Genomic DNA, 168819 nt, shown 5'->3' on the forward strand with positions numbered 1-168819 from the left:
GAAGGATTTGAAATTGGTGATACTGTTGCTGATTTCGAAAACCCGGAAGCATTGGCAACCATTGCCATCGATGAGCCTACAATGAGTATGTTGTTCACGATTAACGATTCACCATTCTTTGGTAAAGAAGGTAAATTTGTTACTTCAAGACACGTAAAAGACAGATTGACTAAAGAATTAGAGAAAAACTTAGCGTTACGCGTTAATGAAACTGATTCTGCAGATAAATTCATGGTATTCGGACGTGGTGTATTACACTTGTCGGTATTGATTGAAACAATGCGCCGTGAAGGATATGAGTTACAAATCGGGCAGCCACAGGTAATCATCAAAGAAATTGACGGTGCTAAATGTGAGCCAATCGAAGAATTGACTATCGACTTACCGGAGAATGTTTCAGGTAAAGCGGTTGAATTCGTAACGATGCGTAAAGGTGAAATGTTAAGCATGGAGCCAAGAGGAGAGCGTATGATCATTAAGTTCATCATCCCTTCACGCGGTATCATCGGTTTACGTAACCAATTATTAACTGCTACTGCAGGTGAGGCTATCATGGCACACCGTTTCCTTGAGTACCAACCGTACAAAGGAGAAATCGCAGGACGTATCAACGGATCATTGATTTCAATGGAGAACGGTAAAGCAATTCCTTACTCTATTAACAAATTACAGGATCGTGGTAAGTTCTTCGTTGATCCGAATGAGGATGTGTATGAAGGTCAGGTAATCGGGGAGAACTCAAGAGGAGACGATATGGTGGTGAACATCACTAAAACGAAACAGTTAACCAACTTCCGTTCTGCGGGTGCTGATGATAAGACAAGAATTGTTCCTGCTATCAAATTTACTTTAGAGGAAGCATTAGAGTACATCCAGAAAGATGAGTACGTTGAAGTAACGCCTAAGTCACTTCGTTTACGTAAAATCTATTTGAACGAAAATGACAGAAAGCGTAATAAAATTGCGTAAGTAAGACATACATACAGATGAATCCGGCTTATGCCGGATTTTTTTATGGGTTATTGTTGCTGAGTTATTGTTTACATTGTATTGGAACAGCAACCATACTGTAGTTATATACTACTTATATAGCACTTTGATACGGGTCAAGTACGGGTCAAGTACGGGTCAACCATTACTTTGATACTACTTTGATATGGCTTTAGTATGAGTCAAGTATGGGTCAAGTATGGGTCAACCATTACTTTGATACTACTTTGGTGTGGCTTTGGTATGGCTTTGGTATGGCTTTGGTATGGCTTTGGTATGGCTTTGGTATGGCTTTGGTATGGCTTTGGTATGGCTTTGGTATGGCTTTGGCGAAAGTTTTATCTGGCTAATCTTCAGAAAAGCGGTTGAGTACTGTCATTGCTTTTTCTGCATCTTTTTTATCGACAAAAATATGGTCGTGGTAATAAGCAGCCACTACGTTGCAGCTGATGTTTTCTTTTCCGAGTGCGGTAGAGAAGGCAGCAGTTAATCCTACGGCTTCTAAGGAAGAATGAACCGTCAGGGTAATCCATGAAGCCACATAAGAATAATCAAGCCTTAATTCGTCAGCTATTTGCTTTTTTAATACCAGTGTTATGCCTTCTTCTTCCCTGAAATGGAAGAGTATGTCTTTAAAACTTACTGAAGCATCATTTGGGACACTGCAAAATACATATTCCCCTTCATTAAGATGCGGTTTCATGGTTTTAAGTAAAATAGCTAAGTTTTTTTCGCCGGACATTTTTTTGGGATTAAAAGATTGAAGGATTGAAAGATTGGGCTTCGAGAGCACTTCGACAGGCTCAGTGTATCAACTCATCCACCAATTGCAACATTAGGGGATTATTGTTGTTTTTTGAGCGACAATAAGATTAATTCTTCGAATTGTTTGTCATTAAAAGTTTTCAGTGTGACGTAGTACCATTTATTTTCCGGTATGTCTATGGTGAAAATGTCGTTCAGTTTATGCTTTTTTACAGCTTTTTCAAATTCAGGTACCATCATTCCGTCTGTGAACCAGTTTAAATCGCCGGTTTGGTTACTGTCCATTGTGTATTCTTTGGCCAAATCAGAAAAAGGAGTTCCTGATTTGTATTTTTCCAATATGGTTTTTCTGGATTTGTTTATGGCTTCCATTGACAGTTTGTTTCCGTCAAGGTAAATATAGCTTACCCGGTGTGCGGTAATTTTTTTAGAACTGATTACTTTATACACCAGTGTTCCGTCATTGAAAACATCCCCGGTTTTCTTTCCGTTGAAAAATCCGGATTCGTTTGACGGGTCAATTTCCGGTATGATTGACCAGACCAATGCTTCTAATTCAGGGTTTTCGGTAGCAAAATCATTAGCCTGTTCAAAGGTATTGATGTTTTTGATTAGTGCTTCCTGTCCGAAACAACCGAATGATAAAAGTATGGCAGTCAGTATTGGTATGAATTTCATTGTTCTTTATTTAAAAATCCGAAGATATCAATTTCTGTGACTAACGGGTGCCGTTTTGTGTTTTAATTTCTCCAATCTCCAGACAATATTTCCCGGTTCGGTTTTGGTGATTTTGAAGTTGTTTTTTTTCAGTGTGCGTTGGGAGGCGATGTTATCATCATCAGTTTCGGCGATAATTGCTTTTACGGTTTGATTTGTGAAGCACCATTTGGCCAATTCACCAACCGCTTCCGGCATGATGCCTTTTCCCCTGAAATCTTCAAAGGTTTCATAGCCTATTTCCACTTCGCCTTTCTCATTGGGTGTTCCTTTGAGGCAGATTTCGGCTGCGATGGCATTTTCCGCTTTTAAAATGATGACCCAAAAAGTATAGAAGAGGTTAGTGGTACTTTCGGTTTTGATATTGGGTAATACGTTGTTGATGATTTTGGTTTTGATCCGTTCGGTCATAACACGATTGTTCTGCAATAGTCCCATTTCTTTTTCCAAGGCATCGGGAATAATGTATTTTTCCATTTGGTCATGGCTAAGCGGAATGATTTGCAGTCGGAGAGAGTCGATCATCATGATTTTTGGGATTGATGGAATTTTATTTTAATTATTTCAGTTTTACTATTTTCTTTCTTTCATCGGCTTCTTCCGTTCTGTAAGTGATTTCAATCCGTTTCTTTTTGACTTTACGGACTAATCCTTTGAATTCCTTTAATTGCTTTTCAAGTGCCTGATTGAGCGAATCATTTTCAGTCACAATAATTTTGTCTTCGGTTCCGAAAAGGCCGTATTGGTTGCAGGCTTCAGGTAAGTCGGGCAGTTGCCAGTCCCATATGTCGAAACTGTAGATTTCGGTCCATTGATTGTTTTTGTACGTTGCGATATGCCAGCTGTTCAAGTTGGAGTAGTCGGCATAATTGATTACATAGGATATTTCGTCGGTACCGTCGCCATTGAGATCCCCTTCGTTTTTTAAGTAGGAGAGACCGATTTGCTGTCCGTGGCCTGATACCATCATGGTGTCAATTTTGGTGTTGTTGGAAATTAAAAAAGACATAGGGTCTTTATTGATGGTAAGTGCTATTAATTGGCCCATATCACCCAGATTGTCATAAAATTTATTGGTTTCTTTTTTCTCTTTGAGACTGTAAAAATGCTCGATCAGCTTTTCCTTTTTTCCGTCGCCGTTAAAGTCACCGTCTATGACAAAGCGATAACCGAAAATTGGTTTGATATTCTTGGGTATTTTTTTCAGTTCTTCAGCTATCCAATCCATTGTTTCTTCCTCTTCTTTGGATTTCTTTTCAGCGGCTGTATCGGTTTTTTGTTTTAGGGCTGTTTTGTTTTCTTTTGACTTTATAGTATTATCGGCAGGGATTTCTTTCTTGCAGCTGATGAATAACAGGGTTGAAATCAGGAAAAGAAATGCGGTTGTGGGTTTCATGGAAAGAACAGTTACTTTATTGTTATTTAAAGATCTTGAGATTATGTTTTTATTTAAGACTTAACGAAATAGGTGCAACGAGTGATGTATAATCTTCGTTGATTTTATCAATGTTCAAATTTAATTCATCGGTATTGTTTTCAGAATTGTTCCAGTAAATGCCATTTGTTTTTTTAATAAATTAAACCCTCAGTGCACCTCGGAATCCCCTTACGGCATAATAAGACTGGGCTCCGTTGTGGTAGAGGAAAATTGTTCCGTAGCGGAATTCGGAGTACAGGGCGCCGCCTAATTTTCTGATCCCTTCAGGTGTTTTGATCCAGCTGGAGCTTTTGGTGTCAAATTTTCCAAGTGACTGCAATTCCCGGTATTGTTCTTCGGTTAAGATGTCGATACCCATTTCAGTTGCCATATCGAGAGCGTTGTTTGACGGTTTGAATTCTTTTCTGGCGTCGAGTGCTTCCCGGTCATAACAGATGCTTCTGCGTCCTTTTGGCGTTTCGGGTGAACAATCGAAAAAGAGGTATTCGTCTGATTTAGTATCGTGACCAATGACATCCGGTTCCCCTCCGGTTTTTTCCATTTCGTTGAGCGACCATAGCTTATTTGGGTTGGCTTCCAATTTTGTTTGGATTGCTTCCCATTGCATTCCTTTGTGGCGGTTCATGTTGTTTTCGAAGCGTGTTTTCAGTAGGCTGTAGCATTCTTCACGCGCTTCAGGAGATAATTCTTTTGAATAGGATTTAGCCATGACAAGATTGTTTTATATTTTGTGATGCAGTCTTTTTTATTGCTGCTTGATCGTTACCGGAACCGGACCGCCGTGTGATAGAAATCCACCTCCGATTTCGTCTATGTTAACATCCAGTTCATCAGTGGTTGAGATGCGGGTTATGGTAACATCTATAGAGCCGTCTTCGTTAACCGGAACCAGTCCGTAATTTTTGGGAGCAGTTGTAATTGCTGTTTTTTCATTGCCTGATGCGTATGATTTCGGGACGATGTCAATGCTTTGTAGTGTTAGTACAGTTAAACATACGGCAATAATAGTCAGGACGGTTTTTGTGTACAGATCAGTTTTCATAATTGGTTTTATTGAGTTAATGAAACAGTATGACTTTTCGGTCTAACCAAATATAAGAAAAAACATAAAAAAACTCCCTGATAGCAGGGAGTTTGTGATTATCGTTTTAAAGTGAAGTGGCCTCTTACTTCGCGGCCGTCTTCCAGTGTTGATTTGTACCAGTAATCGTCGGCCGGTAGCGGATTTCCTAAATAGGTACCGTCCCAACCCGGTGATAAAGCCGTAAATTCTTTTAAGAGTTTACCGTAGCGGTTGAAAATCTGGATACGGGCATTTGGATTGAATCTGCTGTTTGCTCCGATGATGTTCCAGTATTCGTGGTATCCGTCACCGTTAGGCGTGAAGAATTGCGGGAAACCTGTTACCGAAACCTGTACTTCCAATACCGGACATCCATTCAGGTCGATTACATAAACCGTGTGTAGTCCCGGGCGTACGTTTTCGAAGAATCCGGTCGTTTGTCTTTCGGCAAACAGATCATCCAATGCGAATACATAATTACCCAATCCAGTTACTGTTACCGTAATGGTATTGTTTTCGGTTAAATCTTTAACAACAGGATCACCTGCCAAAGTAGCCGAATTAGATTGTCTGACCGTTATTGTTCTTTCCTTGAAACATCCCGTTGCGTTATATACTTCCACTTTGTATACCCCACTTTGGTTTGTTGTCAGGGTAGAAGCGGTTTCACCTGGCAATAAGATTGTGTCCCTGTACCATTTATAGGTGTAATTTGCAGGATTAGCGCTACTTGCTAAACCGGAAGTTAGTGTTTGGTAAATGTTTGGTTCATTTGTACAAATGTGTACGTCATCAGCTCCGTCAGCATTCGTATCGATTGTCGGTTTCGGATCAACTACCAACTGGAAGTTAGTACTTCCCACACAGTCATTTGTGCTGGCATCTTCAAGTCGCACCCAAATGGTTTGGGTGTTAGGATAGCCGATGTTACGGTAATTTGTGATGTTTGTAATAGCCAGTGAATTGCCCGCTGCATCTACTTCCTGAAGGAAATCAGTATAGTTTTTATAGAACTTGTAAGTATAGCCAGTTGCCGAAATCAATCCGTCAATGTAAGTCTGTACACTTGTTAAGTCGAAAGTAGCAATACCATCGTAATCGTCGTTCGCGGCATCGATATAATCGTCACATACGTGTAACGGAGCGATAGTTGCGGCACTCAGGATAGCATTTGTAGTTGAAGAGACCAACTGCATGCTAACTATTTCAAAACAATTATTGGCATTTGTTGCCCTAGCCCAGATTATTTGAGAATACGGAGTAGTATTGGCAAAAGCCAATGGGTTTGTGATTTGTACCGAAGCATCGTTAGTTTGTGCTCCCGTTTGCGTGGTGAAATACGTGAAAGTTTCGGTAGCTGCGTTAGCCGAAAGATCATTCTCTTTCTGGCGCAGGTTGAAAGTTGTGATACCATCAGTGTTGTCATCACACTGAACGATTCTCACGCCTGAGTTTAAAACCGGTTTCGGGTATACGGTCAATTGTGCACTGTTAGAGAAGAAGTCACATCTGTTTCCGGTTCTGTTTAATTGAGAGCGGTACATATAACCGTTCATACTGTTTTGAATGTTAGTAACCGTTAACTGGTTGGTTGTTACATTCGAATAAGTTGCATCATTAGCAAGATTAGTCCAGTTGATACCACCATCGACAGAAACCTGCCATTGGAAGAAGTCGGCATTTGAAGTCACCTCAAAAGTGGTACTTTCGAATAAACACTGCGCTTTGTTTACCGGATGCGTAGTAACCGTAACAGGAGCCGATGTAATGTAATCAGGATGAGGAGTTGTGTATCCAACAGCGCTTGTTACCAGTCCGTTTGTGTTTGTAACAGCAGGAGAAGTTCCGAGGATACCATCGTTATCAGGATCAGCGAATCCCGCTTCTTTAGCATCAAAACACTGGTCGTTGTCACTGTCAAGATCCCTGTAGTTGCTAATGTTGTCTGTGTCAGTATCAATTGCACCTTCAACAGAATCCAGAATACCGTCATTATCGGCATCAAGATCAATATAATCAGGAATGAGGTCAGCATCAGTGTCAGTAGGAACAAGTCCCGGTTCGTATGCATTATCAAGACCGTCAAGATCCGTGTCGGTATTTGTTGCTGTTGCAGGTGTATTTCCTTGTGCTTCAATATTATCTGAAATGATGTCATTGTCACTGTCGGTATCTAACTGATCCGGAATTCCGTCTGCATCAGAATCCTTGTAAACACAAGTAGCCACCAATTTAAAAGTTGATTTATTAGGAGCTGTGTCCAATAAGTTTTTGTGGGTAATTTTGAAAGAAGTCGTCTGGAACGATTTAAATCTGAAAGTAGCAGTTCCTGCAGCCATTGGTGTATTACCGTTCAGGCGGAATCGGATTTCAAAAGATGAAAACTGTGTTACCCCGCTTTCATAAATACCATCATAGTTCGTGTCGATTAATAATTGGTTGTCCGGGTTTAAAACCGTAACCGTTTTATCGATGTCCGAGTTTACCACATATTCCGCATTAGCGTTGATTAAATCGGTTGCAGCGGCAGTTTGCGGATAATCCAGGGCCACATTAAGCGGTTGGCTGAAAGTTACTTTGTAATCTACGTAGTATCCTTTTCCGGCCGGAATATCAGTGATGAAGCTTCCATCAGCATTTCCGGTAAACGGAATTGCTGCGGCAGGTAATGAGTTAGTTGAAACAGCGGTATAGGTAACAGGAGAATTCGTTATTGTTCCGGCGGCTACCGTTGTATTGATTGGCTGGTCTCCGAAAGATTCGGTACAGTTATCGATACCGTCGTTATCAAAATCAGCGTCTACGTTATCATTTGCCAAATCACCTTCCTGATTGGTAGGGCATGAGCTTACCGGGATACGGTCAGATTCCAGATTGGTGTTACACGCAGAGATGGTAGCCTTCACGTGGTAAAAACCAGGTTGTGTCGGAACATATGAATTAGTAGTAGCACCCGGAATTACCGTTTCGTTGAAATACCATTGGAAAACGTCGAACGATGTAGCATCGTTTACGGATAAGTTTACGTTAGGCAAGCAATTATCGCTGGTAACCGAAATTTTATTGAATGCAATTTCCGGTTCAAAAGTAAAGCCTGAGTAATAACCACCGTAAGTTGCAGCGCCTGATGAACCATAATAGGAAAGGTATACCGATTCACTTGAGAAAACCGAAATATTTCCGGTTAATCCTGAGAAGATATACGTTACATAATCAGTATTTCCGATTACGTTAGAAGGTCCGGTATAAGTTACACCGATTGAAGCTAAGCTGGTTAAGGTATGGTTTGTTCCGTTAATGATGAAGTCAAGGGTAGCTCCGGTTTTGGTAACGATACAAACCGTTCCTCCGAAATTATTGTCACTTCCCACTTCGTTAATCCTTGGTATATTGTTGATTACTTTTGGTGTTTCACAGCTCAAAGGCGGAACAAAGTGCATGTTCTGATTAGCCAGGTTAGGGTTTCCGTCAGTACCTATTCCACCTATGGCCTGATAGGCGAATACTTTTTTTGAAGTTCGTATATATAAGTTCCTGTCCGGTGAAAAACTATTACCGTCGAGAGCAAAATATTCCCCTTCGTTGATTGTGGCGCTTGGAGTTGCGCTTCCGTTGACGTAGATTTCGGTATTGTCTTCATTTGCGATTATAAGCGGTCTTTCAACTTCATTAAAACCGTCACCTTTGACAAAAATATATTCGGTACCTGTTCTTTCGGCAGAAACGATTTGGTCAAAGCCCAAGTCCAGATTAGTTGTATTACTGTTACTTCCTGCGAAAGTACCGCAGTTTACGGCAATAGGTTTGTTCGAAGAGATGGAAGCACCGATCAGACCGTCGCGGTTGGCGTCATTGAATCCACCCTGAGTGGCGATGATATAACTTTCGCCACTGTTTAAAGTAACGCTGAAAGCCGTATTTCCGGTAAAGCTGTTGACTAAAGTTACCCCCGGTTTGATATCATCAAAAGTGATTACCGTATTGTTTTCGGTCGCCAGTACAGATGCAAATGTGTAATAATTTTCGGTGAAGGCAGGTGTTCCCAGATTCAGGAATCCTCCAATTCTGAATTGGGTTCCCAGAGCTGCTAAACCTTTAGATACGAGTCCGCCGGCGTGGAATCTACCCGGTGTTGCTACCGTTCTTACGGTAACGTATACTAAATCTTCAGCTTCGACGATATATCCTTTGTCGTTTAAAACCGAATTGGCACTACCTTCATCAACAATGAGTTGTGTATTTGAACCAGAGGTTGCAATGGAAAGTATGTATGGGTTGTCCCTTGAAACCGTCCCATTGATGGTTGTTCCTCCTAATTGGATGATTCTGAAATTGATAGGTGTAACACTCGGACAGGAAATGTATAAACTCTGATCCTGTGGAACGATATTGGCTGCATTTGATATTGGCGGAATGTAATGCGTTTTACTGAATTGTGCCAAGCACGAAACGCTAAACAAAACGCTTAGTAAGAGTAATTTTATTTTCATGGGTTTTTTAATTGCAGCCCAAAGGTATTAATTATCTTTTAAGCGTGAAGTGACTTTTTACTGTTTTTCCGTTTGAAAATGTTAAAATGAACCAATAATCGTCAGCCGGAAGGCTTTTTCCGTTGTAAGTACCGTTCCATCCTGATGTATTTGATGTGAACTGTTTAATGAGTTTTCCGTAACGGTCAAAAATACTGATTGTGGAAACCGGTAACAATTGCAGGTTTTCAATTTTCCATGTATCGTTATAACCATCCCCGTTTGGCGTGAAAAATTTTGGAAAATCCAATACATAAACTACCGCTGAAGGAGTAGGAGTACAGCCGTTTTTATCCCTTACATAAACTGTATATTCGCCAGCTTCAAGGTGATTAAAAACAGGACTGTCCTGATAAGTAACCCCGTCAATAGAGAACTCATAATCACCGCCATTATCGGTGTATGTTATGGTAATCGAATTGTTTTCAGAAAAGTCGTTGACAATTGCGTCTATGTTAGTTGCCGGTGCAGAAGGAAGCACATTGAATGTTTTGGTTGCTTTGCATCCGTTGTTGTCTGTCACTTCAACGGTATAATTCCCTGCAGCCGATACCTGTGTTTCAAAATCGGTATCACCATTTGACCAGTTGTATGCATTAAATGTATTTACGACACTTAGTGTTATGGTTTGTCCAGGACATAAATACACTGATTGGTTTTCGAAATTTGCCGGACTGTTGAAATTGATATGTAAGACCACATCTACAATATCGTAGCAATCAGGGCCATTTACAATTCTGGCGAAGATTGTTTGCGAGTTTGGAGTTGTGTTCGAGTAATTATTTGCCAGTGGATTGGATTGATTTTCGGCGTTAGTGGCCGTTGCATAATATTCAACCACCATTCCGGAAGGAAGACTTGCGGTTATCAGTGGTGTGATTTCGGTGTTGAGGTCAAAAGAAGTGATTCCGTTTTTGGTTCCGTCTTCATCACATTTCTGATAGGTTACAGGTGAATTTGCATTGTTATTTGAAATGCTTAATGTTACCTGTGCATAGTTTGAACAGTTATTGGTACCGGCTACTCTGGCATAGATTGTTTTAGGGATGCTGTTGTAAGCTGTTGGGATTGTGATTTGGTTTCCGCCAATACTTTCGTAATAGGTAACTGCGCCTAAATTAGGATCATTGTTGCGGATCAGGTTGTCCAGTTTAGTCAGGTTGAAAGTAGCTGAGCCGTCATTATTGCTGTCGCATTGTACCAATGTCTGGTTAGATAAAACGGCTAAAGGAGCAAACTGTATTTTTACGGTTCCGGTTGACAGGCAGGTTCCGTTGATCATTACCTCGGCTTTATATTCGACGATATTCTGATTGGTATTGTCACTTATCGTGAATGTTGGTGTTATGATGCCTGTAAAGACATTGTCTTTGTACCATCTGTAAGTGTTTCCGGTTCCAAATTGCGATGCATTAAGAGTCACGGTGTCTCCCGCACAATATGCATTGTTTGATGCCATTAAGTGATCGGGTCCTAAATCTGTTTCGCTTTGAAAAGTACCACCGCCTAAGAATATGGCAGAATCATACAATCCATTTCCCTGATCTGCGATTACTAATTTTATATGATATGCATTACCGGCTATAACATCAGCCTGTGCTTTTAAAATTTTAGTCTGGCCATTGAAGGTTGTGGGATGGTTAAATCCGTTGAATGCGTCAAAATAAGCTTCGTTGCTTGCAGGGCATACTGTGCCTGATCCTCTGATGGTATTGACTGATACAGGAATGTTAGTACCCGGTACCAATGCTATATTCTGATAATTCCCGTTGGTGGGTTTGATTAAAAAGGCAAAACCATCTGTAAATCCGCACTGATTGGGAGAAGGATTACTCAAATATTGTTCAGAAGAAAAGATATAGTCAAAACTGATTTTGTTTGTATAGGGAGTGAAATCAAATTCCAGAATAGTGGCATTTAAGGTGTTTCCTAAACCAAGAGCTTGTTCTAAGTCCTGATCTCCAGCCCAACTACCTATTGTTTCGCTGCTGTTTCCGGTATTAGGACCGATGGCAGAAACGGCACGTCCGGTACTTAAAACGATGCCGTTATTGAAAGGAAAAGTGCTTGTTCCCTGATTGAAACTTCCAAAACTTTGGGCTCCGGTAAAAGAGCCGCCGCTTACGGATACATTTGTTGCCTGTCCGCAACTGTTTCCGGCGAAGAAATTGTTTACGAGTTGTTGTGCGGTGAATGTATCGTCGACCTGTATGTATTGTGAATATGAGGTACTTGAAAAAGTAAATAGAAGAATTAGGACAAATTTTTTCATTCTGAATTAAATAGCCTGCAAATATACTACAAATACTTTTTTTTCAGCATATTTAACAAAATCATAGCAATTTTCAATTCAAAAAAGAAACCCCAGACTAATATCCGGGGTTTGTATTTTATACTTTTTTCAAATCAAAAATTACTTCTTTTTATTTTTTCCGTTGTTGAATTTTACTTTTTCCACTACAGAAATTTTAGGTTCTCCTTTTTTAGGTGCTGTTTTGGGTTTGAATGCCGGTTTCTTTTTGAAATCAGTTTTAGGTTTATCACTTGGACTGTTTTCGTTTTTGGTTTTTCCTGCAGCAGAAACAGCTTTCGCGTTAGCATTGATCACATCCATTGCATTTTTAGGGTTTTCTTTGGTTCCCCTTAAATGAATCACTAATCCGTTAAGGAAATTACGCAACACCTGATCACCGCATTCCATGAATTTAGGGTGGTCTTCCTGGCGGAAAAAATTACCTATTTCCCCTTTGGAAATCCTGAAGTCGACTAATTCCAGAATTTCTACGATCTGGTCATCACGCAGCTGCAAAGCAACCCTTAGTTTTTTAAATATTTCGTTGTTATTCATCTGTCCTGATTAAAGAGCCAAAGATACGCTTTTGCGAAAGCATCACGCCATAATTTTTCATTATGTTGTCCATCTTTTACTATTTCTGACGTAACAGTAACTGTTTTGGGTAAGACGGCGATCATTTTCTGCATATCAGACACCATGTCTTCGCTTTCTTTATCTCCGCACAGAAAATACATTTTGGCTTTTAACCCGGATTTTTCGATGAGCGGATACATCTCGGGATTAATCCAGAAAGCCGGGGAAAAAACAAATCCTTTCTGAAACTTGTCAGGGTATTTCTGTAAGGCATATAAGGTAAATAATCCGCCTAATGAGCTTCCGCCGATGGCTGTATACTTTGGAGATGTTTTGATCCTGTAATTTTTTTCGGCATATGGTTTTACTGTATTTACGATAAAATCCAGATAATCATCGGCTTTACCGCCACCATATTTTTCATTAGGATAGGGTGTGAGTTCATCTATTCTTTTGTCGTTTCCGTGTTCAATTCCTACCACTATGACTTCTGCATTGAGACTGTCGAGTGTTTCGTCAACATTCCATTCACCTGAAAATGATGTTTTGGAATCGAATAAATTTTGTGCATCCTGTAAATAGATTACCGGATATTTTTTTGAAGTTGTACGGTAATTCTTAGGAAGACAGATCCATATTTTGCGGTCTGTTTTTAATTGGGGAGAATGCAGAGTTATGGTGCTGACCTCTATTAAATCAAGGCTTTTCTGGCCAATTGCCAAAGTTGGGAATGTTAAAAAGAAAAGTAGTTTTATCAGTCTGGCAGGCATTATCCTTTTGGAATTTTGATTAAAAAGTATAGTTTTGTTAAAAATAATCAATTTATGAATTCCTACGAAGACAAAATCAGTTTACTTTCAGAAATGATCGGCTTTGCCGTAATCGACGGCGTGTTGCATGACCGTGAGTATGATTTTTTGCTGATGGTTTCGCAGGAATTACAGATTGATAAGGAAACTTTTCTGGAGTTGTTCAAAAAGCGTGATGAGGTCAAAGTCATTAAAGATGAATTTCACCGTATCCTGCATTTTTACCGTTTGGCTTTATTGATGCATTGTGACGGGGTTTTGCATGCCCATGAGCGTGTTGCCATCAATGAGATAGGGATTAACATGGGACTGAATCCGAATGCCATGAAAAGAGTCTTGGGATTGATGGAACAATCGCCGGATCAGATGGTTGATGCCGAAGTATTGCTGGGCGCTTTCCAGGAACAGTTAAACTAGTTTACCGGTATTTTCAGGGTTACTTTTGTGCCTGTTACCTCGTTTCCGGTATTTCGTATATCTTCATAAACAATCAGATTTTTGATTTTTTTGGTTTTATCCAATAGTGTCAATCGTTGCGCAATGGAATCTGTTGAAAATGATTGATGATTGTTTTCATTCCGGGTTTTGATGGCAGCCGATTTTTCCCTTCCGATTCCGTTATCTTCAATAGTGCAGATAATGAGTTCTTCCGACTCGTTATAATCAAAAATAATCGTTATTTTTTTAAGTCCTTCTTTGTGGAGCAGGCCGTGTTTGATGCTGTTTTCGGCAAAAGGCTGTATTAGCATGGGCGGAATTTGTAAATAATCTTCATCTACGTTGTCAGAGCAATTTATTGTGTACTCAAAATTGCTTTGGAACCGCATTTTTTCCAGTTCAAGGTATTTGGTCAGGATTTCTATTTCTGATGCAACCGTTATCAGCTTCTTACCCGAAACATTTAAAATCTGTCTGGTCAGATAGGTGAAATTACTCATTTGCTCATTAGCCTTGATTTTATCACCGTACATGAATTGTTCCTGAATGCTGTTGAGTGCATTAAAAATAAAATGTGGGTTCATTTGGCTTCTTAAGGCTTTGATTTCACTTTCAGAGGCTTTCTTTTCAGCTTCAATTGTTTTTTCGGCTTCCTGTAACTGTATCTTTAGTAATTCATTTTGTTTTTTGGTTTTAAAACGGTTGAAGAAAAAGTAGGATAATAATGCAAGGCCAATAATTGAGCCGATGAAAGTATAAATCAAAATCGATTTCCGTTGTGATTGCAGTTCACTGATTTGCTTTTGTTGTTTTAATTGGTTGATTTCCGATTCTTTTTTACCGGTTTCGTATTTGTATGTTGCTTTTAGTGCTATTTCTTTGCTTTCGTCGTAGTAAATTTTCTCTGCAATTTCTGATGCAATGGCCTTATAATCATACGCTTTTCTATAATCATTACTTTTGAAATATACCTGACTCAGGATTTCAGCAGCATTCTTCTTATCAGAAGGGAATTTAGTGTTTTCCGTCAGTTTATACGCTTTTAAAGCATAATCCTGTGCTTTTGATAATTCATTTTGCTGATTTAGAATAGTAGCGATTTTGATGTATGTTTTACACAGATGTAAGTTGGCATTTATTTTTTGAAAAATGTCAGCCGCTTTGATGTAATGGGATTTGGCTTTGGTGAATTCTTTTTTGTTGAAGTAAATATCCCCGAATGTTTTCAGGGAGTATGCAATGAAATCATTGTTATTGGTTTTTTTTGCCAGACTGAACGAATTGGTATTATGCTTTATGGCCAAATCCAGTTGATTACTGTTAGTGTAGGCATTGGCTAAACTATTGGAAGCGATGGTAATCCGCTCTGTATTGTTAGTTTCTTCATTGATTTGTAAGCATTTTTTATAATAGTTTATACTGCTTTTAAAATCATTCTGATTGTCAAAAATCCGCCCTAAAGCAAAATAGGTTCTCTCTAAGCCTTCCTTATCGTTTAAAGTTTCAAATAATTTTAAAGCCTGTAAGTTGTATTTTATGGATAACTGATTATTTCCTAGATTGTTATAAATGTATCCGAGATCGGTTACTATGTAGGCAAGTCCGGATTTGTCACCGGACAAAACAGAATACTTATAGGCTTTTTTCATGTAGGCCAGGGTGCTGTCTATTTTTCCTGAATAATCGTATGCTGTGCCTATGTTTTGAAGTGCAAGGGCTGTTCCGTAATGGTATTGGATTCCATTTGCAGTTGCAGATGATTTTTTATACCAGTTAATGGCTTTGGTATAGTTTTCTTTATACAGTTCATATGCGCCATTGTTGTTGTAAGCAATGGAGAGGTATTTTATATAGGTTTTCCGGATTGTTTTGTTTTTCTCCGATTTTCCTTTCTTCAAAGTGATTTGTTGAAGTTCCAAATTATAGTTTACCCATATGTTTTCATCGTTTTCGCTTTCAATCAGTTTGTTTAGGTAATAGCAACGGGTCGTGTCTTTTTTGGGATGCTTGTTTAATAAAGCCATGATTTCTTTCGGATTATCCTGTGCCAATATAAAATTAACAGTAAAAAGAAACAGTATCAGGTATTTATTCATTTTAAATTATAAATTTGGAATACTAACATTAAAAGAATTCATTATGTTTTATCTAGTTGATGTAATGCTTTTCGTTGCTGAGAACATTAACATTTCATGGCCTTTGGCTAAGTAAAGTAAAAACTCCTTGTAGTGGGGAGTTTTTAAACACTTATACGACTGATAAATTCATCAAACTCCGATTTTTTTTCCCTTGCCACGGGAATTACTTTTCCGTTTTCGAACAGAAGAGTTGAGCCTTCTTTTTTATTGTATTTTAAAATCATCTGTATATTGACAAGGTAGGAACGGTGTACCCTGAAAAATCGGGAATCGCCCTGAAGCAATTCGTCAAATTCCTTAATTTTTTTACTGATCAGGTATTTTTCGGTGTTGGTAATCACATGCGTGTAAGAGCCATCGGCTTCAAAATACAAGATGTCTTCTATTTTTAAAAATGTCAGTCCGTCAGCTTGCGGAAGTGCAATTTTCTGGAGTTGGTTAACGGTAATATTTTCTTTTAGAAGGTTTATTTTCTGTAAAATCTGATTTTGTCCCTGTTGTTTGATTGCTTTTTCAACGGCTAACTGCAGTTTGCTGATGCTGATGGGTTTCAATAAATAATCGGCTGCGGAAACTTCAAATGCTTTGATGGCATATTCCGAATAAGCCGTACAAAAAATCGTTTCAAAAGTTGGGTTTTCGAAATAATCAAACAAGGCAAAGCCATTCTCGTTGGGCATTTCAATGTCTAAAAATACAATATCTATTGCATGTTTATTCAATAGTTTTACTGCAGTTTTAACATCAGGCGCTTCTTCTATAATTTCAATCCCTTTGCAGTGATCGTTAATTAAATTCCGCAATAATGACCGGGCATTTGGTTCGTCATCAACAAGGATTGCTTTCATTGTTCAGTTTGTTATTGAATTGCTAAAATACAAGATAAATTGATTAAAAGCAGTTTTCTGTTTTGTAAAATACTACCATTTATGAAGTCAAACCGACTGTTTATGAATTGATTGCTTATTTAAGATGATTTAGGCAGTAATCTTGTCCTGAGAAACACGAAAAACTAAATTATCATGAAAAAACTTTACGTATTAGTAGTTGCTGTATTTTCGGTTGTTGTTGCCGAAGCACAGAATTTTGAATGGGTTAAGACTTTTGGATCTACAGGAGTAGACGGAGGGAATGCATCGGTAGTTGATGCTGCAGGAAATGTATATACAACGGGAACATTCCGTGGGACTTTTGATGCTGATCCCGGGCCCGGAACCACAACGCTGACCAGTGCAGCCGGTGGAGGAGTTGATTTTTACATCACTAAATTCGATGCATCCGGAAATTTCGTCTGGGCAAAAAAAATTGGAGGCTCCGATTTTGACCAAGCTTATTCGATGGCGGTTGACAATACCGGGAATATATATCTGGCGGGTTATTTTGCTTATGTAGTGGATTTTAACCCTGATGCAGGAGTGAATAATATGGGTGCGGGAGGTGTTTTTACGCCGCAGGGATTTCTTTTGAAACTGGATACTAACGGAACTTATGTCTGGGCGAAGCAATTCACGACTAATGCTGTTTCAGGTAATGCAGTCGTTGTTACAACCGTATCTGTTGATGCAAACAATAATGTTATGCTGGGCGGCTATTTCAAAGGACCGATGGCAGTAGATTCGGAACCGGTTGTTTTTACGTCAACTGGTGGTACTAATGATTTTTTTATAATTAAGTACAATACATCGGGAGTCTACCAATGGGCAAAGCAGGTTGGTTCTTTGGGTAGTGAATCGGTAAACGGTATAGCTACAGATGCAGCGGGGAATGTTTATGCAACGGGTAATTTTGGTGCTGTGACCGATTTTGATCCGAGTCCGGTAGTGCAAAACTACGGGCCGGTTGGAGGAGCATCTGATTGTTTTTTGCTGAAATTGGATACTTCAGGCAATTACCAATGGGTAAAAAGTATTGGGGGAGGAAATGAAGAGTACGGAAGAAGTGTTGTGGTTAATACTGCCGGAGATATTTATGTGGCGGCTAATTTTACCGGAACGATAATGGTGCCTTTAAGTCCGGCTACGGTTAATTTTCCTTCGAACGGTAGTACTGATAATGTGATTGTTAAATTTGACAGTGCCGGATCGGCTTTATGGGCCAAAACATTTGGTGGCACCGGTGCTGAATTCATTAGTTCTATTACGTGTGACAGTTCCGGAAATGTATTTTCCACCGGTTATTTCAACGGTACTGTTGATTTCGATCCGGGAGTAGCGACAACCAGTTTGACTACAAACGGAGGGAATGATGTTTTTGTGCAAAAGTTAACTGATTCGGGTAGTTTTGTGAGTGCCGGACGTTTTGGAAGTACAGGTAATGATGTAGGGAATTTTATCAGAATTGATGCGAATAATAAAATTATAACCACCGGTACTTTTAACGGAACCTGTTATTTCAATCCGAATTCATCTTCTGTTGATTCTGTTGTGAGTGCCGGAGCTGAAGATGGATTTGTCCAAAAAATGTCAGATCCGTCATTAGGAAATGATGCATTTGATACGGAGACATTTCGTTTGTATCCAAATCCCGGGAATGGAATTTATACTGTAGATTCGCCTGCTGACCATCTTTATTCTGTTGTAAATGTATTAGGGCAAACTATCCAGAAAGGGAGTTTGGTTTTTGGAGCAAACCGAATAGACATCCAAAACCAGCCGGTTGGATTGTATTTTCTCCAATTTGAGAAAGGAAATTCCTTGAAGTTGATCAAGCAGTAAATAAAAAATCCCTTGAGTGATCAAGGGATTTTTGTTTCTTTTATCTGTGTGTAATGTTGAAACTTCCGTTTGTGATTGTAACGGTTTGTGAACCGTTATTCACAGTAAAGTTAAAGGTTCCTACTATATTGTTTCCGTTGTGTGAACTGATGGTTAAACTACCGGAAGTCAGGTTGAATTCAGCCTGTCCGTCAGAATTTCCTATTCCCGCTCCGAAACCACTTGCAGTAGCCAGATTATACGTTCCCGGTGTAACGGTTTTTGGGAAAGATACATTGTAAATCCCAAAGTCTGAAGAAATATTTGCATTGTTTCCGAATAAATTAACTGCATCAGAAACAGAAGTTTGTGAAATCATTAAAAATTTACCATCACTATTGTCAGTATCCATGGTAAATGCAGTTCCACCGTTTCGGGTCAATGTCATTGTACCGTTTGAGTAATAATCATTGTTAATCAACATGACATTGTTTATTTCCCCATTTGTGATGGAAAGGCCACTGCCTTCCAAGTCTTTCAGGTTTGCAGTAAAAGTAGCAGACAGCCTTCCGGTGTTGCTATTGATTTCAGTGATATTTAAAGTAAATGAACATCCTGTTTCAGTGCTGAAATAAATTTCTTCATTTGCTGATACATAGGTCATCATTGCTTCGCTTTCATCGTTATAGCTGTGGGTGCCCACTGTTAAATCTGTAATTGGGATCTGGAAGGTCATGGATGAACCATTAGTCTTTACTCCGGCAATTTCCAGAATATGTACATTTTCGTCGTCAGTTGAGTAATCTTCAATGCTTGCGATTGCACCGGAAGATGACCAACTTTGTCCATCGATTGTACCTGAAATGGATGAGTTGCCTGTAGCGTCATCTGAACCGCTACATGAAAATAATAATAGTCCAGTCAAAACAAGACTTAGTGTTTTTAGGAAATTTTTCATAAATTTTTAGATTGGGATATGTTGACTTAACAAAAATATTAAAATAAATATAACGCGTAAGTAATTTCCTGTTTTTTTTATTTGTGTGTGATGTCGAAACTTCCGTTTGTAATTGTAATCGTTTCTGAACCGTTATTCACTGTGAAGTTGAAGGTTCCCACAATATTGTTTCCGTTATGTGAGGTGATCGTTAAGCTACCGGAAGTCAAATCGAATTCTGCATGGTTATCAGCATTTGGAATACCGGCTCCGAAATCACTATTGGCGGTAAGATCATAAGTACCCGGCGTTACGTTTTTTGGAAAAGATATTTTGTAAATTCCGAAATCTGAAGAAACATTTAAATTGTTTCCCAATAAATTAATTCCGTTTGAATCTGAATTCTGTCTTTTCAACAAATAATTAAATTTTTTCCTGAAGTAATTTGATTTCGTCCCTTAATTTGGCCGCCTGCATGAAGTCCAGTTCTTTTGCGGCTTTCTCCATGGCTTTGCGTTTGTCACGGATTTTCTTTTCAATTTCAGGTTTTGATAAATATTCACTTTCCGGTTCAGCAGCTTTCAGTACTTTTTCCTCATAGTATTTTGTAGAAACTGAATTATTGCTCAGTGCATTACCAAGGCTTTTATTGAGTGCTTTTGGAACCAGATTATTTGCTGTATTGAAATTCATCTGTTTTTCCCTGCGGTAATTGGTTTCGTCAATTGTTTTTTGCATCGAAGCCGTGATTTTGTCTGCGTACATAATGGCTTTACCGTTAACATTACGGGCGGCACGTCCTACGGTTTGTGTCAGCGAGCGATGGCTTCGGAGAAAACCTTCCTTGTCAGCATCTAAGATGGCCACCAGGGAAACTTCCGGTAAATCAAGTCCTTCACGAAGTAAGTTAACACCAATCAGTACATCAAAAACCCCTTTGCGTAAATCCTGCATGATTTCCACACGTTCCAGAGTGTCCACATCCGAATGGATATAACGGCAACGTATTGATACCTTTGTCAAGTATTTGGCCAACTCTTCCGCCATTCTTTTCGTCAGGGTTGTGACTAATGTACGCTCATCAACTTCGCACCGTTGCTGGATTTCTTCAATCAAATCATCAATCTGGTTTAGACTGGGGCGTATTTCAATGATGGGATCCAATAAGCCGGTTGGACGGATAACCTGTTCGACATAAATACCTTCCGATTTTTGTAATTCGTAATCGGCCGGTGTTGCCGAAACATATAAAACCTGATTTTGCAATGCTTCAAATTCTTCAAACTTCAACGGACGGTTGTCCATGGCAGCGGGAAGACGGAAGCCATATTCCACGAGATTTTCTTTACGGCTGCGATCGCCTCCGTACATGGCGTGTACCTGTGAAATGGTCACGTGACTTTCATCGACCACCATTAAATAGTCATCAGGAAAATAATCTAATAAGCAGAACGGTCTTGTTCCGGCTTCACGTCCGTCGAGATACCTTGAATAATTCTCAATTCCGGAGCAATAGCCTAATTCCCGGATCATTTCCAGATCGAAATTGGTTCGTTCTTCCAGTCTTTTGGCTTCCAGATGTTTTCCTATTTCCTTGAAATAATCAACCTGTTTGACTAAATCCTGCTGAATTTCCCAGATGGCATTCTGTAATACGTCGGGAGAGGTAACAAACATGTTGGCGGGATAAATATTCAGTTTTTCGTACCGTTCTATTACTTTGGAAGTTTTGGTATCAAAAGCTTCAATTTCTTCAATGTCATCACCAAAAAAATGGATCCGGAAAGGTTCATCGGCATAACTTGGGTACACTTCAACCGTATCGCCTTTGATGCGGAATGTTCCGGGAGTGAAATCTCCTTCGGTTCTCGAATACAAACTCTGAACCAAGCGGTGCAAAAATTTGGTACGTGAAATGGTTTGGTCCCGTTCAATTGAAATTACGTTTTTTTGAAACTCCACCGGGTTTCCGATACCGTACAAACACGAAACCGATGCAACTACCAATACGTCCCGTCGTCCTGAAAGCAATGCAGAAGTCGTGCTTAAACGCAGTTTTTCCAATTCATCATTGATGGATAAATCTTTTTCGATATACGTTCCGGTTACGGGAATAAAAGCCTCCGGCTGATAGTAGTCATAGTACGATACGAAATATTGTACCGAATTATTCGGGAAAAACTGTTTGAATTCCGAGTATAATTGGGCGGCAAGCGTTTTGTTATGGGCCAGGACCAATGTTGGGCGCTGTACTTCCTGAATGACATTTGCAACCGTGAATGTTTTTCCTGAACCTGTTACACCCAAAAGCGTTTGGTATTGTTCATTATCAATAATCCCTTTGGCTAATTTTTTGATAGCCTGGGGTTGGTCTCCCATCGGTTTGTAATCGGATATGACTTGGAATTTCATTTGTTTTAAGTTGCAAAGTTGACAGTCGCTAAGTTACAAAGTAAAAAGCTAAAGTTTTATTTGGCGGACTATAAAAAAACTTAAAATTTCCAGTTTTTACGTTGGGCTTCCGACTGAAAAGTCCATGCCACCATACGGCTCGTTTTCTGACCTTGTGCCATGTCGATGGTTTTAACGTCAATGGCTCCGACTTTCTTTAGCAGTTTGTAAATCTTGTTGAGGTTTTCTTTTTTAGAAATCAATGTGGTAAACCATAGTACCTGTTGAGGGTATTTTACACTTTCATAAATCATTTGGGTCAGAAAACCTATTTCGCCGCCGTTGCACCATAATTCTGTGTGTTGTCCTCCGAAATTCAATACCGGTTTTGATGCCTGTTTGTATTGCAGATTTTTAGCTTTTCTGGATGTGGCTTTTACGGCTTCTGCCGCAGAAGCATGAAAAGGAGGATTGCAAATGGTGAATGCAAAACGATCTTCAGGTTCGATGATGTTTTTGAAAATAAACCGGGATTCTGTTTGTTTTTGTAAACTGACGGAGTCAATCAGCTTTGGGTTTTTCTGAATGGTTTTTTTACAGCTTTGAAGCGATTCTTCGTTGGTGTCGGTTCCGATAAAACTCCAGTTGTATACAGCGTTGCCGATTATCGGATAAATGCAGTTAGCTCCGATACCGATATCCAAGCCTTGTACGCTTAAACCTTCGGGGATGATTTTGTTATTGGTTTCAGCCAATAAATCAGCAATATAATGAATGTAATCGGCCCTTCCCGGAATTGGAGGGCAAAGGTAATTTTCCGGTATATCCCAGTCGGCGATATTATAATGACTGATCAGAAGTGCTTTGTTGAGTGCTTTTACGGCTTTCGGATTGCTGAAATCGATTGTTTTTTCGTCAGAATCAGGATTGAATTTGTTTGTTGTCAGAAACTCTTTTAATTCCTTGTTGGCTAAAACCAATTGCTCAAAATCATACCCAAAACGGTGTGGGTTTCTTGGGTGTAAATTCTTTTTTTCTGGAGTTATATTTGGTTTCATTTATTCGGGAGCAAAAAATCTGAGGTACAAAGGTAAGAAGAATTTTGGCTACGTTTTTAATCGAAACATTCCATCATCAGTAAATCTCCTCCGGTATATTCAATTGTTACTAACCCGTCCTTGATTACATGATTGCTGCTGCCGGTTCTGTAGCCTATGGTAAGTGTTTCGTTTTTTAACGGATAGAATAAATTTTGTGTGGTAATACCAGATACATGTCCAATTGGAATTAATGAAATGGGAGTATTGGCTGTATGCCATTTTTCAAATTTCCTCGGTAATAAAAAAATCTTTGAATGATCGTCGAGGATGACAATTTTCAATTGGTTACGGTAATGTACAATGTTTGTAATGTTTGTAATGGTATGGTCGGCTCTTTTTCCCGTTGCCCAGATTACATTGGCGGCTTTATGACCTCTTTCAATCAGGAAGTCAAAAGCTTTTTCAAGATCTGTTTTGTCCTGGTCCGGCGTGTGGATGACTTCTAGCGGATATTGCTTTTCTTTGTAGTAATCGGCATCAAAACCACGGTCGAAATCGCCGAGTAAGACATCGATTTTAATACCCAATTCCAATACCCGTTCTATTGCCGAATCCAATACAATTACAAGCGGTGACCACTCCAGTAATTGATCCATTAATTCACGGGAACATTCGGCTCCATTGGCAATAATTAAAGCAGGTTCCTGGTCATCCCGTACGATATGGTGTGAAGACATTTGATTTCAGATTTCGGATTCGGCTCAAAAATGAGCCTTCAAAAGTAAGAAATTATTGGACAACATATTCCCGTGTGTCAATTTCGCCTAAAGCAAAGTAACCTAACGGATAATCTTCAATGTTGGTTTGGTTGATAATATTGCCTCTGAGTGTCGCCGGTGGCGTTGCGAAAGGGTTTCCGGTATTTGTACTTGCAATCGGGATTAATTTGTTCATATAATTGTAATATGAATTGGTAATTCCCTGTAGTGCTAGTTTTAATGTTTTTCCCTGTTCCACTTCACTTGCGTAAAATCCGAACATCACATTTCCCTGAAAAAATTCATCGCTTACGACTCCGTATTCCTGTACTTTTTTCTTAGAGTTTTTAACTCCCAGTAAGTAAAAATTGTTTTCTGCATCATTGTCCTGAAAGAAGAATTTTACCTGTATTTCGTCTTCACCTGTTGGTCCCGGTACTGTTTCCTGTTGGACATTGATGATAGGAGGAGTGGCCAGTAATTTTGAAGTAGAAGTGTAAGTTTGTCCTTGATAAGTTACTGAAAGTGTATAGTCTTCATTGATGACCGGAATAAAGTTATTGCAAACATAATCACCTGAATCAGGCACTTCAACAAAATTAAAAACTGTATTACTGCTATTGGTCACGGTTACGGTTGCTCCATTGGCAAAAATAATATCATTTGTGTAAAAGTCGTTTGTGAGGCTCAACTTTATCGTTTGGTTTTCACCTGTGGTTCCCTTTTGCCATTTAATTATGGCATTGATGACCAATTTAGGTTCACCAGTGTTGAGTGGAATATCAACAGTGTCCTGACATGAAACGGATAAGAAAACTATAACGATGATGAATAAAAACTTTTTCATGGTTTAAAATTTAAAGTTGTAAGAAACTGCCGGAACAATTCCGAATATTGATAAGCGCGTTGCCTCGTTTTTACCGGTTTCACTGTTTTGGCTGAAACTGATGGAAGCGGCATTTTTTCTGCTATACAGGTTGTAAATACTGAAAACCCACTCACTGCTTAATTTTTTTTCTCTTTTTTGACGTGTTTTCATAGTGGCTGACACGTCAAGATGATGGTAAGCCGGTAAACGGTTGTCATTGCGGGAATTATAGTACGGAACAACTACATCTTCAAATACATATTTCCCTGCCGGGTAGGTTACGGGTTGCCCGGACTGGAAGGTAAAGTTTCCTCCGAATGTCCATCGGTCGTTGTATTTGTAACTGGCGGTAACTGCCACATTGTGGGTTTTGTCGTAAGCTGATCGGTACCATTTTCCGTAGTTGATACCAATTTCGGTTGGGGTTCTTCCCGGAGTTTGCTGTTCTGATTTTGATAAGGTGTATGCAATCCATCCGTTGAAATTTCCTGTGTTTTTGCGTAAAAGCATCTCCAGTCCATAAGAACGCATGCGTCCGTTGAGAATAACCTGTTCAATGGCTTCATTGGCAATTAAATCGGCTCCGTCAATATAGTCCATCCTATTTTGTACGCCTTTGTAATAGGTTTCAAGTTCGAGAGTGTAATTATCATCTTTGAAGTTCTTGAAATAGCCTAATGATATCTGATCTGCAATTTGAGGTTTGATATAATTGTCGCTCGGAGTCCAAACATCAAGCGGGGTGGGAGAAGCAGTGTTTGAAATCAATTGGAGGTATTGTACCATTCGGTTATAACCCATTTTTACCGATTGGTCTTTATTGATTTCATAAGACATGGCAAAGCGTGGCTCGAAATAACCGAAGTTCTCGATTGTTTTGTTTCTTCCGAAATATTGGGTGCTGATTGGAGTTCCTTTTTCGTAAATTTTCAATTCTTCGTCATAAACCACCGGTTGGTTGTTTTCGTAATAATTGATGGTAGATTCACCCAATCTGTAAAACAAACTCAGGCGCAAACCGTAAGATATGGATATTTTCTCCCTTAGGCTTTGTTCTACATCGAAGTAGAATGAAGGTTCAAGAGCATATTTCCTGTCTAATTGACGGTAATTGATGGAAGACTCATCATCGATTGGTTCTACTGTTCCCGGATTAAAATTGTAATAAATAGCGTTTGCACCGTAATTTACTTTAGTGCGGTCTGAAAGATAATGTTTGAAATCATATTTCAGATTGTAGGCTTTGATTCCTGAATCCCAGTTAAATCCAATGAAGTCGAGTTTCAGACCATAGTAATAGTCGCTGTAAATTAGGGACAGATTGGAAAATAATTTGTCTGAAAATAAATGGTTCCATCTCAAGTTAAGGGTGCTGTTACCATACGTATTGGTAAAACTTTCACTTAATGTAAAGATATCCCTTCCGAAATATCCTGAAAGGTATAAGTTATTGTTATTGTTTAGTTTGTAATTCAGTTTGGTGTTTAAATCATAAAAATAAGCTTTGTTGTCATTGTCTGTAAATTTTAAGAATAAGTGCGCGTAAGAACCGCGGGCACCGAATAGAAATGAGCCTTTTTCTTTTACAATCGGACCTTCGGCCAATACACGGCTCGTAATTAATCCGATTCCACCATTCATGGCGAATTTGTTGCTGTTTCCGTCTTTCTGGTAAATATCCAAAACTGAAGAAGCCCTGCCTCCAAAACGCGACGGAATACCTCCTTTATATAGCTTAAGGTCTTTGATGGCGTCAGGATTAAAGACAGAGAAAAATCCAAAAACATGTGAAGAGTTATATACGGTTGCTTCATCCAGCAATACCAGATTCTGGTCAGCACCTCCTCCGCGGACATTGAATCCTGATTGACCTTCACCGGCATTGGTTACTCCTGGCAAGAATAAAAGTGATTTAATGATATCTACTTCTCCTAATACGACCGGCATTTGCTTGATAGTTTGTATAGTAAGTTTGTTGATGCTGATTTCAGGTTTCCGGATGTTTGCTCTGTTTTTTGCTGTTACGGCAATCTCATCAAGTTGTTTGATTTGTTTGTTTTCTTCTCTCAGAAAAAAATTCCGTTTCATGTTTTTGTCCAAAACCAGTTGTTCAGTATGCGATGTAAAGCCTGAAGTGAAAAAGTCAACAGTATAAGTTCCTTTGGGAAGTGTTATAGAGTAAAAACCATATTCGTTTGTGTAGACAATTGCATCGGTTTCGATTATCTGTATTGCCACACCAATTAGCTTCTCATTGGATTTTGCATCTGATACGGTTCCGCTAAAAGTGAACTTTTCCTGTGAAAAAAGTGAGAAATTAAGTATTAATGTTAAAATGATAAAAAAAAATTTTCTTTTCATTACTATTAGAATCGGTTAAAAAAACAACAGTAAAGTTTGCCTTTTTATCTTTTATAAGATGTTAAGGTATCGTTAAATAAGAGGGTAAAATCTGTTTTTTAAAATCACAAAATAGCCCATTTCCGTTATTTTTTTTAAACAATTCTGATTTATTGCTAAATTGACTTTAAAATACTTAAAATTTTATTTATTTTGTTTGAATTTTGTTAAATTTAAATAAAAATAAAATTATAATTTTTTACTGTTTTTTACTAGTTAAGCAAAGGATTTTTAAAACTTTCACATTATAGATACATTTGTGTGACCTTACAAATTGCTTGCTTCAAAAAAACAAATTCAGATGAGAGATAAGAAAATTACATTTTTCCTTTTGATTTTAATTAACCTGAATGTGTTTTTGGCTGCTGGTGGAATGCAAGCGAAGGATTTTATAAAACGTGAATCTTTGTTTAAAGAGTCGGAGGAATTGATTTATTCCAAGCCTGATGATGCTTTGAAAATTGCCCAACATCTTTTGAATGGTAATATTTCTGATGTTGAAAAAACCAGAATTCATTTTTTGATTGCTGAAATTTACAAAGTCAAAGGGGATCATAATAATGTGTTGAATTATTTGTATCTGGCTGATGAAAATGCTTCGGGGATACTTCCTGTTGACAGAATTCAGATTTTGATTGAGAAATCAATTGTTCTGCGGACTTTGTATCTGGACAAACAAGCCCGGAAATATATAGAACTTGCCAAAGAGGAAATATTGCAGATAAAAGATCAAACAGTTAAAGATTTCCTTGAAACTTCTATTAGCCTTGAGCAACTGGCTTTGTTGTTGGAGCGTCAGAATTATAAAGAAGCTTCCGGGAAATTGCAGAAAGAAGAAAAATCATTTGAGTCTACTTTGAAAAATTATCCGTTTCTTAATCTGAAGTATACTATTATAAAAGGCAGAACTAGTTTTGGGTTGGGTGATTTTGATAAAGCAAAATTTTATTACAACGAGGTTTTGCATTCTCTCGATAAGGAAAAAGAACGGAATATTTTTGCTGAATTTTATGCCTTAACGGGGCTAGCGACAATAAAATTCCATGAAAAAGTGCCTGAAGACGGAACCCGGGATCTTATGAAGGCATTGGAAATTGCCAATAAGCTTCAAAATTTATATTATATAGATACGGCTAATAAGTTATTGGTTGCTAATTTTATTGTTTTAAATGACAGTGCTAATTATAAACGGTATAACCATGAATTTTTAAAAACCCAGGCATTGTTGGAAAATGCCGATCAGGAATCTGTTAATACGGCTTACAATCTTATTGTTAAGGAGCAGGAAGAATATTATAAAAGTCAATTGGGTGGATATTTCACTAAACTTTATGTGGTGTTGTCACTTTTTCTGGTAATATTGATGGGATGCGGATTTGTTTGGTTTAAATATTATTGGAAGAAGAAAAGGCTTAATGAAATCATCAGTTATCTGGAAGTAACCCGGAATAATTTCATTATCCGTTTTACCGAAAAGAAAGATGTTGGTAAAAAGTTTTTTGTCCCTCAGGAAACTGAGCAATTGCTTTTAAGTAAATTGAAGCGTTTTGAAAATTCGACCCGTTTTACTAATAAAGATATGTCTTTGGCGGTTTTGGCAGGTCAATTTGAAACAAATACTAAATATTTATCAGAGGTTATTAATAAACACTATAATGTCAACTTCAATACTTATATTAATAAGCTCCGTATTAATTTTATAGTTAAAAAGTTAAAATCCGATTCTAATTTTATTAATTACAAGATTAGTTATCTGGCTGAAACCTGTGGTTTTTCTTCGCACAGTAGTTTTGCGACAGTTTTTAAATCGATTACCGGGATTGCTCCCATAACCTTTATCGAGCTTCTGAAAGATGAAAAAGAAGTTGCTAATTTTTAAACGACTGGCATGAAATTAAAGATTGATTCATTTGTGCATTTTTTTATCCTGATTGTTTTTGTTTTTTTGACGGTTTCGGTTGATGGGCAGAATTCAGAGCGTCTTGACAGTGTAATCAAGGCAAATGCTGCTAAAATGTATGAGAACCCGGATGCGGTTATTGCGGCAGGAAAGCTTGTGGTAAATGAATCGGAGAGTGATGTGGATATTAAAATAAGGGGATATAAATTAATATCAGATGGCTATTCTTCAAAGAGAGATTATAAGCAATCATTGAAATATGTTATAAAAGCAAATGAGTTGTTGCCGCAATCAAAGGATAAACTTTTGAAGATTTTGATAATTAATAAAGCCGGGATTCAATACCATCAGTTAAAAGTCTATGATAAATCAATTCAATATCTCGACGAAGCTGAAAAACTAAGTATGGAATACTCTTCGAGGGATTCTGTTCATTCCTTTCTGGGTGTGAATTATATTGTAAGAGGGTTTATTTACAAGGAAAAATTAAACTGTGATATCGCGATTAATTATTTTGACCGCGGAATAACTGAATTGCTTCTGGATAAAAATTTAAAGACGAATGCGAGTAAAATCAGTATTGCTAAGTATAATAAAGGGAACTGCTATCTATTGATGTCGGATACAAAATCGGCTACAACGAGTTTTCAGGAATCAATCGATTATGCTAAGGAAACGAATGCCAAGAGTCTTTTGGCGTTTGCCCAAAAAGGATTGGCTCAGGTTTATACGATGGAAGGCAAGTACAGGGATGCCGTAAAAATTCTGGAAGAAGCATTGGTAGTTTCCAAGGATGTTAATGACTTGGTTTTAAATCAGGAAGTTTTCAAAGGGCTGTCGGAAAATTACCTTGCTCTAAATGATTGGAAGAAATATACTAAGTACCGGACAGCATACCTAAAAACGCAAAGAAAGCTTAAAGAGCAGGAGCGGACTTCGGTAAGTGATTCTCTTCTTCAAAAAGAACAGGAAGAGAAGAAGAAAATGGAGGATGCAATTCCTCAGTTTTGGTATGCAATAATTATTGTTCTTATGGTGTCTGGTTTTTTAATAGCTGCTTTTATGATTTATGTAAGAAGATCGGAAGCTCAAATTGAAAAGCTTCATCGGACTATTCAAACACTACAAAACGATAAATCCGGTAACGAAGAAGTTTAACATCTGATTTTTTTATAATCCTTTTTTGAAATTTCTACGACTCTTTCATTCTCTTTATTTTTGAGATATTTTTGTTAAAATAACATAATAATTAAATTATTGTAACTTTTTGTTTTAATTACTTATTTAAGTAGTTTTTTCTAAATTGAAGTTATTTTAACATTTTTACTGCTTATTTTTTAATAAGAAACCTTTCAGAAACAAGTAAAAATGTAGCCAAAACCCCATAAAAACAACCTGTTTTTATGGGGTTTTGATTTTGATGCTTGGTTGGTCTAATGTCTTGTTTTATAGGGGTTTTTGAAGTTTTTTTTGCTTTCAAAATTCAGTAAATGACAAAGCCATAGACGCTATGTGTATGTGTTGTCTGTCTATTTTTATGCATTGAACTGCTAACCGAAAAAATAGTATGATTATGCACAAAAAATTACCATTTAACAAAGTGATAAAATACTTTGTTTTTAAAGATCGGGACAAACTACTTTATAGTGTGTTTCTGATTTTGTCACTTTTTTGTTTTTCCGGTAGTTTGTTTTCACAAACTACATTAATTAATCCGTTAACAAATGGTGGATTTAATTTAGGAAATACATTTGCGGCAAACGGATGGACGGTTGCCAATGAGGGAACTGGTCCTATTAAATGGACAGTTGGTACAGCTGCGTCAGGAACAACATCAGTTGGAACGACCACAGCTTCATCTGCAACAGTTGTTTTAACAGCTGCAAATGCAAACATTATCCAAGGGCAAATGGTTTACGGGACTAATATCCCGGTTAATACTTTTGTTCAAAGTATTTCAGGAACAACATTAACACTATCCCAAAATGCTACTGCAAGTGGCTCAGGTATTACATTAGGTTTTGGGAAATTTACAGGAGGAATCAGTGTTAGTACTACTCAGTTGACTACTGCTTCAATCGCTGCCAATACCTATTCAGTTACTCTGGCTGCGGCTAATCCTAACATATCAGTGGGAATGACTATTGCTCCGATACCTGGATTTATAGATGTTAATACTTATGTAGCGAGTATCAATGGTACGGCATTAGGATTATCGAAAGCATCTATTAACGGAACAGCTCTTGCTGTGGCCCAAACGTTAACTTTTAATGCTACATCGGCTGCGATTTCAGGTAATGCTGCTTATGTAACTAATGATAATGGGGTGACTAATTCTTATGGAGGTTATTCAGGTAACAGAACTTTATATTTTTACAGAGATGTTACTGTTCCTTCCGCTGAAAAAGCAATTACCCTGACTTTTGATGTAAAATCTGCACCGGGTTCAGGAGCTGGATGGCAAGTATGGGCCGCACCGGTTACCCAATCGGTGACAGGAACCAACACTCAAGTGACTTCACCATTCACATATGGAGTGTCATGGCCGGGAGCAACCTTAATTTCTTTTAACTCTAATCCGCAGGTAGCCACTACAAAAACTACAGCATTTGTTCCAAAGTCACTTGCAGGAACAACATTCCGTTTGATTTTCGTATGGACAAACAGTTCTTCCGCAGGAACACTTCCTCCGGCAGCAATTGATAATATTTCACTTACATCAAGAATACCTGAAGAAATTACATGTGCTCAATCCGGACTTTGGTCACAAACCAATACTTGGGATGGAGGAAAAGTACCAACTTTTGCAGATACCGTAATCCTTGATAATGATAACGAAGCAGTAATGATCGATTCAAGATATTCAGGATGCGAGGATTTAATCTTGGCGGGACTCAATACTTTGGTGCAATATGCCATAAGTACTGTTATGGATGAATTCACCATCAATAACGACTTAAACCTTGCTGCGGGCGGGGCAAGATTCAATAATCATGACAGCACAAACGGTAAATATTTAAAATTAGGACATAATTTAGATGTAGGGCCAACTGCCAGATTTGACAGTAGTTTTGGTACTACTACGGCTTTTCAGGGAAGATTGACACTTAACGGGTCTTTGCTTCAGACGATAACAGTTGATCCTGCTGGTTTTATGGGTGGATCTGCACCAGGTACTAACGCATTTGGTAACAGAGCCGGTGTTTTAAACCAATTGGAAGTTACCAATACAAATACAGCTACATCCAATGTTATTTGGAATGTAAACGGTGTAAGGATTAATGGTGGCTTAATTTTAACAAGCGGAAGGGTAAGTGTTACTTCAGGTAACCGATTAGTACTTGGAAACTTTGGTTCTTTAAATGCAACCACAATTGTACTGGGTAGCGGTTTTACAAGCGGAATGATTTCAAGATGGATTTCAGGTTCAAATACTAAAGATGTACAACCGGGAACCGAATATCCGGGAACAGATAATAATTATAAGCCTTTATGGTATCCTTTTATCAGTAATGCAGGCTTGGACAGATCATTGTATTTATTGCCGGAAGCCAATCCGACTACTGCTGGTGAAGTTGCGGTAACTTATACTGATGCGACAACGGCAACAGGAAGCCTTTCGATTGCTGACGGAAGTTATACAATCAATAAAAGATATAACGGGAATTGGGCTTTTTCAACTCCTGACAGTAATGCTATTCCGGCAGGACCGGCTCTGGTTTATGTACCAAACGCTACAACACCAACAAATAGGGTTGGAGTATATGCAAACGGAGGTTTTGAGGCCATCGATGGTTCTTCAAGATTGATGAAGTTGTCAACTGCTATGTCCGGTATACATCAGGATGGAACAGCACAACCATTTGTTTTCAGAAAAGGAGTACCTTTTGCTGATTTGACTGCTTCTCCTGTTTATGTTGGGGTTAATGCTACTTCTGTTTTGAATACAGCAACCGGTATTGTATCAGCAGCTTCAGGTGACTGGAATACTCCATCTACATGGGTTGGAGGTGTAGTTCCTGCTTGTGGTAATGTGGCTACTATTGCTAACGGACATAATGTTACGGTTACAACGACAGCTAATGCTGCAGGTGTAATTATCAATAAAGGAGGTACTTTGACAAATAATGCGGGTGCCACTACAATGACGGTAGGTTGTACCAATAACAATTCTGCTTTCTACAATTACGGTACACATACAATGACTGCCGGTAATTTAAAAGTGAACGGTTTTGTTGCTCACAAAACCGGAAGTTTCTTTAATCAGACAGGCGGTGAAATTATCATCGATAGTAATAATAATGGAGATGTAGCAACTTCAGTTGCTTTTGGAGGTACTTCATGTAAAATTGAAACTTCAAATTTAGCCTTAACTGGTGGTAAAATTACAATTGTGGATCCATTGGTTAATATTGGATCACCAATTTCTGCTACTTCAATAGGGAATTACACATTGAATACAGAGGGAGCTACAGGTACTTTTACTGTTAGCGGAAGTATTACCGGAAGTTCAGCCAGTATGGGTAATGTTGTGAATGTTTTTGCGGTTGGTCAGGTGATATCCGGACATGCTAATATTCCTGCAGGTACAACTATTACAGCTATTACAGTGGGGGCCTTTGGATTCCCTTATCCTCCGGTAACATTAACACTATCAACTCCGGTTACTGCACCTGTTCCAGCAGCAACTCCTCTTAATTTCTCTTCTATGGTAAACAATTGTTCTGCTGTAGTTGTTGAAGCTAATGCAACGAATGCTAACTTAGCAATAGGGACAGGAGTTTCTGGTCCTGGTATACCAGTTGGGACAGTTATTACAGGAATAAATTTTAATAATGACTCGACAACTAATATTGTTAAAATCACTTTATCGTCTTCAGTTACGGGTTTAGCTATATCTCCAATCGCAACTCCACAGACATTGACTTTTACAGGGGTAAATCCGGGATCATACGCAGTAATTTTAACAGCCGCCAATCCTAGCATAGTTGCGGGGATGACCGTTTCAGGGACAGGTATCAAGCCAGGAACATTTGTAACTGATGTAACAGGTGCGAAAGTAACCTTATCTGAAGCTATCCAAGTTGGAGCTCCGTCTCCTCTGGTTATGGATTTTTATCCTTTCAATACACTTTCAAGTGGTTCATTTGTTTATGCGTCGCCAATTCACTATGCTGCAGGACTGAATCATACACTTCAAATTGGGGATGGTATATCAGCGCAAAACACATCGCTGATCTCAACAGGATTTAACTGTCAATTTCAGGCACTGGGAGGATTATTCTCTTTAGGGAACTTAACAGTTGATGCACCTGACGGGAACAACAGGTTTATGAATGTGAGCAGCAATAATGCTAATAACGCTTACAATATGAACGTTCAGAATGCATTTACGGTTACTGCCGGAAGTGCTTTTAGAAAGACGTTTGCGAATGCAACGGTTTATGTTGGAGGTAATATTATAAATAACGGTACAATCAATTTCCCTTCAGCCGGCACAGGTTTAACTTTAGGGAACTTAATTAATGGTACAGCTGTACCAACAACACTAGCACAGACAATTTCGGGCTCAGGGATTTGGGAAACAAATCAATGGTCATTGACTAACGGACCTTTAGCAGGTTATGCTTTATCGGCTTTAACTATCAACAACGCAAATTCTGCTGGGGTAACTTTACAGGTGCCTAATTTCAGGGTATGGGGTTCAGTTACTTTAACTAATGGTATTCTACATACTTCAGCTGCTAACCCGATTTATTGTGGTGTTCAAGATGTTATGGGGACAACATATTTTGGAGGTGCTTTCAGTGGAGGTAGCGTTACAGCTTATGTAGACGGACCATGTGTTCACGCTAACAGGTTTGATAATACCATTGGACAATTAAAATTGTTCCCTACAGGGAAAAATGGGAAATACCTTCCAATCTTAATTTCCTCAACCGGTGGTGTTGAATTGATGGCTGAAGCTTTTGATACGAATTCAGGAACTGTTAACCCTGTTAACGGATCAAATTTAAGTACTAACAGATGGAAAGTTAGCAGAGTAGGTGCTGCAGGAATTTTTACAGGTTATAATGTAAGATTAGCGGCTTCAAGTTCTTCAGTTACAGCTTCAAATGTTATTGTTCATGCTGCTGCTGATCAAGGAACATATGATATCGTTTCGTCTCCGGCATCTGCGATAACTTTTGACGCTGCTCATTTCTCTATACCGGCTTTTCCTTCAATTGTTTTAACTACTCCTCAAACAGGTGGTTTCTTAGGTAACTTTTCTTATTCTGAAGGAACTGGATGCACAGGAACTCCAACACCTGGGGCGACTTTGGCATCTTCTGCTTCAGTTTGCTCAGGACAATCAACTACGTTAAGTTTAGCAAGTCCTACTACTGGAGCGGGTGTAACTTATCAATGGCAAAGTTCTGTGAATGGTGGAAGCTCATGGAATACTATTTCAGGTGCTAATGCAGCAACTTACATTGCAGTTCCATCTGTAGATACCATGTATAAATGTAATGTGACTTGTTCTGCAAGCACGGGAACTTCTACACCGGTTACTATTACTGTATCAGCTTCAAATGCCAGTGTGAACGGAGCTTCTGTTTGTACTAGCGGAACTGCTAATCTAACTGCATCAGGAAGCACAATCCTAAACTGGTATGATGCAGCTTCAGGTGGTAATTTGATTGCTACTGGAACTGCTTACAGTCCTAGTGTTTCTTTAACTACCACTTATTATGTGGCTTCAGGCTCAGAATCAGCAGGTTCTGTAAATACAGGAGTTTACACAGGAACAGCTGCTTCATCTGCATTATTTAAAGGTATCGCGTTTGATGTGACAAACAATATAAAATTAAAAACGGTTACGGTTTATCCTAAAAACACTGCGGCACTTACACCAATCACAATTGCATTGTTTGATGCTGCTGGAAATGTTGTTTCAGGAACAACTCCCGTAACTTTTACGCCAACATTGGTAACCGGTACTGTTGGTACAACCTCTCAGGTCGTTACACTTAATTATGCTATTCCTGTAGGTAAAGATTACAGATTAGTGGCAACGTATGGTCTGGCTGCAACAACCAATACACTAGGAAACAGTACAGCTGCAATAACTTATCCGACAGGCTCTGCACTTAAACTTACAGGTAATGTTTCAGGTCTTAATGATGTGATCAGTACTACAGCTAATGCAACAAACTGTTTCCATAATCTGACTTATGATGAAATATGTGAATCAGTAAGAGTACCGGTAACGGCTACTGTTGTGAACACTTTGGCACCAACCGGGACAACTTCTCAGGATACTTGTTTAACAGGTACTATAGCAGATTTCTCTGTTAATGGAGACAGTGGGGCAACTTTTACATGGTATGATGCTGCTACTTCAGGAAACGTATTGCCAACTTCAACAACAGCAGTTGCCAATACAACTTATTATGTGTCACAAACTGTAAATGGTTGTGAAGGACCGAGGTTTGGAGTATTTGCACAAGGACCATGTTTGAATAATGATGATTTTGAAATAGAAGGATTGAAATATTATCCAAATCCGGTTACAGATCATTTAACAATTACGGCAAAAAATGCAATAACAAAAGTTGAGTTCTATAATTTATTAGGGCAAAAATTAAAAGTGTTAGATGTTAATACTGATACAGTTCAATTTGATTTTAATGGGTTTGCAGCGTCAACTTATTTAATCAAAGTGTATTCAGAAGAAAATGTTCAACTTTTTAAAGTTGTCAAAAAATAATTTTCATGGGATGTGAGGTGATCTTTAAGATCATCTTGCTCCCATTTTTAATATCAGTTTTTATTTTTCAACCCCCAAAAAAAATTAAAAAAAATGCGAAAAGAAGTACACATTTCAAATTGGCTGTTTCTTTCCCGGTTTTTTCTCCAATTCAGGAAAAATTACGGGATGGCCATTCTGATGATTTTTACGTTCGGGTTATTTTCAAATGTAGCTTCGGCACAATTGAATTTAGAAGATTTCAGTGGAGGAATTCCCGCCACTTGGGCTATTACGAGTAGTCAGACAGTAACGAACAATTGGATTGCTACAACTCCCGCCGAAGGCTATTTAGGCACTCCGGGGGCCAAAGTGAATCCTGCCTTAAACAATACTGTTGGGACAACTGCAGAGTATTTTCTGATTTCCCCACAATTTACAACCCCAAACAATCCGGAAATCCGGTTTTGGACTAAGCAGGGAAGTTTTGTCAATAAAGGTGCGGTTTATCAGTTGAGACTTTCTACGGCTACGCAGCCTGATATCAGCAGTTTTAATGTTGTGGTAGCTTCTTGGACAGAGGCCCAACTAAATACTCCGGCAACGACTTATGCTGAAAAAATTGTTCCGCTTCCTTCTATTCCGCAAGGGATACCGGTCTATTTAGCGTTTGTTGCCGTTACAAATCAGGATGCTTCAAACCTTTCCGGAACCAGTGGTGATATTTGGTTTGTGGATAATGTGAGGGTAATTGAAAGTTGTGCCAAAGTTGCCGGAATCACTTCAATCATGTCGGCTAACAGTGGTAACATAAACTGGACACATCCTTTAGCAAACAATTTTGAAATTCAAATTGGTGATGAGAATTTTGCCCCTGCGGCAACAGGTACTCCTGTAAACGGAACCTCGTTTAATGCAACTAATTTAACTACAGCCGGGACTCCTCCTCTTAATAATGGGACAACATATGATGTATACATAAAAACCATTTGTGATGCTACAACAGCCAGCGGATGGGCAGGACCTTTTAAGATTACAACTGCTAAATTGGGATTGTCCTGTGCAACCCCGATAGTTATTCCTGCAAATATTTCAACAACACCTTACGTATTAAGTACTAACCTCGATACGTTTCACGATACTCAAAACTATACACCTTTAGATTCAGAGAGCTTAAGTTGCCAGCCTTTTGGATCAACGCAAAACTGGTTGTATGGTGATCACGCCTTTTTATCTTATACGCCGGCAACTTCAGGCTTGGTAAACGTGAATATGGCTGTAACTACTAACTATTCAACAGGATGCTACAATAACCTATCAAGTGTTTTTATTTTTGACAGCTGTAACATAGGTACTACGGCAAACTGTTTGGGGTCAATTACAACTGGCCAGTCATCAGGTGCAACATCAGGACAGATTCAAAACATGTACATGTTGGCTGGTCAAACGTATTATTTTGTGATTTCTTCGCCTTTTCCGCATAGCGATACACAACCAGGCGCAAGTATATGTTTCACATTTACGTTATCGCAACCATCTTGTCCGATTCCTTCAGGATTATCATATAACAATTTAACACAAACAAGTGCGACTTTTTCATGGGATAATCCTCAGAATTTAGTCAGTAACTGGGAATATGTAGTAAAAACTTCTCCTGTAACCCCTAATGGCACAGATGTTATCAATCCGGCGGGTACAAATAGCAATAATCCTAGCCCGGTACTTACTGCAGCTACAACTTATTATGTATATGTACGTTCTGTTTGTGGTGGTACACCGGGAGCATGGTCAGCTCCTTTAACTTTCAGAACACCATGTAATATTTTACCATTGCCTTATTGTAATGGATTCGAAGATTCGGCGAAGAATGATTGCTGGTCTCAGTTAAATCTTAACAATGACAGTGATTTTTTCCATTTTGGTAATAACGGATTTAATGAGCCGGTAGCAAAATTGCGTACTTCAAATGCAGGTACAAATACTAATGATATGTTGATTTCTCCTCAATTTCATTTGGATGGGGTTACACAAAAAAGATTGCGTTTTAAATACAATATTTACGGAAACTGGGGGCTTATCGTAGATAATCCTACAGGAGGACCGGGTTCTTTTGAGGTTAAAATTTCGACTACGGGAATTGGTGGTCAAAACTTTACAACAACAGTTGTTCCTTTGGCATCATACACTACCGCCTATAATTTTATTGAAATGGTGGTGCCATTACCAAATATTGTCGGAGATATCAATATTGCCTGGATAATACCGTCTGGGGCTAATCAAACCGGAACATGGATTTACATTGATGATGTTTGTATTGAAGATCTTCCGGCTTGTTCAGAACCAAGTTATCCGATAGTGAATGTGAGTTCCATAACGTCGACTTCGGCACAGGTTTCATGGACTAACGGTTACAATAGCAGTCAATGGGAATTGGTAGCGCAACCTTTGGGAACAGGGACTCCAACAACCCCTCCGGCTACAGGAGCCGTTGTGAATATTGTGAATACAAATCCATATACTATCACAGGCTTGGATCCTTCGACACGATACGAATTTTACGTGAGAACTTACTGTTCTTCTACTTTGCAAAGTACTTGGGCAGGTCCGGCTAATTTCAATACTTTGTGTATTGCACAGCCAACTCCATATTACGAAAGTTTTAATGATACTGATGTAAACACTAAAAAATTCTGTTGGTCAACAAATAATGTTGATGACGATCCTGCAGAATGGAGAATCAGTGGAACTGAAGCATCAATATATCCACAGCCGGTTAACTTTTTTGAACCGTTTGCATCTTACAACGATTGGTTGATCAGTGCACCTGTTAATGCAGTTGGTGCTAAAAGAGTACGCTTTAAATACCGAGTGGTGACATCACCTTTTTTCCCGGCTCCAAGAGGAAATTTTGAAGTATTGATGTCTTCAACACCTGATTTCAGCACGTATACAACTTTGATTCCGATGCATGATTTCGCGAATCCAAGTTTTATGGAAGATTCAGTTTTATTTAATGGAACCGGAGTAACGTATTTTGCTTTCAGACTTCCTCCTAACATGTCAGATCCGAGTAATACGGGAATTATTGTGGTGGATGATTTTGTAGTGGAAAATGCACCACCATGTCCAAACCCATCTCATTTGACAGTTTCAAATGTTACTTCCAGCACAGCTAATATGAGTTGGACAGCAGGAAATGTTGAAAATAAATGGGAAATTGTTATTCAGCAACAAGGAGGAGGGATTCCTACCGGTTCAGGTACGACCGTTAATAACACACCTTCATATAATGCTACTGGTTTAACGCCTGACAGACCTTATGAATATTACATCAGAGCGGTTTGTAATGCCACAGAAAGCAGTGAATGGGTTGGTCCGGTTGTTTTCAGAACCGCTTGTAATCCTTTACAAACACCGTTTTTTGAAACGTTTGATACTACTTCATCAACAGAAAGCTGTTGGAAAATTGTGAATGATAATGCTGATGGCAACAGTTGGAGTCTTAACCAAACGGTTCAGCCTATTGCCGGTGACCAAATGGCAGCGTTGTTTACAGGAATGAACGGTGATAACAATGACTGGTTAATTACACCAACACTTAAAGCACGAGCAGGACAAAGGCTACGTTTTTCTTATAAAGTGTATAATAACTTTTTTGAAGAAGATTTAAAAGTAATGCTTTCAACAGGAGGTACTGCTACAAGTCAGTTTTCAACTATTTTATATGAAAATAATTATGCAACTACTACAGACGCAAGCGGAACTACAGCTGGGAGTAATACAATAACCGTAGCTTCAAGTCAAAGAGTAAGAGTAGGAGACAGAGTGTATATTCCTGATTTCCCAATTCCTTACGGTACTACCGTTATTGCTAAAAACGGCTTAACGATTACATTGTCTGAAAATGCTACTGTAACCCAAGCAGGTGTACTGCATGTTGAATTTATTCATGAAGTTATCAATAATGAGGAAACACGTGAAATGGTTATTAATTTGACAGATATTACATCACCAACAGATATTAATATCGGTTTCCATACACCATTTTACCCGGCAAATCCTTGGAATTACAGAGGTCAATATACTTTTATCGATAATGTGATAGTGGAAGATATTCCGGTATGTCCACCAGTAATTAACCTTGTAAATGGGAACATTACGGATACAACTGCTATCATTAACTGGGGGGTGGCAGGTACTGAAACATCATGGGAATTATCAGTACAGCCTTTTGGTACGCCTGCTCCGGTGGGCAGTACCCTTCCTCAATATTTGCATACGGCTTCGGCACATCCTTATACAGTTACAGGGCTTACGCCTTCTACCAGGTATCAGGTTTATGTGAGAGCGGTTTGTAGCGGAAGTTCGCAAAGTACATGGGTAGGACCAATTGATATTCTTACCAAATGTGACATGGCAAATGTATGCCAATATACGATTTCACTAAGTAATGGAAATACAGGACAAGTATACCGTGGTTTGAATGTGGTTCAAAATGGTACAGTGATTCAAACTCTTACTTTTCCGATAGATGCACCTAATCAGCCAACTGTACTGGATCACCAAGTGTTTTTATGTACAGGAGTTGAATTCAGTTTATATTGGGATGGATCTGGTAGCGGAACCCAATATTCTGAGGCACAAGCAGTGATCAAAGATCAGTCAGGTAATGTGGTATGGACCAGCCCGCTTGGTTTGGGGACTATAAATACGAATATTTATACAGGAACTGCAACTTGTGGAGCAATTACCTGTCCACAGCCAACTAACCTTACAGTAAGTAATACAGGAGTGTTATCTTGGACTTCGGGTGGTTCAGAAACCCAATGGGAAGTTGCCATTCAGCCATTAGGTCATGGTACAATCCCACAATCAGGAGTTGTAATTAGTAATGGTATTCCGTCTTATACACCTCAGGCTTCAGATTTCTTTTATCCTTTGGCTGGAACCAATGAATATTTTGTAAGAGCGGTTTGCGGATCTTCGAAAAGTTATTGGACAGGACCAAAAGTATTTATCAAAAATGATGAACCAACAACGGCGATCCGTCTTCAGGTGAATTCAAACGGGACTTGTTCATCTCAGGGAACAAATGCTTCTTTTATAGGAGCAACAGCTTCGAATATTCCAACAACTTGTGGGGGCACAAATGGTGGAGATATTTGGTATGAATTTGTAGCAACATCAAAAGTGCATACTGTTGAATTGAGCAATTTCAATCCGGGTAGTTACTATACCAGTAGCTATCAGGGAGTTTGGCCAAAAGTGATGATGTCTTTGTATGAAGTACAATCTAATGGCTCTCTGGTTGAGAAAGCCTGCAGTGATAACAATTCTTTAGTCACTATGTATTCTTCAGAATTGGTTGTGGGCAATACTTACAAAGTCAGATTAACACTTAATGCTTCAGGACCAAATGACAAGCGATTTGACATCTGTGTAAGTGCGCCGGCTGATACCTGTAATATGAATGCATTCAATTATAGTTTTGAAAAATTACCGATGCAAAATGTGACAGGAATTTCTACGATTATTGATGCAACAGTAATACCGGGTTGGAGAGTAAATACCGATTGGCAAACAGTGTTCTATCAAGAAAGTACCCTTGGTGATGCTATAGCTTATGAAGGAGGACAGTATCTTCAGTTAACACAGGATGGTGCAGATGACTGGGATCCTAATGATCCTAATATAAAAGGATTGTATAAAGATTTCGATACTTCGGAAATCACTGTGATGGATTACAGTTTTGCAAGTGCAACCAGACGCACTAACGGAACAGGAACAACGGTTCAATTGTTTGCAGGACCACCTTCCGGACCATTTACCGTGATTGCTGAAGACCATGCAGATAGTTTGATTTGGGATTTAATTCAGGGCAGTTATACTGTTCCGAATGGTCAAACCAAAACACGTTTTATTTTCCGTGTTGTAGAAAATGCTATCGGACACATTCTGGATGCGGCTAATTTTAAAGCAAATATCAGGGTTAAAAATGACGCCATTACTCTTGGATGTAGCCAGGCATCAACTTTGGTTGAAGCAGAAGGTATTGGTGAATGGTCTGCGGATGCTTCAAATCCTGCGGTAACCACTATCGATACACCAAGTAACAAAACAGCTACTGTTTCAGGATTTGCAACTCCGGGTGTTTATATCTATCATTGGAAAACCCGCTATTGTGATTCTACCGTGACTGTTACTTATCAAGGTGTTACAACACTTCCGACAGTTACAGCACAAGTTGACTACTGTTCGAATCAAACGGCGACTGCTTTAACAGCTGTGGCTCCGGCTAATCATACTTTACTTTGGTTTACGCAACCAACAGGGGGTACAGGTTCAACTACGGCTCCAATTCCGGATACGTCAGTTACAGGTTCAGTAATTTACTATGTAAGTGCAGTTGATGCTAACGGATGTATTGGCCCAAGAGCTGCTATTGAAGTGACGGTTAACCCAACCGTTGTTCCGAATGTAGGCTTCAGTTACGACAACGTATTGTTCTGTAAAAATGATCCAAATCCGGTGATAACAATAGATCCGAATTTTACTTCGGGTGGTACTTTTAGCGCACAGCCTAACGGATTGGATATCGATTCGGTAACTGGTGAAATCAATTTATTGGGAAGTTCAGGTGGTGCTTATACGGTTACTTATGAAATTCTGCAGAACGGATGTACTAATGCAGCATCGAATTCAGTTTCGCTGACCATTGATGCTTCTTGTGTGGACATTCCAAGAGGTATTTCACCAAACAATGACGGAAGCAATGAAACTTTTGATTTAACGGGATTAGATGTAAGAAGCTTGATTATATACAACCGCTACGGAACTGAAGTGTATGCTTTCAGCGGAAATTATACAACACAATGGAAAGGTCAGTCCAATAAAGGGGAAAAATTACCGGATGGTACTTATTTCTATACTGTTACAAAAGCTGACGGATCAACTGTGACCGGTTGGGTATACATTAACAGATAATGAATCAATGAGTTAAATGAAGAACAGTCTGTCTGTTATATGCCATTCAGGCAGACTGTTATTAACAATATAAAGCAATAGCTCACAATGAAAAAAATATATTTAGCCTCGATAGTAATGACGATGTTATGGTTTGATGTAAAGGCACAACAAGACCCGCATTATACACAGTACATGTATAATATGAACGTCATGAATCCTGCTTATGCAGGCTCAAAAGAGAACTTATCAGTTGGATTATTGTACAGACAGCAATGGGTAAACATTGATGGAGCGCCAAAAACAGCTACTTTGTCGGTACACGGTCCTGTAGGTAAGAATGTTGGATTAGGGCTTTCTGTTATTTCAGATAAAATTGGTCCGGTTGATGAAAACAATATTTACGCAGATTTCTCCTATACGTTAAATCTGGGAGGAAATCATAAGCTGGCAATGGGAATCAAGGCGGGAGCAACCTTACACAAAATTGGTTTGTTCTCTGATATCGGTGACGGTCATATCCAGGATTCAGGTGATGCTGCCTTCAGTGAAAATACGAATAAAGCTTATTTGAACATTGGTTCCGGATTGTTTTACTATTCTAAAAACTACTATTTGGCTTTTTCAGTACCAAATATGTTGAACAGTAAGCATCTTGATGTTACTAAAAACGGTCAGGAATACCACTTTGGAAGTGAGACGCAACATTACTTCCTAACGGGCGGTTATGTGTTTAACCTTTCGGAACAAACGAAATTCAAGCCTTCCTTCATGATGAAATCGGCGTTTAGCGCACCTGTATCGTTTGACTTGTCTGCTAACTTTCTGTTTTTTGAAAAGTTTGAAGCAGGAGCAACTTACCGAATGGATGATTCTTTCGGAGCCATGGTGAATTATGCTATTACACCAGGTTTAAGAATTGGGTATGCCTACGATCATATTGTTTCCGATTTAAAAATCGCAGCTACTTCTTCACATGAAGTAATGCTTTTGTTTGATCTGAATTTCCCGAAAAAAGTTTCGATTTCACCAAGATTCTTCTAACCTAAACGACAAAACAATGAAAAAAAGATATATAACAATGGGTTTATTGTTGCTTTTGACGGTAAGTTACGGGCAGGATAAATCTACCGAAAGGGCCGATAAGTTTTTTGAAAGTTACCAATACATCAATGCAATTGGTGAATATTCTAAACTGGCAGGCGGAAAAGGAGCTAACAGCTATGTGTATACAAGACTGGCTGATAGTTATTACAATGTTTTCAATACGGAAGAAGCTGTAAAATGGTATGCAAAAGCTGTTGAAGGAAAAGTTGATCCTGAAACGCATTACCGTTATGCACAATCTTTGAAAACATTAGGGAAATACCATGAAGCCAATCAGCAAATGGATGCTTTTGCCGCACAAATGTCTAATGATTCAAGAGCAATCGAGCATAAATCAAATCCAAATTACATCCCAAGTCTGGGAAGCAAATCGAAACTGTTTGATGTAGCTACAACTAATATTCAAACTAAAACGGAAAGTGATTTCGGTGCGGTATTGGCTAACGATAATACGCTGTATTTTGTGAGTACGCGGAATTCAGGGAATAAGAAGGATAAATGGGCTAACCAGCCCTATGTTGATATTTTTCAATCGGTTAGGGGAGAAGACGGTAATTTGTCTGAACCGAAAGCTGTTAATGAGTTGAATACTGCTTTTCATGACGGTCCGGTAGCCATAAGTGCAGATGGAAACACGATGTTTTTTGCAAGAGACGGTCACAGTGGGGGACAATTCGGAAAAGACAAAAAAAGCAATGTAAAAGTTGGTCAGCAAGGATTGTATAAAGCGGTAAAGGTTGACGGAAAATGGACAAATATCGAAGCATTGCCATTCAACAGTACGGCTTATTCGGTGACACACCCTGCTTTGAGCAAAGACGGAATGACTTTATATTTTGCTTCTAATATGCCGGGAGGATTGGGCGAATCAGATATCTGGAAAGTGTCGGTCGTCGGAAATCAATACGGAAGTCCTCAAAATCTGGGAGATCAGATAAACACACCGGGAAAAGAAAGTTTTCCGTTCGTAACCGGGGATAACGTATTGTATTTTGCTTCATCAGGGAGACAAGGTTTTGGAGGATTGGATGTTTTCAAATCCGACTTGAATTCCTCGGATAAAGCCCAAAATGTGGGAAAACCTGTTAATACCGAAAAAGACGATTTCTCTTTTAGTTTCAACACCACGCTGAATACCGGTTACTTTTCTTCAAACCGAAACGGAACGGATGCTATTTATACCGCAATTCCGGTTTGTAAAGCAGAAGCGATAGCTTTGGTAACCAATAAAAAAACGGGGTTGGTTTTAGCAAACGTGACGGTTGCTATTTTGGATGATAAAGGAAACACAATCACAACAAAACAAACTGATAATTCAGGTAAAGTGAGTTATGATGTGGAATGTAGTGCAGCTTATGAATTCAGGGTTTCAGCCGAAAATTTTGATGCAGCTTCTTATCCGGTTGCAAAAACCAAAGAGGGTGAAAATTTAACAGAAGCAAAATTGTCCCCTGTTGAGGTGATCATCACTGATACCGAAGTGCTGTTGGCTCCGATTTATTTTGAATTCAATAAAAGTAATATCACTGCTCAGGGAGCGGGTGAACTCGATAAGCTAGTAAAAGTTATGAATGATCATCCGTCAATGGTGATCCTTGTTAAATCACATACAGATACCAAAGGACGTGCAGCTTATAACCTGAACCTTTCGGAACAGCGTGCGCAATCTACGGTTCAATACATCATTTCAAAAGGAATATCAAGTAGTAGAATTTCAGGAAAAGGTTTCGGTAGTTCTACACCAAAAATAAATTGCGGTTCAAACTGCACAGATGATGATCATGCTCAAAACAGACGTTCTGAATTCATGATTGTCAACAAGTAAGACTGGTTTTTTTAATTTGTTTTTTAGTTGTGCCCTTCATGTCAGTAAAGCGGCGTGAAGGGCTTTTTTTAAGACTGTTTCATACAGTCGGAAATTATCATTATTTCAAAAAAAGGATGCGATGAGAAAGATGTTTATGTTATTGACAGTGCTGTTTTTTGCTAACATGGGTTTAGCTCAAAATTTGCCAAATGATTGTGGTAATGCAATCATAGTTTGCGGAAATGGTAATTTCAGTTCGAATGCCACAGGTATAGGAAATACACAGGAAGTTTCTTCATGCGGCGGTTCTGAACATAATTCGTTATGGATTAAAATTAATATAGTGCAATCCGGTACATTAGGTATGGACCTGATTCCGAATGATCCTGCGATTGGAGTTGATTATGATTTCTGGGTTTACGGACCAAACAGATCTTGCGGTAGCTTGGGAACACCAATCCGTTGTGCCACATCAAATCCACAGTCTTTGAACGCCGGTAATAATCATACCGGAATGACTTTGCCTAACGGATTTACACAGGTTGGACCGGGAGCCACAAACCCTGGTAACAGTGACGGTTATGTGCGGTCATTGGATGTTTTAGCCGGTCAGTCTTATTATATCGCTATTGACAGGCCGCATGGTGACGGAGGTTTCGAAATACGATGGACGGGCACTGCAACGGCTGGAAGCGGTGCTTTTGCCAGTTCTCCGACGGCAAACAGTATTGGGGAACTTAAAACCTGCAGTGTAACACCGGATGTTGGGATTTTTGATCTTAACTCGGTAAGAAGCCTGATAAACCCAGATTTGGTTAACAATACGGTAAATTTTTATAAAACTTTGGCTAATGCGGTTGACGGTGTTTTGCCGCTTGCGAATTTTATTGCTAATGATCCAGGTGTAAATCCACAAAAAATCTACGCTAAAGTTGTAAATAATACCTCAGGTTGTTTTACGATAACCGATTTCAATTTAAGAGTCTATCCAATTCCTTTAGCTGATATGTCGGTTTCAACGACAAACGTTTGCATGGGAAGTAATGTGGGTGTTACTTTTACCGGTACTCCTGGTGCAACAGTTGAATATAGAATCAACGGCGGAATATTGCAAAGAGGGTTACTTAATGCTTCGGGAATATTTGTATTAACACAAGCTGTTTCTTCGAATACCACTTATACATTGGAAAGTACGCGAATCCTTGATAATAACAACAATACGCTGTGTTCAAGAGTTGAAAATGAAACAATCACAGTTACAACCTATCAAAATACGCCTGTTTTTACACAACTAGCTGCAATTTGTTCGGGAGATGCATTGGCTCCATTGCCAACAACTTCTAACAACGGAATCAATGGATTTTGGTTACCAGCAATCAATAATACAGTCACTACTACTTATACATTTACACCTTCACCGGGTCAATGTGCGGTTCCGGTTACCATGACGATTGATGTGAACCCAACGATTATTCCTGATTTTGCCCAAGTAGCTCCAATTTGTGCGGGTGATGCATTGGCGCCACTGCCTATTACTTCAACTAATGGAGTGACTGGAAGTTGGTCACCTGCAATAAGCAATAACACTACCACAACTTATACGTTTACGCCTTCGGGTGGAGTTTGTACACGTACAGCTTCAATGACTATTGTGGTGAATCAAAAGGTTACACCAACATTCACACAGGTTGGGGCAATATGTTCAGGTCAAATTTTGGCTCCATTGCCAACAATTTCAAACAATGGAGTAAATGGAACCTGGTCACCGTCATTAAACAACGCGTCAACTACAACGTATACATTTACACCGGCAAACGGACAATGTGCTGTCTCAACCACTATGACAGTTACTGTTAATCCTACTCCGGTTTTAAGTGTTACAAATAATAGCCCTTCGATTTGTTCAGGGAATCAGGTTAATGTTTTACTGACTTGTCCCAATGTTCCCGGAGCGACGATCCATTGGCAATATTTGTCGGCTTCAGTTGCTACAGGCGGAACTTCGGGAAGTGGGGTGGGACCAATTTCCTTAACCGATTTAATAACATTGTCAAACACGATTTTAGTACCAACAGTTGTGAGTTTTAATGTTTATGCAGAATCAGGCTGTTCAAGTGCGACCCAGCAGGTTGATATAACAGTTTATCCAAAACCAACTGTGACTTTTACTGTGGCTAATAATACAATTTGTTCAGGTGGTGCGGTATCTATTAATCTTGATTCACCGAATACAGGAGTTACATTTGATTGGACTGTAATACAAACAGGAGTAACCGGTGGAACCAGTCAGACAAATGTCGGGAATTCAGCATCAGCTGAAATAACCAATATTTTAACAGCAACAGGAACTAATTCAGGAACGGTGACGTATACAATCACACCTAAAATGGGTTCTTGCTATGGCGATCCAAAAATGATAACGGTTAATGTAAATCCAATCCCTACGGCTGTTTACGGAAGTAATCCTCCAGCCATATGCAGTGGGCAGAGTGCCTCCATAACAATGTCAAGCCCGAATGGGAATGCAGTATTTCAATGGAGTTTGGTGTTGAATGGAGTGTCTGTGCAGGGTGGAGTTCTTAGTGGAACATCAACTTCTAACACATTTACTATTAGTGATACTTTCACAGCAACCGGTAATGCAATCGGTACTGCCGAATATACTGTTACACCAGTGATGGGTGGCTGTAACGGAATACCAAAAATAGTTACGGTTACAGTAAATCCTTTACCGAGAATAACATTGACCGGTGGAGGAATTTGCCTGGATAAAAATGGTAATGTCTTGAATGCATTTTTATTGGATACCGGTTTGGGCAATACCGGCTACACTTTTATATGGCTACATAATGGAAATGTAATTCCGGGAGCAACAGGTAATACCTATTTAGTTGATCAATTAAGTGAAATTGGTGATTATTCGGTTCAGGTATCCAATGTTTGTACATCCGAAGCTGCGACTGCCACAGTTGAGGCTTTTTATGCAGCGGATCAGGCAAGTTATACCGTAAGTAATTATTTTGCAGAAAATCAAACGATAACCATTACTGTTGTTGGGCAAGGAAGTTATTTATATAGTTTGGACGGAGGCAGTTTTCAAGTCAGTAATGTCTTTTCAAATGTCCCAACAGGTGAACATTATGTGACTATTCATGATACAAACGGATGTACAGATATTTTACTGGAAGATATTTTTACTATTGGATATCCAGAATATTTTACACCGAATGCAGACGGATATCACGATACCTGGAATATTTGGGCGTTGAAAGACCAACCTAATTCAGAAGTAAATATTTTCGATCGTTATGGAAAAGTTCTTAAAACAATCAGACCGGACGGGGAAGGTTGGGACGGAACTTTTAACGGAAATGATTTGCCTTCAACCGATTACTGGTTTACCGTTAAGTTTAATGAAAATAACATTGAAAAAATATTCAGAGCCCATTTCTCTCTAAAGAGATAGCTATATAATTGCAATAAGTTAAGTAAGAAAAAACCACGCAAGTAGCGTGGTTTTTTTGTTGTATATTTTTGATAAATCAGTTTATGCCAATTTAGCTAAAACAGTGTTCAAAGTTTCACTCGGACGCATTGCTTTATCAGTTAATGCAGCAGATGGCTGGTAATAACCTCCAATGTCCTGCGCTTTTCCTTGTGCACCGATTAATTCAGCATCGATTTTGGCTTCGTTTGCAGTTAATTCGGCTGCAATTGGAGCAAATTTAGCTTGCAATTCTGTATCTTTTGTTTGATTTGCCAAAGCCTGAGCCCAGTATAAAGCTAAATAAAAATGAGAACCTCTGTTGTCGATTTCACCAACTTTACGTGCCGGTGATTTATCAGTCGCAAGGAATTTAGCATTAGCTTCATCCAGCGTGTCAGCTAAAATCTGTGCTTTAGGATTATTCTGTGTTTGTGCCAAATGTTCTAAAGACGCTTGTAAGGCAAGGAATTCTCCTAATGAATCCCAACGTAGATATCCTTCCTCCGTGAATTGTTCAACGTGTTTCGGTGCAGAACCTCCGGCTCCTGTTTCAAATAAACCGCCACCGTTCATCAAGGGAACAATTGATAACATTTTTGCAGATGTACCTAATTCCAAAATTGGAAATAAATCGGTTAAATAGTCACGCAATACGTTTCCAGAAACCGAAATGGTATCTTTCCCTTCACGGATTCTGCTCAAAGTTTCTGTCATTGCATCTTTCACATCCATGATACGGATATCAAGACCTGTTGTGTCAAAATCTTTTAAATATTTTTCTACTTTTTTGATGATTTCCCTGTCGTGAGCTCTGTCTTTGTCCAACCAGAAAATTGCCGGAGTGTCAGATAAACGTGCTCTGTTTACAGCCAGTTTAACCCAGTCTTGAATTGGAGCATCTTTGGTTTGACACATTCTGAAAATATCTCCTGCTTCAACATTTTGGGATAATAAAACAGTTCCGTTTTCATCTTCAACTACAACTATACCGGCAGCAGTCATTTGGAAAGTTTTATCATGTGATCCGTATTCTTCTGCTTTTTGTGCCATTAGACCTACATTCGGTACAGATCCCATTGTTTTAGGATCCAATGCACCGTTTGTCTTCATGTCATCAATAACAGCCTGATAGAAACCAGCGTAAGTACGATCCGGAATAATACATACGGTATCTTCTTCTTTGCCTTCTGTATTCCACATTTTACCTCCACTACGTGCTAATGCAGCCATAGAAGCATCTACAATTACATCAGAAGAAACGTGGAAGTTTGTGATTCCTTTATCTGAATTCACCATGGCAACACGCGGACCATTAGCGAAAACGCTTTCAATTGCCGATTTTACTTCAGCTTCTTGTGGGTTTCCGGCTAATTTATCGAATAAATCCTGTAATCCATTGTTCGGATTGATGTCTAATGAACTGAATAAATCAGCATATTTAGTAAAAACAGCTGCGAAGAAAGTTTCTACAATGGCTCCGAAAATAATCGGATCCGAAATTTTCATCATAGTCGCTTTCAAGTGAGCCGAAAGCAATACGTTTTTCTCTTTCGCTTCTGCAATGGCAGTAACAACAAAAGATTTTAAAGCAGTCAGGTTCATTACCGAACTGTCAATTACTTCACCGGCTTTAAGATTTGAAAAATCTTTTAAAACTTTGGTTGAACCGTCATTTCCGTTAAAAACGATTCTGAACTTACTGTCGTTTGCAACAGTCGTTGAGTTTTCCGTTCCGAAAAAATCACCTGAATTCATATGAGCTACGGAAGTTTTACTGTCAGCAGCCCAAGTACCCATTTTGTGTGGGTTTTGTTTTGCGTAGTTTTTTACGGCTTTTGGAGCACGACGGTCTGAATTTCCTTCACGCAAAACAGGATTTACGGCTGATCCCAATACTTTTCCGTATTTGGCTTTGATGTTTTTTTCTTCATCATTTGCCGGTTCCTCAGGGTAGTTTGGAACTGCGAAGCCATGTTTTTGTAATTCCGAAATCGCTTCTTTTAATTGAACGATTGATGCGGAAATATTGGGTAATTTGATGATGTTGGCATCAGGTGTTGTAGCTAACTGACCTAGTTCAGCCAAGTTATCAGCTACTTTCTGATCATCTTTTAAGTATTCAGGAAATTGTGATAAAATTCTTGATGCTACAGAAATGTCTCTCAACTCAATTGCAATGTCAGCCGGAGCTGTGAATGCCTGTACTATTGGTAGAAACGAATGTGTTGCAAGCATTGGAGCTTCATCCGTTAATGTGTAGTGGATTGTCGATTTTTTTGTCATTGTATTTCTATTTCAAAAATGTATGTACGTGTTAAAAAATGAGTAGCAAATATAGTTATTTCAACCCGAAACAATGTTGTGAAAACAATAATAATTAGAAGGTTTTATTGCTGAAATCTAATTTTCGGCTATATCTTTTTCAATATTTAAATTTCTGAACTGAGGTGATTTAACTCCCATTACGAGTACTACAACAATGGTCATGATGCCTCCGAAAACTACGGCCGGAACCACTCCCATCAAGCGTGAAGTCAGTCCGCTTTCAAAGGCGCCAAGTTCATTGGAAGAGCCTACAAATATGGAGTTTACGGAAGAAACCCTTCCACGCATATTGTCCGGTGTATAGAGTTGCAGGACGGTTTGTCTGATTACGACCGAAATACCGTCAGTCACACCACTGAAAAATAAAGCAACAACCGATATCCAGAAGTTTTTTGATATTCCAAAGATGATAATACAAACCCCGAATAAAAATACAGCCGTCAGCAATTTTTTTCCGGCATCCCTGTTCAGTGGCATATGAGTGGCAATCAGCATGGTGATTAATCCTCCTACAGCCGGAGCGGCACGCAGTATACCAAAACCTTCAGAGCCTACTTTTAAGATATCCTGTGCGAATACTGGAATAAGTGCTACTGCACCTCCGAAAAGTACGGCAAACATGTCAAGGGAAATTGAATTCAATATGGTTTTATTTTGGAAAACAAAGGTTATTCCTTCCTTGAGGCTGTTAAGGAAAGGTTCTCCTCGCTTCGGGTTTAAAATTGGTTTTGATTCAATTTGTAAAAGTGCAATTATTCCCAGAATGATGCAGGAAACAACAATTATCATAGAATAATATACACCGATAAAACCAATTGAAAATCCTGCGAATGCGGGTCCGAACACAGCTGCTATTTGCCAGGTTGAACTGCTCCATGCGGCAGCATTCGGTTTCTCTTTGTTTGGAACGATTAATCCCAAAAGGCTGAATACAGAAGGAATGATGAAAGCCCTTGCCACACCGCCCAAAAAAACCAATCCGTAAATGGAGTAAAGGATGAAATTCTTTGAAAGTATTTCTGTTATTTCAGGTTTTGTGACCAGGCACATTAAAATACTGATTATTGCCAATGCCGAAAAACCTTTGACCAGCATACCTTTTTTTTCATTCTGATCAACGATATGTCCGGCAAATAAAGCAAATGCTATTGCAGGAATAACTTCAGCCAGACCTATTAATCCTAATGACCATGGATCTTTTGTTAATCGGTATACTTCCCACTCTATCAGGACAAACTGCATAGACCAGGCTAATACAATACCTAAACGCATGAAAAGGAACCATTTGAATTCTTTAATTTTTAAAGATGAAAACGGATCTTTTTTGTCTTCTTTTTTCACTTTAATGAAGTTTTATAATTTATTTTATATCTCTTAAACGAAGTTGGATGGAAGTGTTGCCGTTCCATTCGTTTTCTTCAATGCTGTATACGGCATCGAATTTTCTGTGCCCTTCGGTTGCAGTTTTCTTTTTGGCCAATCCAAAACCAATTGCGCCAAACCCATTGCTGTTTTCCTGTTTTACATACAAACGCAAATGTTCTTCTTCCTTACCGATGGATTTTCCATATCCGGTATCGTTAAGTCCTTTGGTTATAAAAACCGGACTCATGTTCTCAGGGCCGTGGGGTTCAAATTGCTTTAGTATGCGTATTAATTTTTCATCAATCTGATCCAAATCAATTTCCATATCTATCGAAATTTCAGGTGTCAGTAAATCGGGATGGATGGTTTGTTGGACAATTTCTTCGAATCTATCTTTAAAAGCCAGGTAGTTTTCTTCTTTAAGTGTCATTCCGGCAGCATACATATGTCCGCCGAATTGCTCAAGGAATTCAGAACTTGCCTCTAATGCGTTGTAAATGTCGAAATCTTTTACTGATCGGGCGGAAGCAGCTAATTTATCGCCACTTTTGGTGAAAACAATTGTAGGACGGTAATGGGTTTCAATCAATCGTGAAGCTACTATCCCGATAACACCCTTATGCCAGTCTTCCTGATATACGACAGTTGTAAATTTGTCATTTTCATCATTGGTTTGTATTTGGAGTAAAGCTTCCTGTGTGATTTGTTTGTCTAAATCTTTGCGGTCAACATTAAAACTTTCAATTTGGGCGGCAAATGTAGAAGCTTGCTCCAAATCAAACTCGGTTAGTAATTCAACTGCATAATTTCCGTGTTTGATGCGTCCGGCTGCATTGATTCTGGGTGCAATGATGAAAACAACATCCGTAATGGATAATTTCTGCTTCTTTACATTTTGAATCAAGGCTTTAATTCCTGGTCTGGGATTACTGTTAATTACATCTAACCCGAATTTAGCTAATATGCGGTTTTCGCCGGTAATTGGTACTATATCGGCAGCAATAGCAGTGGCAACTAAATCCAGATAAGGTGTTAAATCTTCAATTGTCTGATTTTGTTTTTGTGCTAAAGCCTGTATCAGTTTGAATCCAACTCCGCAACCACATAATTCTTTATAAGGATAATTACAGTCTTCCTGTTTTGGGTCTAAAACAGCTACGGCGTCCGGTATTTCATTTCCCGGGCGGTGGTGGTCACATATAATAAAGTCAATGTTTTTTTCTTTAGCATAATTAATATGCTCAATAGATTTGATTCCGCAATCCAAAGCGATGATCAAGGAAAAACCGTTGTCATCGGCAAAATCGATTCCCTTATAGGATATGCCATATCCTTCATCATAACGGTCAGGAATATAAGTAGCGATATTCTGGGTGATGGTTTTTAAATAGGATGACATTAGGGAAACTGAAGTTGTACCATCTACGTCATAATCGCCAAAAACCAATATGTTTTCCTGATTTTGGAAAGCAGTTTCAATTCTTTTGACTGCTTTATCCATGTCTTTCATGAGATAAGGGTCGTGTAGGTCCTCCAGATTTGGGCGGAAAAATTGACGCGCTTCTTCATAGGTATTGATTCCTCTTTGTATCAATAAAGAAGCAATAATTTCATCGATTTGTAAGGCGTTTTGTAAGGCTTGTAATTTTTGTTTTTCGGGCTTTGATTTGGTTGTCCAACGCATTTATATTGGGTTTCAGGTTTGGTTATTTGGTTTTGGGGCTTAACGGATTTCCTTCAAAATGAATTCTTTCCCAACCGAATTGCATAAAATTACGGATGTTTTGATGGTCGTTACCAATTGGATTTTCAAGTACGTCTTTAAAATAATAATCACCAAAAAGTCCGAGTGTTTCCTTTTCGCTTAACTGATTCATTTGGGCAAAACTGAAAATCTTACAGGATCCGTTGTTTTCACCTGCATTGTTGGTGTGATTTCCGTTTTTGAAAGTCGTTTGGGTGAAGTCGTAATGTTCGTCTATCACCGTGATGGTTTCATGAAAGCTGACCGAAGTCGGATCTTGCTTCACTTTGTCTAAAAAATGGGCTAAACTATTCATCATCTTTTCTTTTTTCTTTCGTAATTGTTTTTCCGGCTACGCATACCACAATTTCACCTTTCGGAGGTTTGGCTTCAAAGTGTTTTAGTACTTCTGTCGCAGTCCCTCTGACAGTTTCTTCGTGCAGTTTTGATAATTCCCTTGAAACAGAAACCTGTCTGTCAGCTCCGAAATACTGAACAAATTCAGCTAAGGTTTTTACCAGTTTATGTGGTGAAACGTATAAAATCATGGTTCTTGTCTCTTCGGCCAGAGCCAGATATCGGGTTTGGCGTCCTTTTTTATCCGGAAGGAATCCTTCAAAAATAAAACGATCATTCGGTAATCCACTGTTGACCAATGCCGGTACAAAAGCAGTGGCACCTGGTAAGCATTCAACTTCAATCCCGTTTTCAACACAGGCACGTGTCAGTAAAAACCCGGGATCAGAAATTGCCGGAGTTCCTGCGTCACTGATTAAGGCTATGTTTTCACCGCTTTGAATCCGTTTAATGATGTTTTCCACAGTTTTGTGCTCGTTGTGCATATGATGGCTTTGCATGTGCGTGGCTATTTCAAAATGCTTGAGCAGTTTTCCGCTGTTTCGGGTATCTTCGGCAAGGATTAAGTCAACTTCTTTAAGAACTTTGATGGCTCTGAAAGTCATGTCTTCCAAATTGCCGATTGGAGTTGGGACTAAGTATAATTTTGACATTTAGGCAAATTTACTTTCTACAAATTCCATAAAGCGTTCCACAAATTCATCTTTGCCTTTCCAGTCATTGTAGTCAGGTCTGACCATTTCATCAATGAAATTTTTGGCATCTTCAAAATTATCAAAAGTTGAGATTTGTGAAATAACACGGTTTAAATCTACAGTACTTCCGTCAAAAAGATTTTTTTCAAAAGCGATACGGTCGTTCAGGGTAATATTAATTCCCTTGTTCAGTTTGTCGTTTAAGTTGGCAGCCGGTTTCTTTTCTGCTTTTTCGAAAACAGGTTCCCCTATACCGGCGAAAATATCGATTTCCTCTTTCTTCGGTTCTTCTTTTTTTGTATCCTCTTTCTGTGTTTCTACTTTCTTGGTTTCCGCTACTTTTTCTTCGATTATTTTAGAGATTTCCTTTGGAGTCTTGTTGTTGTCCACGCGTTCAAAAACAGGTTCCGGTTGTAAATTGCTTAAAATATCTTCGAACAGGAATTTATGTTTTTCCTCCTTAGGGCTTTCATTTTCAATAGATTTTTCAAGAACTGGCTCTTCTTCTGTTGTAATTTCAGGTTCTTCAACAATTATTACTTCCTCTTCAATTGATTCTTCCTGAATTTCTTCAATGATTGGTTCACTTTCAGTTTCGGGTAAGTCTTCTTTTATTTCTTCGGTAGGAGTTTCGGTAAATACAGGTGATCTTTCTTCTGTTTCTTGTGTAATTGGTTCAGAATTAGCAGAAGTCTTCTCTTCTTTTACTTCTTCCTTAATTTCAACAGTGTCATCTTCTTTTAATTCGGCCACAACTATTTTTTCGTCAAAATCAAAAGCTCTTTCCAGTTTTTCTTCAATTTCACGGATGCCAATGGTAGGTTTTACTCCGTCGAAATTTTCTTCAACAAACAGCAATACCGAAAGTTTCTCATATAACTTTTGCGTTTCATGGTGTAATTCACGAACATCTTCCTTGTTTTTAAGTTTTAAAATACGGTGTGCAATGCTAATTAATTCGGCTTCAAGTTTCTTTTTCATTGGTTTTTCTGTTATGTTTTATTGAAGAGTGTTAAATGGTTATTTTTTTGATAACTTTCTCGAATAAGCTATTTATAGCGTCAGTTTTTTGATATTTTTGTTGTGTTACAAAGTAATAAAAACTATTCATTTTTATCGTTATAAAAATAAAAAATGTTTCTTGAAAATACAGTAAATCATAAAGAACAGTTTGGATGGATTGAAGTAATCTGCGGTTCAATGTTTTCGGGTAAAACCGAAGAGTTGATACGCAGGCTGAAACGTGCCCAGTTTGCCAAACAGAAAGTAGAAATATTCAAACCTTCGATAGATACCCGTTACGATGATGAAATGGTCGTTTCCCATAACAAAAACGAGATTCGTTCGACGCCTGTTCCAGCTGCAGCTAATATTCGTATCTTAGCGCAAGGCTGTGACGTGGTCGGGATTGATGAGGCACAGTTTTTTGATGATGAAATTGTCGCTGTCTGCAACGATTTGGCCAACACCGGTATCCGGGTTATTGTGGCTGGATTGGACATGGATTTCAAAGGAAACCCTTTTGGTCCGATGCCTGCTTTGATGGCTACGGCTGAATATGTGACTAAAGTACACGCAGTATGCACCCGAACGGGAAATTTAGCACATTACAGTTTCCGTAAAGCGGCCAGTGACAGTCTGGTGCTTCTGGGTGAAACCGAAGAGTATGAGCCGTTAAGCCGTGCTGCCTATTTTAATGCGATGCGTAATAATATAGAAGTGGTTGACGAAGAGATAGTTAACCGGAAAGAAGAAGAAAACGAAAAAGATCAATAATGGGTGTTATAATTAAGGACATTATTCAAAGTATACAAGCCGAAACTAATTTTGAAAAAGTTTCTGATCTTATAGACAATGTTTCGATAGACAGCCGTTCCCTTCAAAACAATAATAAAACCTTATTTTTTGCCTTAGTCGGGCCACATCACGACGCCCATATTTATATCGAGGATTTAATTACCAAAGGAGTTCATTATTTTGCAGTGAATTATATTCCCGAAGGATTAAACTCACGCGCAAATTTTCTGATTGTTCCTAATACTTTACAGGCGTTACAGGATTTTGCAGCCTACTATCGCAGTTTGTTTCATTTTCCAATTATCGGAATCACGGGAAGTAACGGAAAAACCATTGTAAAAGAATGGCTTAATTTTTTACTGGGCCCGGATTATAATATTATCAGAAGTCCGAAGAGTTATAATTCGCAGGTTGGAGTACCGTTGTCTGTTATTGGGATTAATACCTATCATAATTTCGGAATTTTTGAAGCAGGAATTTCGACTGTGGGAGAGATGGTGCATTTGCAGAAAATTATCAAACCTACGATTGGAATTCTGACTAATATTGGGTCTGCACATGATGAAGGATTTGCTGATCTTTCGCAAAAAATAAAAGAAAAACTGAAGCTCTTTAAGGATGTTGAGGTTTTAATACTGAATAAAAATAAAACAATTGAAGCTTTTATTAAGTCTGATACCAAAATCTTTACCTGGAGTACACAGGACAAAACGGCCGATGTTTTTATTCAGAAAAAAGTAATAGATGATCATTCGGAGTTGAGCATTACCTGTAAGGGATTGTGTTTTAAAATTTCGATTCCTTTCACGGATGAAGCATCAATCGAAAACAGCATGCATTGTATTTTAACCATGCTTTACCTGAAATACTCGGTTGAAACAATAGAAGAACGTGTAAAAGAATTGTTTCCGGTGGAAATGCGTCTGAAGGTTAAAAACGGAATCAACAACTGCACATTGATTGATGATAGTTACAGTTCCGATTTTCAATCCTTAAAAATAGCTTTGGATTTCCTGGAAAGTCAGAAACAGCATAAAAAGAGAACTCTTATTTTATCAGATATTTTTCAATCGGGTTTAACCGAAGAAGAGTTGTATTCCAGAGTTTCGCATTTAATTGTTTCACATAAAATCAACCGTGTTTTCTGTATTGGGGAAACGGTTTCAAAGTTTAAAAATAAATTCCTGAATGCTATTTCGTTTCTGACTACCGAAGATTTTATCAAAGCTTTTGAAAATCTTCATTTTATAAATGAAACGGTTTTGATTAAAGGTTCGCGCCAATTTGAGTTTGAGAACATTGTGTCGCTTCTGGAAGAGAAAACACATGAAACGGTTTTGGATATCAATCTGAACGCGATTAGTCATAATCTGAATTATTTTAAATCAAAGCTTCATCCGAAAACCAAACTGATGATCATGGTGAAGGCATTTGGTTATGGGAGTGGAAGTTATGAAATTGCGAAACTTTTGGCACATCATAAAGTTGATTATTTAGGTGTGGCTTTCGCTGATGAAGGTATCGAATTACGGAAAGCGGGTATCGAATTGCCTATTTTGGTCATGAATCCTGAAATGACCAGTTTTCATTCGATTATCCAATACAATTTAGAACCCGAAATTTACAATATCAGAGGATTGAAGGCATTCCTTAAAATTGCTGATGAAAAACATTTGCAAGATTATCCGGTCCATATCAAAATCAATACAGGAATGAACCGGTTAGGTTTTGATACTGAAATATTGCCCGAATTGATTTCTGTTCTTAAGCAAACTAAACGAATTGATATTAAGAGTATTATGTCACATCTCGCATCCAGCGATGTGCCTGGTCACAGAGATTTTACGTTGCAACAGATAGCAGATTTTGAGAGAGATTCGACGACACTCATGAGTGAATTGAATATCAAGCCAATCCGTCATATTTGTAATACATCGGGAATTAGTAATTACCCTCAGGCTCAATTTGATATGGTTCGTTTGGGTATTGGTTTATATGGTGTGTCAAACGAAGAAGACGAACAGTTGAAATTGGAAAATGTTGGCACACTGAAATCGGTTATTTCGCAGATAAGAGTTATAGAAGCAGGTGAAAGTGTGGGATATGTACGCCGTTTTATGGCTGATAGCACGACTAAAGTCGCTACAATACCAATTGGTTATGCAGACGGGATTTCCAGACTTTGGGGTAATGGAGTCGGATATGTGACAATAAACGGAAAAAGAGCTCCTATTATTGGCAGTATTTGTATGGATATGTTAATGATAAATGTTACGGGAATTAATTGTGTTGAAGGAAGTGAAGTGGTTATTTTTGGTAATGATCCTTCGGTGATTGATATAGCCAAAGCAACGAGTACGATTCCGTATGAAATCCTGACAAGTATTTCAGCAAGAGTTAAAAGGGTTTTCTATAGAGAGTAAAAAATGTGTTTTATTGGATAAAATTGTTAAATTAGCTAATCGAGTAAAATTAACTAACCAAAAAACAAGTAAGTATGGGATTTATTTCAGAATTTAAGGAGTTTGCCATGAAAGGTAATCTGGTCGACATGGCAATCGGTTTTGTGATGGGAGCTGCGTTTACCAAGTTAACAACGGCTTTTGTTGAAAAAATGTTCGCACCGGTAGTGGGATTGTTGCTTGGAGGTATTGATTTGGCAGACAAGAAGATTGTTTTGAAAGAAGCAGTTTTGGATGCAGCTGGTAAAGAAACAGCACCGGCTGTTTCCATTGAATGGGGATTATTCGCTACTGCAGTAATTGACTTTATTATTGTTGCTTTTGTAATGTTCTTAATCATTAAAGCAATGAACAAAATGAAAAAACCGGAAGTTACGGCTCCGCCTGCAGGTCCGACCCAAGAAGAATTACTGACACAAATTCGAGATTTATTAAAAAAATAAACCTGATATAATGAAAAAGGAGGACGTTAAATCCTCCTTTTTTTATGCTCTGACTTTGAGCCAGTTTTTAACTTTGTCCGGTATTCCTAAAGTGAGTAATAAGACTAAAGGCAAGCACCAGTTTGCTGATCGTTCTACGAATTCAACAAATTCCTGACCAGAAATCGGCCGACTTAAAGCTGTGGCAAATGCCCATAATACAGCCCATAAGACTACAATCCTGATTGGAAATATCAAAACAAAGAAAGCAACAATGATATCCAGAACGCCGATATACGGCATCAGGAAAATAGCTTGTTCTTCACTAAAACCAAAACAGGTTAATAATGGTATCCATTTCGGGTTTATGCCCAAAGCGACTATGCCATGACCCAGATAAGTGCCAAAAACACCTATCCGGGCACATTTTTCCACAATGTTTATGATATTTTTATTCACGTACTAGTATTGAACTGTCTTTTTGGTTTTCCATTTGGATTTCAAAAACATAAACTCCCGGTTTTAATGTTGAACCATTGTAAGTGTATGTGAAATCTGTTGCTGGTTTATTTGTTTTTTCGGTTGTAATCAAATTTCCTTTCACATCATAAATACTAATGATGGCTTCTCCGGTGTTTGGAGAGGAATATTCGACTTTAAAAGAATCTTTAACCGGATTAGGATAAACTTTAATCGGATAGAAGATTTGCTTTTGGGCTTGCTTCGCAGAATTAGGTTTGTTGATGCAGAAATTGTCAATTACTACGTTAGTATCGTCGTAAACAGTACCACAAAGTGTAGTGCCCGTTACATCAAATATAACATAATGATAATCTGATTTGAAAGCCTGTAAGAAAGATGAACTTCCTGCTGTGTACAAAGGAGCACCGGCACCACCGCAAACTACCTGACATCTTCCTTCAGTTGGCTGACTTCCATAATTTGCAACAGGAGATGATGTGCTTACATTTCGGTTTATGGGTTTGAAACGCTCATACAAATGATCGTGACCTGTTAGAATTAAGTCAACACCGTAATCGTCAAAAGCTTTGAACCATGTGTTCCAATAGGCATCCATTTCGCCTGCATGTGGACCGACTGTATAAAAAGGTCGGTGGAACGAAATAATTTTCCACTTTTTTGATGCATTTGCGGCTAAAGTAGACTTAAGCCAGTTGTATTGAGTAACATCCGAAGGTGTTTCTGAATTTAAACAAATGAAAACAGTTTCTCCATATTCAACCGAATAGTATAATTCAGTTTGCGGAGTGTTGTTTTTTGGTAAATCAAAAATATTCTGGTAATAAGAAGCTGATGCAACATCGTGATTTCCCTGTGCATGTAAAATAAGTCTGTTGTTGATTAAGTTGGTTCCGTTGTCAAACCAGGCATCCCATTGAGATGCTGAACTTCCGGTATCAACTATATCTCCGTTAAATACCACAAATGCCGGATTTCTGTTATTGGTTAAAGTTGAAATGGTATTCCAAACGCCTACATTGGTTCTGCTATCACCAACAGCTGCAAATTTGAATGTATCAGTAGTAGTTGGTGGAGTGGTGGTAAATGTTTTTTGTGCGCTCCACACACCCGAAACAGAATCAAATAAAGAGTAATATATTGTTGCGTTTGCAGTTAATATTCCCGGGAAAGTGAAACTGAAAAATTTGTTGGTTGATGACGAATATCCTGAGCGGGATGTAACATTGCTGGTTCCTTGCTCGTAAGTAGTGGTATAGCCCCATTTAATCTGGTCAGTTGTAGCTGCTGTTGAGTTTGTCCAAGATACAGTCAATCCTTCCAATGGATTTTTTGTTGTGCCCCATCTGATATGTTTTTGTGTAACTGAAGGTGGTGCTGATGTATTACCTTTCAATTCTAAATCAAAACTAATGTCTGAACTGTTTTTTGCGTTTTGATGAATTTCCACGGCAATGGTGTTGCTTCCGGAAACAAATGTATTAGCAGGTAGTGTTGCTGACTGGAATGTTCCTCCATCGTCACTGGCTAAAGTTGCTAAAGTTGTATAACCGGCACTGGCAGCTAGGTTATTCCTGTATATTTCGGTTCCGTTTACATAAACTGCTACACCATCATCTCTTTTTACACGTAAGGTGTAATTTAGAAATTGGCTTGGGTTTGTTACCGAAAAGGTTTTTCTGAAATAAGTTGTGACATATCTGTTTGATGTGCTTGTACCATAGCTGACTACTGTCGCTTCGTCCCCGTCACCATAACCCAGTTGGGCGTTTCCTTGTTTCCAACTGGTTTCGTTGATTGTTGTGGCTCTCCACGCGGTACCCTGATTGGTACCGTTATCTAGGTATTTCCAACTTGATCCGGTACTGACTAAAGTTGTTTGGCCAATAGACATACTGTACATCCCCATGCACAGCAGTAAAAAATAAATTCTTTTCATAGTTTTTAGTTTTTTAGTTGCCGCTAAAATATTAAAATAAGAATTTTCTTAACTTTATTATTTTGTTATTCTTTTGTAAATCAATGGGTTTATTTTGGTATCCGACGTTAATAATATTTTTTGTAATTTTTTTTCACATAAAAATGAAAAATTATAACATTTTGTTAAATTTTGTTATTGTGTATTTAGAAACCAAATATTAATTACTTTTGTGGTGTCAAAATTTAAACACACACATTTAAGATGAAAGTAGCCGTTGTAGGTGCTACCGGTATGGTAGGAGAAGTAATGCTTCAAGTATTAGCAGAAAGAAATTTCCCGATAACTGAATTGATTCCTGTTGCCTCAGAAAGGTCAGTAGGGAATGAAATCGAATTTAAGGGTAAAAAGTATAAGGTGGTTGGTATGCAAACTGCAATCGACATGAAACCGGCTATTGCAATCTTTTCGGCTGGTGGTGATACTTCAAAGGAATGGGCTCCTAAATTTGCTGAAGCCGGTACTACCGTAATCGATAATTCTTCAGCATGGAGAATGGATCCGACTAAAAAATTGGTTGTTCCGGAAATCAATGCTTCAGTTTTGACTAAAGAAGATAAAATTATTGCAAATCCAAACTGTTCGACCATTCAAATGGTTATGGTATTGGCACCATTGCATAAGATATATGATATTAAACGTGTAGTTGTTTCTACTTATCAGTCAATAACAGGAACCGGTGTGAAAGCTGTTCGTCAGCTGGAAAATGAGTATGACGGTGTTAAAGGCGATATGGCTTATAAATACCAAATTCATCGTAACGCGATTCCTCAATGTGATGTTTTTGAAGAGAACGATTATACGAAGGAAGAAATGAAATTAGTACGTGAGACTCAAAAAATCTTGGATGACAAAACGATAGCTGTAACGGCTACTGCTGTTAGAATTCCGGTTGTAGGCGGTCACAGCGAGGCGGTTAATGTTGAGTTTGAGAATGATTTTGAAGTGGGTAACGTACGTCAAATTTTGCATCAGACAGAAGGAGTAACGGTTCAGGATAACGTAGATACATTTACTTTCCCGATGCCTTTATATGCACAAGGTAAAGATGATGTTTTCGTAGGTAGAATACGTCGTGACGGAAGTCAGCCAAACACATTGAATATGTGGATCGTCGCCGATAATTTACGTAAAGGGGCAGCTACAAATGCTGTACAGATTGCTGAATATCTGGTAGCTAACAATCTGGTTTAAGTTTTAGGAAATAGAAAAATTGAATCCGTTTGACTTTTTGTTGAACGGATTTATTTTTTGTTTTATATATTTGTTCTGAATGAAAAAGAAAATCTTCATATTGAACTATTCTTTGGTACTGACGGTGCTTTTTGGCGTACTGTTTCAGTCATTGCATTCATTCGAGCATTTGGTCGAGCAATTAACAACTGAGCATTGCAACCATAAATACCATACCGGAAAAACCGAATTCACACACAGCCATCATGATTTTGATGATTGTTTTGTCTGTGAATATTCATTCAGTAATTACATTCCAACCGAATTTTTCTCGTTTGAGTTTAAAATTCCGGTTTACAATACTATCAGTTTGTTTGGTTACAGTGAAAAATTAGTTTTTTTCTCTGGTAGTATAATCAAATCCCGCGGACCGCCTTCTTTTATTGTTTAAGCTATTTTTTAGGATTTCCAATCGCTTTTGGATTTCCACGTTTCTATTTAAACAATAATCATTAAAATCAATGAAATCATTTATTATATCCCTATTCATAGGGTTCTCGTTGTTTGTGCAGGCACAAACAAGCATTTCAGGTATTGTATCTGATGAAAATAAGAACGTTTTAGAAGGTGTTACAGTCCATATTCCCGAATTGCATATTGAAGCAAAAACAAATGAGCAGGGTAAATACCAAATAAAGAACCTGCCTTCCGGTAGTTTTACCATTATTTTTTCACATCCAAAATTTGACAATAACACATCCACTATACAGCTAAACGAAACCGAAATCATTTACGACATGGTCTTAACCGAAGAGCATACACATCATATTGATGAGGTCGTCGTATCGACGGTTTTCAATAAAATGCAGTCGCAAAATGTAATGAAGGTTGAAAATCAAAAAATTAAGCAATTAAAGCAAAAAGGTGCAGCAACACTTATTGAAGGTCTGGCTACAATTCCGGGTGTTGCTAATATTTCCACCGGTACATCTATAGGAAAACCGGTTATCAGAGGATTGAGTGGAAACAGGGTTTTGGTTTACACCCAAGGTGTGCGCCTTGAAAACCAACAGTTTGGTGAAGAACATGGATTAGGATTGAACGACAGCGGTATTGAAAGTGTTGAAGTAATCAAAGGTCCTGCATCCTTGCTTTATGGTTCAGATGCTCTTGGAGGTGTTTTGTTTTTTAATCCCGAAAAGTTTGCAAATCCTAATTCGTATTCGGCAGATTTTAGTCAGAAGTTTTTCAGTAATACATTGGGAAGCAGTACTAATTTCGGATTGAAGACGTCTTCCGAAAAATGGAAATTTTTGGCAAGGGGAGGTTATAACACCCATGTTGATTATCAAATGCCAAATAGCAACAGGGTTACTAATTCCCGTTTTGAAGAAACCGATTTTAAAACCGGAATAAGTTATAACGGGACAAAATTTACTTCAACTTTCCGCTATAATATAAATTTACTGTCACTTGGATTGCCGGAAGAAATTGGACAGAATACAACTATCAGGAATCCTGATTTTCCAAGGCAGGGTGTATTAAGTCAAATCGCAAGTTTGCACAACAAAATATTTTTCAAAAATTCGAAGCTAAATCTTGATTTCGGATATATAGCCAATGACCGTAAAGAATTTGAAGACAGCCTTAAACCAATTTTGGAAATGGATTTGAAAACGTTCAATTTCGATGCGAAATATGAATTTCCTAAAATGGGAAAATTTGAAACTATTGTTGGTTTGCAGGGAATGAATCAGACAAATGTAAATTCCGGGGAAGAAATTTTAATTCCTGATGCAAGGATAAATGATTTGGGTGTTTTGGCTACTACTAACTATTCCTGGAAGAAAAATGTGTTTCAGGCAGGATTTCGTTTCGATAACAGATGGATTGAGACAGAAACCCATGGAATTTCAGGAGAAGAAGGTTATTTTGAAGCAATTGATAAGAAATTCAACAGTTTTAATGCGTCATTGGGTTGTAAAACTTCAATTACCGATAATTTAACTGTACGTTTGAATGTGGCTTCTGGATTTAGGGCGCCAAATTTAGCTGAATTAACTTCAAATGGTGTTCACGAAGGGAGTAACCGTTATGAAATTGGTAACCCAAATCTGAAAAATGAGCAAAATATTCAAACCGATTTGAATTTTGAATATGGAAATAAACATTTTGAATTCTTTGTAAATGGATTTTACAACAAAATCAATAATTACATCTTTATTGCGCCAAACGGCAATGTGATCGACGGCAATGATGTATATGATTATGTACAGGCAGATGCCAATCTTTATGGTGGTGAAGCAGGAATTCATCTGCATCCGCATCCAATAGACTGGCTTCACATTACCAGTAGCTTTGAATCGGTTACCGGTAAAAAGAATAATGGCGATTACCTGCCTTTGATTCCTTCAAATAAATGGAGTAATACATTTAAAACTGATTTTGAGTTGAAATGGTTAAAATCAGGATATGCGTCATTGAATCTGGATACATTTTTGTCCCAAAATAAAGTTGGATTGTTCGAAACCAAAACAGGAGAGTATTCTTTGTTGAATTTCGGATTAGGCGGAAATATTAATTTGGCTAAGTTTAAATGCGAATTGAGTTTTAGTGCAAATAATATTCTGAACCGTGAGTATGTATCGCATTTATCACGTTTAAAAGCTGATGGAATTCCAAATATTGGCAGGAATTTAATTGTAGGGTTGAATTTTAATTTATAACAAATAATAGGTTTTTTGTTATGAATGAGAAGTAAGTGTCTGAAAGATGTATTTTTGCTTCAAACCAAACTCACAATGAAAAAACTAGTTACTTCGTTAGCAGTTGTCATGGCAATTTCTGCTAATGCCCAATCCCAAAAAAACACAAAAGGAATGAAATATCCTGTGACCAAAAAAGTTGAAACCACTGATGCATATTTCGGAAAAACAATCAAAGATCCTTACAGATGGCTGGAAGATGACCGTTCACCGGAAACTGAAGTATGGGTTAAAGAGCAAAATAAACTGGCGGATGGATATCTGAATCAAATTCCGTATCGCAATGATTTGAAAACACGTTTGGAAAAAATGTGGAATTATGAAAAAATAAGTTCACCATTTGTTGAAGGTGATTTTACCTATTTCTACAAAAATAACGGTTTACAAAATCAATCGGTTTTATACAGGAAAGATGCATCTGGAAATGAAGAAGTTTTTCTGGATCCAAATACTTTTTCCAAAGATGGTACAACTTCTTTGGCAGGAATTGATTTCTCAAAAGACGGAAGTAAAGCAGCTTATCAAATATCGATTGGCGGCTCTGATTGGCGTGAAGTGATTATTATTGATGCAAAAACAAAGGAAGTTCTTGAAAATAAATTAGTTGACGTAAAATTCAGTGGAATTTCCTGGTATAAAAATGAGGGATTTTATTACTCGAGTTATGATAAGCCGGTTGGGAGTGAACTTTCAGCAAAAACCGATCAGCATAAGGTATACTACCATAAATTGGGAACTCCGCAAAAAGATGATAAAGTAATTTTCGGATTAGATCAAAAGCGTCGCTATGTGGGTGGTAATGTTACTCAGGATGAACGGTTTTTAATGATTTCTGCATCAAATACAACATCAGGTAACGAGTTGTATATTAAAGATTTATCAGTGCCCGAAAGTCCAATCGTAACTATTATGGATAATTTTAATTCAGATAGCTATGTGATTGAAAATGTTGGAAGTAAATTGTTTATTTATACTAATTTCAACGCTCCCAATAAGAAAATTGTTACAGTTGATGTTTCAAAACCAACACCGGATAACTGGAAAGATTTGATTCCTGAAACTGAAAATACATTGTCGCCTACAACCGGAAGCGGTTACATCTTTGCAAATTATATGAAAGATGCAATTTCATTAATTAAGCAATTTGATTATAACGGAAATTTAATCCGGACTATTGAATTACCGGGTGTGGGAACTGCTTTTGGTTTTGACGGTAAGGAGAAAGATGAAACATTATATTATTCGTTCTCAAATTATTATACACCAACCAGAATTTACGCGTTTAGCCCGAAAACAGGAATTTCAACTGTATATCAGAAACCAAAGGTTGATTTTAATTCAGATGATTTTGAATCAAAGCAGGTTTTTTATACTTCAAAAGACGGAACCAAAATACCAATGATTATAACGTATAAGAAAGGATTGAAACTAAATGGTAAAAATCCGACAATCCTTTATGGTTACGGAGGTTTTAATGTGAGTCTGACTCCGGCTTTCAGTATTTCCAATGCGCTTTGGCTGGAAAATGGTGGTGTATATGCCGTTCCGAATTTACGTGGAGGCGGGGAATACGGAAAAAAATGGCATGATGCCGGAACCAAAATGCAAAAACAGAATGTGTTTGATGATTTTATTGCAGCTGCCGAATATTTGATTGCTAATAAATATACTTCAAAGGATTTTCTTGCCGTTCGCGGTGGTTCAAACGGAGGATTATTGGTGGGCGCCGTTATGACACAACGTCCTGATTTAATGAAAGTAGCATTGCCGGCTGTAGGTGTTCTCGATATGTTACGATACCATACGTTTACTGCCGGAGCGGGTTGGGCATATGATTATGGAACTTCTGAAGATTCTGCAGAAATGTTCGAATACATTAAAAAATATTCTCCGGTACATAATGTTAAAAACGGTGTCGAATACCCTGCAACATTAGTAACAACTGGAGATCATGATGATAGGGTTGTGCCGGCTCACAGCTTTAAATTTGCTTCCGAATTGCAGGAAAAACAGAGTGGTAATAATCCGACTTTAATCCGAATAGATATAAATGCCGGTCACGGTGCTGGAAAATCTGTTGCGGCAATTATTCAGGAAAGTGTGGATGTACAGGCATTTACCTTGTTTAATATGGGCATTAAAAGCCTTACTATAAAGAAGAAAGAGACTTTATAAGAAAAGAAAAGACTAAGCATTTGCTTAGTCTTTTTTAGTTATAACTATTACGATAAATTTAGATTCCGTCTACCAGTTTGCCTAAACCACCTAAAACACCACCTTCTTCTTTAGTGCTGTTAAAGCCTGAAGCTGCTATTATTTTTCCGGCTAATCGGCTAAATGGAAGTGACTGGATATATACAATTCCGGGACCGCGAAGTGTGGCATAAAACAATCCTTCACCACCGAAAATTGAATTTTTAATTCCTCCGATGAATTCAATATCATAATCAACATCTTTTGTAAAGCCTACAATACATCCCGTATCTACTTTAAGAACTTCTCCGGCTTGTAATTCTTTACGGGCCAAAGTTCCTCCGGAGTGTACAAACGCCATTCCGTCTCCTTCGATTTTTTGCATGATAAAACCTTCACCACCAAAAAGTCCGCGGCCTAATTTTTTAGAGAATTCAATTCCTACCGAAACTCCTTTGGCAGCACATAAAAACGAATCTTTCTGACAAATGAATTTTCCCTGGTATTGAGTTAAGTCAATTGCAACAATTTTCCCTGGATACGGAGATGCAAATGAGACTTTTCTTTTGTTGGAGTCCTGGTTCATATAGGCAGTCATAAATAAACTTTCTCCGGTCAGCATTCGTTTTCCGGCACTTAAAAGTTTACCGAACATTCCTGATTCCTGACCAGATCCATCTCCGAAAATGGTTTCCATTTTGATACCGTTCTCCATCATCATGAAGCTACCGGCTTCGGCAACCACCACTTCCTGCGGATCTAATTCAATTTCAACATATTGCATTTCTTCACCATAAATATGGTAATCTATTTCATGAGCTTGCATATTTTTTAGTTTTTATGTTTATAGTTATTAGACACAAAGTATACTATAAAGTTACAGCTTTAAATAAAAAAAGCTCCCATAGATGAGAGCATTATTCCTGAAATGAATGGTCAGTTTTTAATAATTTGCCTTGAAAAGATTTTCCCTTCATTTGTTTCCACGATTAGAAGATAGATGCCATTTGGAACAGATGTAAAATCAATGACGGATATATTTCCGTTGAATAGTTTCAGTCCGATTGTGGAATAAAGGTCAACTTTTTTTATCGGTTCTGTTGTTTTGATGTTGATGATTCCGTTGGTTGGATTAGGGTAGATGATTATTTCGTCATTGAATGAATGATTATCTGTGCCCAAAGATGCATCGAATTCAAAGGCACCCATATCAACTGTTGAATTAACAATTCTTGTATTCCCGTTCAAGTCTAATGTTAAACCTGCAGGAACAAATACGTTATTTCCAGTATCAATTGCCGGAGAACCGCTTTGTAAAGTATAATTGCTGTTCAGAAGCGGATTGCTGTTAATTCCGCTGATCTGGCCTCCTTGTGATATGGTATTTTGCAATGATGGACCACCCAAAGTTCCACCTATAAAAAAAGGAACGTTTGATCCATTACCGTAAATGATACAGTTTTTGAATCGGGTATTAGATCCATTATCGGTTCTGATCACATTTCCTGCATTTCCTGCATTTCCTGAAAAAGTGGTGTTAATTACATCAACATTGATCCCGTTTTGATTTCCGCTATTTGCCGTACTGGCACTCAGATACAAGCTGGAAGCACCAGATCCCGAAGTATTATTATGGAAAAGACAGTTTTTGATTTCACTGTTTCCGTACCAGGAAAAACCATTGGCACCTGAAATAAGAATTTGCGCATTTGAACCTGAATGGTTTTCTCTTATAATAGTTGATTCAAGATTCGCAGTAAAGATTTGGTTGTTCACACCTCCGGCAAAATATCCACTCAAAACTCCGGTATCAGACCCTGAGTTTTTTTCCAGAATACAATTTCTGATCAAAATTGATGCATTGTCATTGGAGTTGTAGGTATTGATATAAACCGCACCACCACGAGTATGGTAATATTGTGCCGAAGCAGTACCGGATGTTAATGTTGGTCCGTTAGCATTGCCTCCCGTGATTGTAAAACCGTCAACCACAACATTACGGATGTTTCCTTTAACGGTGATCACGTGATAGGCATTGTCTTGTCTGGTTGCTTCGGTTGCGGTAATAGTTGAATTATCATTGCCGTTTATATCTCCATTAAGGATTGTCAGGTTTGTTTTTGGATTCCTTTGGCTTAACTGCGTTTCGGTTCCATCAAAACCACCGTACATTTTTAAGGCATTTTTCATCAGAAAAGTTGAATTTCGTGCTGCTCCTGATGGTTTGTATATTCCGGCAGCTACCCAGATTTCATTTACCGAAGTGGAAGTTGTAATGGCTGTTTCCAAATTAGTGTATGCATCAGTCCAGGATGTTCCATTATTGGCTCCGGTAGCATTTGAATTGACATATATTTTTACGGCAGGTTTGTCTTCATTGAATAAAATATCAATTTCAGGTGAAGAAAGTGTTCTTTCGTAATAGCGTATCTGATCGATTCCGTCCCGGTAATCCAAATAATTACTGTCATGACTTTTACCAATTACCAATGGGTTGTTTGGCGTAATAGTTCTCACGGTATAATTTTCACTGGTTAAACCAGATGCGTAGTTAGTTTCAGCGTCTGCACCAACGTATACATTATCAATATACATAGAGTAGGTGTAAGTAAGTGTGTATTGCGAAAGCGATCCAGCATACATTAAAGAACTTGTTGAACTTAGCTGACAAACTACATGATGCCATTGCCCGTCATTTACAGGTTGGCTTACAACTTCCTGTACGCCGCTTGCACCACTTGTTGACTGGAAATTCCAACTGTATTGTCCGTTGAAATAAATTTTTCCATCTTTTAGTGATGCACTGAATCCTGCAGGATTTGCTGCTGTATTGTGTTGGTCAAGGATAAGACGTTTCGGACTTTCATTTGTAGTTGTTTTGATCCAAAAACTAACAGCAAAATTGTTAACACTTGCTGCGTTTGTTCCTCCTGCACTGAATGAATCTCCATTGAGTTGGATGGCTTTATTGGTTTCCCCATTCCGGTCGGTTATAATTGTCCGGGAATTGCCTGTAGGAGTAAGAGTTGTTGTTCCGGTTTGTAAAGCCGGACTCACATCACTGGTTAAGATACCATTGGTGAATTTATAATCTTTGATTAAAGAAGTTGCCGGGATTTGAGCCTTAGCACTGTTAAAGCAAAAAAATGCAATTAGAAAAAGTAGTTGTAATCTCATAGCCGTTTGATTTAATATTTGAAACAAATTTCAATCGTTTGCTATGTTTAATAGTGTATTTCTTTCTGAAAGTAGCCGTTTTTTTTCTGAAACGGAAATCAAATATTTAGAAAATATCCTGAATGAATTGAAGAAATTCTTCTTTTTTTTCTTTGGCAATAGGAACAGTTTTGTTGTTTTCCATGATTAAATGTAAACCATCCTTTTTAGACAATTCTTTGATATATTTTAAATTGATCAAAAACGATCGATGAGGTTTGTAAAATATAGGTTTCTCATGGAGCTGGTCGACAAAATGTCTGAGCGGTTTACAAATTAGCTGTGAATCGTTATTTTTCATATACACTTTGGTGTACATGCCATCTGCTTCAAATAGAATAATATCATCATGGGAAACAAATAAAATTCCTTTCGGAATTTCAAGAATCATCTTATTCAATGAAAGTTGTTGGAATACTTTTTTTAAATCATCCAATTTGGTATTGATACTGGTTTTTTCGATTTCTTTTTGGGCTTTGGCTACAGCATTTTTAAATTCATTACTGTCAATCGGTTTTAACAGATAATCAACGGCCGATAATTTAAAAGCCTGAACAGCATATTCATTATAGGCGGTGATGAAAATTATTTGGAAATTCACTTCTCCGGGTTCAAAAAAATCTAAAATTTCCAAACCGGAATGTCCCGGCATTTCAATGTCAAGAAAAACAATTTGTGGTTGATGTTCCTTGATTAAGGCAACACCGGATTCTAAGTCGGCTGCTTCTGAAATAATGGTTATTTCAGTACAATGTTCTTTAACTAAGGTAATGATTAATCTCCGTGCTTTATTTTCATCGTCAATAATGATTGCTTTCATTGTATTGTTTTACTGCAAAAATGTGCTTAAAAATAGATGTTGGCTTGCTTTTCTTTCTGAAATTGATCTTTTTCTTTCTGAAAGATCCTTACAAAGGAATTGTGATTATTACTTTGGTACCAATTGAAACTTGATTGGCATCATACAAATCTTCAACAGCAACTGATGTTTTTTTTGTTCGTGTTTTATTGATTAGTTCAACTCTTTTCTGATTAGCGGATGTAGCAAAAGACTGGTGTTGATGCCCTCTCTTACCATTTAAAACTTCTGAAGCTATTCTTCCAATTCCGTTATCAGTAATTGAACAGATTAAACTGTCTTTCTTTTGGTTCATGGAAAATATAATATCAAGTTTTCTGTTTTCTTTTTTGTGTAACAAACCGTGTTTTAAGGCATTTTCAACATAAGGCTGAATGAAAAGTGACGGGATTTTTGTTATGGCCGGATTGATTTCTTCTGAAACATCAACCGAGTATTCCAAAACATCTTCGAATCTGTCTTTTTCCAATTCCAGATATAAATACAATGCTTTCAACTCTTCATCAAGCATTACTTCACTTTCCCTGCTATGTTCAAGGTATATACGGATTAAACGCGAAAATTTGACCAGAAAAGTACTGGCGGTTTCTTTTTCATTGGTTATGATATACTCCTGAATTGAATTTAAAGCATTAAAAATGAAATGCGGATTCATTTGTGAACGAAGGTTTTCCAATTGCGAAAAAACAAGTTCTTTGTCAATCTCGGCCTTTTCAAGCATGATTTGTTTCTCATTTTCGAGTCTTTTTAGCCGTGTTCTGAAGTATAGCCAGATTAATGTAAACATCGTCAATGCTGCAACAAGATAAAACCACCATTTTTGCCAAAAAGGAGCTTCAATATTGATTTCTAATGAAATTAGACTTGACTGTACTCCGTTTGAATTTATGGCTTTTACCTGAAAAGTAAAATTCCCGGAAGGCAAACTCGAGTAACGGACAAAATCAATACCTTTTTCCAAAGAGAGCCATGTGTCATTTAATCCAATCATACGGTATTGATAAGTAATACTTTCTGCGGTTTGGAATCCATTGCAGTTAAAACTGATTTTGACTGCATTTTTATCGTGGCTTAATTTGTATTCATCCTGTAATGTAACATCCTTGTCATGTATGTTTACGCCGGTAAAATAAATTTCCGGAGCTTGTAAGGTTTTGAAACTTTTATTTTTATCGACGATGAAAATTCCTTTATTGGAGGAAACATAAACCTGATTTCCGATAATTTCAATATCTGAAATATTGTAACTTTCCAGTCCGTCATTTTTAGTAATACTCTTAAAAGTACTGTTTTTGATATCGAAAACCTGTAAACCTTTTTGGGAAGAAATCCAAAGTTGGTTCCCATCACTCTTCAGTTTTCCTGTTTCATTGGAAAGTAAGCCGTTTTGTATGGTAAGATTGTAAAAAACAGTTTTGTTTTTAATGCCTAATATTCCATCCTTAAAAGTAGAAACCCATAAGGTACCATCATTGGTTTCGGCCATATCAATAGCAAAAATGGGTTGTTTTTTATACTGTATGACCGTTTGTTTGTTGTTAGCATCAAATTGAATTAAATCATCAACAAAGCCAACATAGCTCGTGTTTGTTTTTGTACTGTAAAAGCAGGTGTAAGCTCTTTTTTTTCGGATATCGGTGATTGGAATTGTTGCTGATCTATTTGTAAAATCAGTAATAGGGGAATTTATATTTCGGGATGATGAACCGGATTTTGTAAAAGGGTTTTCCATGATACTGGCCCGGTCATAACTTGCATTTAATATGGCGTTGTTTTTTGCAATTGACATCGCTTTTGAAGCAGTCAAATACGGAATTCCGTACATTTTACTTTCATTCAGGTTCCATATGTGTGACTGTGCTTCCTGACTAATGAATAATGAGTTGAAATTTGGATTGTAAAGAATTTGCCAGATCTTGCTTCTCGAAGGTAATTGAAGAATAGTGTTTTGATACGTTTCGGTATTTAACAGGCCAAATATTCCTTCTGATGTTCCAAATACCAGATTGTATTTGCCCGTAACTGCCATAGTGCTTATGTGTTTTGCATTATCCGGGAGTTGTACTTTTTTGATGTAAATGTTAGGCATTACAAAGATGCCGTTTCTTAGGGAACTGAACCAAAAATTATTGTTTTTGTCTTTTACGATTTTAGTAATATACTCATTGGGTAAGAAGGTGTTTTGGTATTCAATTGTGTTGTTATTCCAGGAACATACAATAACGCCCTGGTTCGTGCAAAACCATATCAGGTTATCGTTTTTTAAAATCCGGATGATGGTTTTATCGGATAATTGTGCCGGCACTTTTATTTCCCTGAAATTCCCTGAAGTTTTTGCTTTAAGATAAAAATGCTGGACACCGTTGAATAGAGATGTGAACAATAAATGATTACCAAGATTACAAAATGAATTGTTTTTAGGCTCAATTTGATCAGCATTAAAGGCGAAAACAGAATTTATCTTGTCGTTTTCGATGTATTTGATTTGATTTGTAAGTGAGAAATATAATCTGCCATCATACAGAAACGGACTCCTGTAATAAGGAGAATTTGTTGTTTTGTCTTTAACCAATATTCTTTTTTTGGTATCGGTGTTTATTTTGAAGATACCTTTTTCTGAAAAAGCGGTTAGTTCTTTGTTTTTGACAATAAACTCAGGTAATTGACCTTTTAATTCATCTTTTAAATCGGTGAACAAAACTAATTTGTTGCCTTGGACAAAAAAGAACTGTCCGGATATATTGTTGCACCAAACGTTACCAAAATCATCCTGATATAGTCCAAAAACGGACAAACCTCTTTTTTTAGGATGTGTGAAATTCGTGAAATTTTTTCCGTCATACCGGTATAAACCTTTATCGGCAGCAAACCACACAAAACCTTTTTTGTCTTCCAGTAAATCGTAAAATTCAATATCGGGTGAGCCGTCTTTTTCGGTTAATTGTATGGTAACAGGTTGTTGTGCAAATGTCAGATTTGCAATCAGAAAAAGAAAAATATGGAATGCTTTGACTCTCAAGAGTTTATTTTAAAGAATAAAAATAAACTTTTGCGGCAACAATTGCGTTATTTTCTTTTTAAAAATGGTGTTTTTTCTTCCGAAAAAGTATGATTGGTAGTATTTTACCCGTGAATAGTACCTGATATACCATAATTGGTTATCAATTCACCTTCGAATTCAATCCATTCTTTCCAGCGTTTATTAACTTCATCCACATTGCCGTATTTACGGGCAAAATTCAGGAAAGTTGTATAATGTCCGGCTTCACTGATCATTAAGTCACGGTAAAATGTAGCTAATTCTTCATCTTTTATATTTTCGGAAAGCACTTTAAAACGTTCGCAGCTTCTCGCTTCAATCATGGCTGAAAATAATAAGCGCTCAATCAGTGATTGCTCACGGGTTCCGTCTTTTTTCATGAACTTGGCCAATTGTCCTACGTAATCATCTTTTCTTTCACGGGTAAATTCAAGACCGCGTTTTTTGATAATATCATGAACCATTTGGAAATGTTCCAATTCTTCACGGGAAATAATAAGCAGTTCCGTTACCAAATCTTCCTTTTCGGAATTGTTGATAATCATGGTGATGGCATTCGTCGCTGCTTTTTGTTCGCACCAGGCATGGTCCGATAATATTTCAGCAATGTTTTCCTCTACGATATTAGCCCATCTTGGGTCGGTTTTTAATTTTAATCCAAGCATTTTGAAAAAATAAGATTGCAAAATTACGTTTTTTGCCATTGATTTTTACAGATAAAAGTGGGTATTTTGTAGAAAATATTCAATTTGAAAAAGAAGCAACTTTTAGTGATTGGTTTGGTTTGGCCGGAACCGACTTCTTCTGCAGCCGGGACGCGGATTTTGCAATTAATCGATTTATTTCTGGCGCAGCACTTTGAAATAACCTTTGCTTCAGCTGCACAGGAAAGTGAATTCTCATTCGATTTAGCTTCGAAAGAAATTCATAAAAAATCAATTGCCTTAAATTCATCTGATTTTGATGTATTTGTAAAAGAATTAAATCCTGACATAGTCCTTTTTGACCGTTATATTTCAGAAGAACAATTTGGTTGGCGTGTGACAGAAAATTGCCCGGATGCTGTCCGGGTTTTAGATACTGAAGACTTACATTGTCTTCGTTTGGAACGTCAGAATTCAGTCAAAAAAAGCAACAATTTTCAATTGGAAGATTTATTGCTTTCCGAAATCGCCAAACGTGAAATTGCTTCTATTTACCGTTGTGACCTGACCCTGATGATTTCGGAGTTTGAAATGAATCTACTGCAACAATTATTCAAAATTGATGAGGCATTGCTGCATTACCTGCCGATGTTTTATGAGCCAATTCCACAAGATAATTTGCTCTCGTTTGAGGATAAAAAAGATTTTATTTTCATTGGTAATTTCATACATGAACCCAATTGGGACGCAGTAATGCAACTAAAAAAAGTAATCTGGCCCCAAATTAAAAAGCAATTGCCACATGCGAAATTGAATATTTATGGTGCTTATCCAAGTCAGAAAGTTTTACAGCTTCATAATGAAAAAGAAGGATTTCTGATTCACGGACGGGCGGAAAATGCTCAGGAAGTAATCGGGAATTCAAGAGTCATGCTGGCTCCGTTGCGTTTTGGGGCCGGACAAAAAGGGAAACTTCTGGAAGCCATGCAAACCGGAACATGCTCGGTTACAACAACTATTGGATCAGAAGGAATTTCAGAAGATGATCACTGGAATGGGAATGTAACTGATGATTTTACTGCATTCAGTTCACTGGCAGTTAATTTGTATGAAGATGAGGCTTTTTGGAACCAAAAACAGCACATCGGATTTGAAATAGTAGCTAAATATCATGTAAACCGTTTTACTGAAGAGTTTGAACAAAGGATCCTAAAACTAGAAAAGGATTTGATTATTCACCGCCAATTTAACTTTATAGGAAATTTACTAAACCAGCACCAATTCCAAAGTACAAAGTTCATGTCAAAATGGATTGAGGAGAAAAATAAAAAATCCTAAAGCAGCCAGTTTAACATTTTTTTACTAAATTAGATTGCTTCGTAAACTTTACAAACTCAGCAATTTAATGATTTTAGTGTCGATGGTAAAATTTGTACTGATGCTCAATTCCTTTAGCATGGTTGCTTTTGATGATTTTTCTATTGGTTTTACTGATGATATTTATCATACATGGTGGTTTGTAACTTTTTTTGTTGTACTTCTTGCATTGGTTATTTTCTTGGGTTTCAGAGGCTATTCGGCTGTAAACCGGGATTTGATTAAGAATTATTTCGAAATCGAGAATTCCAATGAACAATACAGTTTGTTTTTTCTTTTTTTAGGAATTTCCATACCAACCATCGAATTTCTGGTCGAGTATTTTACGGTACGCAGGAGGGATTCTTTCGAAGTGAACCTGATTATCGGTGGTGTTTTGGTGATTATCTATTTTTTGAGCCAAAGATTTTCAGTCATTTTCAGAAATACCAGATTACTGTTTACGATTGCCTTTTTTGGTTATTATTTCCTGACACTGTATTGGATGTTAAAAGTACCCGGACATGTAGCCAGTTATTTTGATTTTGTAATCCTTTTTGTGGTTTCCTATAATATATTCAGATCTAATCTGCTTTACTGGATTTTTGCTGTTACCAACTTTGCCATACTTCTTGTTTTTCATTACAATAATTGGATTCCGAAAGTCTATATGGTGACCACTTTATACAGTATATTCCTTGTGTCAATTATTAACCATGTGCGGTATATAGTCAATTTAAAGGTTAAGGATAATTTTTTATTTGCCGATAACATTGTAAACAAAGGAACTTCCCTTGTTATTGCTGTTAATAAATCAGGGGAAGTAGTGTATTGCAGTCAGACAGTTACCTCAATATTGGGTTATGAGCCTGATGAAGTCAAAGGGTTGAATTTTTGGACATTGACGCAAGATCAGGAATTTACCGTTGTTGATTATGAAATAAGCAAAGAACTTTATGTCAGAAAACTGAAATGCAAGGACGGGAGTTATAAATACATTCAATGGAAGGATTCGGTTTATTCGGAAGATACTTATCTGGGTATCGGACATGACGTTACTGAACAACAGGAAGCCCAAAATCATTACAAAACGTTAATTGAGAGTGCTTCGGATATCATTTATGAAATTGATAAAGCCGGATATTTTATTTATCTGAATCCTTTTTCGAGAAAATTAATGAATTACTCTGAAAATGATATTATTGGAAAGCATTTTACCGATTTCATACGGGAAGATTATGTAGAGGAGGTTCTGGAATTTTACAAAAAATACTACGCCAGAAATGAAGATATCCCAACTATTGAGTTTCCTACAAAAAAGAAAGACGGTACCGAACTCTGGATTTCACAGAAAGTTTCCCTGACCCGTAACAGCGAAGGAAAAGTTACCGGTTTCGGAGCCATTGCACGTGACGTTACCCTGCTCAAAAAAATCCAGATAGAGCAATTAGAGAGACAGGAAAAAACAGAAATTTACAGCAGGACTATTAATGATTTGGTTACAAAGCAATATACTGCTAATGATTCGTTTGATGCAATTGTAAAGAACATACTGCGATCGGCTTCACAAGGTTCAAAAATAGACCGTATCGGATTCTGGAATTACACAGAAGAAATTTTGCAATGCAGCAACATTTATAATCTGGAAACTGACAGTTTCGGGGATACGATGGTAAGTTACAAATCGGAAAACCCAATTTATTTCGAATATTTCGTCAGGGATAATATTGTAATCGCTTCAGATGTTTACAATAATGAAGCTACCAAAGAGTTTATAACCACCTATTTTCCCAAAAACAGAATTAAATCGATGCTGGATATTCCGGTAATGGTTAACGGACAGTTGCATTCGATTTTGTGCTTTGAAACAATCAAAGAAATCAGGAATTGGGACAATGATGATATCAATTTTGCCCGTTCGGTAGCCGAAGTGGTTTCGTTGGCGATTGAATTTAATAAACGTATCGAAACTGAATCAAAACTGGAAGAAAAGACGAAAATTCTTTCTGCTATTGCAGCTTCAACCGAAATTTTACTCAAAAAAACCAGTGTTGAAGAAGCTTTTGATGAAATTTTCAGTAATACACTTTCTAAGTTGGGTGAAGCTGCTAATGTAGACCGGATTTATTATTTTGAAAACAACCAGCACAAACTCACATTAAGCCAGAAAAAAGAATGGGTCAGACAAGGTGTTGAACCACAGATCGAAAATGAAGAATTGCAGGATATTCCGCATGAAGAAATAAATTCGATGCTGCAACCTTTACTCCGTGATAAAATTTTCAACGAAGTAGTCAGTAGAGTGCAGGACGATCACCTGCGTGATATATTGGAAAGGCAAAATATCCTGGCCATTTTGATTTTACCGATTATGGTAAAAAACCAGTTCTATGGATTTATAGGTTTTGACGATTGTACAAAAGGGAGAAAGTGGACCGAAGATGAAATTGGGGTTTTACAAATTTTATCGAATAATATTGCCGCAACCATTGAACGGATTCATTCTGAAAAATTAATTCAGGAAAGTGAAGAAAAATTCAAGCTTCTGGCTGATAACATTCCCGGAACCGTTTACCTTTCAGAGTATGATGAAAACTGGACTAAAGTTTATCTGAATGACGAAATAGAAAAACTGACCGGTTATGATAAAACCGAATTCATCAAAGGAGAAGTATCATTGTTTGATTTAGTCCATCCGGATGATCAGGAAACACTAAAAAGGTATACAGATGAGTGTATTGCAAGAGGTGAGCCGTTTCATGTGATGTACCGGTTGAAAAAGAAATCAGGCGAGTACATCTGGATTGAAGAATTTGGCGATACCATTCTGAAAGAAGGAAAAGTAGCCTATATCGAAGGGATTCTGATTGATATTACCGAGAAGAAAGCAATTGAAACCGAAATCAAAGCACGTGAATATGCTGAAGCCTCGAACAAAGCAAAATCAGAGTTTCTGGCCAATATGAGTCACGAAATCCGGACACCATTGAATGCAATCATTGGTTTTACTGATATTTTAAGCGAAACCCAGCTCGATAAAACCCAGCATGAATACCTGGCGACGGTTAATAAATCGGCAGGCATATTACTCGATGTGGTAAACGATATCCTTGATTTTTCCAAAATCGAAACCGGAAAACTGGATTTGGATTACCACCGGGTGAATCTCGTCGAAACTGCGAATCAGGTACTGGATATTATCAAATTTGATTCGGTTCAGAAAAACATCGAACTGAAATTCAATATAGGAATTGGTGTGCCAAAATATGTATCCACCGACGCACTCCGGATTAAACAGATTTTACTCAATTTATTGTCCAATGCCGTTAAGTTTACTAGTAAAGGAACGGTAGAGTTACGGATGGACCTGATGGATCAGGATGAAGAAAAATCCAAAATCAGGATTTCAGTAATCGATAGCGGTATCGGAATCAAAAAAATCAATCAGGATAAGATTTTCGAACCTTTCTCACAGGAAGACAATTCAACCACGCGTAAATACGGAGGAACCGGATTAGGATTGGCCATTTCGAATAAAATATTGAATTTGATGGGCAGCAGCCTGGAACTATACAGTGATTTCCGCAAAGGGAGTACATTTTATTTTGATTTGAATCTGGATTATTACTCAGACGATGAAGGCATTAATTCGATTGATGTGAATAATTTATTGGTCCGTTATGAAGATCTCAGCCACCAGTATGTAAGGAATGTTTTCGAACTTGAGAAAAAGATTCTTGTAGTGGAAGACAATAAAATAAACATGCTACTGGCTCGTACCCTGATAAAAAAATTAATGCCTAGAGCCAATATTATAGAGGCACAGAACGGAAAAATCGGTGTGGATAAATGCCACGATTTAAATCCTGACATAATTCTGTTGGATATCCAAATGCCATTGATGAACGGCTATGAAGCAGCTGTTGAAATCAGGAAGTTCAACGATAAAGTTCCCATAATAGCCTTAACGGCCGGAACCATAAAAGGGGAAAAAGAGAAATGCCTGGAGTCGGGAATGAATGATTATATTTCGAAACCCATCGACAAAGATATTTTTGAAAATATCCTGCTCAAATGGCTACAGTAAGAAAATATTTATTTTTTTTGTATACTAAACTAACTATAAACTAGAAGCTATTAATTCCAGTCTAAAAGGCTCAAATTCCAACCTAAAAGGTTCGAATTCCAGCCAAAAAGGCTCAAGTTCCAGTCTAAAAGGTTCAAGTTCCAGTCTAAAAGGCTCAAATTCCAACCTAAAAGGTTCGAATTCCAGCCAAAAAGGCTCAAATTCCAACCTTAAGGTTCGAATTCCAGCCAAAAAGGCTCAAATTCCAGTCTAAAAGGTTCAAGTTCCAACCTATAAGATATTAATTATAAACCATAAACTATAAAATTATGAAATGGCAAGGAAGACGTCAAAGTGATAATGTTGAAGACCGCAGAGGAATGTCAGCCGGTGGTAAAGTTGTAGCCGGAGGCGGAATTCTGGGGATTATAATCGTATTGGTGCAAATGTTTGGCGGAGAAAACGCACAAATGATCACACCCATGCTGGAACAAATGAACCAGCAACAGGGAACGGTACAAACTGAACAACGGGAATTGACAGAAGAAGAAAAAGTTCTGGGCCAATTTGTATCCACCATGTTCGCTGATAATGAAGATACCTGGGAGAAAGTTTTTGCCGAAAACAATATGCAATACCGCCAACCGAAGATGGTGTTATTTACCGATGCGGTAGAAACGGCTTGTGGTTCAGCTTCGGCGGCTTCCGGACCTTTTTATTGCCCGGGTGATGAAAAAGTATATATGGATCTGGCATTTTTCAATGAACTGCAAACCCGTTTCGGAGCAAAAGGCGGCGATTTTGCCATTTCGTATGTGATTGCACACGAAGTCGGACACCACGTACAAACGGTTTTAGGAACTTCGAATAAGGTTCGTAAACTGCAATCCGGAATGTCACAGGAAGAAGCCAATAAGCTTTCGGTGGCATTAGAGCTGCAAGCCGATTTTTATGCCGGACTTTGGGCGAAATACAATCAGCAATATCTTGATCCGGACGACATTGACGAAGCATTGAGCGCTGCCCAAGCGGTTGGTGACGACGCCATTCAAAAACGCATGCAGGGTCACGTCGTACCGGAATCGTTTACACACGGAACATCCGAACAACGCAAATACTGGTTCATGAGAGGATACAAAACCGGCGATATCCGTCAGGGCGATACTTTCTCTGAGTTAGGCAATTAGGAGCTATTCCTGCCATTGTTATGAAGTACTAAAAATTATATGTATATGAATGAATATATCCTAAAATTGCCATATGAATTTGAAGCGTTCCAACTTGGTATTGAGTTAACTATAATACACTATGTTGATGAAGAAAATTTCACTAAAAAAAATGATGATGAACTTGAAGTTATAGTTTACAATATTGCTTTTGATGACGAAGATAATATGTATAGTTTCGATAAAGATATTAGGGCAAGTGCGCCTTATATATTCAATGAAAATTAATATTAAATATTATGAAAGAATCAATAGATTATATTAGGAAAGCCGAATTATTGGCTAAGCAGTATCCCACAAATGGCTTCGCTAAAGCCTTCTTAAGAACACTAGAAGAGGAGGGTAGCGAAAGTGAAAACACATTATCAGATGCTAAAGCACTAATTCAATTAAAAAGATAAACTACAATCAAAAAAGGGTAACTAAATGTTACCCTTTTCATTTTCATTACAATTATCTTTTTTAAACATTTCTTCAAAATTAATAATTTCAATCTCTTGTGTTTTCTTTATCTGAACGAAAATAAATTTATCATTGAAATACAATAATTCAAATTCATTTTTCTTTTTATCAATATAACATTCAATGTATTTTGTATTCTTAAGATTGAATGGGACATAATACATTTTATGGAAATGTTTAAAAAACAAATCACTGAAATGTATAAATAACGCAAACAATATAAAAACAGTTACATTAATATATTTATAACTATCATTACCAAAATGATGCAATAAAATATCCCTGTACACTTTGGTACAAACAATAAAAAAAAATAATAAAAAAAAGAAACTTGATGTAGATATTTTATCAAAATTGGTACTCCAAATACATATACCTAACATTGCTAAAAATAGAATTAATAAAATGTATTTAACAAATATATTTTCATAGGGCGGTTTTACTTTTGCTTTATCATCATTTAAATTTAAATCTTCTATTTTAAAGACATATAAATAGATTAAATAGAAACAAATTAAAAGAAACAATATAATTAAACCATCGGATATTACTTGAGTTATAGAAAAGAATCGAACAAATGATGTGTCAATTCTTAATAATTCAATCAATTGCCAAAATCCACCTAAAACTGTTGGTATTAATATTATAACATTAATATTATCTTGTAGAAATTTCACAACGTTTTTAACTCTATCCATATTATCAAATTTGTTTAAATATATGACTATTATTAAAATGATAAAAGCTAATGTTATCTTACTTTTTTGTGTACAGGCGATATCCGTCAGGGCGATACATTTACTGAATTAGGATTGTAAATAATTGTTAGTATAGGAAAGAAGAGTCGGTTATTCACCGGCTTTTTTTATGGAAGCTGAATTATTTTGTTTAACTTTATGTGATAAAAAATAAACAAAATGAAAGTTTATTTGTTTGCAGGAGCTTCAAGTGCCATAGCACAATCAACTAAGGAATTGTTTCAGCAGCAAGGGCATAAAGTGATCGGTATAAGTACCAAAGACGAATACCATGGCTATGATTCTGTTCTTAAAGTGAATGATTATACTATAACTTCATTTCCCGATATTGAAGAAAAGATTGATGGATTAGTCTATTTTCCTGGAACAATTAATTTAAAGCCCTTCCATCGTTTGAAAGAGGAAGAATTTCAATATGATTACGAGATAAATGCTTTGGGAGCGGTTAATTTTATCCAAAAGTATTTACCTAACCTGAAATTATCACCCACAGCTTCCATAGTATTAATAAGTTCAGTAGCTGCTAATCTCGGTCTGCCATTTCATGCTTCAATTGCAATGGCCAAAGGCGCAATCGAAGGCTTGACAAAAGCATTGGCAGCCGAGTTAACCCCAACGATACGCGTAAATTGTGTGGCTCCTTCTTTAGTGAATACTCCTTTGGGCGAAAAGTTTTTATCGACTCCTGATAAAATTGTTTTAATGGAAAACAGAAATCCAATGCACAAAGTTGGCGAACCAATTGAAGTGGCAAAAGCCATAGCTTATCTTCTTTCGGATGACTCAAGTTGGGTTACGGGACAGATTTTACACGTTGATGGAGGAATGGGAACACTCAAAAACAGTTAGTCATGAGAGTTTTACTGACAGGAGCCAATGGTTATGTAGGCAGAAGATTACTCCCCGAATTATTAGCGAAAGGATACGAAGTTGTGTGTTGTGTCCGGGACAGTAGACGGTTGGGTTTAGACACAAAAACTCAGGAATTAATCACCATTTGGGAAGTTGATTTTTTAAATGAACCTGATTTTACGAATTGTCCGGTTGCAATAGATGTTGCTTACTATCTTATTCATTCAATGTCAGGTTCGATTCAGGATTTTGACAATTTGGAAGCAAAAGCCGCCCTAAATTTTAATCTGTACATGAGGGAAATGAAAATCAGCCAGGTGATTTACCTGAGTGGAATTGTAAATGATCCCAATTTGTCGAAACATATGAAATCAAGAAACAATGTTGAGAATATATTGTACGGTGGAAATTATAAATTAACTGTTTTAAGAGCTGGTATTATTGTAGGTTCAGGAAGTTCATCTTTTGAAATTATACGGGATTTATGCGAAAAATTACCCGTTATGATTACACCAAAATGGGTTTTAACAAAGACCCAGCCTATTGCCATCCGGGATGTAATCCAGTATTTAATCGGGGTGATAAACAGAGAAGATTGTTATAATAAATCGTTTGATATAGGAGGTCCGAATGTTATCACTTACAAGCAAATGATGCAATTATATGCCAAGACAAGAGGTTTTAAAATATTGATGATTTCCGTTCCGGTAATGACACCAAGGTTGTCTTCTTATTGGCTGTACTTCGTGACATCGACAAGTTTTAAATTGGCCATGAATTTAGTAGACAGCATGAAGGTTGAAGTTATCTGCAAGGATAAAGAACTTCAGAATATGTTGGGTATAAAACCAGTTTCTTATGTGGATGCCATAAAATTGGCCTTCAAAAAAATAGAACAAAACCTTGTGATTTCAAGTTGGAAAGACAGTTTGGTAAGTAGTGGGTTCAAGTATAATCTGACGAGTTATATACAAGTGCCTAAATATGGCTGTTTAAAAGACATAAAGATGCAAAAAGTTGAAAATTCAGACCGGGCAATTGAAAATATTTGGTCGATAGGAGGTAACAAAGGCTGGTATTATGGCAGTTGGATGTGGGAGATACGTGGGGTTTTGGATAAAATATTTGGCGGGGTCGGACTCCGGAGAGGCAGAACCAGTCCAAATCATTTGGATAATGGCGACTCATTGGATTTTTGGAGAGTGATCCTGGCAGATAAAGAAAACAAACGTTTATTGCTTTTTGCAGAAATGAAACTGCCTGGAGAAGCTTGGTTGGAATTCAGAATTGATGAATACAACATACTGCATCAAATCGCCACTTTTCGCCCTAAGGGAATTTTCGGGAGATTATATTGGTACAGTATGTTGCCCTTTCATTTTTTTATTTTCAACGGAATGATTAAGAATATCGCGAAAGCCTAAAGTAAGAGGCAATCACAATAGTACAAAACCGTAGATATCCGCAGGATGATATTTCTTCCGAATTGGGTAATTAGGAGCTTTTCCTGTCATCCGTTTCAAGAAAACGCACAAAAAACACCGTTTTATCAATACAAAAGGAGCTTCCGTTGGTCGCTCTTTTTTATTGTAAAACAATCAGGTGTTTTTTTTGTGTTTTGCTTTCCACTGCTATCAGGGCTAGAAATATCCCTTATAATCATATCCATAAGTTATAATTAATTATCTAAAAGACTATAATTAATACCTAAAAGCTTATAATTAATACCTAAAAGACTATAATTAATACCTAAAAGGTTATAATTAGTATCTAAAAGGTTATAATTAATACCTAAAAGGTTATAATTAGTATCTAAAAGGTTATAATTAATACCTAAAAGGTTATAATTAATATCTAAAAGGTTATAATTAATATCTAAAAGGTTATAATTAATACCTAAAAGGTTATAATTAATACCTAAAAGGTTATAATTAATATCTAAAAGGCTATAATTAATACCTAAAAGATTATAATTAATTTACCTATCAATTATCAACTCATAATTAGCTTCGCTCCGTTCGCCTACGGCTCGGGTCATAATTCATAACTCATAACTTATAATTCATTAACTCATAACTAGCTTCGCTCCGTTCGCCTGCGGCTCGGGTCATAACTATAATCATCCCAACCAGCCTTCCCGGTCTAAACTCCGGTATTGAATCGCTTCTGCAATATGATTTGAATTAACCGCTTCAGAGTTATCCAGATCTGCAATTGTTCTGGAGACTTTCAAAATCCGGTCATAAGCACGCGCTGATAAATTCAACCGTTCCATCGCCGATTTTAACAATTGCAGCGAAGTTTCATCCAGTTGGCAATAGGTTCTGATTTGTCTGGTAGTCATTTGCGCATTGTAATGAATGTATTCATACGATTTAAACCGCTCCGATTGGATTTCCCTGGCACTGGTTACCCTTTTCCGTATCTCGGCACTGCTTTCACCATTCCGTTTTTCTGATAACTGGTCGAAAGGAACGGGAGTGACTTCAATATGGATATCAATCCGGTCCAGCAGCGGTCCCGATATTTTACTCAAATAGCGTTGCATTTCAGAAGGAGAGGAGCTAACCGGAGCATTCGGATCATTAAAATAACCACCCGGACTCGGATTCATACTGGCGACCAACATAAACGAAGATGGGTAGGTTATGGTGAATTTTGCCCTTGAAATGGTTACTTCCCGGTCTTCAAGCGGTTGCCGCATGACTTCGAGTACTTCGCGCTTAAATTCGGGTAATTCATCTAAAAACAACACGCCGTTATGCGCCAGCGAAATTTCTCCCGGTTGCGGATAACTCCCGCCACCCACCAGTGAAACCGAAGAGGCACTGTGATGGGGTGACCTGAAGGGCCTTTGGTTCATCAAGCCGGAATCCTTTACTTTTCCTGCAACACTGTGAATTTTTGTGGTTTCCAGTGCTTCCCATAAAGTCATGGGCGGTAAAATACTCGGTATACGTTTCGCCAGCATGGTTTTTCCGGCTCCCGGAGGACCAATCAATATTACATTATGCCCACCGGCAGCGGCTATTTCCATACAACGCTTAATCGATTCCTGACCACGGACTTCGGCAAAATCAAATTCGGGAAACTCAAGGGTTTTGTAAAATTCTTCGCGGGTATTGATAACGGTAGGTTCCAGTGTTCCATTTCCTTCAAAAAAATCTATGACTTCTTTGATGTTTTCGACTCCGTAAACATCAAGACCGGCGACAATAGCCGCTTCTTTTACATTTTGTTTTGGTAAAAAGAATCCTTTAAATCCTTCTTCTTTGGCCTTAATGGCTATGGATAATGCACCTCTGATAGGCTGTAGATTACCGTCAAGCGACAGTTCCCCCATAATAATGTATTGACCCACTTCTTCAGCAGTAATCTGACCTGAAGCAACAAGAATACCGATGGCAATGGTTAAATCATAGGCAGATCCTTCTTTGCGTAAATCGGCCGGTGCCATATTGATGGTGATTTTCTTTCCGGGAAAATTGTATTCGTTGTTTTTCAGGGCGGCAGCAATACGGTAACTGCTTTCTTTGATGGCATTATCAGGAAGGCCTACCAGATGGTATCCAATTCCCTTATCGATATTGACTTCAATGGTAATAGTTGTGGCGTCGACACCAAAAACGGTGCTTCCGAAGACTTTGATTAACATGGCGTATACTTTTTAAATGGCTTATAATGTTGCAAATATAGAAAAGTTACCCCAATAAAAAATCCCGGCGAACCGGGATTTGATTATTTTTTGAAGTTTTTGATTCCGCTTTCCAGCATATTTCATCTTCTCGGAAACCTATCTACATCACTAAATTTATGTATCATAAGTTCATTACTTTTACATTCAATTTTTTTGGAAATTTTATAAAATATTTAGGTAGAAAAATAATGAATATATTGAGTTAGATTCGACAGAAGTGATTGGAGCAATGGTGTCAACTCAAAAAGAATTTTCAATAATACTGAATAAAATTTTTATTTAAAAAAGGTAGTTTAAATTGGGTTAAACTAAAAGATTGATAGTTATTACTTGATATTGAATTAGGTCATGTATGTAATGATATTGAACAGTATCGTCAGTTTTATTAAGTATGATTTTTGTGACCTAAAATCCTTTTTCATAAGGGTTTTGATTGTTTTTTTCTGCTTTTTCAATTATTCTTAAAGTTCTTTCATCAACAACCGGTGAAAGTACTTTCTTGGATTTGTTTTTTTTAACTAAATCATTGCAATTCGAGTCATCCAATAAATCATCAAATTTGAAAATTCTTATGATAGAATAATTAATTTTTTGATTCTTTTTAAAAGCAGTTTTATTGAATTTTACAAATACATACTTATCATTCACATAAGTAATATTATAATTTGGATTGTATTCAATTTTTTGAATTTTGCATTCTAAATTCTCAATATTTTCCAATTCATCTGGAAGCATAAATGCATTGTGAAAAGTTCTTCCAAATGAGAAAATCCAATAAAATTCAATAAAAATGAATACTAAAATAAGTTTAAGAAAACTCTTTTTTTCATAATCTTTAATCTTTAATGAATGATGACCCAAATGCCAACTAAAGAGTATAAATATACTTATGATAATGTTTAAAGGAACATACCAAAATATATTTAAAGAAGTTCGAATATCATCACTTAAATAATTTGTTATTTTATAAAGTAAGTAATTGAAACAAAAGAATAATATTAAAAAGAATGTTGCAATTAGATTATTCCTTTCTTTAATTTTGAGCAATAATAATAATTTGCTCTCACCATTACTGTCAATTAGATTATTATTGGTATTTTCAGAATTTGTATCTGTTTTAAGTACAGTGACATAAAACAAATAAAGTGAACCAAATATTATTGACAATATAAATATCATCAAAAGACCATCTGGAATCATTTGACTTACAGAAAAAAACCTTATAAATGAAAATGATATAGATGATAATTCTGCTATTTGCCACAAACCACCTAATATTGGTGGGACAATGATAATAAGGCTTAAATTTTGGTTTGTTGTATTGAGTAGTTTTTTTAAATCCACGTTCTATCGTTTTAGTAAAAATAAGATAATTACTATTATATTTATTCGACTAAATGATAGATTTCTTTCTTGTATTTCCAATCGTCGTTTTCTCTAATGTATAATTTACCATAACTATCATAAATAGTTGATGTTTCAACAAATGCAGAATCCATTTTTTGGTTAAACTTAATACTAGTTACTTTAAATTTTAAAGTGTAGTTGTTTGATGTGTGGTGTGGTTCTAAAATTGCTCGTGCATTTTCTTTATTCTTTCCACTTGCCAATGAACCCAATCCATATATTAATTTACCATTGATTTTTTTCTTGTATTCATCGGTTAAAATCAAAGGTTTCAAGTTATTTGAATTGCAGTTTAAGTTAAATTTTGAAATTGAATCTTCATAAATAACTCTTTCAAGTAAATATGAAGGCAGCTTTTGTTTATTTAAATCAAAGTGATTGAGAGTTTGACTCAAGTTTTTAAATAAAGAAATATTAATATTTTCTTGAATTATAGTGTATTTCAACTTGGGAAATTTTGCATAAGATTCATTATTGTTATTCTCGCAAAGTTCAATACTAGCAATCTTATTTATAGCAATTCCTAATAGATGTGGAGTTGAATTACGTAAAATAATTTCTGAGTCTTGTTCCCATTTGTTAAAGAATTTATCTGCACTAGCTTCTTTTGAAGCTGTACACGAAACCAATAAAATTATAATTGCTAGAAAACTAAATTTCATAAGGTGATTTTTTAATGTAATGAAGCCCATTGATAGTAAAATAATGATTCTTTAGTATTATTATAATCCATATAATTTTTGGTTTTACTAATTCCAAATGTATGTTTTTTAATCTTTCCAGTTTCAGCAAATGTATGTTCCAAATTTAAGGCGTGCATTATTTCGTGCGGTATTTCAGTTTTAGTTTCCTTATTTTCATTTTTTAAGAACATCAAACTTGTTGTTCCAATAGTGATACCATTATTTGAAAATACACTTTCATCATTTGAATTAGCATTTTCCCATTGACATTTTAAGTTGGTCAAGAATAAGGTAATTTCATCTTGAATTGCGGTATTTTGTCTTGAATGAAATAAGCCTGTTATTAAAGTTAAAAATGAAGCTCTATTTGAAGCAGGTTGTTTTAAACTATCCTTAGAACCTTCAATCAAATTTTTCTTAATACGCTCAATTACTACCTTTTCAGCTGGAGTGGTAGTAGCTGAATTTATATCTAAAATATTTGGTGCTTGATTTACTAGCTTAATATCAATCAAAGCTGGATTAAATGCTCTTTTGAAATAATCATTTAATTCGGCTGCATTTTTGATATGACTATTTAAGACAACATCTTTATCACCTTTATTAAAATCGACTACAATCCAACGAACTTTTTGTTCTTTCGGTGCTGGATAAAAGAAATTGATTGCTCCGATTGGGTCATTATCACCCAATAATTTTAGTTGTAATGTGTTTGAACTTGTTTTATTACAAGTTATTGTGACTTCTTTAGCATCTTTTAAATTGGTAGGACTGAAAGTAAAATCAGGATGATTTTCAAATTCAATTGTTTGATATAAATCTTGATTTTTTTGCTTAAGTATATCTAATTCCAATGTGATTTTTTGGTCTTTTCTCATACTAACCCAAACAGGAAAGTATTGTTCGCCATAAACTTGAATTGGATTGTATTCTTTCTCAAATATTGCGGTGTTTGAAGTGCAAGTTTTTTTGTAATTATCTGGAATTTTATCAAAACCAAATTTACCTTCTTTGATATCAGTTTTTTTTGCATCAAAACTGATGATTAATTTCTTTTCGGTATCAGTTTCTTTTATAGGTGTTGGTTCTTTTGGGGTTGGGTCAGTAACTCTCCAAGATTTTGAAAAGATTACTTGACCGTTTTCAACCATTGAAGCTGGTGAAAGTGTGATACTTGTAGTTAACGGTTCTGTATTGGTAGAATCGAAAGCTTTGCTGTTGCTGATACAATATGTATCTAGTAATTCAACATTTCTACTTTTTGAAGTTCCAGTTCTTGAAGGTATTACGATTTTGACTTTCTTCATTGAACTACTATCAATCATCCATTGAAGCAACAACGGACTTTTAATAGTTTCAAGTTTTATATCCCAATATCCACCTTTGAAATTGCTGTTTGGGTTTCCCATAAAGTCAACTTCTTGGTTGAACTTTAAATCAAACTCTAAAATATTATACTCTTGGTCTTCTACGAAAAGCCTTGCTGAAATGCTCATGTTACCTCTATTGTTTATTAATACAAATATATAAGAAAAAACCTACTTGTTAGTTGAAGATTGTTTAAGAAGGTAAAGCAAAATAAAATGATATATTTACTATAGGAAATTTGTCATTATGAAAATAAAATGTAATCTATGTTTGAAAAATAATGTTGATGCACATCCAAATTCACATTATTTATCAGATTTTATTATTCGTCCAGCTTTAAATATTCAAGGTTCATCTAAAAGAGATTTGGGTTTTTACTTTGGATTTGATTCAGATAAACCATCTTCACAATTTAGGTATCAAAGAGGATTCACAAAATTTGAAAAAGTTGAAGAAGTATTAGGGCGTCAATCAACTGAGGAAGAAATTGTGATAATGAAACAAAATATTGAATTTTCTTCAAATGATAAATTTTGCATTGATTGCGAACCAAAATTTACCAAGATTGAAAATTTATTTAATAAAAATATTTTGCCAAAATTAAGAGATAGTGATTTAACTGGAATTAAAAATTTAGAATTAAGCGTTGAGGATTCAAAAGCATTAAGATTATTTGTATTACTTAATTTTTTTAGAACATCAATTTGTGATGATGAATTTCAAATTCAAAAGGAATTGCAAAATATTTTAAGAGATAAAATTTTTAATTATGATTTTGAAGGATTAGAAAATATACACTTGTCAGTTTCTTACCTTGAAACTTTACCCAATGAAGGTGATATAGATAATACTTATAAAACTGAAAACATTGTTGGTATTGTTTATGGGGCAAATCCCAAAACTATTTTTTTCAATGATTTTGTAATAACACTCATTGATGGACATGATTTCGAGCACGTAGAATATAATATTTTTGAAGACATCAATTCTTTGCTGAATTCGTTAAATATTGATATGAAAAATTATAAAGTAAAAATTTTTTCAAATGATGAGAGAAAATTTATAATTAATAAAATAGCTACAAAACTAGGAATAAAAATTTATCAAGAACAAATATTAGATTTCTATAAAAGATATGTAATTGAATTTAACAAATTACCAACGGATAAAATTATAGGTGATTTTATTGAGTCATTCTTGAATAATAGAAAACATGCAACAGTTGAACAAAATAGGAATAAATTAATATTTTAGAGAACTTAAAAATAACTAACTTAAAGAGAATATAAAAATATTGTTTCCATGTTGTTGAAAATAAAGTCCTTATAAATTATTTTAGATACTACAATAAATAATTACAATATCAATGGTAATAGTTGTGGCGTCGACACCAAAAACGGTGCTTCCGAAGACTTTGATTAACATGGCGTATACTTTTTAAATGGCTTATAATGTTGCAAATATAGAAAAGTTACCCCAATAAAAAATCCCGGCGAACCGGGATTTGATTATTTTTTGAAGTTTTTGATTCCGCTTTCCAGCCAGGTTTTGTATTCATTCGAATCGGGTGTGTAACCCACAGGCTCGTTAAGTCTTTCTCCTTCGCTATTTAAAACGATATAATAAGGTTGGGCGTTAGCTTTGTAATGTGTAATCTGGAAATCACTCCATTTATTACCGATTGTTTTGATTTCTTTTCCGGTTTCTTTTGAAACATATTGTTCACTGGCAGGTAACTCACGTTTATCATCCACGTACAAAGAAATCAGTACTAAGTCATTTTTAAGAAATGAAAGTATTTCAGGTTTTGACCATACAAAATCTTCCATTTTACGGCAATTTACACAGGCATGGCCCGTGAAATCCAATAAAACCGGTTTGTTTTGCGCTTTGGCATAAGCCATTCCTTTTTCGTAATCGGTAAAAGCAATAATGCCGTGCGGCCCTGCTTTTGCTCCGTCAGGATATGCAGCGTTCGAAGATGAACTTCCTGCTGAACCCATAATTCCGTTCGGACTCTCACTGTATGTCAGTGGCGGCGGAAAACCTGAAATTAATTTCAAAGGAGCTCCCCATAATCCGGGAATCAAGTATACGGTAAAGGCTAATGTCAATAATCCGAATAAAAGTCGACCAACGGATATCGATCGTAACGGACTGTCATGTGGTAAAGTGATTTTCCCAAATAGGTAGAAAGCCAAAGTCCCGAATACAACGATCCAAATCGCTAAAAATATTTCTCTCTCCAGTAAATGAGTTTGCAAAACTAAATCGGCATTTGATAAAAATTTAAAAGCCAATGCTAATTCCAAAAAGCCTAATACAACTTTCACCGTATTTAACCATCCTCCTGATTTCGGCAATGAATTTAACCAGCCCGGGAACATCGCAAACAACATGAATGGTAAAGCTAATGCTAAAGAGAAGCCGAGCATGCCAACTATTGGCGCAATTCCCCCTTTAGATGCTGCTTCGACTAATAAAGTACCTACAATCGGTCCTGTACACGAAAAAGAAACTATAGCTAAAGCTAATGCCATGAAAAGAATTCCTATTATTCCACCTCGGTCAGCCTGTCTGTCCACTTTGTTTGCCCAAGAGTTTGGTAACATAATTTCAAAAGCTCCTAAAAAAGAAGCTGCAAAGAAAACAAGCAGGATAAAGAAAAAGATATTGAACCAAACATTGGTAGATAAAGCATTTAGGGCATCGGCACCAAAGATCGCGGTCACCAGAGATCCTAAAATGACATAAATTAAGATGATTGATATTCCGTAGAAAATGGCGTTTCTGATACCGGCCGCTTTGTTTTTACTTTGTTTGGTAAAAAAGCTTACCGTCATTGGTATCATCGGGAAAACACATGGTGTCAATAAAGCTGCAAATCCGGAAAAGAAAGCGATCAGGAAAATTGAAAGTAAACCTTTTTTCTCTTCAGGCTTCTTCGCGGCATCTGTTGTTGTAGAAGTAGTTAAATTATTTTTTGTATTTACACTGCTTGAATCTGTTTGTGTTACAGTTTCTTTTATAGTGTCAACAGCAATTTCTTCAACTTTGCCAGCTTCAGTTGTAACAGTAGTTGTAGCAGAAACCGGTAATTTAATATCAAAGGTTTTATCCTGTTGGATACACGCTTCTTTACAAACCTGATATTCGATATATACTTTTGCTGAAGTTACTTTCGGATTCGTGATTTTAATGGTTTGACGGAATTGTGCCTTGCCTTCGAACATATATTCGTCAACTTCAAAAATATCACTGTATACCTTTTTGTACGGACTTTCTTTAGTCTTACCGACTAACTCATAATTTTCTTTTGCGTTTTTGTATTGGATGACTGTCGGAAGTGACGCTCCATCCGGTGTGAATTGCGAAAACATATGCCATTCGTGTTCGATGGTGGCATCCATAACCAAAACGAATTCGGTATCTGATTTTTTCTCAACGGAAGTTTTCCATGAAACCGGATCCAAAATCTGGGCATTTCCAATAAAACTGATTAAAACTAAAAGAATTGAGGCGAATAGTTTTTTCATTACTGTAATTCTATTTTTAATATTTGTTGTGTGTCGTTATTTGCAATAAAGCGTTGGTCAGCACGGTGGTTTACAATCCAAATGATTTGATTTTCAGAACAAAGCAACCAAGTATCTTCTTTGTCGATTAATGAAAATTTCTCGTCTTTAAAGTATTTGCTTACTTTTTTCTTTCCATGCATTCCCGATGGGTAAAAGTAATCACCTTCCTGCCATTTTCGTAAAGTTAACGGAAACTTTAACGAAAGTTTATCAACAAAAATAGTGTTTGCAGAAGCATTAATTATGTGATTTTGGTCACTGAAATGTAATTTTACCGGTAAATCACCGGTCTTTAAACTTTCATCAATAAAGTAGGTTACTTCCTGTTCCTCTTTTATTTTGGAAATAATTAATAACGATCTGTCTTTTAGTAATTTGTGGGTATCTGAAAAGACCTGCTTCCCTGATTGGGCTTCGGTTAAATCATAAATATCTTCCCAAGCCGTGAACCCGTAAGGTTGTAGCCATTGGTATAAATAGGCTTTATAATTGGGTAATTCCAATAATTTTGGAAGGTTGATTTTGATTTGGCCGTTTTCTTCAGTGACGATTTGGTTATAAGCTGTTTCCGAAGCATCAGACACCATCGATTGTATTTGCTGCAGATGTTCAATCGTATTTTGGAAAGATGACAAAAATCCCGGATTTAATTCTTTTAAAATGGGAATAATAGCATGACGGATTTTATTCCGGAGGTATTTATCCGATGCATTACTGGAATCTTCACGCCATGTGATGTTATTCTCTTTCGCATGACTTTCAATTTCTTCCCGCAAAAAAATCAATAACGGCCGTACAATTTTACCATTTTGCTGCGGAATTCCGGTCAGACCGTCCATACCGGTTCCTCTTGTGAAATTGATTAAAAAAGTCTCGGCAGAATCGTCAAGGTGATGTGCAGTTAACAAATAATCAAAGCCTTCGGTTTCTAATAATTCATCAAACCAGTCATAACGCAATTTCCTTGCGGCCAATTGAATGGAAAGTTTGTTTTCTTCTGCGAATTCTTTGGTATTGAACTTTTTGCCAAAAAAAGAAATATTATTTTTCAGACAATAACTTTCAATAAAATTAAAATCTTCATTGCTTTCTTCTCCCCGGAGACTGAAATTACAATGTGAAATTCCAATCTTAAAGCCTGATTTCTGTATCAAATCTGTCAAAACCATACTGTCAATTCCTCCGCTAACAGCTAATAGTAATTTTTTACCTGTTAGGAAAGCGAAGTTTTGTTGAATATGATTTTGAAATTTCTGCAGCATAAATAAATGTATTTACGAATGTAAGCTTTTTAAAGCCAAAAGATTTTATTCGTCAAAGAAACGTCTGTGGTAATTGATTTGGCCTAAATGATAACTCAAATGGACATTTATATGGATCAAATAATGATAAGTTGAGGTTCTTCCATAAGAAACTTCCATTGGATATTCTTTGTAAAGTTGCTCTTCCGGAATAATACTTAAAGTGTTTTTGATGATGTTTTTAATTTCTTCAATGGAAGCCAGAAGATTTTCCCTTGAAACATTTTTGTCCGAAAATTCCAAATCCCTCTGACGTATATAACCTGTATTCCCGAAGGCAGCTCCAATGTAAGTGTTTAAATTGCCAATAAGGTGAAGAATTAAATTTCCCGCCGAATTACTGATGTTTTTATCAGTGATCCAAAGATTTTTTTCGTCTTTATACAATTGGATTTCTTCGCTCAATTTGTTTAAATCCCTGTCGTAAAGTCTTTGTAATGATTCTAGTAACATATTTTAGTTTATTATTGATTTTTAAGTTAATTGCCTAAAACTTCCCGCATGGCTTTTGCTTTCAGCAGGCATTCTTCATATTCTTTTTCAGGTTCGGATAAGGCTGTTATGGCACTTCCCACCGAAAATGAAACATATTGGTTTTTTGCATTATAAAGTATACTTCTGATGACTACGTTGAAATCAAAGTCGCCGGTAGGGTTGAAGTACCCCAATGCTCCGCTGTATAATCCACGTTTGGTTTCTTCCAATTCTTCAATAATCTGCATGGCCGAAATTTTAGGCGCGCCTGTCATACTTCCCATAGGGAAAGTTGTTTTGATGATTTCAATTGGAGAAACCGATGAATCAACTTCGGAAACTACTGTAGAAATCATTTGGTGTACTTGCTTAAAACTGTAAATACCGCACAATTCTTCTACCTGAACCGAACCTTTTTGAGCTGTATGGGACAAATCATTGCGGACTAAATCGACAATCATAATGTTTTCAGAACGTTCTTTCGGATTTTGTTCCAATTCGATTTTTGATTTTTCATCCAATGCTGAATCTTCAAACCTTTTGGAAGTTCCTTTAATCGGTTGTGTAATGATTTTTAAACCTTCTTTCCTTAAATACCGTTCGGGTGATGCACATACCAAATAATTGAAATTATTCTTAAAAAAAGAGGCAAAAGGAGGTGTTGATATAGTATTGAGTTTGCTGAAAACTGTTAATGGATCAATAGTTGTGTCATCTGCAAAAAACTCCATACAGAAATTGGCTTCATAAATATCTCCGCGGTGGATATGTGAGAGCATGTTGTTGACTTTCTCGATGTATTTTTCTTTTGCAATACGCTGGTTGATCTTAATAGAAGTTTCTTTCGCTTTTTGATTATCCTGAATTAACAGAATTTCTTCAAAATCGATTTCAACTTCATCATCACACATATTAAGATAACAGATTTCGAGTTGGTTCCCTTTTAATAGAAAAAGTTTCTTTGGCTGAAAAAAGAATACATCCGGAAAATTTAATCCGTCAAAATTTGTTGATGTCAATTTTTCCACATCGTTTTTTAAATCATAGGCTAAATAACCAAATAACCAATCTCTGGATTGCTGTTGGTATTGCTTTAAATCTTCAAAAGCATTGTGATGATCTGTCTGTATTAACGTAAAAGCATCAACGGCTAAAACGGCTTCATAACCTGAATATTTCTGAGGGTAATTGTTGCTGTCTAAAAAAACAGCTTCACGGAATTGTTGGGACCAAATCAGTAATTGGTTTTTGAATTCGGCCGGATTAGAAATATTTTTTAGGACTGAAGTTCTCAAGTGATGGATTTAGCTGTAAAATTACGACTTAGACACAAAGTTTACAAGGAAAATAGAGATTGCATTTCTTTCTGATCTTTAAAATTTTGAATACCAGATGAGTTTTTGACGGAAATTGTGTTTTTGTTTTAGATTAAATTTAACAAGTCATTGATTTTGAGTAAATTTAATAGAAAAATAGCCATGAAAAAAATATCTCTTTTGATGATGGTACTGGTTTTTTCGGTTTCCTGCAAAAAATCAGAGCCGGTTGTCCGGGAAGTAGCGAAAATTGGAATGGATAGTTATGGTTGTCCGGCTCCGGTTAGTGATGCAAGTTGGTATATGTCCGATAAAAAAGCTCCAATTTTTCAAGGGTTGGATGTAATTCATTATCCAATAACAACAAAAAATCCTGAAGCCCAGAAATATTTCAATCAGGGATTGGCATTAGCTTATGGCTTTAATCACGCTGAAGCAGCACGTTCATTTTATTATGCAAGTAAACTGGATCCGGAATGTGCCATGTGCTTTTGGGGATTTGCTTATGTTTTGGGACCAAATTATAACGCCGGCATGGAACCTGATAATTATGAGCGGGCTTATAAAGCCGTTCAACAAGCTTTAAAATTGTCTGATAAAGAAACTTCAAAAGAGAAAGCGCTTATTCAGGCTTTGTCAAAACGGTATGTCGAGAAGCCTGTTGATGACAGGAAAGAGCTTGATATTGCCTATTCGGATGCTATGAAGGCTGTTAATAATCAATTTCCGGATGATATAAATATCAATGCGCTTTATGCTGAATCAGTTATGGATTTGCATCCTTGGGATTTATACGAAAAGAATGGATCACCAAAAACATGGACACCCGGAATCGTTTCCCTGTTGGAGAAAATTTTAAAGAAAGATCCAAAGCATATAGGAGCCAATCATTTCTACATTCATGCCGTTGAAGCTTCAAATCACCCGGAAAGAGGTAATGCATCGGCAGCAGTTTTTGACTCCGGTTTAGTACCGGGTTCAGGACATTTGACACATATGCCTTCACATATCTATATCCGCACGGGAGAATATAATAAAGGAACAGTGTCGAATATTAATGCTGTTAAAGTCGACAGTCTTTATACCACTATATGTCACGCACAAGGAGCTTATCCATTGGCTTATTATCCACATAATTATCATTTTCTCGCAGCAACGGCTACTTTGGAAGGAAATTCAAAATGGGCCGTTATCGGAGCTAATAAAACATCGCAATTGGTTCATCCCACAAACATGGTTATTCCCGGATTGGGAACACTTCAGCATTATTATGTGATCCCTTATTTTGTAGCGGTAAAATTCGGGAGATGGGACGATATCATGAAAATGAAATTGGTAAATGATACTATAAAATATCCGAAAGCGATTTCACATTATGCCAGGGGAATGGCTTTTTTGGGTAACAATGATATCAAAAATGCTAAAATTGAGCTGAATAAGTTGGATGTTTTTACCAAAGATGAATATTTAAAGAAATCAACTATCTGGGAAATTAATTCGATGCATGATTTGGTCAATATCGCCTATAAAATTTTGAAAGCTGAAATTTTAGCCAAAGAAGAAAAATACCCTGAAAGTATTAAGCTTTTAAAAGAGGCCGTAATTATTGAAGACGCGTTGAATTATAATGAACCTCCCGACTGGTTTTTTTCAGTGCGGCATCATTTAGGAGCAATTCAAACGGAAGGCGGCTATTTCAATGATGCTATTAAAACGTATCAGGAAGATTTACAGCGTTTGCCTAAAAACGGTTGGGCTTACCACGGACTTAAATTGGTCTACAAACAGCTAAAAGATAAATCCAAAGTAATCGAAATGGATCAATTGATCAGTAAAAGCTGGAAAAATGCCGATGTTCAATTAGTAGGTTCCAGAATCAAAAGTTAAATAAAATCTAAAATTATCAGTCAGCCAATTTCTGGCATGTTTTTTCGTGCGTGAAGTTTAGTATTAACACTAAATTTCATATGAATATTGATTATAAAACTACTCGCTTAATTTTTAACCTTTTAATCAATTATTTGTATGAAAAAAATGCATTACACCGGATTGGCATTACTGGTAATTGCCACCATTGTTTATTCTTGTAAAAACAGGGAATATGAAGAAAATGTAGCTGGAGAAAGTGTAGCCGAAGCCTCTGCTGCAACAGCTGACAGTACGCAGGTGGTTTCTTCTTTAGCCGCAGTAGAACCGGAAAAATCGAACCGGAAATTTATCCGTACCGCCGACATTAAATTCAAGGTGAAAAATGTTCCCAAATCGACTTATATTATTGAAGATGCGATGAATAAATTCGGTGGTTTTGTGACTTATACCAATCTGCAAAGTAATGTTTCGGAAAGAGACGAAGTAAAAGTTAGTCCCGACAGTAGTTTGGTGACCACAAAATATACTATGGTTAACGATATTACAATCCGTGTTCCCAATACAAAATTGGATACAGTCATAAAGACGATTGCAAGCCAAATCGATTTTCTGGATTACAGGGTAATTAAAGCTGATGATGTTTCTTTAAAAATGTTGTCGAATGAATTAGCTCAAAGGAGAAGTAATTCTTCGGAACAAAGAATTGAGAAGGCTATTGATACCAAAGGGAAAAAACTCGATAATGTGTTAAATGCCGAGGATAGACTGGATGCTAAAAAAGAACAGCATGATAATTCAAAAATTGAAAATTTATCGCTTCAGGATCAGGTTAATTTCAGCACGCTGACATTGGCAATTTATCAGAATGAAGCGGTAAAACAGGAATTGATTGCCAACGAGAAAAGTGTTAATGCATACCGTCCTAATATCGGATTGCAGATTTGGGACAGCATAAAAACCGGATGGTTTATGTTGGAAGCCATTATTGCCTTTGTGTTTCAGCTTTGGGGAATTCTCCTGTTAGGTTTTGGTGCTTACTTTTTGGCTAAGCGTTATGCGAAAAAAGGATAAAAATAAGGCCGCTGTTTGAGCGGCCTTTCTATATTTGTTATTGTTGGAACTAATTAATTGACTAATTCAACTAATAAAGTACTTCCTGACATTATATTGGTTCCTGCATTTGTTAAACTTGAATGAAGACTCACAGCCTGATATGCTGTTAAGGAATATAATTTAGTCAAAGTTACGGTACTTGATTCATTATTGGAAATGGTGACATAGGTCCTGGTCCCGGGAATTTCGGTTCCGTAGATAGTTAAAAAGAACTCAGGATTAATTGTTCCTCCCGATGTTTTTCTTAATGAAACAGTATAGCTGATTTTGTATACTCCGGTTTTAGTAACCTGAATATTATCACCGGCTAAAGTTGTATTTGACGATAATCCGCTAGTTCCAAAAGTAATTGCTCCCGAAGCTAAGGTTGCAGTACTGTTGTTTTTGTAAACTTCTCCGTAATATTTATCACCGGCAGGGTTTTTCCATGTTGCTTTTCCGTTGGCATCTGAAGTTAAAACATACCCATTAGCTTGATTTCCATCTACCATTTTTATTGATCCCACAACGTGAAGGCGTTCATCTGGTGCATTCGTACCAACACCTACTTTACTATTTCCGTTTAAAGAACTTCCCAATACGATAGCGTTAGCCTGTGCAGTAGTAGCCTGATAACCTATGGCAGTTGCGTTTTGTCCCGAAACATTGGATTCGTATCCAATTGCCAAAGATTGCTCTCCGGTTGCATTGGAGCTGTTTCCTAATCCCAATCCGTTATTATTGGTTGCTCTTGCCGAATATCCTAAAGCAGCTGATCTATAGCCTGAAGAATTTGACAAATGACCTAATGCTAAAGCACTGTTGTTTGATGCAGTTGAAGTGTATCCCAAAGCAGCCGACTGATATCCGCTTGCATTTGCAGAAGCTCCCAGTGCAATTGCTTCATTATTGGTTGAGGCTTGTGCGGAAGTTCCAATGGCAACTGAATTGTTGTTGTTGGCCACCGAATTATAACCGATATTGATTCCGCCGTTTGGATGGAATTTTGCAAAATCCGAATTGTTTACTTTGAATTGGATAGGGAAGAAGTTATTAGTTCCCATATAATCAGCAGCAACCGCGTTGTTACCGGATAAATTCCATGAATTCCCTCCTGAAACCGGTGGTACTGAAGAACCGGATAATGCTTTCCATGAACCGTCCCAATAGTAAAATCCAGGTGTTAAATCGGCAGATGAACTAGTGTTGTAAACTAAAAGACTGGTTGCTGGACTTGCTATCGTTGTATTGTCTGTTGAAGAGGTCAGATTGATTCGCGGTATCAATAAACCTGAATTAGTACTTTTTATTTCCAGCATTGAGGAAGTGCTTGGAGTCGTTGTTCCTATGCCGACTTGTGAATGTGCAGTAATGAAAGTAAAAAGGCTTATAATACTTAAAAAAGTAATTTTTCTCATCTTATTTTTAATTGAGGACGGTGCAAAATTATTAAAAGTCAGATGATTAAAGATGGTGTGATTAGCGTGTTTATAGAAAATAGAATACTTTTGAATTTGGTTTTTGACGGGCTTTTATGGACTGTTTTGTGATTATGATTTTTTTTGTAGTTTAAAAATATCAATTTGACAATAACTGATGTTGTTTTTTTTGAAGTTGGTAATTTTGTGATTTTGATGATTTAACAAAAAAATAACAAAAAACCCGCATGAAGCGGGTTTTAAAACATTTGAGGTTATTTTTTTAAACGTGTAATGCTCTGTTACCTGTAGCAGCTAAAGCGGCTTCTTTGATCGCTTCTGCAAACGTTGGATGTGCATGTGACATTCTTGAAATATCTTCTGCTGAAGCTCTGAATTCCATTGCAGTTACGGCTTCAGCGATTAAATCAGCTGTACGTGCACCAATCATGTGAATTCCTAAGACTTCGTCAGTTTTTGCATCAGCAAGGATTTTAACGAAACCGTCTGTATCAGCACTTGCACGGGCACGTCCTAGTGCTTTGAAAGGGAAATTTCCTGCTTTGTATGCAATTCCCGCTTCTTTTAATTGCTCTTCGGTTTTTCCTACGGCAGCAACTTCAGGCCATGTGTAAACAACACCAGGGATTAAGTTGTAATCAATGTGTGGTTTTTGTCCTGCTAAATATTCAGCAACCATAACACCTTCTTCTTCTGCTTTATGTGCTAACATAGCACCACGTACTACATCACCGATAGCATAAATGTTTGAAGCAGTTGTTTGTAAATGATCATTTACTTCAACTTGCCCTCTTTCGGTAATTTTAACACCGGCTTTATCAGCATTCAATCCGTCAGTATAAGGACGGCGGCCTACAGATACCAATGCGTAATCTCCTTCAAGAACAACTTCGTTACCTTTAGCATCGTCAGCTTTTACAGTTACGGCATTTCCGTTTCTTGATACTTCTTTTACTTTATGTGAAGTATAGAATTTCATGCCTTGTTTTTTTAATACTTTGGTTAACTCTTTTGATAAAGCACCATCCATACCAGGAATGATTCTGTCCATGAATTCCACTACAGAAACCTGTGCGCCCAAACGCAAGTATACCTGGCCTAATTCCAATCCGATTACACCACCACCGATAATTACGAAATGCTTAGGAACTTCAGTTAATTTTAAAGCTTCAGTTGAGGTAATGATTCTTTCTTTATCGATAGAGATGAAAGGCAAGCTTGAAGGTTTTGAACCTGTCGCGATAATAGTGTTTTTTGCTTCGATTTTTTCAACTGAACCGTCATTCTTGGTTATGTTGATTGTAGTAGCATTTTCAAATGAACCAACACCTTCAAATACAGTGATGTTGTTTTTGTCCATTAAATATTTAACTCCGCCTGATGTTTGGTCAACTACAGCTTGTTTGCGGGCAATCATTTTTTCTAAATTCACTTTTACTTCTCCTGAGACTTCAATCCCGTGATCAGCAAAATGTTGTAATTCTTCATAATGGTGTGAAGAAGCTAATAATGCTTTTGAAGGAATACAACCTACATTAAGACAGGTACCTCCAAGAGTTGAATATTTTTCAATAATAGCAGTTTTCATTCCTAATTGGGCACAACGGATTGCTGCTACATATCCACCGGGACCTGAACCAATTACAACTACGTCAAATGAACTCATAGTATATATTTTATGTTGTTTTTAAAAAAATCAACTGCAAAATTAGTGAATTTTGTTTAGAAGGAAATTGTCTTTTAAGAAAATATGAGAAGAAAGGATTCAAATAAAAAGCCCTGATGTAATTCAGGGCTTAAATTTTATTAAACTGCGTCTTGGCAAGTGTAAACCTGAGGACATCCGATGTAATCTGAACAATACCATGGTCCTGTTACGGAACCGGCGCAATCACATCCGCAAAGTGATAAATCGATTTTAGCCTTACCATAAATTGTTTTTTGGCTTTCTGTTGATAATACTTCAGCTCCTGACAGATTTAAAAGTCTTGATTTCATAATAAAAATTTTTAAGGTTAGACTGCTAAAGTAGTATTTTTATTACAAACAACCGATTTTTAAATGTCAAAAACAGTCGTGTTTTTTACCTCACCAATCATAAAAGACGAATGGGTACTTCCTATGTGCTTGATAGAAGTTAGTTTGGTAACCATAAACTCACGGTATTCTTCCATGTCTCTTACGCAAATTTTTAAGATATAGTCATAATCACCACTAACATGGAAGCATTCAAGTACTTCGTCTAATTTTAAAATTGCGTTTTCAAATTCGGCAATAAAATCCTTGGCATGTTGAATCAATTTAATATGGCAGAAAACTACATAACTTTTACCCACTTTATTGCGGTCAACCAAAGCAACATACTTTTTAATTGTACCGTCTTTTTCAAGTTTCTTGATTCGTTCATAAACAGCAGTAACAGAAAGATTTAATTTCATTGATAATTCTTTTGTTGTACTTTTGCTGTCCGTCTGAAGTAATTTCAGTAATTTTTTATCTATAGCATCCATTTTTTTTCAGGATTTGAATTGTTGAATATTAAATTTGAATTATAAAAAAATCTAATTAAATGCAAAATTATAGATTTTACTTCTAATAATGTTAAAAATTGCTTAAAAATATTCTATTTATATTGAATTAAGCTATTTTTTTATAACCTTCAGTTTGCTTTAGATGCTAAAAAACCATTTTCAATCTTTCAAATCGGATATTTCAGGAATTTCGTTACCGGAAAAATTTACGTTCCCATTTTACTATGACCCGCATTCATTGGCGATGTTGGCTTCTGCCGAATTGAAGGATTATTTAGCTTCACAATCAGATTTTGAACACAATTTCGGATTGGATACTGATCAGGCCGGTTTAGTAATTGGAAAAATGTTCGGGGTTTTGGTTTGTCAGGATCAGAATGGTGAATTGGGTTATTTGTGGGCTTTTTCCGGAAAATTGGCAGAAGTTAACCATTTGGATTATTTTGTGCCAACTGTTTTTGATATGTTGGATCCTAAGGGGTTTTTCAAAAAAGAAGAAGAAGTAATCAATTCTCTTAACAGACAGGTTGAAATTCTGGAAAATCAAAAGGATTATCTGGATTCGGTTGTGAATTTGCAGGGTGTGCGGGTTGAAGCAGCTGCTGATATTAAACGGCATAAAGATCATGTCAAGTCACAAAAAAAAGTACGAAACAGAAAACGGACTGAAAATGAATCGGTTTTAACTGAAGTAGCTTTTGTTCAATTGCTTAAAGAATTGAATGAGGAAAGTCAGCAGGAAGGTATTTTACTGAAAAAGATGACGGCTTATTGGAATTATAAAATTATTGACGCCCAAAATGAACTGAAAGTATACGAAGACTCCATCTGTAAGTTAAAAGAAGAACGGAAGCAGAAATCAGCAGCTTTACAGCAAAAATTATTCGCAGAATATTCTTTTCTGAATCAATACGGAAAAAAGAAAAGTCTGGGGGAGATTTTTGATGATAATCCGCCGGCAGGTGCTGGTGAATGTGCGGCACCTAAATTACTTCATTTTGCGTTTAAAGAAGGTTTGAAGCCGATTTGTATTGCTGAGTTTTGGTGGGGACAATCGCCAAAATCGGAAGTCCGTAAACACGGTCAGTTTTATGCAGCCTGTAAAAGCAAATGTGAACCTATTTTACTTGGACATATGCTTGAAGGGATTGATATGGATGATAATCCTTTTTTAGAAAATCCGGCCGAGGGAAAAGATATTACCGTAGTTTTTGAAGATGAATTTTTAGCTGTAATTAACAAGCCTGCCGAATTTTTATCAGTTCCCGGAAAAGAAATTCAAGATTCGGTTTACCAAAGAGTGAAATTGATGTATCCGAATGCTACAGGGCCTTTGATTGTGCATCGCCTGGATATGTCGACTTCAGGTTTGATGCTGATTGCTAAAACGGAAAAGGTTTATGTCATGTTACAGCATCAATTTATAAATCGTACGGTTAAAAAATGTTATGAAGCGTTGTTGGATGGTGTTCTTGTAGATAAAAACGGATTTATTGACTTGCCATTACGGGTTGATTTGGACGATCGCCCACGTCAATTGGTTTGCTATGAATATGGAAAACAGGCCCAAACAGAATGGGAACTTATAGCAGTGGAAAACGGAAAGACGCGGGTTCATTTTTATCCTATTACCGGAAGAACACATCAGTTGCGTGTTCATGCTTCGCATCCGCTGGGATTGAATACGGCTATTGTAGGTGATGATTTGTATGGAACTAAATCAAACCGTCTGTATTTGCATGCAAAATCCATTACCTTTAAGCATCCTGTCAGTCATGAAGAAATGAAATTGACTGTTGAGGCTAATTTTTAAGGTAGTTAGCACTTTAGGGTTTGTCCTGTCCGATGAACCGTTCTCTCCCAAATAAAAAGTTAATCGCCTTTTTGATATTCCGGTCAATACTTTCTTCTTTTTTTAGTGAAGCTATGTAGCGGATGATTTCTTTTTGCTTTGATGGAGGAAGACTCTCAAAGATTTTTTTTGCCTCAGGGTTTTCGTTTAAAGCAGTAATCAATTTTGGATTAGGAATGATACTTCGGTCATCAGGATCAAAAGCAATTTCAATCTCTATTATTTCACCAATCCGTTGTGGTGATCTGGAGAGCATGACTGTGTTGATGTATAACCGCCATTCTCCGCTGTATCTTACCAGAGTTTGTTTATAACTGTCACCATTGACTGTTCCTTTTATTGGTATTTGTCCTTTATCTTTTCCAAATTCCCTGAAGATTTCCTGAAGAATTTCATCAGGAACAAACACAAAGGGATTGATTCCTATTAGTTTTAAATCGGTTTTGAATTTGTGCATGGATATTTGATTTTGATTCGAAAACTTTCTTTAAAGTAATAAAAAAATCCCGGATTGACCGGGATTGTATTTTTAATCTTCTATAGTTGCTTTTAATTTAGACTTGTTCAGCTTACTGTTGTTGAATCCGTAAAGCATGTAAACAACGAAACCTATTACTAACCAGCATCCAAACCATGTCCAGTTAGTAACAGTCATTCCTGTTAGTAAATAGCTACACGATATTAAACCCAATAATGGGATTAATGATAAATCCTTGATAAATGCAATAAATGCCATGATGATTGCTAATGAATAAAAAACAATCAACGGAATATTTACAGCAATTTTTGATGAATCTGAAAAGTCGAAAATCTCACTGAAATAAGTCGGGAAATTTAAGTGGACAATCGTCAATGATGCAATCAATAAAACAGGATAAACAAATTTGGAATTAATGTAAGGTAAATGGAATTTTCCTTTTTCTTTTTGTCTTCTCGGAATTAACATAACTCCACCGCAAACCAGAATAAATGCAAACAAAGTTCCAATACTTGTAAAGTCTAATACGAAAGTTTTATCGGTAAAGAAAATCGGAATACCCACAACTAATCCGGTCAGGATCGTTGAAAATCCGGGAGTTTTGTATTTAGGGTGAATTTGTTCGAATTTTTTTGGCAATAAACCATCTCTACTCATACTCATCCAGATACGTGGTTGTCCCATCTGGAAAACAAGCATTACACTTGTCATGGCAACTACTGCACAAATTGCAATTAAGAAATGCATTACAGGTGAATTTAACTGTGCTTTTTCGAAGATAAATGCCAATGGATCTCCTACACCTTCAAATAATTTATAATCAGCAGCGCCGGTTAAAACAAGTGCTAATAAAATATATACGATTGTACAGATGACAAGGGAATAAATCATTCCTCTCGGTAAGTCTTTTTGAGGGTTTTTACTTTCTTCCGCTAAAACTGATACAGCGTCAAAACCAATGTATGCAAAGAATACACCGCTTACAGCCATCATAACACCTTTGAAACCATTTGGCATAAAACTCTTAACACCTTCTGTATTTACAGGTGTCCAATTGTGGGTCAAATCGTTTGAAAATATAAAATAGCCTCCAACAACAATTACCATTAATACAACAAGCATTTTGATAAGAACCATCACATTACTGAAATTCTTACTTTCTTTAACTCCTTTGTAAACCAGAAAAGTAATTCCGATATTGATTAATAAAGCCGGTAAATCGAAGATTATTTTTAATCCTCCAATGATTGGTGCGTTGTTCCATGCGATGAAGGATTCTCCTTGCGTTGCATGTTTAGCTTCCTGATAACTGGTTGATAAGAATTCGGGCAGATGTACGCCACATTGATCTAATAAAGAGGTGAAATAGTCACTCCAACTGAATGCTACATAAATATTACCGATAGAGTATTCCATTAATAACGCCCAGCCAATTAACCATGCAAAAACTTCCCCAAAGCTGGCATAAGCATAAGTGTAAGCACTTCCCGATACAGGTATTCTACTGGCAAATTCTGAATAACACATGGCAGTAAAGCCACAGGCAATAGCCACAATGATAAAAAGAAATACAACGCCCGGACCTCCGCTGAAAACGGCGCTTCCCAAACTGCTGAAACTTCCGGCACCAAGGATAGCTGCTATTCCGAAAAAAGTTAAATCTTTTACTGTGAGTACTTTGTTCAATCCGGAGTGTTCCCCATCCCCGCCTTGTTGTAATATGGATGCAAGTGTTTTTTTTCTAAATAAATTTGAAAATGACATATAATTTGTTTGGTTTGTTTGTTAAAAGCCAACAAATATATAAAACCAATTGGTAATTAGGGGATATGTTGATAAATTAAAGGAAAAAGGCGACCTTTTGTGGTCGCCTTTAAATAAAATTTATTATTTATTTTATGTTAAATCGAATCGGTCAAGATTCATGACTTTATTCCAGGCAGCAATGAAGTCTCTGGTGAATTTTTCCTTAGAATCACTAGAAGCATAAATTTCTGCTATGGCCCGTAATTCGGAGTTGGAACCAAAAATCAGATCAGCACGGGTTGCTGTCCATTTTTGAACTCCTGAAATTCGATCAGAGCCAACAAATAATTCACCTGAATCATTAGTAGCTTTCCATATAGTTCCTAAATCTAATAAATTAACAAAGAAATCATTAGTCAACTGACCTTCTGTTTTTGTGAATACACCATGTTTTGAACCATCATAATTAATACCTAATACTCTTAAACCACCTATTAAAACAGTCATTTCCGGAGCTGTTAATGATAATAATTGAGCTTTGTCTATCAACATTTCTTCCGTTATTTGATTAGAAGTTGCATTTTTATAATTTCTAAAACCGTCGGCTTTCGGCTCTAAAACAGCGAAAGATTGCTGATCTGTTTGTTCCAAAGTTGCATCACCTCTTCCGGGTGTGAAAGGTACTTTTGTGTTATTTGCGGCTTTTTCGATTGCTGCTGAACCTCCTAATACAATTAAATCAGCTAATGATACTGTTTTGCCGGAAGCGTTGAAATCTTTTTGAATATTTTCGAGAGTTGACAGTACTGATTTTAATTGTGACGGATTGTTTGCTTCCCAATTGATTTGAGGTTCGAAACGGATTCGGGATCCATTGGCGCCACCACGTTTGTCGCTGTTTCTAAATGTTGAAGCAGAAGCCCAGGCGGTAGAAACCAATTGAGAGACTGATAATCCTGAATTTAAGATTTTTGATTTTAATGATTCGATATCATCAGGATTTAAATTTTTATTTCCAGCAGGAATCGGATCTTGCCAGATTAAAACTTCACTTGGTACTTCAGAACCAAGATAACGGGCAGCAGGTCCCATGTCACGATGGGTTAATTTGTACCAAGCCCTGGCGAATGCATCTGCAAATTTGTCAAAGTTTTCATAATAATCTCTTGAGATCTGTTCATATATAGGATCCTTTTTTAAGCCTAAATCTGCTGTTGTCATCATTGGTGCATGACGTTTAGCCGGGTCGTGGGCATCCTCTACTAGTGTTGATGCTGAAGGGTCGCTTGGAACCCATTGATGTGCTCCAGCCGGACTTTTGGTTAGCTTCCAGTCATATTTGAAAAGTGTTTCAAAATAACCATTGTCCCAAGTTGTAGGCTTTGGTTTCCATGCACCTTCAATCCCGCTGGTAATGGCATCGCCTCCTTTGCCGGATCCAAAAGCATTTTTCCAACCCATTCCCATCTCTTCAATACTTGAACCTTCCGGATTTACTCCAACTAAGGCAGCATCACCGGCCCCGTGTGCTTTGCCAAACGTGTGTCCACCAGCTACTAAAGCTACGGTTTCTTCATCATTCATGGCCATTCTTGCAAAAGTTTCCCTGATATCGAGGGCTGATGCTATTGGGTCAGGATTACCATTAGGACCTTCGGGATTTACATATATCAACCCCATTTGTACTGCGGCTAACGGATTATCTAATTCTCTGTCTCCTTTATATCGGTTATCACCTAGCCATTCTCTCTCGGTGCCCCAGTTTATATCTTGTTCCGGCTCCCAAATGTCTTCGCGTCCACCCGCAAAACCAAATGTTTTAAACCCCATTGATTCCAGTGCACAGTTACCAGCAAGTATCATCAAGTCGGCCCAAGAGAGTTTGTTTCCGTATTTTTGTTTTACAGGCCAAAGTAAAAATCGGGCTTTATCTAAATTACCATTGTCAGGCCAGCTGTTTACCGGAGCAAATCGTTGATTACCTGTGCTGGCACCTCCACGTCCATCCGAAGTGCGATAAGTGCCAGCACTATGCCAGGCCATCCGTATAAACAATGGTCCATAGTGACCATAATCTGCCGGCCACCAATCTTGGGATGTTGTCATTAATTCGAAAATATCCTTTTTAACCGCTGCTAAATCCAGTTTTTTAAATTCGTCAGCATAATTAAAGCCTTTATCCATTGGGTCAGACAAAGAAGAATGTTGTCTTAGTATGTCAAGGTTTAAACGGTTTGGCCACCAATCTTTATTTGAGGAACCTGTTCCGGCAGTTTGTTTCATCTGTCCATTATGAAAGGGACATTTACTTTCTCCGTTACCAGAGTTGTGGTTGTGATTTGAATCTGAGTAGTTTTCCATAATTTATTGTGATTAATTAAATTTCGTCCAAGTAAAATTATTCTAAAAAATCTATGATTAAGCCTGTTGTTGATAGATAAAAATTATAGTTTTATTGATTGTTTACCGTTGTCATATCAATAAATAAGAGAAAAATACCAATTGTTGACGGATAAATAAATTTAATAAATAATGTTAATTATTTGAATACTATATTGTTTTTTTGGTTTTTTATTTGCTAATAAATCAAATAAATGAAGGGAAGTATAAGTGTATAAGCGAATTCTATGGTCTTATAATATTTTTAGTTTAAAGTGTAGGATGATTACTGATTGCAATAGCTACATTTGCCAAAATTTAAAATTAAAAAATTAAAGCTATGGCATTAGTAGGAAAAAAATTCCCTAACATTACCGTTGATGCAATCTCTGAAATGGGAGATAATTTAAGAATCAACATCTTGGAAGAAGCAACAAAAAACAACAAAAAAGTATTGTTATTCTGGTATCCAAAAGATTTTACTTTTGTTTGTCCAACAGAGTTACATGCTTTCCAAGCTGCTTTACCTGATTTTGAACAAAGAAATACTGTGGTGATCGGTGCATCTTGTGATACTAATGAAGTGCACTTTGCATGGTTGAATACTGCAAAAAATAATGGTGGTATCGAAGGTGTTACTTATCCTTTATTAGCTGATACTACGCGTAATCTATCTAAAGCACTGGATATTTTAGATGCTCAAGAAGTATACGATGAAGAATCAAATGATATTTTAGTTGAAGGTTCTAATGTAACTTTCCGCGCTACTTATTTAATCGATGAAACAGGGAAAATTTTCCACGAAAGCGTAAATGACATGCCATTAGGAAGAAATGTTGGTGAATATTTACGCTTAATCGATGCTTATACCCATGTTCAGACTAAAGGTGAGGTTTGTCCTGCTAACTGGGAACAAGGTAAAGAAGCTATGAATGCTGACAGATTGAGTACAGCTGCTTATTTAAGCCAAAACTAAGAAATCAATACTAATGAAATTCCAAATTCCAATTTGAAGGGTGTTTCTTTGGATGGTTGGGATTTGGAATTCTTTTTTAAACAAAAGAGTATGTTACACGAATTAAATGAAGATACGCTGCAAAACGTTGTTAATGACAATGAAAAAGTTGTAGTACAATTTTCGGCTTCATGGTGTGGTAATTGCCGTATTATGAAACCGAAATTTAAAAAACTGGCATCTGAAAACGAAAGCATAACATTTGTAATCGTTGATGCTGAAAATTCCCCAGAATCAAGAAAACTGGCAAATGTTTCCAATTTACCTACGTTTGCAACATTTGTTGGTGGAAAACTGGTGAATGAAACACAAACGAATAAGGCTGAAGTTTTAACCGAATTGGTTAACGAAATTATTTAATCATGAAGTTACCAGTGATCAAACACCTGACTCAGTTTATAGAAGAAAATGATCAGGATTATATTGTAGAAACCATTGAAGTGCTTGAAGCTTTGACTGAAATACCTTCTTTAAAAGATGAGGAACTGGATGTTATTGGTGAGTTGATTTCAAATATGTACGGTGCTTTGGAAGTGAATAAAATGGTGAAAGCAGGAACAGATAAAAAAGAAGCGTTGAATGCTTTTATGCAAAGGGTTCTCGGTTCTATTGATAAATAAAAAAGCTCTCAAATTTGAGAGCTTTTTTATTATGGAGTAACAATGCCTTTGTATCGGTTCCAATAGCTGTAAATCAGAAATAAATTAGCAAACAGTACAAATAAACCAATTGCTAAGTTTTCGGGAGTCATCATTAAGTTTATCAGTAAAATATTAACAGTCACAGGTAATACTACCAGATTAGCGAGAGGTACATATTTACCGGCTATGAATGCAACTCCACATAAAAGTTCAATTCCTTTAGCGAGTGGCATGATGTAATGGGAGGCTACAATCCCGGCTTTAAAGGCTTTAAATTCGCCTACAGCTTCGGTTTCAGGTGCTAATTTCAGGAAAAATGCTAATGAGGCCCAAATGAATAAAGCTCCCAGCAATACCCTGATGATAATCGTTAATGCTTTCATAAGTCTTTAATTTTAAGTTACTATAAAGTTACCAAAAATTATCTTACAAAAATCATAAAGCATTTATAAATAAGTGGTTATAGCCTTTGAATTCCGTGTTTTTTTGTGTCAGTTCTGTTTTTTGAAATTGTAAAAAATACAAGCTGAATTATGGGATCCGATTCTGAAAGGCATGTTATTTCTTTGTTAAGTTCTGGGACAAATTATCGGTTTTTTTCTGTACTTTTGGATGCAATTAAAAAAATAGAAACAATGGCTCAAATAACATTAAAAGGAAATACAATAAATACAACTGGTACTTTGCCGCAAGTTGGATCACAGGCAAAAGATTTTTCGTTGATAGGAACTGATTTATCAGTAAAAACATTGACTGACTTTAAAGGAAGCAGAGTGGTGTTAAACGTTTTTCCAAGTATTGATACAGGAACATGTGCGACATCTGTCCGTAAATTCAATGAAAAAGCAAGTAGTCTGGAAAACACCAAAGTGTTGTGTGTTTCCCGTGATTTGCCTTTTGCGCAAAACCGTTTTTGTGGCGCCGAAGGTTTGGAAAATGTAATTAATCTGTCTGATTTCAGAAATAATTCTTTTGGAAATGATTACGGCTTGACTATTGTTGACGGTCCGTTGACTGGATTGCATTCACGTGTTGTCATTGTTTTGGATGAAAACGGAGTGGTTAAATATACGGAGCAAGTTTCTGAAATTGTTGATGAACCTAACTACGAGGCAGCTTTAGCATCATTATAATATGGAATTTAAAAAAGACGAAACCCTTTTAACCGGAAGATTGAAAAGTGTTGTGTATGCTTTCAAAGGTGCTTTGAAGCTTATCACGACCGAACATAGTGTCATGATTCAATCTTCGTTGGTTGTAATTATGACGATAGCCGGTTTTTATTTTGAAATTTCAACTACTGAATGGATGTTTCAAATATTGGTTTTCGGTTTGGTGTTAAGTATTGAAGGATTGAATACGGCTGTTGAAAAAATTGCCGACTTTGTGCATCCTGATTATCACGAACGTATCGGTTTTATTAAAGATATTGCTGCCGGTGCCGTGTTCTTTGCCGCCATGACAGCCATTACCATCGGAGCAATAATTTATATTCCAAAAATAGTTTAATAGCTATTAATAATTATTTTTGTTTTAAAAGCTTACATTTTTAAATGGCCAAATCAAAGAAAACTACCGAAACTGCTATTGAACCTGAAGAAACTAATTTTTTCAGCCGTTTTGTTCCAAACAGAAAGCAAAGTGTTACCTTCGGAATATTACTTATTCTGCTTGGAATAGCCTTGGCTGTTTCTTTTGTGTCTTATTTTGTTAACGGTCAGTTTGACCAGAGTGAGCTCAATGATTTTACAGACCGTAATTCTGAAGTACAGAATTGGTTAGGTAAATTCGGAGCCTATTTAGCTGATTTTTTTATCTACCGCGGATTTGGAATTGCATCATTCCTTTTTGTGCGCCTTTTGCTTTTAACCGGAGCCTATATGGTTTTGGATATGACTGTTTCCAAATTGAGAAAAACCTGGTTCTGGGATGTTTTTGCCGTTATTATATTGTCGATTCTGTTTGGTTTTTTCGGAAATCAATTACCGGAATTGGGAGGTGTAATCGGATTTGAAATGAATCTCTTTTCCCAGGATTATATCGGGAAAACAGGAACCTTGCTGGCTTTACTTTTCGGTGTTGTGATTTATCTGATTTTTAAAGTAAAAATTTCACCTGATAAAATTAAAGGAGCATTAGAGAAAACTAAAAACGAAATCCGTGAAGATTTGGCTACACCGGTTTCAACACCATCTTCGGCTTATAATCTGGAAGAATTTGCAGTTGTAGAAAATGATGACCGTCAGGATTCATTGCTTACAACTCCAAATAAAAATGATTTTGAAGATGGGGAAGAAGAACTTGGTGAAATCACCTTAAAAACAGTTCCTAATATACCTTCACAATTTGAAATCAATAAAGAAGCTTTAAAGCCAACCATTGGCACGGCTTCCGAATTGTCTTTGGAAGTAAATAAAAAACCTGAAGTTGTTGTTCAGGAAGAAAAAGCACACCCGGATGAATTGGTTATCGAAAGAGTGGAAGAGGAAGATATTATTGAAGAAAATCTTGCTGCTAAACTGGTTTCACATTTCGGGGAGTTTGATCCAACTCTGGAATTGTCAAACTACAGGTTTCCAACCATTGATTTATTAAAAGATTATGGTACAGGCGGAATCACAATCAATCAGGAAGAACTTGAAGAAAATAAAAACCGTATTGTAGAAACACTTCGTAACTATAAGATCGATATTGCCCAAATCAAGGCAACTGTAGGTCCATCGGTAACACTATACGAAATCGTGCCGGAAGCAGGTATCCGTATTTCGAAAATCAAAAGTCTAGAGGATGATATAGCTTTGTCGCTTTCGGCATTGGGTATCCGTATTATAGCACCGATGCCTGGTAAAGGAACAATCGGTATTGAGGTTCCTAATAAGAACCCGACTATGGTTCCGATGAAAGGCGTTATTGCTTCGGCTAAATTCCAGGAAGCGGAAATGGAATTGCCTATTGCTTTGGGTAAAACGATTTCAAATGAAACGTTTGTGGTCGATTTGGCCAAAATGCCGCACTTATTGATGGCGGGTGCAACCGGACAAGGTAAATCGGTTGGATTAAATGCTGTACTGACGTCGTTATTGTATAAAAAGCATCCGGCTGAAGTAAAATTTGTGTTGGTCGATCCAAAAAAAGTGGAATTGACTCTTTTTAATAAAATTGAAAGACATTATCTGGCAAAACTTCCTGATGCGGAAGATGCCATCATTACCGATAACTCTAAAGTAATTACCACACTGAACTCATTGTGTGTGGAAATGGATAACCGTTATTCTTTGTTGAAAGACGCCATGGTGCGTAATATTAAAGAGTATAACGAAAAATTCAAGCAGCGTAAACTGAATCCTGAAAACGGTCACCGTTTCTTGCCTTACATTGTTTTGGTAGTTGACGAGTTTGCCGATTTGATCATGACAGCCGGTAAAGAGGTAGAAACACCTATCGCGCGTTTGGCCCAGTTAGCCCGTGCTATCGGTATTCATTTGATTATCGCTACGCAAAGACCTTCGGTGAATGTAATTACGGGTATGATTAAGGCTAACTTCCCGGCAAGGATAGCATTCAGGGTTACTTCGAAAATTGATTCAAGAACCATTTTGGATTCCGGAGGTGCCGATCAGTTAATCGGGCGTGGGGATTTACTTTTCTCAAATGGAAATGATCTGGTGCGTGTACAGTGTGCCTTTGTTGATACGCCGGAAGTAGAAAAAATAACAGAGTTTATCGGTTCACAAAAAGCATATCCGAACGCTTATATGTTGCCTGAATTCGTCGGAGAAGACAGTGGCATAAGTCTTGATATAGATATTTCGGAAAGAGATACATTATTCAGGGAAGCTGCCGAAGTGATTGTAACAGCACAACAAGGTTCGGCTTCATTGATTCAGCGCAAACTGAAATTGGGTTATAACAGAGCCGGGCGTCTAATTGATCAATTGGAAGCAGCCGGAATTGTAGGTCCTTTTGAAGGGAGTAAAGCACGTTCGGTTAATATTCCTGATTTAGTTTCTCTTGAGCAGTTTTTTACAAATGAAAAAAATAACAGTTAAAATGAAAGTATTTAGATTAAATAATCAATCTGTAAGTAAAGTAATCGGGTTACTACTACTTTTGGTAGGTTTTTCCATGCAGGCCCAAAATGCCGATAAGGCAAAAGCTTTATTGGATAAAGTATCGGCAAAAGTGAAGACGTATAAAAATATCCAACTTGATTTTAAATACAACCTGCAAAATACAAAAGAAAATATTAACCAGGACAGTAAAGGAAATGTTACACTTAGCGGAAATCAATATATTTTGAATTTCATGGGAGTTACCAAAATGTGTGACGGAAAAAAAACATATACCATTTCAAAAGAAGATGAGGAAGTAACAGTCGCTTCTGTCGGGAAAGGGGAAGATGATAATGATACGCCTGCAAAAATGCTGACTTTCTTCAGTAAAGGGTTTAAGTACGCATGGGATATTACGCAAACGGTAAAAGGTAAAAAAATACAATACGTAAAATTAACGCCTATCAGTTCAAAAGACGACCGTAAACAAATTCTTGTTGGGGTTGATGTTGCCTCAAACACAATTTATAATACCATCACTGTGGGTAAAAATGGTACCAAAGTAACGTTGACTGTTAATTCTTTTAAAACTAATGTTGCGTTACCTAAAAATCATTTTACCTTTGTTAAAGCTAAATATCCTAATTACTACATCAATAATTTGGATTAATTTTGATGAATGAAAATTCTTGACCGTTATCTGTTAAAAACATACCTGATTACATTTACTTCGGTATTTGTAATCTTGTTTTTTATATTCATACTACAAACCGTTTGGTTGTTCATTTCCGAATTAGCGGGTAAGGACTTAGACCTGATCATGGTTTTTAAGTTTTTGCTTTTTGCTTCGCCAAAGTTGGTGCCATTGGTATTGCCTTTGACTGTACTTCTTTCTTCCATCATGACTTTTGGTGATTTAGCCGAGAATTATGAATTTGCCGCAATGAAATCGGCAGGTATTTCTTTTCAACGGACATTACGTTCATTGGGTGTTTTTATCGTATTGTTGAGTTTGTGCTCTTTTTTCTTTGCTAATAATGTGATTCCTTACGCCGAATATAAATTCATTAATTTCCGGAAAAATATCGCTCAGGTTAAACCTGCTTTGGCTATTGCCGAAGGACAATTCAGTGATATCGGAAGTATTAATATTAAAGTTGATAAAAAATCAGGAGAAAAAGGCGAAATCCTGACCGGAGTGACCATTCACAAAAAATCTAATTTGGGAGAAGGTGCCAAAACGGTTATCAAATCCAAAAAAGGACATTTGATCAGCAGTGAAGATTCGAATTTACTCCAATTGGTTTTAATGGACGGATATTACTACGAAGACATCACTCCGAAAGATTATAAGGAAAGGGATAAAATGCCTTTTGCCAAAGTTTTTTTCAAGAAATACAACATCAATATTGATTTATCCAAACTGAATACATCGCAGGGAGCTGATGATGAAATCACTAATACAAATACAATGCTTAAAATCAGTGAATTGCGTTATACGGTCGATTCATTGACAACTGATTATAATAAAGAGGTGGTTTCTGTAGCCGATAACGTTTACCAGCGATTGGGAGTAACTAATTATTACCAGGTAGATTCCATTAAGCCTAAAACTCCAAAAACTCCTGAATTGACAAGTTTTCTTAAGAGCCAGGATAAGTTGAGAGTGCTCGAAGTTGCTTCAAGTGATGCGGTAAGTTCGAAGCAAAATCTTGAAATGAATGAGTCTACATTTCAATCCAAAAGAAAAGACATTAACAGCCACTGGCACTCGATTTATGAAAAATTTGTAATCGCTTATGCCTGTATCTTTATGTTTTTCATTGGTGCACCATTAGGAGCAATTATCCGTAAAGGAGGGCTGGGATTGCCTATTGTTTTTGCAATGCTCATTTTTATCACGTTCCACTTCCTGAATACTTTCGGTAAGAAGTTTGCACAGGAATCGGGTATTTCACCTTTTATGGGAGCTTGGCTGTCATCAATCGTGCTGACTCCGTTGGCTATTTATCTGACCAAAAAAGCAATTAATGATAACGGTGACGTGAATTTTGATTTCATTACCGAACCTTTCAGAAGAATTTATGAATTCTTTACTAGAATATTAAACAATAACAACAACAATACACAAGAAGATGGCCACTGAAACCATTAAACTCAACACAATTGAAGAAGCTATAGAAGATATCCGTCAAGGAAAAGTAATTATAGTAGTAGATGATGAAGACCGCGAAAATGAAGGAGATTTCCTTGCAGCAGCAGAAAAAGTAACACCCGAAATGATCAATTTTATGGCAACTCATGGCCGTGGATTGATTTGTACACCCTTAACCGAAAGCCGTTGTAAGGAATTAGGATTAAGAGCGATGGTAACCAATAATACAGATCATATGGAAACTGCTTTCACGGTTTCGGTTGATTTGAAAGGACATGGTGTTACGACCGGAATTTCGGCTTCGGACAGGGCCAAAACTGTTCAGGCGTTGATTAATCCTGATACTAAACCTTTTGATTTAGCACGTCCCGGGCATATTTTCCCGTTGATTGCAAAACAAGGTGGTGTTTTACGCCGTACAGGCCACACAGAAGCTGCTATTGATTTTGCACGTTTGGCTGGATTTAAACCGGCCGGTGTTATCGTTGAAATCATGAACGAAGACGGAACAATGGCCCGTTTACCGCAATTGGTTGAAGTAGCGAAGAGATTTGATCTGAAACTGGTTTCAATCGAAGCTTTAGTGGCATACAGAATGCAACACGACAGTCTGATTGTGAAAAAAGAAGATTTTGACATACAAACACGTTTTGGAACATTCAGAATGCGTGCCTATGAGCAAACAACAAATAAACAAATCCACATAGCTTTAACGAAAGGAACCTGGAATACGGGAGAGCCTGTGTTAACGCGTATCAATTCTTCGCAGGTAAATAACGATTTGTTGGGAACATTGACAAATAATGCTGATAAGCAATTGGATGATATGTTCCGGGTGATTAACGAACAAGGGCAGGGAGCCGTGATTTTTGTGAATCAGGACATGCAATCAGTAAGTTTACTGAACCGTATTGCCGAATTGAAAGAATTACAGCAGCAAGGCGAAATGAAAGCACCGAAGATTGTAATTGACAGTAAAGATTACGGAATCGGGGCACAAATCTTACATGATCTGGATATTTCCAAAATCCGATTGGTGTCGAATACCGAAGTCGGAAAGCGCGTAGGTATGATTGGATACGGATTGGAGATCGTAGAGTACGTTACTTATTAAAAAAGTTTCGGATGTAAACTAAACGAAATGAAACAGTTAAAAAATAAGTTGTAAATATTTCGTTTTTTTCTTTCCAAAACGCTTGCAGAAATAAAAAACAGTGCTATATTTGCACTCGCAATACGGAAGTAGAGCGAGTCTTACTGGAGAAATGGCAGAGTGGTCGAATGCGGCAGTCTTGAAAACTGTTGACTGTAACAGGTCCGGGGGTTCGAATCCCTCTTTCTCCGCAACGGTAAACCGTAAACAACTTAGAAATAAGAGTTTACGGTTTTTTTATTTCTACTTTGTCCGACGTTTGTCCCAATCTCAAAAAAAACATCTTAGTTTTTTAAATTCTTTTATAAATATTGTCCGGCAATGATAAATTCAATCAAACAGTAAATTGGATTGATTTTTGTTCTCAAACTGTCAAACAATAAAAGGATTCATTTTTTGTTCAAGACTAAAATACAAACTTACTAATCCCAATATCTTCTATGAACTACCAACAAGAGTACGATTCTATTTATAACAGTTACTATTTAAAAATTGAGAAATTAATAAAACATCATCTTATTGCAGAAAAAGCCAAAAAGAGAAATGTAAATCTTGTTCATAATGAATTGAATCAATTTTTATATAATAACACTCCTTCAAAATTTGAAGTCAATAATAATCCTGCTCTTAAAAATCTATTGCAATTGTTTGAAGCAAGATTTAAACTTTATGGTGAAGACTATATCAATCTAATCTTTTCAAATGAAATAAAAACTGGTTTTAATGCGATTCAACCAGTTGAGTTGCCTTCTGGATATACAATCAAAAAACTATTGATGGAAATTGCAATTATTTCGGCAATTGAAGAAGTTTGTCGTTTACTTAGCATAAATAATAGTTTGTTTTATCTGTTTTATAATTCAAATGATTTTTCCAGATTTGAAATTAAAGAATATAAAGGAATGGAGATTGATGAAACACCAATTTATATTGAATTAAACAGAAGGTTAAATCCAAATCATTATACAGTTGAAACTGGATTAGATGGTTATTTTGAAGAAATTGAAGAAACTACAAATAAAACCTATTCGTTACCCATTGCAATAGCCTTACTTAATGAAGTCGGTTTTTTTGAATTGGAGAAAATCAAAAACCTATCACCAACCAGTTTGGCAAAAATCATTGCAATTATTCAATTGAAAGACCCAAGCGATAAAAACACTAATAGAGCCATAAGTGGTAATGTTAGGGTTTTAAATCCTGATAATAAAGAAAACAACTTTAAATACACTTCACACAAGCACGCTGAAAAGGTTAAGTCAATATTAAATGAGATTAAGCAGGGGAATAGTTAGGAGTAGCCCTCGGCATTAAGCGAAATTAAGTTTGCACTATAATTTAAAATTTATAACAAATGAAAAATGTAGTTCAACTTGAAAACATCGATGCCACAGAATTCAAAAATGAAATCATTAACGGCGTTATTTTAGCTTTAAAAAGCAATGATAGCTTATTGCAATTAAATGAGCAATCAGAACAACTTCTTACTCGAGAAGAAACCGCAAAATTGCTTTCGGTTAGTTTGGTCACTTTATGGGATTGGACAAAAAAAGATATTATTCCTGCGTACCGGATAGGGAATAAGGTTCGTTACAAAAGAAGCGAGATTTTAAAATCATTGAATCAGAAAAACCAGTTTGGTGAATTTTAAAAGTCTTTCTTATGCAAACGAATAATCAAATATTAATTTCAGATGCGTTAAGTCATTTGAATGCCATGAAAAGAGATTTTGCACGATTAAGGCTGGATTATAACAGAGATAATGTTTTAGTTCATGCAACCGGAAAACATATTGAATCCTGTGAATTAATTGAGCAACTGATAAAAGGCTATGATAATCATAATTTTTAAATTGTTATCAAATAACATCAATGGGGTTTTATTGGCAGATACCGAATTACACGGTGTTTTAATCAAAATCAAGAAAAGTAAACACGCCGATAACTTTGACAACTCAAAAATGGCAACCATAATTTTTGAAATATGAAAGAGTATATCCGTGTCGGAACCGAGTATTTCAAGGAAGTACTGTGTCCATTAATGAGTGGTGATAATATGAAATCATTGATAAAATGGAATAAAGCAACCATTATTGATGATTTTGGAAAAGAAAGCATACAGCAGATTAAGAAGTATGAAACCTTTTGTACGTTTCCTTCCCACATCAATTACCAAAGAGAGATCAATAACTTTTACAATAAGTATGAACCGCCTTCATATTCTATTAATGAAAAAGGCAGTTGGGAGAATATTAAATTCTTTTTGCAGCATATTTTCGGAGAGCAATATGAATTAGGGTTAGACTACTTAACTATCCTTTGAAAATATCCCAGTCAAATCTTACCGATATTGTGTTTGGTAAGTGTGGAGCGAAATACAGGGAAAAGTACTTTCCTGAAATTCTTAAAGCTAATCTTTGAAGGTAATATGACAATCAATAAGAACGAAGACTTCAGGAGTCGTTTTAATTCTGATTGGGCAGGGAAATTGATTGTGGCGGTTGATGAAGTATTATTGGATAAGAAAGAGGACAGTGAGCGCATTAAAAATCTTTCAACGTCTAATCATTACAAGTTGGAAGGAAAAGGAGTAGATAAAGCCGAAATCGAGTTTTTTGGCAAGTTTATCCTGTGTTCCAATAACGAAGAAAACTTTATCAAGATTGATGATTTGGAAATCAGGTATTGGGTAATTAAGGTTAATCCTTTTACACAAGAAAACCCGGACTTGTTAAAGCAAATGAGAAACGAGATTTCAGCTTTTACTTATTATCTAACGCATAGGGAAGTAAAAGCTCCAAGGACAACCAGAATGTGGTTTTCTAAAGAGTTGATTTATACCAAAGCCTTAGATGTTTTAATCAAAGGAAACAGAAGTACAATTGAAAAAGAGATTGAGGAATTCATAATTGAACAATTCCATACACTTGAATTAGATGAATTGTATTACACGACAAAGGATTTACACGACCAATTAAACCTTGCCAATATTAGGGTAGGAAAGAGTTATGTATCAAAGATTATTACAGAGAATTTTAAACTAGAACCCAAAAACAGCAGCTACAATTTTTATAGTCTGGATTTATCCACAATGAACCAGGACAAATGGGGTGTTTATACTGAAAGTAGAAAGGGAAGATTCTATACATTCAAAAGGAGTCAATTTATTAAAAACTGTTGATTTGTTGACAAATGAGCAAAAAGTCAATAAATACAATGCTTTACATGTCAACAGCCTATCAACTTTGCGTCAACAAATCAAATTTATAGTTTTACTTTACTTTTTTTGTTGACAGTTTGTTGACGGTTGGTTGAAGTTTAAAGCCAATAAATACAGGCGATTACAGACTATTGTCAACAAATCAACAAAATCAACACATTTTTCACTATAACTGCTAAGTGTTACAATTCAAGACTACAAACTAAGTAATCATATATCGGCTTTAACAACTTCTGCAACCAAATAAGAGCAACCAGTTTTTATATTTGGTTGCAACTGGTTTATTATTGCTTGATAAGCTAACTGTTTTATTTTTTAGCTTTCTTACTTAGTTTAATGGAATAATTGCAACTGGATTTTTCAACTGGTTGCAACCAGTTTTTCATTATTGCAATGCCATTGCAATTGAATAATAGAATCATTGCAATGATAATTGTGATGCGTTTAATTTTGAGAAATTGCTGTTGTATGGCGTTTTTCTTTGTTCGGATATTATTTACTTTTAAAATTTTTCCAAATGAGATAAAGTTCTTCAACTTCTTCTTTGCTAAAATTCTTTTCCCAAAGGTCACAATTGCCCATATACGTCATGCATTCTCCAAATTTCAAGTATTGGGTTTGAGGAATTTCATTTTTTGCCAAACATTTTTTTAAAATATCAAGTCTTCTTTTCTCATCCTCTTTGATAATATTATCTATTTGCTCGATTTCTTTAGATGTATAGTTCTCATTAATTTCTTTGAGTTTCTTCAATTCCGTCCAGTGCTTTCTTGCGTCCATTCCTTGGTCAACTCTTCTGAAACGGTTTTTGTTCAAGGCTAATCTTAATGGTTCCTTTCTTTGGTAGTCAATTCCGTTATTTTTTAATTCTGCCCAAAATTTTTCTGTGTCAGGATTTATACTTTCATTCCAATAAGTCAAAATCCCATTTTCTAAGCATTTTAGACCATATGAATTCATTTTGGTTTCTTTTTCTAAAGAATCTCTCGTATATTTTGACAAGTTTTTAAACGCTTCTTTTGTCTTTTCGTCCAATATCGTAGAACCGTCAATAACTCTGTCATTGATTTTTATTGTCAATATGAGTTTTTCAATGTTTACTAAAGTTGTTATCATAAAGTTTTTAAAATGCCTTATAACGTTCCGCGCTAAACGTAGGTTGAGATTAAGAAAGGCTAAACTTTCGATTAAAAACTAATTTTTCAAATACAAGCCCATTTTTAAATTAAGCCAAATACCCAGCTTGCTTGTAGCGTGTGTTATAGAGCGCTTTTTTAGCTATTGTTTTTTTGTCGGATCAAATCCATACATAAAATTATTCAAATGTCCGCCAGAACTTTCAAGTCCAACGATATCCATTATTTCTTCAAAATATTCACAAACTCTTTCGCGGTCTTCTGTGTCAAGATTCATATATACATCTGAAAATCTGTTAAGTCCATTTTTAATTGCATTTTGATAATCTTCGTCAGTTGCCTTTCCAGTTTCTGCTATTTTTTTAAAATCGTCAACCACAAGATTTAACTTTTCGGTTAAAATAGGTTTAAGTTTTGGGTCAGCAATTCCAGGATAAAATATTTTAGGGTCTTCCAAGAATTTTTCTTTGCTTTTAAATTCTTCAAATTTTGTCATTGCTTTTTCAGGTGTTTTTATTTGTCCTTGTCCACATGAAGCGAACAGAAGTAATGTAATTCCAAATAATTTGTTTGCTATTTTCTTCAATATGTTTCTTTTAAAATGCCCTATAACGTTCCACAGCTTGGCGCAGTAGTGCTGCATGGAACTATTATTTCTTGCTAAAATAAGATTTTTCAGCGGAAAATAGAACATTGTTACTTATTGTAAATAGTAAAACAGGCTTATTCCTATTCCAGTTACCATCGCTAAAATTCCAAGTATATCATTATATCTGAGAATGTTATTTTTTACAAGGTATCTGGCAAGCCTATCAATAGGATGCCAAACAATAAAATGGGTAAAAATTTCATATGTAATAACTCATTTAATTTTGTGAATGTTATATACATAAGCATTTCTAAGCAAATAGTCCGGGGATGAAAATATTTAAACCAAACTTTGTTTACTCCATAGTTCAGAATATTTTCCTTCTTGAGACAATAGCATTGAGTGATTGCCTTGTTCTACGATAGTTCCGTTTTCCATTACCAATATAGTATCTGCATTAGCAATTGTACTTAACCGATGCGCAATAACGATAACCGTTTTACCCTGTGCTTTGAAATCATTTATTACTTTCTGAACTAATTTTTCAGATTGTGTATCAAGTGAAGAAGTTGCCTCGTCCATCAGCAAGATTTCTGGATTTTTATATAAAGCTCGGGCAATTGCAATGCGCTGTTTTTGTCCGCCTGAAAGCATTGCTCCATTTTCTCCTACTTGTGTATTGAATCCATTGGGCATTTTCTCGACAAAATCGGTTATTCCCAACTGGTTGCACAAATCAACAACCAGTTGCACATTTGGAAATGCATCACCTAAAGCTATATTCTCGATTATATTTCCTGAAAAAAGGTTCAGCTCTTGCGGAATTACTCCAATGCATTTTCTTAAACTTTGATAATTGATGTATTGCAAATCATAGTTACCCATATAGATTTTTCCTTCTTTTACAGGATATAAATTTTGTAGAAGTGAAATCAAAGTGGTTTTCCCGCTTCCACTTTCGCCAACTATGGCGGTTGTTTCATTCTTTTTGAATGTTGCATTAAAATTGGTAAAAACTTCCTGCCTAGAACCGTATCTGAACGTTACATTCTCAAACCGTATATCTCCAATATTTTCAGGTTTTAAATCGAATGTATTTTCATTCTCTTCACGCTCTAAATCCATAATCTCAAATAACCTGTCAGCCGCAATAAGCGCATTTTGAGCCGTTTTGTTCATGCTTACCAAAGAAGCAACCGGTGAAGTAAAATATCCTATCAAAGCATAAAAAGAAAACAATTCGCCAGGTGTGATTTCCCTGTCAATCACATAGCCTGACCCAATCCATAATAAAACTAGTGTGAAAATGGATGCCAAAAACTGAGTTGAAGTTCCTGAAAAAACACCATTTAATCCTGATTTATAAATGGAGAAAAGAAGTTTTACAAACCGGTTTTCGGTTTTAATGTTAGAAAATTCTTCAATCCCGAATTCTTTAACCGTTCGGATATGGGTAATACTTTCAACCAATTGTGTTTGTAAATCGGCTGCGTTTTCCATGATATTCCGTTCTACTTTTCTATTGAATTTGTTTAACAGAAAATAGATTAAACCATAAAATGGAATTACTAATAATACTACCAAAGCTAATTTCCAATAATAGGTAAACATTAGCGTAAATGAAAAGATAACAATAAACACATTGACAATCATTTCAATCGCTACTTCATTGATAAATGAACGGATTTTCACTGCATCATTGATTCTTGAAGTGATTTCACCTATTTGCATCGTGTCAAAAAAGCGCTGTGGCAATTGAAGTAAATGTTTGTAGTAACCCAGTATTAATCTGGCATCAATTAATTGCCCGGTCTTGATTACAAAAATGCTCTTTTTTGAGCCTATGTAAGCTTGCAGTAAAATAATTCCAACCATTGAAATACTCAACAGATTAAGTAAGTTGCGATTGCCGTCAACCAAAACATAATCGGTTATTTTCTGGACATAAATAGACATAGCCAATCCCAGTATGGTAAAAACAATTGCGCCGACTAATGCCTGAACCAAGATACTTTTATGGGGTTGTATCAAATCCCAAAAACGTTTCAACGGAGTCACTTTATCATTGTAGGTTTTGAAATCATCATTTTTGGCAAATAAAATCAACACTCCTGTCCATACTTTTTGAAAGTCGTCATAGTTATAGATTTTCATTTTGCCCAAAGCCGGATCCATTACCTCAATTTTGTCTTTACTCACAGCATAAATCACTACGTAATGATGCAATTGTTCTTTGACTACTATATGTGCTATGGAGGGCAAAGGAATTTTATCCAATGAATCAATACCTCCTTTCACACCTTTGGCGGAGAAACCCATTTTTTCAGCAGCTTCAATAATGCCCAAAACGTTAGTACCTCGCTTGTCTGTATTGGCGTATTGACGAATGCGGGCAATGGGAATATTTACTTTATAGTGATTGCCTATGGATGCTAAACAAGCCGCTCCACAATCCTTGATATCGTGTTGTTTTATTTTTATTGATGCCATTTTGAAGTTTATAAGATTGCTTATCGGGTAGAAATAATCTTCGGATTCAGCCAATCATCCACTTTATCAAACAACAAATCATATAAACTCCTACGTGTTATGATATACCTTGCAGTAAGTGTCATTCCATTGGAAATTTGAGTTTTATATCCCGATTTAAGTTGCATTGTTTTTGAGTTCAAATTGCAGCGTACTTTGAAGAAAGCCTGATTTTCCTGAAGTGTAATATTTTTGTCAATGTCAAAAACTTTTCCTTCTAATAATCCCCATTGGTTATAATTGAAAGCATCTATTTGAAATTTAACCGATTGATTTGTTTTGATTAACCCAACGTCATCTGGAGAAACAGTGCATTCAACAATTAGGTTGTCAATTGGAGAAATGGTTGCAACTGGTTGGGAAGCGTTTAGAAAAGAACCTATCTGAATACCTGAAAAATTTTCGATAGTTCCTGTAACCGGAGCAACAACAAAATAACTTTCTGCTTCAGTATCTATTTTATTCAGAGTACCCGATAAGTTTTTTGATTTCTCCTGCAATTCCCTACATCGGTTCTGCCATTGTGCTTTTTGACTTTTATCTAATATCGATAAAGCTTGTTTTGCAGTTGTTAGTTGATGTTTGTATTTGTCAAACTCAGCAGTTGCAATCACGTCTTTTTCATACAATTGCTTTTGTCTGTTATATTCGGTTTGTGCATAATGTAATTTTTCTTCCAACTCACTTTTACGCGTTTGATAACTATACCACTCCTGTACAATCACTTCGGTTTTTAAACCAGAAGCATTACCAGTACTTACTTTTTGCAAATCATCAATAAGGCTTTGATTATCATTTGATGCGATTATTGTAGTGGATTTTTCTGTTTGCAAGTTGTCTTGGGCAATCTTTAGTAAAGTATCTCCTTTTTGCACTAAGCAATTGTTTCTCAACTTTAGTTCTGTAACCTTGCCATTTACCAATACTTGCAAAGGCACTTTGTCGGTTGAACTACGAACTATACCACGACTTTGACTGCTCACATCCACCTTTATGATTGGTAATGAAAGCAAGAGTACAATAACCGCTAAAACTAAAACAACATAGAGCGAGATACTCTTTGTTTTATTTTTAGCTATCAGATTTTCGATGGTATGTATTGGATCTTGACTAAAGTTCATTGTTTACTTTTTTTGAGAAAAATAGAAGCTTGTTTTTTGGCAATAAAAAGCCTGACCACACAAAACAATTGTGCAGTAAGTTTTAGAAATGGAGTAAGGTTAGCCTTACTGTTGTAGAAAGGAAAAGTTTTTATGTATGGAAGAAGCTATTAAAAAGAAAAGTAGGCTTTCTCATCTATAGCTATACCAATAAATAAAACTTTAAAAAATATTAGTGGCTATAATTGTAATAAGCTACACCTATAGCACGACCGAAAAGGTAAATCGCAAAAATTATCATAATTACCATAATCACTATTCTTGCTGGTTTTTTATTTGCTTCCATAATTAAGTAAAAAAGTTAATAAAGAGAAAGTCAAAAGAGACAATCTCTTTACTAACATGTTGTCAAAAAATTATTTTGCTAACGTTCTTCCATAATTCTCTCCGAATTCAAAAAATAGAATTCCAATAACCAGAAACAATGCTAATAGTAATAAAACTAACCAAGTTTTCGAAATTTTCAAATTAAATAGTGTGTTCATTTTTATCAAAAATAAGTGTTAATATACTCAAAATAATTATTTGACTTAAAGGGTGAAGTTAGTTATATTTCTCTGTTAAGTAACCATACGCAACACCCCAAGCATAAGCTGCTATCATCAATGGAACGATTCCTCCTCCATTTACTTGTAGCATCTCTTCTTTATTTAAATCTTGTAAACTCATGATTTTAATGATTAAAAGTTATTAATTAGCCAATGATCTTCCGTAAGCTTCACCTTTTTCAAAAGCCCAAGCCATAGCTCCACCAGCTAGAGCAAGTGCTCCCAAAATTTCACCCATAAGACCACCTTCAACTTCTCTCATTTCTTGAGCATTAAGCTCAACCAAGTTTAAATTTTCTAAATTTTTCATAAATTAGCTTTTTATTTAATTAAATGCAGTCTTGCTCATGTCGTCGAAAACATTATCAGTAAGGCTGCTTTTTTTGTGGTTGGTTTATCCTAAATACTGCCACATAACCAACACTTCGAAAAGTAACAGTATTTTTTGCTTGCAAGCGGTTTATTAAAATAGTTCTCTGTAATTGATTTTTCACAAAGCACTAATTCATTAAATAAACAATAAACATGAATTATCTTATATTTATGTTAAGCCAAAACTATAGCCATTTTTGTTACTTCACAAGTCATGTTAACCTGAATTCATAAATTCAGGTTTCATTTTCATAAATTATCTCTCATAGATGACTCTTTCAAAAATACTTGTGACTGACTATTAATTGCTTAAATAAATCTGAACAATATTTACTTACTTAAACAATTTTACAGGACGGAAATGATGTTTATAAACTATTACAGTCCGTATTTATAAATTCAGGCTCGTTATTTATAAATAATTACCCTAAATCAAAAAAACTAATTAATTTTAGCAATATATAATTTAAGAAAATGCCTGTTAAAAATAAATTTATATATTCATCCATTTGAAATATAATTACAAATTGAATACTAAAAATATTAGTTATAAAGTTTACTTTAGCTACAGAATTTTAATATTACTTTTTAGATTTAGTCTATGAACAATGAATTGCGCTTTTTGAGCTTTATTTTTTTTGCATTAATAAATACTACTTTTTTATATGCCCAACAACAAACATTTAAAATTCCAGATTCTTTAAAAACTGTTGAGTTTAATGAGCTGGAAAAGCGATTTAACAGTTCAATTCTAGACAAGGAGAAAAAGATTATTTATGCTAATACTTACTATTTAAAAGCAAAAAAACAAAGTAATGTTATAATTCAATCAAATGGATTATATATGAAAGCATTTTCGTTGAAGAATAGAGATCAATCTATAAAGTATCTAGATTCAATTGTAAGTCTGACAAAAAATTTAGAAGATTTTATATACCCGGCTAAAGCATATATACTTAAAAACAGATTGCTTTACGCAAATGACAAGTTAAATGATGCTCTGAAAAATATACTAATCGCTGAAGAATATGCAAAAAAAGCGAATAACGTCGAACAGTTAGTACAAATTAAACAACAAATCGGTTTACTTAAAATTGAATTAGGAAGACCAGATGAAGCTTTGCCATTAGTGCTTGAAAATTATAAGTATTATCAATCTAAAAAAGAAAATTCTCCAAATTTCATGTACACTGGATGGATTATATCTGATATTTATAACAGGCAAAAGAAAGCGGATGAATCTTTACATTATACTAATGCATTTCTTGATACCATTGACAATAAAAATCCATATTATAAATATTTCTTATTGAATAAAGGTATTTCATATCATTTAAAAAAGAACTACATAAAAAGCAATGCCTTATTAGATGAATCTACTAAAATGATAGAAAAGGTTGATGACCCTTTGAATTTAGCTTTAGGATATTATTACAGAGGAGAAAATGAATTAATAAGAGATGATAATTTTAAAAAAGCGAAAAAATATTTTGACAAGGTAGATTCAGTATTGCTAGAATCTAAAAAGAATTCTTATGATTTGAGAGATAATTATCTGAGACTAATTGAAATATCGAAACGAATAAATGATGATAACCAACAATTATATTATCTAAACAGACTGATTGAAATAGACAATTATTTAGATAAAAATAATATTGTCCTATCTAAAAATGTAATTAAACATTTTGACAAACCCCAATTGCTATCTCAAAAAGACGAAGTAATTAATAAGATAAATAGAGAGAAAAAAGTCTCTTTAGGTGTAATCTTAATTATTGCCATAGGACTTCTTTTACTAATTTTTTACTTTATAAGAATGAAAAAAGAAAAAGTTCTTTTAGAGCAAAAATTTAATGAATTAATAAATAAAAGCACTGAAGAAAAAACATTAACTAATGTAGAGAAGCATTTTTTAGAAGTTGATATAAGTAATGATTCTAAAGATTTAAAAACTAAGGAAAATGATTTACCTAAAGAAATAGTGCGTGATATTTTGAACAAACTATCATTATTTGAAAAAAGAGGAGAATACATTTCTCCTAACATAAAACAAATTGATTTAGCAAAACAACTGGAGACTAATAGTAGTTATTTATCTAAGGTTATAAATCAATATAAAGATAAAAATTTCAGTCAATACATAAATGATTTAAGAATCGATTACACAGTCAATAAGTTAAAAAAAGACAAGAAATTTAGAAAATATACTATAAAAGCAATAGCAGAAGAAGTTGGTTTTAATAACTCGGATTCATTTGCCAAAGCCTTTTACACCAAAGTAGGTTTACAGCCCTCTTATTTCATAAAAAAAATTAACGAAATGACTGAAGTTTAATTTTTCAAAAAACTGCATATCAACAACTTACAAGTATTAATTGCTTGTATTTATAAATCAAGACAAACACTGTTTTATTGACTATTGTCATTTGATTATTTTAGCGAAAATTTTAAATCAAAAGAACATGAAAAAAGTAAAAAACTTAAACGAAAAGCAAAAATTGACATTAGACAAATTTACAGTAGCTGAATTGAACAACCCCAGGATGATTATGGGTGGTGGAGAGGTTTCAGAAAAAACAGAAACCGGAAACACAAGAACTACTGATCCATTAGGTGTGTAGTAATAATTTTATAATTTAAAAGAGTCTGTGTAGCAGATTCTTTTAAATTATGCTACTTATATTTTGATTAAAACATTAATTCATATACATGAAAATTTCTATTCTATTTTGTTTTTTAATAGCTATTAATGCCAATTCTATTCTTGCGCAAGAAATGAAATTACCTGAAAAACCATTCAGTGAAAATCATTTTGGGAAAGAAGTAGTTGATAATTACAGATATTCAGAAACTACCAAAGACACACTTGTCCAAAAGTGGTTTAAAAACAATGGTGATGAAGCAAGAAATGTTTTGAATTCTATATCAGGCAGAAAAAGCCTTATGGAAAATTTTTTAGATTTTGAAAAAAGGAAATCTGCAATTGTTTCTAATTTAAGAATTACAGAAGATGATTTTAATTTTTATTTAAAGAAAACTGAGAATGATAAAACGGGCAAATTATATTATAAAAAAAATAAAGATGGTTTAGAAGTTTTACTTTTTGACCCTAATGACTATAAAAATGAAACTAAAAACAATTACATAATAAATTACCTAAAGCCATCTTGGGATAGTAACTTTATAGCTGTAGGATTGTCAAAAAACGGAGAAGAGACAGGGGAAATAATCTTCATTGATGTCAAACAAAAAAAGATTTCTTTTGAGTCAATATCTAATTGTTGGCCAGCAGAATTTGGTATTGATTGGTTGCCTGACAACTCAGGAATAATATACTTACACATCCCGGTTATTGACAATAAAGACAGTAATTATATTCTAAACACAGAATTAGTATTATACAAGCTAGGAGATAGCCCTAAAAAACATAAAGTATTATTATCCAAATTAAATAATCCTGATATAAAAATTGAATCCGCAGACTTTCCCATTGTTGATGTTCTAACTAAAAACAATAAATATATTTTAGTTTCTTTAGCGGGAGTTTCATCTTACTTTGACTATTATTACGCAAGTGTTCAAGAATTACAAAATGAAAGAATTGAATGGAAAGCATTAATCAAAAAAGAAGACAACCTTTTAAATCCAAGTCTAAATGACACTTGTTTTTATGCTATGTCTGCAAATAAAGCTTCAAACTATAAAATCATTAAAGCCAACATTTCTTCTTTTAATTCTATAAATGAAGAAATCATAGTCCCTGAAAATAAAAAAGAAACAATTACTGATTTTAAGATCGTAAAAGATGGAATGTTTTATACAACCAGTAAGAATGGCGTTGAAGCAAAATTATATTTTATAGATAAGAAAAACATTGTCAAACATATTGATTTACCAATAAACTCAGGAACAATAACCATAAGTTCAAAGAACAGAAACAGTAACGATTTATGGGTTTCATTAAGCGGTTGGACGAGCCCACTTAGACGTTATTTCTATAACATTCAGACTAACCAATTTCAAGAAGAAAATTTGGTTCCGATCCCTGAATACCCAGAATTTAAAGATTTTGTTGTTAAGGAAATAGAAATACCATCTTACGATGGAACCTTAATTCCTGTATCAATAATTTATAAGAAAAAGCTAAATAAAAATAAAAAAAATAACGTTTTACTTTATGGTTATGGTGCCTATGGCGTATCAACTCTTCCAAGGTTTTCTCCTGTTTTCTTGTCATGGGTTGCTAATGATGGAGTTTATGTTATAAGCCATGTTAGAGGAGGGGGCGAAAAAGGTGACGATTGGTATAAAGGAGGCTTTAAAGAAAACAAACCTAATACTTGGAAAGATTTAATTGCTACGGCAGAATATCTGATTAATGAAAAAATAACCTCAAATAAAAAAATAGCAGTAATAGGTGGAAGTGCCGGAGGTGTTTTGGTAGGAAGAGCTATAACAGAGCGACCTGATTTATTCAAAGTGATGTTGTGTCATAATGGAATGCTAAACATGCTAAGGATAAATGAAGCACCAAACGGACCAAACAATATGAAAGAATTTGGAAATCCTGAAATCCGTGAAGAGTTCAATATGTTGTATAATATGGATTCGTATCAACAAATTACGCCAGGAATTAAATATCCATCTTGTTTAATTTCCGTTGGGATGAATGATGCTCGTGTAGCAACATGGATGTCTGGAAAATTTGTCGCTAAAATGAGAGCTTCTACAACTTCAAAAAATCCTGTACTTTTTGCAGTAGATTATAATTCAGGCCACGGAATAGGCAGCACCAATTTGCAACTATATAATAATTATGCTGATGAATTTTCTTTTGCATTATGGCAAATGGGGCATCCTAAATTCAAATTAATGAAAAAGTAACTAGCGGACTTAATTACGAAATAGCAACAAATTAAAGCCTTTTACCACGCTAACAGCAATTCAATTTTCTAATGAAGAAGTTTATAGATATTATAGCAAGCAGATTAAGAATCTATTTAGCATTACTGATTATAGTAATCATAATTTCTGTTATCTGTAGTATTGCTTTTGGAGGAAAGACTTATTTTTCTGATTTTATGAGTACTCTTTTACCGATAGGGATTGTCATTACTATTGTGCTAATATTTCTAAAGAAAACAGAAATAAACATAAGTATGGAAGTAATTTATTTTTTTGTTAGACTGATTAAAACGACAGTCATACATCTGGCAGTTATTTTTTTAATATTTAACATAGTTGAGTATTTATTTGAAATTGCTATAGAAAAATTTAATCTTCAATATGATGAATCAGAAGGGTATGGTGCTATCCTTGCATCTATAATTACCATAGTGTATTTGTTTTTTAGTCTTAGAAGTAAAATAAAATTTAAACAAGAGTCATAAAATGAAAGTGTTATTGAAAATTATTAAATGGTTTCTAATTCTATTATTAGCCTTACTTATTGCACATTGGATAACGAAAGCAATAATAAATATTTTTAATTGTCATGAAAATGGATTTATGATTGATAGGGTAGTTACAATTGTAAGTTTAGCAATTTATTCTTTTATTTTGGTTAAAAATGTTGGGTTTAAAAATGCTAAAAAAAAATCTAATCAATGTAATTAGCCAAGATGACGGTTGTGGACTTTTGGTTTAATCAAAATTTTAATTCTTAAAATTGCTTCCATCACTATGACCATCATCATAAGATTTTCCGTAACCTCTGAGGTTTCTTTTGTATCCATCAAACCATCCTTTTGTATAGCTATAATCAGTGATTTTTGAAAGTTTATCATCTAAGAATAGATAAAAAATGAGTGCAATAGGGATTAATATAAAGGTTAAAATTAAAGAATCTTGATGGGAAAAATTAAAAATAACGGCAATAATCATAAATAGTATAATGCCTATCGTATTGATAATTTTTTTGTAGTCTTTTTAGATATTTCTTTAATATAATCGTTGATTAAAACAGATGATAAGCAATATATTCCTAAAAGAAATATACAAATAAGGGAGGTGAAAAACCACCATTCAGATTCTTCCCAAAGTTCGAAAATTTTATTTGGTATTTTTATAAAAATGACGACAACTAAGAGGTAGAAAGAAGTTATAAATCCAATTATGAATTCTGCTTTCTGTATTAGAGTTCTATATTTTAACTGCATAAATTTAAAATTGAGAATAGTAGTTTTACAATAGTTGAGGACAGTCAATTGTGCTGTATAAAGTTTCGCTATCATGAGAAGTTACAAATACAGGAATTTTTGTCCATTCTGACTTGGTTGTAAATTTTTCGAATGATACTTTGAATAATTCAAGAAGCCTTAAAGTAATTAGAAGAGCACAAAAATCACTAGCTAATTCTAATCCTTCAATATCCCACTTTTCATTACTCATATAATCTTCATAAATTTTTTGTAAATCTTCAAAACCAGAAATAACCATTACCATTTCAAAAAAATAATCATAATCAGCTAACCAATCGGTATTTTCAGAATCATTGCAAAATGTAAATGAGAATCCTGTTGTGAACCACACATCATGGTTTATTGTAAAGCCATTCATTTCGACATAGATGGCTTTTATGTCATCATCCAGGTTCTCTTTTGATTTTTCAAGTAATGAATTTAAAAATTCATTTACGTCATTTTTTAAATGAAGTAAATCTCTTCCAATTACTTTGTGAAAATCGGTTTCACCTATTGTTTTAAATTTTTCTTCGGTTTTTCTAATAGCATCTTGAATATTACCAGTTTTAACAATTTGGTTTATTTGATCTTCGAAATCGTAGAATTCCATAGTGTAATTTTTTAAACGAATGTTTGTTGTTATAGATTTTTGGTTGGTGACAGTTTGTAGATTTTTATTTTCTTTTTAGCTGTCAAATTCGTTTTGCTGTTCTTTTACCGGTTGCCCGCAATATGGGCAAAACTTATGAAGTTTTTCTAATTGGCTGAAACAATTATCACAAATAATTACTCTGTCAACTATTGACTTGATTGCGTTTGTAGTCCTAACTGTAAAAGCTTCAGGGATTTCTTTCAAAAAACTTGATTCGTTTCCTTTTTGTGTTATTAAAAATAGTTTGTCTTTTGCTCTTGTGATAGCGACATAAAATAAACGTCTTTCTTCTTCCATCAGCAAATCGTGATTTGCTTTTTTAATTATTTGAAAAATTCTGTCTTCAAGCCAAATGTCTGGAAAACCACCATTCCCTTCGGTCAAGCCTAAGATAAAAACGACTTTTGCTTCAAGACCTTTCGATGCATGAATAGTTTTGTTTTGTACACGAATGTTTTCATTTTTAAATCTAAAATAATAAGGTGTAAACATTTTACTTCTCCTATACAAAAACAAAATTTCGTCATTATTTACACCAGCATTTAGCAATTCTGTAACTTTGTCAACACAGAATTTTACGTTCTCTTCTTCTGTATTACCTGAAAATACAACAATTTTATGTTCTGATTTTTTTGAAGATTGAACATCTTTATCAACTTTAAATTTGTTGTGTTTTATAACTTCGTTACTTGCACCAACGATATTTTGCGTACTACGATAATTCAAGTTGAGTTTAATTGTTTGTGCGTTTGAAAAGTGGTTTTCAAATTCAACAATGTAACTTACATTTGAGCCTCTGAAGCCATAGATGCTTTGCCAGTCATCTCCAACGCAAAAAAGTTGCGTGTTATCAGTGAGTAACAACTTTATAAGTTCAACCTGCAAGTTATTTACGTCTTGAAATTCGTCCACTAAAATGTATTGATACTTGTTTTTGTATTTATTCGCTATATCATTGTGATTTTGGAATAGCGATGTGCTTTTTGAAATTAAGTCGTTGAAATCAAGATAAGATTTGTCTGTGCAGTAATGAATGTACTTTTTTACGATTGGAATTGCCAATTCATAGAAATTACGAACTCGTTCGTGTTGGTCATTTCTTGAGTTTTCTAATACGTTTTCAATGTTGATATTTTCAACTTTTATCATATCTGTGATACGCATAATTTGTTGAACAAAATCTTTTACGTTTTCGTGATAACCGTTAAATTCTTCTTTGAAATTTATTGAAATTGTCTGATGATAGTTAGCCGGCAAACGGTTCTTTACGATTTTATCTAGCGTGTGATTAAACAAAGCCGAATCTTTTGTCATACCCTCAAAAGTTTTTATCAACAATAAGTTTCCTTTTCTAAATTGTTCTTCTTTGTCTTTTGACGGGTAACTTTTATCGCTAATATGTTCAATATAAAGATTCGCTTCAGGAATGTAAAAGTCCGGATGGAAGGAAAAGTCTTTTACATTTAGTAATGGCTCGTATTCAAACTTGATACTGTGACGATAAAACCAATCTGCAATAAACTGTTCTGACTTAGAACGTACTTTTGTTCCGTTAAGTGTTGTGAAATATTTCCCATCTTTAGGTAAATGATTCGGATCACTTTGTTTTAAATGGATTTTGTCAATGATGTAATCAAGAATGTAGCGTTTCAGTTTGAGTAAATACTCTGTGTTTTCAGATTCTTCAATTAAGAGTTTGTGGAATACTTCAAAAACTGTTTCGGGTGCAACATGTTTTGAAAGTTCATCTTCTTCATCACGTTTTTCATCACCTATAATTTTGAATTTGTTATCAAATTCGTTTACTCCGTAATTTCGGAGAATTGAATAACAGAAGCTGTGGAATGTTTTGACGGTTAATCCATCAATCCATTTATATTTTTTCTGTTGTAAAAATCTTTCCTTGTCTTTGTCTGCAAAACTTTTTCGCTTGTCAAAAAGTTGTTTTTCATATTCACCGCTTTCATCTGCCGAAATGATAAGTCGGTCAAGCATTTCGTTCGTTGCATTTTTGGTGAAAGTAATTGCAAGAATACTTGAAGGACTTACGCCTTTTTCTTCAATTAAGTAAATGAGCTTTTGCAAAAGTGTTTTCGTCTTTCCCGATCCAGCACCCGCAAGAACTAAAAGTCGCTTTTCTTCACTAACAACAGCGTCTTGTTGCCTATCGTTTAATGCACTTAAATCAACTTTGTTTTTTGTCATGTTGCAGATTTTGGGATTCATAGATAAGTCGTTGTCCATAAGATTCTATTGAACCTTTTCCTCTTTGAAAACATTCTGACAGTAAATCAAGGTCGTTGGTGTATTTTATTGCTTTACTTAAAAGCTCTCTTTCGATATCAGTCCAGGATTCATATGCTCTTGGGAACTGAGTTCTGGCGTTCTGAACATATTCAGAAAGGTTTTCTGTCTTCTGAATCCCTAAATCAATTATTCTTTCTTTTAATTGTTTAATTGCGTTTTCAGATAGAGTGTTAAATTTTTCCTTTCTGAAAAAATCAACTTCTTGATATAGATTATTATTCTTTTTGTCAGATGATAGGTTTTCTGAAAGATATTCATTGAAGAAATCGATTAATTGCCCTTTTGAATATGTGTCTTTGTATTTCCCGTACAGTGAGTTTGAAATTATGCTCCCACTTTTGAATTTTCTTGTTCCGAGAAAAAAACCGATTAAACTATTTGCTGTTATACTAAGACTTTGTTCATTAAATAGTTCTATTACATTTTTTAACTCTTTTTCGTCAAGTTCTGCATTAGATTTGAGTCTATGGAGATTGCTTTTTAGTTGGTCGATAGCAATTTGCATAGCTCTTATAACTGACCGCTCATTTAAGACTGAATCATTGTCAATCATTTCTCCCGTTGTTGGCGAATAACCAGAAGCTAGAGCTTCTAATACTTCTATCGTCTTGATTATATCCATTTCTGAATTTTATTGTGTTGCCGTTCCTAATATTAGATTTTAAACCATATCTAGACAATAGAAGTAAAGTCTTTGGTTAGAGTTCTTAATCATAATTAAAGATAATCAAAATTCTAATTCGGTAATTTTTGGCTAAAAAAACTAAATTTACTATTGTACCAAACCGAGGTTGTATTCAGTGTTTAAAATCCTCTCGTTTTATATAGTTTCTGGTTTGCTTTGGATAATGATTTAACACCTAACTCATCTCTTAGAACTATTCTCAAATTTTTATAATTTTCAAAATAAATATTGAACTTTTCTTCAATAACGTCTTTATTTTCTGAACTTAAATTATTTAGAAATTCAAGAGCACTTTCTACTGTGTTTGTTGCTGAAGTTAATATAATATCTGGGCTTATGTGTGTATTAGAAAAAAGTACTCCGAAAATAGTTTCGATTTTAGTTTTTGTATCAAATTGTTGGGATTGAGTTTCCAACAATTTTGACAAATCTGAATGTAGTTTGTAAAATTCAAAATTAAGTTTTGAAATAAAATTTAATTGTTCTTTGTATAAACTTTCTCTAAGGGAATTTTTTCGATTTATGAAAGAAATGTAAACATTTACAGAGCTTAATATAAAGGTTGTGAATATTCCAAAAGTATAGAATATATCCTTTAAATTTTCGGATGTTATTTTAAAGTTAAAGTCCATTAGCGGTAATTTTTCTTTTTATTATGGTTTCCATATTTCTTTTGAATAGGTTAGTAGGTCAGCTGTTCTGTTGTTTATACTACTTTCACTCCAAGTCGAAGTATTAACATAATCTGTTGTTATTTTGAATGTGCTAAATTGTTGTAATGCTTTTTGTTTTTTAGCCCAAGCAGCATCACGCATACTGCTGTTCAATTTTCCTTTTACAACAGTTAGATTTCCAAGGGTTAACAACTTATGGTCTCTTATTGTATCATCGGTAACTTTTGGTGTATTCCAATGGTTTCTCCATTTTTTTGGCATTATATGTTCAAGGCTTAGATTATCATTATTCAGCATATTGTTGTCCATATACTTATGAGAATTTAAGTATAAAGTAATGCAGAATAAAATGCCTTCAGCGTATTTATTGATAATATGGCTCGAACTAAATGCTGTTGCAAGTAGGATGTCATTAGGCATAATGTTAGTATCATCTTTATAGCCTAACAGGATTTGTTTGAAAGCCTCTTGGGTAGTAACCTTATTTCTTTTCATTTCGCCCATTATGCTCACAAAAAGATTGTTATAATTCTTTGTAGTAAGTTTACAAGCTGTTCGCCTTACTAAATAACTTTCAAGAGTTTCAATAATGTTTTTTCTTTCGTTGGTATCTGTTATGTTTTTGTAGATATAAAGAACTAAGGGCATAACTGTGTTAATATCTAATTTGTCAATTAGATAAAAAAAGCGTTTCTCAAAATCGTTAAACGCAAACTCTTTGAGGTTTATATCGCTTGGGAAGTTGCAATATATCTCTGCATACTCTTTTAACTCTTTTGCAAATGCAATTTTGTCATCGTCAGTTGTATCTTTCAAGTAGGCTTTGTACTCTTTGAAAAGACTTTCAAGTTTTGAGAGTTTTTCTGTTTTTATAGTGAGGAAGCTATGAAGAAACAATTCAATAACTGTTCTTGGAATTCTACCTGCTGTTTTGTTTTCGTTCCAAAACTTCACATCGTCTTCATCTTCTTCAAAAATAGATTCCCAGTATGAATTATAATATGGCTCAACTTTCTTGGAGGCAAAAAGGTAATTTTTTAATAACTCTCCTGTGGTTAACTTAATACCAAGAGAATTTATGGTATCAAAAATTTGCTGAACATCATCTTCTTTGGATAATGCCATATGAATAACAGGCAATTTTTGAAGAACTATATTTGCAATAGACATTAGTTCAGTTTGGTCTAATGATTTTGTTTTGCTCTTGAAATACATATAGCATTTCTGAATATTGTTGAGCTTATCTGCAATATCGTCTTTGTAATCATCATAAGTGAGTTTTTTATTGGCATCTTGACTAAGAACGATTTCTGTAAAATACTTAGTGTCTATTTTGCTGTGTGCAACTCTAATATGCTGTTTGCCATTGGCATCAACAAATATCAGTAGTGAATTAATAAAATTTTTGTTTGCATCATTCTGTAGACTATCCTGTATAGCTTTAAGCAAAATACAAATCGTAGTTAACCGCTGTTGTCCATCAATTAAATCAAATGGATTAATTCCTAAAGTTTCACTTAATTTCTGTTTGATTATGATTGTCCCAATAAAATGTTCGCTGTCTTGTCCTAAGGTATGTGCTTGCTTTTCTTCTAAAATATTATCCCATAATTCTTCCCAATTATCTTTTTTCCAAACATAACTTCTCTGAAAAAATGGAATTTGATATTGATTTGTTCCTTGAAAAAAGGAATGTAGTTTTTCTTTGTTTGCGCTTAACATATTTTTTGTTATTAGGTTGAAATGTCTTTTTTGTGGACTTACCATTAGTGGTTCTGATCTAAACAATGTTGTGGCAAACTTGATCTAGTTTGGTTATTGAAAATATACAAAATGTGAAAAGGAATTTGAATTTTGTCATATCCTAGGTAATATGATTTAACAAGTTTTTAAACAGTTTTTTGAGTGTATGGCAAATTTTTTCTTTCAAAAAAAGAGTTATTCGATCTTATTTGTTCGTTGTACTTGTGATACTAATCCAGCAATTCCTCCTACAGCAGCAGAACCAATAGCGATTAGACCTTCATTTGTCTCACCATTTGAAATTGCTATACAAATTATTGTTGCTATTGCAGTAGCACCGAGAATATAGAGGGCTATGCGTGGTGCCCATCTATCGTATGCAACAGGATTGTTTTTGCGTAATTCGTCAATCAACTTAATTTTTTCTTTGCTAGTAAGGGTTGTGTCTGAAATCACTTTTTCCATTAATGGATAAAGTGCCTGATTTGATGAGTTTTCCATTTATTGATTATTTAAAAACTATTGATTTCTAACTTTTTATTTACCAATTGTTTCTTCAGTATGCGATTTTACAATTTAATTATAGTTAAAACTAAAAATTGATATTATAGCAGATTGTTATTACAATTGTGTTTTTACTATATCTTTATAGCTTCATCGAATTTTCCATTATTTCCATACATCCCTAAATTACCATTTGATTCAAGAATATAGTATTCACCATGACCATTATTGTCGTCTAAACGAGTTTTTCCAGATGTTTTTGTTTCTTTAATTTCACTATCCATGGTTGAGCCATCTTTAAAAGTAATTCTTATGTAAAGTTTACCTTCTTTGTTTTTAAAAAATACTAATGAAGCTCCCATGAGGCTTTTTTCACTTCTCCACTTTCCTAATATCTCTCCATCTATTTTGTCAGTTTTTGCTGTTTTTTGGTCTTGAGATTCTGTTGAACCTAAGATGTTTACTTCAAGTTCTGGTGTAAAGTGAGTTGTTGCCCAAATTCCTTCAGTCATTCCTGGGATATTGTAAAATACCCATAGATGGTTATAATCTTCTCTATCTTTTCTTATTTCTAATGCAATTTCTTTTAGAATCTTCTCATCAACTTTTTGTTTAATTGAATTTCAATGTTATTCTTGCTTAAGTTTTCATTTGGTTCTTCTTTGATAATTTCCCATTTAACATCGTCCGGAATTGAAGAATTTCCACAAGCTGTAAGTAGAAGTGAAGTTAAAAAGTAAAGCAAGTTTCTCATATTTTTTAATTATTGTTGTTGTGTTATTTAGTGTTTTAATTGAGTCTTAAAATTACTAAGTTGTCATTGTCTTCTATAGTATAAGATAATACTTGATTATCGTTATTGTAATTATCTATGTCCGTTAAGTCAACTATTATTAACTTATTTGAATAATTCCCAACTAAATAGAAATCTTCAATTTGTAGAAGAGTATGGATTATTAATGTTTGTGTGTCAATGTTATATTCAAAATCAATTATTGCATAATTATTGAATTTTATCTGTTTTCTATATGAAGTGTCTAAATCGATTGGGATAACTGCTGGTAATGGAAAACCTAAAAATTGTATCGAGGCTTGAATATAGCTATCAATGATTTGTTTAATTCCTATATTAAGAATTTTGCGGTAATTTAATGTAGTAACTCCGTTGTATATATTTTGGTGTTTATTAGGTGCGTCTATCAAATATGCTAGAAGGTCTGTATGTATTTGTTTAAAAAAGTGATTTGTTTCATCTATGTTGATAGAGTATTTTAGACCTAATGTGATTTTTTTTGGAATCATAAATTTTGTTGTTTAGTTTAATGCATTCCAATTTAGTATTTATTGCTGAATTGATTTGTAAGTAGAAATACGTATTTTGAGTATAAAAAATGTGTGGTTAGTTGCTTTTTTCTCACTAACATTGTAAACATTGCAACCAATAAAACTATCTGGTTGCAACTGGTTTTTTGAAAACCTCTGAAGTTAAAAAGCTTGTGTTTGTTCGTTGTGTTTTTACTGAACCGGTATTGTAACTAGATTGTTTAATTAGGTTGCAACCAGTTTCTACATAATTGCGCACCAATTGCAATTGGTGTGCAATTAAATTTAGAAGACATTGCAATGATTTAGAACAATCATTGCAATGACATTGCAATTTAAGAATCTTTGATTTACTTAACAATCTTAAACCGATTCTTTCATTTGTTTTTGACTTTGCATGTTCCAATATACGGCCATTTGTTGAGCATAATCAACAGCGGTTTTGCCTATGTAGTTTAGGAATTCCTTTTCGGTGCTATGTCCTGTCACATTCAATAATAAACCAGTTGGAATATCTCCGTAATAATTGGTTGCAAAGGAACGTCTGCAAATGTGTGAAGTAACTAACTCCCATTTTGGGAAATCCCCATTTTCCTTTCGGGAAGTTTCAGGGTTAATCCTGGCACCTGAAATGATTTCGTCGAGTTGAGCTTCTTTGCAAACATCTTTTATGTACAAATTAAATTTAGCTTTTGAACTGTCTATGTTTTTGCTGTAAAGAGGAGGGAAGTTGCCATTTCTTTTGTCTAAAATCGCTCTTACTTTATCGTGTACAAGTATAGAAACTCTTTTCTTGGTTTTTTGCTGAATAAGTTCAATGAAATCTAAATCGCCTATTTTCTTAATGTCCCGACTGGTTAACTGCAATAAATCCCCAACACGTTGCCCTATATAGCAACCAATCAACAACCAGTCTCTCGCATCTTGTAAATGTGTTTCTTTTAATTCAACATTTTCGATTTTAGTTAATTCATCCCAATTAAGATAAATTTTATCAATTTGAACACTGAAACCTTTAATTTGTTGAAGTTGCGGACTAACAGTATAGCCTGATTTTTGAGCATCTAAACAAATGGTTTTTAAGAACTTTAAATAACGTCCTGCTGTATTTCTGCTTAATTTTTCTACTTCAAGTAAATATTTAAGAAAGTCATTTCTGTATTTTAAATCAATTTCTGAAAGTTTGTACTTGTGGCGTTTGTATTCTTGAAATCCTTGTATCTTTAATTTTATTGTTTTGTATTTTGTAATTGTAGCTTTAGACGTACCGAGTTCTCCGGTTCTGTCATTTGTTTTCAGTTCCAATTTTTCAACATAGAGATCACAATAATTAAGAATGAAATTATTGTCGGTTTTCTCAGCTTTATTAAAATGGGAATTCAAGCAGTCATTTAACCAATCTTTATTAACTATGTCTGATTCTGTTCCGCTTTTATTATACCGACTGATGATGAAAGATTCCAAAGTGTCTAATTCATTTTGAAGACTATCTCTTTCTGCGAATTGTGAAACCTTTCTGATTTTACCAGTTGCGTTATTAAAATAAGCTGGGTTTATAACTAACGGAGTTGCTAATTTTATATCAGTTTCTCTGTTTGCGACAAATCGGATATATATTTTTGTTGGATTATTATTCCCTCTAATCGAAAATTTGATTGTAGCCATATTTGGTTTTTTAGTTGCAACAAATATAGATAGTCGGTTTCTTTTAAAAAAATATTTGTCCGACTTTTGTCCGACAAAAAGTGAATTTATCCTAATTTTACTGAATTCAGTTTAATTGTTTTGTTTCTTTGTAAATCCCTTTAAATATTAAGCTTTACAAGTTTTTTGGATTAAAATCAATAGTTTGAAATTAATTGGTAATTAAATAGTTTAGTTCCCTCTTTCTCCGTGGAACAAAACCCGAAACGAAAGTTTCGGGTTTTTTGTTTTATGGAGTTTTCAAACTAATCTTAAGTTACTCCGGATATACTTACATCACAAAACCCTCCAAAGATTCTTTGAAGGGTTCACTTTTTTATACAGTTTTGAAACCTGTGTTTAATTTTTGAAAAAAAAATAATTAAACACTCTTTCTGTGTCTTTTTTTGAAAAAATAAAAATTAAACACGCTTTCTGTGTTTTTTTTTGAAAAAATAAAAATTAAACACAACCCTTCTAATAAAATATCCTGTTTTTCAATTTCCATATAACCTTTTATCTTTTTAGAAAAAAAATAAAAGAATAACAGAAAGTGTTATTTTTTTGGAGAAAATAAAAAAGAATAACAGAGAAGAAATGCTTTCCGTTAATTCAATTCATTCTATAATTCAAGGTATCATGGTTGCAGTTTACTAACCGATTTAATAAAGTACGGGGAATCGTTCCATCTGATTTTTTTATAAGCAAAGTTTTGCTGTAAGGATTCCGGAAGGCATCTCCAGATGACTTCATTCATTTTTTCCAGCAATAATTTTTTAGAAAATGTATCCGATACAACCAAGCTGATTTCCCTCACGGGTTTTGGTTCCTTAAATGGTTTAAATAAACTACTATTGGGCTCATTGATGATTGAAAGTTCCGGAAGGATGGCAAATCCGAGTTCAGCTCTTACCAGATTTTTAAGCGTCTCAATCGAATTGATGTCGTATTGAAATTGGTCCTTTATTTTGCCCGGGTTCTTAATTCCGCAAATATCGAGCAGCTGTGCATTGTAACAATATTCGTTTTGCAAGAGTAAGAGTTCAGCTTTGTCATTGGGTTGCATTTCATAAAAAGAAGCTTCAGCTAACGGATGGCTGTTGTTAAGATAAGCCAGGAAAGGTTCTTTGAACACCGGATGTTCGATTAGGTTCGGACTTCCAGTTGGTGTCGCCATAATAGCAATGTCAATGGTTCCGGTTTCTAAATTTTGAATCAATTGCCCGGTGTGTCCTTCTTTAATGGTGAAATGCATTTTCGGGGCGGCTTCCTTCATTTCTTTTATAAACAACGGAATCAGATAAGGGGACAGCGTACTTATAATGCCAATTTTGACTTCTCCTTCGAGAGTATTCTTCTGATTGATGACAAAATCCCTGATGTCATCTGCTTCACGGAGTATTTTTTTTGCACGGTTGATGATTTCGGTTCCGAGTAGGGTTGGGGTCAACGGAACTTTAGTGCGGTCAAAAATTTTAATTCCTATTTCTTCTTCTAAATTTTTGAGTTGGATGGTCAGCCCAGGCTGTGTTACCATGCATATTTCCGCAGCTCTTGCAAAATGGCGTTCTTCATCTAATGCCACTATATATTTCAATTGTTGTAAAGTCATGGTTATAAATTTATTTTATAAAGGTAAAAAATTATCAATTTGATTTATGAAAATGCCCGCCATAAATTTGTTTCATCAAATCAGTATAACGGTTTGAAAATCAGAAATAAATACTAATAAAATTAAAAATCAAGATTATGAAATTTACAAGAAAAGCAATCGCCAACTGGAAAGGTACAGGAATGGAAGGCAAAGGAACCATTAGTACACAAAGTACAACTTTAGATAACGCACAGTTATCATTTAAAACCCGTTTCGATGAAGGAGTGGGGACTAACCCGGAAGAATTAATAGCTGCAGCGCATTCAGGATGTTTTACCATGCAATTGAGTTTTTTATTATCAGAAGGAGGATTTATACCTGAGGATTTGAATACAGAAGCAAAAGTGGTTTTTGAAGACGGAACAATTACCCGTATCGATCTGGAGCTTACCGGTAAAGTGCCTGGTATTTCGGAAGAGAAATTCAAAGAAACTGCGCTTAAAGCAAAAGAAATCTGTCCGGTTTCAAAATTGCTGAATGCTGAAATTTCATTATCAGTGACTTTAATTTCTTAAATACAAATCATGAATAGTAGAAATCCCGGTTACAAAGCCGGGATTTTTTTATGTATTGAAAATGAAAATTGTTGTAAATCAATGTGATGTGGGATTTTGTAATTTAGTTTATGTGTAAAATGCACGAATATTTTAGGAATTGTGTTATGAGAGGAAAATCATTAATATCACTCGTTGTAAGAAATTTGTTTTTCACTGTTTTACAACCCGGACTGGTTGTTGGGTTATTTCCTTATTTGATAATCGGAAAAAATTATAGATTATCTGATTTTCAATTGTTTCATTATGTCGGACTAAGTTTATTTTTGATTGGCTTAGGAGTTCTTTTCTATTGTATCATAAAATTTATCTTCGATGGTTTTGGAACAATTTCTCCTCTAGATTCATCCAAGCGGTTGGTTGTTTCCGGATTGTATAATTATTCCCGAAATCCAATGTACATCGGTGTCATTTTAGCGCTTATCGGTGAAACTATTTTCTTTGATTCTTTTAATTTGCTTTGCTATACTTCTTTTGTTTTCTTAGGCTTTAACCTCTTTGTCATATTTATTGAAGAACCAAGATTGAAAAGAGATTTTAGAATGGATTATAAAAATTATCTTAAATCAGTGAGAAGATGGCTCTGAGAAAAGTTTTACAAGATTTGTTAAATATTTGATCAAATGATTAAAAAATTTGTTTAAAATGATTTAGGTTGTATCTTTGTCAAAAAAAGAAGCCCTAAAATGTCAGAATTGGATCCTTCAACAGAAGAAAAAATTAAAGAAGCTGCCCGAAAAGTTTTTACGAAGAAAGGGTATGCGGCTACGAGAACACGTGATATTGCTGAAGAGGCAGGTATCAATCTTTCGTTGTTGAATTATTATTTCAGAAGTAAAGAGAAGTTGTTTCATCAGGTAATCATGGAAAAAGTACAGCAGATTTTCGGTGTGTTGTTTCCAATTTTAAGTAATGAAAGTCTTTCCCTTGATGAAAAGATAGATCTGATTGTAGAAAATTATATCAATCTGTTAATTGAAAATCCTAATTTACCGATTTTCGTTTTCAGTGAATTAAAGAATCATCCGCAACTTTTTGAAGGGAAAATCAATGCAAATTTGGTTAAAGACTCTTCATTTATAAAGCAATTGCGTGAAAGAAGACCCGATATCAACCCGGCGCAGTTCATGGTGAGTATATTTGGTATGACGGTTTTTCCGTTTATGGCTAAACCTATATTGTCTGCCGTTCATATGGCAACTGAAGATGATTTTGAAGCCTTGATGATTCAAAGGAAAGTGCTTGTCCCGAAGTGGATAAAGGCTATCCTCGAAAGTGAATAGCTATTTTTTTACCCATAAATTGGTCAATTGATTAAAATGAATTATTAAAAAATGTGATTAAAATGAAAAGAAAGTATTATGTGTTTTTTATTCTGTTGTTTTTCAGTATGATAAATGCCCAAGAAATGAAGATTTTGACCTTGGATGGATGTCACCATAACGCTGAACAACAGTATCCACTGATTAAAAAGCGGGATTTGATAACTAAAAGCCTGGAATATTCAATAAGCAACATTTCAAAAGGATATTTGCCTCAACTGAGTGGTTTGAATCAATTAACTTGGCAATCAGATGTTACTAAATTTCCGGTTTCAAATCGAAATGCTGATATGCCTGAAATAAGCCAGACACAGTACAAAGGCTATGCTGAAGTAACGCAGTTGGTTTATGACGGAGGTGTAATCAGACAAAAGAAAAGTAATGAAGAAGTGAATGCGAAAGTCATGACGCAGTCATTGGAAGTAGAACTATACAAGTTGCGTGACCGGATCAATAATCTTTTTTTGGGTATCATAATGATTGATGAACAATTGAAAACAAATCAGTTGTATAAGGATGATATCAATATCGGATTGAAATCGGTTGAAGCGCAAATTAAAAACGGAACTTCCTTCCGTAGTAATGCTGATTTGTTGAAAGCTGAATTGTTAAAAGCGGATCAGAAGTCCAATGCATTAAAGAGTAATAGAAAGGCATGTCTGAATATGCTGGGATTGTTTATCGGAAAGGAATTGGATGAAAATACGGTTTTGGAAAAACCGCAAACTCCAAACCCGGATAAAACCATCAAACGTCCTGAACTTAGTTTATTCGATTTTAAAAACGAAAGGCTGGATTTGAACAAGAAAATGATTAATACTAAGGATATGCCTAAACTGAGTCTTTTTGCGCAATCCGGTATATCAAATCCGGGATTGAATATGTTCGAAGAAGGAGTGCAAAATTATTTTATTGGTGGAGCAAGATTAACGTGGTCATTGTCCTACACCAAGAAAAAAGAAAAAGCAATTATTGATTTGCAAAAGTTGGAAAATGAAGCAGACAGGGAAACTTTTCTTTTTAACACGAATCTTGAATTGCAACAACAGAGTTCGGAAATTACTAAACTACAGGAAAATTTAGCCATTGATGATGAGATTGTCATGTTACGTAATAATGTAAAGAAGGCAGCTTTGGCACAATTGGAAAACGGCGTCATTACCAGTAGCAATTATTTGCGTGAAGTAAATGAGGAAAATGTGGCCATCCAAAATAAAAGTATTCATGTGATTGAATTGCTTCTGGCACAATATAAAGAAAAAACAACAAGAGGAAATTAACAGTAAAAGATAAAAATGAGAACAGGATTAATCATAGGAGTTATTGCTTTAGCAATGACATCATGCGGAAAAACCGAAAACGAATTTGATGCAACGGGTACATTCGAAGCTGTCGAAACGACAGTGCCGGCTCAGGCTAACGGAATCATCAAAGATTTTAAAGTGGAAGAAGGGCAGGACTTGAAGGCCGGACAAATTATCGGTTATATCGATACCGTGCAATTGGTGCTCAAAAAAGAACAATTGGAAGCCCAAATGAATGCTGTTTTAAGTAAAAAACCGAATATTTCAACAGAAACGGCAGCATTGCAGGAAGATTTAAAACAGGCTAAACGGGAGAGACAACGTCTCGAAAATCTGGTGAAAGCAGATGCGGCTACGCAGAAACAATTGGACGATGCAACTACTTATGTTGATATTGTCCAGAAAAAGATAGCCGCCTTGCAGACTTCCCTTGCACATTCGACATCGAGTTTAAGTGGTGAGGCATCGGGTTTACAGGCGCAAATTGAACAAATCAATGACCAATTGGAAAAATCGGAAATCGTCAATGAAGTAAATGGTAATGTGATTGCAAAATATGCCGAGGTAAACGAAATGGCATCCAATGGGAAACCATTATATAAAATTGCAGATTTAAGTACAATAACATTGCGTGTTTATATTACAGGTGACCAATTTGCTAAGGTTAAAATCGGACAAAAAGTAAAAGTGTTTGTTGATGCTGATGCCGAAAACTATAAAAACTACGAAGGAACTATTGAATGGATCAGCAATAAAGCCGAATTTACACCGAAAACAATACAGACTAAAGAAGAACGGGCCAATTTGGTTTACGCGGTTAAAATCAAGGTGAAAAATGACGGAATGCTGAAGATAGGGATGTACGGTGAAATCAAACTGTAATATAAATTCAAATGAAGGAGAATAGAAATGATATTGATAACACTTATAACGGCGGGATTGCTGTGGATTCGAAAGTCGCAGTTTACGTTGAAAGCCTTACCAAAATGTATGGTAAGAGGAAAGAAATAGTAGCAGTTGATTCGGTTTCTTTTTCGGTAAATGAAGGTGAAATTTTTGGAATAATCGGTCCTGACGGTGCGGGAAAAACGAGTCTGTTCCGTATGCTCACAACCTTGCTTTTACCCGACAGCGGAAAAGCGACCGTCGACGGATTTGATATTGTAAAAGATTATAAAAAAATACGGAATAATGTAGGATACATGCCTGGCCGGTTTTCTTTGTACCAAGACATGACGATTGAAGAAAACCTGACTTTTTTTGCAACGGTTTTCGGGACGACAATTGAAGAAAATTATAATTTAATTGAAGATATATACAAGCAAATCGAGAAGTTCAAAACCAGACGCGCCGGGAAACTTTCGGGCGGGATGAAACAAAAACTGGCACTTTGCTGTGCGTTAATCCACAAACCGACAGTTCTCTTTCTGGATGAACCCACAACCGGTGTCGATCCGGTTTCCCGTAAAGAGTTTTGGGAAATGCTGAAAAGGCTTAAAGAACAGAATATCACTATTCTGGTTTCCACGCCGTATATGGATGAAGCCACATTGTGCGACCGGATTGCTTTGATGCAGGAAGGTAAAATCATGTCGGTTGATACACCGAAAAATATAATGGCATCCTATCCGCAGCAATTGTATAGTGTCAAAGCTTCGGATATGTATGGTATGCTGAAGTCGCTCAAAAAATGGCATAGTATCTTGTCGAGTTACACTTTTGGTGAATATGCCCATGTATCGGTACGGAATGAAAGTGATAATACTATTAACGAAATTATGAAATATCTTCAAGAGCAAGGCCATACGGCTATAGAAGTAAAACCTACGGAAGCAACCATTGAAGACAGTTTCATTCAGTTGTTATCGGATAAAAAAGAAGAAAATGGAGACCACTAAGGAAATATCGATAAAGGCAGAAAAAATGACCAAGCGTTTTGGTGATTTTACAGCCGTGAAGGAAATCAGCTTTGAGGTTTACAAAGGCGAAATATTCGGTTTTCTTGGAGCTAACGGAGCAGGGAAGACGACAGCCATGCGGATGTTGTGCGGTTTGTCGGTTCCTACATCAGGTTCGGCAACTATAGCAGGTTTTGATGTTTTCAAAGATACCGAAGAAATTAAAAAGCACATCGGTTACATGAGTCAGAAGTTTTCGCTTTATGAAGACTTGACCATTTTGGAAAACCTGGAGTTTTTTGGTGGGATTTACGGATTGTCTATGGTACAAATCAAGGAGAAAAGTACGCAACTGATTGATAAACTGGGTTTACAGAAAGAAGCGAAGAAATTAGTCGGTAGTTTGCCTTTGGGGTGGAAACAGAAACTGGCATTTTGTACTGCGGTTTTCCATGATCCTGAAATAGTATTCCTGGATGAACCAACCGGTGGTGTCGATCCCGTTACCCGAAGACAGTTTTGGGATTTGATATATGAAGCAGCCGAAAGAGGTATCACGGTTTTCGTAACCACACACTATATGGATGAAGCCGAATATTGCAACCGGATTTCAATGATGGTGGATGGAGCGATCAGTGCCTTGGGTTCACCTGCCGAACTGAAAAAGAATTATAATGCCAATACTATGGATGAAGTGTTTTACCAATTGGCAAGAGTTGCGAAACGTGGTGATTAATTGTAAAGAATGAACAAATGAAGCAATTTCTGATTTTTGTATTGAAGGAGTTTTATCACGTATTGCGTGACAAGAAAACACTGTTTATTTTATTTGGGATGCCCATTGCCCAAATTACACTGTTTGGTTTTGCACTGACTAACGAATTGAAGAATTCTAAAATTATAGTTGTGGACAATGCCAAAGATATCAGTTCACAGGCATTGATTACCAAACTGGAAGCCAGCCGTTATTTTGAAATAGAAAAAGTACCGCTATCACATAAGGAAATCCTGGAACAATTCCGGTATGGGGAAATTAAAGCAGCTATTTTGTTTCCGTCCAATTTTAATAATGACCTGATGCATAACAATAAAGCCCAGATGCAGATTCTGACTGATGCCTCTGATCCGAATACGGCTACGACAATTACGAATTATGCCACTTCGGTTATTATGGATTACCAAAAGGAAATCAATAATGTGAATATGGCTCCATACCAAATTATTCCTGTAACCCGAATGCTCTATAATCCGCAAATGAAAGGTGTACACAACTTTGTTCCGGGAGTAATGGCAATGGTTCTCATGCTGATATGTGTAATGATGACTGCTATTTCTATTGTAAAGGAAAAAGAACTTGGTACGATGGAAATCCTTCTGGTGTCACCATTCAAGCCCATTCTGGTTATTTTGGCCAAAGCCGTACCTTATTTTATATTGTCTTTAATCAATCTGGGAACAATTCTGTTGTTGAGCGTGTATGCCATGGATTTGCCTATCAAAGGAAGTTTGTTGTTGCTGATTGCGGAAAGTGCTCTGTTTATTATCTGTTGTTTGGTTCTGGGGATTCTGATTTCTATTAACACCGCATCACAGCAGGTAGCCATGTTGGTTTCGTTAGTTGGAATGTTAATGCCAACGATGATTTTCAGTGGGTATATGTTCCCGATAGAAAACATGCCGAAAGTGTTGCAGGTTGTGTCAAACGCAATTCCTTCAAAATGGTATTACATCATTGTGAAGAACATTATGATCAAAGGATTGGGGTTTGCTTCGGTTTGGAAGGAAACACTCATTTTAGCAGGAATTACAGTATTTCTGTTGCTTGTCAGTCTGTTTAAATTTAAAGTACGGTTAGAGTAAGTGTGTGACGAAAGGTTTTACACAATTTTAAGAATATGAATTATGAATAATACACTGCTATTTTTATTACGGAAGGAATTCCGTCAGATATTCAGGGATAAAGCAATATTGGCCATTATTTTTATATTGCCCACCATTCAGTTCCTGATATTGCCGCTTGCTGCGAATTATGAAGTGAAAAACATCAATCTGACGGTAGTGGATAATGATAAATCGGCTTACTCAAGGGAGCTGATCAATAAAGTAACCGGTTCGGGGTATTTTAAGCTTCAAAATTACAGTCCTTCTTTTGCCGACGCATTGAAAGATGTCGAAAATGATCAGGCTGATTTGGTCCTTGAAATTCCGAAAGATTTTGAAAAGAATCTGGTTAACGGAAATTACCAACAATTATTTGTTGCTGTCAATGCGATCAATGGTTCCAAAGCCGGACTGGGCGGAAGTTATCTCGGACAGACGATTGCCGATTTCAATAAGGAAATCAGAATGAAACTGATTGATCCGGCTCAGTTTGGAAAAATAACTGAAATAGAAATTACTTCGGCCAATTGGTTCAATCCGCATATGAATTACCAAATGTACTTTGTTCCCGGAATTCTGGCTTTGCTGGTGACTTTGGTGGGGGCTTTTTTAACGACTTTGAATATTGTCAGGGAAAAGGAGATTGGTACTATTGAACAAATTAATGTGACGCCAATCCGCAAGTACCACTTCATTTTAGGGAAACTGATTCCGTTCTGGATTTTGGCCAATATTGTTTTTACCATCGGATTGGTATTGGCCCGTTATATTTACGGAATTGTACCGGAAGGGAATATTCTCGTGATGTATTCTTTTGTAGCGATTTATTTGTTGGCTATGTTGGGTTTCGGACTGTTGATTTCGACTTATTGTGAAACACAGCAACAGGCTATGCTCATCATGTTTTTCTTCCAGCTGATTTTTATGTTGTTGGGCGGATTGTTTACACCTATCGAAAGTATGCCCGAATGGGCCATCTGGATTGCAAGATTCAATCCGGTTGCTTATTTAATTGATGTGATGAGGATGTTCATTCTGAAAGGAAGCGGATTTCACAATGTAGTTGGACATTTCATGGCGATTATCGGATTTGCTGTGTTTTTTAATACCTGGGCTGTTTTGAATTACCGGAAAACGAATTAAATTTATGCTCAAAGTATTATACTAAAATGAGAAGAATACATTTATTTGAATTTGAAGATCAAAAGTGGTTTCCTGAGTTTTTGAGAAACTATATGACCGACTTCCTGCAGTTTTTATCTAATAAGACTAAATTGTATGCACCGGCCGACTAAAATGAGAAGAATACATTTATTTGAATTTGAAGATCAAAAGTGGTTTCCTGAGTTTTTGAGAAACTATATGACCGACTTCCTGCAGTTTTTATCTAATAAGACTAAATTGTATGCACCGGCCGTTCCTATTATTGAAAAAGGATTGATTGCCTGTGAAACCAATCAGATTATTGATCTGGCTTCGGGCGGCGGAGGCGGATTGATCTGGCTGAATAAAGAACTCAGCGCCGGAAATCCTGAACTGAAAATCCTGTTAACTGATTATTACCCGAATATAGCTGCTTTTGAGTATACGAAGAAGCAGGCTGCCAATTTTGATTTTATTGCTGATTCTGTTGATGCACGAAACGTTCCGGAGCATTTAAAAGGATTACGGACACAATTTCTGTCACTGCATCATTTTAAACCGGATGATGCAAAGAAGATATTACAGAATGCTGTTGATATCCGGAGCGGTATTGCAGTATTTGAAGCACAGGAAAGAACAGTTGCGAGTCTTGTTGCAATGTTTTTGTCTCCAATCTCAGTATTGTTGGCAACGCCTTTTATCCGTCCGTTTTCGATTGGACGGCTTGTGTTTACTTATTTAATTCCGGTAGTGCCTTTGGTTGTCTGTTGGGATGGTATTGTATCATCTTTACGGACCTATTCGGTAACTGAAATGAATGAACTGATATCCGGTTTGGAAAACGGTGAAACCTTTAACTGGGAAATCGGGAGAATGAAATCAGGGCCTGGAACGGTGTTGTATTTACTTGGAACACCAAAGAAAAGTATTTAAGCTACTATTGTTATAAATAGAAAACCCCAACAGTTGTTGGGGTTTTTAATATTATGATTTTTGCTCTTTGTTGAAGTAAACCAGATAGTAATACATCTGTTTTTCTTCATCCCAGCCTTTTTCCACAAACTTCTCTGCGCTTTCAGGATTGATAAAGTCTAATTTGATCTGGATGTTAGTATCCAGTTCGATAACGTTTTTCATCTTACGGCGTGCATCGCTTACTGCTGCATTGGCAATAGGGAAGGTGGTCAAGTCTTCAATGCTGTATTTTTCACCTTTATCCACTTTATAATTCTTGAACTCAGAAATTAAATCCGGGTTATCGATTACTTCGTTTAAAAAGGTGGTTTCTTCGAAATTGTCATTCTTTGCGAAGTGGTTTACCGCACGGTTCATGAACATTACTTCTTCTTTTTTATCTTCGGCAGGTAATACTACTTCTTTAGCGAAGTCCTGACAGAATTTAAGATACTTCTTTGTCATGAAGTTCTCGTCCTGGAAAGCGTCTACGCTAAGGAAATGCTCTAACCAGTAACGTGCATCATAACGGTTGCTGTCAACCGTAAGGATTTTGTATCCTTCTTCTTTTTTATAGTTGAAGATCAAACAACCTTTGTCCAGTTTCTGTAGGTTGATTCCCTGCTGTAAGATCATATCCAGTTGTGAGTCTTTCTCTTCAAACTGAAGGAAGTCAGATTTGATCTCACTTTTGAAAACACCAATAGCATCAACCGGTTTGTTATCGATGGAAACATTGGTTAAATAAGCCACATATACCTCACCGTTTTTAATGTGCGGATGATTAGACTGTTCAAATAAATGTTTTGTGATTTTTTTAGATACTTCGTGAACGTTACCCGGATTGGCAAATATTTCAGAAGCCAGAGTGTACATTTCGTTGTAATCCAAATCCACGTCATGGGCAAATTGATAGTAGTTTTCTTCGCTGCTTCTGAAAGGCTTGAAGAAAAACTCTTTTAAAAGCGGCATGATTTCATCATTTAGGCCATACGGCTGTTCAGATAAAAAGATTGCTTCGTTACGGCTTTTGTTTCCTACACGGTGGATTGATAAATTATCAATATGAGTATTAAAAAGATTGATCATTTTGTCTGTGTTTTGTTTGTTTAAATAAAAAAGAACATAGAAAACAGAAATATCTTTTAACTATGTTCTATAATCTATTTTAAAAATATTAATTCCAGTTCTCTTCGAAGCCGTAGTCTTCAAAAGAGTCGTCGCCTTCAAACATGTCGAAGTCTTCTTCATCGTAGTCGTCTTCAAATTCATCATGGAAACCACCTTCTTTATCTGCTTCGAATTCTTTGTCCGGGGCAAAAGAAGGCATCATTCCGTGGGAGAACAACAGGTCAGGATAGCTAACACCATTATCCGGTTCTTCAATTGCGGCTAATTCCACGAAGAATGTCCACATGTTCAGGAAGTCGTATACATAAATCATTTTGGTGTTATCTTCATCAAATGTGGATGATAAAAGATAATCTCCCATGGTTAAGCCTTCGCCAGGTGTGTCCCCGGTATCGAATAAAGGGATTTCTTCATCCTGATTCCATTTGTCATCACAGGTATAAAATGCAGCCATTTCCATTCCGTCAAAGCCGAAAGCGTTTACCACAGCATTGTGTAAATCTTCCAGTGTATCCTTTTCTTCAATGGCTATATCCCTGAAAATATCTTCTTCCGCGTCAAGAATGACTCTGAATTTGTAAATCATAATTGTCAGTATTATTGAAAGGTCAAAGGTAAAATATAATTTCGATTTAGAGTTTAGGAATCCTGAATTGTTGATAAGATTTTAATCAACTCTCGTAGAATTCGATAGGTAAATCATCTGGATCTGTGGTGAAGAAAAAGCGTTTTTGGGTGTATTCATCCTCTCTGATTTCTTCACAAACCAACTTATAATCTGTCAGGTATTGTCTGGTTTTGGCAATGTCATTTACCTCAAAAGCCAAGTGACGTAATCCTGCAGCTTCGGGTCTAGATATTCTTTTGGGCGGCTCAGGAAAAGAAAACAATTCGATGGTATAGATACCATTGAGGGCTAAATCCAGTTTATGGGATTGTCTTTCTTCCCTGAAGACTTCCTGTATGATTTCCAGACCGAGTATTTCCGTGTAGAAGTGTTTTGACTTTTGGTAATCGGAACAAATGATGGCGATGTGATGGACTTTATTGAGTTGGAGCATTTCGTTTGTTTTTCAGGACATGTAAAGAACAGAGGATAATCCAAAGCAGGATGCTTCCTTCAATAATACGTTGGATTACTCCTTTGTAGGGAGACTGTAAGTCGGCATTGAGCAGTATGAAAAAGCAGAAACTCAGCGCTGCCAGGATGAAACCCGAGTTGGAAAACGAAGCAGCATTCTTCCATTTCCGGGAGGCGATGGCTACTAAAGCAATTGAAGGCGGAACCATCAGATAGGTGAAGAACCCTGTCAGGTTGTGTATGAGTTGGCTCACGGAAGGATTAACAAAATCAGGGTTACAGCCGGCATCACAATTAAAGAAGCCGCAAATAACCGTACCTAAGCCATAACCGACACCAACTCCCAAAAAGCCTAAGGTGCTTAAAGCCGATTTATCGGTTTCCTTCAGCGAGAAAACAGAGAACAGAAACAGTAAGAACCCGCTTGGAATGTATAAAAAGTGGCGTATGAAGTCAGCGTCAGGAGCACCGACAGCATAGAGTTCGCTGATAAACTGTGAACTATAGTCATACCCCGGATACTGAATTCCGGCAATGACGGTTGTCAGTACAAAGAGCAACGCACCGGTAATTCCGGTTAAAAAGGTTTTGGATATAGTCATTTTACTTCGTTTGTTTTAGTTGGTCCCTTCCGATTTGATACGGTCGAAAATTTTGTTCTTAAACTTAGTAAATTTTTTGTTAGTAGGATAGTGCCTGTTGGTAGTCATGTTGTTAAAAATCAGGGCAAAAGCTAAAAGGATCAAGGCACCACTCAGTACCGGTGACAAGACATACCAATAGCCCAGTTTTACAATAGCAGGCGAACCCGTAACCGCAATCAGTGCGGTTGCACCACCGGGAGGGTGCAATGTTTTGGTAATCTGCATGAGAACGATGGCTGATGCTACCGCTACAGCGGAAGCCAGCCAGATAATGTCAGGGAAAAGCTTAGCAGCAGTGACTCCCACAATAGCAGAAATGACATGACCGCCAATGAGGTTGCGGGGTTGTGCGAGAGGACTCTGGATTACACCATAAATGAGCACACAGGAAGCACCGAAAGAACCAATCAGGAACACATAATCTTCTTTTGGGAAGGCATTGTACTGCAAATAGGCAATGATTCCCATGCCCGTAAAAGCACCGATGAAAGCCCAGAAATGCTCCCGGAAGTCCACCAATGTTTCTTTGTACAGAACGTATTTAGCCTTGCGGTAATTGCGTTTGATTTTGGGTGTAGGCATGCTAACTGACTTTTTGCGGTTTATAGGAATAAACGGTATGTGGATAGATATACTGCGCGGTGTATTTTGCAACAAGACAGACAATTGCCGCCGGAAACAGTAAAACGTAGTTGTTTATGAGTCCGCAGGTGAGGAATATGGCTGTAAGCGGAGCATTGATGCTTGCGCTGAGCATGGCACCCATTCCCAGAATCATGAAATTGAGAGGTATGACCTGTGCATCAAAAAAAGTATTCAGGAGAATGGCCAATAAGAGACCGATGAACCCACCTGTGAAAATGCTGGGAGCGAATACACCTCCGTCACCACCGGCAGCCAGGGTTGCAGAAGTGACTATGGGTTTCAGGATGATAATACCCGAGAATGTCAGGAATAAAGACAATGAAAGCGTCAACTGATTTGATTGTGCCAGATTTTCTTTAATGGCATGGTAACCTTCCCCGTAAAGCTGTGGCAATACCAATAAGGCGATACCCAGGATACCGGAACCCAATACTATTCTTGTGGAGTGTTTGCTGATTTCGGTGAACTTCTTTTTGAAGAAGATAACAGATTTAGTCAGGTAAACCGAATTCATGCCTGCGATGATACCCAAGAGTATAAAATAAGGAATGGCTTTCCAGTTCCAGAATGTTATATTGGCAGAGAATAATGGCTTTTCATCCAATACATAAATAAAAACCAGTGCTGTTGCCACTGCAATTGATGTTGTAATCAACAATGTTTTTGACAATTTCTTTGAGATGACTTCCCAGGCGAACAGGAAACCGGCAAACGGACTGCAGAAAAGAGCTGTTACCCCGGCAGCTACTCCTGCGCAGATCAATTCAGTTTTATGGCGGTTGAAGAGGTTTTCCTTTTCCTGCGCAACTGAGCCAACCGTAGCCGATGCCACTACTGTTGAAACCTCAATACCGGTAGAACCTCCAAAAGCAACAGTAAGTAATCCGTTGATGAAATGTGAAGGTATTTTATACACCGGGAGACTGTTCTTTCGTTCTGACGTAGTGTCGAATATTTCCTTAATACCTTTGTTTTCCTTCTTCTTGAACAGGTATTGGCGTAAAAAGTAAATAACGGATAATCCAACAGCCGGGAAGAGTATGAGCAGAAAGTTATTGGCAGAAGCTTTATGAAACAGAATGTCTTCGTAATGTTCAGTGATGTGTTTTAAGGAAACAGCCAGAAATGCAGAAAGAAAACCGATTAAAACAGAAACCACTGCCAGTTTTTGGTACTTGATACGTGTGTAATTCTTTTTGATGTGGTTTATTTTCTTCATGCGGGGTGTTCCATTAAGGTTTGGTCACTGCAAAAATACATTGCAATGAAAGAAATATTCTTTTAAAAATGTTAAAGTTAAGCTGTTGGCAGCAGGCCGGTTAGAGTAGGTTTAATTCTTTTTTAATCTTAGGAGGCAGTTTGTCTTTAACCAGATTGTACGATTGTCCGGTGAAGTGTTTCCATTCTTTTAGCGAGAGTGTATTGATGTTTTCCACCAGTACCCATTTGTATTTGGCCACATACGGGGCGGGTTTTATGCCCGGTTGGGTACTCATGGTTTCAAACTCTTCTTCGGTTACTTTGAAAGAGGCAGAGGTGGGCGACTGGTTGAGGCCCACTACGCAGAACATCTTAGTTCCGATACAAAAGCACAGATCATTACCCCATTTGATGTCTTCGGTAACGTGGGGCAGTGCTTTGCAGATTTGCTGTAGGGTTTCGATATCCATCATCAGAACTTAGTCTTGGCTACTTTATCATGGTTTTTGGATACCTGCATTAAGGCAGCGCTGCTGTACCATGGTGTTAATTCCACTTCGAATATTTTAGCTTTTACGGCAGGGTCTGTTTCTACGAGTTTCTGTGCTTCTTCGACAGTGGCACAATTGAAGATGAAAATACCACGGTAATTGCGGTCGTTTTTCATGAACGGTCCGGCTACTGCCAGTTTACCTTCTTCTGCCAGTTTGTTGATATTGGCCATGTGGCCTTCGAAGTATTTCTTCTTTTCCTCTGCAGTTGCGGTTGTATTGCTTCCGGTTTTTAAAATGCAGAATACATAGTGTTTCATTCCGTATTCATCGGCTCCTAATTCCTTTGCAAGTTTTTCATCATAGGGATTTAGATTGTCTGTTTGTGCATGGGAGGTTATTCCGCAGAAAAGAATTAAGGTATAGAAGATGTTTTTCATGATTATGGATGTTAGTGTTGTAAAGTTAGTTTTTTTAGTGATTAGTAACTAGTAATTAGTGCTTAGTTTTTAGTCCTTAGTCCTTAGTAATTAGTTTTTAGTTCTTGATGATTAGTGATTGTTGCTTTTAAGGAGAATCTACTAATCTTATAGTTTTATTCCGCTTGTATTGTACTTATACTGCACTTTAGTATGGCTTTAGTATGGCTTTAGTATGGCTTTAGTATGGCTTTAGTATGGGTCAAGTACGGGTCAAGTACGGGTCAAATACGGGTCAAATACGGGTCGAATACGGGTCGAATACGGGTCGAATACGGGTCAAGTACGGGTCAAGTACGGGTCAATTACGGGTCAATTACGGGTCAAGTACGGGTCAAGTATGGGTCAAGTATGGGTCAAGTATGGGTCAAGTATGGGTCAAGTATGGGTCAAGTATGGGTCAAGTATGGGTCAAGTATGGGTCAAGTACGGGTCAAGTACGGGTCAAGTACGGGTCAAGTACGGGTCAAGTACGGGTCAAATACGGGTCAAGTACGGGTCAAGTACGGGTCAAGTACGGGTCAAGTACGGGTCAAGTACGGGTCAAGTACGGGTCAAGTACGGGTCAACCGTGAGGTGATTTGGGGTTATAACATAAGGAGAAAAGACTTAAACGATGTTTTTTGGTTACCAACCGAAGTAATGGGATCTGGTGGCTTTGTTTGTACGGTTATCCGGTTTTTTGCATGGAGTGCCGGTTTTTGTGAATATTAGTTTGCAGTTTTCGGATGAATGTAATTTTTTTTGTTTTGGATAATAGGAACTTGCTTTTAAAAATATAAAATTTAATTTATTAAAAACCAGTATAAATACGTATTGTCTGCTATTTCAGATTCGCAGTATATTAGAGAAGTATGTAGTTTGATTATTGGCATGGAAATGTGCGGTTATCTGATGGTGATCCCAAAAAGCGGACATGCTTAGCGGTGAGACTATTGGGAGTTGGGAGATATTTGCTGGTTGATTCATCATTAAAAATGAATGAAAGGGATTCTTCCGATGGTATTGATTTTCCTGTAAAACATGATACGGGGGTGCTGAAAACCGAATAGAGTAGGCAGAAACTAAAAAATTAATAAAAATGGGGAAAAAATGTATTCTTGTTTTAACGATGATTTTCGGTCAGTTGGTATTTTGCCAGACATCTGCTTCTTTAGATAGTCCGGATAACCAGATCAGCGGAAACGGCATTTCAAAAGGTAAAGGTAAAAAGCCAACTACAGATGATGTTCTGAAGGGGAAAAAATCGTTACATTTTTTAAAATTGGCCTTGGATTATTCAAACGTTGAAATCAAATTTGACGGTAAGAAAATGATAGCCGGAGAGCTGACCTCCGATGAGGTTAAAAAATTCTGTTCGAATTCATTTGAAGGGGAGATACTGACAAGAGAAACGTTCAACGCTTCCTATAATGTCGGTATTTCCGGATTTGGTTCAGACGGTAAGATTGAAAGCAGTACTGTTTGCCTGAAGAAATTTGCCCTTTTTTACAAGTTGGTCAACGTGAGAAGAAAAAGTGATAAAGCCATTATCGGTTCCATTATTCTGGGATATGGATACAGTTTAGACGTGAATGTCAATTCCAAGGAAAAACAGGCGACAGCCAAGTATTCCAGTATTGCTTCTTTATCGGCGTCAAAAAGTAAGTTTGAGGGAAATATATCCCTTTCAAAATTCGGAATCCCCACGGATAAAGTCCAAATTACATTCCCGAGTATCTCAAAAGTAGATGAGAGCAGCCTGCAATTAGGTTCGAGCATGCTTGAAAATGCCAAAACCATGATTGTGAATGCTGTTGGCAACGGTCAAATTACCCCCCGTTTAACCGTTATCGGTTTTATTCCGATTGATGATACAGATAATGAAACCCTTTATAAGGCAATTCTTGACTTAAATGATCCTTCGGAAGAAAGCAAAAATTACATATTAAATTAGGGCGGCAATTAAGAAAAGATCAGTTTCAACGACACTTTTCCGCTTTATTGACTGCATAAAGTACCTTCCGGACCTGTTTCAATTGCCATTGCTGAACACCCGGAATTACTGCTAATTACTTTGTTTTAAAATGTTTGTGTAAACCCCAATTCAATAGTTGGGGTTTATTTTTTGTAAAAAAAATCTTCAATTTATTTGCGTAGTTAAATAACTACATATATATTTGTGTAGTCAAATAACTACATGATGAATTTAAGAAGAGATGTTTTTCAGGCAATTGCAGATCCAACGAGAAGGGCGATTTTACTTTTAGTTTCTGCGCAAGCGGTCACAGCGGGGGCGATAGCGGCTAACTTTGATACCGCCCGCCCGACAATTTCCAAACATTTACAGATACTGACCGAATGTGAATTACTCGGCAAAGAACAAATTGGCCGCGAGATTTACTACAGTCTGAACACGGAAAAGATGAAGGAGATAGCCGATTTTATAGAGCCTTTCCGCCAGTTGTGGGAGCAACGGTTCAATACTTTGGAACAAATCATGAAAAACTATACACCTAAAAACTAAAAAAAGTGGAACAGAAAACAAAACTCAATGCCGAAGACGGCCGCCAGGAAATTATAATCACCAGAGAGTTCGATTTGCCTTTGGAATTATTGTTTACCGCGTATGTTGAACCTGAAATCGTAGCCCAATGGATGGGGACCAAAGTGGTGAAACTCGATTCGAAAAAGCATGGCAGCTATCAGTTTGTGACAACCGATCCCAAAGGAAATGAGCATCATTTTAACGGTACCATCCATGAGTTTGTACCCAATCAAAAGATTACCCGTACTTTCGAGATGGAGCATACCGATTTTCCGGTGCAGCTTGAATTCCTGAATTTTGAGAAAGTAACCGATGTGACGAGTAAATTAACGATGCAGGTGGTGTATAAATCGGTTGAGGACCGTAATAATATGCTGAAACTGCCATTTGCGCAGGGAATCAATTTTGCGCATAACAGACTGCAGGAAATTGCAAATAAATTAAAATAACAAACAATCAAACTAAAAAACAGTATCATGACAAAGAGAAACAAAATTATCTATTGGGTAGCCACACTTTGGTTATCATTGGGAATGACAGCAACGGGAATTGTACAATTGATCCAATTGCCTGAAGAAGCTGAAAAAATGAAAGGACTGGGGTATCCTTTGTATTTTCTGACGATTATCGGAATATGGAAATTACTGGGTGTAGTGGCTATTTTGTCACCAAAATTACCTTTAGTAAAAGAATGGGCTTACGGCGGATTTTTCTTCCTGATGACGGGAGCCGCATTTTCGCATCTGGCCGTAAATGACAGTGCGGGTGAGTATTTCGGCCCGGGATTGTTGATCGTATTGACGATTGTGTCCTGGTATTTCAGACCGGAAGGGAGAAAACTGATAACCGTAAACGAATAATGATGAATCCGAAAGCAGACTGGTTTTTTGAAGAAGACTCGAATTGGCAGAAAGAATACAAGGCCTTGCGGACTATCGTGAATTCGTGCGGACTGACCGAAGAGCTGAAATGGGGCGTACCGTGTTATACCGTTCAGGGGAACAATGTGGTTCTGATCCATGGGTTTAAGGATTATTGTGCGTTGCTGTTCCACAAGGGCGTTTTGCTCAGTGACGAACAACAACTGCTGATCCAGCAAACGAAGAATGTACAGGCAGCAAGACAATTGCGGTTCACGAATTTAGAGGAGATCGTTTCGAATGAAAAACTTCTGAAAACGTATATCTATGAGGCGGTTGAGGTGGAACGTTCAGGTGTTCAGGTGCAGTATAAAAAAACCGAAGATTTTGAAATGCCGGATGAATTCCGTGTCAAGTTGGACAGCGACCCGAACCTGAAAACGGCTTTTGACGGATTGTCAGAGGGAAGGAAAAAGGGATACCTGCTGTTCTTTTCTTCGGCGAAGCAATCGAAAACGCGGGAGTCAAGGATTGAAAAGAACCTGGACAGGATATTAATGGGGAAGGGGCTTGACGATTAGTGGTTAATTGTTAGTGATGGAGATAAAAGATGGGTGTATGCTCATCTTTTTTTTTTTGAGTTATGAGTTATGAGTTATGAGTTATGAGTTATGAGTTATGAGTTGTGAGTTGTGAGTTGTGAGTGTCGTATATTGTTGACCGCGCTATCGGGGATGTTAATGTCAATTTTAGAAAATTAAAAAATGTTGAAATTGAAACGATGCTTGATTTTAATATCCATGTTCTTATTGTTTTTGAACTGTGGAGGAGTAAAAAGAGAATCTTACCAAGAATTGAAAATTGGAAATCCAGAAAAGAAGACCGGCTATGTATTGTATGATGGTAAGGAAGGACATGCCTATTTTATAGAAAAAAAACACATTGACTTAAAGAGATTGTCAAAGCATGGTATAGCTGTTTTAAAAAACAAGCCTGATTATGTTATTATTTTGCGGACCGGACTTTCTAAATTCAGGGAAAGTGAATATCTAAGCCTGACCTTGTGCAATAAAGATGAGAGGCTGATTATAAAGAAAAGTGATTTTTTATATGAAAGGTATTGTTTTGTCCGGTTGGAAGATTACAATTTTTATGTAGTTCTCCGAGAATATAAAGATTCTATACAAAGATTAATATTTTGTCAGGAGTGACAAGCATCTAAGTAGTACCACAAAGAGAATAAAATTGAGAAAAACCCAGATAGCGCATTCTATGATAAAAAACAACTTTAATTAAACAATTAAGATGCAAATTTATAGATATCTACAAACGGAGTTTGTCTGCTAACCACAGAGAAAACCCTACTTATAATTTTGCATCTTATATTGTTTAAAACTAACATGCCATTTTTGCCTTGTTCTTTCTTGTTATTATAATATTCT

Annotated in this window: 139 protein-coding genes and 1 tRNA gene (1 of these 140 cut by a window edge); 65 read left to right on the top strand and 75 right to left on the bottom strand. The window is 36.2% G+C overall.

From position 1 onward, the window contains the following. Both typA and NAT51_RS09600 read left to right on the top strand, forming a co-directional pair. Positions 1-969, top strand: partial view of a translational GTPase TypA gene (typA, locus tag NAT51_RS09595; protein WP_250598433.1) — the 3' portion only. It extends 831 nt beyond the left edge of the window; only the last 969 of its 1800 coding nucleotides appear in the window; the start codon falls outside the window, past its left edge; it ends in the stop codon at positions 967-969. Positions 970-1167: 198 nt separating this feature from the next. After that, positions 1168-1359, top strand: a complete 192-nt coding sequence (locus NAT51_RS09600; RefSeq protein ID WP_250598435.1) for a hypothetical protein — start codon at positions 1168-1170, stop codon at positions 1357-1359. Here NAT51_RS09600 and NAT51_RS09605 read toward each other — a convergent pair. From NAT51_RS09605 to NAT51_RS09650, 10 genes are all read right to left on the bottom strand, one after another. Continuing rightward, positions 1337-1732, bottom strand: a complete 396-nt coding sequence (locus NAT51_RS09605) for an ACT domain-containing protein (protein WP_250598437.1) — start codon at positions 1730-1732, stop codon at positions 1337-1339. The genes NAT51_RS09600 and NAT51_RS09605 overlap by 23 nt on opposite strands. 101 nt (positions 1733-1833) lie before the next feature. Then, the gene (locus tag NAT51_RS09610; protein ID WP_250598439.1) at positions 1834-2433 is read right to left on the bottom strand and encodes a peptidylprolyl isomerase; all 600 of its coding nucleotides are present in this window, start codon (positions 2431-2433) and stop codon (positions 1834-1836) included. 27 nt (positions 2434-2460) lie between these two features. After that, on the bottom strand, positions 2461-3000 hold the full coding sequence (locus NAT51_RS09615) for a GNAT family N-acetyltransferase (protein ID WP_250598441.1): 540 nt from the start codon (positions 2998-3000) through the stop codon (positions 2461-2463). Between the two features lie 31 nt (positions 3001-3031). Then, positions 3032-3868 carry a hypothetical protein gene (locus NAT51_RS09620; protein ID WP_250598443.1) on the bottom strand — a complete coding sequence of 279 codons (837 nt, stop codon included), beginning with the start codon at positions 3866-3868 and terminating at the stop codon, positions 3032-3034. A 181-nt stretch (positions 3869-4049) separates the two neighbouring features. Continuing rightward, the gene (locus tag NAT51_RS09625) at positions 4050-4619 is read right to left on the bottom strand and encodes a DUF4256 domain-containing protein (RefSeq protein WP_250598445.1); all 570 of its coding nucleotides are present in this window, start codon (positions 4617-4619) and stop codon (positions 4050-4052) included. 36 nt (positions 4620-4655) lie between these two features. Continuing rightward, positions 4656-4952, bottom strand: coding sequence for a hypothetical protein (locus NAT51_RS09630; protein WP_250598448.1), 297 nt, complete (start codon positions 4950-4952; stop codon positions 4656-4658). Positions 4953-5050: 98 nt separating this feature from the next. Further along, positions 5051-9463: a T9SS type B sorting domain-containing protein gene (locus NAT51_RS09635; RefSeq protein ID WP_250598450.1), complete on the bottom strand. Its 4413-nt coding sequence runs from the start codon at positions 9461-9463 to the stop codon at positions 5051-5053. 31 nt (positions 9464-9494) lie between these two features. Continuing rightward, the gene (locus tag NAT51_RS09640) at positions 9495-11774 is read right to left on the bottom strand and encodes a choice-of-anchor L domain-containing protein (protein WP_250598452.1); all 2280 of its coding nucleotides are present in this window, start codon (positions 11772-11774) and stop codon (positions 9495-9497) included. Between the two features lie 141 nt (positions 11775-11915). After that, on the bottom strand, positions 11916-12350 hold the full coding sequence (locus NAT51_RS09645; RefSeq protein ID WP_250598454.1) for a DUF1456 family protein: 435 nt from the start codon (positions 12348-12350) through the stop codon (positions 11916-11918). After that, entirely contained in the window at positions 12347-13141 is a 795-nt protein-coding gene (locus NAT51_RS09650) for an alpha/beta hydrolase (protein WP_250598456.1), read from the bottom strand. The genes NAT51_RS09645 and NAT51_RS09650 overlap by 4 nt, the downstream gene beginning before the upstream one ends. 54 nt (positions 13142-13195) lie before the next feature. On the opposite strand from NAT51_RS09650, the gene NAT51_RS09655 reads away from it, so the two are divergent. Continuing rightward, positions 13196-13597, top strand: a complete 402-nt coding sequence (locus NAT51_RS09655; RefSeq protein ID WP_250598458.1) for an excinuclease ABC subunit B — start codon at positions 13196-13198, stop codon at positions 13595-13597. Here NAT51_RS09655 and NAT51_RS09660 read toward each other — a convergent pair. Then, on the bottom strand, positions 13594-15714 hold the full coding sequence (locus NAT51_RS09660) for a tetratricopeptide repeat protein (RefSeq protein WP_250598472.1): 2121 nt from the start codon (positions 15712-15714) through the stop codon (positions 13594-13596). The two genes, NAT51_RS09655 and NAT51_RS09660, sit on opposite strands and share 4 nt — an antisense overlap. 143 nt (positions 15715-15857) lie before the next feature. Beyond that, entirely contained in the window at positions 15858-16604 is a 747-nt protein-coding gene (locus tag NAT51_RS09665) for a LytR/AlgR family response regulator transcription factor (RefSeq protein ID WP_250598473.1), read from the bottom strand. Between the two features lie 174 nt (positions 16605-16778). Here NAT51_RS09665 and NAT51_RS09670 point away from each other — a divergent pair, with 174 nt between their 5' ends. Next, positions 16779-18470, top strand: coding sequence for an SBBP repeat-containing protein (locus NAT51_RS09670; protein WP_250598475.1), 1692 nt, complete (start codon positions 16779-16781; stop codon positions 18468-18470). Positions 18471-18510: 40 nt separating this feature from the next. Here NAT51_RS09670 and NAT51_RS09675 read toward each other — a convergent pair whose 3' ends face one another. The 7 genes from NAT51_RS09675 to NAT51_RS09705 all read right to left on the bottom strand — a co-directional run bounded on the left by NAT51_RS09675 (position 18511) and on the right by NAT51_RS09705 (position 26804). Then, entirely contained in the window at positions 18511-19407 is an 897-nt protein-coding gene (locus tag NAT51_RS09675) for a DUF6252 family protein (RefSeq protein WP_250598477.1), read from the bottom strand. A 77-nt stretch (positions 19408-19484) separates the two neighbouring features. Continuing rightward, positions 19485-19802 carry a DUF6252 family protein gene (locus NAT51_RS09680; protein ID WP_250598479.1) on the bottom strand — a complete coding sequence of 106 codons (318 nt, stop codon included), beginning with the start codon at positions 19800-19802 and terminating at the stop codon, positions 19485-19487. 7 nt (positions 19803-19809) lie between these two features. After that, entirely contained in the window at positions 19810-21798 is a 1989-nt protein-coding gene (uvrB, locus tag NAT51_RS09685; RefSeq protein ID WP_250598481.1) for an excinuclease ABC subunit UvrB, read from the bottom strand. 80 nt (positions 21799-21878) lie between these two features. Further along, positions 21879-22835: a 23S rRNA (adenine(1618)-N(6))-methyltransferase RlmF gene (gene rlmF, locus NAT51_RS09690; RefSeq protein ID WP_250598483.1), complete on the bottom strand. Its 957-nt coding sequence runs from the start codon at positions 22833-22835 to the stop codon at positions 21879-21881. Positions 22836-22891: 56 nt separating this feature from the next. Beyond that, complete coding sequence (locus NAT51_RS09695) at positions 22892-23554, bottom strand: thiamine diphosphokinase (protein WP_250598492.1); 663 nt, start codon at positions 23552-23554, stop codon at positions 22892-22894. A 52-nt stretch (positions 23555-23606) separates the two neighbouring features. Continuing rightward, the gene (locus NAT51_RS09700; RefSeq protein WP_250598494.1) at positions 23607-24422 is read right to left on the bottom strand and encodes a DUF4249 domain-containing protein; all 816 of its coding nucleotides are present in this window, start codon (positions 24420-24422) and stop codon (positions 23607-23609) included. A gap of 3 nt (positions 24423-24425) precedes the next feature. After that, positions 24426-26804 (bottom strand): TonB-dependent receptor, encoded by a 2379-nt coding sequence (locus NAT51_RS09705; protein ID WP_250598496.1) that lies wholly within the window; start codon positions 26802-26804, stop codon positions 24426-24428. A 340-nt stretch (positions 26805-27144) separates the two neighbouring features. Between NAT51_RS09705 and NAT51_RS09710 the strand changes: the two genes are divergently transcribed. From NAT51_RS09710 to NAT51_RS09740, 7 genes are all read left to right on the top strand, one after another. Continuing rightward, complete coding sequence (locus NAT51_RS09710; protein WP_250598498.1) at positions 27145-28722, top strand: helix-turn-helix domain-containing protein; 1578 nt, start codon at positions 27145-27147, stop codon at positions 28720-28722. Between the two features lie 9 nt (positions 28723-28731). Next, positions 28732-29901 carry a tetratricopeptide repeat protein gene (locus tag NAT51_RS09715; protein ID WP_250598500.1) on the top strand — a complete coding sequence of 390 codons (1170 nt, stop codon included), beginning with the start codon at positions 28732-28734 and terminating at the stop codon, positions 29899-29901. A 415-nt stretch (positions 29902-30316) separates the two neighbouring features. After that, positions 30317-36496, top strand: coding sequence for a T9SS type A sorting domain-containing protein (locus tag NAT51_RS09720; RefSeq protein WP_250598502.1), 6180 nt, complete (start codon positions 30317-30319; stop codon positions 36494-36496). 93 nt (positions 36497-36589) lie between these two features. Further along, positions 36590-43459: a choice-of-anchor J domain-containing protein gene (locus tag NAT51_RS09725; RefSeq protein WP_250598504.1), complete on the top strand. Its 6870-nt coding sequence runs from the start codon at positions 36590-36592 to the stop codon at positions 43457-43459. A gap of 87 nt (positions 43460-43546) precedes the next feature. Next, on the top strand, positions 43547-44482 hold the full coding sequence (locus NAT51_RS09730; protein ID WP_250598506.1) for a PorP/SprF family type IX secretion system membrane protein: 936 nt from the start codon (positions 43547-43549) through the stop codon (positions 44480-44482). A 16-nt stretch (positions 44483-44498) separates the two neighbouring features. Further along, entirely contained in the window at positions 44499-46370 is a 1872-nt protein-coding gene (locus NAT51_RS09735; RefSeq protein WP_250598508.1) for an OmpA family protein, read from the top strand. Between the two features lie 121 nt (positions 46371-46491). Then, on the top strand, positions 46492-49818 hold the full coding sequence (locus NAT51_RS09740; RefSeq protein WP_250598510.1) for a T9SS type B sorting domain-containing protein: 3327 nt from the start codon (positions 46492-46494) through the stop codon (positions 49816-49818). An 81-nt stretch (positions 49819-49899) separates the two neighbouring features. Here the strand turns inward: NAT51_RS09740 and NAT51_RS09745 are convergent, their stop codons facing one another. The 6 genes from NAT51_RS09745 to NAT51_RS09770 all read right to left on the bottom strand — a co-directional run bounded on the left by NAT51_RS09745 (position 49900) and on the right by NAT51_RS09770 (position 57306). Continuing rightward, positions 49900-52122, bottom strand: a complete 2223-nt coding sequence (locus NAT51_RS09745) for an NADP-dependent isocitrate dehydrogenase (protein WP_250598512.1) — start codon at positions 52120-52122, stop codon at positions 49900-49902. A gap of 117 nt (positions 52123-52239) precedes the next feature. After that, positions 52240-53511 (bottom strand): MFS transporter, encoded by a 1272-nt coding sequence (locus NAT51_RS09750; RefSeq protein WP_317245514.1) that lies wholly within the window; start codon positions 53509-53511, stop codon positions 52240-52242. 13 nt (positions 53512-53524) lie between these two features. Further along, positions 53525-55213 (bottom strand): single-stranded-DNA-specific exonuclease RecJ, encoded by a 1689-nt coding sequence (recJ, locus tag NAT51_RS09755; protein WP_250598514.1) that lies wholly within the window; start codon positions 55211-55213, stop codon positions 53525-53527. A gap of 22 nt (positions 55214-55235) precedes the next feature. After that, positions 55236-55592 carry a HopJ type III effector protein gene (locus tag NAT51_RS09760; RefSeq protein WP_317245512.1) on the bottom strand — a complete coding sequence of 119 codons (357 nt, stop codon included), beginning with the start codon at positions 55590-55592 and terminating at the stop codon, positions 55236-55238. Continuing rightward, entirely contained in the window at positions 55582-56283 is a 702-nt protein-coding gene (rsmI, locus tag NAT51_RS09765; RefSeq protein WP_250598516.1) for a 16S rRNA (cytidine(1402)-2'-O)-methyltransferase, read from the bottom strand. Before rsmI ends, NAT51_RS09760 begins: the two co-directional genes overlap by 11 nt. Continuing rightward, positions 56284-57306 carry a hypothetical protein gene (locus NAT51_RS09770; protein ID WP_250598518.1) on the bottom strand — a complete coding sequence of 341 codons (1023 nt, stop codon included), beginning with the start codon at positions 57304-57306 and terminating at the stop codon, positions 56284-56286. Positions 57307-57459: 153 nt separating this feature from the next. Between NAT51_RS09770 and NAT51_RS09775 the strand changes: the two genes are divergently transcribed. From NAT51_RS09775 to mscL, 3 genes are all read left to right on the top strand, one after another. Then, positions 57460-58101 carry a thymidine kinase gene (locus NAT51_RS09775; RefSeq protein ID WP_250598520.1) on the top strand — a complete coding sequence of 214 codons (642 nt, stop codon included), beginning with the start codon at positions 57460-57462 and terminating at the stop codon, positions 58099-58101. Then, positions 58101-60545, top strand: a complete 2445-nt coding sequence (locus NAT51_RS09780) for a bifunctional UDP-N-acetylmuramoyl-tripeptide:D-alanyl-D-alanine ligase/alanine racemase (RefSeq protein WP_250598522.1) — start codon at positions 58101-58103, stop codon at positions 60543-60545. Before NAT51_RS09775 ends, NAT51_RS09780 begins: the two co-directional genes overlap by 1 nt. Before the next feature lie 74 nt (positions 60546-60619). Further along, on the top strand, positions 60620-61027 hold the full coding sequence (mscL, locus tag NAT51_RS09785) for a large-conductance mechanosensitive channel protein MscL (protein WP_250598524.1): 408 nt from the start codon (positions 60620-60622) through the stop codon (positions 61025-61027). A gap of 42 nt (positions 61028-61069) precedes the next feature. Here the strand turns inward: mscL and NAT51_RS09790 are convergent, their stop codons facing one another. Beyond that, entirely contained in the window at positions 61070-61465 is a 396-nt protein-coding gene (locus tag NAT51_RS09790; protein WP_250598526.1) for a hypothetical protein, read from the bottom strand. Next, positions 61458-63425, bottom strand: a complete 1968-nt coding sequence (locus tag NAT51_RS09795) for a T9SS type A sorting domain-containing protein (protein WP_250598528.1) — start codon at positions 63423-63425, stop codon at positions 61458-61460. Before NAT51_RS09795 ends, NAT51_RS09790 begins: the two co-directional genes overlap by 8 nt. A gap of 243 nt (positions 63426-63668) precedes the next feature. Here NAT51_RS09795 and NAT51_RS09800 point away from each other — a divergent pair, with 243 nt between their 5' ends. The 4 genes from NAT51_RS09800 to NAT51_RS09815 all read left to right on the top strand — a co-directional run bounded on the left by NAT51_RS09800 (position 63669) and on the right by NAT51_RS09815 (position 69577). Next, positions 63669-64658: an aspartate-semialdehyde dehydrogenase gene (locus NAT51_RS09800; protein WP_250598535.1), complete on the top strand. Its 990-nt coding sequence runs from the start codon at positions 63669-63671 to the stop codon at positions 64656-64658. Positions 64659-64737: 79 nt separating this feature from the next. Beyond that, a complete protein-coding gene (locus tag NAT51_RS09805; RefSeq protein WP_250598537.1) occupies positions 64738-65088 on the top strand; it encodes a hypothetical protein in 351 nt (116 codons plus the stop codon). A gap of 70 nt (positions 65089-65158) precedes the next feature. Beyond that, positions 65159-67363, top strand: coding sequence for a TonB-dependent receptor (locus tag NAT51_RS09810; protein WP_250598539.1), 2205 nt, complete (start codon positions 65159-65161; stop codon positions 67361-67363). Positions 67364-67438: 75 nt separating this feature from the next. Further along, on the top strand, positions 67439-69577 hold the full coding sequence (locus NAT51_RS09815) for a prolyl oligopeptidase family serine peptidase (RefSeq protein ID WP_250598547.1): 2139 nt from the start codon (positions 67439-67441) through the stop codon (positions 69575-69577). Between the two features lie 58 nt (positions 69578-69635). Here the strand turns inward: NAT51_RS09815 and NAT51_RS09820 are convergent, their stop codons facing one another. From NAT51_RS09820 to miaE, 5 genes are all read right to left on the bottom strand, one after another. Next, the gene (locus NAT51_RS09820; RefSeq protein ID WP_250598550.1) at positions 69636-70421 is read right to left on the bottom strand and encodes a TIGR00266 family protein; all 786 of its coding nucleotides are present in this window, start codon (positions 70419-70421) and stop codon (positions 69636-69638) included. A gap of 110 nt (positions 70422-70531) precedes the next feature. Continuing rightward, a complete protein-coding gene (locus NAT51_RS09825; protein ID WP_250598559.1) occupies positions 70532-72772 on the bottom strand; it encodes a choice-of-anchor Q domain-containing protein in 2241 nt (746 codons plus the stop codon). A 106-nt stretch (positions 72773-72878) separates the two neighbouring features. Beyond that, positions 72879-73631: a LytR/AlgR family response regulator transcription factor gene (locus tag NAT51_RS09830; protein ID WP_250598561.1), complete on the bottom strand. Its 753-nt coding sequence runs from the start codon at positions 73629-73631 to the stop codon at positions 72879-72881. Between the two features lie 88 nt (positions 73632-73719). Then, on the bottom strand, positions 73720-76689 hold the full coding sequence (locus NAT51_RS09835) for a sensor histidine kinase (protein ID WP_250598563.1): 2970 nt from the start codon (positions 76687-76689) through the stop codon (positions 73720-73722). 104 nt (positions 76690-76793) lie between these two features. After that, a complete protein-coding gene (gene miaE / locus NAT51_RS09840; RefSeq protein WP_250598751.1) occupies positions 76794-77375 on the bottom strand; it encodes a tRNA-(ms[2]io[6]A)-hydroxylase in 582 nt (193 codons plus the stop codon). Positions 77376-77459: 84 nt separating this feature from the next. Between miaE and NAT51_RS09845 the strand changes: the two genes are divergently transcribed. The 5 genes from NAT51_RS09845 to NAT51_RS09865 all read left to right on the top strand — a co-directional run bounded on the left by NAT51_RS09845 (position 77460) and on the right by NAT51_RS09865 (position 84403). After that, positions 77460-78692 carry a glycosyltransferase family 4 protein gene (locus NAT51_RS09845; protein ID WP_250598564.1) on the top strand — a complete coding sequence of 411 codons (1233 nt, stop codon included), beginning with the start codon at positions 77460-77462 and terminating at the stop codon, positions 78690-78692. A gap of 67 nt (positions 78693-78759) precedes the next feature. Further along, entirely contained in the window at positions 78760-82797 is a 4038-nt protein-coding gene (locus tag NAT51_RS09850) for a PAS domain S-box protein (protein WP_250598565.1), read from the top strand. A 308-nt stretch (positions 82798-83105) separates the two neighbouring features. Further along, entirely contained in the window at positions 83106-83963 is an 858-nt protein-coding gene (gene ypfJ, locus NAT51_RS09855; protein ID WP_250598566.1) for a KPN_02809 family neutral zinc metallopeptidase, read from the top strand. A 45-nt stretch (positions 83964-84008) separates the two neighbouring features. Continuing rightward, on the top strand, positions 84009-84230 hold the full coding sequence (locus tag NAT51_RS09860) for a hypothetical protein (protein WP_250598567.1): 222 nt from the start codon (positions 84009-84011) through the stop codon (positions 84228-84230). A gap of 11 nt (positions 84231-84241) precedes the next feature. Continuing rightward, positions 84242-84403 carry a hypothetical protein gene (locus tag NAT51_RS09865; RefSeq protein WP_250598568.1) on the top strand — a complete coding sequence of 54 codons (162 nt, stop codon included), beginning with the start codon at positions 84242-84244 and terminating at the stop codon, positions 84401-84403. A gap of 21 nt (positions 84404-84424) precedes the next feature. Here NAT51_RS09865 and NAT51_RS09870 read toward each other — a convergent pair whose 3' ends face one another. Beyond that, on the bottom strand, positions 84425-85162 hold the full coding sequence (locus tag NAT51_RS09870; protein ID WP_250598569.1) for a hypothetical protein: 738 nt from the start codon (positions 85160-85162) through the stop codon (positions 84425-84427). Positions 85163-85381: 219 nt separating this feature from the next. Here NAT51_RS09870 and NAT51_RS09875 point away from each other — a divergent pair, with 219 nt between their 5' ends. After that, positions 85382-86071, top strand: coding sequence for an SDR family NAD(P)-dependent oxidoreductase (locus tag NAT51_RS09875; protein ID WP_250598570.1), 690 nt, complete (start codon positions 85382-85384; stop codon positions 86069-86071). 2 nt (positions 86072-86073) lie between these two features. After that, positions 86074-87498: an SDR family oxidoreductase gene (locus NAT51_RS09880; RefSeq protein WP_250598571.1), complete on the top strand. Its 1425-nt coding sequence runs from the start codon at positions 86074-86076 to the stop codon at positions 87496-87498. A gap of 695 nt (positions 87499-88193) precedes the next feature. Here NAT51_RS09880 and NAT51_RS09885 read toward each other — a convergent pair. The 4 genes from NAT51_RS09885 to tssD form a co-directional block, all read right to left on the bottom strand. Then, positions 88194-89729, bottom strand: coding sequence for a YifB family Mg chelatase-like AAA ATPase (locus tag NAT51_RS09885; protein ID WP_250598572.1), 1536 nt, complete (start codon positions 89727-89729; stop codon positions 88194-88196). A gap of 447 nt (positions 89730-90176) precedes the next feature. Further along, positions 90177-91115: a hypothetical protein gene (locus NAT51_RS09890; RefSeq protein ID WP_250598573.1), complete on the bottom strand. Its 939-nt coding sequence runs from the start codon at positions 91113-91115 to the stop codon at positions 90177-90179. Positions 91116-91156: 41 nt separating this feature from the next. After that, positions 91157-91840 carry a hypothetical protein gene (locus tag NAT51_RS09895; RefSeq protein WP_250598574.1) on the bottom strand — a complete coding sequence of 228 codons (684 nt, stop codon included), beginning with the start codon at positions 91838-91840 and terminating at the stop codon, positions 91157-91159. 11 nt (positions 91841-91851) lie between these two features. After that, on the bottom strand, positions 91852-93357 hold the full coding sequence (gene tssD, locus NAT51_RS09900) for a type VI secretion system tube protein TssD (RefSeq protein ID WP_250598581.1): 1506 nt from the start codon (positions 93355-93357) through the stop codon (positions 91852-91854). Between the two features lie 142 nt (positions 93358-93499). On the opposite strand from tssD, the gene NAT51_RS09905 reads away from it, so the two are divergent. Continuing rightward, entirely contained in the window at positions 93500-94483 is a 984-nt protein-coding gene (locus NAT51_RS09905; protein WP_250598583.1) for a hypothetical protein, read from the top strand. Between the two features lie 254 nt (positions 94484-94737). Here NAT51_RS09905 and NAT51_RS09910 read toward each other — a convergent pair whose 3' ends face one another. From NAT51_RS09910 to NAT51_RS09925, 4 genes are read right to left on the bottom strand one after another with little or no spacing between them, the layout of a single operon-like run. Then, positions 94738-96765 carry a protein-disulfide reductase DsbD family protein gene (locus NAT51_RS09910; protein WP_250598585.1) on the bottom strand — a complete coding sequence of 676 codons (2028 nt, stop codon included), beginning with the start codon at positions 96763-96765 and terminating at the stop codon, positions 94738-94740. Continuing rightward, positions 96765-98069, bottom strand: coding sequence for a tRNA lysidine(34) synthetase TilS (gene tilS, locus NAT51_RS09915; protein ID WP_250598587.1), 1305 nt, complete (start codon positions 98067-98069; stop codon positions 96765-96767). The genes NAT51_RS09910 and tilS overlap by 1 nt, the downstream gene beginning before the upstream one ends. 45 nt (positions 98070-98114) lie before the next feature. Then, on the bottom strand, positions 98115-98561 hold the full coding sequence (locus NAT51_RS09920) for a DUF1572 family protein (RefSeq protein ID WP_250598589.1): 447 nt from the start codon (positions 98559-98561) through the stop codon (positions 98115-98117). Positions 98562-98587: 26 nt separating this feature from the next. Beyond that, a complete protein-coding gene (locus tag NAT51_RS09925; RefSeq protein ID WP_250598591.1) occupies positions 98588-99877 on the bottom strand; it encodes an anthranilate synthase component I family protein in 1290 nt (429 codons plus the stop codon). Between the two features lie 183 nt (positions 99878-100060). Between NAT51_RS09925 and NAT51_RS09930 the strand changes: the two genes are divergently transcribed. Both NAT51_RS09930 and NAT51_RS09935 read left to right on the top strand, forming a co-directional pair. Next, complete coding sequence (locus tag NAT51_RS09930) at positions 100061-101785, top strand: tetratricopeptide repeat protein (RefSeq protein WP_250598598.1); 1725 nt, start codon at positions 100061-100063, stop codon at positions 101783-101785. Positions 101786-101923: 138 nt separating this feature from the next. Further along, positions 101924-102838, top strand: a complete 915-nt coding sequence (locus NAT51_RS09935; protein WP_250598600.1) for a DUF4349 domain-containing protein — start codon at positions 101924-101926, stop codon at positions 102836-102838. Between the two features lie 53 nt (positions 102839-102891). Here NAT51_RS09935 and NAT51_RS09940 read toward each other — a convergent pair whose 3' ends face one another. The 4 genes from NAT51_RS09940 to NAT51_RS09955 all read right to left on the bottom strand — a co-directional run bounded on the left by NAT51_RS09940 (position 102892) and on the right by NAT51_RS09955 (position 106808). Further along, complete coding sequence (locus NAT51_RS09940; RefSeq protein ID WP_250598602.1) at positions 102892-104277, bottom strand: hypothetical protein; 1386 nt, start codon at positions 104275-104277, stop codon at positions 102892-102894. Between the two features lie 283 nt (positions 104278-104560). Further along, entirely contained in the window at positions 104561-105964 is a 1404-nt protein-coding gene (gene lpdA / locus NAT51_RS09945) for a dihydrolipoyl dehydrogenase (protein WP_250598603.1), read from the bottom strand. Between the two features lie 140 nt (positions 105965-106104). Continuing rightward, positions 106105-106296, bottom strand: a complete 192-nt coding sequence (locus tag NAT51_RS09950) for a hypothetical protein (RefSeq protein WP_250598605.1) — start codon at positions 106294-106296, stop codon at positions 106105-106107. Between the two features lie 59 nt (positions 106297-106355). Next, complete coding sequence (locus tag NAT51_RS09955) at positions 106356-106808, bottom strand: Lrp/AsnC family transcriptional regulator (protein WP_250598607.1); 453 nt, start codon at positions 106806-106808, stop codon at positions 106356-106358. Positions 106809-106971: 163 nt separating this feature from the next. On the opposite strand from NAT51_RS09955, the gene NAT51_RS09960 reads away from it, so the two are divergent. Next, the gene (locus NAT51_RS09960) at positions 106972-108642 is read left to right on the top strand and encodes an RluA family pseudouridine synthase (protein WP_250598609.1); all 1671 of its coding nucleotides are present in this window, start codon (positions 106972-106974) and stop codon (positions 108640-108642) included. Between the two features lie 13 nt (positions 108643-108655). Here NAT51_RS09960 and NAT51_RS09965 read toward each other — a convergent pair whose 3' ends face one another. The 3 genes from NAT51_RS09965 to katG all read right to left on the bottom strand — a co-directional run bounded on the left by NAT51_RS09965 (position 108656) and on the right by katG (position 113266). Next, positions 108656-109138 carry a YdeI/OmpD-associated family protein gene (locus tag NAT51_RS09965; protein WP_250598611.1) on the bottom strand — a complete coding sequence of 161 codons (483 nt, stop codon included), beginning with the start codon at positions 109136-109138 and terminating at the stop codon, positions 108656-108658. A gap of 72 nt (positions 109139-109210) precedes the next feature. Further along, a complete protein-coding gene (locus tag NAT51_RS09970; RefSeq protein WP_250598613.1) occupies positions 109211-110923 on the bottom strand; it encodes an APC family permease in 1713 nt (570 codons plus the stop codon). A 132-nt stretch (positions 110924-111055) separates the two neighbouring features. Then, positions 111056-113266, bottom strand: coding sequence for a catalase/peroxidase HPI (gene katG, locus NAT51_RS09975; RefSeq protein ID WP_262921803.1), 2211 nt, complete (start codon positions 113264-113266; stop codon positions 111056-111058). 358 nt (positions 113267-113624) lie between these two features. Between katG and NAT51_RS09980 the strand changes: the two genes are divergently transcribed. The 3 genes from NAT51_RS09980 (at position 113625) to NAT51_RS09990 (ending at position 114919) form a co-directional block, all read left to right on the top strand. Continuing rightward, entirely contained in the window at positions 113625-114260 is a 636-nt protein-coding gene (locus tag NAT51_RS09980; RefSeq protein WP_250598615.1) for a peroxiredoxin, read from the top strand. Between the two features lie 90 nt (positions 114261-114350). Continuing rightward, positions 114351-114659 (top strand): thioredoxin family protein, encoded by a 309-nt coding sequence (locus NAT51_RS09985; RefSeq protein ID WP_250598617.1) that lies wholly within the window; start codon positions 114351-114353, stop codon positions 114657-114659. 2 nt (positions 114660-114661) lie between these two features. Next, on the top strand, positions 114662-114919 hold the full coding sequence (locus tag NAT51_RS09990) for a DUF6952 family protein (protein ID WP_250598619.1): 258 nt from the start codon (positions 114662-114664) through the stop codon (positions 114917-114919). A 29-nt stretch (positions 114920-114948) separates the two neighbouring features. Here NAT51_RS09990 and NAT51_RS09995 read toward each other — a convergent pair whose 3' ends face one another. Then, on the bottom strand, positions 114949-115323 hold the full coding sequence (locus NAT51_RS09995; RefSeq protein WP_250598621.1) for a DoxX family membrane protein: 375 nt from the start codon (positions 115321-115323) through the stop codon (positions 114949-114951). Between the two features lie 252 nt (positions 115324-115575). Between NAT51_RS09995 and tpx the strand changes: the two genes are divergently transcribed. The 12 genes from tpx to NAT51_RS10055 all read left to right on the top strand — a co-directional run bounded on the left by tpx (position 115576) and on the right by NAT51_RS10055 (position 125480). Next, positions 115576-116073: a thiol peroxidase gene (gene tpx, locus NAT51_RS10000; RefSeq protein WP_250598623.1), complete on the top strand. Its 498-nt coding sequence runs from the start codon at positions 115576-115578 to the stop codon at positions 116071-116073. A gap of 1 nt (position 116074) precedes the next feature. Next, on the top strand, positions 116075-116449 hold the full coding sequence (locus NAT51_RS10005; RefSeq protein ID WP_250598632.1) for a diacylglycerol kinase: 375 nt from the start codon (positions 116075-116077) through the stop codon (positions 116447-116449). Positions 116450-116493: 44 nt separating this feature from the next. Then, positions 116494-118989 carry a DNA translocase FtsK gene (locus NAT51_RS10010; protein ID WP_250598634.1) on the top strand — a complete coding sequence of 832 codons (2496 nt, stop codon included), beginning with the start codon at positions 116494-116496 and terminating at the stop codon, positions 118987-118989. A gap of 1 nt (position 118990) precedes the next feature. Next, on the top strand, positions 118991-119662 hold the full coding sequence (locus NAT51_RS10015) for a LolA family protein (RefSeq protein ID WP_250598636.1): 672 nt from the start codon (positions 118991-118993) through the stop codon (positions 119660-119662). Positions 119663-119671: 9 nt separating this feature from the next. After that, positions 119672-121138: an LptF/LptG family permease gene (locus tag NAT51_RS10020; protein WP_250598638.1), complete on the top strand. Its 1467-nt coding sequence runs from the start codon at positions 119672-119674 to the stop codon at positions 121136-121138. Continuing rightward, complete coding sequence (ribB, locus tag NAT51_RS10025) at positions 121128-122261, top strand: 3,4-dihydroxy-2-butanone-4-phosphate synthase (protein ID WP_250598640.1); 1134 nt, start codon at positions 121128-121130, stop codon at positions 122259-122261. The genes NAT51_RS10020 and ribB overlap by 11 nt, the downstream gene beginning before the upstream one ends. Before the next feature lie 145 nt (positions 122262-122406). After that, positions 122407-122491: transfer RNA gene (locus NAT51_RS10030), tRNA-Ser, on the top strand. Positions 122492-122740: 249 nt separating this feature from the next. Then, complete coding sequence (locus NAT51_RS10035) at positions 122741-123595, top strand: hypothetical protein (RefSeq protein ID WP_250598642.1); 855 nt, start codon at positions 122741-122743, stop codon at positions 123593-123595. A gap of 59 nt (positions 123596-123654) precedes the next feature. Then, on the top strand, positions 123655-123951 hold the full coding sequence (locus NAT51_RS10040) for a helix-turn-helix domain-containing protein (RefSeq protein WP_250598644.1): 297 nt from the start codon (positions 123655-123657) through the stop codon (positions 123949-123951). Positions 123952-123962: 11 nt separating this feature from the next. Continuing rightward, a complete protein-coding gene (locus NAT51_RS10045; protein ID WP_250598646.1) occupies positions 123963-124151 on the top strand; it encodes a hypothetical protein in 189 nt (62 codons plus the stop codon). Positions 124152-124283: 132 nt separating this feature from the next. Beyond that, entirely contained in the window at positions 124284-124622 is a 339-nt protein-coding gene (locus NAT51_RS10050; RefSeq protein WP_250598648.1) for a hypothetical protein, read from the top strand. A gap of 42 nt (positions 124623-124664) precedes the next feature. Further along, positions 124665-125480 carry a primase-helicase family protein gene (locus tag NAT51_RS10055; RefSeq protein WP_250598755.1) on the top strand — a complete coding sequence of 272 codons (816 nt, stop codon included), beginning with the start codon at positions 124665-124667 and terminating at the stop codon, positions 125478-125480. 531 nt (positions 125481-126011) lie between these two features. On the opposite strand, the gene NAT51_RS10060 is transcribed toward NAT51_RS10055, so the two are convergent. The 6 genes from NAT51_RS10060 to NAT51_RS10080 all read right to left on the bottom strand — a co-directional run bounded on the left by NAT51_RS10060 (position 126012) and on the right by NAT51_RS10080 (position 131791). After that, a complete protein-coding gene (locus tag NAT51_RS10060; protein ID WP_250598650.1) occupies positions 126012-126635 on the bottom strand; it encodes a hypothetical protein in 624 nt (207 codons plus the stop codon). 162 nt (positions 126636-126797) lie between these two features. Beyond that, a complete protein-coding gene (locus NAT51_RS10065) occupies positions 126798-127241 on the bottom strand; it encodes a DUF4844 domain-containing protein (protein ID WP_250598662.1) in 444 nt (147 codons plus the stop codon). 342 nt (positions 127242-127583) lie between these two features. After that, positions 127584-129734 carry a peptidase domain-containing ABC transporter gene (locus NAT51_RS10070; RefSeq protein ID WP_250598664.1) on the bottom strand — a complete coding sequence of 717 codons (2151 nt, stop codon included), beginning with the start codon at positions 129732-129734 and terminating at the stop codon, positions 127584-127586. Between the two features lie 20 nt (positions 129735-129754). Further along, positions 129755-130894 carry an HlyD family secretion protein gene (locus NAT51_RS10075; RefSeq protein ID WP_250598666.1) on the bottom strand — a complete coding sequence of 380 codons (1140 nt, stop codon included), beginning with the start codon at positions 130892-130894 and terminating at the stop codon, positions 129755-129757. 582 nt (positions 130895-131476) lie between these two features. After that, complete coding sequence (locus tag NAT51_RS19680; RefSeq protein ID WP_262921804.1) at positions 131477-131602, bottom strand: hypothetical protein; 126 nt, start codon at positions 131600-131602, stop codon at positions 131477-131479. Positions 131603-131623: 21 nt separating this feature from the next. Continuing rightward, the gene (locus NAT51_RS10080) at positions 131624-131791 is read right to left on the bottom strand and encodes a class IIb bacteriocin, lactobin A/cerein 7B family (protein ID WP_250598669.1); all 168 of its coding nucleotides are present in this window, start codon (positions 131789-131791) and stop codon (positions 131624-131626) included. A gap of 663 nt (positions 131792-132454) precedes the next feature. On the opposite strand from NAT51_RS10080, the gene NAT51_RS10085 reads away from it, so the two are divergent. The 4 genes from NAT51_RS10085 (at position 132455) to NAT51_RS10100 (ending at position 137246) form a co-directional block, all read left to right on the top strand. Beyond that, positions 132455-134191, top strand: coding sequence for a helix-turn-helix domain-containing protein (locus NAT51_RS10085; RefSeq protein ID WP_250598671.1), 1737 nt, complete (start codon positions 132455-132457; stop codon positions 134189-134191). Between the two features lie 127 nt (positions 134192-134318). Then, positions 134319-134477 carry a hypothetical protein gene (locus NAT51_RS10090; protein ID WP_250598673.1) on the top strand — a complete coding sequence of 53 codons (159 nt, stop codon included), beginning with the start codon at positions 134319-134321 and terminating at the stop codon, positions 134475-134477. 88 nt (positions 134478-134565) lie between these two features. Then, positions 134566-136740, top strand: coding sequence for a prolyl oligopeptidase family serine peptidase (locus NAT51_RS10095; protein WP_250598675.1), 2175 nt, complete (start codon positions 134566-134568; stop codon positions 136738-136740). A 71-nt stretch (positions 136741-136811) separates the two neighbouring features. Next, positions 136812-137246, top strand: a complete 435-nt coding sequence (locus NAT51_RS10100; protein WP_250598677.1) for a hypothetical protein — start codon at positions 136812-136814, stop codon at positions 137244-137246. 265 nt (positions 137247-137511) lie between these two features. Here NAT51_RS10100 and NAT51_RS10105 read toward each other — a convergent pair whose 3' ends face one another. The 12 genes from NAT51_RS10105 to NAT51_RS10160 form a co-directional block, all read right to left on the bottom strand. After that, positions 137512-137739: a hypothetical protein gene (locus NAT51_RS10105; RefSeq protein ID WP_250598679.1), complete on the bottom strand. Its 228-nt coding sequence runs from the start codon at positions 137737-137739 to the stop codon at positions 137512-137514. Between the two features lie 300 nt (positions 137740-138039). Then, on the bottom strand, positions 138040-138648 hold the full coding sequence (locus NAT51_RS10110) for a hypothetical protein (protein WP_250598681.1): 609 nt from the start codon (positions 138646-138648) through the stop codon (positions 138040-138042). Between the two features lie 75 nt (positions 138649-138723). Then, complete coding sequence (locus NAT51_RS10115) at positions 138724-140895, bottom strand: ATP-dependent helicase (protein WP_250598683.1); 2172 nt, start codon at positions 140893-140895, stop codon at positions 138724-138726. Then, on the bottom strand, positions 140876-141619 hold the full coding sequence (locus NAT51_RS10120) for a hypothetical protein (RefSeq protein WP_250598685.1): 744 nt from the start codon (positions 141617-141619) through the stop codon (positions 140876-140878). Before NAT51_RS10120 ends, NAT51_RS10115 begins: the two co-directional genes overlap by 20 nt. A gap of 182 nt (positions 141620-141801) precedes the next feature. Continuing rightward, entirely contained in the window at positions 141802-142314 is a 513-nt protein-coding gene (locus tag NAT51_RS10125; protein WP_250598687.1) for a hypothetical protein, read from the bottom strand. Between the two features lie 21 nt (positions 142315-142335). Next, positions 142336-144078 carry a DUF262 domain-containing protein gene (locus tag NAT51_RS10130; RefSeq protein ID WP_250598689.1) on the bottom strand — a complete coding sequence of 581 codons (1743 nt, stop codon included), beginning with the start codon at positions 144076-144078 and terminating at the stop codon, positions 142336-142338. 216 nt (positions 144079-144294) lie between these two features. Next, positions 144295-144600: a hypothetical protein gene (locus NAT51_RS10135; RefSeq protein WP_250598691.1), complete on the bottom strand. Its 306-nt coding sequence runs from the start codon at positions 144598-144600 to the stop codon at positions 144295-144297. Between the two features lie 137 nt (positions 144601-144737). After that, complete coding sequence (locus NAT51_RS10140) at positions 144738-145115, bottom strand: hypothetical protein (RefSeq protein ID WP_250598693.1); 378 nt, start codon at positions 145113-145115, stop codon at positions 144738-144740. A 74-nt stretch (positions 145116-145189) separates the two neighbouring features. Further along, positions 145190-145357: a hypothetical protein gene (locus NAT51_RS10145; RefSeq protein WP_250598695.1), complete on the bottom strand. Its 168-nt coding sequence runs from the start codon at positions 145355-145357 to the stop codon at positions 145190-145192. Positions 145358-145392: 35 nt separating this feature from the next. Next, the gene (locus tag NAT51_RS10150; protein ID WP_250598696.1) at positions 145393-145905 is read right to left on the bottom strand and encodes a hypothetical protein; all 513 of its coding nucleotides are present in this window, start codon (positions 145903-145905) and stop codon (positions 145393-145395) included. Positions 145906-146289: 384 nt separating this feature from the next. Further along, complete coding sequence (locus NAT51_RS10155) at positions 146290-147591, bottom strand: phage integrase SAM-like domain-containing protein (RefSeq protein WP_250598698.1); 1302 nt, start codon at positions 147589-147591, stop codon at positions 146290-146292. Between the two features lie 655 nt (positions 147592-148246). Beyond that, a complete protein-coding gene (locus tag NAT51_RS10160; RefSeq protein ID WP_250598701.1) occupies positions 148247-149221 on the bottom strand; it encodes a hydrogen peroxide-inducible genes activator in 975 nt (324 codons plus the stop codon). 137 nt (positions 149222-149358) lie between these two features. Here NAT51_RS10160 and NAT51_RS10165 point away from each other — a divergent pair, with 137 nt between their 5' ends. The 11 genes from NAT51_RS10165 to NAT51_RS10205 all read left to right on the top strand — a co-directional run bounded on the left by NAT51_RS10165 (position 149359) and on the right by NAT51_RS10205 (position 158298). Beyond that, on the top strand, positions 149359-149778 hold the full coding sequence (locus NAT51_RS10165; protein ID WP_250598703.1) for an OsmC family protein: 420 nt from the start codon (positions 149359-149361) through the stop codon (positions 149776-149778). A gap of 146 nt (positions 149779-149924) precedes the next feature. After that, entirely contained in the window at positions 149925-150404 is a 480-nt protein-coding gene (locus tag NAT51_RS19805) for a methyltransferase family protein (protein WP_394799695.1), read from the top strand. 99 nt (positions 150405-150503) lie between these two features. Further along, positions 150504-151100: a TetR/AcrR family transcriptional regulator gene (locus NAT51_RS10170; protein WP_250598705.1), complete on the top strand. Its 597-nt coding sequence runs from the start codon at positions 150504-150506 to the stop codon at positions 151098-151100. 62 nt (positions 151101-151162) lie between these two features. After that, positions 151163-152419: a TolC family protein gene (locus NAT51_RS10175; RefSeq protein WP_250598707.1), complete on the top strand. Its 1257-nt coding sequence runs from the start codon at positions 151163-151165 to the stop codon at positions 152417-152419. A gap of 15 nt (positions 152420-152434) precedes the next feature. Then, on the top strand, positions 152435-153325 hold the full coding sequence (locus NAT51_RS10180; RefSeq protein ID WP_250598709.1) for an HlyD family secretion protein: 891 nt from the start codon (positions 152435-152437) through the stop codon (positions 153323-153325). A gap of 104 nt (positions 153326-153429) precedes the next feature. Then, on the top strand, positions 153430-154341 hold the full coding sequence (locus NAT51_RS10185; RefSeq protein ID WP_250598757.1) for an ABC transporter ATP-binding protein: 912 nt from the start codon (positions 153430-153432) through the stop codon (positions 154339-154341). Then, positions 154328-155077: an ABC transporter ATP-binding protein gene (locus NAT51_RS10190; protein ID WP_250598711.1), complete on the top strand. Its 750-nt coding sequence runs from the start codon at positions 154328-154330 to the stop codon at positions 155075-155077. Before NAT51_RS10185 ends, NAT51_RS10190 begins: the two co-directional genes overlap by 14 nt. A 17-nt stretch (positions 155078-155094) precedes the next feature. After that, the gene (locus NAT51_RS10195; protein WP_250598713.1) at positions 155095-156201 is read left to right on the top strand and encodes an ABC transporter permease; all 1107 of its coding nucleotides are present in this window, start codon (positions 155095-155097) and stop codon (positions 156199-156201) included. 42 nt (positions 156202-156243) lie between these two features. Continuing rightward, positions 156244-157365: an ABC transporter permease gene (locus tag NAT51_RS10200; RefSeq protein WP_250598715.1), complete on the top strand. Its 1122-nt coding sequence runs from the start codon at positions 156244-156246 to the stop codon at positions 157363-157365. Positions 157366-157391: 26 nt separating this feature from the next. Then, positions 157392-157517, top strand: coding sequence for a hypothetical protein (locus NAT51_RS19685; RefSeq protein WP_262921805.1), 126 nt, complete (start codon positions 157392-157394; stop codon positions 157515-157517). Position 157518: 1 nt separating this feature from the next. Continuing rightward, a complete protein-coding gene (locus tag NAT51_RS10205) occupies positions 157519-158298 on the top strand; it encodes a hypothetical protein (protein WP_250598717.1) in 780 nt (259 codons plus the stop codon). Between the two features lie 51 nt (positions 158299-158349). Here the strand turns inward: NAT51_RS10205 and NAT51_RS10210 are convergent, their stop codons facing one another. The 8 genes from NAT51_RS10210 to NAT51_RS10245 all read right to left on the bottom strand — a co-directional run bounded on the left by NAT51_RS10210 (position 158350) and on the right by NAT51_RS10245 (position 163951). Continuing rightward, on the bottom strand, positions 158350-159408 hold the full coding sequence (locus tag NAT51_RS10210) for a nucleoid-associated protein (protein ID WP_250598719.1): 1059 nt from the start codon (positions 159406-159408) through the stop codon (positions 158350-158352). A gap of 88 nt (positions 159409-159496) precedes the next feature. Beyond that, positions 159497-160036, bottom strand: coding sequence for a plasmid pRiA4b ORF-3 family protein (locus tag NAT51_RS10215; protein ID WP_250598721.1), 540 nt, complete (start codon positions 160034-160036; stop codon positions 159497-159499). 85 nt (positions 160037-160121) lie between these two features. Further along, on the bottom strand, positions 160122-160511 hold the full coding sequence (gene gloA2, locus NAT51_RS10220; protein WP_250598723.1) for an SMU1112c/YaeR family gloxylase I-like metalloprotein: 390 nt from the start codon (positions 160509-160511) through the stop codon (positions 160122-160124). Next, positions 160495-161133, bottom strand: a complete 639-nt coding sequence (locus NAT51_RS10225) for a DUF998 domain-containing protein (RefSeq protein WP_250598725.1) — start codon at positions 161131-161133, stop codon at positions 160495-160497. Before NAT51_RS10225 ends, gloA2 begins: the two co-directional genes overlap by 17 nt. Positions 161134-161148: 15 nt before the next feature. Beyond that, complete coding sequence (locus tag NAT51_RS10230) at positions 161149-161757, bottom strand: HPP family protein (protein WP_250598727.1); 609 nt, start codon at positions 161755-161757, stop codon at positions 161149-161151. A gap of 1 nt (position 161758) precedes the next feature. Then, positions 161759-163039 (bottom strand): chloride channel protein, encoded by a 1281-nt coding sequence (locus tag NAT51_RS10235; RefSeq protein ID WP_250598729.1) that lies wholly within the window; start codon positions 163037-163039, stop codon positions 161759-161761. Between the two features lie 100 nt (positions 163040-163139). After that, on the bottom strand, positions 163140-163493 hold the full coding sequence (locus NAT51_RS10240; RefSeq protein WP_250598731.1) for an MmcQ/YjbR family DNA-binding protein: 354 nt from the start codon (positions 163491-163493) through the stop codon (positions 163140-163142). Beyond that, entirely contained in the window at positions 163493-163951 is a 459-nt protein-coding gene (locus tag NAT51_RS10245) for a YciI family protein (RefSeq protein WP_250598733.1), read from the bottom strand. The genes NAT51_RS10240 and NAT51_RS10245 overlap by 1 nt, the downstream gene beginning before the upstream one ends. 1120 nt (positions 163952-165071) lie before the next feature. On the opposite strand from NAT51_RS10245, the gene NAT51_RS10250 reads away from it, so the two are divergent. The 6 genes from NAT51_RS10250 (at position 165072) to NAT51_RS10275 (ending at position 168588) form a co-directional block, all read left to right on the top strand. Continuing rightward, the gene (locus tag NAT51_RS10250) at positions 165072-165926 is read left to right on the top strand and encodes a hypothetical protein (RefSeq protein WP_250598735.1); all 855 of its coding nucleotides are present in this window, start codon (positions 165072-165074) and stop codon (positions 165924-165926) included. Between the two features lie 246 nt (positions 165927-166172). Next, positions 166173-166496: an ArsR/SmtB family transcription factor gene (locus NAT51_RS10255; RefSeq protein WP_250598759.1), complete on the top strand. Its 324-nt coding sequence runs from the start codon at positions 166173-166175 to the stop codon at positions 166494-166496. A gap of 5 nt (positions 166497-166501) precedes the next feature. Then, on the top strand, positions 166502-166966 hold the full coding sequence (locus NAT51_RS10260; RefSeq protein WP_250598737.1) for an SRPBCC domain-containing protein: 465 nt from the start codon (positions 166502-166504) through the stop codon (positions 166964-166966). 27 nt (positions 166967-166993) lie between these two features. Continuing rightward, positions 166994-167377, top strand: coding sequence for a DoxX family protein (locus tag NAT51_RS10265; RefSeq protein ID WP_250598739.1), 384 nt, complete (start codon positions 166994-166996; stop codon positions 167375-167377). Positions 167378-167379: 2 nt separating this feature from the next. Beyond that, positions 167380-167958, top strand: coding sequence for a YdeI/OmpD-associated family protein (locus NAT51_RS10270; protein ID WP_250598741.1), 579 nt, complete (start codon positions 167380-167382; stop codon positions 167956-167958). 183 nt (positions 167959-168141) lie between these two features. Beyond that, positions 168142-168588 (top strand): hypothetical protein, encoded by a 447-nt coding sequence (locus NAT51_RS10275; protein WP_250598743.1) that lies wholly within the window; start codon positions 168142-168144, stop codon positions 168586-168588. Positions 168589-168819: the final 231 nt, after the last annotated feature.

The sequence above is a fragment of the Flavobacterium amniphilum genome (assembly GCF_023634845.1).
Classification (GTDB): Bacteria; Bacteroidota; Bacteroidia; order Flavobacteriales; family Flavobacteriaceae; genus Flavobacterium; species Flavobacterium amniphilum.

Excerpts from the sequence above, each read along its gene's own strand:
- NAT51_RS09620 (WP_250598443.1), bottom strand. The coding sequence starts at position 3,868 with ATGAAACCCACAACCGCATTTCTTTTCCTGATTTCAACCCTGTTATTC.
- NAT51_RS09645 (WP_250598454.1), bottom strand. The coding sequence starts at position 12,350 with ATGAATAACAACGAAATATTTAAAAAACTAAGGGTTGCTTTGCAGCTG.
- ribB (WP_250598640.1), top strand. The coding sequence starts at position 121,128 with ATGGCCACTGAAACCATTAAACTCAACACAATTGAAGAAGCTATAGAA.
- NAT51_RS10230 (WP_250598727.1), bottom strand. The coding sequence starts at position 161,757 with ATGCCTACACCCAAAATCAAACGCAATTACCGCAAGGCTAAATACGTT.
- NAT51_RS09830 (WP_250598561.1), bottom strand. The coding sequence starts at position 73,631 with ATGAAAGCAATCATTATTGACGATGAAAATAAAGCACGGAGATTAATC.
- NAT51_RS09795 (WP_250598528.1), bottom strand. The coding sequence starts at position 63,425 with ATGAAAAGAATTTATTTTTTACTGCTGTGCATGGGGATGTACAGTATG.
- NAT51_RS09660 (WP_250598472.1), bottom strand. The coding sequence starts at position 15,714 with ATGAATAAATACCTGATACTGTTTCTTTTTACTGTTAATTTTATATTG.
- NAT51_RS10120 (WP_250598685.1), bottom strand. The coding sequence starts at position 141,619 with ATGGATATAATCAAGACGATAGAAGTATTAGAAGCTCTAGCTTCTGGT.
- NAT51_RS09640 (WP_250598452.1), bottom strand. The coding sequence starts at position 11,774 with ATGAAAAAATTTGTCCTAATTCTTCTATTTACTTTTTCAAGTACCTCA.
- NAT51_RS09705 (WP_250598496.1), bottom strand. The coding sequence starts at position 26,804 with ATGAAAAGAAAATTTTTTTTTATCATTTTAACATTAATACTTAATTTC.
- NAT51_RS10035 (WP_250598642.1), top strand. The coding sequence starts at position 122,741 with ATGAACTACCAACAAGAGTACGATTCTATTTATAACAGTTACTATTTA.
- NAT51_RS09815 (WP_250598547.1), top strand. The coding sequence starts at position 67,439 with ATGAAAAAACTAGTTACTTCGTTAGCAGTTGTCATGGCAATTTCTGCT.
- NAT51_RS09820 (WP_250598550.1), bottom strand. The coding sequence starts at position 70,421 with ATGCAAGCTCATGAAATAGATTACCATATTTATGGTGAAGAAATGCAA.
- gloA2 (WP_250598723.1), bottom strand. The coding sequence starts at position 160,511 with ATGCTCCAACTCAATAAAGTCCATCACATCGCCATCATTTGTTCCGAT.
- NAT51_RS09955 (WP_250598607.1), bottom strand. The coding sequence starts at position 106,808 with ATGGATGCTATAGATAAAAAATTACTGAAATTACTTCAGACGGACAGC.
- NAT51_RS09910 (WP_250598585.1), bottom strand. The coding sequence starts at position 96,765 with ATGAAAAAACTATTCGCCTCAATTCTTTTAGTTTTAATCAGTTTTATT.
- NAT51_RS10155 (WP_250598698.1), bottom strand. The coding sequence starts at position 147,591 with ATGGCTACAATCAAATTTTCGATTAGAGGGAATAATAATCCAACAAAA.
- NAT51_RS10095 (WP_250598675.1), top strand. The coding sequence starts at position 134,566 with ATGAAAATTTCTATTCTATTTTGTTTTTTAATAGCTATTAATGCCAAT.
- NAT51_RS10150 (WP_250598696.1), bottom strand. The coding sequence starts at position 145,905 with ATGATTCCAAAAAAAATCACATTAGGTCTAAAATACTCTATCAACATA.
- NAT51_RS19680 (WP_262921804.1), bottom strand. The coding sequence starts at position 131,602 with ATGAGTTTACAAGATTTAAATAAAGAAGAGATGCTACAAGTAAATGGA.
- NAT51_RS09615 (WP_250598441.1), bottom strand. The coding sequence starts at position 3,000 with ATGATGATCGACTCTCTCCGACTGCAAATCATTCCGCTTAGCCATGAC.
- uvrB (WP_250598481.1), bottom strand. The coding sequence starts at position 21,798 with ATGAAATTCCAAGTCATATCCGATTACAAACCGATGGGAGACCAACCC.
- NAT51_RS10225 (WP_250598725.1), bottom strand. The coding sequence starts at position 161,133 with ATGACTATATCCAAAACCTTTTTAACCGGAATTACCGGTGCGTTGCTC.
- NAT51_RS10100 (WP_250598677.1), top strand. The coding sequence starts at position 136,812 with ATGAAGAAGTTTATAGATATTATAGCAAGCAGATTAAGAATCTATTTA.
- NAT51_RS09805 (WP_250598537.1), top strand. The coding sequence starts at position 64,738 with ATGAAAAAGAAAATCTTCATATTGAACTATTCTTTGGTACTGACGGTG.
- NAT51_RS10200 (WP_250598715.1), top strand. The coding sequence starts at position 156,244 with ATGAATAATACACTGCTATTTTTATTACGGAAGGAATTCCGTCAGATA.
- NAT51_RS10085 (WP_250598671.1), top strand. The coding sequence starts at position 132,455 with ATGAACAATGAATTGCGCTTTTTGAGCTTTATTTTTTTTGCATTAATA.
- katG (WP_262921803.1), bottom strand. The coding sequence starts at position 113,266 with ATGGAAAACTACTCAGATTCAAATCACAACCACAACTCTGGTAACGGA.
- NAT51_RS09725 (WP_250598504.1), top strand. The coding sequence starts at position 36,590 with ATGCGAAAAGAAGTACACATTTCAAATTGGCTGTTTCTTTCCCGGTTT.
- NAT51_RS09930 (WP_250598598.1), top strand. The coding sequence starts at position 100,061 with ATGAAAAAAATATCTCTTTTGATGATGGTACTGGTTTTTTCGGTTTCC.
- NAT51_RS09970 (WP_250598613.1), bottom strand. The coding sequence starts at position 110,923 with ATGTCATTTTCAAATTTATTTAGAAAAAAAACACTTGCATCCATATTA.
- NAT51_RS09920 (WP_250598589.1), bottom strand. The coding sequence starts at position 98,561 with ATGTTACTAGAATCATTACAAAGACTTTACGACAGGGATTTAAACAAA.
- NAT51_RS10215 (WP_250598721.1), bottom strand. The coding sequence starts at position 160,036 with ATGATTTACAAATTCAGAGTCATTCTTGACGCGGAAGAAGATATTTTC.
- NAT51_RS10170 (WP_250598705.1), top strand. The coding sequence starts at position 150,504 with ATGTCAGAATTGGATCCTTCAACAGAAGAAAAAATTAAAGAAGCTGCC.
- tilS (WP_250598587.1), bottom strand. The coding sequence starts at position 98,069 with ATGCTGCAGAAATTTCAAAATCATATTCAACAAAACTTCGCTTTCCTA.
- tpx (WP_250598623.1), top strand. The coding sequence starts at position 115,576 with ATGGCTCAAATAACATTAAAAGGAAATACAATAAATACAACTGGTACT.
- ypfJ (WP_250598566.1), top strand. The coding sequence starts at position 83,106 with ATGAAATGGCAAGGAAGACGTCAAAGTGATAATGTTGAAGACCGCAGA.
- NAT51_RS09990 (WP_250598619.1), top strand. The coding sequence starts at position 114,662 with ATGAAGTTACCAGTGATCAAACACCTGACTCAGTTTATAGAAGAAAAT.
- NAT51_RS09960 (WP_250598609.1), top strand. The coding sequence starts at position 106,972 with ATGCTAAAAAACCATTTTCAATCTTTCAAATCGGATATTTCAGGAATT.
- NAT51_RS09780 (WP_250598522.1), top strand. The coding sequence starts at position 58,101 with ATGGGTGTTATAATTAAGGACATTATTCAAAGTATACAAGCCGAAACT.
- NAT51_RS10205 (WP_250598717.1), top strand. The coding sequence starts at position 157,519 with ATGAGAAGAATACATTTATTTGAATTTGAAGATCAAAAGTGGTTTCCT.
- NAT51_RS09850 (WP_250598565.1), top strand. The coding sequence starts at position 78,760 with ATGATTTTAGTGTCGATGGTAAAATTTGTACTGATGCTCAATTCCTTT.
- NAT51_RS19685 (WP_262921805.1), top strand. The coding sequence starts at position 157,392 with ATGAGAAGAATACATTTATTTGAATTTGAAGATCAAAAGTGGTTTCCT.
- NAT51_RS10245 (WP_250598733.1), bottom strand. The coding sequence starts at position 163,951 with ATGAAAAACATCTTCTATACCTTAATTCTTTTCTGCGGAATAACCTCC.
- NAT51_RS10020 (WP_250598638.1), top strand. The coding sequence starts at position 119,672 with ATGAAAATTCTTGACCGTTATCTGTTAAAAACATACCTGATTACATTT.
- NAT51_RS10010 (WP_250598634.1), top strand. The coding sequence starts at position 116,494 with ATGGCCAAATCAAAGAAAACTACCGAAACTGCTATTGAACCTGAAGAA.
- NAT51_RS10195 (WP_250598713.1), top strand. The coding sequence starts at position 155,095 with ATGAAGCAATTTCTGATTTTTGTATTGAAGGAGTTTTATCACGTATTG.
- NAT51_RS10275 (WP_250598743.1), top strand. The coding sequence starts at position 168,142 with ATGTTGAAATTGAAACGATGCTTGATTTTAATATCCATGTTCTTATTG.
- recJ (WP_250598514.1), bottom strand. The coding sequence starts at position 55,213 with ATGCGTTGGACAACCAAATCAAAGCCCGAAAAACAAAAATTACAAGCC.
- NAT51_RS09760 (WP_317245512.1), bottom strand. The coding sequence starts at position 55,592 with ATGATGAATAGTTTAGCCCATTTTTTAGACAAAGTGAAGCAAGATCCG.
- NAT51_RS09935 (WP_250598600.1), top strand. The coding sequence starts at position 101,924 with ATGAAAAAAATGCATTACACCGGATTGGCATTACTGGTAATTGCCACC.
- NAT51_RS10005 (WP_250598632.1), top strand. The coding sequence starts at position 116,075 with ATGGAATTTAAAAAAGACGAAACCCTTTTAACCGGAAGATTGAAAAGT.
- NAT51_RS09740 (WP_250598510.1), top strand. The coding sequence starts at position 46,492 with ATGAGAAAGATGTTTATGTTATTGACAGTGCTGTTTTTTGCTAACATG.
- NAT51_RS09980 (WP_250598615.1), top strand. The coding sequence starts at position 113,625 with ATGGCATTAGTAGGAAAAAAATTCCCTAACATTACCGTTGATGCAATC.
- NAT51_RS09670 (WP_250598475.1), top strand. The coding sequence starts at position 16,779 with ATGAAAAAACTTTACGTATTAGTAGTTGCTGTATTTTCGGTTGTTGTT.
- NAT51_RS10190 (WP_250598711.1), top strand. The coding sequence starts at position 154,328 with ATGGAGACCACTAAGGAAATATCGATAAAGGCAGAAAAAATGACCAAG.
- NAT51_RS09655 (WP_250598458.1), top strand. The coding sequence starts at position 13,196 with ATGAATTCCTACGAAGACAAAATCAGTTTACTTTCAGAAATGATCGGC.
- NAT51_RS10060 (WP_250598650.1), bottom strand. The coding sequence starts at position 126,635 with ATGATAACAACTTTAGTAAACATTGAAAAACTCATATTGACAATAAAA.
- rsmI (WP_250598516.1), bottom strand. The coding sequence starts at position 56,283 with ATGTCAAAATTATACTTAGTCCCAACTCCAATCGGCAATTTGGAAGAC.
- NAT51_RS09985 (WP_250598617.1), top strand. The coding sequence starts at position 114,351 with ATGTTACACGAATTAAATGAAGATACGCTGCAAAACGTTGTTAATGAC.
- NAT51_RS10070 (WP_250598664.1), bottom strand. The coding sequence starts at position 129,734 with ATGGCATCAATAAAAATAAAACAACACGATATCAAGGATTGTGGAGCG.
- NAT51_RS10105 (WP_250598679.1), bottom strand. The coding sequence starts at position 137,739 with ATGATTATTGCCGTTATTTTTAATTTTTCCCATCAAGATTCTTTAATT.
- NAT51_RS10110 (WP_250598681.1), bottom strand. The coding sequence starts at position 138,648 with ATGGAATTCTACGATTTCGAAGATCAAATAAACCAAATTGTTAAAACT.
- NAT51_RS09885 (WP_250598572.1), bottom strand. The coding sequence starts at position 89,729 with ATGTTAATCAAAGTCTTCGGAAGCACCGTTTTTGGTGTCGACGCCACA.
- NAT51_RS09870 (WP_250598569.1), bottom strand. The coding sequence starts at position 85,162 with ATGGATAGAGTTAAAAACGTTGTGAAATTTCTACAAGATAATATTAAT.
- NAT51_RS09665 (WP_250598473.1), bottom strand. The coding sequence starts at position 16,604 with ATGAAAGCAATCCTTGTTGATGACGAACCAAATGCCCGGTCATTATTG.
- NAT51_RS09735 (WP_250598508.1), top strand. The coding sequence starts at position 44,499 with ATGAAAAAAAGATATATAACAATGGGTTTATTGTTGCTTTTGACGGTA.
- NAT51_RS10050 (WP_250598648.1), top strand. The coding sequence starts at position 124,284 with ATGAAAGAGTATATCCGTGTCGGAACCGAGTATTTCAAGGAAGTACTG.
- NAT51_RS09650 (WP_250598456.1), bottom strand. The coding sequence starts at position 13,141 with ATGCCTGCCAGACTGATAAAACTACTTTTCTTTTTAACATTCCCAACT.
- NAT51_RS09860 (WP_250598567.1), top strand. The coding sequence starts at position 84,009 with ATGAATGAATATATCCTAAAATTGCCATATGAATTTGAAGCGTTCCAA.
- NAT51_RS10140 (WP_250598693.1), bottom strand. The coding sequence starts at position 145,115 with ATGACTGAAGGAATTTGGGCAACAACTCACTTTACACCAGAACTTGAA.
- NAT51_RS09940 (WP_250598602.1), bottom strand. The coding sequence starts at position 104,277 with ATGAGAAAAATTACTTTTTTAAGTATTATAAGCCTTTTTACTTTCATT.
- NAT51_RS10115 (WP_250598683.1), bottom strand. The coding sequence starts at position 140,895 with ATGACAAAAAACAAAGTTGATTTAAGTGCATTAAACGATAGGCAACAA.
- NAT51_RS10185 (WP_250598757.1), top strand. The coding sequence starts at position 153,430 with ATGTATGGTAAGAGGAAAGAAATAGTAGCAGTTGATTCGGTTTCTTTT.
- NAT51_RS10145 (WP_250598695.1), bottom strand. The coding sequence starts at position 145,357 with ATGAGAAACTTGCTTTACTTTTTAACTTCACTTCTACTTACAGCTTGT.
- NAT51_RS09730 (WP_250598506.1), top strand. The coding sequence starts at position 43,547 with ATGAAAAAAATATATTTAGCCTCGATAGTAATGACGATGTTATGGTTT.
- NAT51_RS10075 (WP_250598666.1), bottom strand. The coding sequence starts at position 130,894 with ATGAACTTTAGTCAAGATCCAATACATACCATCGAAAATCTGATAGCT.
- NAT51_RS19805 (WP_394799695.1), top strand. The coding sequence starts at position 149,925 with ATGAGAGGAAAATCATTAATATCACTCGTTGTAAGAAATTTGTTTTTC.
- NAT51_RS09625 (WP_250598445.1), bottom strand. The coding sequence starts at position 4,619 with ATGGCTAAATCCTATTCAAAAGAATTATCTCCTGAAGCGCGTGAAGAA.
- NAT51_RS09770 (WP_250598518.1), bottom strand. The coding sequence starts at position 57,306 with ATGAAAAAGAAACTTGAAGCCGAATTAATTAGCATTGCACACCGTATT.
- NAT51_RS10090 (WP_250598673.1), top strand. The coding sequence starts at position 134,319 with ATGAAAAAAGTAAAAAACTTAAACGAAAAGCAAAAATTGACATTAGAC.
- NAT51_RS10125 (WP_250598687.1), bottom strand. The coding sequence starts at position 142,314 with ATGGACTTTAACTTTAAAATAACATCCGAAAATTTAAAGGATATATTC.
- NAT51_RS10255 (WP_250598759.1), top strand. The coding sequence starts at position 166,173 with ATGAATTTAAGAAGAGATGTTTTTCAGGCAATTGCAGATCCAACGAGA.
- NAT51_RS09775 (WP_250598520.1), top strand. The coding sequence starts at position 57,460 with ATGTTTCTTGAAAATACAGTAAATCATAAAGAACAGTTTGGATGGATT.
- NAT51_RS09825 (WP_250598559.1), bottom strand. The coding sequence starts at position 72,772 with ATGAGATTACAACTACTTTTTCTAATTGCATTTTTTTGCTTTAACAGT.
- NAT51_RS09675 (WP_250598477.1), bottom strand. The coding sequence starts at position 19,407 with ATGAAAAATTTCCTAAAAACACTAAGTCTTGTTTTGACTGGACTATTA.
- NAT51_RS09965 (WP_250598611.1), bottom strand. The coding sequence starts at position 109,138 with ATGCACAAATTCAAAACCGATTTAAAACTAATAGGAATCAATCCCTTT.
- NAT51_RS10175 (WP_250598707.1), top strand. The coding sequence starts at position 151,163 with ATGAAAAGAAAGTATTATGTGTTTTTTATTCTGTTGTTTTTCAGTATG.
- NAT51_RS09950 (WP_250598605.1), bottom strand. The coding sequence starts at position 106,296 with ATGAAATCAAGACTTTTAAATCTGTCAGGAGCTGAAGTATTATCAACA.
- NAT51_RS09630 (WP_250598448.1), bottom strand. The coding sequence starts at position 4,952 with ATGAAAACTGATCTGTACACAAAAACCGTCCTGACTATTATTGCCGTA.
- NAT51_RS10180 (WP_250598709.1), top strand. The coding sequence starts at position 152,435 with ATGAGAACAGGATTAATCATAGGAGTTATTGCTTTAGCAATGACATCA.
- NAT51_RS09720 (WP_250598502.1), top strand. The coding sequence starts at position 30,317 with ATGCACAAAAAATTACCATTTAACAAAGTGATAAAATACTTTGTTTTT.
- NAT51_RS09715 (WP_250598500.1), top strand. The coding sequence starts at position 28,732 with ATGAAATTAAAGATTGATTCATTTGTGCATTTTTTTATCCTGATTGTT.
- NAT51_RS10240 (WP_250598731.1), bottom strand. The coding sequence starts at position 163,493 with ATGATGGATATCGAAACCCTACAGCAAATCTGCAAAGCACTGCCCCAC.
- rlmF (WP_250598483.1), bottom strand. The coding sequence starts at position 22,835 with ATGAAACCAAATATAACTCCAGAAAAAAAGAATTTACACCCAAGAAAC.
- NAT51_RS10135 (WP_250598691.1), bottom strand. The coding sequence starts at position 144,600 with ATGGAAAACTCATCAAATCAGGCACTTTATCCATTAATGGAAAAAGTG.
- NAT51_RS10250 (WP_250598735.1), top strand. The coding sequence starts at position 165,072 with ATGGGGAAAAAATGTATTCTTGTTTTAACGATGATTTTCGGTCAGTTG.
- mscL (WP_250598524.1), top strand. The coding sequence starts at position 60,620 with ATGGGATTTATTTCAGAATTTAAGGAGTTTGCCATGAAAGGTAATCTG.
- NAT51_RS10210 (WP_250598719.1), bottom strand. The coding sequence starts at position 159,408 with ATGATCAATCTTTTTAATACTCATATTGATAATTTATCAATCCACCGT.
- NAT51_RS09800 (WP_250598535.1), top strand. The coding sequence starts at position 63,669 with ATGAAAGTAGCCGTTGTAGGTGCTACCGGTATGGTAGGAGAAGTAATG.
- miaE (WP_250598751.1), bottom strand. The coding sequence starts at position 77,375 with ATGCTTGGATTAAAATTAAAAACCGACCCAAGATGGGCTAATATCGTA.
- NAT51_RS09895 (WP_250598574.1), bottom strand. The coding sequence starts at position 91,840 with ATGAAATTTAGTTTTCTAGCAATTATAATTTTATTGGTTTCGTGTACA.
- NAT51_RS10130 (WP_250598689.1), bottom strand. The coding sequence starts at position 144,078 with ATGTTAAGCGCAAACAAAGAAAAACTACATTCCTTTTTTCAAGGAACA.
- NAT51_RS10045 (WP_250598646.1), top strand. The coding sequence starts at position 123,963 with ATGCAAACGAATAATCAAATATTAATTTCAGATGCGTTAAGTCATTTG.
- NAT51_RS10040 (WP_250598644.1), top strand. The coding sequence starts at position 123,655 with ATGAAAAATGTAGTTCAACTTGAAAACATCGATGCCACAGAATTCAAA.
- NAT51_RS09810 (WP_250598539.1), top strand. The coding sequence starts at position 65,159 with ATGAAATCATTTATTATATCCCTATTCATAGGGTTCTCGTTGTTTGTG.
- NAT51_RS10165 (WP_250598703.1), top strand. The coding sequence starts at position 149,359 with ATGAAATTTACAAGAAAAGCAATCGCCAACTGGAAAGGTACAGGAATG.
- NAT51_RS09995 (WP_250598621.1), bottom strand. The coding sequence starts at position 115,323 with ATGAAAGCATTAACGATTATCATCAGGGTATTGCTGGGAGCTTTATTC.
- NAT51_RS10160 (WP_250598701.1), bottom strand. The coding sequence starts at position 149,221 with ATGACTTTACAACAATTGAAATATATAGTGGCATTAGATGAAGAACGC.
- NAT51_RS09745 (WP_250598512.1), bottom strand. The coding sequence starts at position 52,122 with ATGACAAAAAAATCGACAATCCACTACACATTAACGGATGAAGCTCCA.
- NAT51_RS09710 (WP_250598498.1), top strand. The coding sequence starts at position 27,145 with ATGAGAGATAAGAAAATTACATTTTTCCTTTTGATTTTAATTAACCTG.
- lpdA (WP_250598603.1), bottom strand. The coding sequence starts at position 105,964 with ATGAGTTCATTTGACGTAGTTGTAATTGGTTCAGGTCCCGGTGGATAT.
- NAT51_RS09600 (WP_250598435.1), top strand. The coding sequence starts at position 1,168 with ATGAGTCAAGTATGGGTCAAGTATGGGTCAACCATTACTTTGATACTA.
- tssD (WP_250598581.1), bottom strand. The coding sequence starts at position 93,357 with ATGAGCATTTCAGCAAGGCTTTTCGTAGAAGACCAAGAGTATAATATT.
- NAT51_RS10270 (WP_250598741.1), top strand. The coding sequence starts at position 167,380 with ATGAATCCGAAAGCAGACTGGTTTTTTGAAGAAGACTCGAATTGGCAG.
- NAT51_RS10235 (WP_250598729.1), bottom strand. The coding sequence starts at position 163,039 with ATGAAGAAAATAAACCACATCAAAAAGAATTACACACGTATCAAGTAC.
- NAT51_RS10080 (WP_250598669.1), bottom strand. The coding sequence starts at position 131,791 with ATGAAAAATTTAGAAAATTTAAACTTGGTTGAGCTTAATGCTCAAGAA.
- NAT51_RS09880 (WP_250598571.1), top strand. The coding sequence starts at position 86,074 with ATGAGAGTTTTACTGACAGGAGCCAATGGTTATGTAGGCAGAAGATTA.
- NAT51_RS10265 (WP_250598739.1), top strand. The coding sequence starts at position 166,994 with ATGACAAAGAGAAACAAAATTATCTATTGGGTAGCCACACTTTGGTTA.
- NAT51_RS09875 (WP_250598570.1), top strand. The coding sequence starts at position 85,382 with ATGAAAGTTTATTTGTTTGCAGGAGCTTCAAGTGCCATAGCACAATCA.
- NAT51_RS10015 (WP_250598636.1), top strand. The coding sequence starts at position 118,991 with ATGAAAGTATTTAGATTAAATAATCAATCTGTAAGTAAAGTAATCGGG.
- NAT51_RS09610 (WP_250598439.1), bottom strand. The coding sequence starts at position 2,433 with ATGAAATTCATACCAATACTGACTGCCATACTTTTATCATTCGGTTGT.
- NAT51_RS09605 (WP_250598437.1), bottom strand. The coding sequence starts at position 1,732 with ATGTCCGGCGAAAAAAACTTAGCTATTTTACTTAAAACCATGAAACCG.
- NAT51_RS09700 (WP_250598494.1), bottom strand. The coding sequence starts at position 24,422 with ATGAAAAAGTTTTTATTCATCATCGTTATAGTTTTCTTATCCGTTTCA.
- NAT51_RS09695 (WP_250598492.1), bottom strand. The coding sequence starts at position 23,554 with ATGTCTTCACACCATATCGTACGGGATGACCAGGAACCTGCTTTAATT.
- NAT51_RS09635 (WP_250598450.1), bottom strand. The coding sequence starts at position 9,463 with ATGAAAATAAAATTACTCTTACTAAGCGTTTTGTTTAGCGTTTCGTGC.
- NAT51_RS09865 (WP_250598568.1), top strand. The coding sequence starts at position 84,242 with ATGAAAGAATCAATAGATTATATTAGGAAAGCCGAATTATTGGCTAAG.